The following is a 213,063-nucleotide window of genomic DNA, read 5'->3' as shown; positions in this document are numbered from 1 at the left end:
GGTTTGGGGGGACTTGGGGGGGTGGCCCGTCACACTAATAATGTCCGGGCACGGTGATGGTTCCGTGACTTCCGAAATTTTTTAAGAAATATTTGAAGACGCCTGTCGCGAGCGTGCCTTCAGCCAGTCGCGGCCGGCATGGGCAAAGACGGCGCCGAGCACGATGGCACCGCCGACGATGCTGGCCATCGGCGGGATTTCGGCCAGGAACAGAAAAGCAAATAGGATCGCGAACGGCACTTCCGCCGAACCGAGCAGGCCCGATTCAGGCGCCGGGATCAGCCGCGAGCCTTCCGTCCACAGAATGGAAGCCAGTGCGAAGGACGCGCCGAAGGTGGCAAGCAGGATAGCGTCCCTTGATGAGACCGCCAGGGGATCGGTGACGAACCATCCGAGTATGAACAGCAGGAAGGCCGAAACCGCGCCGGCCCACACAACGGGCGTGTCACGGAACGCGCGAACCATGATCATGTACAGCGCGCTGCCGGCCGTCATCAGCAGCGCCAGCCCGTCGCCGAACAAATTGCCGGTGGCAAAACCCGACCACACCATGATGGCGACCCCGCACAGCGACACCGCCGCCGCCACCATCGTCTGCAGCCGGAAAGGCTCGCGCACGAGCATCCAGGCCAGTACGGCGGCAATGAAGGGCGACGTCGCGTAGATGACCGCGACATTGGCGACGAAAGTGAACTTGAAAGCGGAAATGAAGGCGATGCTGGCCAGTGCGCCTTCGATGGCCAGCAGCCAGCCGCGCCAGCCAAGCCGCAGCGGTTCACGGTTGCCGGCACGGCGGCGGCGCCACAATACGTAGAGGCTGATCAGGATCGCGCCGACAAAGCCGCGCCAGCAGGTGATCGTCAGCGGATCGGCATGGATCGACTTGGTCAGAACGCCGGTCAGCCCGAATACAGCCGCCGAGGATGATACCAGCAGGATACCCAGCGTGCGTTCGGTGGTTTCCGCGGTGGCCGTGATCTCAGTCATGCCGGCAGCCTACCTTGCCTCGTCCTGACATCGTCGTGTCGGGAGTAATGACCATCCACGTCAAAGCCGCTTGCGGAAATGTTCGCCGCCGACGATCAGCAGGCCGGCGGCGACGATAAGGGCGGCACCCAGGAACACTTCGCGGCGCGGCACGTCGCCCCAGATCGCGAAGCCGAGCGCGAACGCCCACAACAGCGAGGTGTACTCGAGCGGCGCCAGGATCGATGCCGGCGTACGCTTCATGCCCTCGAAGAGAAGATATTGCGCCAGGCCGCCGAGCGCACCGACGCTGGCAAGAAGCAGCAATTGTGCCGGGTCCGGCGTATGCCACCACGACAGCGCCGGCACCGCCGAAAAAACCAGGAAATAGAAATTGTTGAGGAGGAGCTGGATCGTCGAGCGCTCGGCAAGCGCCGTCTTGCGCAGAAGCACGATGGCGATGCCCCAAAGGCAGGCCGCCGTCAGTACCAGCAACACGGGCACGGACAGGCCAAGATGGGCGGGATCGCAGGCGACAAAGACGCCGGCAAAGCCGATCAGAACCGCCAGCCAGCGCAGAACGGGCACCTTTTCGCCGAGCAAGACCACCGATAGCACGGTGACGATGATCGGAGCCGCGTAATAGACGGTGGTCAGTTCGGCGAGTTGCAGGCTGCGGGCGGCATTGTAGTAACAGAGCCAGGCGGCGAGCGTGAAGGCGCTGCGCACCAGCATCGGCCGCACGATCGGCGAGCGCACCGTGTCGGCGAACAGCGGCCGCCCGCCGATCACCGCGCAGGCGCCAAGAATGGTGATGCTGCGGAAGAACATGATCTGCCAGACGGTCATGCCGGTGACCAGCAGTTTGATCGAGGCGTCCTGCGTCGAAAACAGCAAATAGGCGGCGCCCGTCAGCAGGATTCCGGCGAAGACCCTTTCGCGTGTATCGAGAATGGCGATATCGGCCATAAGGCGTGCGCCTGCTTGAGTGAAGGCGGCCCCAGCCCCCGGCGGCTCCGCACCTGCCAGCTATACGGGCGAAATCCCGCACGGCGCTGCTCCAGCACCGCGCTTGCTTTTGGGGCAGGCGGCAGTGGTGCGAAATGCAGCTTGTCCCGGATGCGGCTTCTGGCGCGGCACGGTCGATTGGTTTAGCATCATCTTATAAAGCCGGAGACGAAGGCAGGCGCGCAGAACGCCGGGGGACGGACATCGAATTGGCGCTCAGCTCATGCCAGATGTAGCTTGTGCGGGCGCGGCGTGACGGGCCGCTTCTGCTAGAGCGGATATTGCGGGGAGAAGGCCGATGCAGAAACTGCAGTCGCAAGGCGTCCATCACATCACGCTGGTCGGTGCCGGTCGCCAGACCTCGATCGATTTCTGGGAAGGGGTGCTGGGCATGCCTTTCATCTTCGAGCAGCCCAATCTCGACAAGCCGAGCGAAAGCCATCTTTATTTCGATCCGGGCGACGGCCGGCTGATCACCATCTTCACCGACGAGACCCGCACGGCCGTGCAGCGCCGCACCCCGACCGACCCGGGCTGCGTGCATCACATCGCCTTTTCGGTGTCCCGCGTCACTTTCCTGCAGGCGGTGGCCCGGCTCGACGAGCGCGCCATCAAACACAGTGGCGTCAAGGATCGCGGCTTCATGGATTCAATCTATTTCGAGGATCCGCTCGGCCTTCTGATCGAGCTTGCCTCTTATCGTTTCGAGCCGCCTGCAGGCTTCACCCATGCCGATGTGCTGATGGAGGCGCATAAGCTTCGCGTCACGCGTGGCGATTACAACATCGCCGAGGTGCATCTGGCTGATGCGATCCAGGCGCTGGTGGAACGCGCGCGCGCGACATTGTCGGCGGACCGGGCGCCCAAAAATCCATACTGAAGGCTGAACAGGCAAGGGAGGAACACGTGGCAAAAGCAGTGGCGAAAAGCGCAGGGAAACCGGCCGCCAAACCAGCGGCAAAAGCGGCAGCAAAAGCTGCGACCAAGACGGCGCCAAAGGCCGCCGGCAAGACCGCGGCCAAGGGCAAGGCGAAACCGGCAAGGAAATCGGCGCTGACCATCAGCATGCTGAAGCCGAGCGTCAACAACATGACCGTTCGCGTCTTTGCCCGCGCCGCCGGGCTCGACCATGCGGAGACCGATGCGTGGGGGCACACGCGCTCGCCCGAATACATGGCGCGTAATCCGGCCCACCTGACGCCGATGATCGAGGACAAGGGCCTGCCGCGCGGCGTGCTGTGGGAGAGCTGCGCCATCATGCAATATCTTTCCAACAAGCATGGGCTGGAGAAATTCTACCCGAAGGCGCCAGCCAAGCGGGCGATGATAGACAGCGCTATGTTCTATCTGATCGGCACGCTCTATCCCTATGTCGCGCGCGCCACCTATCCGGCGCTCGGCTTCCCGCAATATGCCGGCGAGGTCGGTCACAGCGACGCCCACCCAGACAGGAAATCGGAGGCACAGAAGGCCGCGGTCGCCGCCATTGCCGAGCCGCTCGAGGTCTTCCACTCCTTCTTCCGCGACGGCAAGCCGTTCATCGGCGGCAAGAGCCCGTCGATCGCCGACATCCGTCTTGCGGCGACGCTCGAATTCCTCGCCGTCATTGACTACGCCCTGCCCAAATGGGCGAAGGAATACATGGCTGCGATGGAGAAGAAGCTCGGCAAGGCCTATGCTGGTCCGGCCAGCGACGTGCGCGGCTACATCGCCCATGTGAGGTCGCAGGCCAAGGCGTGAGTCCAACCAGTCGATGGTGCGATGAGCTGCGGAAGCGGCCGCCGGACTGATCTCACCGGCGACCTCGCGGTTCCCCGCCAGCTTGAAGTTGGCGGGGCTTGCGTTAGTCTGGGCGCGGATGCAGTCGAATTTTTCTCTCGACCGGCTTGAACGCTGGAGTGGTGGCGTGGCCGCCGCGGCCTTGGCGGCAACGCCCGAAGACTTGTCGGCCCGCTTCAGCGCGGCGGCGAGGGTGCTGCTTGGCTCGGATCGTGTCTATGTTGGCTTCTATCGTCGCGACATAACATCCCTGACCATCGACGATGCCGGACCCGATCGCTGGAACCGCGACTATGATGCGCGCGTCTATCGCCAGGATCCGTTCTTCCAGAGGTTCGCCAGCACCAGACAGGATTTCCTGCTGCCGTTGTCGGCTCTCAGCCAATGCGATTTCCAGCGCACGCCGTATTACCGCGAATTCTACGGGCCCTCCGGCAGCTTCGATGAAATAACCGGCGTGTTCAACCTCGACGGACTGACCGCCGGCTATGTAACCTTTCTTCGCCGGGAAGGCGCACCGCGTTTTGGCGAGCGTGATCTGGCTGTGGCCGGCGCGGCGAGCAGCGCGACAAAGCTCATTCTGCAAAGGCTGCTTCATTTGTGCCGTCTTCGCGACAAGGGTTCCGCAATCGAAGCCGCGGGGTCGCAACTCAGCGCCCGGGAAAGGCAGATCGCGCGGCTCCTGATCGAGGGCGGCAGCTCCAAGACGATTTCGCGAAACCTGTCGATTTCACCCGGCACCGTGCGCAACCACATCAAGCAGGTCTACCGCAAGCTCGGTGTGCACTCCCAGGTCGAGTTATTGGCCATAGGCTGGAAGGCCTCGCCCAACTGACGGTTCGCCAGCTTCACTGTCCCGTCACGACGCGTGTCCACATGCGGTTTTGCAGTCGCAGCAGCTTTGCGTCGTTGTTTTCGACCACGAACAGCTTGGCCTTTACATCGTCGGACGGGAAAACGCCGGGATCCTTTGCGACGGCCTGATCCATCAGCGGCAGGGATTCCGGGATCGCATTGGCATAGGAAACATAACTGGAATTGGCCGCTGCGATATCGGGCCGCAAGTTGAAATCGATCCAGGCCTGGGCATTCTCCGGATGCGGCGCATCCTTAGGCACGGCCATCGTATCGAAGTTTATCAGCGTGCCTTCCGTTGGAATGGAATATGCAATCTCCAGCTTCTTCGCGGATTCCGCCGCACGGGTCTTGGCCTGCAATATGTCGCCCGACCAGCCCAGCACGACACAGATGTCGCCATTCGCCAGGTCGTTGATGTATTTCGACGAGTGGAAGTAACGGATATAGGGCCGCACCTTGCCCATCAGCTCTTCGACCTTGGCGAGGTCGTCCGGACTGGTCGACCTGGGATCGATGTGGAGATAGTTCATAGCCATAGGAATGATCTCCGCCGGAGCATCGATCATGGCGACGCCGCAATCGGAGAATTTCTTGACGACGTCGACGTCGAAGACCATGGCGAAGGAACCTGTCGGCGCATCCGGCATCCGTTGCTTGACGGCAGCGACATTGTAGCCGATCCCGTCTGTGACGGCCATGTAAGGCACGGCGTACAGGTTCTGCGGATCCGCACCCGCGATCAGCGACAAGGCTTGCGGATCGATTTTCGAGTGGTTTGAAAGCTTCGATCTTTCGAGCCGCAGGAAAGCGCCTGCCTTCACCTGGTTCTTCAGGAACGGAAAGGCCGAGGGATAGACCACGTCATATCCCGAGCCGCCGGTGAGCAGTTTCGTCTCAAGGACCTCGTTGCCGTCATAGACATCGTAACGGACCTTGATGCCCGTCTCCTTCTCGAATTTCTCAGCCGTGTCCGGGGCGATGTAGTCGGACCAGTTGTAGACGTTGACCACCTTCTCATCGTCCGCCCGGGCGACACCGAAGCTGATGCCGCAGGCAAGCGCGGCGGTCAGGATTGGGAAGAGCAGAGCGCGCATGGGTATCTCCTTTTGCCTGGCGGGCCGATGCGGCGCACCGTTCTGATTTCACTTCGGCACGCTTGCCGCTCAATGCCGGTGGGGCGCATAAACGGGTAACGTAATACAGGCGACATTGCCGCCTCCGAGCAGAATTTCGCGGGAGTTCTCGATGCCGACAATCTTGTGGTCGGGAAACAGCGTGGCCAGCTGTTGCTTTGCCCTCCCGTCGAAATCGCTGCCGAATTCCGGCACGACCACGACGCTGTTACCCGGATAATAGTTGATGTAACTCGCCGCGATCCGGTTGCCGGTCGGCCGTGCCCAGGTCGAATCGACCCGGTCCACGCTCTCGCTTTCTTCCATCGTCATCTCGATCGGCAGGGGATGGTGCAGCCGATGAACCTCCAGGCGACGGCCACGCGCGTCGCGGGCCGAGCGCAGCACCTCTTCGGCTTCGCGTACGATCTCATATTGCGGATCGTCCCGCTCGTCGGTCCAGCTCAGCGCCACAACGCCTGGACGAACGAAGCAGCAGAGGTCGTCGACATGGCCATCCGTCTCGTCGAAAGCAAAACCGCGCGGCAGCCAGATGATTTTGTCGACGCCGAGATAGTCGCCAAGCTGTTGTTCCACCTTCGCCTTTCCGAGATGGGCATTACGGTTGCGATTGAGCAGGCACTGCTCGGTCGTGATGAGCGTGCCTTGGCCGTCGCATTGCAGTCCGCCGCCCTCGGCGATCAGCGGTGCGCGATAACGGTCCATCCTCTCGATCTCGAGGACCTTTTGCGCCACGAGGTCGTCGAGATCCCAAGGCGAGTAGAGGCCGCCGTCGAAACCGCCATAAGCGTTGAAGATCCAATCGACGCCGCGCACTTCGCCTCGATCATTGACGACGAAATTGGGGCCACTGTCGCGGAGCCAGGAATCATTGGTCGACATTTCCACGACGCGCACATGGCTGGGCAATCGCGCTCTTGCGTTCTGCCACTGGCGGCTGGACGCCGCCACCGTCATCGGCTCGCTTTGTGCGATCGCCGCAGCGACATTGGCGAACAGCCTCTGCGCGGGCTTGGCGCCCAGCCGCCAGGTGTCCGGCCGTTCTGGCCAGATCAGCCAACAGCCCGATTTAGGCTCGAATTCGCCAGGGGCGCGAAACCCATCCTGCCTCGGTGTGGTCGAGAGCGTATGTGACATTGTGGGACCACCGGGAAATGGAATGACGAAACCTCGCCCGATCAGACGGTTTTGGGACCTTGTCCGTCAATGTCCCATTTGGGACAGCTTGATCACTGCACCGGCCACCGGTCCTGCATCGGCGCCGGGCCTTGGTTGCCCGGAGACTCGATGTCCCGTTGGCTACTGGGTTGCCTGGTAAACCTCTGAAGCGGCCTGCTTCAGCGCGCGCCGTCCGTCCGGTTCGAGATACATCATGTGCCCACCTTCAACGACGTCGAGGCGGATCGGCCTGGCGCCGGCGAGCGACGGGATCTGGCTGACCAGATAACGCGACGCCAGATAGGGAGTGACGAGATCGGTGTAGCCGTTGACGATGACGACGCCCAGCGCGGGATTCAAGGACCGCGCCCGTTGCAGGTCATCCATCACGCCGGCATAGCCCTGGCGCGAGGCGCTCGTCCCGTAGTCCCAGTTGTGGCTGATATCGCCGTTCAGCAAGCGGTAGCTGACATCGGTGCGAAAGTTCAGCTCGTCGCGAGCGTAAGCGACAAAGGCCGAGGTCAGCGCCGGCACACTACGGTCCAGCACCGGATCGGGGCCAGCGATACGGGCACTCTGGGGAGCGATGTCCGCCGTCGCGATCATGCCGTCATAGGGGCTGAGCACCTTGCCCGCGGCACGGCCAAACTCCCTTGCGAAGAGCGAGGTCGGGACGCGGGCGAAGTTGCGGTGAACGAGGTCGAGAGGCAGGCCGGTGATCTCGGCCACGCGATCACCCGCCAGCCGTCCGCCTTGCTCCAGCCCACTGGTGAGCGCACTGAGGTACTCGCCAAGTGCATAATGCTCGACCTCGGCGAGCTTTTTCCGCAAAGTGTCGCCGCTGACACCTTCACTGCGCAGGCGAACCGCGGCGAGGGAGGGTAGTTCGAGAGCCCAATGCAGCGGCTCGAATTCGTCGGGCTGCACCAGGGTGAATTCCAGCGCCGGCGAGATCAGCACGATGCCGCTCGGGCTGATGCCGATATCTTCCTGCAGCGTCCTGGCAAGCAGTGCCGCGCGGAACCCGCCATAGCTCTCACCGGCGAGGAACAGCGGAGATCCCATGCGGCTGTTTTGGGCGAGATAGAGCCTGATGAAGGCGCCGATCGAACTGGCATCCTGGCTGACGCCCCAGAAGTCGTGCGTATCCTGGCCGGGCGCCTCGCGGCTGTAGCCGGTTCCCACCGGGTCGACGAAGACGAGGTCGGTCATGTCGAGCCAACTGTCGGGATTGTCGATGAGCTTTTGCGGCGAGGGGAGGAATTCCCCGCCGGCTCCGGTCGCCACGACGCGCGGTCCGAGCGCGCCGAGATGCAGATAGGCTGAAGCGGCGCCCGGGCCGCCGTTGAACACGAAGGTGATTGGCCGCGGTGCTTCCGTCGCCACGCTCTCCCGCGGCTTCAGCGTATAGGCAACATAGAAGATCTCCGCCGTGATCTCGCCCTTGCCGGAGAGCAGCGGAAGCGTGCCGGCCTTTGCCTGATACCGCAGGCTGCGTCCGCCAATGGTGATCGAATGGTCGGTGATCTCAGGTGACGGCAGCAGTGAAAGCACGCCGCCCGCAGGTGCCGGCCGCTCCGCCGTTTCGGCCAGGAGAGGCTGCGCGAAACCGGCAAGCATGAAGAGGACAAGGGAGACGAGTTTCAGCTTGGAACGCATGAGACCTCCGCGGAAAAGACTCCCGCATAGCTATGGCCGAGGCGGATGAAGTCAAAGGGATCAGACGATGGCGCGCCCACTGCTGTTGTTTCCGCCGAAACCAGTTCCTGACAGCTTGGGTCGTCATGTTTGGATTGCCTCACACGTCTCGCAGGACCATGCTATCAAGGCAGAAAGCCTGTCGGAGGAACGAAAATGGACGCAACCGAGCTGAAGGCCATGCAGGCGCCGCTGAAGCAGGCCTACCGCGACGACGCCACGCAAGCACTGATCACGCTAAGGGCAAAGGGCTCGATCGACGAACAGTCGGTGGCCTGCAAGGTGGAGACGGGCAGGGCGTTGGCAATCGCCGGCCTTCATCCGGCAACAGGCGGCTCGGGGCTCGAACTGTGCTCCGGCGACATGCTGCTCGAGGCGCTGGTGGCGTGCGCCGGGGTGACGCTGAAGGCGGTGGCGACGGCGCTCGAATTCAAGCTCGGCGCCGCTACCGTTGAAGCCGAAGGCGATCTTGATTTTCGCGGCACGCTTGGTGTCGCCAAGGATGCGCCGGTCGGCTTTCGCGCCATTCGGCTCAATTTCAATCTCGACACGGCGGAGCCTCCGGAGCGCATTGATTCGCTGCTGAAGCTGACCGAGCGCTATTGCGTGGTGTTCCAGACCATCAAACAAAAGCCGGAACTGACGGTGAGCGCGCGGTGATGAATCGCAAGGCCCGCGGCAGCGGTCGCGGGCCTTGCGATATCTGATGCTTACTGAGCTGCCGGCTCTTCGGCGTCGCCTTCGTCGGTGAAGGGCGAGGCGCTCGGCACGCACTGCACGGACCAGCCGGCGGGTGTCGGCTGCTTCTGATACTCGGTGATGGCGGCGGTGCACTGTTCGCGCTTGTCGAAGGTGCTGGGCAGCACGACCATGCCGCCCTGCGGGCCGGCGATTACCAGATACCAGACCAATGCTGCGGTCGTAGCCATGGAGTTTTCCTTGTTCTGCCCAGATCGGGCTCTCGTTGCGGGATTCGCTCGATCCTAACAACTCCTCGGAAATGACGAAAGCATGACCGCCCAGCGGCTTCTCCCCTCAGATCACAGCCGCGTGATGATCCGTCGGGTTCCTAGCTGCGGTATTGCCCTCCGCCGTGGTTCAGTCGGTCGCAAAGCAATAGAACAGGCCGTCGCCGCCTGTGCCTTTCAGCGCCTCCTGGCTGCAGCCGCCACGCGAGGCATGCGAAGAATTCCACGACTTCGCCGCCGCCGAATCGTCGAGACCGGTGCGGTCGTGATGGCCCATCATCGCCGCCCCTTCGGAGCCGCTCATCGTCCAGTCGCCGCAGGTCTGGTCGGCGATCCTGGTGCCGTCGGGCTTGGAGCCGGTCAGCATGTCGTGTCGGTTGGGCGTATCGCCGCGGCCGTTGACCGTCTCACCCTTCTCGTTCAGCGCGGTCTGCTTGGTGATGCCGTTGGCGTCGCTGTGCAGCGAGGCGACATCATCGGCGATCTTGGCGCCCTTGGCGTTGAACCAGGGACCCTTGCCGATGCGATCGCGCGCATCCTCCGCGCTGGTCGAGAGATATGCGTGCCAGGTCTTGCCGTTGACGCCGGCGGCTTCCGCCAGCGACGCGCAATGGGCATCCGCGCCCTTCAGGCCGCCGAGATCGCCCCCCTTGCCGGAGCCGACGCTGGTGACGAAGAAACTCATCTTGGTATCTTGGGAAACGGCCACGCCCACCGTAGCTCCAAGAGCGGCGGCAAGGGCGGTGGCGGCAACGATGGCGAGTCTTGGCATGTCGGTCCTCCGGTTTCGAATGTCCTACGTCAGAAGAACGTAGCCGAAGGCTGTTTTAATCCATTTCGAACCGGCTTTTATTCCGGTTGTCGGTAGGCGACGAAGCGGTTGTGCTTGGCCTGGAAGATCAGGCCGGTCTCTTTGAGATCCGGGCTGGCCAGCGGCACGATGCGTTTGGCGGTCTCGGAGGGGTGCGGCAATGTCTCGGGATCCTCACCGGGCACGGCTTGTGCGCGCATCGCGGTGCGGGTGGCGCCGGGGTCGGCTGCATTGACGCGCAGCGGCAGATTTTGCGTCTCATGCGCCCAGGAGCGCATCATGGTCTCCACCGCCGCCTTCGATGCCGCGTAAGGCGCCCAGAAGGCGCGCGCCGAATGCGCCGCGTTGGACGACAGGATAATCGCCCGGCCGGCATCCGAAAGCCGCAGCAGCGGGTCGACCGAGCGGATCAGCCGCCAGGTCGAGGTGACGTTGATGGTCATCACCTTTTCGAAGGTCTTGGCCTCGACATGGCCGATCGGCGAGATGACGCCAAGCACGCCGGCATTGGCGACGAGGATGTCGAGCTTGCCCCAGCGCTCGTGGATGGCGCCGCCCAGCCGGTCGATACCGGCCATGTCGGCGAGATCGAGCGGCACCAATGTCGCCTGGCCGCCGGCCGCCTTGATCTGGTCGTCGAGTTCTTCCAGCCCGCCGACGGTGCGGGCAACCGCGATGACATGCGCGCCGGCCGCAGCCAATTCCCTGGCGATGAAATAGCCGATGCCGCGCGAGGCGCCGGTGACGACCGCGACGCGGCCGGTAAGGTCGAGGGTCATGCGATGGCTTCCGGAACTCTGGCTAAGGCTGATGAGGATCCGCCAATTCTACGACCCGCTTGTCGCCAGCAGCGACAGCGTGCGCACATTGTCGTGGCCTTCGAAGTCGAGCAGGCGGGTCGGGTACTGGCCGGTGAAGCATGCATCGCAGAACTGCGGCTGCTCGTCGTCGCGGCTGGCCTCGCCGACGGCGCGGTAGAGACCGTTGATACTGAGGAAACCGAGCGAATCGACCCGGATGAACTCGGCCATCTCTTCCACCGACATGCGCGAAGCCAGCAGCTTCGACTTCTCCGGCGTGTCGACGCCATAGAAGCACGATGCGCTGGTCGGCGGCGAGGCGATGCGCATGTGCACTTCCTTGGCGCCGGCATCGCGCACCATCTGCACGATCTTCTGGCTGGTGGTGCCGCGCACGATGCTGTCGTCGACCAGCACCACGCGCTTGCCCTCGATCATGCGGCGATTGGCGTTGTGCTTGAGCTTGACGCCCATATGGCGGATCGAATCGCCAGGCTGGATGAAGGTGCGGCCGACATAGTGGTTGCGGATGATGCCGAGTTCGAAGGGAATGCCCGCCGCCTGGCTGAAGCCGATTGCCGCCGGCGTGCCGGAATCCGGCACCGGTACGACGATATCGGCGTCGACCGGATTTTCCTGCGCCAGTTCCGCGCCGATGCGCTTGCGTACCTCATAGACGTTACGGCCCTCGACCGAGGAGTCGGGTCGGGCGAAATAGACATATTCGAAGATGCAGAAGCGGGTCTTCTGCGGTTCGAACGGGAACAGGCTCTCAATGCCCTTGGAGGTGACGACGACCATCTCGCCGGGCTTCAGGTCGCGCACGAAACGCGCGCCGATGATGTCGAGCGCACAGGTCTCGGAGGCCAGGATCCAGGCGCCGTCGAGATCGCCCAGCACCAGCGGGCGGATGCCGAGCGGATCGCGGCAGCCGATCATCTTCTTGGCCGTCATCGCCACCAGCGAGAAGGCGCCCTCGACTTGGCGCACCGCGTCGATGAAGCGCGAATTGAGGTCGCGCTCCTTGCTGGTCGCGACCAGATGCAAAAGCGTCTCGGTGTCGGAGGTGGAGGAGAAGATCGCGCCTTGCTTCTGCAGCGCGCGCTGCACCGTCATGGCGTTGGTGAGGTTGCCGTTATGGGCGACGGCAAAGCCGCCATCGGCCAATTCGGCGAAGAAGGGCTGGATGTTGCGCATGCCGGCGCCGCCGGTGGTCGCGTAGCGCGTGTGGCCGATGGCGCGGTTGCCTTGCAGGCTGTCGATGACGCGCTGCTTGGTGAAGGTGTCGCCGATCAGGCCGACATGGCGTTCGACATGGAACTGGGTGCCGTCATAGGAGACGATGCCGGCCGCTTCCTGACCTCGATGCTGCAGCGCATGCAGGCCGAGTGTGACGATGGCCGCCGCATCCTGCCGGCCAAAGATGCCGAACACGCCGCACTCGTCATGGAAATGATCGTCAGCCTCGGCGGAAAGCACGTCGTCTGCGTCTGCCATCTTAAGCTCCGCTAAAATCGCCATATAAGGCGGTCGCGCGTCGAAAGCAACGCACCGCGTGCGATCGTTCACATGGATCGATCGCCAGACGCCCCGTTCGGACCTCAGTTCGCCGGCGCTGGCGCCGGCTTGGTGGTGTTGTCGGCAGGACCGGCGTCGTTGTCGTCAGGCGCCGGCGCATTGGCGTCGTCGCCGCCGGCTGGTGCATCCGCCGCCGGTGCGTCGGGCGCGACGGGCGTCTCGGTGGCCGGCTGATTCGGATTGAGCTTCTTGAGGATGGCGTTTTCCGGGTCCTCTGGAAGCAGGCTCTCGAGCTTGGCGCCGATCTGTTCCAGCAGTGGTCGCGACTTGGCTTCCGTGACCCAGGCCGGGGCCTTGGCGCCGGCCAGCCAGTTGAAGAACAGCAGCGCGACGGCGACGACCAGGACGCCGCGCGCGGCGCCGTAGAGGAAGCCGAGCGTGCGGTCGAGGGCGCCGATGCGCGAATCGATGATCCAGTCGGCAAGCTTCATGGTGATGACCGAGACGACGATCAGCGCGATGATGAAGACCACGCCTGCGGCCGCCGCCATGGCGATCTTCTCATTGTCGATATAGGGCTTCAGGTAGGGCAGGACCGGTTTGTAGAAGAAGAAGGCCGCCGCCGCCGCCGCCGCCCAGGAGACGACCGAAAGCACCTCGCGCGAAAAGCCGCGAACCATGGCGAGCATCGCCGAGACCAGGGTGAAGCCGACGAGAATTCCGTCAAGCAGCGTAATCGGCATGTCTTTGGCCCCACTCCGATCTCTTGTTCACGACTCGACGAGCCGCGTCATTCTTCATCGTCGGCACGGCTGCGCCGTGAGCCGGCTATGCGCGCCACGAGGTCGGCAAGCTCGGTGGGCTGGAAAGCGCCGGCCCCAATCCCCCCAGCAAGTTCCTCGCTGCCCAAGGGCAGAACCGCGCTACCAAAACCCAGTTTTTCGGCTTCCTTGAGACGCTGCTGCGCATGCGCAACCGGCCTCACCGCGCCCGAAAGGCTGATTTCGCCGAAATAGACGCAATCGGCGGGGAGGGCAAGACCAGTGAGCGAGGAAACCAGTGCGGCTGCGACCGCGAGATCGGCCGCCGGCTCGCTGATGCGGTAGCCGCCGGCGACGTTGAGGTAGACGTCATGCTGCCCGAAACGCACACCGCAATGCGCCTCCAGCACTGCCAAGATCATCGACAGCCGCGCGCCGTCCCAGCCGACCACCGCCCGGCGCGGCGTGCCGAGCGAGGAGGCCGCGACCAGCGCCTGGATTTCGACCAGAACCGGCCTGGTGCCTTCCATGCCGGCGAAAACCGCTGCTCCCGGTGATTTCGCGTGCCGTTCGCCAAGGAAAAGCTCGGATGGATTGGAGACCTCGCGCAGACCTTTGTCCGACATTTCGAAGACCCCGATCTCGTCGGTCGGTCCGAAGCGGTTCTTCACCGTGCGCAGGATACGGAAGTGGTGGCCGCCTTCGCCCTCGAAATAGAGCACGCCGTCGACCATGTGCTCGACCACGCGCGGACCGGCGATCTGGCCTTCCTTGGTGACATGGCCGACCAGCACGATCGCGGCACCCGTGGATTTCGCGTAGCGGATCATTGCCTGCGCCGCGGCGCGCACTTGTGTGACGGTGCCTGGCGCCGAATCGGCCAAGTCGGTCCACAGTGTCTGGATCGAATCGAGGATGACCAGATCGGGCCGCTTGCCGTCGGCGATCGTGGCGAGGATATCCTCGACATTGGTCTCGGCCGCGAGTTCCACCGGCGCCGATGCGACGCCGAGCCTCTGCGCACGCAGCCTGATCTGGGCAACTGCCTCTTCGCCCGAGACATAGACGATGCGATGGCCCTTGGAGGCAAGTGCGGCCGCGGCCTGGGTGAGCAGCGTCGATTTGCCGATACCGGGATCGCCGCCGACCAGAAGTGCAGAGCCCCGAACGAAACCGCCACCGGTGGCGCGGTCGAGTTCGCCGATACCTGAGATGATGCGCGGCGCGTCCTCGATATCGCCCGAAAGCGTGGTCAGCACCACCGCGCGGCCCTTGCGGGCGTTGCGCGTGTTGGCAGGGCCCGAGCCGATGCCGCCAGATGTGCCTTCCTCGACCAGCGTGTTCCACTCGCCGCAGGCATCGCATTTGCCGGCCCAGCGCTGATGCACCGAACCGCAATTCTGGCAGATGAACTGGACGCGGGATTTGACCACGCTTTACCTTCCCGCCCGCTGGCGGGCGCCGCGCGTGACAGCCAATCTCCCCCCGTGCGGGGGAGATGTCCGGCAGGACAGAGGAGGGCGCCGCAGAGCGCCGAGACCCGTTGCTATTGGTGAGATCGCTGGCAAGAGGCTACTCAAACCTTTCCGCGATATGGTGCTCTTCCGCGAGATCGGAAAAGCGGGTGAATTCGCCGTGGAAGGCAAGCGTGACAGAGCCCGTCGGCCCATGGCGCTGCTTGGCCACGATCACCTCGGCCTTGCCGCGCATCTCGTTCATCTCGTTTTCCCACTTGACGTATTCCTCGGTGCCGAGCTTCGGCTCGCGGTTCTTGAGGTAATATTCCTCGCGATAGACGAAGATGACCACGTCGGCGTCCTGCTCGATCGAACCGGATTCGCGCAGGTCGGAGAGTTGCGGGCGCTTGTCGTCGCGGCTTTCGACCTGACGCGACAGCTGCGACAGCGCGATGATCGGCACGGCCAGTTCCTTGGCCAGCGCCTTCAGGCCGGTGGTGATCTCGGTGATTTCCTGCACGCGGTTCTGCGAAGACTTGGCGGATGAGCCTTGCATCAGCTGAATATAGTCGATGACGATCAGGTCCAGGCCGCGCTGGCGCTTCAGACGACGCGCGCGGGCAGACAACTGGGCAATGGAAATACCGCCGGTCTGGTCGATGAACAGCGGGATCTTCTGCATGGTCTGCGAACAGGCGACCAGCTTTTCGAAGTCCATTTCGCTGATTTCGCCGCGGCGGATCTTGGAGGACGAAATTTCCGTCTGTTCGGAAATGATGCGGGTTGCGAGCTGTTCGGACGACATTTCGAGCGAGAAAAAACCGACCACGCCGCCATTGGCCGCCTTGAACGAGCCATCGGCCTGCTGCGCCGGCTCATACATCTCGGCAATGTTGAAGGCGATGTTGGTGGCGAGTGATGTCTTGCCCATGCCTGGACGGCCGGCGATGATGATCAGATCGGACGACTGCAGGCCGCCCATACGGCGGTCGAGATCGCGCATGCCGGTGGCGAGGCCCGACAGACCGCCGTCACGCATATAGGCGGCGTTGGCCATGTCGACCGCGGTCTTGACCGCGTCGGTGAAGCTCTCGAAGCCGCCGTCATAGCGCCCGGTCTCGGCCAGCTCGAACAGGCGGCGCTCCGCGTCCTCGATCTGTTCGGAAGGCGACATGTCGACAGGGGCGTCATAAGCGATGTTGACCATGTCCTCGCCGACGGTGATCAACGCCCGGCGCGTCGCCAGATCATAAATGGCGCGGCCGTAGTCGGTGGCGTTGACGACGGTGACGGCTTCCACCGCCAGCCGCACCACATACTGCGCCACCGTCATGTCGCCGACCTTTTCGTCGGCGGGCAGGAAGGTCTTCAGCGTGATCGGCGTCGCCGCCTTGCCCATGCGGATCAGCTCGGCCGCGACATCGAAGATCTTGCGGTGGAGGGGTTCGTAGAAATGGCCGGACTTCAGGAAGTCGGACACCCGGTAGAAGGCATCGTTGTTGACAAGTATAGCGCCAAGCAGCGCCTGCTCGGCCTCGATGTTGTTGGGCGATTCGCGATAGAGCGGTTGCTCTGCCACGCCGAATTTTCGTGCTGCCTCTGCCATGATGTCCCCGATTTCGATCCCCTTCTGTCGATATCAGAACTGGACAAGTCAGTGCTGACTTATCTGCAACAGCCCGTGAAGAAGCGGCTTTGGTACTCGCGATTCACAGCCAAAATTTTTCCGTGGAAAGAATCGCAATTGACTCGAATCGAGAGTTGGCAACTTAGCGTTTCTCGCAGGAGAACAAAACAGGAAAGTGAGCGCTGGCGACACCGAATTGCGAGGCTGTCGTGTCTCTTTCATCCTCACGCCAGTGCATCGCCCCAATCCGCCCGCCGCGCCGCCTTGAACGCGTCACCGTCGCGTTTGGTGAAGAGCCTTTCGCCGGCGCTGCCATTTGGCTCGCAAAGCTTGAGCACGACCTTGCCGGAACCGGGTTTCGGCGGCGCGATGACCCGCGCGGCGCGGAAGGCAGCCGGCTGGCGCGAAGCGGCGACATAGATGAATTTCTCATCTTCCCACGGTACTTCCGCCTCTTTGGCCAGGCGGTGCAGGCGCGAGCGGGCTACGCGGCGGGAAAAGTGGCACCAGTCCGGCGGGTTGAGCGGGCAGGGCGCCTCGTGCGGACAGGGCGCCAGCACATGCGCGCCGGCCGCGATCAATTGTGCGCGTACAGCTAGAATGCGCAGCCAGCCCGCCGGCGTGCCCGGCTCGACGATCAACAGCGTGTCCTTGGTGAGTTGCCATAGCCGGTCGACCATTTTGGGCAGGGACGCCGGCGCGATCTCGTCCAGCACATAGGCGCATGTGACGAGGTCGGCGGATTGGAGGTCGGCAATGTCCGTCGTGACATCGCCGGCCCGCCAGACGGTCCGGGCCGTGATCGCATCGGCGGCAAGCGTCTCACCGACCTTGCGCACCGCGGCACTCGCCTCAAGCAGCGTGGCCAGTTCCAGTTCAGGCCAGAGATCACTGGTGGCCCAAAGCACGGTGCCGGGACCGGCGCCGACGTCGAGCAACGTCGTGGGTGCGAAATCCGGCCGGGCTTCGGCGAGCGCATCGAGGCTGGCGCGGATCGCGGCGTAGGTCGCCGGCATGCGCGTCGTCAGATAGGCCTTGACCGCCATGTCCTGCGCCATATGCAGGCGACCGTCGCGCAATTCGGCGCGGTAGCGGTCGGACAGGGTTTTCGCCGCCTGCTTCAGGTCCGGCAGCGCCACCTTTTCCAAAAGGCGATCGACGCCCTGTCGAAGAGCGGCCGGCAGCTCCATGGCCTATGCCCCCCTGGGTGCAAGCAGGATAATCGAGGCGCCGGCCATGCAGAGCGCCGCGCCGGCAAGGTCCCAGCGATCGGGCCGCACGCCATCGGCCAGCCACAACCAGGCGAGCGAGGCAGCGATGTAGATACCGCCATACGCGGCATAGGCGCGGCCGGCTGCATTGGTGTCGACCAACGCCAGAAGCCAGGCGAACACAATCAGAGAGGCAAAGCCAGGCAGCAGCCAGAGCGGCGATTTCTCCAGCCGCCACCACGCCCACACCGAAAAGCAGCCGGCGATCTCGGCAAGCGCCGCGGCTGTGTAGAGGAGATAGGTCATGAAAAAAGGCCTCGCGACGATCACGAGGCCTTTTTCGGGGCAGGAGCCTATAATGGCAAGCGCCAATAATGCGTCCCGTCAGCGCTGTCCCTATTCCGCCACCTTGCGTCGGCGGGCGGGCTTGGCGGACTTCTCGACAGGAGCCGCCTCGCGGCGGCCCATGTCGCGCAACTCCAGCGCCTTCTCGCATTTGGCCATATAGTCGCGCGTCATCGGCAGCGTGTCGTTCTTCTTGGCGATCTGGAACTGGAAAATCACCAAGTCCTGCCAACGGAAGGCAGCTTCCGAGGCGGCCAGATAGAACTCCCACATGCGGCAGAAGCGTTCGTCATAGATCGCCTTTGCCTTGTCGCGGTTGGCTGCGAAGCGCTGGCCCCAATGCTTCAGCGTGTCGGCATAATGGAGCCGCAGGATTTCGACGTCGGTGACCACGAGGCCGGACTTCTCGATCGCCGGCAGCACCTCGGACATCGCCGGGATGTAGCCGCCCGGGAAAATATACTTGCGGATGAAGGCGCTGGTCGCCCACGGCACGCCGGAGCGGCCGATCGTGTGCAAAAGCATGACGCCATCAGGCTTCAGCAATGTTGCCGCCTTGTCGAAGAAGGTGCGGTAATGGTTGACGCCGACATGCTCGAACATGCCGACCGAGACAATGCGGTCGAAGCGTTCGTTGAGCTCGCGATAATCCTTCAGTTCGAAATGGACGTGATTTTCCAGCCCTTGCGCATGGGCCCGGTCGGTGGCGACGCCATGCTGTTCCGTCGACAGCGTCACGCCTTGCACGTCGACATCGAAGGCCTTGGCCAGATAGAGGCCGAGCCCGCCCCAGCCGGAGCCGATGTCGAGCACTGTCTGGCCGGCCTTCAGCCTGAGCTTGGCGGCGATGTGACGTTTCTTGGCGGCCTGCGCCTCGTCGAGCGTCATGTCCGGCTGCTCGAAATAGGCACAGGAATACTGCATGTCCTCATCGAGGAAGAGCCGGTAAAGCTCGCCCGACAGATCGTAGTGGCGCTGCACGTTGCGGCGCGAGCGCGAGGTGGTGTTGATCTGCTGCAGGCGGCGGAAGGCGTGGCGCAGGCCCTCGATGGCTTTCGACCACGTCGCGTCGATGCCGCCGCTGCCCATGTTCTGGAAGGCAATGCGCATCAGTCCGAGAACGCCGCCTTCGAGAATGTCCAGCTCGCCGTCCATGTAGGATTCAGGCACCGCCAGCATCGGATCGAAGGTGATGGCGCGCTCGGCATGCCTGGTCTTGATGTGCATGTGCACCGGCTCGCCGCTGCCGTCGCCGAAGATGAACGTCGTGCCTTTCGGCCCGGTTACCTTGAGACTGCCCGTGCGCACCAGGCGGTCGAGAACGCGCTTCAACAGAATATTCATGGTCCGGTGTCCCCTCACGGTCAGACAGGCTGTCCTACTCTGCATCAATATATAGGGTTTCGAAAAGTTCCTTTTGGCACAAAAATGCCCGGGCGAGAGGCCCGGGCATTGGTCCAGAAATGACTGGAAATCGACAGCACGATCGGAGCGCTGGTCCGGCGCTCGGAGCGTATGTGATCAGGCGTTTTCTTCGCCGCCTTCGAACTCGGCATTCGGATCGAAGAAGTTTTCCGGCCGCGCATTGTCGTTGATGTCGTCGCCATAAATGGCTTCGGCGGTGGTCAGCGTCTCGCCCTTGGCCTGGCGCTCGGCTTCGTCAGCCGTGCGGGCGATGTTGAGCGTGATGGTGACTTCGACTTCCGGATGCAGCGCGATTGCCACATTGGTGACGCCGATGGTCTTGATTGGCTGGTTGAGCTGGATCTGGTTGCGGTTGACCGTGAAGCCTTCCGCGGTCAGCAGGTCGGCGATATCGCGCGTCGACACCGAACCGTAGAGCTGACCGGTCTCACCGGCCGAGCGAACGGCGATGAAGCTCTTGCCGTCCAGCTTTTCGGCAACCTCTGCGGCTTCCGACTTGCGCTCGAGGTTGCGGGCTTCGAGCTGGGCGCGCTGGCCTTCGAACTTCTTCTTATTGGCTTCGTTGGCGCGCAACGCCTTGCCCTGCGGCAGCAGGAAGTTGCGGGCAAAACCGTCCTTGACCTTGACGGTATCGCCCATCTGGCCGAGGCGGGAGACGCGTTCGAGAAGGATGACGTCCATGATTATGTTCCTTTTGGTTGGGCGTCCGTCCACAAGGCCGACGCCGAATTCTCTGGAACAGGTCAGGAAGCAAAAAGGCGTTGCCGCCGGTGTCGCTGTCCTGCCTGTCGCGGCAGTTAGAGGTTTGACCTCAACTCGGGATTTGATGCTAACCGGTCATGCCCGTCATGGCCGGTGAAAGGAACGGGCGGCGAACCGCCCGTTCGGAAGACTTAGCGAACCACGTAGGGCAGCAGGCCGAGGAAACGGGCGCGCTTGATCGCCTTGGCGAGCTCGCGCTGCTTCTTCTGGCTGACGGCGGTGATGCGCGACGGCACGATCTTGCCGCGCTCGGAAATGTAGCGCTGCAAGAGACGCACGTCCTTGTAGTCGATCTTCGGGGCGTTGGCGCCGGAGAACGGGCAGGTCTTGCGGCGGCGATGGAAAGGGCGCCGGGTCGGGATCTGGTTGATGTCGACCATTATTCTGCACCCCCTTCAAAACCTTCGCGTGGACGGCGCGGACCACGGTCGCCGCCTTCGCGATCGCCGAACGAACGCGGGCCACGATCGCCGCGGTCGCCGAAGCTGCGGGCCGGCCGATCGCCACGGTCGCGATCGCCGAAGCCACCACGCTCGGAGCGCTCTTCGCGCTTCTGCATCATGGCCGAAGGGCCTTCCTCATGCGCCTCGACCTTGATGGTCAGGAAGCGCAGCACGTCCTCGGACAGACCCATCTGGCGCTCCATCTCGTTGAGCGCTGCCGGCGGGCAGGTGAGGTCCATCAGCGTGTAGTATGCCTTCCGGTTCTTGTTGACCCGGTAGGTGAGGGACTTCAGTCCCCAGTTCTCGACCCGGCCGACGGACCCGCCATTCGCTGAGATGACGCCCTTGTACTGTTCGACAAGCGCATCGACCTGCTGCTGCGAGAGGTCCTGCCGGGCAAGAAACACATGTTCGTAAAGAGCCATTATGTCTTGGTGCCTTTCTTCGTTTCTCTCCCGGTTCCCGGCGGCAAAAGCCTCTGCAACTTCTCTGACCCGCATGTGCCTCGAAAGGCGCGGGGAAGAAAGGAGCATGACGAGACGGTCGAGAGCGGAGACACGGGAGGCGGAAACGCTTCTGGCTTCACACGAAGGTTCTCGAAAAAACCTCCGGCCCTCCGTTCAGCCCCCAGCTGGGACCGGCAGATTGGCGGCGTCTATAAAGCAATCCGCTGATAAAGCAAGGCCAAGCGGCATCCCTGATGTCGCAGGCCGCAGGAACCCAGGTAGCAGCGCCCGGCAGGCCGGCGATTTTCCCGGCAACCGGCCCTTAACCGCAATGTCAGGTCGCACAGGGTTGAGCCATGCCGTCAACGGTCGCCAACCGCACCCATTACAGCGCCTCCGCCTCGAATCCCAGCGACTATTATGCCATCGATGATCCGGCCAAGCTGCCGAACGTGTTTCTGCAGATCGCCAACAAATTTTCGAAGCTGCAATTGACGAACTGAGCGGCTGCTCCGAAGGCGGGCGGCAGGGGAAATTAAGCGCCCGCCGATCGGCTCAACTCGTATGGGCGACGATCTTGTCGACCGTTTCGGGGAAGAAGTCGGGCGCGGCATGGCGCTTGCCGAACATCATGTCGTACTGGATCAGCCGGAAGTCGCGGATCGCCGGGTCAATCTCTTTCTGACGCGACCAGTCTGGCGTGGCCGCCCCGGCCGGCGTGAGCAGCAGGTTGCGGTCGACGACGCGATAGCGCTCCCGCATCTCGCCCAGGAAACCGGTGTAGTAAGGGTGGGTGATGCCGGCGGCGGTGAGGATATGATAGGGCAGGAACGCGGGGCTGACCGTGCCCAGATTCTCGACCGGGCCGGAGCGGTTCGACCAGATGATCAGCGGTGTCGCGTGATGTTCGAGGGCGGCTTCCGGCGTCGGTTCCTTGCGCGGCGCGACGTTGTCCTTCAGGAAGCCGGTCTCGACATAGACCGGTCCGAGCGGCGGCAGGTGGTCACCGAAAAAGGCGACAATCGTGGGCCGCTCGCGCCTCTTGGCCCATTCGATCAGCCGTTCAAGGCCGCGGTCCGCGTCGGCTGAACCTTCGGCGTAGGAGAGCAGCGAGTCGCGCGCCCACTGGCTGATCGGCGCTTGCACCGAATGGGTCGGATTCGAATAACGGTTCGGTTCATAGGGGCCGTGGTTCTGCAGACTGACGGCGAAGAAGAACACCGGGTCCTCGCTGGCGTCCGCTTCGCGTATGATCTCGTCGGTCATCGCCGCGTCGGATGCCAGCGGTCCGCGCTTTTCCATGGGCGGCAGCGTCTCTTCCGATTTGAAGTCGTTGAAACCGAAATCGGCATAGACCGCGCCGCGGTTCCAGAACCAGTTCGTGCCTGGATGGATGGCGCGTGCCCTGTAGCCTTGGCTCTTCAGGAAGGTCGCCATCGACGGCGTCGGGGTGCGGACATATTGCTGGTAGGGGATGCTGCCGGCCGGCAGGAAAGCATTGGAAAAGCCGGTCAGCGCTTCGAATTCGATGTTGGCGGTCATGCCGCCGAATTCGGGCGAGAACATCGAGCCCGAGCGGAGCGCCCGCACATTGGGCATCGGATCGGGAGTGATGGTGACTCCGGGCAGCTTGGTTGGATCCCAGAAGGATTCGCTCATGACGATGATGATGTCCGGCTTCTGGGCCGGCACCGAGGCGGTCACCTCGGGCCGCTCGATCGCCGCGATCGCCTTGTCGGAATAGCCCGGCGGTGCCGAGACATGCGCCATCGGCACGTTGAGCGCGAAGGCGAGCGCGAAGCCGTTGGAGGCGTAGTTTTCCTTCTGGTCCCACATGATCGGGATGATCTGCAGCCGGTCCCTGGTCCACGAGAAGGTGGCGTAATCCATGATCGAGACGAAGAAGGCGAGCAGCGGCACCGCCAGCGTCAGCCGGGCAAGGCGGCCCTTGCGGCTGAGGGCCGGAACCTTGCGGCGCCATAGCCGCCAGCCATAGACGAGCAGGGACAAGCCGGCGACGATGCCCGCGACCATGGCCAGCGCCGTCATTGGCCGCTCGCGCACCAAGAGCGGCAGCAGGGCGAAGATCTGGCGGGCGTAGAGGAAATCTGTCGGGTAGAGCGGATCGCCGAGATAATGCGACTTCTGGTGGCCGACAAAGGCCAGCGACAAGGTCAGCGGCGCGACGATCATCAGGCTCTGATGACTGCGGCCGAGCACCGCGTCGAGACCGATCAGGACCAGCGCGAAGACGACGATGGTTGTCCAGCCCGGCTTGAACGGCTGCAGGAAGAAGGAAACGGTGCCGGCGACATCACCGCGCACGATCAGTTCGATGGCGAACACCAAGACGGCCGAGATCGCCAGGCTGATCAGCCCGTAGCGGACAACAGGCCATCTACGGCCCGGCAGATAGCCGGTGGACGGATCGTCTTCCAGGAACTGCGGCGCCGCGTTGCCGGCACGTTTGAAACTCTTTGCCACTTCAACTTCCCGCCCAGAGACAACCCACGTCATTCGATTGTCATATAATTGTCACGCAAAGCTAGCGCCTGTGGCGGAAATAAGAAGAGCCAGCGAACGATTCGTGAGCGGTTTTCATCAGGTGTGATCGCCAAAAAGCCTTTCGGAACAGGCACTCGCGCGGGGATAGGCCCATTGGCATGGGCTGAAGTGGCTTGACTTGGCGGCCTGCCTTGCGTCACAGGCAGGGAAAATTCGTAGTATCAGGCAAGCAAAACCAGTCAGGGGAGCCCTCGCATGGCCGTTGCATTCACCTTTCCGGGACAGGGTAGCCAGGCTGTCGGCATGGGCAAGGATCTTGCCGATGCCTTTCCCGAGGCACGCAGGATTTTCCAGGAAGTCGATGACGCGCTCGGCGAAAACCTGTCGAAGCTGATCTGGGAAGGTCCCGAAGAGACGCTGACGCTGACGGCCAACGCGCAGCCGGCGCTGATGGCGGTGTCGCTTGCCGCCATCAGGGCGATGGAATCGCGCGGCTTCTCGCTGAAGGACAAGATCGCTTATGTCGCCGGCCATTCGCTGGGCGAATATTCGGCACTCGCCGCCGCCGGCTTCGTTTCCGTTGCCGATGCCGCCCGCCTGCTGCGCATCCGCGGCAACGCCATGCAGGCAGCGGTGCCGGCCGGCGAGGGCGCCATGGCGGCGATCATCGGGTTGGAGCAGGCCGATGTCGAAGCCGCCTGTGCTGAGGCCGCCCTGGGGGCTGGCAGGGGGGCCGTCTGCCAGGTGGCGAACGACAATGGCGGCGGCCAACTGGTCATATCAGGCGCGAAGGCGGCGGTTGAACTGGCAGCGAAACTGTGCACCGAAAAAGGTGCCAAACGGGCGCTGATGCTGCAGGTTTCGGCGCCCTTCCATTCCGCCTTGATGACGCCGGCCGCCAATGTCATGCGCGAGGCACTTGCCGGCGTGACAAAGACCGCGCCAATCGTTCCCGTGGTGTCCAACGTATCGGTGCAGCCGTTGACCGATCCCGACGGGATCGCCGGGCGCCTGGTCGAGCAGGTGACCGGTCGCGTCCGCTGGCGCGAAACGGTGGAATGGTTCGGCGCCAACGGCGTCACCACGCTTTACGAGATCGGTGCCGGCAAGGTGCTTTCAGGACTGGCTCGTCGCATCAACCGCGACATCGCCACCGCCTCCGTGGGTTCCGCACCCGAGGTCGAGGCGGCTGTGGCTGCGCTGTGACTTGAATTCTTCGCCGCCGACATCTTCTTTGACGACTTTTTGGAGATATCGGATTGGGGATTACCGCGTAATCTGCGATGTACAGGACAAGCGGCTGGTCATTCTGGTGGTAACGATTGGCCATCGGGGTGATGTTTATCGATAACCGTCCGTACGATTTGAGAAGAGGACAAGAGATGTTCGAACTGACCGGCCGCAAGGCGCTTGTCACCGGCGCATCGGGGGGCATCGGCGAGGCGATCGCCAGGGTGTTGCATGCGCAAGGCGCGACCGTCGGCCTGCACGGCACGCGCGTTGAGAAACTGGAGACGCTGGCCTCCGAATTGGGCGACCGGGTCAAGCTGTTCCCGGCCAACCTGTCGAACCGTGACGAGGTCAAGGCACTCGGCCAGAAGGCGGAGGCGGATCTCGAGGGCGTCGACATCCTGGTCAACAATGCCGGCATCACCAAGGACGGCCTGTTCGTGCGCATGTCGGACGCCGACTGGGATACGGTGATGGAGGTCAATCTCACCGCCGTTTTCCGGCTGACCCGTGAACTCACTCACCCGATGATGCGCCGCCGCCATGGCCGTATCATCAACATCACTTCGGTGGTCGGGGTGACCGGCAATCCCGGCCAGGCGAATTACTGCGCCTCCAAGGCCGGCATGATCGGCTTGTCCAAATCGCTGGCGCAGGAGATCGCCACCCGCAACATCACCGTCAACTGCGTCGCGCCGGGCTTCATCGAATCGGCGATGACCGACAAGCTCAATGACAAGCAGAAAGAGGCGATCATGGCGGCGATCCCCACCAAGCGCATGGGCACCAGTGCCGAAGTGGCGTCCGCCGTTGCTTATCTGGCTTCGAACGAGGCCGCCTACGTAACCGGGCAGACCATACATGTGAATGGCGGTATGGCGATGATCTGAGCGAGGCCCGACAGCAACGCCGACGGGCTGTGAAAACCCACCATTTCGGCTTGGACCTCGGCTATTTTTCGTGTAATGCGGCCCGCAACCCGGCGGTTCGGGCAAAAACCGGTCCGTGGCCGTTGCGTTTCCGGCAGGACCATCTTTCAGCTTGATTAGCGGCATTCCGCCCGCTAACGAAGACAGACAAACAATAGACGAGGATGCCCCAAATGAGTGACACCGCAGAGCGCGTCAAAAAGATCGTCATCGAGCACCTTGGCGTCGATGCCGACAAAGTGACGGAGCAGGCGAGCTTCATCGATGATCTGGGCGCTGACAGCCTCGACACGGTTGAACTCGTCATGGCGTTTGAAGAAGAATTCGGCGTCGAGATCCCCGATGACGCGGCCGAGACCATCCTGACGGTCGGCGATGCGGTGAAGTACATCGACAAGGCTTCGGCCTGACGCTTTTCGCAGTCGTCACCGGGGAGGACCTGCGATGAGGCGTGTCGTCGTCACGGGCCTTGGCCTGGTTTCGCCGTTCGGTATGGGCTTCGAGCACGGCTGGAAGGAACTGCTGACCGGCCGCAGCGCTGCCAAGCGCGTCACCGAGTTCGAGGTGGACGATCTTGCCTGCAAGATCGCCCACGTCATTCCGCGCGGCGACGGCTCCAACGGCACGCTCAATCCCGAAGCCATTCTTGAGCCGAAGGAACTTCGCAAGATCGGCGACTTCATCCTGTACGGGATCGCGGCCGCCGATGAAGCGCTGAAGGATTCCGGCTGGCAGCCTTCAACCGAGGAGGAGCGTTGCGCCACCGGTGTGCTGATCGGCTCCGGTATCGGCGGTCTTGAGGGCATCGCCGAGAACGCGATCATCCTCAAGGAACGCGGCCCGCGTCGCATCAGCCCGTTCTTCATTCCCGGAAACATCATCAATCTCGTGTCGGGCCAGGTTTCGATCCGGCACGGGTTGAAAGGCCCCAACCACGCTGTCGTCACCGCTTGCTCGACCGGCGCGCACGCCATTGGCGACGCCGCCCGGCTGATCATCTTCGGCGATGCCGACATCATGCTGGCTGGCGGCGCCGAATCGCCGGTGACCCGGCTGTCGCTCGCCGGCTTCGCCGCATGCCGGGCGCTGTCGACCGAGCGCAACGATACCCCGCAAACGGCCTCGCGGCCCTACGACCGCGACCGTGACGGCTTCGTCATGGGCGAGGGCGCCGGCGTCCTCGTGCTGGAGGAGCTTGAGCATGCCAAGGCGCGCGGCGCCAAGATCTATGCCGAGGTGACCGGCTACGGCCTGACCGGCGACGCCTACCACATCACCGCACCGGCTGAAGATGGCGACGGTGCTTTCCGTTGCATGACGGCGGCGTTGAACCGGGCAAAGCTTACGCCGGCCGATGTCGACTACATCAATGCGCACGGCACCTCGACCATGGCCGATACGATCGAACTCGGCGCCGTCGAGCGGCTGGTCGGCGATGCGGCGTCGAAGATTTCGATGTCGTCGACCAAGTCGTCGATCGGCCATTTGCTGGGAGCGGCAGGCGCGGCCGAAGCGATCTTTTCGATCCTCGCCATCCGCGACAATATCGCACCGGCGACCATCAACCTCGACAATCCAGAACGCGAAACGGCGATCGACCTGGTGCCGAACAAGCCACGCGCCCGCCAGATCGACGTGGCACTGTCCAATTCCTTCGGCTTCGGTGGCACCAACGCCTCGCTCGTCTTCCAGCGGTATAATGGCTGACGGTCCGGTTACCGGGCAATGCTTTGGCGTGTCGTCAATTTTGCCATATTCGCCCCTACTCTGCCGCAGGGGATTCGTTGAGAGATCGAACGGTAGGGCGACATGAACACTAATCCGTCGGGCAACGGAGAATTCGGGCAAAGGCCGGCGAACACCGGGCCGATCGTGCCGAAGACGGCCAGCGAAGCCTTGCGGCCGGAAGCCGGAACACCGCCGCCGAAACGCTCGCGTGCTTCGCGCAGCCAGGTCGTCGTGTTCATGAACTTCGTCATCTCGGCGGTGATGCTGATCGTTCTGGCGGCGGGCGTGGCCCTCTATTTCGGCAAGCAGGAGTTTACCGAACCCGGCCCATCCGCCAATGGCGACACTTTCCTCGTCAAGCCCAGCACCGGCGTCCAGGACATTGCCGACCAGCTCGAGCGCCGCGGATTGATCAGCGACGCCCGCGTATTCCGCCTCGGGGTGCGTGCCTTCGGCAACGATTCCGCGCTCAAGGCCGGTGAGTACGAGATCAAGCCCAGGGCATCCATGCGCGACATCATGGAACTGCTGAAGAGCGGCAAGTCGGTGATGTATTCGCTGACTATTCCCGAGGGGCTGACGGTCGAGCAGGCCTTGCAGCGCATCGCCGACGAACCGGCTTTGAGCGGCGATATGCCGGCGAAGACACCCCCTGAAGGCAGCCTTGCCACCGACACGCTACGCTTCACGCGTGGCGCAACGCGTCAGCAGATGGTCGACAAGCTGCTCGCCGATCAGAAGAAACTGGTCGATGAGGTGTGGCAGCGGCGCGCGCCGGATCTGCCCCTGGCCAGCGTCGAGGACTTTGTCACCCTGGCCTCGATCGTCGAGAAGGAAACCGGCAAGGGCGACGAACGCTCGCGCGTGGCCGCCGTCTTCCTGAACCGCTTGGCCAAGGGCATGCGCCTGCAGTCCGATCCGACCATCATCTACGGTCTGTTTGGCGGCAAGGGCAAGCCGGCGGATCGCCCGATCTATCAGTCCGACATCCAGAAGCAGACGCCTTACAACACCTATGTGATCAGCGGCTTGCCGCCGACGCCCATCGCCAATCCGGGCCGCGCGGCCCTCGAGGCCGTGGCCAACCCGTCGAAGACCGACGATCTCTATTTCGTCGCCGACGGCACGGGCGGTCACGTCTTTGCTTCGACGCTGAACGAGCATAATGAAAACGTCGCCCGCTATCGCGCGCTGCAGAAGAAGCACGCCGATGAGGCAGCCAAGGCCGCTGCTGCCGCCGGTGCCAGCGGCAGTGCCGACAAGCCTGCTGACGACAAGCCAGCTGACGAGAAGCCAGCTGACGAGAAGCCTGCCATTGACAGCGGCATCGATGGCGACAATGGCGATGCTGGCGGTGATGCGGGCGCGGCCCAGTAAGGCGAAGAAAAGCGTTGCCTGGAAGGCGGCGGCCTGACATTTGAAGGAACGCCAGGCGTCCAATTTCGACGTATTCGCGGAATGGTCATTTTAAGTTAAGCCGCACTCGTCCCTCCGGAAAACCGGTTTCGGGGTGAGGCGCCAGGGATGTGCAGGCGACATGAATTTGCAGAGCATGACCGGTTTTGCGCGCGCCGTCGCCGAGCATGACGGCACCTCCATTGCCTGGGAAGTCAAATCCGTCAACGGCAAGAGCGTCGAGGTGCGGTTGCGGCTGCCTCAGGGGTTCGAGCGGTTGGAGCCTGTGCTTCGGCAAACGCTGCAGAAGCGTTTCGCGCGCGGCAACTTCCAGGCGACGCTGACCATCGGCCGTGCCGCCGGCGCGCAGGCGCAACCTGTGGTCAACGAGGTGTTTTTGAAGGATCTTGCCGGCCTGGCCAAGCGATTGCAGGAACAGTTCGGCGTCGCGCCCGCAACGGCTGACGGTTTGCTGTCGCTGCGTGGTGTGCTCGACGTTCCCGAAACCATCGAAACCGACGAGGCGCGGGCCGCGCTCGACACCGCCATCATGGCCGCGCTCGACGTGGCGCTGAACGGCCTGGAACAGGCCCGGCAAGGCGAAGGTGCCGCATTGGCCCTGCTTTTGTCCGGTCATATCGACGTCATCGAGACACTGACCCTGCGCGCGGAAGCGGATCCGTCGCGCGATACGGCGGCGATCCGCGAACGCATCGCCGAGCAGGTCAGGCTGTTGATGGATGCATCCGCCAATCTGGATGCAAGCCGATTGCACATGGAGGCGGCGTTTCTTGCAACCAAGGCCGATATTCGCGAGGAGATCGACCGGCTGAAAACGCATGTCGCGTCTGGCCGGGCCTTGCTCGAGGGCGGCGGCGCCGTTGGCCGCAAGCTCGATTTTCTGGCACAGGAATTTAACCGCGAATCGAATACGCTGTGTTCGAAGTCGAATGCCGCCGCCGTCACCGCGATCGGACTGGAACTGAAGGCGGTCGTCGACCAGTTTCGCGAACAGGTCCAGAATCTGGAGTAGCCGATGGTTGCCAAGGAACCGATGGTTGCCAGGGATTTGGGGTCCCGCATCCGCCGCCGGGGGTTGATGCTCGTCCTGTCGTCACCATCGGGTGCCGGCAAGTCGACGATCGCTCGCAACCTTCTGGAGAGCGATTCCAGCCTCGAACTGTCAGTCTCGGTCACCACAAGGCCTCGCCGCGGCTCGGAAATCGAGGGCGTTCACTACCATTTCCGCACGATGCGCGAATTCGAGCGGCTGCGTGATTCCGACGCGCTGCTCGAATGGGCCGAGGTGCATGGCAATTGCTATGCGACGCCGCGCGAACCTGCCGAATTGGCGCTGGCGCAGGGACGCGACATGCTGTTCGACATCGACTGGCAGGGCGCCCAGCAACTCAAGGAGAAGATGCGCGCCGACATCGTCTCGATCTTCATCCTGCCTCCGTCGATGAAGGAATTGAAGGCTCGGCTGAAGCGCCGCGCCGAGGATCAGGAAGCAGTCATCGAAACGCGGCTGAAGAACGCCCGCAACGAGATCGAGCACTGGAAGGAATATGACTTCGTCATCGTCAACGACGATCTAGACCGTGCTTTCGCCGAAGTACGCGGCATCGTCGTGGCCGAGCGGCTGCGCCGCGACCGCCGGCCAGGTCTTTTCGATTTCGTGTCGGGCTTGCTGGACGAGAAGACGGATTGACCGCTTTTTTCCTTCTCCCGGATAGCCCTGCGTGAGCGGCGAGAAGAGAGCTACACCGCATTAGTCAGCCGCACGAACTCCTCGACGCTAAGCGTTTCGGCGCGTCGTGTCGGGTCGATCCCCACTCGTTCGAGCAAGGCCTCGCCGCCGAGGCTTTTCACGCTCTGCCGTAGCATTTTTCGGCGTTGGCCGAAGGCGGCTTCCGTGACCCGAGCGAGTTTCTTCACATCGGCGGGCAGGGGTGTCGCGCGGGGCTCGAGATGCACCACCGAAGAGGTGACCTTGGGCGGTGGCGTGAAGGCCTGAGGCGGCACGTCGAAGGCGATCCTGGCCTGCGTGCGCCAGCCAGCGAGCACACCCAGCCTGCCATAGGCGTCGCTGTCGGGCGCTGCGACGATACGCTGGGCGACCTCGCGCTGGAACATCAATGTCATCGAGGCGTAAAAGGGCGGCCAGTCCGTGACCGTCAGCCATCGGACCAGCAGTTCCGTGCCGATGTTGTAGGGCAGATTGGCCACGATCCGCACCTGCCTACTATCTCCAGCCGCCGTGGCGAGGGCGGCGAAGTCGGTCTTCAGCGCGTCGCCCGAAATCACCTCCAGCCGGCCGGGGTAATGAGCCGAGACTTCGGCAAGCGCTGCCAGGCAGCGTTCGTCGCGCTCTATGGCGACGACCCGGCGGGCGCCGTTGGAAAGCAGCGCCCTCGTCAGCCCTCCGGGCCCGGGCCCGACCTCGATCACCGTGGCATTTGTCAGGTCGCCGGCGCTGCGCGCGATCTTGCCTGTCAAATTGAGGTCGAGCAGGAAGTTCTGCCCAAGCGCCTTTTTCGCCTGCAGTCCATGACGCTCGATGACGTCGCGCAGCGGCGGCAGCCCATCGATGCTCATGCGGCCGCCGCCCTTGCGTCGGTGTCGGCGAGTTTTCTGGCGAGCTTCAGCGCCGCGATCAGGCTGTCGGGCCGCGCAATGCCCTTGCCGGCGATGTCGAAGGCGGTGCCATGGTCGGGCGAGGTGCGGATGAAGGGCAGGCCCAGCGTGACGTTGACCGCCTCGTCGAAGGCCAGCGCCTTGGCCGGGATCAAGGCCTGATCGTGATACATGCAAAGCGCCACGTCGTAGCCCGCCCGCGCCCGGGCATGGAACAGCGTGTCGGCGGGCAGGGGGCCGAAAGCATCGATGCCTTCGGCGCGCAGGATGTCGACCGCCGGGCGCACGATGTGCTCGTCTTCCGTGCCCATGGAGCCGCCTTCGCCGGCATGCGGATTGAGGCCGGCAATGGCGAGCCGCGGCCTGGCGATGCCGAAGCGGCTGGCAAGGTCGGCCGCGGTGATGCGCGCGGTCGCGACGATCAATTCGGTGCTCAGGACTTTCGGCACCTCGGCCAGGGCGATGTGGATGGTGATGGGAACCGTGCGCAGGTCGGGGCCTGCCAGCATCATTACCGGCATCGCCTCGACGCCGCTGTGCCGAGCCGCGAGATGCGCCAGATATTCGGTGTGGCCGGGAAAAAGGAAGCCCGCATCATAGAGCGGCTTCTTGGCAATCGGGCAGGTCACGACCGCGGCGGCCTCACCGGCAAGGCAGGCGGCGACCGCTCGGTCGATCGCTTCGACGGTGCCGGCCGCATTGGCCGGGTCCGGCCGGCCGGGGCTGTCGATGAAGCGCGCCGTCAGCGGAACGATGGGCAAGGCGTGGCCAAAGACCTCGATCGCCTGCACCGGCGTCACCTCCTCGACGGGCAGCAAAACGCCAAGGCGGCGCGCGCGCGCGGTGACCACAGCCGGGTCGGCCAGCAGATAGAACGGGGGCAAGCCGACAGCGTCACGCGCAAGGAAGGCGGCGATGGCTATTTCAGGGCCGATACCGGATGGGTCGCCGACACTCAACGCCAGCGCGGTCATCGCGCTACTCACGTCAGCGCTTGACGATGCGGGCTTTGGCCTTCAGTTCGTCGACATATTTCTTGCTGAGATCGTCGGCGGCCTTGTCGTTGGAGCCTTCGCTCTGGAACACCATCTGGGCGGTCTTGTCGTCGGACACTTCGCGCGACGAGCAGATGCCGATGAATTCGACGCCGCGTTCGGTCTCGCGCGTAACGGTGGCGCCGCCGACCTTGGTCGCTTTGATCTGCTCGGCCCAGTCTGGCGGCAGTTGCGGCGCCAGAACCCGGCCGAGATCACGAACCGTGACGTCGATCAGGCCCTTGGCGAACTCGCGCGTCGTGTTGCAGCCGTTGAAGCGAGCGCGCATGGCGTCGGCCTCGCGCTTGCGCTTGGCCAGCGTCGCGCTGCGTTCGGCCGCCGGCACGACGAAGATGACCTGCTGCAGCATGTATTCCATGGCGCTCGGCTTGGCGCCGCCCTTGTCGAGCATGCGTCGCACCGCGTCCTGTTCGGTCACGCTGCCGCCTTCGCCGGAACGGTAGCGCGCGCTCAAGGCCTGGTTCCAGGCCATCTGGGCGCGGATGAACTCCTTGAAATGGTCCTTGCCGACGCCGGATTTTTCCATGACGCCGTCGAGCTGGCCGCGCTGCATCTTGTTGTTGGTGGCAAAGCGCTGATAGGCGGCCTCGACCTGTGCATCGCTGATGCGGATGCCAAGCCGCCTGGCCTCGGCGAGCCGGAGCGTCTGGTCGATCATTTCCTGGCCAGCATCCCCCTTTTTGCGCTGCAGCTTCAGGAAGGCGGCACGATGGGCGATATCACCGGTGGTGATCGGTATGTCGTTGACGACGTATTTGATCTCGCTGGCGAAAGCCGGCGGCGTCATGACGGTCATTGACACGGATGTCGCCGCCACAAGCAACGCGAACCCTGCTGAAAAGAGGTATTTCCTCATCCTTGGCATCCCAATTCTATTCCCGGCTCCGCCAGTTCCGTCCCCTTCCGGATGCGCGAATCCGTGCCAGCCCTATGCGGCGAAACGATGTCGCCGCCTATTGGATGGTGTCGACTCCGTTGCTCGACGAGCCGAAGTCGCCGAGGGTGCGGAACGAGAGGTTGAATCCGATGCTTTGCGTCACTTCCCTGGTGTTCAGGTCACGCGACTGCGCGTACGTCATCAGGTAGGTGAAGCAGGAATCGTTGTAGGCGAAGCCCACCCCGTCCTTGACCAGCAGGCCCTCCTGCAAATCGTAGGTTCCTGTCCCGAACACGCGCCAGTTCTCGGCAAGATGCGTGGATGCGCCGAGCGTGACCTCGTGACGGTCGGTGGTGAAACCGTAGAGCGGCTGCGCCTGGATGAAGGCATACTTGGCGCTCAACGACACCGGCAGGCCGGAGTAGGCAGCTTTCAGCTCGGCGCGGCGGATCTCGAAGCTCTGTTCGTCGAACCGGCCGCTGACCGAGGCCGCGAATCCATTGGGGCTGGTTATGCCAAACAGGCCGACATAGTCGGACTTGGTGGTCTCAAGGCCTGAATTTGCGCCGACATTGACCAGGTCGGGTGCCGCGAAGGAGTTCTCGCCGCCAATCTGATAGGATTGGCCAAAGATGGCATTGGTGCCCCAGCCATTGATGTAGGAGCCGGAATAGCGCAGCCCGACATTGGCACGCGAGCCGCCCTCGATACGGTCATAACCGGAGAACTTGTCGCGCTCGAACAGCGTGGTCGCATCGAAAACCATGCTCTGCGCGTCTTCATTGGGAATGGAGAGGCCGCCGACATACTGTTCGTTCGGACGCAGGAACACCTGTGCCATAGGCTCGACAACGTGGCTCGACCCGCTGGCCAGCGAGAACAACAGCGGCCAGCTCATCTCGAGCCCGGCGGTCGCCATGTAGCGGGCAAAGGACGAGCGCATGTCTTCGCTGGTATTTATCACAGGGTTGGCGGCCATCTCCTGAATGGCCGCAAGCGAAGCTGATGAAGCGCGGACGTAATCAACGTCGCCCTGGAATGCCAGCAGCGGTGTCAATACCAGCCCGTCATCAGTGACGAAGCTCCGTTTCCACTCGGCCTCGGCGGTGAGGCGGCCGGACTCGCCTTCGATGCCGCGCACGCGCTGAGCAAGCGTAGAAGAGTCGTATGGCGTGTTGAAAGCCTCGTCGAGATCTTCGCGGCGGATGACGCGCGTGTTGACGTTGAGCGACAACTGGCCGCCGCCGACCGATGTGTCGGGGATATAGGCATAATCAAGCGAGGGCAGCACCCAGGGCTGCTGGCCACTTCTCGCGGCGGCATTGTCGTTCGGCGTGTTTTCCTGAACTTCGAAATGCATGGCGCGCACGTCGAAATAGTTGCGGTCGTTCAGACCGGTCAAATAGACCGACGACTGGTGGACGTATGAATTGTACTTGGCGATGTTGTAGGTATTCGAGAAGTTCTTGTCGGTCTGCAGCAACACGTCCCAGCCGAAATTCCAGCGTTCGTTGATGGCGAACTGCCCCTGCGTGCCCATCATGCCGCGGAACTTGTTCGGATCGCCGGCCGCGCCTGAATTCACATTGTTCCCGGAGGGCGGAAAACCGGCGGCATCGAGAAAAGCGTCCGGATCCTGCTGCTGGATCCCGGCGACCTTAAATGTGTATTCGCCGTTGTTGAAGCGCTGGCGCCATTCGGCTTCGCCGAGGAAGCCCTGCTTGGTGTAACCGCTTCCGGTCACCGTCAGATCATATGTCGGCGAAAGGGCGAAATAATAGGGAACCTTGACGCTATACCCCAGATGGCTGTTGTAGCCGATGCTGGGGATCAGGAAGCCGCTCTTGCGCTTCACCGTGGGATCCGCGATCTCGAACGCCGGCAGGTAGGCCAGCGGAAAGCCGAAGAACTCGAAATTCGCGTTCTCGAAGCGAACCGTCTTCTTCTCACCGTTCCAGATGATCTTCCTGGCTTTGACGCGCCATGTCGGCGCCTTGTCGGGCTTGTCCTCGCACGGTTCGCAGGCGGTGTAGACACCATTGTGGAAGGTGGTCAGCACGCCGCCCATGCGTTCGGCGCTTTCGGCGGCGAAATAGGCCTTGTCGACCGTTTCAACGCGCAGCGCGTTGACGAAACCGTCGGCGAAATCGTCGGTGATGTCGATGTGTTGTGAATTGATCTTCGTGCCGTCGCTGTTGACGATTTCGACATTGCCACTGGCAACCATCCGCTTGGTGTTGCGGTTGTAGACGACCTTCTGGGCGACGAGGCGGTTGCCGCCATAGTCGATCTGCACGCCGCCGACGGCGGTCACGGTCTGGTTGTCGTTGTTGTATTCCAGCGTGTCGGCGGCCAGCAGCATCTGCGAACCGGATGGAACGGTGGTCGCCAAGTTGCCGACCTCCTGCGCGAAGGCCGGCAGCGGGACGCCGCAGGCAAGCAGGCACGCCAAGGCGCTCGCCGCATAAAGGCGCGCCAAATGGGCCTGCCTGTCGCTGGGCAAAAACGCCTCCCTCACTAGCCGTCTTCCTTGTATAGCAGGAAAGTCACCCCGAAGAACATAGCTACCACGACCGGCACCCAGGCGGCTATGGCAGTCGGCACGAACCCCGCCACGCCGAACGCCTTCACCAGCACCGAAACGACATAAAGCAGAAACCCGGCAACGACGCCACCCAGAATCATCGTTGCCGATTGTCCCATCCTCGCAAATCGCATTGAAACTGTTGCCGCAATCAGCGTCATGGCGACGAGCAGGAACGGCAACGCCACCAGCGAATCAAACTGCATGGCAAAGGCATTTGCCTTGAGGCCGAAGGAACGGGCAACCTCGATTTTTCCGGGCAGGTCATAGAAGGGAATTGTCTCCGGGCGCGCCAGCCGCTCCTGCACGAATTCCGGCTTCAGATTGGTCTGCACACGATCGCTCGCGACGGGCTGGATGGTGCCGTTCCTGAACGTCTTTACATCCTGCAATTCCCAATAGCCGTCGCGCAGGTAGGCCCGTGCGGCGTCCTTGCGCTCGACGATGTTGCCTTGCTGGTCGAGGATGAAAAACACGGCGTCGGCCATCTCCAGGCCCTGGTCGAGGATGGCCCGCGCGCCGATGATCGTGTCGCCGGAACTGGTTTTCTGGCGAATCCAGGGCGCGGCATCGGCTGAAACGGTATTGGACTTGCCGGAGCGCAGCTCGGTCTCGATCTGTTCGGACAAGGAGAAAGCGTGGGCGGCAAGCGGGTTGATGATCCCGACCGACACGACGCCGAACAGCAATGCGCCGATGCAGCACGGCAAAAGGAACTGCCAGGCGGAGACGCCCGCGGACCGCGCGATGACGAGTTCGTAACGCCGGTTGAGCGAAACCAGCGTCGCCATCGCCGAGAACAAGCCGACAAACGGCACCGTCTGCAGCATGATCATGGGCATTCGAAGGCCTGAAATCGCCATCGCCGTCCCATAGGTGAAGCCCGGCAGGCCAGTGGTGCGGCCCGACAATTCCGTGAAATCGATCAGGAACACCAGCGCCAGAAGGCCGATGAAGAACCAGATCGTGATCGCCACGTAACGGAAGAAGAAGTAACGGCCCAGCGTCCAGCCCATCAGCCGACTCCCTGGCCCGAGGTGTCGCGCCTGGACAAACGAGACTTGAGGGCATTCCACCCGTCACCGATGCGGCTGGCCAGGTTTGTCATCCAGTCCGCCCAGGCAACCGGCAGTTCCATGGTCCGGTTCGACACAATGAACCAGATCGCCACCGCGGAAGCCGCGATCGGTATACCATAGACCACATAGGAATATTGCGGGACCTCGTCGGCCTTGCTTGCGGCGAAGAACCCCAGCCAGCGTACGAACAGCGATATCGCGATGGCGGTGATCAGCGGATTGACGCGCGCCTCGCGATGCGAACGCGCGTCTCCCGCGACCGCGAGCGCGATCAGTGCGAAAACCATGGAGTATGTCCATTCCGAAAACCGCTGGTCGACCTCCGCCCGGTACTCCTGCGGACTTTGCTGGTAGTTCTTGTCGTTGGGGCTTGGATTGAGCAGGTACTGGGTGGTCTGGTCCTTTGGCAGGAGCGTCACCTGGTTGGCCGCCGACATGAAGGCCGACATGTCAAAGGCATAGGACGTGAACCGGATGACACTGAGGTCGCCTGTCAGCGTCTTGCGATGGATGACGCCGTCGTTCATCATCAGCACCTTTTCGCCGCCCCGCTCGATGATGCTGCCGGTCTTGGCATAATAGACGAGATTGACGCCTTCCTCACGGGAATCGGCGACGAAGATGCCACCCAGCCGGTTGTCGGGAAGCCGCTCGCCAATCTGCAGGAACAGTCCTTCCTCGATCTTGCGGAAGGTGCCTTCCTGAATGATCAGCGACAAAAGGTCGGCGCGCGACTCCGCCACCAGGGCGCGGTTCTTCTGTCGTGCATAGGGGTCGATGCCGTTGTCCACGGCGAACGAAAAGACGCTGGCGGCCAGCGCCAGCAGCATGATCGGCCGCACGATGGTCCAGCGCGAGGCACCCGATGCATTGACCACCGCGAGTTCCGAATCCGAATTCATCACGCTGAGTGTCTGCGCGACCGCCACCACGAGCGCGAAAGGCACGACGATCGGAACGATGGAAGGGAGAATGAGAGACGCGACCTCGAAGAAGGTCAAGGCCGACTGGCCGCTGTCCGTGACCAGATTGATCTTGGCCAGCACCTGCGTCGTCCACACGATGGCCAGCGTCCAGACCAGCGCTGCGATGAAGACAACGAAAGTGCGCCGCATGATGTAGCGTTCAATGACCTTCATGAAGGCTTTACTCGATTTTCTCGAACGGCATCATGCCACCACGCTAAGGGTAGCTGTCCGGCGACGCCCGCACAACTGGCTCCGTTGGGCTGCATCAGGCAGGCGATCCGGTTCCCGTCCCACGTCGCGTGCCGCAGCGGGTCGGAGTGTCGGCGGCAATGGATAAGAAAGGACGAACATCGATGGTTAACAACAGGTTGCGGCATGAAGCGGGGCCGTGCCGCGACGAATCGCCTTCGATTCCACGTCTCGTATGGGTAGCCATTTTGGCAAAGTCTTGCCAAATGCCGGAAAACGACCAAATGTCGCGGATCACTTCAAACCGCTTCGCGCAAAGTCGCCCAATCCCCGAAAGCAGGACATGATGAACCCGAGACCGTCGATCGCCTTTGCGAAATTCGCCGCGCCCCAGGCGGCGGCGAGCAGGAAGGGCACGGTCTTCGTGCTGTCGGCGGATAATGGCGGCCTGAGCGATGCGGCCAGGGCTTACGATCCGGGCAAGACGCTGGATCGGGCTTTCCCGATCGCCGAGTTTACCGGCAAGCTCGCCGGCATCGTCGAAATCCTCGCGCCGGAAACGACGTCGCTCGACAGGTTGGTCGCGATCGGCGCCGGCAAGGTCGCGGGGCTCGACGAATATGCCTGGCTGAAGCTCGGCGGCACCATTGCGGCATCGCTGCGCAAGGCAACCGACGTGGCCGTGGTGCTCGACCTGGCCGGCGCTTCGCCCGATGGCAAGGATGCCGCGAACCTCGCGGCGGGCATTCTTTTGCGCAGCTATTCCTTCGACAAGTACAAGACCAGGAAGGATAAGGACGACGGCCAGGGGGGCGGCCAAGCGAACGGTAAGCCCGATCCGAAAAAGCCGGTCAAGGTGACCATCCATACCGCCGACCCCGCAGGCGCCAAGAAAGCTTTCGCCGATGCCGAGGCGGTGATCGACGGTGTGCTTCTGGCGCGCGATCTCGTCAACGAACCGGCAAACGTGCTGGGACCTGTCGAGTTCGCGGCCCGCGCCAAGGAACTCGAGGCACTCGGCGTCAACGTCGAGATCCTGACCGAGAAGGAGATGAAGAAGCTCGGCATGGGTTCGCTGCTCGGCGTCGCGCAAGGCTCGCCCCGGGGCGCCCGCATGGCGGTCATGCAGTGGAACGGCGGCAAGCCCAAGGACAGGCCCGTCGCCTTCGTCGGCAAGGGTGTCACATTCGACACCGGCGGCAATTCGATCAAGCCGGCCTCGGGCATGGAGGACATGAAGGGCGACATGGGCGGGGCCGCCGCCGTGACCGGGTTGATGCATGCGCTTGCCGCGCGCAAAGCCAAGGCCAATGTCGTCGGCATCATCGGTCTTGTCGAAAACGCGGTCGATGGTCATGCCCAGCGCCCCGGCGACATCGTCACCTCCATGTCCGGACAGACCATCGAGGTGCTCAACACCGACGCGGAAGGGCGCCTCGTTCTGGCCGACGCGCTGTGGTACTGCAACGACCGCTTCCAGCCGAAATTCATGGTCAACCTGGCAACGCTGACCGGCGCCATCATGGTTGCGCTCGGCCTGCATTATGCCGGCCTGTTCTCCAACGACGACGAACTGGCGCAAAGGCTGACCGCGGCCGGACAGTCAACGCAGGAACGGCTGTGGCGCATGCCGCTCGGCGCCGAATACGACAAGCTGATCGATTCCAAGAATGCCGACATGAAGAACATCGGCGGCCGCTATGGCGGCGCGATCATTGCCGCGCAGTTCCTGCAGCGCTTCGTCAAGGACACACCCTGGGCGCATCTCGATATTGCCGGGACCGCGATGGGCTCGCCGTTGAACGAGATCAACCAGTCCTGGGGTTCGGGTTTCGGCGTTCGGCTGCTGGACCGGCTGGTGCGTGATCACTACGAGAGCTGACGTTCATCCATGGCCGATGTGCTGTTCTACCATCTGACCGAATCGACGCTGGAGGATGCGCTGCCGGGCCTGCTCGAGCGCAGCGTCGATCGCGGCTGGCGCGCCGTGGTGCAGACCGGCACCGAGGAGCGGCGCGACGCGCTCGACCAGCATCTGTGGACTTTCCGCGACGATTCCTTCCTGGCGCACGCGACCGATCGCGAAGCTTATCCCGGTGAACAACCAATCCTGTTGACCACCGGCGACGGCAACCCCAACCAAGCCAAGATCAGGTTCCTCGTAGACGGCGCGGCGCCACCCGACCTTGCCGGCTATGAGCGTGCGGTGTTCCTGTTCGACGGCCATGACGCGGCCCAGGTCGAGATGGCCCGGGCACATTGGAAGACGATGAAGGACGCCGGCCACGCCGTGACCTACTGGCAGCAAGCCGCGGACCGCCGCTGGGAGCGCAAGGCGTAGAGCAATTCCACGGAAAGTGTGGACCTATCCCGGGAAAAGCGCGCAGCGCCTTGCCTGGCGAATTGCGCTAGAACGAAGAGCAGTTCGACGTTCGCCTGGAACGATGAACAACTCCAGCCCGGCGGCTTTCGCGGATGACGGTTCTAAAGCCTTGCCTTGATCCGTGTCTGTTTCCTGGTGACGTAGTCGCCGTATTTCAATTTCGCGGACTCGTCCGACCGGTTCCGATGCGAACTCCTGAAAACGTACCACTCGCCATCAGGCGACTTGCGCTTGTAGATCGCCTTGCCGGTCTGGCGATGCTCGAAGCAGGTCATTGAGCCCTTCACGCCCCAGGAGCCGTGCCATTGCGCGCGGTAGCACAACTTGCCGCCGCCGGGGATGAACCATATCCCGTCGCCATAGCCCGGCTGGCCCTTTTCCGTCGACCAGGCGTTAAATTGCCGCTGCCTGACGGCAAAGAACGCGGCCCCGTGATTGCCCCACATCCACGAACGGTTCTGATAGATCTGGTAGACGCCTTCGTCGGGCACCACGGCGCCCTTTTGCGCCTGCTCGGCGATTTTGGCCGCTGTCTTGGCTGTCGCGGGGACCTGTAAGGCAAGAACAAGAACGGAGCAGGCGAATGCCGCTCCAAGACAATTACCCAGCACTCGTTTCACGGAACTACTCCACGGACTGATTCACGCCACGCCTCATCCATCATGCCGAAACGCTGGTTCGGCATGGATGGCAAACAAACAGAAAGATGGAGATCCGTCCCGATCGTGTCGGGACGCATCGGGACGACGCGTCTACGGCAGGACGTGCTGGGTCACCCTCCAGTCGGGCAGACCATAGCCCCCCAGCCACGGCCACACTTCCTTCTGGTTGAAGTAGACAACTGAAGTCAGCGCCGGGAACTCCGCATAGGACTTGCGGGAATCGGCCTGCCACTTCGAAACATAGTCCTGCTTGCCGACATAGCCGAGTTCCGCCACCACGATCGGCTTGTTGAACCCCGCAACGCGATCATAGCCTGGCTTCAGCAACTCGGCGAACGTACGGTCGTGACCGGCCTCGTCATTGTCCTTTTTCTGCAGGCCGAACACCGACAGGCCGATCACGTCGACATAGTCGTCACCAGGGTAGTATTTTTCCAAGCCTTCATCGCCTTTGGGCGACCACATATATTTGGCCGTGGGGGCGGCCTTGCGGCAGACATCGACTTCGCGCTTGTAAGCGGAAATCCAGTCCTTCGGTGCCCAGTTGGCCCAGGTGAAGCGACCGTTCTTGTCTTCCATTTCCTGCGCCCAGCGAATGGTCACCGGGCTTTTCATCTGTCCCACCAGGCCGCAGATCGCCTGCATATTGGCATCATATCTGCCGCCCAATATGCCGTCTCGCAGCTCGGGCGGGGTGATGCGCCAGTCCTTCGACCAGGTCCACGGCTCGATCGTGATCAACAGCGAGCGCCCGCGCTGCTGGGCATAGGCATCGGCCAGAGGCAGCGTCGATAAATCGACGTCTTCCCAAGGCAGGAACAGTTCCTCGATGCTGGCGGTCTTGTCATTGGTGAAATCGCCATACGGATCGTACGAGCCGAATGCCGACGCGGCGCTGCTCGTCTGAACGGGGTCCGTCACGGGGACGGAGCCGGCGCCTCCCGCCGTGGGGAACGCGGCGCTTCCGCCCAAAACCAGCGTGACTACAAGCGCATTTGCTGCGGAGCGTTTCATTGTTTGCCTCCCAAGGCCCGACTTCCTACGGAAGCCAAGGCTTCGCCCGGCGCGTCGATGCCTGATCGACACGCCTATCCAACACCCATCGGCTCTATTGGCGTAATCTGCGGGATTTCGGAGCGACCATTGGCGAGTGTGCGAACTTGGCACGGACCCACCCAAAATTATCCCTCAAGGCTCCGATACTGAAGAGCTTCAGAGAGAAAGTTCGCCGCGATACTCACAAATTCGCGTCAACATCCCGATATATCATCCCTAGCTAATTTAAGAGCCGGTCGGGGCCAAGAGTCAAGCACAATTAACGGTTGCTTAACCTTGGCGCTCGCAACGTGGTTAACGCTGCTTGTCCTCATCCAGACATGGGGACCAGCCCCTCTCGGTGAAAATTCCTCAACGCAAAACGTCCGGCTTGCCCGTCCAGCGCTGGTCGGGCGCACGCGACCGCCGGATCGGCCCGGCGCTTCAAAGGCGCTAGGTTAACCAGTTCCCAAGAAGCATAGTTAAGAAACTATTAATTTAGTTGACTCTAATAAATTTGCGATGGATTCTGGCGCCGGGGTTGAAGGTTGTCGGCCGTCTTCGGCTGACGCTTAGAGTGGCGGCGGTACGTGCATGAGTGTTTCCGCGGACGTAGCGACCATCAGCGGCAAGACCAGGCCGAAACGCGGGTCTCGGGCGGCTCTGGCCAAGGCGGCGCAGAAGGGCCCTTTTCTGGTTCCCGTCCTGTCTGCCACTCAGCAATGGATCCTGAGGCTGGCGCTGGCATTCTGGTTCGTCACGCTGGTCTTCTTCTGGTCCTGGTGGCTAAGGCCCGAGCATGTCGAGTACATCGGGCCATACGCCTTCGCGACGACGGTGCTGGCCTGGCTGACGCTGATGCCTATGTATTTCCTGTTATTCGTGCTTGTGTCGAAAAAGCCTTCCAAACTTTACACGGTCGCTGCGAGTTCGAGGGTGGCGATGGTGGTGACGAAAGCGCCATCCGAACCGTTTTTCGTGGTTGCGCGCACGCTCGAGGCGATGCTTGCGCAGGATTATCCCCACGACACCTGGCTTGCCGACGAAGACCCTTCCGAGGAGACGATCGCATGGTGCGAGGCGCGAAACATCCAGATATCGACGCGGCGAGGCCGGGAAGACTATCATCGCAAGACCTGGCCGCGCCGAACCCGTTGCAAGGAAGGCAATCTCGCGTTCTTCTATGATCACTACGGCTATGAACGCTACGACTTCGTCGCCCAGATGGACGCCGATCACGTGCCGACGCTGACCTATCTGCGCGAGATGCTGGCGGCCTTCGCCGATCCCGCTGTCGGCTACGTCTCGGCGCCGAGCATTTGCGACAACAATGCCGCCGAGAGTTGGTCGGCCCGCGGCCGACTGTTCGTGGAGGGAATGCTGCACGGCCTGCTGCAGTCGGGCTACACGAGCGTCGGAGCGCCACTGTGCATAGGCTCGCACTATGCGGTGCGCACCGCCGCATTGAAGCAGGCGGGCGGGCTTGGCCCAGAACTGGCCGAAGACCACTCGACCTCCATGCTGATCAACGCGGGGGGCTGGCGCGGCGTGCATGCAATCGACGCCATTGCGCACGGTGATGGCCCACAGACTTTCGCCGACCTCGTCACTCAGGAATTCCAGTGGTCGAGGAGCCTGACCACCATCCTGCTCGAATACTCGCCCATGTATCTCTCCAAGCTGAGGCTGCGATTGAGGTTACAGTTCGTTTTCTGCCAGCTTTGGTACCCGCTGTTCGCACTGCTCGCGCTCTCCACGTATCTCATGCCGATCTACGCGCTGTTTTCTGGCCGGAACTTCGCCAATGTGACGTATCTGGATTTCATTCTCCACTACGCGCCGAGTTCGGTTACGCCGATCGTCTTGGTGATGATATTGAAGGCGTTCGCGCTCTCACGACCGGTAACGGCCAAGGCACTCAGCTGGGAAGGCATGCTGTTTCATTTCTTCGCGCGCTGGCCGTGGGTGCTGGCGGGCACGCTGTCGGCCGTCCGCGACTATCTGACCAAATCGTTTGTCGATTTTCGCGTAACACCGAAGGGCCGCGGCCCGAAGGATCTCCTGCCGGTTCGTGTCGTCATCCCCTATGTGGCGCTTGCCGTCGGTGCGTCGTTGCCCGTGCTCCTTGTACAAAATCCGCAGAGCGCCACGGGTTTTTACTGGTTCGCCGCGTTCAATGCAGCTTTATATAGCCTGCTGACCATCGTGATCATTGCCAAGCACGTCACCGAGAACAAGATTTCCCTGCGGCCGAGTATCGGCAAATTTGTCTTGCAGGCTTCGCTCGCCGGCGTGGCTTTAACGGCTCCGCTCGCGGGTTTTTACGGCCGCGGCCTGGAGGGCATTTACGGACTGCAGCAGGGTGCCGGCGCCGTTCATCTCGTCAAGATGGCTTTCCCAGTTTCGGGCGCCGGCATGGGCGAAATCGGCGCCCGCAATTTCTACTTCGATCCAGGTTGGGAAACGCAGCGCTGAGCGTCCCCTAACACCTGCAACAGCCCTTCGACTCTGCCAGCCTGAGCGCCGATCGCCGTCGTTGCCACCGGTGCGGAGGCTTCGTTTGCCGAAGCACCCCACGCGCCCTGCTAGGCTCCGATCCAATCAATCGAATTTTCATCATATTCGAACGAACACCGAAAGACTGTGTTCATTATGCTGTTTGCACGAATTTTAATAAGTTCGTTCTAATATACGTATGCAGATTGGGTGGCGATGATCACTTAGAAAGTGCGGAAAGAAGCCGACTATAAAGTATATCACCCGCACATAACCGAATTATGTTTAAGGGGTAGGGAGCCGTAGATGAACAGGGTTATGGAAAGTTTGGCCAACAACGGCAGAAAATATACCTGTGCTGTTGCTGCTTTTGTACTCGTCTCGATGGTGTCCGGCTGCCAGACCATGGATACAACCAAGACCGGCTCGATCAACGGGCGAACCATCGACTACGGGTTCGGCAAAATGGCCCATCACGCTGGGAAGGTCCATCACGTCAAGACAAAGCTTCTCTACCGCAAACCGCTTACACAGATGAGCGTCGTGACGCGTACCAGGGAGGAGGCCTACGCGGCCTTCGTGCGGCCGCAACGGATTGATAGGCCGGCACCGGTGAAGGTATCCTACAGCCCGGGCAATGGCGGTCAGTTCCTGGGGCATTCGCCCTGGATTTGCGGCCCGAGCGGTTTCGGCCAGCGCGCCAGCTGCCGTTCGCGTTACTAGAGCATTGGATCTAAATGCACGTCGCCCGGAAGTGTCCTCGGTTCCGGGGCAACGACATGCATAAAATCAGAATGCATGTCGCCCGGACGTGTGCTCGGTTCCGGGACAACGACATGCAGATCAGAAGCTTAAAGCAGGTCGGGCGAATCCTATTCGCCGCGACATGTGTAAGTGGCGGTGCCTGACCGAGGGCTGCCGCCGAGGTCTTCGCTGGGGGCGCGAGTCGAGGGCGAGAGGTGGGCGCAGGGTTGCGCCTTATCTCTTGCCCTTCGATCGCCACGGGCTCGTGGCCATGAATATCCCTGGCGTTCCGATCTCCTCATGAAGGCCGGCTCGGGCGGAGCCAGCCGTCATCGTCGCCGGGCGCCGGCCGTGGCCGCGCGACATAGGCCGATGATCCGTTTGCCTCATGATAGACGCGGGCCAGCATTTCCGCCAGCACGCCCGACGTCACCATCTGCACTCCGGCGATCAGCAGAAAGAAGCCAGTGAACAGCATCGGCCGTGTTCCGATGTCTTGCGCGAAAAACAGCTTCAGGCAAAGCAGATAGGCAAGTATGAGCGAACCCAGCGCGCCAAGCGCGATGCCGATGCCACCGAAGAAATGTCCGGGCCGTGTGCGATAGCGCATGAAGAAATACATGAACACCAGATCGAGCACGACCCTGAAGGTGCGCGAAATGCCGTATTTGGACTGGCCGTGGATGCGGGCATGATGCGTCACAACCTCCTGCGCGATGCGTCTGGGGGTCGTCACGGTAGCCAGCCATGCCGGGATGAAGCGGTGCATCTCGCCATAGAGCTTGACGCTGCGGATGACGCTGCCGCGATAGACCTTGAGGCTGCAGCCATAGTCCTTGAGGCGCACGCCGGTGACGCGTGCAATCAGCGCATTGGCGATACGCGAAGGGAGCCTGCGCATCAAAAGCCCCTCCTGGCGGTCCTTGCGCCAGCCGACCACCAAGTCGAGATCCTCGCTCAGCAGGCGGTAGACCATGCGCGGGATGTCGAAGGGATCATTTTGCAGGTCGCCGTCGATCGTGGCGATGACATCGCCGCGCGCCGCGTCGATGCCGGCCTGCATCGCGGCGGTCTGCTTGTAATTGCGCACGAGTTCGACCGCATGCACATGCGGGCCATAATGCGCAGCCAGGCGCCTGATCTCGCTCACCGTCGCGTCGGTGCTGCCGTCATCGACCAGCACGACCTCCCACGGCTGCTCGTAGCGCTCCATCGCCTGGTGAATCCGCGTCAGCAGCGGCTCGACGTTTTCGGCCTCGTTGTACATGGGCACGACGATGGACAGCGTATGGTCCGGCATCATCGCGCCATCAGGCAGCCCCGAAGCGGGGATGGGCAATATGTTCATTGGGATGGCTTCCTTGCAGGTCCGACGGCCGGAGTCCCTGGCAGCGTCGATTTCGAGGGAAACAGCCAGGCTATCGCGCCGGTGGCGATAGCCGAGCAGAAGATGAACAGGTGCAGCGCCAGGGCCGCCTGCAGACCGCTCTTCATCGCAATTCCGGATGTGAGCAGTGCCGCCGCCGCTCCCGCTTCATAAGTGCCGAAGCCGGCGACGCCTTGCACCGGCAATATTGCGGCGCCTTCGGCCCCGACGACGCCTGGAAAGGCCGTCGTGAAGGATGTTCCCAGTATCAGGGCCAGCAGCCATCCCTGCACGGCGAGCTTCAGCGACCAGTTGGCGATCGTCCACCACCAGCCGTAACGCGAGCGCCCGGTCGCCTCGGTGAAGGTGTCGCGCAGCAGGCCGAGCTTCGCCACGATCCTGCCGCGCCCGGCCCAGTCATGCGGCGCGCGCGCCCAGCGCGGCAGGTACCAGGCGGCAGCGATCAAGGCGGCGATCCCAGCGATCCTTATCGCCGCATGCAGGCCCGGCCACACCGCCAGCGCCAGCACGCCGACGACGAAAGCGTCCTGCAGCCTGAACCACAGCAGCGAGGCGCTGGCGCGCATGATCGGCACGCCGAAGACCTGGCGCAGGAGCAAGGGAAAGGCCGTCTCGCCGCCCCGGAAGGGTACGACGTTGATCATCGCATTGTGGATCAGAATGACGCGCAGGCAGGCTCCGAAACGGCCATTCACCTCGTCGCGGAACTCGTCGCAGACGCGTAGCGCACGCAAGACATAGGTGACGAAAAAGGCGATCGTCGCCACCGCGAACGTAGCTGGCGTGATGCGGTCGAAGGCATCGCCGACCATCCGCCAGCGCGAGTCGCTTGCCAGCCAAGCCAGCAGGGCCAGCGTCACCATTATCGAGATTGCTCTTTTCAACCAATTCTCCGCCGGTTTTCACCGCCGAGTTCCAGCGGCGGCATCGTGGCGACTGAACGTCCAAGGCGTCATCCTGGGGCGGTTCGCCTGGCCCACCGCCTTGCCGGCCTTCCGCGGGGCGGATGCGTGGCCGCTGAGCCGTCGGGCCATATCCTGTCAAGGCCCACAGCTGTCGCAGCTCTCATGGACGGGTGATCCTATAGACCAGCAAAGCATCCGAATCCACAAGCTTGGTTGCGGTCTTGTCCAGATAGTCGACGACCCCCCCATGATGCTCGATGAACAACTGGTCCTGATTGTCGGCAGCGTTCTTGGCCGTGCCGAACAGATCCGCGCCTTGACCGCGCAACTCCTCGAGCTGAGCGATCGCGGTGGCGTCGTCCGCGACGAATTTCGACCATTCGACATCGCCTCCGCCAGGCGGGAACACCCAGCCGCGTGCCCTGCTGTAGTAGACGGCGACGGGATCGCCGACCTCCGGCGCGATGGCCACGACGAGGTCGCCCGGTTGCGCCAACCGCGCCAACTCCTCGCCGAGCAGCTTGCCGTTCATCGCGACCGGCGCCTTCATTGTCCTCACGAGAGGAAAGGTCGACCACACGAGGGTCACGACAACGATACAGATCGAACGCAGCACGACCGGCGACAGAACGGTTCCCGATGCAAACGTTGCCAGAAGAAGCGCGCCGCGGCCGCAGAACATCGCGAACGGCACATGGAAAATGTGGTAATTCCAGGGGTTGCTGGTGATTTCGCGCGCCGCCGCCAGGTAGACGATCATGGCCGCACCCAGCCAAATATAGGGAATGGCCGAAAGGGTGCGCTTCGTCGGGTCTTCGGCGGGTCCGGGCGGTATCCAGAAACCGACCGCGATCAGCGCCATGAACGGATAGCCGTAGAACCACCAGACAGAGGTGTTCCACACGGATTTGAAGTAGAAGCCATCATTGACGAACGTCCACAATCCGGAGTTCCAGATGTAGCCGCTGCCCGCGACGTGATAGGGTGGATAGCTGCGGCCGAGATAGATGGCCCAGCTGAAATAGGCGCCGATGATGGCCAGGCTCAAAAATCCCCACAGGAAGACCTCAGTCGCCTGCCGTCGTTTCTTCTGCAGAATCCAACGCACCATCAGGTAGAAGATGACGGCGCCCGCCGCCACGCCCGGCGGCTTTGCCAGCGCACCGAGCGTGAAGCTGACGGCGGCGAGCGGCAAAAGCCATCGGCTGCCGCCAGCCCAGTATTTGGCGAACAGCCAAACGCCTGTTGTTACCAGTGCCAGCATCGACGGATCGGGCAGGAACGAGCTGTCGATCATGATCGCCGCCGGCATCAGCGCGTAGGCGAGCGCCGCCGCATGGGCATGCGTTTGGCCCCAGCATAGCGCCGTCAACCTGTGCAGCGAAAACACCGTCACCAGACCGAAGAAGGCCGCAACCACGCGGCCAAACCAGTCGTGCCAGCCGAAGAGTTGGTAGAGCAGGGCGGTCAGATAGCTGACGATCTGGAACTCGCGGCCCTGATAACTCGGGCCGGGTCCGGTCCAACTCACCTCCGGGAAGAAGATGTTCCAGCTGCGCTGTTGAAAATTGTCGGCCATCATTGCCGTGCTTGTCTCGCGCCAGCTGAAAGCGTCGACCAGCGGCAAGGTTATGTTGTGGAACCTGAACACGACCGCGATGAACAGGATCCCCAGCAAGATCGCCGTGTCGAGGTTCAGGTAATTGCGAGCAGCCGGGTCCCGAGCGATCGGCTGCTGCAGGTATTGCTGAACCTCGGCCTGATTCAATTCCGGATCGTCGCCCATTTGGAACCGCGTCCTCTCTGACGTCTGCGGATGTTGCTTTTGCGCGCGATTGTCAAAGGCGAGGGAGTATACGACGCAATCCTTAATTTTGGCGACAGCGGGCGCCGCGAAAGTTGACATCGCAGCTCCCGCGGCTGTTAAATAATTCGCAAAGGCTGTCGCGCCGATAGCGCTGCCCTGGGCCGCACAGACATGCCAACGCTGATTGTACCGATAGCTCCGACCAGGTCGCCGCCGCATGGCGTAGATCGTCTGCGGCGCAGGGAACGTCGTCGGTCCGCACGTTTCACGCTGCTCCTGTTTGTCCTGGCCCTCTGCGGCCAGGTGGCCCTCCCGGGAACGTCCCACGCGGCTGCCGCCAAGGACAGCGCACCTGCAAAAGCGGATAGCGCTATTGCTCCAATTGCCGCCACTGTTCCAACTGCCTATGAGCTGCAGCTTCTGTATGCCGATCGCACATGGATATGGGAAAATGGAGCGGCCTATTTCGCGAAGGGCAATCGGCGCCTTGAGGCCTGGACGTCGGGGCAGGATTCAGCGTCTGTCGCAGAGGGCAGGTGGCTGGTGACCAAAGACGGCAAGATGTGCATGGATGTCGCTTGGCGGTCCAACAGCTACAAGGGCAAACAGCGCCGCACCTGCTACAGCCACCGAATCAAGGATGGAACGATCGAGCAACGCAAGGATCCGGACGGAGAATGGTACAGTTTCAAACGAACTCCCGAAGGTCCTTCCGACGAATACCGAAAATTCGAATCTGGTGATACCAAGGCCGCGCGGTTCGAAGAGGCCCGCAAGTTGATCGACTCCAAGAACTGATGCATATCGCTCGGAAGTGTCCTCGGTTCCGGGACAACGACATGCACGAAATCAGAAGCTTACAGCAGGTCGGGCGAATCTTATTCGCCGCGGCAGGCGCCGTTCCTGGCTCCGTTGGCCCCTTCCCGATACCACATCGGTGACGGCGTGTCCGGAGGGGCGGATTCAGGCAGGCCGCTTTTGCCAGGCCTGTGAAGAAGCTTGCGAATCGCTTATAAAACGCTGAGCAGTCCGGCTGGAATTGTCGGCGCACCGACCGCCGATTGGCGCAATCACTTCTCTCTGACAGACGACGAGACGATGGATCCAACACCATATGGTTTTCATGAAATTTAATAATTAGTGATGTCTAATATTTGTGTGTGATGTGCGAGTGGTCACTGAAACGGCGTGAAGCGGCGCAGGTGTCGCAACGCGCCCCAGCTTTTATACTCAAAGGCAAGGGACACATGGGGAACAATTCCGCAATGGGCGCTTCTCGCCTAAGCAAGAAAGCTCTCTCTATTGTTGTGGTGGCGATGACCTCTCTGGTTGCAGGATGTCAGGGGATGGATACGACCAGAACCGGTTCCGTCCTCATTGCACCGGTCGCGCATCCGCTCCGGAGCAAGCCTTCAGTCCGACCGGTCCAGGCTGGATACATCGTGCGTTCGCTCAGGATCGAGCCTGAGGTGCTGATGACAAGGACTACCCGCACCACTGAAAGAACTTACGCTTTTGCTCCGCCACCGCCGATCGCGATCCGCACAACGGGACCTGTGAAGGTCGCTTTCAGTCCTGTCGATGAAGGTGCGTTGTTAGGAGGCTCGCCTTACATCTGCAGCCCCAGCGGATTTGGCCAACGCGCAAGCTGCCACCCGCGCTATCTCTGATCTATCGAGCAGCGACCGCTACCGCGCCGTCGCTTGGTGGCAGTATCATCGGTTTCGTCCGCAGCCCGAAGAACGGGGCGGCGGTCCTGACGATCGTGTCGATGTCGGAAAGCTGCGGCACAAAGCCAAGGTGCGCGCGCGCCTTGCTCGGATCGGCATAGAGTTCGGCCGGATCTCCCGGGCGCCGGGCCCTGAAGACGGCCGGAACCGGTCTTGAAGTCATCCGGCTGACCGCCTGGACAATCTCCTTGATGGACACGCCTCGCCCGGTGCCGAGGTTGACCGCCAGGCTTTGTCCCCCGCCCTCCAAATGTTGAAGAGCTTTCAAATGGGCGCGGGCCAGATCGCTGACGTGGATATAGTCGCGCACGCAAGTCCCGTCCGATGTCTCATAATCCGTGCCGAAGACCTCGATCTCGTCGATGATGCCTGACGCCGCCATCAGCACCCTGGGAACCAGATGCGTTTCCGGCGAATGCCACTCGCCGAGCTCCCCGTCGGGATCGGCCCCGCAGGCATTGAAGTAGCGCAGGATGGCGAACTTCATTCCGTATGCGCTGGCATAGTCGCTGATGATCTGTTCGCCTATCAGCTTGGTGCGCCCGTACGGGCTGATCGGATTTTGCGAAGAGGTCTCACGAATAGGCAGCGCTTCCGGAACGCCGTAGGTTGCGCAACTGCTGGAAAAGATGATGTTCTCGATCGAATGCGCGCGTGCGGCGTCGAGTACGGCGATGGTGCCCGTGACATTGGTGGAATAGTATTCGGCCGGCTGACCGACGGACTCTCCAACATAAGCAAGCGCCGCGAAGTGGATGATGGATGCGGGCCGATAGGCTTCGATCGCCGCCTGCAATGCATCCCGGTCGCGGATGTCGCCGACGACAAGCGGACCCCAGGCGACGGATTTCCGATTGCCGCGGGACATGTTGTCGAATGCCACCGGCAGATAACCGGCCGCGGCAAGCAGCTTGCACGTATGGCTGCCGATAAAGCCGGCTCCCCCTGTCACCAGGACTGCCGGCTGGCTCATGAAGCCGCGGCCCCTTTGGTAATCCGGCTCCCGTAGAGCAGGGCGTCGAAATAGTCGACGGTATGCGCGAGCCCTTGGGCCAGGCTGATCTTCGGCTCCCAACCGAGATTGCTTCTGGCGAAGGAAATATCCGGCTTGCGTTGTTTGGGATCGTCGATCGGCAATGGCCGATGCACGATTTTCGATCTGGAGTTGGTATAGCTGACAACCAGTGTCGCGAGTTCCATGATGGTGAATTCGCCGGGATTGCCGAGGTTGACCGGATGGGCAGGCGCACTCGGCGCATTCATCAGCCGCATGAAACCCTCGATCAGGTCGTCGGCGTAGCAGAAGGAGCGGGTCTGCAGGCCGCTGCCATAGACGGTCAGGTCTTCGCCACGCAACGCCTGGACGATGAAGTTCGAGACGACGCGCCCGTCATCGGGTTGCATGCGGCGACCGTAGGTGTTGAAGATACGGGCTACGCGAATGTCGAGGCCATACGTCCTCGAATAGTCGAAAAAAAGGGTTTCGGCCGAACGCTTGCCTTCATCATAGCAGGAGCGCGGTCCGTGCGTGTTCACATTGCCGAAATAGCTTTCGGGCTGCGGGTGCACGAACGGATCGCCGTAGACCTCGGAAGTCGAGGCCTGGAATATCTTGGCATTGTTCCGACGCGCGAGTTCCAACAGGTTCAGCGCGCCAAGCACACTGGTCTTGAAGGTATGGATCGGATCTGCCTGATAATGTGGCGGAGAAGCAGGGCAGGCTAGATTGTAGATCTCGTCGAACCGAAGGTCCAAAGGCAATGCATCGACGATGTCGTGCTCCATGCAGCTGAATCTCGGATCGCGCAGCAGCGTATTGAGATTGTATCTTTTGCCGGTATGGAAATTGTCCAGTGCGACCACTTCGTATCCGTCCTGCAAAAGACGTTCGCACAAATGCGATCCCAGGAAGCCCGCGCCTCCAGCGACCAGCGCACGGCCTCGGTTATGGTCGTTGCCGTTGCCCCTTTGATCGTTTCTGGAACCAAGTTTCAGAACCTTGATGACCTTACTCATGCTTTCCTCCACGCACCGCACACGCTACCGCCGGGCAGGGCAAAGCACTGCCCGGCCACGTCCTTAAACGCGGCAATCTCCGCATCCGCGGATCGCCATCACTGATGTGCGCTTGTCACTAGCTGAGTTACGAGGCCGCTGCCGCCCGGCTTGTATCTGCCGTTCAGCAGTCCATGCGCCCCAAGATCGCGATCACGCGCCCCATGCCATCATCGCCGATTGCTCGCCCAAATTGCACATCCCAACGCCCTGAAAATATACCTGTGGAAATTCAAGTCAACTAAATTAGAGATTCCTTAACCAATTGTGTTTGCCATTGGTTAATCATGGCCGACGCGTTCCCGGCGCGGGCGCGGATGGCCACGGCCGGGGTTCTTCATTTTGAATCAGCATATTGGCTCGATCCAAGCAAATTTCACAGGCTGCCGCGATCTCTTCTCTGGTGCCATCAAAAGCCTGATGTCGAGGAACAGGGCGGAGTGTCCTTGTGAGATCATTGGGGTGGGTAGCCCCTGGGCACTGTCTGAAATGAAGAGCGATTCAGAAGGCGTCAAATCTTCAGGTTGCAATGAGATTGCTGCCCAAATCCGCTGGGACTGCAGACATAAACGCTTGGCCGTGAATACTTTGCCAGTATCTCTCTGCGGACGAAATCCACGTCGCAACTGGCAGCGGCGCAGAGCAGACCAAGAGTCAAAGTTAGAAGGCAGAATCGGCCCGCAGGAATGACTTTTAACGCCGATTTCTCTCTGTCGGGCCGCCCGTGTCCTCTGTGCATTCGAGGTTCCTCATCCGCCAAGGTATGAGTCGACATCCCCTTCTCGCCTGCAGGCGCATCGAAGTCATAGTGGAATGCCGGCCATCTCGGCAATGGCATTTGAGGGCATAGGCTAGCTGCTGTCCATGGCGCGACCACGCATCCAGGTTGACCGCGGCACCTGGCGCGCGGGCCGCAAAAATGGTCGAGATGGCCCGTTTCTCCGCGGGCCATCTCGTTCAGGCAACCACAAAAAAGGGGGGCGCCTGTTGTCGTGTGGCAGACCGCTCCTGACGCGGCGCCATGCTCCAGCTTGGCTATGTTACGCCCGCTCATTTCCTTCTTGCCGGCGGGCTTACTGCCCGCCCATTTCCTTCTTGAATGTGTCGAAATCGACCTGCATGCCGTTGAAGATAGTGCTCCAGTGGCGCGTCAGCGCCGCCATCGCCACGGCTTCCTCGATCTCCTCGTCGGTAGCGCCGGCGCGCTTGGCGTCCTGCGTGTCCGACCAGATGCAGTAGGTGCAAGGAATCTGCGCCGCCACGGCCAAGGAGATCAGCGACTTGACCTTGGGCGGCAGCGCCGTCTTGTCGCTGAGCTCGATGGCCTTGACCTCGGCCCAGGCACCGGGCAGACCGGTTTTGGGAAACTGTTTTACAAAGCTTGGGACGCCGCCCATGGTCGACTGTATGTCCTTGAGGGTTGCATCATAGTCGTCGGCATGGGCAGGCGCGGAGCCGAGCGACAGGACACAGGCCGCTGCGGCGGACAGGAACACATGCTGGGATGAAGACTGCACGGATTTGACGATGCGATGGTACGACATGGTTTTCTCCTCTGGTCTTTGTTAGCCTTACGATGTAAGGTGACGGCGAAAATGAACCTTACACTGTAAGTTGTCAAGCGGCGCCATGGATCAATCAATCACGAAACAGAGAGCGCGCGGGCGTCTGTCGCGCGAAATGATCGAGGACGCGGCTTTCGAGGTGATCGAGAGGGAGGGCCTTTCCGGCTTTTCGATGCGCAAGCTCGCCGCCGCGCTCGGCTGCGAGGCCATGAGCATCTATCATCACTTCCCCTCGGTGGCGCATCTGCACGAGGCGCTGATCGACCGGCTGATCGGCGCCCTTGAAGTGCCTGACACCAGCCTTCCCTGGCGGGAAAGAATGCGTGTTGCCGTCGACGATTTCCGCCGCATCGGCCGCGAGCATCCCGCCTATTCCACTTTCATTGTTACCTACCGGATGAATTCGCCGACTTGCCTTGCCTGGTTGAACGGCATTATCGGCTTGTTCAAGGATGGCGGCTTCGACGCGGAACTCAGTGCGCGGCTCTTCCGCGCCGTGGGCTATTATCTGATGGGCGCGGTGCTGGATGAGAACGCGGGCTATTCCAGAGGCCCGTCCGCGGTGAACACCGTCAGCGACGAGCAACTGGCCAGGGACTATCCAAACGTCGTGGAGGCCGGGCGCTTTTTTGGCGCCGCCGAATTCGACAAGACCTTCGAACTCGGCCTCGACATGCTGCTGGACGAAATGGAACGCCTGCGCGACGGCGCCGATATAAGCCGAATGTCCGGTAAGGTTTGATTGCAAGGTGACCGCCTGAATGCGCTTTCTCTTCGTCCTGATCCTGTTGGCCGGCACCGGCATCGGTCTCATCTACCCTTGGGCGACGGCCAATTTTTCCGGCCGCGAAATCGGCACCTGGCGGGTCTACGAGCAGGGCCGATTCAAGCCGTTGACCGTATCGCTTAGGGATCGCGATGCGCCGGTGCGGGTGATGGTGGACCTGACCGCGAGGGCCGAACGCATCGTTTCGCAGCAGCGCACTGTGTTGACGCTGACCGCGGCCACCAATGGCCACACGGTGCTTGCCTCGACGCTGCAGTTCAACCATGTGGACAATCCGCGCCAGGCCAGCCCGCAACTGCCCGACAAGATCTTTCGCGACGAGGCTGGCCTGATCGCCACCGTCAGCCCTGGCGCTTACGTCTTCACGGTCGGCCCGGGCGATGCCGAGGACATACCGATGCGAGCGGTCGACCTTGTGTTGCGCTCCGGTGTCGGGGAAATCGACGGCCGCGCGCGGCCGATAGGCTTCTCGCTGATGGCGGTCGGCCTGATCGGTTTCTTGCTGTCCTTGCGTTCGGCTGGCGGGCGACCGGAAAATCCGAATTCGCAGCCGCCGCCACGTTGGGGCAGGGGTCCCACATGAACTATCGCCACGCCTACCACGCCGGCAATTTTGCCGATGTCGTCAAGCATGTCGTGCTGACGCGCCTGCTCGACTACCTGAAGCAGAAGGACAAGGCGTTTCGCGTCATCGACACCCATGCCGGCATTGGCCGCTACGATCTGTCGTCACTCGAAGCGCACAAGACAGGCGAGTGGCAGGGCGGCATCGGCAGGCTGATAGATGCCTCGTTCGATGCGAAGGCGGCAGCGCTGCTGGCGCCTTATCTGGCGGCGGTGCGCTCGCTCAATCCCGAGGGCGGCGTAAAGAAATATCCGGGCTCGCCGCTGCTCGCGCGCAATCTCCTGCGCAAGCAGGACCGGTTGTCGGCGATCGAGCTGCATCCGAAAGACGCCGTCAGGCTGAAGACGGAGTTCGCCGGCGATTTTCAGACAAAGGTGATGGAACTGGACGGCTGGCTTGCCCTCGGAGCGCACCTGCCGCCGAAGGAAAAGCGCGGCCTGGTGCTCATCGATCCCCCCTTCGAGGAAGAGGGTGAGTTCGGCCGCCTCGTCGACGGGCTGGTGAAGGCGCACAGGCGCTGGCCCAGCGGCATCTACGCGCTGTGGTATCCAATCAAGGACCGCAAGGCGGTGATCGCCTTCAGGAAAGCGCTGAAGCAATCCGGCATCTCGAAAATCCTCGACATAGAATTCGAGATCAGGCCGGCCTCTTCCGATCCCAGCCTCGATGGCACCGGCATGGTGGTGGTCAATCCGCCCTTCACGCTGGAAGGCGAGCTGCGAACCATACTGCCGGCACTGCACAAATTGCTCGCCGTGGGCAAGCCGGCCCACTGGTCGCTGGAATGGCTGGCCGGCGAGCAGGTCCCGCCGCCGGAATAGCCCGTTTCGATCGCCGCGTTCCTTACGACCGCACGATCAGTCCGTGGGGAACTTAGCCGTTTCCTGCGGGTTGCTGCTTACAGCAACTGCCCGGCGCCGGTTTCTGGAAACCATTGTTTCGGCAACCGCTTGACCGCCGCCGAGCGAATCCGCACAGTGCGCGCAATCGACCTTGAGAGGCTGCCATGACTCGCTTCGCCAAATCCGCACTTGCTGCCCTGATTTCGCTCTGCACGCCCCTTGCCGCGCCTCTCGGTGTCACCCGGGCGGTCCAGGCGGCCGACCTCGGCGTCTATACTGAGGACGATGGCAGCATCTGTGGCGAGACATGGGTGCTGAGCAAGATCACGCATCGGTTCTCCTACCAGGTGCATCACGTGCCCCATCTGCCCGACGTCGCCATTACCGATTTTCGCGACATTCGCCAGCACCGTTATCAGCAGGCGAGCGAGGAATGGCCGATCGGTCGTCACTATTGCCGGGCAACCGTCAGCCTGTCGGATGGCCGGGACCGATCGATCTTCTATCTGATCGAGGAAGGCCAGGGCTTTGCCTCGATCGGCGACAATGTCGAGTTCTGCGTCTCGGGCTTCGATCGCTGGATGGTCTATAACGGCCGTTGCCGCGTCCTGCGCTGAACGCACCTCGTTCTCCTTCCGATCTTTTTCGCGCCTGCGGCCTGAAGGGGGCGCAGGCGAGACGCTGACGCCCCGGCGGGTCGGCGCCTGCGCCGGCGTCGCGCTCGGCGCCATCTGTCTCGGCTATCAGCCGTGATGACAACGCGCTCCTTGTCGAAACACGCGGCAATTCCGCCGCCGTCGAACTGTCGACGGGCGGCTCGCCGTATCGTGAGGCGGTGAACCAAGGCTCGTCGCTTTGCTATTTTCTGCGACGCGTTGCCTCTGCCTGATCGATGATCTTGCGAAGAAAGGCAATGTGACCGCGAAAGGCCTGCCGCCCGGCCGTCGTGACCCTGATCCGTGTCTGCGGCCGGCGTCCGACGAAAAGCTTTTCAATATCGACATAGCCAGCTCTGGCCAGCGTATCGAGATGTGCTCCGAGATTGCCGTCGGTGACTTCGATCATGGCTTTCAACTGGACGAACTCCAGGGTCTCGCGCCTTTCCAGCATGTTCAGGACGGCCATGATCCTGAGCCGTGTACTCTGGTGGATAATGTCATCGGCGCTCATCAACAGGCTCCAATGCGGCAAAGCCTTGGGTTGTCGCCATATGGCTTGGCGATTTTGCGGTGCCATTTGCTTCTGTATGGCCGAAACCGACGGCGCAATCGCATCTCATACAGAATACTCTGTTCTACAGAGTATTCTGTCAGTCGGAAAGCCGATGCTCAAGCCATGCTTGACAAGGTGATCTTCAGATCGACCGTCGCATCGCGCTCGTGATCCGCGCGAACCGCGCGCCTGCAAAAGATGATCGCTTCGATGACGCGGCGGGTTATGATGTTCACGGCCAAGGATCACGCGTGAAGCCGCTCGCTAATCTTCGGATCTTGATGGCGAGATCGCATCGGGAATGCCGGTATCGATTTGCTGGCGACGTCAGAAGATCAGCAGCGGATTTTTGCGATGATGAGTGTGATTGTGTGTGGATCGCAACTAAAATTTAAGTTGAGAAAATCATACCATTGCTTCGCTGGCTAGCGAGACGCGAGTCAGATATGCATTGCGCGCCGGGGTCATTCACGGCCATCGGCATAACGTGAAGGGGCATGACATGGCTAAGCAGTCATCTAAAGCGCCGGCATCCAAGGCACCGGCAAAGAAAGCACCCGCAAAAGCAGTCGCGGCGAAGGCCGCAACAGCAGTGAAGAAAGCAGCGCCTGCCAAGGCGGCGGCAAAGCCGGCAGCGAAGGCGCCGGCCAAGAAACCGGCGGCGGCCAAGACTGTCGTGAAGCCGGCAGTGAAGAAGGCGGCGCCCGCGAAAGCGGCGGCGAAAGCGGCGCCGGCCAAGAAGCCTGCTGCCAAGGCGACGGCCAAACCCACAGCCAAACCCGCTGCCAAGAAGGCGGCTCCCGCGAAAGCCGCGGCGAGGCCGGCAGCAAAAGCGGCACCGGCCAAGAAGCCGGCGGCCAAGCCAGCTGCCAAAGCAGCCGCCGCCGCGACCAAGCCGGCGGTGAAGAAAGCCCCAGCGCCGAAGGCAAAGGCAGCGCCTGCGAAGGCGAAGGCTCCGGCCAAGAAGTAGACGGATCGTTGGGGCGTCGCGTGTCCTTCGGGATCCGGCAAGGACGCTCTGGATCGGAGCATGTTCGGCAGCGGGTTCAGCCCTCTGGGCTGAGCATCGGGAAGGGGCCGAGGGGCAAGCAAAGCGAGGCGCCGGTTGGCTGCCTCGCTCGCCCAACTTTTTTGCTCCTTGCGGTGGTTGGCGAATGTATCGGCGTGACGCTTAGCGCCTGCGAAGCATGGGTGCCGGAAAAGTGTGGGCGCACGTTCGAATCGGGCGGCTTTTTGTCGTGGCCTGCTGATACTTTCCAGAGTACCGGTATCAGGCTTGTCGTGATGCCAGGGCGGAAACCGCAGCCGGTTTCTGGCCGCTGTTTTTTTGCACTCTGGCAATTAATCGCGACAGTCCTGCGGTCAACACTGGATGTTTGCAAACAGGAAACCGGTCATGCCGAAGCTGTTCTACGCGTCCGCCTCTCCCTACAGCTCCAAGGTAAGGATGGCAGCGGCCTATGCCGGGATCGCCCTCGATGAGGTGCCGGTCAAGACCGAGGACAGGCCGGCCGAACTGATCGGCGCCAATCCGCTCGGCAAGATCCCGGTGCTGGTGCTCGACGATGGCCGTTCGGTTCACGACAGCCGCGCCATTACCCAGCACCTCAACCGGATTTCGAAGAACGCCTTGTTTCCACGCAATCCCGACAAGCGTCTGGAAGCGGAAGTGCTGGAGGCGCTGGCCGACGGTATCTGCGATTGCGCGCTGTCGATGGTCTACGAACACCGCACCCGGCCTGAAGAGATGGTCTATCAGCCCTGGCTCGACCGGCAGTGGGCGAAGATCATGGCGGCACTCGATCTGCTCAACGCCAATCCGCCAAAGCTGCCGAAGAAGATCACGGCCGGTCAGTTGGCATTGCGTGCCTGCCTCGGCTATCTCTCGCTCCGCTTTGGCGGTCGGTGGGAGAAGGGGCGCGGCCGGTTGACCCGCTGGGCGGCGCGTTTCGACGAAAAATTCCCGGAGCTGAAGTCCGCGGTTCCGGCATGAGCGATCGGCACAAAAAAGCCGGGCGCGAGGCCCGGCTTTTCGTGTCGTGGCTTGAACGACTTAGAACTTCATACCGAGGCCGAAGGTGACGCGGTTGTCGGTCGCCTTGACCTTGCCGATACCGTCGAAGCTCTTGCTGCCGAAGTCGGTGTAGCGATACTCGACGCGGCCGAAGACATTGTCGGTCAGCTTGATGTCGGTGCCGACGCCTGCCGTCCAGCCGAGCATGGTTGCGGTGTCGCTGGCAGGAATGACCGAATCTTCCACCTTCTGGTGTTTGCCGGCGAGACCGCCGGTGCCATAGAGCAGGATTTCCGGGGTCACGGCGTAGCCGAGACGGGCACGCAGCGAGCCTTCGAAGCCGCCCTTGGAGTGGATGCCGTTGTCGTCACCCTTGACGCCGTTGTAGCCGAGTTCGGCTTCACCGCCGTACACGAAGTTCTCCTGCTGCCACTGATAGCCGCCGAAGACACTGCCGACAAAACCCTTGGTGTCGGTCGAAACGCCGAAATCCTTTTCCTTGGTCTTGCCGCCGAAGCCGTAGCCAAGGTTGATACCGGCATAGGGACCGGCCCACGAGGCGACAGGAAGTTCGGCAACCGGAGCGGGTGCCGGCGGCTCTTCCGAAACGACGTCCGCGGCATAAGCGGTACCACCGAGGGCGAAGAGCCCGAGCGCAACAGCCAGCGGCCGTGCGAATTTGAGATTGGCTTGCATTGTTCTTTACTCCTTAAGCCACAGGACACAGGCTTGTTTCTCACGATCGCCATCGACCCGTCCGGGGGGTGAAACGGATCTGGCGTTCGTCGGTTCCAAATGTCGTGTCAAAATGCGGCTGAACCGAACCTGAACTTGGGTCATTCCCCGGCGCGAATGAGGCAGAACCTTGACGTTGCATCTTCGCAACAGCGAAATGTCAGCAGCAAGTTCGTGCTGCGCTGCACGCGGCTTGGTGCAAGGACTCCAGCGACCTATATTGCGGTCCGGCGGTTGCGAGTCCAAGAGGGCCCGGCACGTCGAACTGGGCACTTCGCCACAATGTTGCCCCAGGTGCGAACGTCGTTTAACGCATGCCGGGCCATATTTCGCCAGCGTCGCGTTTTCGGGCCGAAATTGAGGATTGACACCTATGAGCAAAGCCACTGCCGTGGCGCTGGTGACCGGTGGGGCGAAACGGATCGGCAAGGCGATTGTCGAGGACCTCGCCAGTCATGGCTTTGCGGTCGCCATCCATTCCAATCGCTCTCACGATGCGGCGGATGCGCTGGCCACGGGGATCAACCGGTCGGGCGGGCGCGCCGCCGTGGTTGCGGCCGACCTGACCGACATGGATGCCGTCGGCGACCTCGTCGGCCAGGCGGAGGCCGCGCTGGGTCCAATCTCGCTGCTGGTCAACAATGCTTCGCTCTTCGTCGATGATTCCGTCGAGGATTTCGACTGGCGCGCCTGGGACCGCCATTTTGCCATTCACCTGAAAACCCCGGCGCTGTTGGCGCAGAACTTCGCCCGTTCCTTGCCGGAAGGGCAGGAGGGGCTGATCGTCAACATCATCGACCAGCGCGTCTGGCGGCCGACGCCGCGCTATTTTTCCTATGCGCTATCGAAATCGGCATTGTGGACGCAGACGCAGATGTTGGCCCAGGCGCTCGGGCCGCGCATCCGCGTCAATGCGATCGGGCCAGGCCCGACGCTGAAGAATGTGCGCCAGGACGATTCGGATTTTGACGCGCAGGTCGCTGGCCTCATTCTGAGGCGCGGCCCGGAATTGCCGGAATTCGGCGCCACCATCCGCTATCTCTGGCAGGCGCGCTCGGTCACCGGTCAGATGATCGCGCTCGACGGCGGCCAGCATCTTGCATGGCAGACGCCCGATGTGACAGGCATGGCGGAATGAGTCCTTTGGATCACAAGAACAAGGCGCGCGGCGGCGCTGATGATCTTCCTCCCGAAATCGACCTCGAGGACGAGGCGCTGGAGGAGATCGTCGAACCGGTTGGCCCGGATGTCGCCTTCACGGCCATCGACTGGACGCCGCATGCAGGCGACGCCGAAGGCATGGTCGGCGCCGAGGTGATTCAGACACTGGTCAAGCGGCTGCCCAATGCGCCCGGCGTCTACCGGATGATGAACGCCGCCGGCGACGTGCTCTACGTCGGCAAGGCGCGCAGCCTGAAGAAGCGTGTCACCAACTACGCGCAAGGCAGATTCCACACCAACCGCATCGGCCGCATGGTGCGCGAGACGTCGACGATGGAATTCGTCGTCACCCGCACCGAGATCGAGGCGCTGCTGCTCGAAGCCAATCTCATCAAGCGTTTGCGGCCGCGATTCAATGTGCTGATGCGGGACGACAAGTCGTTCCCGTATATCCTTTTGACCGGCGACCATGTCTCGCCCGGCATTTACAAGCATCGCGGCGCGCGGTCGCGCAAGGGCGACTATTTCGGCCCCTTTGCCTCGGCCGGTGCCGTCGGCCGCACCATCAATTCCCTGCAGCGCGCCTTCCTGCTCAGAAGCTGCACCAATTCTTTCTACGAGAACCGCACGCGGCCATGCCTGCTCTACCAGATCAAGCGCTGCGCGGGTCCGTGCACCGGCGAAATTTCGCATGAGGGTTATGCCGAGTTGGTCGCCGAAGCGAAGGACTTTTTGTCCGGCCGCAGCCAGAAGGTGAAGACCGAGATTTCGGCCGCCATGCAGCAGGCTTCGCAAGACCTCGATTTCGAGCGCGCCGCCATCTATCGCGACCGACTGGCGGCCCTGTCGCACGTGCAAAGCCATCAGGGCATCAACCCGGCGACCGTCGACGAGGCCGATGTGTTCGCCATCCACCAGGAAGGCGGCCAGGTCTGCATCCAGGTGTTTTTCTTCCGCACCGGCCAGAACTGGGGCAACCGTGCCTATTTCCCGAAGGCCGATCCGGCGCTGGAGGGATCGGAAGTGCTGGGCTCGTTCCTGGCGCAGTTCTATGACGACAAGCCGACACCGCGTGCCATTCTCTTGTCGCAGACCGTCGAGGACCAGGAACTGCTGGCCGAGGCGCTCTCGACCCGCGCCGGCCGCAAGGTGGCGATTTCCGTGCCGCAGCGCGGCGAGAAGAAGGACCTGACCGACAACGCCCTGCAGAATGCGCGTGAGGCACTCGGCCGTCGGCTGGCCGAAACCTCGACGCAAGCGCGGTTGCTTGCCGGTTTCGCCGAGACCTTTGGCCTCGCCAAGCCGCCGGTGCGCATCGAGGTTTACGACAATTCGCACATCATGGGCACCAACGCCGTCGGCGCCATGGTCGTCGCCGGGCCGGAAGGCTTTGTGAAAAACCAGTACAGAAAATTCAACATCCGCTCTACCGAGATCACGCCGGGCGACGATTTCGGCATGATGCGCGAAGTGATGGAGCGGCGTTTTTCGCGGCTGCTCAAGGAGCATGGCGATGTCGCCGTGGCTGAGGATGCGGCAGCGGGCGAGGCAATGGCGGCCGAGGCGGGCGATGATATCGAGGACGACATTTCCGGCAGCTTCCCGGCATGGCCGGACGTCATCCTGATCGATGGCGGCCAAGGCCAGATGACGGCGGTGCGCAAGATCCTGTCGGATCTCGGCATCGAGGACCGGGTCGTCGCCATCGGCATCGCCAAGGGGCAGGACCGCGATGCCGGCCGCGAGCGTTTTTTCGTCAGGGGCAGGGACTCGTTTTCATTGCCGGTTCGCGACCCCGTGCTCTATTTCGTCCAGCGGCTGCGCGACGAGGTCCACCGCTTCGCCATCGGCTCGCACCGGGCCCGCCGCAAGAAGGAGATGGTCAAGAGCCCGCTCGATGAAATCGCCGGCATCGGCCCCGGCCGCAAGCGCGCCCTGCTGCTGGCATTCGGAACCGCCAAGGCGGTCAGCCGCGCCGCGATCGAGGATCTGAGGAAAGTCGATGGCATTTCCGAGCAGGTCGCCAAGTTGGTCTACAATCATTTCCACGAAAGTTGAAAAAATTCGCCACTTTCAGCTGGCCAGTCGAATCTGGCCTGTTGACCCCCTACAACAGCTTCTGATTTGAGTACGCAGGCAGAAAGAGTCCACCAGACATGGCCCAGCGCGCGTTCAACCTGCCTAATATGCTGACCTACGCCCGTATCGTCGCGGTGCCGCTGGTCGTGTTGTGTTTTTTTCTCGAAGGCCATCTGAAATCGAGCGACTTCGCTCGCTGGTCGGCGCTGGTCATTTTCCTGCTGGCGTCCGTTACCGATTATTTCGACGGCTATTTTGCGCGTGCCTGGCAGCAGACCTCCAACATCGGGAAGATGCTCGATCCGATCGCCGACAAGCTGCTGGTCGCCACGTGCCTCTTGCTGCTTGCTGCCGACACCGACCGCCATGCCGGCATCGCCGGCTGGTCGCTGTGGGCGGCCATCATCATCCTGTGCCGCGAAATCCTGGTTTCTGGCCTGCGCGAATATCTGGCGGCACTCAAGGTCTCGGTGCCGGTGACGCAGCTCGCCAAGTGGAAGACCACCATTCAGATGGTCGCCATCGCTTTCCTGCTGGCGGGGCCGGCCGGCGACAAGGTCTTCCCGCTGACAACGCAGACCGGTCTCGTGCTGCTGTGGATCGCGGCCCTCGTGACGCTCTACACCGGCTACGACTATTTCCGCGCCGGCCTCAAGCACATTATGGACGAGTGAGATGACGACCCGTCTCATCTACTTTGCCTGGGTTCGCGAACGGATCGGCACGCCGGAAGAAGATGTCGAACTGCCGGTGGGCATAGAGACGGTCGCCGACCTCTTGCGCTGGCTACGGTCGCGCGGCGAAGGCTACGAACACGCATTGCAGTATCCCGACGTGATCCGCGTTGCCATCGACCAGGAACATGTCGACCACCGCGAGAAGATATCGGGCGCGCGCGAAATCGCGCTGTTCCCGCCGATGACCGGGGGCTGACAGTCATGTCGGCCGTCCTGGTAGCGACCGTGCGCATTCAGCGCCAGGATTTCGACGTCGCCGCCGAGATCGCCGCACTGACGCAAGGCCGCGTCGACATTGGCGCGGTGGTCACCTTCTCAGGCCTGTGCCGCGACGAGCAGGGCGCGCTCTCGGCACTCGAACTCGAGCACTATCCGGGCATGGCTGAAGCCGAGATCGGCCGCATCGCAACCGAAGCCAGCGAGCGCTGGCCGCTGCAAGGTCTCACCGTCATCCATCGCCATGGCAAGATCGCGCCGGGAGAGAACATCGTGCTGGTGGTAGCCGCTTCGGCGCACCGCCAGGCGGCGTTCGAGGCGGCGGACTTCCTGATGGACTACCTCAAGTCGCGTGCACCCTTCTGGAAGAAGGAACATCGCACCGACGGCTCCGAGGGCGGCTGGGTCGAGGCCAAGGAAACCGATGCCCAGGCAGCCCAGCGCTGGAAGCGGCCGCCATCCGAATAATACCGTGCCGACCTTGCTCGTCCATGGCAACCGCGACCGCTCGGCGCCCATCGAGCTGACGGGCATTCCGTCCGCTAGGCTCATTCCGGACTGCCGTTTCCTCATTTACGAGGGCGCGCCGCATGGCCTCATGTACACCCATATGGATCGGCTGCATGCCGATGTGCTGCGATTCGTGCGCGAGAGTTGAGCGCCAGCAAAGAAAAAGGCCGGCGAAACACCGGCCTTCTCGCCTGGAATGTGCAGTGTCGGCTCAGCCGACGATCTCGGTATCCGAGAACCAGTACTTGATCTCCTGCGCGGCCGTTTCCGGCGCATCCGAGCCGTGCACCGAATTCTCACCGATCGAGAGCGCATGCACCTTGCGGATGGTGTCTTCGGCAGCGTTGGCCGGATTGGTGGCGCCCATCACTTCGCGGTTCCTGGCGATGGCGTTCTCACCTTCCAGCACCTGCACGACGGTCGGGCCCGAGGACATGGAGTCCACCAGTTCGCCGAAGAACGGGCGCTCCTTGTGGACGGCGTAGAAGCCCTCCGCCTCGCGGCGGCTCATCCACACCCGGCGCGAGGCGATAACGCGCAGGCCGGCCTCTTCCAGCATCTTGGTGATGGCGCCGGTGAGATTGCGCCGCGTCGCGTCCGGCTTGATCATGGAAAAAGTGCGTTCGAGCGCCATGGGTCGTCCTTGTCTGAATTCGAATTGAGAGTGGCGGGCTCTATACAAGCCGCCCGGCTGATTGCCAAGAGGGGTGAGGAGCGGGTGAGGCGTGGTCCGCCAAGCGTTCGGAAAGCCAATTGTTTGACTTTCCAGACGACGAACGCCCGGAGCGACAGCGCAGGGCCGGAATGGTCGGTGCTTCCGTGGCTGATCCCGTCGGCCGTCGGCATCAGACGGCTGCACAGCAACGGTTTGCTTGCTATAGTCGCCCGGTCGGCGCCGCGCTGAAGTCGGCCCGAATGGAGACAACATGACCATGACAGACGATCGTCAGGAGCGCATTCGCAACCGTGCACATCAGATCTGGCAGGAAGAAGGGCACCCGGCCGGTCAGCACGAACGCCATTGGCACCAGGCGGCAGCCGATGTAGACCGGGAGGACGCGGGGAAGCCGACGGTGGGCAAGAAGCCGGCCAAGAAGGCACCTGGCGCCAGCAAGGCAAAAGCCGCGCCCAAGCAAGAAAAGCTCGTCGCCAAAGCCAGCAAGCCGAAAGCCAGCAAGCCAAAGAAGGCGGCGAAGTAAGGTCAGCTGTTCGGCCCCTGATTTTCGCAACAGGCTGACAGGCTCGATCTGCCCTGCGGATAGAAGGCCTTTGCGGCGTCACGCCGCCGCCGCAACCTTTCGTCCAAGCCCGCCATGCAGGTCGAGGCAGCGGGTGAACCACTGCGCCACCACGTCGCTGTCTTCGAGCAACTTGTACGGCGATGCGATGCGCGCCCATTGCAATGCGCCGAAGACGATATAGTCGGCAAATAGCGGCGAGGCGCCGCCGATGAATGGCTGGTAGCTCAACATGGAGCGCAGCGGTTCCAGTGCCGCCCGGAAGGTTGCCAGGCCGGCGTCGCGTGCGGCGACGACGTCCTCCAGCCGCTTGCCGAAGCGCTGCTCCCGGCTCTGGCGGAAATACGAGCCATTCTGTTCGTCTTGCATGGCATGAAGGTCGACGAGCGCCGCCGTGGTGACGTAAGGGTGGATGGTCGATTGCGACCAGCGCTCGATGAAGCGCGCCATCGTCTTGCCGCCTTCGCCGCCAAACAGGCTAGGCCGATCCGGATAGGCCTCTTCGAGATAGAGCGCGATGGCAAAGGAATCGGTGACGACCTTGTCGCCGTCGCGGATCACCGGAACGGTTTTCGAAACGCCGCCCTCAACGGCGGGCACTTCGAGAAAACGCGTCGGCGCGGTCGACATTTCGAGCCCCTTGTGGGCCAGCGCCATTGTTGCCTTCCAGCAATGTGGACTGAACGGGCGGCCCTCGTCACGCCCGACGAGTTCGTAAAGCAGAATGGTCATTGGCGCGGGTTCCTTTGCGGTCTAGGTATCGCTCCCGACACCCGAAACGGACCGGCGGGAAAAAATGAAACAGCACTTCATGATGTTTGCGGCATACAATCAATGGGCCAATGGCCGCATCTACGATGCCGCCGACGATCTCAACGACGAGGAATTCAATCGCGACGTCGGCGTCTTTTTCGGCTCGCTGATGGGCACGCTCAACCACCTGCTCGCCGCCGATCGCATCTGGATGAAGCGCTTCACCGGCGAAGGCGCCGCGCCAACGACATTGGACGCTATATTGTACCGGGCCTTGCCTGTCCTGAGGACAGCGCGCGAGGCCGAGGACCGGCGGATTATCGACTGGCTCAGCGGCTTGAGCGACAAGGCGCTGTCGGGTCGTTTCACCTATATGACCGTATCGGACATGCGCACCGTCTCGCAACGCCTGGCGCCCGCGCTGGCTCATGTCTTCAACCACCAGACCCATCACCGCGGCCAGGCGCATATGATCCTGACGGTCCTGGGTCGCCCGTCAGTGCCGCTGGATCTGGCGCATTTCCAGCGCACCGAGGAGGGCAGGGCTTTCGCCTGATCCAGATGGTTTCGTTCTAAATTCGACGGCGAACGGTTGGCGCGGACTATCGCCGCATTTTTACACAGCCGCCGAAGCCAGGCCGGTGACTTCGCCATCCAATTGGCTCTGTGTCAGAGCCGCTTCCGCCATCACCCATTGCTTGAACCGCAGCACCTTGCGCGCGGCAAGGCTCTTGTGGGGCGAGACGAAATACCAGCCGGCCGTGTTCGGATGGTGGACGGCAAAGGGAGCGACCAGCCTCTCGGCGCGGATGTCGCTGGCCATATAGGCACGGTTGGCGACGGCAAAACCCATTCCGGCATTGGCCGCCTCGTAGGACATCATGCACGAGTCGAAATAGATGCTTTTGGTCTCGCTGAGCACAAAACTAGCCCCGGCGAAACCAAGCCAGGATTGCCAGTTCTGGGTGCAGGTGTCGGAATGCAGCAGCGTGAAGTGCTTGAGGTCGTCCGGCGTCACCTTTGACACCGGCTTGTCGCCGAGAACCTCATGGAACAGTTTGCGGTTGCACACCGGGGTCAGGTCTTCCCGAAACAGCAGGTCGGACGGCAGTCCGTTGAAATGGCCGTCGCCATAGCGGATTTCCAGATCGAATTCGGAAGTCGTGAACTCATGCGTCGCGTACGAGGTCGAAACCCGCATCACGATATCGGGATGTTGCTGCTGGAACAGCGGCAGGCGCGGAAACAGCCAGCGCGCGGCAAATGTCGGCAGCACGGATATTTTCAGCACATGTTCCTGTGATTGCCCTGTCGCTTCCATGCTGGCGGCGACGATACGCTCCAGCGCCTCGCGAACGCGCGAGACATAGGTCTCGCCCTCCGGTGTCAGCGATACCGCATTGCCGCCGCGTTGGAAAATCTTGAAACGCAGCTGGTCCTCCAGGCTCTTGACGCGCTGGCTGACCGCCGATGCGGTGATGAACTGTTCTTCTCCGGCACGCGTGAAATTGCCGTGCCTCGCAGCACTCTCCACGATTTTCAGCGAATTGAGGTTGACCTGACTGAGCAGACGCACGGTTTCGACCTTAAGCTTGGCTTACGGTAGCACTAGCATTCCTAATTTTACAGGGGGAGCTAATTTAATTGACTGTTAACCAAGTGTTTGCCCCCACTTGGAGAAGTACAATGAACGCACATACGATACCCGAATTGCGCTATGCGATGAGCCGCGAGGCCATTATCGGCCACGAAACCGCCTGGAAGGTGTCGAGCTTCGGCGTTGCGCAGTATCTGCACGGCTATGATCCGGCACTGCTTGCTGCGATCGAGGAGGCCGCCCTGAAGCTCAAGGCCAGCCATGCCGTGCACAAGCACCTCGATCTGACCTTCATCACAGGCGCCGACCGTTTCATACCCGAAATCAAGGAGTTGCTGAACGACAAGTTGCGCCTGGAGCGCCTGTCCGACATGATGGGCACGAAGCTGGAACCCTATCCGCTGTCGATCGTAGGTTCCACCGTCACCTTCATGAACCCCAGGGATGGCGCCGTCGAATGGCATTGCGACGGCGTTCCGGTCACCGAACTCATTCCGCTGTCGATCAGCGATCCGCTGGTCGGCGGCCATCTCGAAATCTATTGCGATGATTCCGAGACCGGCCGCGCCATTCTCGAATCCGGCCGCGAGATTCCGCGCAACCGTATCATGCGCATCGATCACAAGATGAGATATGCGACGCTCGGGCAGTTCCTCGGCGTCCTGCACCGCACGGCGCCGATCCAGTTCGGCGAACGCGTCACCCTGGTGCTCAACCAGCGCTCCGTGGCCAAGCCCTATGTCGACGACAACAGGATGTTTTACCTTGCCGCCGACAACGATCACGACCGCGAATGGGTCAATGAACTGGCCGAGGACGTGTGGACCAATCAGCTGCCGGCCTATCGCCGGTTCGAGGCGGAACATCCGACGCCGGCCCCGGCCGAAGCACCGGTTCCGGGTGGGGCCAGGGAATCATGGTAACGATCCATGATCCGGAAAAAAGGGAGCCGGTTTTCGGACAGGATCATGGTCGAGCGCAGAGATAGAGCCCCATGGCGCTTCTTTCGGCATGGATCAGGCTCGATGTCCGCGCTGGTCTTCGCCACCGGCGCGGTGGCGTTGTGGTCGACAAATGCGCTGGTCGGCAAATCCCTGCTGGCCAGTCACCCGGTGTCGCAGGTGCAGTTCCTGCAATTTGTAGGGGCCGCGCTGGTCTTCGCGGCCATCCGGTTGATGAGCCGGGAGAAAGCCACGGCAATCACGGCGAGCACCGCGCTGGTGCCGCTCGCGGTCGGCTTCATCGGTCTGGTCGGCACCATGGTGCTGCAATATATCGCCTTCGCCTCGATGCCGGTGATCGAAGCCAATCTCGTGGCCTACACCTGGCCCTTGATGGTTGCCGCGGCCGTGATCGCCTTCGAAAATCCCCGGCGTCCGGCTTTGCTGGGTCTTGCAGCGGCCCTTGGGTTCGTGGGCGTCGCGCTGGTGATTTCGGGAGGCCGCGACCGCACCTGGTTTCAGGGTGATCTCGCCGGCTATCTGTGCGCATTCGGGTCCGCGCTGTGCATGGCTTTCTATTCGGTGATGGTGGGACGGCTCGCCCCTTCGCCGGACCGCCTGTTGCTGCCATCGTCGCTGGTTGGCGTCGCCTTGACGCTTATATGGTCCGCTCGCGAAGGCGTCGCCTGGCCCACCGGGGTGGATCTGGCCCTCGGGCTCTATCTCGGTGCCGGCCCCATCGGGCTTGGTTATTACTTCTGGTCGCGGGCCCTGAAACTGGGAGGCAGCGGAAAGGTGGCTGTCATTGCCTATCTCACGCCGATCGCTTCGACATTGCTGCTGACCTTGTCCGGCGAACGGTTGACGACGACAGCCATTGCCGGAGCCGTCCTTGTCATAGGCAGTTGCATCGCGGTCGGACTGGAACGTTCGGAGGCGGAAAATTATGTTTGACGACAATGAACGTCTCGCCAGGCAGGAAGCGCATTGGCTGATCAAGGAATTTGGCGCCGAGGCACCACTTTACGCCGCGATGAAGGCCGAAAAGGCGATCGAGCAGAAGGATTTCGGGCGTTGTGCCCGCTGGAAGCGTATTCTTGAGATATTGGCTGACAGCCGCTCGACCAAGTCTGCCGTATCCAAGTATTAGATTTTCTAATTTGCACGACGTCGATTTCCCATAAAAGTAGTTGACGTCAAGTCTTGATTCGTTTTGGGACTTGGCGGGTCCGTTGGGGGCACGGTTAAAGAGATACATCGACAAAAGTCTTCACTGGGGTAGACGACTTTGTCGCAAATAGGGTGAAAGAATTGTCAAATATCGAGGATAAGATCGTTATCGAGCTAACCGCCGATATTGTCTCGGCTTACGTAGGCAACAATCCGCTCCCGGCTTCGGGCCTGCCTGACTTGATTGCCAGCGTCAGCGCCTCGGTCCGAAAGCTGGCTGGTGCGGCTGTCGTGGAAAGCCCGAGCCTTGTTCCGGCCGTGAATCCGAAAAGGTCGGTGTTTCCCGACTACATCATCTGCCTGGAGGACGGAAAGAAGTTCAAGTCGCTCAAGCGACACCTCAGGACGGACTACGGTTTGAGCCCTGACGACTATCGCGCCAAATGGGGCTTGCCGCCGGACTACCCGATGGTCGCGCCGAATTACTCCGCGACCCGGTCGGCGTTGGCGAAGTCGACGGGACTTGGCCGCAAGCCGGCCGCTGCGCCGGCAGTCGTGGCCAAGACGACAAAGCGCGGCAAGGCGGCTGCTTGAGGCCTTGCCGACTGCACGGCAGGCCGCTGTCGCGGCTCTGACGGCGCGGTTGTGGGCGCCGTTTCAAGGCCTTGTGCGGCCAACTGGCCCGCAAGGCCTTGCGAAGCGTTGATGTCCAGTGCAAAAGCGCGGCCATGCTTATCATCAACGACCTCTCGCTCCGCATGGCGGGGCGCCTGCTTCTCGACCACGCCTCGCTCACCCTGCCGGCCGGCACCAAGGCCGGTCTTGTCGGCCGCAACGGGACCGGCAAGACGACGCTGTTCAAGGCCATAACAGGCGATTTCCCCTCCGAGACGGGTTCGATCAGCCTGCCGAAGAATACGCGGATCGGTCAGGTGGCGCAGGAAGCGCCCGGCACCGAGGACCCGCTGATCGAGATCGTGCTCAAGGCCGACCTCGAACGTTCCGCGCTCCTCGAAGAGGAAAAGACCGCCACCGATCCGCACCGCATCGCCGACATCCACATGCGGCTGGCCGATATCGACGCCCATTCGGCCGAGTCTCGCGCGGCCACCATCCTGGCCGGCCTAGGCTTCGACGACGCCGCGCAGCGCCGTCCGGCCTCGTCCTTCTCCGGCGGCTGGCGCATGCGCGTTGCGTTGGCCGCCGTGCTGTTTTCGGAGCCCGACCTTCTGTTGCTCGACGAGCCGACCAACTATCTCGACCTTGAAGGGACGTTGTGGCTTGAGAACTATGTTTCAAAGTATCCGCACACGGTGCTTCTGATTTCGCACGACCGAGATCTGCTCAACCGTGCCGTCAATTCGATCGTTCATCTCGACCAGAAGAAGCTGACGTTCTGGCGCGGCGGCTACGACCAGTTCGAGCGCCAGTATACCGAGCAGAAGGAATTGCAGGAAAAGGGCCGGGTTAAGCAGGAGGCCGCCCGCAAGCACATGGAATCCTTCGTCGAGCGTTTTCGCGCAAAGGCCTCCAAGGCAAGGCAGGCACAGTCGCGCATCAAGGCGTTGGAAAAGATGAAGCCGATCTCGGCCATCGTCAACGACACGGTACGGCCGTTCTCTTTCCCCGAGCCTGTGAAGACCGTGGCCTCGCCGATCGTGGCGCTGAACAACGTCAATGTCGGCTACACCGAGGGTCAGCCGATCCTGAAGAAGATGACGCTGCGTATCGATGCCGACGATCGCATCGCGCTGCTCGGTGCCAATGGCAACGGCAAGTCGACCTTCGCCAAACTTCTGTCGGGTCGTCTCAAGCAGGAAACCGGCACCATGACGGTGGCGCCGGGTTTGAAGGTGGCGATCTTCGCCCAGCACCAGCTCGACGATCTGCGTCCTGAGGAGAATGCCTATGAGCACGTCCGCCGGCTGATGCCGGAGGCGCCGGAATCGAAAGTGCGCGGCCGCGTTGCCCAGTTCGGCCTCACGACCGAGAAAATGAATACGCCCGCCAAGGACCTGTCCGGTGGCGAGAAGGCGCGCCTTCTGATGGGCCTGTCTGCCTTCGAGGGCCCGAACCTGTTCATCCTCGACGAACCGACCAACCATCTCGACATCGACAGCCGCGAATCGCTGATCCATGCGCTGAACGAATTTCCCGGCGCCGTTATCCTGATTTCGCACGACCGCCATCTGCTGGAAGCGACCGCCGACCGGCTGTGGCTGGTCAAGGACGGTGCGGTCAATCCCTATGACGGCGACCTGGAGGATTACAAGACGCTGGTCACCGGCGTCTCCAGCGACCGCCGTGGCAAGCGCGAAGCGGACAAGGCGTCAAAAGCCGACCGTCGCCGCGACGCGGCCGCACGCCGCGCCGCCTTCGAACCGCTGGCCAAGGAAATCCGCGCCACCGAGGCGCTGATGGATCGCATCCGCAAGCGCATCGACGGCATCGAGGACGAGCTGTCCAATCCGGCGGTCTATGAAAAGGATCCCTCGACCGCGACGCGGCTCGCCAAGGAGCGCTCGCAGCTTGCGCAGACGCTGGCAGGCCACGAGGAAAAATGGCTGACCATGTCGGCCGAATATGAGGAAGGCACGGCGGAGTAGGGTGAGCGCTTCACCTTCTCCCCCTGGGAGAAGGTGGCCTCGCGAAGCGAGGTCGGATGAAGGGTATGCCTGGAAACGCCAGCGTCTCACTCCGCTGGAACACCCCTCGACGTCTCGGCGCTATTGCGCCGATCCACCTTCTCAGCAAGGGGAGAAGGGAAGGTGCCATCTGGCCCTACACCTGACCGTTATAAACGGGTAGCTTGCTCCCATGAACCAGCACGCCAACCTCCGCATCGGCCATTCGGCCTGTCCGCATGATTGCCCGTCGACCTGTGCTCTCGAGGTCGAACTGCTCGACGGCAGCCGCATCGGCCGGGTCCATGGCGCCAAGGCCAACAGCTACACGTCGGGCGTCGTCTGCGCCAAGGTCGCCCGCTATGCCGACCGCGTCCATCATCCCGATCGTCTGCTGAAGCCGCTGGTGCGCAAGGGCGCCAAGGGCGAGGGCGTCTGGCAGGAATCTAGCTGGGAGGCCGCTCTCGATCTCGTCGCCGAGAAATTCGACGCGGCCGAAGCGAAGTACGGCTCGGAGACGGTCTGGCCCTATTACTATGCCGGCACGATGGGGCTGGTGCAGCGCGACGGCATCGAGAGGTTGCGCCACGCGAAAAAATACTCGGGCTTCTTCGGCTCGATCTGCACCAATCTCGCCTGGACCGGCTGGATGATGGGGGCAGGCGCGCTGCGCGGACCGGACCCGCGCGAGATGGCGAAATCCGACTGCGTGGTGATCTGGGGCACCAACGCCGTGGTCACGCAGGTCAATGTGATGACCCACGCCATCAAGGCGCGCAAGGAACGCGGCGCGAAGATCGTGGTCATCGACGTCTATGAGAATGCGACGATGAAGCAGGCCGACATCGGTCTGGTCCTGAAGCCCGGCACCGACGGCGCGCTCGCTTGTGCGGTCATGCATGTCCTGTTTCGCGAGGGCCTGGCCGACCGCGCCTATCTGCAGAAATACACGGACGATCCGACGGGCCTGGAGGCGCATCTCGTTACCCGCACGCCGGAATGGGCGGCTGATATTACTGGTTTGACGGTCGCCGAGATCGAGACCTTCGCGCGCCTCGTCGGCGCGACGAAAAAGACCTATTTTCGCCTAGGCTACGGCTTTGCCCGCCAGCGCAACGGCGCCGTCAACATGCATGCCGCGGCATGCATCGCCGCCGTCACCGGCGCCTGGCAGTATGAGGGCGGCGGCGCCTTCCATTCCAATTCCGGCATCTTCAAACTCAACCAGGAGGTGCTTGAGGGCACGCGCATGCGCGATCCCTCGATCCGCTATCTCGACCATTCGCGCATCGGCCCGGTGCTGACCGGCGCCAGTGACGCGCTTTATGGCGGGCCCCCGGTGACGGCGATGCTGATCCAGAACACCAATCCGGTGAATGTCGCGCCCGAGCAGCGGCTGGTGAAGCAGGGCTTCCTGCGAGATGATTTGTTCACCTGCGTGCACGAGCAGTTCATGACCGACACGGCCAAGCTGGCCGACGTCGTGCTGCCGGCGACGATGTTCGTCGAGCATGACGACATCTACAAGGGCGGCGGCAACCAGCACATCACGCTCGGCCCCAAGCTGATCGAACCGCCGGAAGGGCCGCGCACCAACCATTTCGTCATCGAGCAGCTGGCCGGGCGCCTTGGTGTCGCCGACAGGCCGGGCTTCGGGCTGACCGAGCAGCAGCATATCGACATCATCCTTGGCAAGCGCGGGTTGGGCAGCTTCGCCAGCTTGGAAGAGCAGAAGTGGATTGATCTGCAGCCGGATTTCGACACGGCGCATTTCATCCGGGGCTTTGGCCATGCGGATGGGAAATTCCGTTTTCGCGCCGACTGGACCGGCCAGGCGGCTCCGAACCGGCCGCCGAAGAGCATGGGTCTGTTCGGCCCGGTGGCGCGATTGCCCGAATTTCCTGATCATGTTGACCTGATCGAGGCGGCTGACGAAGCCCATCCGTTCCGGCTGACGACCTCGCCGGCGCGCAACTTCCTCAACTCGACCTTTTCCGAAACACCGGTGTCGAAGGCCAAGGAGGTCCGCCCGGAACTCCTGCTGCATCCCGAGGACGCGGCGGCTCTAGGGCTGGCCGAGGGCGACCGTGTCGAGATCGGCAACATGCGCGGCGAGGTGGTGCTGCACGCCAGACTGTTCGGCGGCATCAAGCGCGGCGTCGTGATCGCCGAAGGTATCTGGCCGAACAGCGCGCATGAGCGCGGCGAGGGCATCAATGTACTGACCGGCGCCGACGCCCCCGCACCCTATGGCGGCGCTGCCTTTCACGACAACAAGGTCTGGCTGCGCCGGGCGCAAGAGCTGAGTGCATAGCGGCCGCGATTATCGATTGCGCCTGATGTCAATTCGTCCGTCGCAATGGGAGAGTGTCGATGGCTGGCGCGATTTCGCTTCTGGGAATACCGCATGACGAGAATTCATCCTATCTCCAGGGTGCGGCCAAGGCGCCACCTCTCATCACGCGCGAACTCACCAGCGATGCTTACTCCTCATGGAGCGAGACCGGCTTCGACCTGACCGGCCGCTTCGTCGATCATGGCGACATCGACTTCACCCAACCGGGCGATCCCTGGCAGCGCATCGAAAGCGAAGTCGGTCGCGCCCTGGACGCAGGCCACCCGCTGATCAGCCTTGGCGGCGACCATGCGATCTCCTGGCCGGTGCTGCGCGCGGTGCGCCGTCGCCACCCGAGCCTGACGATCGTGCATATCGATGCCCACCCCGACATCTATCATGCCTACGGTGACAATCCGCGTTCGCACACCTCGCCCTTCGCGCGCATCATGGAGGAACGGCTAGCCGACCGGCTGATCCAGATCGGCCTGCGCGCCGTGAACGACCATCACCGCGATCAGTTCAAGCGCTTTGGCGTCGAGGTCGAGGAGGCCGCGCATTTCGGCGAAAGCCTGACGCTTGATCTCAAGACCCCGGTTTATATCTCGATGGATCTCGACGGGCTCGATCCAGCCTTTGCGCCCGGCGTCTCCCACCGCGAGCCCGGCGGCCTGTCGACGCGGCAGGTCATCAACCTGATTCAAAGCATCAACCAGCCGATCGTTGCCGCTGATATCGTTGAATACAATCCGAGCCAGGACCTCTCCAACATGACGGCGCTTGTCGCCGCCAAACTGACGAAGGAGATCGCCGGCATGATGCTCAGGACATCGCCCGCGGTGGATTGAGGGCGCGGCTTGGGATCACACCGGCAGTGTTTCGGCCACTTTTTTCCTGTTTTGCCGCTGGCGGATGTCATCGGCGACCGCCTGGGCTTCGATGCCGATTTCGCGCAACAGCCCGGTGACCGCGTTGTGAAAGCCGACCAGATAGAGGCCGAGATCCGAAGCTTGGACATTGACGCCGCTGGGGCCGGGCTCCACGCCGGGTTCGAGGAACCTGGCATAGCCTGGCCGGTAGCCGGTGGCGAAGAGGATGGCGTCGAATTCGCCGTGCTTGCCGTCCGCAAAACGGGCGCCCCGTTCCGAGATTTCGGCGATGTCGGGCGCCACCTTGATCGCACCTTCCCGGATCTTGCCGATGGTGCCGACATCGATCACCGGAATGCGCGACGCAAGGGCGATCTGCTGCAGCAGTCCCTGCTTCGGCCGTCTGAGCCCAAACTTCTCCAGCCTCCCCAGCACCAGATCGAGGATGACGGGGAACAGCGCGTCGTTGATGCGCTGCGGCCCGAGCCGCGTCGCCATGCCGACCATCTGGATCGGCACGCCGAACAGTTCGCGCGGGACGATGTGAACGCCGCCGCGCACCGAGATCGTCGGTCGGGCGCCGCCTTCCACCAGGTCGAGCGCAATCTCCGCGCCGGTATTGCCCATGCCGACGACCAGCACCGATTGGCCGGCAAAAGGCGCGGCGTTGCGATAGTCGGCGCTGTGCAGCGTCTTGCCCTTGAAGGCGTCGATGCCGGCAAATCTGGGCAGCAAGGGTTCGGCATTGTAGCCGGACGCGATCACCACATGCGAAGCGCGTAAGGCGCCGGAGGTCGATTCCACCCGCCAACCGCGGCCCTCCCTGGCGACCGCCCGCACCGTTTCGCCGAAGCGGGGCTCCAGGGCGAAGCGTTTTGCATAGGCGTCGAGATACTCGACCACGAGGTGGCGCGGCACATAGCGCGGATAATCCCTTGGGAAGGGAACGAAGGGCAGCGAGGAGCAACGCTTGGTCGTATGCAGATGCACACGGTCATAGTGACGCCGCCAGGCTGGCGCGGCCTGCTGCTCCTTTTCAAGCATGACGAAGTCCTGCCCGGCCTGGCGAAGACATGCGGCAACCGCCAGGCCCGCCGGCCCGGCACCGATGATCGCGACTTTCGTGGTTTCGCCCATGCGCGCCTCCCCCTCCAATTGGCGATCCAGAATGTCAGAAACGTGGCAAGGGTGCACCGGCTCATCCAGGCAGGGGCACCGTCAACCCGACCTTGACGCGGTCCATGGCGACGAAGGTGCGGAACTTCCGCACATTGTTGCTGCCGAAGAATAGTTTTCGCGTCAGCGCCTCGTAGGCGCCCATGTCGGCCACGGTGATGACGAGGATAAAGTCGGCCTCGCCGGTGACATAATAGCATTGCTGTACTTGCGGCTCCGCCGAGAATTGCCGCTTGGCCTCGTCGATCAGTTCGGTGCGTTCGCTCTCGAGCTCCACCTCGACGAAGATAGTGATCGGCTGGCCGACGGCCGCCGGCTCGACAATGGCGACATTGCCGGTAATGACGCCGGTCTGCTCCATGCGCTTGATGCGGCGCTGCACGGCTGGCGCCGACAGGTTCACCGCCTCGCCGATCAGCCGTTGCGGCGTCGTGTTGTCCCGCTGCAGGATGGCGAGGATGGCGAGATCGAAACTGTCGAGTGAGGCTGGCGACTGAGACATTGCTCTCCTGACGAAACAAACTTGCATTTCGAGAGCCATATTACGGCGCTTTTTGCGCATGGTTTGCAATATCTTGTCTTGGATGACCCAAAGAGAGACCGCCAATGTTCCTGCCCAATCGCCATGCCTTGCACCGCCAGCCGCTGGACGAGGCCGATGCCGAAACCCTCGGCATCGCCGGGGCGGACACTGTCGAGCGTTTCCTTGCCCGCCGTGACAATCACTTGGCGACGCCGCTGCACGCCCTGCCGGCGTTGGCTGGCGAACTCGGTCTCGGCACCTTGCATGTCAAGGATGAGGGCTTTCGCCTCGGCCTAGGCAGCTTCAAGGCGCTGGGCGGCGCCTATGCGGTCTTCCGCCTGGTCCTGGAGGAGGCAAGCAAGCGGCTCGGCCGCTCCGTCGATGTCGGCGATCTCGATCGGCCCGAAGTTCGGTCGGTCGCGGCGACCATGACGGTTGCTTGTGCTACCGACGGCAATCATGGCCGCTCCGTCGCGCAAGGCGCCGAGCTTGTCGGCGCAAAGGCAGCGATCTTTGTCCATGCCGGCGTCAGCGACGGGCGCGTCGCGGCCATCGCCCGCTATGGGGCGGAGATGATCCGCGTCGACGGCAATTACGACGATTCGGTCAGGCAGGCGGCGCGCGTCGCCGCGGAGAAGGGCTGGACGGTGGTTTCCGATACGTCATGGCCGGGCTACGAACGCATTCCGGGCCTCGTCATGCAGGGCTACACCGCGATCGTGCGTGAGGCGCTGGGCCAGATATCCGAACCGCCGACCCATGTCTTCGTGCAGGCCGGCGTCGGCGGCATCGCGGCGGCGGTCGCCGGCCATCTCGCCATCGTGCTTGGCGAAGCCAGGCCGGTTTTCACGGTGGTGGAACCCGCCCGTGCCGCCTGCGTTTTCGGCGCCGCCAAGGCCGGGCACCCGGTCAAGATTGCGCATGGCGGGGCGACAGTCATGGCGATGCTCGAATGCTACGAGGCCTCGCCGGTCGCCTGGCGCGTGCTGGCACGCGTCGCCGATGCCTTCATGACCGTCGACGAGGACGAAGCCATCGCCGTGATGCGGCGGCTGGCACGCCCGGCCGGCAACGATCCGGCCATCGTTGCCGGTGAAAGCGGCGGGGTCGGCCTTGCCGGGCTGATCCGGGCGATGGCCGATCATAAGGCCGAGCTTGGCCTCGACGCCACTTCGCGCGTGCTGGTCGTCAACACCGAAGGCGCGACAGATCCCCGCCGCTATGCCGAACTCGTCGGCACGAGTCCGGCAGATGTGCTTGCCGGCAAGGTGCTTTCTGGAGCGACGCCATGACCTTGATCGATGCAATGACCTCAATCGACGCACAAAGGCTGCTTGGCCGCATCCGCGAGCTCGGCGGCATCGGTCGTGATGGCGAGGGCAGATTGGTGCGGCTGGCCGCCTCCGACGCCGACAGGCTGGGTCGCGACCGCTTCGTCGGCTGGCTGCGCCAGGCCGGTCTCGAAATCGCCATCGATCGCATGGGAAATATCTTCGGCGTCTGGCAGGTGCCGGAGAATGCCGGCCATGCGCCGATCCTAGTCGGCTCGCATATCGACACCGTCATCGATGCCGGCATTTATGACGGCTGCTACGGCGTGCTCGCCGGGCTGGAGGTGATCGAGACGTTGAAGGCGTCGGCTCTTGTCCCGTCGCGACCGCTCGCGGTCGCCGCCTTCACCAACGAGGAAGGGGTTCGCTATTCCCCCGACATGATGGGTTCACTGGTCCATGCCGGCGGTGTCGGGATCGACGAGGCGCTGGCGGCCGTCGGCACCGACGGCAGCGTGCTGGGAAAGGAACTGGCCCGCATCGGCTATGCCGGCGACGAGGAGCCGGGCTTCCTCAAGCCGCACGTCTATCTCGAATTGCATATCGAGCAGGGCCCGGTTCTGGAACGCGAAGGCGTGCCGATCGGTGCTGTGGAAAACCTGCAAGGCATCTCCTGGCAGCGCATCACCATAGACGGCGTCGCCAACCACGCCGGCACCACGCCGATGTCGATGCGCAATGACGCCGGGCATGCGGCCGCGCGTGTCGTCACGTTCCTGCACGACCGCGCCAAAGCTTCGAACACGCCGACCGTTGCAACGGTCGGCACGATGCGTTTCGAGCCAGACGCCATCAATGTCATTCCCTCGCGCGCCGTCTTCACCGTCGATCTGCGCGACCCTTTCGAGCATCGCCTGCAAGCCGAGGAAGCCTCACTCGCCGCGTTTCTTGAGGACCTCGCGGCCGATGATGGCGTCACGATCTCGGTCGAGCGGCTGGCCCGCTTCGAGCCGGTGATCTTCGATATCAGCATTGTCGAATTGATCGAAGCTGCCGCGAAGAAGCGCGGGTATGCATCCAAGCGCATGACCTCAGGCGCCGGCCACGATGCGCAGATGATGGCGCGCCTCGCGCCCGCGGCGATGATTTTCGTGCCGAGCGCCGGCGGCATCAGCCACAATCCGCGCGAACATACCGCCGATGCCGAGCTTGTCGCCGGCGCCAACATCCTGCTTGATATCGTCGCCCAGCTTGCGGATCAGGAGGTATCAGGCGATGGCTGAAATCGATCGTGATGTGCTGAAGCTGGAGATGACCGAATGGCGGCATGATCTGCACGCGCACCCTGAATTCGGCTTCGAGGAGGAGCGCACCGCGGCCTTCGTCGCCGCCAAGCTGCGCGAATTCGGCCTGGACGATGTCGCCGAGGGTGTCGGCGGCACCGGCGTCGTCGGGACTTTGAAGCGCGGCAGCGGCAACCGCGCGATCGCGCTGCGGGCCGACATGGATGCTCTGCGCATATCAGAGCAATCAACCGCGCCATACCGCTCCGGCAATCCCGGAATCATGCATGCCTGCGGCCATGACGGCCACACGGCGATGCTGCTCGGTGCGGCCAAGCTCATGGCCGGGGAGGGCGGTTTCGACGGCACCGTGCGCTTCATCTTCCAGCCGGCGGAGGAATGGGGAAAAGGCGCGTTGGCGATGCTCGACGATGGCCTGATGCAGCGCTTTCCCTTCGACGAGATCTTTGGCCTGCACAACATGCCGGGCTTGCCGGTCGGACATTTCGAGACCCGCGCCGGCCCGGTCATGTCGGCCGAAGACGTCTTCGAGATCGTGCTCAGGGGATTGGGCGGTCACGCTGCGCGGCCGCATTCGGGTCAGGAAACGCTGGTCGCCGCCTGTGCGCTGGTTACCAACCTGCAGACCATCGTCTCGCGCCGGCTGAGCCCGGCCGACATCTCCGTGGTTTCGGTGACCGAACTGATCACCGATGGCACCCGCAACGCACTGCCGGGCATCGCCCGCATCCTTGGCGACGCGCGCAGCTTCCGCCCCGAGGTGAGCGCCAAGATCGAATGCCAGATGCGCATCATCGCCGAAGGCATCGCTACCGCTTACAACGTTGCCGCCGAGGTCAACTACACCAGGGAATTCGTGCCTTTGCGCAACGATGCCGAACTGGTCGACGCGGCCTTTGCCGCCGCCGGGACTGTTTTCGAACGCGGCAATATCGCGGTCGCCCGCGAGCCGATGACGGCGTCGGAGGATTTCGCCCGCTTCCTCGACCACGTGCCGGGCTGCTTCGTCTTCCTCGGCAACGGCGAGGCCTCGGCACCGCTTCACAATTCCAGTTACGACTTCAACGACGACGGGCTGTTGTTCGGCGCCAGTTTCCATGCCGCCATCGCCAGGCAGCGGCTTGGGACTTGAACCCCCGGGGGGGTTTTCGCGGCATTTAGCGGGGGAAAACGCCGGGGAAAGGCCGAAATCCTTGATCTGGCATGACGCTACGGCAAGACTCAGCTAGCCTCGCTCACGCGGCGGACCTGATATCCGCCTGGCCGGCGCTATCAGATTACCTCCCAAGCGGCGCCGGCCTTCTCTCCTGCATGCTAAATTAGATTTCGTTAAAGTTAGAACGCTCGCGCTCGGCGGAAGTTAGGGTTTTACTGTCATGGCTGTGGCACGCTTTTGGATGCTGCGGGTTCATAGATGCGCGGGCGGAGCTGGATAAAGGCGGTGCGTCAGGACGAAGCGCGGCGGGTGCGCGCCCGCATCGCTCAACTCGAACAAGACTTGACCGCTGCCTCGGCGCAGACACGACAGCTGCGCCAGGACGCAGGCCACGAGCTGCGCAATGCCAAGTTCCGCCTCGAGCGTCTCGAGGAATGCATTGCGGCAATGCGTTGAAGGTCCCGCAGTCGTTTTTGCGCAAGCCCCGTTCACTGGCTGGCAATGCCATTGTTCACCATAGGAATGGCGAGATCTTGATCGGCCCCAGTCGCCTTTGTCGGCGGCAATTTGTTGTCGCAGGCCGAGAAAGCCAAAGTCACCAGCGCGAGGATCAGTCCCAGCTTTTTCATGGCTACTTCCTCCACCCGCAGAACGAGGCGGTGTCGGTTTGGTTGCACGATTGCGCCGAGGGAACAAAATCCCCTGCCTCAGGTTGACCCAGCGAAGGAGGACCGCCGCATGATCCGTTTGCTTCTGGTTGGCACGCTGGCCTTTGTCACTTACCGTCTCGCCCGCAAGATGATCGACGAGGTTCCCGACAGTGTCGATCCGCTTTTGCTGCCAGCGCCCGCAAACGACCGCGAGGCGCTGCGCCGGCAGTCGGCGTCGATGGGCGTTGACCCGAAACGCTGATTGCTCCTGCTGTATTGGCGGAGCTGCTTCTCTGTTGCGAACAAAGCGGAAACGATGCTTGATGGGCGATGAACCTCGCCGCCCATGATTCGACGTTTTTGGAACGGACCGTCCAGCCGGCTTATCTCGCCCGGCTGAACGACGCCCAACGCCAGGCGGTCGAACATGGCGACGGCAAGATTGCAGGCCCGTTGCTGGTTATCGCCGGCGCCGGCTCCGGCAAGACCAACACGCTGGCGCACCGCGTCGCCCACTTGATCGTCAAGGGAGCCGACCCGCGCCGCATCCTGCTGATGACGTTTTCGCGGCGCGCCGCATCCGAAATGGCGAGACGTGTCGAGCGCATCGCCGGCGAAGTGCTCGGCCGCGACGCCGCAGTGATCACGGACGCACTGACCTGGGCCGGCACTTTTCATGGTATCGGCGCGCGGCTGCTGCGGGACTATGCGCTGGAGATCGGCCTCGATCCGGCCTTCACCATCCATGATCGCGAGGATTCCGCCGATCTGATGAATCTCGTGCGCCACGAACTCGGTTTCTCCAGGACGGAAGCGCGCTTTCCGACCAAAGGCACCTGCCTTGCCATCTATTCGCGCGCCGTCAACGCGCAGGCGCCGCTGGGTGAGGTCCTGGGGTCCGCCTTCCCCTGGTGCGCCGGCTGGGCCGAGCAGCTCAAGCAATTGTTTGCCGGTTACGTGGAGGCCAAGCAGGCGCAGAATGTGCTCGATTACGACGATTTGCTGCTCTACTGGGCGCAGATGACCGCCGAGCCTGAAATCGCCACGCATCTGGGCGGACGGTTCGACCATGTGCTGGTCGACGAATACCAGGACACCAACCGGCTGCAGGCCTCGATCCTGATGGCACTCAAGCCCGACGGCGCCGGGCTGACGGTCGTCGGTGACGACGCGCAGTCGATCTATTCGTTCCGGGCCGCCGAAGTGCGCAACATCCTCGACTTCCCTAGACAGTTCGCGCGGACCGCCGATGTGGTGATGCTGGAGCGCAATTATCGCTCGACCGAGACCATTCTGGCGGCCGCCAACGCGGTTATCGGCGAAGCCTCGGAGCGCTTCACCAAGAACCTGTGGTCGGAACGCAAATCCGCCGACAAACCGAGACTTGTGACCGTGCGCGACGAGGTCGAGCAAGCGAACTTCGTCTGCGACACCATCCTTGCCGAGCGCGAGGCCGGTACCGCGCTGAAGTCGCAGGCGGTGCTGTTTCGCGCCTCGCACCACAGCGGGCCGCTGGAGATCGAGCTGACGCGGCGCAACATCCCTTTCGTCAAGTTCGGTGGCCTGAAATTCCTCGATGCCGCGCATGTCAAGGACGTGCTGGCGGTACTGCGCTTTGCCGAAAATCCGCGCGATCGTGTCGCCGGCTTTCGCGTGCTGCAGCTTCTTCCCGGCATTGGCCCTTCCGCGGCCGCGCAGGTCGTCGAGGCCATGACGTCGGCGCTGGACGAGGCGATGGGACTGGCCGGCTGGCGTCCGCCGCAGCGCGCCGCCGACGACTGGCCCGGCTTCGTCTCGCTCTATTCCGGCTTGCGCGCCGGCGCCAAATGGCCGGCCGATCTCGAACAGGTCAGGCTGTGGTACGAACCGCATCTGGAGCGCATCCACGAGGATGCGATCACGCGCCGCGCCGACCTGCTGCAACTCGAGCAAATCGGCTTGGGCTATGCTTCGCGCGAACGCTTCCTGACCGAGCTGACGCTCGATCCGCCGGACGCAACCAGCGGCCAGGCCGGCCCTCCGCACCGCGACGAGGACTATTTGATCTTGTCGACCATCCACTCGGCCAAGGGCCAGGAGTGGAAGAACGTCTTCGTGCTGAACACGGTCGACGGCTGCATTCCGGCCGATCTCGGTGTCGGCACCAAGGAAGATATCGAGGAGGAGCGACGGCTGCTCTACGTGGCGATGACACGGGCCAAGGACAATCTCAACCTCGTCATGCCCCAGCGCTTCTTTCCGCATGGCCAGGCGGCACGCGGCGACCGCCATGTCTACGCCTCGCGCACCCGTTTCATTCCGGCCTCCATCCTCGCCGCGTTCCAGCAGCTTTCGTGGCCGGCCGCGCAAGCGGCGCAAGGCAGGGCGCCTCGGCCGGAGGTGCGCGTCGACATCGGCGCGCGCATGCGCGGCATGTGGAAATAGCAGGAAGCCGATGCCGCAGCCGCCGATCAGGATCGCCATATCAGGCGCTCTCGGCCGCATGGGTCGCCAGATGGCGGATGCGGTGCGGGCCGATGCGCGTCTGGCGCTCGCCGGCTGCTTTCACCGTCCGGGCAGTGTCGGCGACGGGCTGGTGAGCCGCGACGAGGCGCTCGCCACAGCCGACGTGGTGGTCGACTTCACCACGCCGGCGGCCTCCGTGGAACTGGCCAGATTGTGTGCCGGGAGGGGCGGGCCAGCCCTGGTGATTGGCTCGACGGGCTTCGAGGCCGCCGAGATGGCCACCATCGCCCATGCCGCGAAAACCATTGCCATCGTGCGCTCCGGCAGCTTCTCGCTCGGGCTCAACATGCTGGTCGGATTGGTCGAACAGGCAGCGCGGGCGCTCGACCCCGATGACTGGGATGCGGAGATTTTCGAGGCGCATCATCGCCACAAGATCGACGCGCCTTCGGGCACGGCGCTGATGCTGGGGCAGGCTGTTGCCGGCGGACGCGAAATCGGGCTGGAGACGGTTGCGAGGCGCGTCCGCGATGGCGTCACCGGCGCGCGGCCGGCGGGCGAGATAGGCTTCGCGGTGGCGCGGGGCGGCGCCATCATTGGTGAGCACAGCGTCAGCTTCTGCACGGAAGGCGAGACCGTCACCTTGGCGCATTCGGCTGGTGACCGCATCATGTTTGCACGCGGCGCCATCGCCGCGGCATTGTGGGTGGCGGGCCGCGCTCCCGGCGAATACGACATGCGCGACGTATTGGGTTTTGGCGCATCGTAACCAGCAAATCCTGGCTGTTTTCATTCCCCGGTTGCTAAAGTGGCTGAAAGCCAGCTGAAAGCTTGGGCATGCAATTGATTCATTGCGGCGTTCGCCGCGTGACCGGTGCGGGAGTGGCCGGCAGGAGGAATGCGGCGCAGCCTGGATGGCGCGCCGCCCAGGTGGAGGAAGTTACATGACCGGTTTGATCTCGAAGTGCATCTTGCGTTCGGCGGCGCTGACGCTCGCCATTGTCGGCACGGGCGCGACCGCGGCGAGCGCCGCGGACAAGATCACCATCATTGTCGGCGGCATGGAAAAGCAGATTTACCTGCCGGCCGTGCTCACCCAGCAGCTCGGCTACTTCAAGGATGAGGGGCTCGACGTCGAACTGATCAACTCGCGAGCCGGCGTCGAGGCCGAGAATGAATTGCTGGCCGGCGCCGTGCAGGGCGTTGTCGGCTTTTATGACCACACTGTCGACCTACAGTCAAAGGGCAAATACATCGAGTCGATCGTCCAGTTCAGCCAGGCCCCTGGCGAGGTCGAACTGGTCTCCGCCAAGCACCCGGAGATCAAGTCGCCGGCCGACTTCAAGGGCGCCACGCTGGGCGTCACCGGGCTTGGGTCGTCGACCGATTTCCTGACCCAATATCTTGCCGTCCGCAGCGGCCTGAAGCCGGGTGATTACACGCTGCTGCCGGTAGGCGCCGGCAACACCTTCATCGCCGCCGTCAAGCAGGACCAAATTCAGGCCGGCATGACCACGGAGCCGACCATCGCGAAATTGCTCAAGACCGGCGAGGCCAGTGTCCTGGTCGACATGCGCACGCCCGAAAAGACCAAGGAAGCGCTGGGCGGCGACTATCCTGCGGCATCCTTCTACGTCCAGTCTTCCTGGGTCGAAGGCCACAAGGACGAAGCACAGAAGCTCGCCAATGCCTTCGTCAAGACGATGAAGTTCATCGCCGGCCATTCGGCCGAGGAGATCGCCGACAAGATGCCGAAGGACTATTACGCCGGCAACAAGGATCTCTATATCCAGGGGCTCGCCGGCGGCAAGGCGATGTTCACGCCCGACGGACGCATGCCGGCCGATGGCCCCGAGACGGTGCTGAAAGTTCTGTCGACCTTCTCCAAGAGCCTGCAGGGCAAGCAGATCGACCTGTCGAAAACCTTCACGACGGAATTCGTCGACGCCGCCAAGTAGGCAGGCAGGCGAGGCGGGTTACCCGGTTCGCTCTTGAGGAACAACAAGTTGCGCCGCTGGCCTGAATCGATTTGGCAGCGGCGCGCCTACCGATGTCGAGAGATGGCGACCACAAGTTTTGGCCGCAGGCATTCTCGCATCATCGCCACAGGAGTATGCCATGCAAGTGCAAACGATGGCGGCTGAGAAGTTGTCTCAGGCCGCGCCGCCGGCCGATGCCGCGATCGCCATCGATGATGTGACGCTACGCTTCGTCACGCCCGACGGCCATATGATGACGGCGATCCGCGACTTCACCATGACGGTGGCGCGTGGCGAATTCGCCTGCGTCGTCGGGCCGACCGGCTGCGGCAAGTCGACGACGCTCAACCTCGTCACCGGCCTGCTGCGGCCGACCACAGGTCATGTCCGCGTCATGGGCAAACCGGTCACCGATATCAGCCGCGACATCGGTTTCGTCTTCCAGGCCGATGCGCTTTTTCCCTGGCGAAGCGTCATCGACAATGTCGCCGCCGGTCCGCTTTATCGCGGGATCCCCAAGGCGCAGGCCTATGATCGGGCCCGCGACTGGATCGCCCGCGTCGGCCTCGGCCGCTTCGAAAAACATTATCCGCACCAGCTTTCGGGCGGCATGCGCAAGCGCGTCGCCCTTGCCCAGACCTTCATCAACCAGCCGAAGATTCTGCTTATGGACGAGCCGTTCAGTGCGCTCGACATGCAGACGCGCACGGCCATGCAGGACGAATTGCTCGGCCTGTGGTCGGAACAGAAATCCTCCGTCGTCTTCGTCACCCACGATCTGGAGGAGGCGGTGGCGCTGGCCGACAAGGTCTATGTGCTCACCGCCGGGCCGGGAACGGTCAAGAGCGTCTACCGCATCGACCTGCCGCGTCCGCGTGTCATGGCCGACATCCGTTACGACCCGAAATTCGTCGAGATCGCCAAGGTGATCTGGAACGACCTGCGCGAAGAAGTGCAGCTCGGCCAGAGCCGCACCTTGCAGAGCGGGCATTGAGAGGAGACACCAACATGACCGCTATCTCTCCCACCGCTTCCCATGCCGCCGTCCGCGATGCCTCCATTGCCGTTGCCGAGGCCCGGGCGAGGGCCCGGCTGCGCCGCCGCCATGCTTTGGTCATCGGCCTGCGCCTTGCTATCCTCGTTGCGTTCCTTGGCCTGTGGGAACTCGGCGCCGACTATAACATCATCGACCCGTTCTTCTTCGCCAGCCCCTCGGGCATCTGGGAACAGATCTGGTCCTGGATCACCGAGGGCACCTCGCAGGGACCGCTCTGGCTGCAGATCTATGTGACGCTGGAGGAAACCTTCCTCGGCTTCGCCATCGGCGCACTGGGCGGCATCGCCGCCGGCATCATTCTCGGCCGCAACCGGCTGCTGGCCGATGTCTTTTCGATCTACATCAAGATCGCCAATTCCGTGCCGCGCGTCGTGCTCGGCTCTGTCTTCATCATCGCGCTCGGCCTCGGCATGGCCTCGAAAGTGGCGCTCGCCGTGGTGATGGTGTTCTTCGTCGTTTTCGCCAACGCCTTCCAGGGGGTTCGCGAGGCCGACAGGGCGATGATCGCCAACGCCCAGATCCTCGGTGCCTCGCCGTTCCAGATCACCCGCACCGTCATTATCCCGTCGGCGATGAGCTGGATCCTGGCCAGCCTGCATGTCAGCTTCGGCTTTGCCTTGGTCGGCGCCGTGGTCGGCGAATTCCTCGGCGCCAAGCAAGGCATGGGCCTGCTGATCTCGACCGCGCAGGGCGCCTTCAACGCCAATGGCGTCTTCGCCGCCATGATCATCCTGGCGGTTATGGCGCTGGTGGTGGAATTCATCATCACCCGCTTCGAGAACTATGTCGTCAAGTGGCGGCCGGCGCCGTTCAACGAGCAGGGCACCTGATTTTGTTCCGAGGACAGTACGAGCCCGCGCTTGGTGCGGGTCGGTTCAGGCCAGGGGCAACCTGACCTCGACCACCAGACCGCCGGCCGCGCCATCCCCGAGGGTGACGCGGCCGCCGGCATTCTCGACAACCTCGCGCACGATGGCGAGGCCCAGGCCGCTGCCTTCCTCGGTCGAACCGGCGATGCGATAAAAGCGCTCGAACACGTGATCCCGCTCTTCGGCCGGGATGCCGGGTCCGTCATCGGCTACCGTCAACACGGCTTCGCTATCGATGGCGGCCAGCTTCACCGTCACGCTGGCGCCTGCCGTCGAGTAACGCAGCGCGTTGTCGACAAGATTGACGATCATCTCGCGCAGCATGGTGCCGTCGCCAATGACTGCAACCGGCCCTGTTTCCTCCAGCCCGAGATCGATCTTGCGGGCGATCGCCGCGGGCGCCTGCGTTTCCAGTACATGGCGGGCGGCTTCTGTCAGGTCGATGCGATCGGCGCGTGGCCGCCGGCTGCCAGGCTCGGCACGCGACAGGGTGAGCAATTGTTCGGCCAGCCGCGCCAGCTTGCCGGAGCTGGCCTGCAGCGCCACCAGCGCTTCCTGGCGCGCATCGGTGGCGGTTTCGCGTAGCGCATAGCTTGCCTGCGTCGATAGCAGCGCCAGCGGCGTGCGCAATTGATGTGCGGCATTGGCGATGAAACGGCGCTGCGCTCCCATCTGCGCGCGCACCCGTTCCATGTAGGCGTTGAGCGCCTCTATCAGAGGCCGGATTTCGCTCTGCGCGCCCGGCACGTCAACCGGATCGAGGTCGCTTCGGCTTGGCGAACGCACCGCGTCGCGCAGGCTCATCAATGGCGCCAGGCCGCGGCGCAGGCCAAGCAGCACGAAGACGCCGGCGATCGCCACCAGCGCCAGTTGCTGGACGAAGGCGCTGAACCACAGCCGCTTCACCATCGCATCATGCCCGGAGAGCGTTATGCCCACGGTGACCGTTATGGGGGAATCGCCGCCGGCGCCGATCACCGCGTGGCTGAGCGTCAAGAGCCGCAACATATGGTCGCGATAGCTCGCCTCGGCGCTCGCATGCCGCGGCGCTTGCGGCAAATCGGGGTAACCGGTCAGCAACCGTCCTCCGGCGGTCTCGACGCGATAGTAGACGCTGTCGCGATCGCCGGTATCGAACATCTCGATCGCCGCCGGCGGGATGGTGGCATCGAGTACGCCATCGGCCATGGCGACCTGCTCGGCGATGGCACGGGCCGAGCCGACCAGCATGCGGTCGGTGACCAGATCGGCGGTCGCCAGAGCGTTGCGCTGGCTGGTCCACAGATTGATGGTCGCAAGCCCGGCCAGGGGGAGCACGACCCAGGCCAGCAATTGCAGACGCAGGCTGTTAGTCTTCATAGCGCCAAATCATCATGGCGCCAGATCCTCATGGCGCAAGAGATAGCCGAGGCCACGCAAAGTGGTGATCTGGACCCGCGACCCCTCGAGCTTCTTGCGCACACGGTGCACATAGATCTCGATGGCGCTTGGATCGGCGTCGGTCTCGAAATCGTAGATCGCCGCCGACAGGGCGGCCTTGCTTACCGTACGTCCCGCCTTGATCATCAATTGTTCAAGCACTGCATGTTCGCGCGGTGTCAGGGCCAGTGTTTCACCGCCGAGCGAAAACAGCCTGGTGTTGGTGTCGAAGATGAGGTCGCCGCAGGCAACGACCGGTGCCGTCCGGTCATTGGCGCGGCGCAGTTGCACGCGGATGCGCGCTTCGAGCTCCTCTACCTGGAAGGGCTTCGCCAGATAGTCGTCGGCGCCTTCGTTGAGGCCTTTGACCCGGCCATCGAGGCTGGCATTGGCAGTCAGTACGATCACCGGCACCCGGTTGCCGCGGGCTCGCAGCATGCGCAGCACTTCCAGTCCGCCCATGCGGGGCAACGCAAGGTCGAGAATGACAAGCGCGTGGTCGCCGGCGGCAAGCGCGTGCTCGACATCCTCGCCGTCATGGACGATGTCGACGACATAATTCGCCTGGCGCAAGGTCTTGCCTAGCCAGTCCGCCAGTTCGCGATTGTCCTCCACAAGCAGCAATCGCATGTCTATTGCCGTTCCAGCATCCACTTCGGTCTCAACGGCCACCAAGGCTCGATCGACGATCCATTCGGCAATCGGACCCGGATGATCGATAGTATCGATCGCAACGCAAGGCAAATGCGGCTTGGCTGCGGCCGGCGATGGTTTTTCGCGGGCTAGATGCCTCGTTTGAAACATAAATCGAACCGAACGGTTCGGTTCTGGTTGACGGATTGTATCGTAAACAGTGAACAATAGGCGTGAGTCGGTTGGTGTTTGCGTCTGCGGGAGAAACGCTAATCTCCTGAAAATGTTTGAGAATTCAGGCTGAAAATGCTGCAATGCAATATGCATTGTCCATAATATGATGAAATACTGCAAAACCGACGCGACTGGTAATTCCAAAAGGCCTTCCCCATTTGGAGGTGGTCCGAGCGACGCGAAATCCTCCCAAGGGGCACGCCACTAGACGGACAGAACAAAGAAATTCTGGAGTAAATAAAATGACCAAGATCGCTCTTACCGCCGCCGCCATCCTCGTTGCCACGGGCACTGCTTTTGCCGGCAGCGACAATTATGGCTCGGCCAACGCCAACCAGCCTGCCGCCACTGTCGACCATTCGGTCACTGCTTCGACCTCGAAGTCGACGGCCGCGTCGGTCCAGGCTCCGCAGGGCGCTGACCGCAACCTCTTCGGCCGCTAATCGCGACTGCCAATCCATCCAACTTTGAATTCAGGAGTACTTGAAATGACCAAGATCGCACTCACCGCCGCTGCCATCCTCGTTGCCACTGGCACCGCTTTTGCCGGCAGCGACAACTACGGTTCCGACAACGCCAACCAGCCGGTTGCCAGCCAGTCGACCTCCAACGTCGACACCTTCCACACCGGTTCGATCCTGAAGGCGGACAAGGCGCAGGCCGATGCCAATGCCAACGTTCCGGCTCAGTCGGGCCAGGGCATCTGGGGCCGCTAATCCCTTCTAGCATCGCGTGACTACAAAGAGCGGTGGGCCTGGCCCGCCGCTCTTGTTTTGTGACAAATGGAATCAGGCGAGCCAGTCGGGTTCAGTCGTGCCGGATAGCCGTCGAACAAGTGCCGGCCAGCGCGCCGGTCACGGATCGAACCAATCGGTTCAATTAATGTTGACGCGCCGTGAGCGCCCGGCGAACGCCGCCTCGGCGAAACAAAGCGTAATGCTCCGTGAGTTGCGCAACAAGCGACTGATAATGTTGATGAAAACACTTCTGCCGAAATCCGGGATCCAGCCTTGAGGTGCGAAATCGGGCCGTGAAGGAACATCTTCGTGATTGGAAGCCGACGAACGAAAAACCCACGTTCAGCTGGTCCGAGCGACGCGAAATTCCTCCCAAAGGCACGCCACTTGACGGACAGACCAGACCTATCGGAGTAGAGAAATGAACAGGATCGCACTTACCGCCGCTGCCATTCTCGTTGCCACGGGCAGCGCCTTCGCCGGCAGCGACAATTATGGCTCTGACAATGTCAATCAGCCGGCGGTCACCGCGCCCGCGGGTAAAATCGACCACAGCTATACGGCTTCGATCCGCAAGCCGGTCGAACACCGCGGTTTCAAGCTGACGCCCGATTCCAATCAGCCTGATCCCGGCCAGGGCAACTGGGGCAACTGATCCACGCCGGCCTCGCCTGGCTTGACGACAAAGAGCGGTGGGTCTGGCCCGCCGCTCTTGTTTTGAATGAGGTCAGACCGAAGGCCGCCGATCTTCTCAGTCGGCAAAACATCTCACGTCCAGGAAATAAAACCAGGCTGCTTCTGGTCTTCTCCTCAGCGGAACCGTCCTCCCAAGACGCCGCCCAACGGATGAACAGGAGATTGAAATGAACAGACTTGCTCTCGCTACCGCCGCTATCCTTGTCGCAGCCGGGGGTGCATTCGCCGGCAGCGACCACTATGGCTCCGACAATGCCAACCAGCCGGTCGCCCCGGTCGCCGGCGTGGATCACGCCGCCACGGGCGCCGTCAACGACACGGATATGATCAAACACAAGACCGCCGACACCAAGATGAAGCCAGCCACCGACTGGCCCGAGCCCGGCCAGGGCATCTGGGGTAACTGATGTCGCGGCTGCGGCGGGTCTGATCTGCCGCACCCGCGGACATTAGACTTTTAGCTCAGATCCTTCGGCCGCAGGCAATGTGTCAGCCTGGCGGCCGACACCCCGGACCAATCGTCTTCAAGGACGAAGCGCGCGAGGGCTGCTGTCGGAAACTTTTCCTCGAGCCTCTTGCGCGCCTTCGCCTCCGATCCCGGTCCGGCAAGCTGTTTTGCCAGCTCCTCAAGGCCCGGATTGTGGCCGAGAACCAGCAGGCAGCTGGTCGAAGGGTCCGCTTTGCGTAGCTGACCCAGAATATCCGCCGCTGCGGCATCGTAGAGCGCCTCGGCAAACGCGACCCGGGGATGCACTGGCAGTTCCGCCGCCACCAGCCGCCAGGTATCGCGGGTGCGCAGCGCCGGCGACACCAGCGCCTGATCCGGCAGCCAGTTGCGCGCTCCAAGCTCGCGGCCGATCAGCCGGGCCGCCTTCAACCCACGTTCCGCCAGCGGTCGGTCGAAATCGTCGAGGTCAGGGTCGTCCCAACTCGATTTGGCGTGACGCAGCAGGAGCAGCTGTTTCATCGCTGCGCTCTCGCTCAGGGCGTGATCCGCGCCAGGTGCTCGAGGTCGGCTTCCTCGCGCAGCGGATCGGGCGCCATCACCACCGAGGTGCCGTTGTCGGCATCGTCGGCGAAGTGGGCAAGAACCGTATGCCCGGCCTCCATGCGTGCCTTGCCTTCGGCGACCAGTCCAAGCGCCAGCGGGTAGAGCCGGTGCTCTGCCTTGAGCACGCGCGCGGCCAGCGTATCGGCATTGTCGCCGACCATCACCGGCACGGCCGCTTGCGCGATGATCGGGCCATCATCCATCTCGGACGTGACGAAATGCACCGTGCAGCCATGGATGCGGATGCCGGCGGCCAACGCGCGCGCATGGGTGTCGAGCCCCTTGAAGGCCGGCAGCAGGGCAGGGTGGATGTTGATCATGCGGCCCTGCCATTTCTGGACAAAGCCGGGGGTCAGGAGGCGCATATAGCCGGCCAGCGCCACGATGTCGGCGTTGAAGGCCGCAAGTGCCGCGTCGATGGCCGCGTCATGCGCCTGCTTGCTGCCATGGTCGGCGCGGGAAATGACCTGGGTGGCGATGCCGCGTGCCCTGGCGATGCCGAGGCCGGCGGCGTCCGCCTTGTCGGAAATGACGCCGGCAATCTCGGCCGGGAAGGCCGGATCGCTGGCCGCCGCGATCAGCGCGGTCATGTTGGAGCCGCGCCCCGAAATCAGGACAACGGTGCGTTTTCTCTGCGTGCTCATAGGCCGATCGAGCCCCGATAGATGACGCCGGCGTCGCGACGCGGCACGATGCGGCCGATCGGCGTCACCGTCTCGCCGGCTTCCTGCAGCACGGCCGCGACCTGCGCCGCCTGACCGGAAGCGACAGCCAAAATCATGCCGATGCCGCAATTGAAAGTTCGCATCATCTCCTCCGGCGCCACGCCGCCTGTCTTGGCCAGCCAGGAAAACACCGGCGGCACGTCGATGGCATTGAGGTCAAGTTCGGCGGAAAAGTCCTTGGGCAGCACGCGCGGAATGTTTTCCGGAAAACCGCCGCCGGTGATGTGCGCCAGCGCCTTGATGCCATGCGTGTTGCGGATCGCCTTGAGGATCGACTTGACGTAGATGCGGGTGGGTTCGAGCAGTGCCTCGGCAAGCGTCGCCTCGTCGTTGAACGGTGCTGGATCGTTCCACGCCAGACCGCTGGCGGCGACGATGCGGCGCACCAGCGAGAAACCATTCGAATGCAGGCCAGAAGAGGCCAGCCCGAGCAGCACGTCGCCCTCGACGATGTCGTCGGTGGGCAGGAGCTGGCCGCGTTCGGCCGCACCCACGGCAAAGCCAGCAAGGTCATAGTCCTTGCCGTGATACATGCCCGGCATTTCCGCCGTCTCGCCGCCGATCAGCGCGCAGCCGGCCTGACGGCAGCCCTGTGCGATGCCGCCGACGATCGCGGCACCCTGATCGGGATCGAGTTTGCCGGTGGCGAAATAGTCGAGGAAGAACAGCGGTTCGGCGCCCTGCACGACGATGTCGTTGACGCACATGGCGACAAGGTCGATGCCGATCGTGTCGTGTTTTCCCGCCTCGATGGCGATCTTGAGCTTGGTGCCGACGCCGTCATTGGCTGCTACCAGCACCGGATCGGTGAAACCGGCCGCTTTCAGATCGAACAGGCCGCCGAAGCCGCCGATCTCGCCATCGGCGCCCGGCCTGCGCGTCGCGCGCACCAGCGGCTTGATCTTCTCGACCATGAGGTTGCCGGCATCGATATCGACGCCCGCCTGCGCATAGGTGAGCCCGTTTCCGCGCTTGGCCGTTTTGTTCTGGCCCGTTTTATGCTGGCCGGTTTCGCGCTTGCTCATCGCAATGTTCCTGCTCGTTTGCGGGCTCTTCGCATGAACGGTTTCGGTCCGCAAGGATAACGGCCGAACCGGGCTTCGTTTGGCCGACAAAAGCGTGGATAGCCGGGGGCATCGCACTCAGTGCTTGCGGCTGGCCCAGCCGGCTCTCCCTTGCCTCGGCCCTCCATCTCCCTCATCTATCTCAACGCATAATACGGCGGGACAATGCGTTGACCATCCCCAACCTGATCACCATGCTGCGCGTTGTCCTGGTGCCTGCCGTGGTGTTGGCCATGCTGCAGGCGCGTTGGGACTGGGCCTTTGCCGGCTTCGTCGTTGCCGGCATTTCCGACGGCGTCGACGGCTTCATCGCCCGCCGCTTCAACCAGCAGTCCAGGTTCGGCGCCTATCTCGATCCGATCGCCGACAAGCTGCTGCTGGTTTCGGTGTTCGTCGTCATGGGCATCATCGGGCAGTTGCCGCTGTGGCTGGTCGTCACCATGGTGTCGCGCGACGCCTTGATCGTCTGCGCGGTCCTGTTGTCCACGGCGATGGCCCATCCGGTCGAGATCAAACCGTTCCTGGTCTCCAAGGCGAATACCGCCGTCCAGATCGTGCTGGCGGCGGTTGTGCTGGGCGAACTCGCCTTTGCCGTGCACCTCGACCCTCTGCGGCCAGGCCTCATATTGCTGTCCGGGGTCTTGACCGTGGCTTCGGCCGCGGCCTATCTCGTGGCTTGGCTGAGGCATATGAGCGGCTATGGCGAAGGCGGTAAATCAGGCTGACAAGCCCATCGACGGCAGGCCTGCCCGCAAGCCGGCCGCCCGCAAGGCGGCGCTGGGCAAGACCGACGACGGCCAGATGGGTGTCGTCGTGCCGGAAGGCGAGACGGCGGCAGAGGCCGAGGCGTCGGCCACGTTCCGGCGCCAGATATTCTTCTGGCTGGCGGGTGCCGCGATCCTGGCGCTCTTCCTTTATGTCTTCAGCGACATCCTGCTGCCCTTCGTCGCCGGCATGGTGCTTGCCTATTTCCTCGATCCGGTCGCCGACCGTCTGCAGCGGCTCGGCCTCAGCCGCTTCATGGCGACGGTGGTCATCCTCATCACATTCCTGATCGTGCTGGTGCTGGCCTTGGTCATCCTCATTCCGGTGCTGGCGACACAGATGGCCGATTTCGCCGGCAAGCTGCCGGAGTACCTGACCCGGCTGCAGAGCCTGATCACCTCCTTTGATCCGAAGTGGCTGGAACAGAAATTCGGCGTTAACGCCAATGGCTTGCGCGATGGGTTGAACTCACTGCTGACCTCCGGTTTCGGCCTGCTCACGACGGTTTTCACTTCGATCTGGAGTTCGGGCGTGGCGCTGGTCTCGGTGGTCAGCCTGTTCGTGGTGACGCCGGTCGTGGCCTTCTACATGCTGCTCGACTGGGACCGCATGGTGGCGGTCATCGACAGCTGGGTGCCGCGCGACAACGTCGCCACGGTCCGCGCCATCGCGCGCGACGTCAACACCGCCACTGCCGGCTTCGTGCGCGGCCAGGGTACGCTCTGCCTGGTGCTGGGCGCCATGTACGCCACCGGCCTTACGCTGACCGGGCTGAACTTCGCCATCCTCATCGGCCTGTTCGCCGGGCTGATCTCCTTCATCCCCTATGTCGGCTCATTGACCGGGCTGGTGCTGGCCGTCGGCGTCGCCTTCGTTCAGTTCTGGCCTGACTGGACGATGATCGTCGCGGTTGCGGTGGTCTTCTTCATCGGCCAGTTCATCGAAGGCAACATCCTGCAGCCCAGGCTGGTCGGCAAAAGCGTCGGCCTGCATCCTGTATGGCTGATGTTCGCGCTGTTCGCCTTCGGCGCTCTGTTCGGCTTCGTCGGCCTTTTGATTGCCGTGCCGGCTTCGGCGGCGGTTGCGGTGCTGGTGCGATTTGCCATCGCCCGTTATCTCGAATCGCCGCTCTACAAAGGCCATGCGACAGAACCCGCGCCGGCATTGCCAGCCGATCGCGGCGGCGGCCACCGCTCGCAACCGCGTCGCTGAAGTGACCGCGCAGCGAACCGACCCGCCACGCCAGTTGCCGCTCGATCTCGGCCATGGCACCGGTTACTCGCGTGATGAGCTGGTCGTCTCCGGTACCAACAACCAGGCGGCCGCACTGGTCGACCGCTGGCCGGATTGGCCAGCACCGGTGGTGGTGCTGGCGGGCCCAGCCGGCTCCGGCAAGACGCATCTGGCCTCGATCTGGGGCGCGCGCGCCAAGGCGGTGACTGTCGACGCCAGGCGCATTGGCGACAGCATCGCAAATCTTGGTGCCCGCCCGGCCCTGATCGATGATGTCGACGCACGCGCGGTCGACGAACTGGGCCTGTTCCATCTCATCAATGCGGTGCGTGGCGCCGGCTCGACGCTGCTTTTGACCGCACGCCGCTTTCCCTCGGCCTGGGGTGTATCGCTGCCCGATCTTGCATCGCGGCTCAAGGCTGCGGCGACCGTCGAGATCCATGAGCCCGATGATCTCCTGCTCGCCGGTGTCATCACCAAGCTGTTCGCCGACCGCCAGGTCGAGGTCGAGCCGCATGTCGTGCAGTATTTGGTGCGGCGCATCGAGCGTTCTCTGGCAACCGCGATGCGTGTGGTGGAGCGCCTGGATCGTACCGCCCTGGAGCGCAAGATGCCGATCACCAGGGCATTGGCCGCCGAAACCGTCAATGCCATGGACGAAGGGCAGGGCGAGTTCGAGATTTGATGACTTCAGGGTTCCGGCGGTCCTCCGTCTCGACCTCAGTCCCATTTTGGGAAACAAGACTGGCATCCATCTTGCTGCGTGAGCTTGCCGGCTGACCCCGGTCCTGATTGCGTTCCAAATCAGGTTGTAGGCTCGCCGGGAATGAGGCGCTTGGGGTTCTCGCCCGGCGAGCTTGCGTTCAAAATGCGTCGAGCGGGTGCCGCCGCAGCGGACATCCATCCCAACGACACGGACCACCCCCGCATTGTCGAAACTCTTGAAATAGACCACTCGATGGTCTATTTCTCGATTGAAAGATTTGGACCGGAGAATGGTCCATGCGGAGTATTCGATGCAGGTATCCGTTACCGACGCCAAGGGACAGCTGACCGAGCTGGTGCGCCGCGCTGAGGCGGGCGACGAGGTCATTCTGACCCGTCACGGCCATGCGGCCGTGCGGCTGGTTCCCATCAAGGCAATGCCCGGCAAGGAAGGTCGCCGGACGCTCATGGAAGCGGCGCGTGCGGCAGGGGCGGCCAAGATGAAGGCCGGACCATCCGCTGCCCGCAGCCAGGACTTCCTTTATGGCGATGACGGCATGCCAGAATGATCGCGGTCGATACGTCGGCGCTTATGGCGATCGTCCTGAATGAACTTCAGGCCGACGCCTGCATGGCCGCGCTCGCAGCCGAGAACGACCTCCTGATCTCCGCCGGCACCGTTGCCGAGGCGCTGATCGTCGCGGCCCATCGTGGCGTCGCCGCCGAGCTGTCCAGCCTGATTGACGGGCTTGGTTTCGAGGTGGTGGTGGTAACGCCGGCCTCGGCCCGGCGTATCGCCGAAGCCTATGCGCGATGGGGCAAGGGCAGCCATCCGGCCGCGCTCAATTTCGGCGATTGTTTCTCCTACGAGGTGGCGAAGGAGCACGCTTGCCGGCTGTTGTATGTCGGAGCCGATTTTTCGAAAACCGATATAGAGGGTGTGCTCTCAACGTAACACTGCCGGCCGGTGAGCTTGCGGCCAATCACAGCCACATTCTGACGAAATGCCGGACCAACAGATAGACGGCCGAGTGCGCGGCAATATAGCAGGCCGCGACCAGCACAAAAATCCCGATGCTGGCTGCCCACGAACGGGAGGCGACGATGCCAGGTGCGAGCCTGCCGTGCCTGCGGCTCCCGCGATTGTTCCACGTCGCCAAGGCGGCACAGGCGATCGCCCATGCCACCATGAACGGAACCGTCACGCCCGCATAGGCGAAATAGGCCGGCCCGAACAGCGACACCCAAGCATCTATCCCAAGCACCGCCACCCCCCGTTTGCCGCAGCTTAAGCCAGCAATGGCGATGGAAGCGAGCCTGAAATAATGACACGCGGATAAGGGCCAAAACCCCTTCGGTGCCATCGGTGTCGCATTTTAAATGAGAAATGGTCGGAGTGGAGAGATTCGAACTCCCGACCCTCTGGTCCCAAACCAGATGCGCTACCAGCCTGCGCTACACTCCGAACGGTCTGTTGCCTATTCATTTCGGTGGTACATGGCAAGTGCAAAAACCTTGCCGCCGCTGCCAATGCGCAGTAATGACGGGCGAAGAGGCGGCGATGCCGCCTTGCCAACAAAGAGGTGGCCATGTCCGCGCGCATTTTCAGCCCAGCCAAAACCGCGATGCAGTCCGGCAAGGCCAAGACCGGCCATTGGGTGCTGGAATTCGACCCCGAGATGCGCAAGAAGATCGATCCCTTGATGGGCTACACCACGTCGGGTGACATGAGAAGCCAGATCCGGCTCACCTTCGACACGCGCGAAGAAGCGGTGGCCTACGCGGAAAAGGAAGGGCTTGCCTTCCGTGTCGAGGAACCGAAAGAGACCAAGCGCCGCCAGATTTCCTATGCGGAGAATTTCCGCTATGACCGCAGGACGCCCTGGACGCACTGAAAGGCGGCAGGCCCAAGCATCCAGCCGGCCGTTGGCCGGCCGACGGTCCCGTAGCTCAGCTGGATAGAGCACCGGCCTTCTAAGCCGATGGTCACAGGTTCGAATCCTGTCGGGATCGCCAATAATTTCAATGGCTTATGTTGCATGACCTCACGCGGTCGCGCGATCCTACCCCTGCCTGCCAGTGCTGCCACGCCGCTTACCGGAAGCCGGAACAGAGTTCGGCCCGCACAGGGCTCTGGAATTATTTCGTGATCCGGCCCTGTTGGAACCTTGGCCAAGACTACGCGTTCGGGGCCTTGTATTCGTGGAGCCTCATAAAAGGCACTATGCGGGCAAGCGAACGGGTGGGCAAAACAAGCGCGGGTTGGGGGAGGAGAAACAAGGCTATGTCGAAACGTGAAATTGGAACGTCCCCTGCCTTGGGGCGGCGTATCGCCGATCTCAGGGCCCGAATGCAAGACGCCGAAATTTCCGGCCATGAAATGAAAACCTTTCACAAGGTGGCCGCCATCATGGGATCTGGCGACGGTTCCTTGCAACTGGATGCCGACGACCTGATCGCGGCATCCTTCGTCGCCGAAGCGGTTGGGCCGGCGCCCAGCCGCTGACTTCGGAATTTCCCTTGTCCGAAATCCGGTGAGCAAATCGCGTCCTCCATTGGGGCACGGCCGCCTATTGGGCGATCGTGCTCCAGCGCCCGGCCCCTGATCTCGTCTCGTCGCCACCTGATCTCGAATTGAAAGGAAAGTCTTATCATTTTGTTTGCGTTGGCACGTCATAGTAGGGACGGCTAACGGAGTGAAAAGGGATGAAGCTGGACCTGTCGCCCACCAGCTGGGGCAGGGTGATGGCCGTCACCGCCGCCGGCACGGCATTCTTCATTGCCGTGGCGTTTTTCGTCGATTCGTTCAATTTCCCGTATCTTTCGCCCGAGTCTGTCTGGCGCGCTAAGCTGACCGACTTTCTGCTGCCCTTGGTGCTCGGCGGCTCGTTTCTGTTTTTCCTGATGTGGAAGATCCGCCAACTGGCGATAGCCCAGCGCGACCTCAGCGTCATTGCCGCGACGGACAGCCTGACGGCGGTGCTGAACCGCGGCGCCTTCTCGATGCTGGTCGAGGCCTATCTCGAACAGACCCGCAAGCAGGAAGAGACCCGTACCGGCGCGCTGCTGATCATCGATGCCGACCATTTCAAGTCGATCAACGACCGCCTCGGCCACGATTGCGGCGACCAGGCGCTCAAACTGATCGCGCAGGCGATCAAAGGCCAGCTGCGCGGCACCGATATCGTCGGCCGGATCGGCGGCGAGGAGTTCGGCGTGTTCCTTCCCGGCGTCGACCCCTCGCAATCCTGGCTGGTTGCCGAAGGCATCCGCCGACGGATACGCGAAATGGACTTTTCGCCCGATGGCCGGTCCTGTCCGCTTTCCGTCAGCATCGGCGGCACCAGCTTCAGCGGGCCGACCACCTACGAGGCAATATTCTCCGCCGCCGACAGACGGCTTTATGCCGCCAAGTCGAATGGACGCGATCAGGTCAGCTTCGATCCGGCGGAAGCCGCTCTAGTGTCTCCGCTCAGCGCCGCCACCGTCCACTGAGGGCAGCCTTACAGCCGGCTGGCACCGACCGCTTCCTTGACGCATCCCTGTCTGTGTGCTTCCTCCGCGCAAGTGATGTATGGAACATCGCCAGAAACAATCCTGCTTCTTGAGTCCCTCGATCGTGCGGTTCGCGGGTACGGCACGGCCCGGGGATGCAGGGAATTGAATGGCCAAACGCCCTGGGCCCGGTAAGCACCGCGATCATGATCCAATTATTCAACGGCTTTCAGAACCCGTTTGGCGGCAGTGAGCGCGAAACCCTGGAGTTGTATCGGCTGTTGAGCGCCGACTCGCAGGTGCGCCTCTGGGCAACCTCGTCGCGCGTATCCGAGGACCTGATGCAGGAATTTCCGATACGCCGCGTCTCGCCTGCAACACGCAATGTGCCGGCTGGCGGCACCTATGTCTTTCTTGGCGCGCATTGGCGCAACAAGATGTGGCCTTATCTGATCCCGCGACCGCGCCGGCTGATCTATGTCTTCAACACCTTTCATCCCAAGATCATCGCCCTGACGACCCACAGGCCGCGCCTGCTGGGTTGGCCCGGTGCCGAACTGGTGCTGATCTCCGACTTTCAGAAACGCATGCTGCGGGTCGAGGGCGTCGTGCATCCGTCACCCATCGACATCGAGCGCTTCTCGCCACGGCAGGCAAGGCCAAACGGTCCGTTCACGGTGGGGCGACTGAGCCGCGATATGGCGGACAAGCATCATGCCGACGATGTGGCGCTCTATGAGGCATTGCTGGCCGACGGCGACGCGGTGCGGATTCAGGGCGGCATGCCGCTCAAGGACAGGCTTGCGCCGCATTCGCAACTCGAGCTCCTGCCGCAGGGTGAATTTGCCGCCGAACAGTTTCTGCCGACGCTCGACGCCTTCTATTATCGCACCGGCTCACATGTGGAGACGTTCGGCCGTGTGGTGTTCGAGGCGATGGCCTGCGGCCTGCCGGTCGTTTGCCATTCGCATGGCGGCTACGCCGATCATATCAGGCATGGCGAAAACGGTTTCCTGTTCGAAACGACGCAACAGGCAGCACGGATCCTGGCCGAACTTAAAGCCGACCCGGCACTGCGGGTGGCCGTCGGTCAGAAGGCGCGGCGAACCGTCGAGCAGCTGTTTTCGCCGCAGGCGGTTCAACAGCGGCTGGACTTCTATCGGCGTTAGCGGCGCCACGCCGTCCGGCTTTCCAGACACTCTCGGCCAGCAATCCACGTGCCCCGTTTGGCATCGATCCCGACATCGCGCTAAAGCTGGCATCACGTGAATCGCGGGGCGGCCGGCTTCGGCGCGCAGACAGATCGAGCAGGGCTTCTACCGATGACATTGACGGGCGCCGCGGCACTGCTGATCCTGATCTTGACCTATGCCGGCGTCGCAATCGGCCGGATACCTGGCTTGCGGCTCGACCGGGCAGGCATCGCGCTGCTTGGCGGCGCGGCCATGATCGCCATCGGCGCGCTCAGCATGGAGGATGCCTACCGGGCCATAAATTTCGACACCATCACGCTTCTGCTCGGCATGATGATCGTCGTGGCTCATCTGAAGGTGTCGGGTGCCTTTCGCGGTCTTGGCGCCGTCGCCATCGAGCACGCGCATGCACCGTTCATGCTGCTGGTGATGGTGACGCTCCTCACCGGCGTGCTGTCGGCCTTCCTGGTCAATGATGCCATCTGCCTGGTCATGGCGCCGATCGTCGTCCACGTTACCCGCGTTATCAACCGCAATCCGATCCCCTATCTGATCGCCACCGCCACCGCTTCGAACTGCGGCAGCGTCGCCACCATCACGGGCAATCCGCAGAACATGGTCATCGGCGCGCTGTCGGGCATTTCCTATCCGGCCTTTTCGGCGGCACTCGCCCCCGTCGCCTTGTTCGGCCTTGTCGCGGTCATCGTCATCGTGCGCATCGTCTACCGCGCCGAATTCACCCGCAACGGCGAACTGACGCCACACATCTCGCGCGGCCGCATGCATCGCGGCCAGGTGCTGAAGGCGGTGGTCGTCTGCGTCGGGCTGGCGATCGCCTTCTTCGCTGGTGTTCCCGTAGCCAAGGCGGCGCTCATCGGCGGCGCCATTCTGCTGCTGACCCGCGCCATCAAGCCATCGCGCATCTACCGCGAGATCGACGGACCGCTGCTGTTCATGTTCGCGGGACTGTTCGTGGTGGTTGCCGGCGCGGAAAAGACGCTGCTGACACCTGAGATGATCGCCTCGGCCAAGAACATCGGGCTCGACGATGTCTGGAGGCTTTCGGGTTTCACCGCGGTGTTGTCCAACGTCATGAGCAATGTTCCGGCCGTGCTGGCGCTCAGGCCTTTCATACCCGGCCTGGAAAACCCCGAGCGCGCCTGGCTGGTCGTGGCCATGAGCTCGACGCTCGCCGGTAACTTCACGTTGCTCGGCTCGGTCGCCAATCTGATCGTCGCCGAGCAGTCCAAGGCCGCAGGCACGCCGTTGTCTTTCGGCGCCTTCTTCAAGGTCGGCCTGCCGCTGACGTTGGTTACGCTCTTGGCCGGTACGGGGTGGCTGGCGCTCGGGGGGTAGCCCCTAGGCCTGGCTGCCCGACATTCGCGCCCTGACAAGCGTGGCCGCGGCTCGTCCGGCTGCTTCGACGTAGTCGGGGTTGCGATGGATGAGCATGATCGAAAAGCAGCCGTCGATCAGCAGCACGATCTCGCGCGCCAGCGCCCGCGGCCCCTCGATATGGTGGCCGGACAGTTCTGCCGCCAGCCATGTCTCGAAATTGCTTTTGTGCCGCGCCCCGACCTTGACCGCCGGGTGCCCTGGCATCGAGGCAAGCTCCGCGGCGGTGCGCAGGAAGCCGCATCCCTTCCATTTCGGATGGCGCGTGGCCCGGGCCAGGTTGGCGAAGATGGCTTCGACCTTGCTGTCCACACCACCTTGTTCAGCCTCGAACCAGCCGGCCATCCGTTTCAGATTGGGCTGATCGCGGCCGTCGAGATAGGCTGCGATGAGGTCGTCCTTGCTCTTGAAGTGGTAATAGAGCGTCCGCTTCGTGAGACCCGCTTCCTCGGCGACGGCATCGACGCTGACACGGCCGATCCCCTCCGCGTAAAACAATCTGGTTGCTGCGTCGACAATGCGCTTGCGGGTAGGACTTTGTGCTTCGGGCATGGGTCTAAGTATACCGACTAGTGAATATACACAAGGCGCGAATGGCGTAACCTTCCATCTCGTCACCATGCTGGAGGAAGCCAGATGACCGATCTTGTCCTGAACGAAAACAGGGAAGGCATTGCCGTCCTTTCTCTCAACCGCCCGGAAAAGCTGAACGCGTTGAACTATGCGCTGATCGATCGCCTGCTCGCGACACTCGACGACATTGAAGTCGACGACCGCATCCGCGCGGTCATTCTGACGGGGGCCGGCGAGCGGGCCTTCTCGGCGGGCGCCGACATAGAGGAGTTCTCGGCCAGCGTGGCGCTGGGCGCCGAGACGGCGCTGCGAGACTTCGTCATGCGGGGACAGCGGCTGACGGCAAGGCTGGAAGCCTTTCGCAAGCCTGTCATCGCAGCCGTCAACGGCCTCGCCTTCGGCGGCGGCTGCGAAATCACGGAGGCCGTGCCGCTAGCAATTGCCAGCGACCGCGCGCTGTTCGCCAAGCCGGAGATCACTCTGGCAATGCCGCCGACTTTCGGCGGAACGCAGCGCCTGCCCAGGCTCGCCGGGCGCAAGCGCGCGCTCGAACTGCTTTTGACCGGCGACTGGTTCCCGCCACAGCGGGCTCTTGACCTTGGCCTCGTCAATCAGGTGGTTCCGCATGACGATCTGATGCCGGCTGCGTTCAATCTGGCCAGGCGTATCCTTCGACACTCCGGACTGGCAGCCGCGGGCATCCTTACGGCGGTGACGCGAGGGCTCAATCTGAGCATCGCCGAAGGCTTGCTGGTCGAGGCCGAGCAGTTCGCCCGTATGGCCCCGACAGCCGATTTGCGCGAGGCGCTAGATGCCTGGATCAGCAGGCACAGGCCTGGACACGACGGGTCCTGGACGCATGTCGCGCGGCCCGAGGAGGCAAGGCGAGCCTCCTCGGCCCTGGATCACGGCGCCACCAGCAAGCGTCCTTTCATGTTGGGGTGGAAGCGGCAGAAATAGTCGACCGTTTGCGCCGTCTTCAGCGTCATGCTTGCCGACTTCTTCGGCGGGATTATCACCTCCCAGCCGCCCTTCACGGTGGCCGTGTGGGCGATCACATCCTTGTTCACCCACTCGATCGTGTCGCCGACCTTGGCATCGACGCTGGCCGGCGAAAAGACGAGCTTGTCGACGGTGACCTGGATGGTTGCCGCCGCTGCCGGCGCTGTGGATGCCAACGCCAGCACGACCAGCCGCGCCAGAAGACCCAAGGCGCCCGCTTTCATTTCAGCATGCCGGCGACGTGTTCGGCATGCTGCTCATGGCCCTGGAAGATCTTGAGGCCGGTCTCGAGCAGGCTCTTCAGCTCGGCATTGCTGGCCGAGGGAATGAGCAGGGTTTCGAGCGCGCCATTGACCTGCTTGTGATAGGCGACCTCGTTTTCGATATAAGCCTTGTCGAAGGCCGCCCCTTTCAGCTTGGCGAGCTTGGCACGTTCCTCCTTCGCCGCCTTCGTCAGCGCCTGGCTGGTAGCGTTGTCCTCGGGCTTCACCTTGAGCTTCTTGACGAGATCGAGCGCCTGCTTGTTCACCGCTTCGTGGTCGCGCTCCATGTCCTTGGCGAAATCGACGACCTCCTTGCTCTTTGACTTCTTGATCGCCTGCTTGGCCGCCTCGATGTCGAGGACGCCTGCTGTATAGGCGATATGGGCGATCTGCGGGTCGGTCGGCTTGTCGGCGGCTTGCGAGACCGGGGCAGCGCCGACGAGAAGCAGGGCGGCAAGGGCGACGGTATATCGGGTGAACATGGCATCCTCCTTGGCCCGGCCGCGCGGAGGCGCCGGGCTCGAATTTGCAGTTGACGCTCATTGGATGCGGGGCGGGGAGAAACGTTCCCGGAAAATCAGGACGGCATCATTCGAAACCCAGCCGTCCCATCACCGCCTGGGTCAGTCGCTCGCAGCGCCGACCGGCGAAGGGGAAGGCATCGAGCAGCACAGGGCCGATTTCATCGTCCAGCGCCTTGCGCAACAGGGCGCGCGCCCGGTGCAGCCTCGTCTTGACGGTCTCTGGCCGCACGCCAAGCAAATCGGCGGTTTCCTCCATGCTCAGGCCCTCGATGACGCGGGCGACGAAGACCATGCGGTAGATGTCGGGCAGGCTGTCGGTCGCCCGTTCGACAAGTGCGAGAATCTGCCGCTGCGCCATCGTCCGCTCCGGATCGTCGTTGGATTTGAGGGGAAACCTGATTATCCGCGCTTCCGGATCGGCAGGCATCTCCACCGTGCGACGTCTCTTGCGCAGGCGGCCGAGCGCTTCGTTGATGACGATGCGCGACAGCCAGGTGGCGAGCGTGGATTGGCCGCGAAACGCCGCCAGGCTGGCGAAGGCGCTGACATAGGCCTCCTGGACGACGTCCTCGGCTTCGGCGTCGTTGCGCAGAATGCCGCGCGCGATGCGGTAGAGCCGCTGGTTGTATACCTTCATGATGGCGCGAAATGCATCCGGGTCACGGGTCAGCGCGCGGTGGACGAGCTGCATGTCGCCGGAAAGGCTTTCGGCAACCGCGGGCACCGTGGCGGGCATTGGCTGCTTGCTCATCGCGACCGGATCTCCTCGTGCAAATGCTGCACATTGGATGCGCCTGCCGGCAAAAGGTTCCCGGGCCAGAGGGATCCGGGTTCCCTATTCTAGGCTGCCGCCAATCCCTTGTCTGCCCGCTGCATGCGTGCGGCCACCGCCAAGAGGTCGGTCTGCGTGATCAGGCCGAGAATATGCCGCTCGCCGTCGACGATGACCACGGCATGGCTGCGGCCGTCGGTCAGCACTGGGAGCAGGCTCATCGCCGGTGTCTCGGGCGAGGCGGTGCCGGCTTTTGCCATGACGCTCTTCACCGTGTCGGTAGCTTTCGTCAGCTCGCGCAGGCCAACGGCGCCAACCAGCCGGGCATCCGCGTCGACCACCGGCAAGGTACGGATATTGTGATCGATCAGTTGCTGGCGCGCCTCGTCGGCGGTGGCTTGCTCGGACACCGAAACCACGTCGCGCGACATGATGTCCTCGCACAGCAGCGTGCGGTGCGAGCGCACCATGGCCTGCAGTTCGACTTGTCTCAGCAACCGTTCGAGGTCGTCGCGGTCGATGTCGAAGGTCTCGTCAAGTGTGGTCAGCGCCGCGTCGATATCCTCGGGCCGGAAACCGACGCGCTGCTGAGCCGGCGGATCGGCGGTGCCGTGGCTGTTGGCGGCTGGTGCCGCGACATGCGGGTAATTTCGCCGCGCCAGCTTGTGGAAAAGGAAGCCAAGCGCCACCAGTATGGTCGAATTCAAGGCCACCGGCACGAACGGGAACAGGAAGCCCGCGCTGATGACGGCCGGGCCGCCGAGCACCGCCGTCAGCGCGGCGGCGCCGCCTGGCGGATGAAGACAGCGCGTGAACGACATCGCGGCGATGGCGAGCGCCACCGCGAGCCCTGAGGCCATCACCGGATCATGGATGAAATGCGCCACGGTCACGCCGACCAGCGCCGATATGGAATTTCCGCCGATGATCGACCAGGGTTGCGCCAACGGGCTGGCCGGTACGGCGAACAGAAGCACGGCGGATGCGCCCATCGGCGCGACCAGCAGGGCCACATGCGGGCCGCCGCCCATCGCCAGCCCGCTGATCACGCCCGTCAGCGCGATGCCGATCGTGGCGCCGATACACGCTAGGATGCGTTCGCGCAGCGTGGCGCCGGCGAGGATGGGGACAAAAAGACGAAAGGCCATTGGAAAACTTTGCGAGGACTGGATCTGTCGAGGATGCGTGCGGCACGCAATGCAGCCGAATTCGCCGATTTGAAAGTCAAACAAATCCGTAAAGTCATGACGTAGGAGAATAATATTGCGCACCGATCTTCGCCGGAGTGCTGGCAGCGCCTCGCGCTTTGTCATCAGCGTCAAGGGCTTGCGGCCCTTTGCTGACTCTGTTTGAGGTCAGCCCGCGCGCGCCGCTGCCGCAAGCCCGCGCCGGATGTCGGCTTTCAAGTCGTCGATATCCTCGAGGCCGATCTGCAGTCGTATCAGCGGACCTTCGTAAGGGCCTTTCGCAACGACGCGGTCGCCAAGCCAGACCGGCACCGCGAGGCTCTCATAGCCTCCCCAGGAGTAGCCGAGACCGAAGATCCGCAGTGCGTCGAGGAAAGCGTGCTGCTCCTGCTGGCCACCACCGGCCAGCACGATGGAAAAGATGCCGCTCGAACCGCGGAAGTCGCGCTTCCAGAGATCGTGGTCGGGATGGCTGGGAAGGGCAGGGTGGAGCACGCGCGCCACGCCCTTTTCGCCTTCGAGCCACGAGGCGATGGCGAGTGCGCTGCGCTGGTGACGGTCCAGCCGCACACCCATCGTGCGCAGGCCGCGCAGCACCTGGTAGACGTCGTCGGGTCCAGCACAGCAGCCAAGCGTGCAAAAGCTCTCGTAGAGTTGCGTCCAGCAGGCCTCATTGGCCGAGACCGTGCCGAGCAGCACGTCGGAATGGCCCGCCGGATATTTCGTCGCCGCATGGATCGAGATGTCGACGCCATGGTCGAGCGGCCGGAAATAGAGCGGCGTCGCCCATGTGTTGTCCATCATCACGATGGCGCCGGCCGCGTGCGCCGCCTTGGCGATCGCCGGGATGTCCTGCACCTCGAACGTGTTGGAGGCCGGCGATTCGGTGAACACCACTCTGGTGTTCGGCTTGATCAACGCCGCGATGCCCGCGCCGATATTGGGAGCATAATATTCGACCTCGACGCCGAGCCGCTTCAGCATCGTGTCGGCGAAGTTTCTCGTGGGATGATAGACGGAATCGACGATCAGCAGATGGTCGCCCGCCGATACGAAGGCGAGCAGCGGCACGGTCACCGCCGCCAGGCCCGACGGCACCGCGATCGTGCCGGCCGAGCCTTCCAGCGCGTCAATGGCATGCGCAAGAGCGTCCGTCGTCGGTGTGCCGCGCGTGCCGTAAGTGTACTTCTGGCTGCGTGCGGCCATCGCGGCGGCATTTGGGAACAGCACGGTCGAGGCATGCACGACCGGCGGGTTGACGAAGCCGAAATAGTCATGCGGGTTGTTGCCCGAATGGGCGAGCCGCGTGTTGATGCCCATCGTGCCGGAACCCTGCTCGCTGCCGTCTTTCGCCATTCTTGGTCGCCTTGTTTAACAAGGCGCTAGCCATAATGCGGCGTCGTGGACCGTGCAACAGCCCACCGTTCGCCAGGAATGGACTTTGAATATGCCAATTCCTGGTCCGGAAGACAGCCCGCGATCTGATCCGGAATCGGACCAACCACGCGCGGCGGTGCCCTGTCGGAAGCTTGGTCGTCAGCTGGTGAACCTATTGTAGCCGGCTGTGAAAGGTATATGATAAATTTCTAATGTTAATCGCCGGATGCTTCAATCAGATGCTGCCGGATGGTTCTTGCCGGTTATCTCCTGATCCCCATCCGGGTATCCCGCTCAGCGAGCGGAAAGGGGAGGAATGTCATGCCTGACGTCAAATGGACGATGAAGGCGCGCGAATTCATCAACTGCAATTGCGCCTATGGCTGCCCGTGCCAGTTCAATGCCATGCCGACATACGGATTCTGCCAAGCCGTCGCCGGCATGGAGATTGAGACCGGGCACCACGGCGACACCAGGCTCGACGGGCTGCGCTTCGTCGGCATCTTCAGCTGGCCCGGCGCGATACACCAGGGCAGGGGCGAGGCCGCGGTGGTTATCGACGAGAGAGCCAGCGAAGCCCAGCGCGAAGCCCTGCTCCGCATACTGGGCGGTCAGGACACCGAACCAGGCGCGACAATATTCCAGGTCTTTTCGACCACCTTGGAGAAGTTCCACGATCCGATTTTCGCCGCGATCGATTTCGAGGTCGACGTCGATGGGCGAACCGGCCGGCTGCACGTCAAGGGCGTAACCGACGGCCGTGGTGAGCCGATCAAGAACCCGGTCACCGGCGCCGAGCACCGGGCGCGCATCGACCTGCCGCACGGCTTCGAATACGCCATCGCCGAGGTCGGGCGCGGCTGGACCAAGACGACGAGCCCGATCAAGTTCGAGGTGGCGGACACGCATAGCCATTTCGCCAACCTGCATCTCACGCAGAGCGGCATCGTGCATTGATCTGATCCAATGGGCGACACGGCTCTCGAGGCGGTGCTGCGGCGCGACCGCGCGGTCGTGACGGCCGCGCTTGCCGTCATTGCCGTGTTCGCCTGGGCCTATGTTCTTTGGCTAGCCGCCGACATGGGTAGCCCGGTGTCGGGCGGCGAGGCAGGCGACGTGGCCGGGATGGACATGGCGAGCATGAATATGGGCGGCATGGATATGGGCGCCGCCGTGGTGCCGGGTTTCCGGGCCTGGGCATCGGCCGATTTCGTCTTCACCTTCACGATGTGGGCCGTGATGATGGTCGGCATGATGACGCCGTCGGTCGCGCCGATGTTGCTGCTCTATGCCGGCGTTGGCCGCAAGGCGCTGGCGGACAGCCGGCCTATCGCTTCGACGGCATGGTTTTTTACCGGCTATCTCGTCGTCTGGGTCGTCTTCAGCATCGTGGCGACGGGTGCGCAATGGCTGCTCACTCGTTTCGCCTTGCTTGATCCCGCGATGGCGGCGCACAGCGCGGTGCTCGGCGGTGTCATTCTGATCGCCGCCGGCCTCTACCAATGGACACCGATCAAGGGCGTCTGCCTGCGCCAATGCCAGGCGCCGATCGCGTTCCTGGCCAGCCATGGCGGGTTCCGCACCACCGCGCTCGGCGCATTTAGGCTTGGCATGGATCATGGCGCCTATTGTCTCGGCTGCTGCTGGGCACTGATGGCCCTGCTGTTCGTCGGTGGTGTCATGAACGTGCTGTGGATCGCCGGCATCGCCATCCTTGTTCTCCTGGAGAAGGTGGTCCCGGCCGGGCAATTGATCCCGCGCATCTCCGGTGCATTGATGGTCGCGGTCGGCCTCAGGCTGGGCCTTTCCGCGCTTTGAGACCGCGCGCCGATTTTGTCCACAAGCAATATCGACCGCCAATCATGGGTAATCGTTGGCCGAAGGTGTTCCGTAACGTCAATGCATTTCGTGCCCGGGGGCAGTAACGCCGAGCTATTGCCCGGAACGGATTTTACAGCGCCGGCTCACATCTGCGTCAAATGAGCTTTGCCGATTCAAGTCGCGCTTCTGACGAGATCGCGTGCACGTTTGTCTGCAATTCAGGCATTTCAGGCAATCGATTTTCAAACCCGGTCGGATTCGGTCATTTTCCTTGACCTCACGGGAATTATCGCCTTCGATGCTGTTCGTGAATGGGAGGCGGCGCGTCGGTTTGCGATGCGGGGTTTCGGGAATGGGCCGGGATGGGAGCTGCGTTCACAAGGGAAAAAAGATCAGGGTTTGCCTGAAAAAACAGAAAAGGGTCTGTGGGTTATGAAACACATTGCTATCGGCATTCTTGGCGCCGCCACGCTCGGACTGATGGCGTCGGCCGCGTCGGCCGGCACGCTTGACACCGTCAAGGCGAAGGGCTTCATCCAGTGCGGCGTCTCGACCGGTCTGGCCGGCTTCTCCGCGCCGGACGACAAGGGCGACTGGCAAGGCATCGACGCCGATTTCTGTCGCGCGGTTGCCGCCGCCGTCTTCGGTGATGGCACCAAGGTCAAGTTCACGCCGCTCAGCGCCAAGGAACGGTTTACCGCGCTGCAGTCCGGCGAGGTCGACATCCTCTCGCGCAACACCACCTGGACGATCAACCGCGATACCGCGCTCGGCCTGAATTTCATCGGCACGACCTACTATGACGGCCAGGGCTTCATGATCAACGCCAAGAAGCTGCCGGGCGTCAATTCGGCGCTGCAGCTTTCGGGCGCCGCCGTCTGCGTGCAGAGCGGCACGACCACCGAGCTCAACCTCGCCGACTACTTCAAGGCGAACAAGATGGAGTACAATCCGGTCGTCTTCGAGAAGCTCGAAGAGGTCAATGCCGCTTATGATGCCGGCCGCTGCGACGTCTACACCACCGACCAGTCGGGCCTTTACGGCATTCGCTTGACGCTCGGCTCGCCGGCCGATCACGTCGTGCTGCCCGAGATCATCTCGAAAGAGCCGCTCGGACCCGCCGTTCGCCAGGGCGACGACCAGTGGTACCACATCGTCAAGTGGACCTATTTCGCTCTGCTCGACGCCGAGGAGCTCGGCATCACCAAGGCCAATGTCGACGAGATGAAAAACTCCGCCAGCCCGGAGATCAAGCGTGTGCTCGGCCAGGAAGCAGACACCAAGATCGGCACCGACCTCGGCGTCTCCAACGACTGGGTCGTCAACATCGTCAAGGCCACCGGCAACTACGGCGAAATGTTCGACCGCAATGTCGGCTCCGGCAGCCCGCTCAAGATTGCGCGTGGCATCAATGCGCTATGGACCAAGGGCGGCCTGCAATACGCGCCGCCGATCCGCTGATCGAAATGTGATCCGGAAGGCAGGTACCTGCCTTCCGGTTTCTCTTTCACAGGGGACGTGACATGGCATCGCAGGAAATCCTACGCGAGGAGCCGAGCCGCGGCTCCTTCGTCAATGACCCGAGAATTCGCAGTCTCTTCTTTCAGACGCTGGTCGTCATCGTTCTGTTCGGCTCCATCTGGTGGATCGTGCAGAACGTCATCGACAATCTGCAGCGCCTGCACATCGCCTCCGGCTTCGGCTTCCTCAAGGGGCGCGCCGGCTTCGATATCTCGGACACGCCGATCGCCTATACGTCGGACTCGACCTATGGCCGCGCCATCGTCGTCGGCCTGATCAACACCATCATCGTTGCCGTCGCCGGCATCATCACCGCCACCATCATCGGCTTCGTCATCGGCATCGGCCGCCTGTCGCAGAACTGGCTGATCCAGAAGATCTGCACGGTCTATGTCGAGATCTTCCGCAACATCCCACCGCTGCTGGTCATCTTCTTCTGGTATTCCGGCGTGCTCGCCGTGCTGCCGGCGCCGCGCGATTCCTATCATCTGCCCTTCGGCTCGTTCCTCAACCAGCGCGGCTTCTATTTTCCGCGCCCGGTCTGGGGCGACGGCTCCTGGCTGATCCTGGTCGCCCTTGTCGTGGGCATCGCAATGTCATGGTTCGTCGCCCGCAGGGCGCGTCAGCGGCAGATGGCGACGGGCCAGCAATTTCCGGTGTTCTGGACCTCCGCCGCGCTGATCGTCGGCCTGCCGCTGCTGGCTTACGTGCTGAGCGGCTTTCCGCTGAGCTTTGACTTGCCCAAACAGTCGACCTTCAACCTGACCGGCGGCTTCCAGGTCAAACCGGAATTCCTTTCGCTCTATCTGGCGCTGTCCTGCTACACGGCGGCCTTCATCGCCGAAATCGTGCGCGCCGGCATCAGGGGTGTCAGCAAGGGCCAGACCGAGGCGGCGGCCGCACTTGGGCTGCGATCCGGTTCGATCCTGCGGCTGGTCGTGGTGCCGCAGGCCATGCGCATCGTCATCCCGCCGCTGACCAGCCAGTATCTCAACCTGACCAAGAACTCCTCGCTGGCGATCGCCATCGGTTATCCCGATTTGACGGCAACGGCCGGCACGGTTCTGAACCAGACCGGACAAGCGGTCGAGGGCGTGCTGATCATGATGATCGCCTATCTCATACTCAGCCTGGTGACCTCGGCCGTCATGAACGTGGTCAACGCCAGGATGGCGCTGGTGGAGAGGTAGGACCATGCAGGAACACGATCTGTCCTGGGTGCGCACCGAAATGGCGCTGGCGCAGCCCGCGCCGGCGAGCGTCAGCGGCCCCGTCGCCTGGGTGCGCAAGAACCTGGTCGGCTCGGTCGGCGACACCATCCTCACCATCCTCGGCATCGCCATCGTCGCCTGGGTTCTGCCGCAGGTCATCAACTGGGCGTTCATCAACGCACAGTGGACGGGACCGGACCGCACGGTCTGCGCCACCGTCGCGCAAGGCGGCATTCAGCCCGATGGCTGGAGCGGTGCCTGCTGGGCTTTCGTCAATGCCAAGTTCGGCCAGTTCATGTTCGGCACCTATCCGGTCGAGGAGCGCTGGCGGCCGATCCTGGTCGCCATCCTGTTCGTGGCGCTGCTGGTGCCGATGCTGATGCCGCGTGTGCCGCGCAAGGGGTTGAACGCGATCCTGCTTTTCCTGGTGCTGCCGATCGTTTCCTTCTTCCTGCTGGTCGGCGGCGTATTCGGCCTGCCGCATGTCGAAACCTCGCGCTGGGGCGGGCTGCTGATCACGCTGAGCCTGTCCTTCGTCGGCATCGCCGTATCGCTGCCGCTGGGCACCGTGCTGGCGCTCGGGCGGCGCTCGAAGATGCCGATCATCAAGATGCTGTGCATTATCTTCATCGAAGCCGTGCGCGGCATACCGCTGATCACCGTCCTGTTTTTCGTCAGCGTCATGCTGCCGCTGTTCCTGCCGGCCGGCGTCACTTTCGACAAGTATCTGAGGGCGCTGATCGGCGTGTCGCTGTTTGCGGCGGCTTATATGGCCGAAGTGGTGCGCGGCGGCCTGCAGGCGATCCCCAAGGGCCAGTATGAAGGCGCCGATTCGCTCGGCCTCGGCTACTGGCAGAAGATGAGCTTGATCGTGTTGCCGCAGGCGCTGAAGCTGGTCATACCCGGTATCGTCAACACCTTCATCGGCATGTTCAAGGACACCAGCCTGGTCCTCATCATCTCGATGTTCGACCTGCTCGGCATCGTCAAGCAGAACTTCTCCGACGCCAACTGGGCCACGGCGCAGACCGCGAAATCCGGTCTTGTGTTCGCCGCCTTCGTCTTTTGGCTGTTCTGCTTCGGCATGTCGCGCTATTCAATGTACACGGAACGCCGGCTCGACACCGGCTACAAACGCTAAACAAAAGAACAAGGGGATCCCAGCCATGGCCACCGAAAATGCCGTCAGCGCGGAAGAGATCAAGGTCAACGCCGCCAAGATGCATATCTCGACCACCGATGTCGCCATCGACATCATCGCCATGCATAAATGGTACGGCGAGTTCCATGTGCTGAAGGACATCAATCTGAAGGTGATGCGCGGCGAGCGCATCGTCATTTGCGGACCGTCCGGGTCGGGCAAGTCGACCATGATCCGCTGCATCAACCGGCTGGAAGAGCACCAGAAGGGCAAGATCATCGTCGACGGCAAGGAACTCACCAACGATCTGAAAAAGATCGACGAGGTGCGCCGCGAGGTCGGCATGGTGTTCCAGCACTTCAACCTGTTCCCGCATCTGACCATCCTCGAGAATTGCACGCTGGCGCCGATCTGGGTGCGCAAGACGCCGAAGAAGCAGGCCGAGGAAATCGCCATGCATTTCCTCAAGCGCGTGAAGATCCCCGAGCAGGCCAACAAATATCCGGGCCAGCTTTCCGGCGGCCAGCAGCAGCGCGTGGCGATCGCCCGCTCGCTGTGCATGAACCCGCGCATCATGCTGTTCGACGAGCCGACCTCAGCGCTCGACCCGGAAATGATCAAGGAAGTGCTGGAAACCATGGTGGGGCTGGCCGAGGAAGGGATGACCATGCTGTGCGTCACCCACGAGATGGGCTTTGCACGGAAAGTCGCCAACCGGGTGATCTTCATGGATCAGGGCCAGATCGTCGAGCAGAACACGCCGGCCGAGTTCTTCGACCATCCCCGCCACGAACGCACGAAGCTGTTCCTGTCGCAGATCCTGCACTGAGCGGACTGACGCCAAGTCGAGAAAGCCCGGTCGCGCCACGGCCGGGCTTTTTAGTGTCTGGCCGATCGGATAATGATCTTCTTCATTGAGCCGCGACGGAATCGCGAAGCCGCACCGATGAGAAAACTCCTGCGTTTCCTGGCCATGCTGGTTGCAGCACTGGTGCTCGCCGTGTCGCTCGGCACGCTGGTGCCGCGGCCGCTCTGGCCGGCAGCCGCAGCGGGCGAGGGCATCCGGCACATATTGGTGCTGAAAAATCCGATCCACACCGACATCGCCATTCCCGTGGACGACGAGGTGCGCCGGCGCTTTCGTTTCCTTGCCGATGTCGGCCTGCCATCGGACGCGCCCGAAGTGCGCTACCTCGTCTTCGGCTGGGGTGGGCGCGCCTTCTACCTGGAAACGCCGACATGGTCGCAATTGAAGGCGCTGCCCGCAATCAAGGCTTTGACGCTCGATGCGTCCGTGATGCATGTCGCCGTCGCCGGCAATATTCCCGAGCCGCACCCCGATGTCGCCGGCTTCGACGTGGGCGAAGACCGTTTTGCCGCATTGCTCGATTTCATCGAAGTGAGCTTTCAGGAGGGGCCGAACGGTCCGATCGTCATCGATGATGCCGCCTACTCCAATTTCGATCGCTTTTATGAGGCCAACGGCCATTTCAACGCGCTGATCGGCTGCAACACCTGGACGGCGGCGGCACTGCGCACCGCCGGCCTGCGCACCGGTTGGTGGAACCCGCTGCCGGTTTCCCTTGGGCTGTCGATGCGGCTGTATAATTAGCTTTGCCGCGGGCTCCTTTCAGCGACGGATGATCCGCTGCTGCTCCCACCCGTAAAGCCAGTCCAGATCGGCTGCGAGCTTCTCTCCCGGTCGCGCCGCCAGAAACAGATTGCGGGCCAACGCCACCGGGCCTCGGGCATGCCAGGCAAGCCGGTTGAGCGCGCCGCGACGGATGACCTTGGCGATGCGCGACCGCCGCAGGTTCTCCCAGATGACAAGGCTTTGCGTCAGGTCGCCGGGGAAGTCGGCGATCAAATCGGCAAGCGTCGCCGCGTCCTCGATCGCCATGGCCGCGCCCTGAGCCGCGAACGGCGTCATGGCATGCGCGGCGTCGCCGATCAGCGCGATGCCTTCGGGCATGGTCCAGCGTCGCTGTTCGACTGTGTGGATAGGAAAGGCGGTCCACGGGCCAGCGAGTTCCACCAAACGCGCCAGCGCCGGCGCGGAGCGGCGCATGGCGCCTGAAAGGATGGCGGGATCGGCGTGGCGTGACCACCCGTCGGCGATGCGCTCGCCCCGGGTGAAGGCGGCAAGGTTGAAGGCGCTACCCCTGCTGACGGGGTAGGCGACCATGTGGAATCCGGGGTGCAGGAAGGTTGTGACGCAGTCAGTGGCGCCGGTCGCGGTGAAGGCTCGCCCCGCCTCGTTGTCCGCGCTCACCGTCGCCCGCCAGGCCAGTTCGCCGGAGAAATGGCTGTTCGCCAAGCCGGCTCCGCTGCCTGGACTGGCAAACCTCCGCACCGCTGACCAGACGCCATCGGCGCCGACCAGCAGAGATCCTTGGGTATCGATGACCTTGCGGCCGACCCCGTCTGTCGTGGTGACAACGAATGAACCGGAGGCCACGCTGCTGATCTGCGCGCCGGTGGTGAGATGGATGTCGGGCAGTTGCGCAACGCGCGCCATCAGGGCGTCTTGCAGATCCGCCCGGTGCGCCACGAGATAGGGTGCGCCCCAGCGTTCCTCGCCGGCTGTGCCAAGCGGCACGCGTGCCAGTTGGCGCAGGCTCGCGGCGTCCTTCAGCACCACGGCTTCCGGCTGGACGGCATTGGCAAGAAGCGTGTCGAGCACGCCAAGCGGGCGAAGGATGCGCGTCGCGTTAGGAGAGAGCTGGATGCCGGCGCCCGCCGCTTCGAGACGCTGCGCCTGTTCGAACACCCTCACGGAATAGCCGCGTTCGGCAAAGGCAATCGCCGCTGTCAGCCCGGCGATGCCAGCCCCGGCGATCATGACCTGCCGGGACCGCGTCTCGCTCATGATCGGAAGGTCAGGCGGCCTGGTCGATGTAGAGGCAGCCCGCCGGCAGCGTTTCGGTCGCCTTCAGCTTCGGCGAATAGCGATAGAGGGTCGAGCAGTAGGGGCAGACTTTCTCATTGTCGTCGCCCATGTCTAGAAAAACATGCGGATGGTCGAAAGGCGGGTTGGCGCCCGTGCACATGAATTCCTTGACTCCGATGTCGATCGCCGGGTGGCCCGCATCGTTCTGGAAATGGGGAATGGAACCGCCTGCCATCGTCGTCTCCTTAACGCAGTCTCTCTGCATCTGGATCATATCAAGTCTGTTTGCAAGTTCGATGAAATCAAACTGTCGCAAAAGCCTGTCAGAGAACTGTCGCAAAAGCCTGCCACAGGATAAGTTAAGCCGGTTAACCGGCTGAGGCGCGCGGAAGAGCAGGAATCATGAACGAACTGAAGCCGGTACAGAGCGAATTCAACAATGTCGCGGCAGCGAGCCCGGAAGGCAATCCGGACCGCTTCGTCAACCGCGAATTCTCCTGGCTGCAGTTCAATCGCCGCGTTCTCGAGGAATCGCTGAACACCCATCACCCGCTGCTGGAGCGCGTCCGCTTCCTGTCGATCTCGGCCGCCAATCTCGACGAGTTCTTCATGGTGCGCGTCGCCGGCCTTGCCGGCCAGGTGCGCGAGGGCATCGTGCTGAAGAGCCCGGACGGACGCACTCCCGAACAGCAGCTCGAACAATTGTTGCGTGAGGTCGAGCGGCTGCAGGAGGACCAGCAGAAGAGCCTGTCGGCACTCACGGTGCTGCTCAACAAGGAAGGCATCGAAAGCATCACCCGCGACGCGCTGACAAAGGACGAGAAGGTCTGGCTGGAAGACCATTTCCAGGAGCAGGTGTTTCCCGTGCTGACCCCGCTGTCGATCGACCCGGCGCATCCGTTCCCGTTCATTCCCAATCTCGGCTTCTCGATGGCGCTGCAACTTCGCCATCGCAAGAATGGCGAGGAGATGAGCGCGCTCTTGCGCCTGCCAGTGGCGCTGAAGCGCTTCATCCGCCTGCCGGACCGCAAGCACCATGTCCGCTTCATTCCGCTGGAGGAGGCGGTCGGCCTCTACATCGGCAAGCTCTTCCCCGGCTACGAGGTCAAGGGTTCCGGCACGTTCCGCATCATTCGTGACAGCGACATCGAGGTCGAAGAGGAATCGGAAGATCTCGTGCGCCTGTTCGAAACGGCGCTGAAGCGCCGCCGCCGCGGCTCCGTCATCCGCATCGAATTCGACAAGCTGATGCCTGGGGAATTGCGCGATTTTGTCGCCGGCGAGCTTGGCGTCTCGTCGAGCCGCATCAGCGTGCTCACCGGGCCGCTGGCGCTCAGCCAGATCTCCGAGATCGTCTCCGTTCCGCGCGACGACCTCAAATTCATCCCCTACAACCCACGTTTTCCCGAGCGCATCCGCGAGCATGGCGGCGACTGTTTCGCCGCCATTCGCGAGAAGGACATCGTCGTCCATCACCCCTATGAGTCGTTCGACGTGGTGGTGCAGTTCCTGCGCCAGGCGATGGCCGACCCCGAAGTGGTGGCGATCAAGCAGACGCTTTATCGCACCTCCAACGACAGCCCGATCGTGCGTGCTCTGGTCGATGCGGCCGAAGCCGGCAAGTCGGTAACGGCGCTGGTCGAGCTCAAGGCGCGTTTCGACGAGGAGGCCAACATTCGCTGGGCGCGCGATCTCGAACGCGCCGGCGTGCAGGTCGTGTTCGGGTTCCTGGAACTCAAGACCCACGCCAAGATGTCGCTGGTGGTGCGGCGCGAGGACGGCAAGCTGCGCAATTACGTCCATCTCGGCACCGGCAACTACCACCCGGTCACCGCGCGCATCTATACCGACCTGTCCTTCTTCACCACCGATCCGACGATCGCCCGCGACGTCGCCCAATTGTTCAATTTCATCACCGGCTATGCCGAGCCGACCGCCGAGATGCGGCTGGCGATCTCGCCGTTCACGCTGAGGAACCGCATCCTTCAGCACATTTCGGACGAGGTCACCCATGCGTTGGAGGGACGGCCGGCGCGTATCTGGATGAAGATGAACGCGCTCGTCGATCCCATCATCATCGACGCGCTCTACGATGCCAGCCGCGCCGGAGTGGAGATCGACCTCGTCGTGCGCGGCATCTGCTGCCTGCGGCCGCAGGTGCCGGGCCTGTCGGAGAACATCAGGGTCAAGTCGATCGTCGGCCGTTTCCTGGAGCACAGCCGCATCTATTGCTTCGGCAACGGTCATGGCCTTCCGTCGGACGAGGCGATCGTCTACATCTCCTCGGCCGACCTCATGCCGCGCAATCTCGACCGCCGCGTCGAGACCATGGTGCCGATCACCAATCCAACTGTGCATGAACAGATTCTGGGCCAGATCATGCTGGGCAACATCATGGACAATCAGCAAAGTTTCGACGTATTGGCTGATGGGACCTCCCGGCGCGTGGTGCTGGAGGAGGGCGAAGAACCGTTCAACGCGCAGGAATATTTCATGACCAATCCGAGCCTGTCGGGACGGGGTGACGCGCTGAAATCGCATGCGCCCAAGCGAATCGCCCAGTTCAAGCGCCGCAAGAAGAACGCTGCCACCTGATGCTGTCCAATTCCCAGGGCCGGCTGCAGGACCGCCGACCGCTGTCCATCATCGACATCGGCTCCAATTCGATCCGTCTCGTCGTCTATGAGGGGCTGGCGCGCTCGCCGACCATGCTGTTCAACGAAAAGATGCTGGCCGGCCTCGGCCGTGGCATCGTGTCGACGGGGAAGCTGGACCCCGAGGGGGTGGCGCGCTCGATGGAGGAGTTTCGCCGTTTCCGCGCGCTCTCCGACCAGGCTGGCGCCGAACACATGTACGTGCTGGCAACCGCCGCCGCCCGCGAGGCGATCAACGGTCCCGATTTCATCCATCGTGCCGAGGATGTGCTCAAGACCGAAATCCGTGTGCTCTCCGGCCGCCAGGAAGCGCATTATTCCGCGCTCGGCGTCATCTCAGGCTTCCACCCGGCCAACGGGATTGCCGGCGACCTTGGCGGCGGCAGCCTGGAGCTTATAGACATTGATGGCGAGGCGATCGGCGACGGCATCACGCTGCCGCTCGGCGGCCTGCGCCTGCAGGACATGGCGAAGAACTCGCTCGTCCAGGCGCAGAAGATCGCGCGCCAGGAACTGGCCCGGGCCAAGCTCTTGAAGGGCGGACAAGGCAGGACTTTCTACGCTGTTGGCGGCACCTGGCGAAACCTCGCCAGGCTGCATATGGAGATGAACAACTACCCGCTCGGCGTCATGCACCACTACGAAATATCGGCCGAAAGCGCTCAGAACTTCCTCAAGCAGGTGGCCAGGGGCGAAGTCGAAAAGGTGAGGGGTATCGAGGGCGTCTCCAAGAACCGCCGCTCGCTGCTGCCCTATGGCGCTCTCGTGCTGCAGGAGATTATGACGGCGATGCAGCCGTCCAGGATCGTCGTTTCGGCGCAAGGCGTGCGTGAGGGTTTCCTCTATTCGCTGCTCGACGCGGCCGAGCAGAAGGCCGATCCGCTGATCTCGGCCGCCGAGGAGCTTGCGCTTCTGCGCTCGCGTTCGGTCCATCACGCGCATGACCTGGTCGAATGGACCGGCAAGGCCTTCAAGGCGTTCGGCATCGACGAGACGGAAGACGAAGCGCGCTATCGCCACGCCGCCTGCCTGCTCGCCGATATCGGCTGGCGCGCTCATCCGGAATATCGCGGCAAGCAGTCGCTCAACATCATTGCGCATGCCTCGTTCATCGGTGTCGATCATCCCGGCCGCGCCTACCTGGCGCTGACCAACGCCTACCGTCATGATGGCGTCTTCAATGAATTGGTGGCGCCCGAAATCAGGGCGCTGGCGCCGCCGCGCCTGCTGGAGCGCGCCCGCGTACTGGCAGCGATGATGCGCGTCGTCTATCTGCTGACGGCCGCGATGCCCGGCATCATGCCGAGGCTGAAATGGGAAAGCCGCCCCAACGGCGCGCTGGCGCTGGTGCTGCCGGCCTCGCTCTCCGACCTATACGGCGAGCGCCCGGCCGGCCGGCTGGCGCAACTGGCGCGCATCACCAACCGCCGCCTGGTGCTGGCGGTCGAGGGCGGGCAGAGCGTGTCGGCGAAGTAGTCAAGTCGCGTCGGCGCCTATGCCGAAGCCGCGCCCATCGGCCGACCATGCGCCGGGGCCGGCCATGGCAAGCGCCAGGAAACCACCCGATATCGCGATGTCCTTCATCAGCATCTGCTGGTGCAGGAAGACGAGCGTCGCGTCACCGGCGCCTTGGCCATAATGGCCGATATAGCCGGCCGCGATGCAGAAGCCGGCCAGCAACAGTGCGACGATCCGCGTCCGCAAACCAACGAGGATCAGCAGCCCCGCGATCAACTCGAAAAGGCCGGTGCCCCAGGCGGCGAGCGCCGGCAGCGGCAGGCCGAGGCCGGCGAAATAGCTGGTGGTGCCGGCGATGTTGGCGAGCGCCTGGAAGCCGGACGGCACGAACAGCACGGCAAACAGCAGCCGCGAAACCAGAAGCAATGCACTGCGACCCATGGCTCCCTCCCTTGCCGGCACGGTCGCCGGCGACCATTGCAGTCTAATGCATGTCGCCCGGGAGTGTCCTTGGTCCGGGACAACGACATGCATAAAATCAGAAGCTTACAGCAGCTCGGGCGAAATCTATTTGCCGCGACGTGCTGTAGGCCTGTGGTCACATAACGAAAAAGCGGCGCGGAAAATTCCGCGCCGCTCGTTTCAGGTCCTTGGGAGGAAAAAACCTCAGCCGCGCTTGGCGTCGATCGAATAGGCGCCGGCACCCGAGGAGGCCAGCAGCAGGAAACCGCCGGTGATGGCGACGTTCTTGAGGAACTGGATCATCTGCATCTGGTCGGCCCAGCCGGTGTGGGCGACCAGCCCGGTCGCGATCGTAAAGATCGCGAGCACCCAGGCGGCGATCCTGGTCTGGAAACCGACGAGGACGGCAAGGCCGCCAAGCAGCTCGATCAGTCCGACGATGACGGCCGTTGCCGTCGGCGCCGGCAGGCCGAGGCCGCCGAAATAGGCGGCGGTGCCGGAAATGGCTGTGAGCTTGCCGAATCCAGAAAGCAGGAAAATGACCGCGAGCAGGATGCGGCCGATGAGGATGGTGACAGAGCTGTTGGACGCGGTGCCGCTGCCGGCGAAGGAAGTGTTTGTGGACATGGTGGCTCTCCGAATGGGGTTGATGCCCCGTCAGATAGAGCATGCCGACTGTTCACCAAAGCCGCCTATCCGGCGACACATTGTTCACAGGGCATACGTTTCTGTGAACCGGTGAAAAACGGAAATTCGTGTCGGTCGATGCGCTGGCGTGAGGATATTCTCCCGCCGAAAAATGCCTTCACCCCGGATGCGTCATGTCCTGCGGCCGCACCAGGCGGTCATAGTCGGCCTCGCTGACCAGTCCGGTTGCCAACGCTTCCTCGCGCAACGTCGTGCCTTTCTTGTGCGCGGTCTTGGCGATCTTGGCGGCGTTGTCGTAGCCGATGGTGGGCGCAAGCGCGGTCACCAGCATCAGCGAACGGTCGAGTGCCGCCTTGATGTTGTCCTCTCGCGCCTCGATGCCGACGACGCAATTGTCGGTGAAGGAGACCGAGGCGTCGGCGAGCAACTGCACCGACTGCAGGAAATTGTACGCCATCAGCGGATTGTAGACGTTGAGCTCGAAATGGCCTTGGCTGCCGGCGAAGGTAAGCGCCGCATTGTTGCCGAACACCTGCACGCAGACCTGCGTCATCGCCTCGCACTGGGTAGGGTTGACCTTGCCCGGCATGATCGAGGAGCCGGGTTCGTTTTCCGGCAGCGACAATTCGCCGAGGCCCGAGCGCGGGCCGGAGCCAAGGAAACGGATGTCGTTGGCGATCTTGAACAGTGCCGCGGCCGCGGCATTGATGGCACCGTGCGAGAACACCATGGAATCATGTGCGGCGAGCGCCTCGAACTTGTTCGGCGCGGTGACGAAAGCGATTCCGGTAATGGCGGCGATGCGATCGGCCACCCGCTCGGCGAAACCGACCGGCGCATTGAGGCCGGTGCCGACGGCGGTGCCGCCCTGCGCCAGTTCCTGCAGGCCGGGCAGCGTCTGCTCGATGCGCTTGATCGAGGAGGCGACCTGCGCGGCATAGCCGGAGAATTCCTGGCCCAGCGTCAGCGGCGTGGCGTCCTGCGTGTGGGTACGGCCGATCTTGATGATATGGTTGAAGTCCCGGCTCTTGGCGGCGAGCGCCTTGTGCAGGTGGTGCAGCGCGGGGATCAGGTCATGCTCGATCCGCTCGGCGCAGGCGATGTGCATGGCCGTCGGATAGGTGTCGTTCGAGGACTGGCTCATATTGACGTGGTCGTTGGGGTGCACCGGCTTCTTCGAGCCCATGACGCCGCCCAGCATCTCGATCGCGCGGTTCGAGATCACCTCGTTGGCGTTCATGTTGGACTGCGTGCCCGAGCCGGTCTGCCAGACCACCAGCGGAAAGTGGTCGTTGAGCTTGCCGTCGATGACCTCTTGCGAGGCCTCGATGATCGCCTTGCCGATGGCCGGATCGAGCCGCTTGAGCTCCATGTTGGCTTCCGCCGCCGCCCGCTTGACGATGCCCAGCGCGCGCACGATCGAAGCCGGCTGCTTCTCCCAACCGATCTTGAAATTGCCGAGGGAACGCTGCGCCTGGGCGCCCCAATAACGGTCGGCGGCGACCTCGATGGGGCCGAACGTGTCGGTTTCGGTTCTCGTCTTTGGCGTGCTCACGGCAAGGCTCCGGTCTGTCGATTTGGGCAACGGCGTATCGCGTTGCACAAATGGCTTCAAGCGGAGAATAACGCGGCTGCGGATGCAAATCGGTTGAAGATGCTTCCGATCTCCCCACTGGAACCCTTGGAGCAGAGATCGGCGGCTTCGCGTTCTCAACTCAAGGGCGAACCGACAATATCGATGCCATTTTCCGCGCAGATCCGCACCAGAGCCTCGATCATCTCGGGCGTCGGCTCGGACAGCGGCGGCAATTCCGGCTGTCCGGCGGGGCGGCTCGCCTGACGCAGCATCGTCTCGAACCCGCGGCCGCGCGTGACGGTCAGAGCGCGCGCACCTTCTGGAGATTCGACCCTGTATGTGTGCGGCAGGCCTTTCGGCGCAATGAGGGTCTCGCCGGTACCAGCGACCCGCTCCTGTCCGTCGATCCGAACGCGCAGCTGTCCTTCTAGGATATGAAACACCTCGTCTTCGTGCCGATGCACATGCAGCGGCGGAGAATCGCCATGGGGCATGCGGTGCTCGACGACACAGATGCCGTCCTCGCCCTCCGCCGACGATATCCGAATTGCAACCAGTGTGTTGTTGAACCAGAAGAGTTCCTTGCCTGTAATGGTCCCGACGGTCATTGTCATGGTTCTTCCTCCTTTGTTGCCCTCGGACGGGTCGCGGTCGGAAGGATCTGATCAGGTGCATGCCGCCGATGGAAATCCAATGATCATATGAGGCGGATTGATGCCATGAATTTAAATGCGCTCGACCTCAATCTGGTCAGGGTGCTCGATGCGCTTTTGCGCGAACGAAGCGTGACGCGCGCCGGCGAGCAGATCGGGCTGAGCCAGCCCGCCGTGAGCGCCGCGCTCAATCGCCTGCGTCATGTCCTCAACGACCAGTTGTTCGTGCGGCGCGGCAACGACATGGTGCCGACCCCGCGCGCCGAAAGCCTGACGGAGCCGGTGCGCGCGGCACTGCGCGAGATCGAACGCGCCTTTCATTCGGCGCATTCGTTCAATCCGGCGGAACTTGAGCGAACCTTCACGCTCATGGGGGCGGACTTCTTTTCCATGCTACTGATGCCGACACTGGCGGTGCGCGTCGCGGCTATCGCGCCGCATGCGTCGTTACGGTTTCTCGATAGCGCGCGAGGCGATGTTTCGCGTCTGCTCCAGGACGATGAAATCGATGTGGCTCTCGAACGTCCGCTGGAGGTCTTGGATTGGGTCTCCAGCGTACCGCTGTTCCATTCGCCATTCGCAATCATTGCGGCGCAAAACAATGCTGCAATCAGAATGGCGGGGATCGCAGGGGGCGAGCCTATTCCGCTTGAGCTTTTTTGCGAACTGCCGCACGTTCTTCGCTCTATCGACGGCTCGATGTCGGGCTCCACCGACGAGGCGCTCCGCAAAATCGGGCGAAGCCGCCGTGTAAGCCTGGCACTGCCTCACTTTCAAGCTGTCGCGTTGGCCGTCGCAAACGGAAACTACCTTTCCGCGGTTCCCAGGCAGTTCGCGGTTTGGGCAGCCAAGACCCTGCCTCTCGCCATCTTCGAGCCGCCACTTCCCATCGCCGTTCCTGAAATCAGGATGTACTGGCACGCACGCCGAGACGACGAGCCCCCTCATCGCTGGATTCGCCTTCAGATCCTGGACGTTGTGGGCGCTCTTGGATTTGTGGAAAGCGCCGCTGGTGAAGTTGCCGCGCCATAGCGGCCAGGCAGTTCACCCCGCCGTGTAGCCGCCGTCGACGGCAAAGATGCCGCCACTGGTCCAGCCAGCCTCGTCGCTGGCGAGATAGACCGCCATCCCGGCGAGGTCGTCAGGCCGGCCGATGCGGCCGAGAGGATAGCTGCGCTCGACATAGGCTTTCAGTTCCGCCTGTGCCTCGGCCGGCAGGTTGTCGACGGTCTTGCGCCGCATTGCGGTATCCACCGTACCGGGTGCGATTGCGTTGACGCGGATGCCGCGCGGACCGAGTTCGAAGGCCAGCGATTTGGTCAGCGAGTTCAACGCGCCTTTGGACAGGGAGTAGAGGCTTGATGGCCGTTTCGGGATCATCTTGTTGGCGAAATAAGAGGAGATGTTGATGACGGATGCACCTGCACCGAGATGCGGCAGCAGCCCCTGGGTGAGGAAGAACGCCGCCGTCACATTGAGCGCGAAAGAGTGCTGGAACTGTGCCTCGCTGACACTCTCGAACGGCACGAGATAGGCGACACCGGCATTGTTGACGAGAACGTCGAGTGGCCGGCCGGATTCTTTCGCCTGCTCGACGACCGCTGCGAGGCCGGGGCTGGTGGCGAGGTCGGCCGACAATGTCGCCACCATGCCTATCGAGCCGAGGGCCGTCAGCTTCTGGCGAGCGGTGTCGAGTTTGCCCGCGTCGCGGCCCACGATCAGGACATCGGCACCCTCGTGCAGGAATGCCTCGGCGATCGCCAGGCCGATGCCATCCGATCCGCCGGTGATCAACGTCCGCTTGCCGTGAAGCCTCATCACGCACCTCACCATGCGTTTGCCATCAAACAGAGGGATCGCACCGCATGTCCGTGACGGGGTCAAGTCATCAGGCTATCCCAGGGTATGAACTTCGGCCGGCGTCCGGCGCAAGCGCCCGACGGCCGGCTGGCCTGAGACCCGTCGCAGCGCGAAAACCGGACGACGTGCGGGTCGGTTTCACGCGCTGGCGGTGGAGCGCTCCTGAGTAGCCAGCCGCGCGGCGACATAGCCCTTGACCTGCCGGATCGCCTGTTCGCGCGAGACGCTGCCCGGCTGCAGGCCGAGCCGAAGCCAGAGTCCGTCTATCAAGGCCGTGACGCCAAGCGCGATGTCGTCGGCCTCGTTGGGTGAGGCGAGGCCGCGCAGGCCGGACAACAGGTTCGAGCGCATGCGCCCATGGATCACCTTCTGGATGCGCGCCAGCTTTTCATCGCGCGGCACCTCGGCGCAGAGCGAAAGCCAGGCATGGCATAGAGGCGGCAGGAAGAGATGCTCCTCGAAATTGCCCTCGATCACCGCGTCCAGGCGTTCCATCGAAGTCCGCGCCCGGCGAAGCCTTGCGACCACCGCGTTGCATAGGACTGCGTTGGCCTCGCGCATGGCGTGCTCGAACAATTCCTGCTTGTTGCGGAAATAGTGCAGCACGATGCCTTTGGAGGCGCCTGCATGGGCGGCGACTTTTTCCAGCGTCGCCCCCGCAATGCCTTCGCGCTCCAGAACCGCGAAGGCCGCCTGGCGCAATTCCTTTCGGCGTATGTCGCCAAGGCGTTTCAGTTTCACGAGATTGTTCCATGCCTCACGAATCCATGTTGACATTTTCGCCCCGCGAGATCAATCATTGACCCATGGGACAACAAAAAGACCGATGGGTCAACACAATAAGGAGAACGGAAATGGTGCGTATCCTTGCAAGCTGTCTGGCCGCGCTGGCGTTGGCCTCGCAGGCTGCCCTGGCGGCCGACGCCGAGCAATGCCGTGTGGTCCGCATGGCCGAGCCCGGCTGGAACGATCTCGCTTTCACCACGGGTGTGGGCAATGTGCTTCTGCAAGCGCTCGGCTATCAGCCACAGAGCGAGGTGCTGGGCATCAACGTCATCTACGAAGGCATGAAGAACCGGGATCTCGACCTGTTCCTGGGTTACTGGGACCCGGCGATGGTCACCTATTACGAACCCTACAAGAAGGACGGCTCGATCGAGAATGTGCGTGTCAATCTCGTCGGCGCCAAATACACGTTCGCAGTCCCGACCTATGTCTGGGAGGCAGGGGTCAAGGACGTCTCCGACCTGCGCAAGTTCGCCGACAAGTTCGGCAAGAAGATGTATGGCATCGAGCCCGGCTCCAACCAGCTGATGATGGACGCCATCGCCGATCCGGCCTTCGGCCTCGATGGCTGGCACGTGGTCGAGTCCAGCGAAGCCGGCATGCTGTCGGAGGTCGGCTACGAGATCAAGGAGAAGCAGTTCATCGTCTTCCAGGGCTGGGCGCCGCATCCGATGAACACCATGTACGACTTCAAGTATCTGACCGGTGGCGACAAGTTCTTTGGCCCGAATTTCGGCGCCGCGACGGTGACGACGCAGGTCCGCAAGGGCTACCTGCAGGAATGTCCTAACGTGGCGCAGTTCCTCGGGAATCTCGTCTTCGACATCGATTTCGAGAATGTCGGCATGGGCTACCTCATCAATGACGGCATGAAGCCGGAGGAGGGGGCGCTGAAGGCGATCACGATGAACAAGAGCCGTCTCGATGCCTGGCTCGCCGGTGTCACGACTTTCGATGGCAAACCTGGTCTTGCCGCCGTCAAGGAAAAGCTTGGCCTGTGAGACCGCCGGACGCCTTGCCCATGGCCTGTGTGGAACAGAACGCCTGGGCTGGCCGCAAGCAATGGGTCAATATCGGCGATCTCGACACCGCCTATGTCGAGATCGCCGGTGCCGGGCCGCCGCTGTTGCTGATCCATGGTTTCACCGACACCAGCCGCAGCTTTTCGCTGCTGGCGCCGCATTTGGCTGGCCGCCGGCTGATCATGCCCGATCTGCGCGGCCATGGTGCCTCGCAGGCGGGCGGCGGCTACCGCGTCGCTGATTTCGCCGAGGATATTGCCGGGTTGATCCGGCATCTGCGGCTGGACCGGCCTGTCGTCGTCGGTCATTCGCTGGGCGGCATGGTGGCAATTGCATTGGCCGCCCGGCAGCCGGACTTGATCGGAGGCCTGGTCGTGCTGGCCAGCACGCTGAAGCCCTGCTTCACGCCGGACCATGCGTTGCCGGTCGGCATCCTGGCCTTGCACGATCCGATATCGCCGGCCGACCCGTTCTTTGCCTGGTGGCATGCGTGCCAAACCTCGGTGCCGCGGACGTTCCTCGCGGGCCTGGCGACGGAAGCTTCCGCCATGCCTGCGGCCCGCTGGCGTGCCATTCTGGAGGAAGTCCGCATCACCGACCTGACCGCCGAGGCACGGGCCGTGCGGGCAAAGGCACTGATCATCGCCGGCGCTTGCGATCCGCTTTTCGACGAGCCGCACCAGCAGGCCTTGGCCGACGCGCTGACCGGATCCCGTCTCGTCTGGGCGCAAAATTGCGGTCACAATCCCCATTGGGAGGACCCGGCCTTTGTCGCCTCGGCGATGGCGGGACTGCTGTCCGGCCGCTGATCACCGCAACAGCGATCGGGCCGTGGGCACCAGCCGCAACGTCTCGGCCGGCTTTATGCTAATGGCCTGCATGTTCTGGTCAAGCGCCTGCCACGCCGGCGAAGTGGCGAGGCGATGGCTGGCGTGGGCATCGCCGTCGGGGAAGCCGGCGACGGTGATAAAGACGTTTTCGCCGGCGCGTACGGGTAGCCGCGGGAAGGTGTTTGCGGCCGGCTCCGTCAGGAAGGCGCCAAGCAGACGCGCGCCGGTCTGGGCAAGCCGCGCAACCATCTCCGCACGGAAGCGCCCGGCGAAGTCGGCGCCGATGCCCGGCCGTAAATGATGAATCGAAATCTCAACCAGGCCGGGCAACCCGCTCCGTTCGCTTGTGCTTTTGACCATGTCGGCCATTGGCCGGCGCAATCCCGACAGATCGAAGCCGGCATCCGGCCACGCCGGCCGCAGCAGCAACACATCGTCGGAATCGATCATCGTCGCGTTGGCCGCGTCGCGGTGCGCCGCCCATACCGGGCCGTCATAGAACGCGCTCAGAGCATCCTTGCGCGCATCCATGCTCTCGAAACCGCGCATCCAGACGAACATATCGGGGCGGTCCAGGTCGCGGAACTGGCCGATGATGGTCATCCCCGCGTCTTCCTGGCTTTCGATGAACTGCGTGTCGAAGATATCGATCAACGTTTCGCGCCGGCCAGGCTTCAACGTGTACTGCCGCAATTCGGCGATTGGCGAGGCGAGTACCGCCGGCTTAGGCGTGGCATTCGGGATCGGGCTCATCCGCGGGTTCTCCAAAACAGGTTGATCGTCCTGTTTATAAACAGACCGGTTGCCCTGTTTTGTCAACATGCTATCCTTTTACAATGTCAGCAGAGCTCAACACCCGGCCAGGGCGAGTCCGAGGCAAACGCATCAACGACCCCGAAGGCATGCGCCGCAAAGTGCTCGATGTCGCCGAGGCAGCGTTTCAGGCACGCGGCTATCATGCTTCCAGCCTCGGCGACCTGATGGCGGCGGCAGGCGTCAGCGGTGGCGCGTTGCATCATCACTTCCCGACCAAGAAGGCGCTGGCGCTGGCGGTCATCGACGAGCGCGTGGCGGCGGCGGTCGAGGAGACGTGGATCGCGCCGGTGCGGCAGGCGGCTTCGGCCCGCGAGGGCATGCGTCAGGTGTTCGACGCCGTGGCGGCGGAACTGGAACGGCAAGGTTTCGTGCGCGGCTGCCCCCTCAACAATCTGGCCCATGAACTGTCGCTCGCCGATCCCGAATTTCGGAATGCCCTTGCCGGCGTCTTTTCGGCATGGCGCCAGGCGATCGCCGACAAGATCAGGGCCGACCAGCGGGAGGGCAGGGAGCAAGGCACGGATCCCGAGCATTTTGCGGTGTTTGCGGTCGCCGCCTATTCCGGCGCCATGTCGATGGCCAAGACAGCACAGGACGCCGGCCCCTTGCGCGATTGCCTTGCGGCGCTGGAGCGGAGCACCTCGCAAGCGGCATCATCGCAGGGCGAGCCGGTGGCGCGGCGACGTCGCAGGGTGCTGCGCCGGCATGGCGGCATTTGAGGCAGGTGGATCGCTGGGCCCACTTTGTGGCTGACGTGAAAAGGGCCGCTCGACGCGGCCCTTTCCTCAGCGGTCAAGCGATTTCTTGACCTTGTCCTTCGCGTCGCCATAGGCCTTCTGCACCTTGCCGGTGGCCTTGTCGGCCATGCCTTCTGCCTGCGTCTGCCTATCGCCGGTCACTTTGCCGGCGGCTTGCTTGACCGAGCCTTTTACCTGCTTGGCCGCACCGGCGACCTGATCCTTGTTCACCATTTTCGCATCTCCCGGGTTTGGTTCGCCTTGGCAAACGAGCCGGCACGGTTTCGGTTCCGACAGCCGCCGCTTATGTCGGCGAAACAGGGTGTCTTTCGGGCGCCGCGCCGGCAGGCTAGGGTGCCGGCCAGCGCACTCCGCAAGGAGCAAACCGCCAAGGGGGACAAATGTCGGAATTCACGCTCTATATCGGCAACAAGTGCTTCTCGTCCTGGTCGCTCAGGCCCTGGGTGGCGATGCGGCACCTGGAGATACCGTTCGAAGAGGTCTTGGTGCGGCTGCGCACCCCCGAGACCGCCGCCAACCTGGCGAACGTGTCGCCGACAGGTCAAGTCCCTGTCTTGGTTCACAAGCCCTTGAACCACACTGGCGGAATGGTCTGGGAAACCCTTGCCATCCTTGAATACCTCGCCGATCTCTTTCCGGAGAAAAAGCTCTGGCCGGCCGATATCGGCGCCCGGGCGCTGGCGCGTTCGGTGGCGACCGAGATGCATTCCGGCTTTCGCGAAGTCCGCTATGGCTGGCCGATGAATTTGCGGCGGCCAAAGGGCCACAAGCCACTCGACGCCGAGGGCGAGGCGCAACGCGCCCGCATCGAGGCGCTGTGGCGCGAGTGTCGCGAGAAACACGGCAAGGGCGGCCCGTTTCTGTTCGGCCATTTCACCGCGGCCGATGCCATGTATGCGCCTGTCGTCACCCGCTTCGACACCTATGGTGGGGATCTGGCGCCCGATACCAAGGCCTATGTCGACGCCATCCTCGCGCTGCCGGCGATGCGCCAATGGTATGCGGAAGCGGCGAAGGAGCCGTGGCCGGAGCCGGGGCCGGATGAATAGGACCCGTCTGCGAAGCGGTCTTCCCCGTTGACCGGGACGGCCTATCTAGGAGCATTGGCGCGGCGCGCTTTGGAGATGTTGCAATGACCGTTTCTTCCATGCTTGCCGGCAAGGTTGCTCTCGTCACCGGCGCTTCCTCGGGCATTGGCGAGGCGACGGCTGCGGCACTGGCTGCTGCCGGGGCAAGGGTGGCGGTCGCCGCCCGTCGGGTCGATAGGCTCGAAGCTCTGGCCGCCCGCATCGAAAAAATCGGCGGAACGGCTTTGCGCATCGAGGCCGACGTCACCAGCAATGACGATGTCGCGGCCATGGTCGGGAAGGTGGTTGCCGAATGGGGTCGGCTAGACATTCTTGTCAACAATGCCGGCGTGATGCTGCTCTCGCCGGCAGCGGAGGCAACGCTCGATGACTGGCGCCATATGGTGGAACTCAACCTGCTGGCGCTGATGGGCGTCACCAAGGCGGCGCTGCCGCATCTCAAGGCTGCCAAGGGCCATATCGTCAATGTCTCGTCGGTCGCCGGCCGCGTCGCCAATCCCGGCGCCAGCGGTTACGCGGCGACGAAATTTGGTGTCGTCGGTTTTTCGGAATCACTGCGGCGCGAAGTCTATGCCGACAAGGTTCGCGTCACCGTGATCGAGCCGGGCCTGGTGCGCACAGAGCTTGGCGACCATATCACCAACGCTGCCTCGAAGGCGGGGCTGGACCAGCGCCTCGCCACGATGGAAGCGCTGACCGCCGAGGATGTCGCCGCCGCCATCCTCTATGCCGTCGGCCAGCCGGCGCGCGTCAGCGTCAACGAGATCGTCATCAGACCGACCGACCAGGAACGCTGAGCGGCCGCCGGCAACGCTCAGGTGCGGGCGCTTGTTCAGCATGGACGTTGGCCAGATGACGTCCTTTCAGGCGTCGAATTCTCGGATCGATGGCGCAACATTTGACAGGCGTCTGAAACACGCGTAGAAGAAAGTCGTCGATATTTGTTTGACTGACTTTTGTTATCCGCGCTTCCGGGCGCGCCTTTGACGAACTTCCCACATCAAAAATCGAGACAAACGGCGTTGTGCATCCGCATGACGGCGAACGAATATTTGCCATGGAAAGGGTTCGTCATGAGCACCGGCACAGTCAAGTGGTTCAACGCCACCAAGGGTTTTGGTTTTATTCAACCTGACGACGGCTCCGCCGACGTTTTTGTCCACATCTCGGCGGTGGAACGCGCCGGTATGCGCGACATCGTCGAGGGCCAGAAGCTCGGCTACGAGATGGTCCGCGACAACAAGTCGGGCAAGATGTCCGCCGACCAGTTGAAGGCGGCCTGAAGAAAGAATTCAGCCGTCCCGGTGACCACGGATGTACTGGCACTGGTGAACGGCGAATTGGGGCGCATGGCCACGGGAACCTGAGTTTCCACGGCCTGTGCTGCCCATCAGGAGCTAGCCTTGCGCATCCAGTTGGATGCGCGGCGCTCCCAGGGAAGGTCAGGCGGTGCCTGGCCTTTTTCATTTTACGCTTGTTGCCGCCGAAAATGCGCTGCGCATTGAGCTGAACGTGCTAAGGGACGCTCCAGCATCTTGAATCCGCTGCCGCATCGCTTTGTGCATGGTCCCGACCGAAGACCCGGTCTCGTCCTATCGGCACCAGGCTCCTGACAGGAGAAAGATTTTGACAGCCCATTCGAAGACAGCCGTCGATCCGGCCGTGTCGCTGTTCAGCAAGACGCAAACCCAGTCGATGTCGCTTAACCGCATCATTTCCGAGCGCGATGCCGTCAGCGAAGCGCGGGAAGCCAAGACCGCGCGCCTGCGCGAGCTGCGGCTGGAGAAGGAGGCCGACGAGATGGCGGCAGCGGCGGCACTCGCGGCGCTGCCGAAACGAGCCGGAAAACGCTGATGGCCACCAAGCGCGTACCGCAAACGCCAATCGCGGCCGATGCGACCATTGCCGACATGGTCGAGACCCTGGACAAGCCGGTCGAATATGTCCGGCGCGTGCTGGAAAAGCTCGAACGCTGCAAGCGCGCCCATGGCGATGCCCAGGTGCGCGTCGGCGTGCGCGGCCGGGCCGAGTGCCCGAACTACCTCATCGAATATGTCCGCGAAGACGCCAAGACCCATGAGCGTGTCACCTATCAGGATGCCGCCTATAGCGGCAGCACGCATCGTGAGCTGGCCGCGCACCACATCGCGGAAGCCAGGAACTGGTCGCCCGAGGAAATGAACATCACGGCGGTTTCCGCGTTGATCGGCCGCTTGCGCAATCCGCGCGCACCATCATCGCGTTTCGCCGACGAGGATTGAAATGGCCATAAAATTCTCCGCCAAGGATCAGCCGGCAGCGCCGGCTCCCGCCGCAAAGCCGGCCAAGCCGGTTGCCGCGCCGAAGGCCGCCGCCGCCGACCAGGCAGCGACCGATCTGTTCAAGTCGCCAGCGGACGCACCGAAGGGCAAGACCGGCAAGAAGAAGTAGCGCCTTGCCGCGGGACGCCGATCGCAATCTCGCCGCGCCGGGGCCGTTTGCCCAGGCAGCCACGACCAGCCTGCCGTCGGCACAACCAGGCATCGCTCCTATGTTCGATTGCCAGAGCTGCGGCGCGTGCTGTTCCTATTCAGCCGAGTGGCCGCGCTTTTCGACAGAGGACGATGCGCAGCTCGACCGCATCCCGGAAAAATACGTGGCGGCCGACCTGTCGGGCATGCGCTGTGACGGCGTGCGCTGTTCGGCCCTGTCTGGCGAAGTCGGCAAGTCGACCGCCTGCACCATCTATGACCTGCGCCCGGATGTCTGCCGCGCCTGCATGCCTGGCGACGACGAGTGCCTGATGGCGCGCCGGGCGCTCGGATTTTCCACCTCTTAGCGGCGGCTTGCTGGCGGCGAATGCATGTCGCCCGGAAGCGTCCTCGGTTCCGGGACAACGACAAGCATAAATCAGAAGCTTACAGCGGGTCGGCGAATCCTGTCGGCGCGACATGCTGTAATGACTGTCGCTTGTGCGCACCCCGCTTGCTGGCTAGGCTGCGTCAGGGTAGGGCGCCGGAGGAAATCATCGTGAGCATCGAATTTCTGTTGACGTCGCTGATCGTCGTAGCTTCGCCGGGCACCGGCGTACTCTATACGCTGAGCGCCGGGCTTTCGCGTGGTGCGCGGGCCTCGATCATTGCCGCCTTCGGCTGCACGCTCGGCATCATCCCGCATATGGCGGCCGCCATCACCGGTCTGGCGGCGCTGCTGCACACCAGTGCTGTCGCCTTCGAGACGCTGAAATATCTGGGCGTCGCCTATCTGCTCTACATGGCCTGGAACACGCTGAAGGAAAAAGGCGGCCTGAGCGTCGAGGACAATGTCGCGCCGCGCTCGGCTGGCAAGGTGATCGCCACCGGCATCCTCGTCAACGTGCTCAATCCGAAACTGTCGATCTTCTTCTTCGCCTTCCTGCCGCAATTCGTCAGCACCACCGAACCCAACGCACTGTCGAAGATGCTGGAGCTCAGCTCGGTCTTCATGTTTTTGACCTTCGTGGTTTTTGTCGGCTACGGCATCTTCGCGGCGTCGATCCGCAGCCATGTCGTGTCGCGGCCAATGGTGCTGACCTGGATGCGCCGGACTTTTGCCGGCGCCTTCGTCATGCTCGGCGCCAAGCTGGCGCTGGCGGATAGGTGATCGAGGCGCTTAGTCTAGCCCTTGACATAACCCATCGCCTCGACGATCCGCCCGTCCGCGACGCGCATCAGGTTGACGCCGCGCAGCGAATTGCCGTCGGCCATCCAGTAGCGCCAGCGGATCGTGGCGCGGTCGCCGGCCACGAAAGTCTCTTCGAGGTCGAAGCGCGTACCGGGTGCGGTGGCGATCGCCGACCACAGCTCGACGCAGGCTGCCTTGCCGGCGCGGCGCGCGCCGTCCGGCGCCGGCGTGGTGTTCTCGATAACGCAGTCCTGAGCCACCAGATCGCCGAGCGCAGAGGGATCGTGATGCTGGAACACATCGTTGTAGCGCCGCATGATTTCAGCCGTTTCGCCGGAGCGGTTGGCCGTGGTGATGTCGATGATCAATTCCTGGGTCATGCGACTTCTCCTTCCGTTCAGTGACTTATGAGGTTCGCTTTCAGCGTGATCGTGGCGACGCCGGCCAGCGCCCGCGAGACGAGGCATCCCGCCTTGGCCGACTGCGCTAGCCGCTCGAAGTCGGCGGCGGGGAGCCTGGGGACGTTCGCCTCCGTCTCCAATTCAATGCGGGTAATCGTCGGCCCGGCCGCGGTGGCGCCCAGATGCACCTTGGCGGTCGTGTGGATGTCGCTTGCGACATGACCTTCACTGCCGAGGACGGCGGTGAGCGCCATCGAGAAGCAGCCGGCATGGGCGGCCGCGATCAGTTCCTCCGGATTGGTGCCGGGGCCGTTTTCGAAGCGGGACGGGAACGAGTAGGCGCCCTCGAACAAGCCGCTGCCCAGCCTGAGCCGTCCGGAACCTTCCTTGAGCGGGCCGTGCCATTCGGCCGATGCTTCGCGAATTGTCATTGCTGTCTCTCCTCTGCTTGATGAAATGAAGGCTCCGCGACCGCTTCCTCATGCATCACGAGCCAGGCCGCCGTCTTGCCCTTTCCGCCGATACTCATCCATCTCTGCCTCCGAAATATGTAGACCGATTTACATATTATGTAGACCGGTTGTCCTATTACAGGCAAGCCCTATAATGCGCGCTCCTGACAGGGGTGACATGGCGACAGACACACGCACGCGGATGATCGAGGCGACGGCACTGCTTTTGCGGCGGCGCGGCTATTACGGCACTTCGCTCAACGACATTCTGAGCGCCAGCGGCGCACCCCGCGGCTCGCTCTATTTCCACTTCCCAGGTGGCAAGGATCAGCTGGTCGTCGAGGTGACTCGCGCCAGCGTCGCCGAGGTAAGCGAGCGGCTGGGTGAGGCTTTGGCCGCCGAACGCGACCCTGCGGTCGCCGTCCATCACATCTATCAGTCGGTGGGACGCATGCTGGAAGACAATGAGTTCTCACTCGGCTGCCCGGTCGCGCCGGTCGTGCTGGACTCGCCAGGCGACGTGCCCGACCTTGTCGAACTGTGCCGCTCTGCCTTCGAACAGTGGATCGGCTTGCTGCGTGAGGCTTTCGTCAGGGCAGGAGTGCCCGAGCGTCGCGCGCAGGCACTGGCGCTGCTGGTCGAGTCTTCGCTGGAAGGCTTGATGGTGATTGCCCGCGCCACCCGCGATCGCTCATCGCTCAACGCAGTGGCCGACGAGGTGGCCGTGCTTATCGAGCAGGCCGTGCTCGCCGGCAAGGTGACACAGCGGGCGGAGACTACCGCTGTCTGACCGCTAGTCCCAACTGACTGCGGTGGAGCACCAGCCTCAAGCAAAGAAAAGGGCGACCACTCGGCCGCCCTTTCGATAATTTTGCGAGGATGGACTTCTTAGAAGTCCATGCCGCCACTCAAGCCCGCTTGCGGGCTTGAGCAACTTGGATTCATGGGCGTGCTTTATGGACTTCTTAGAAGTCCATGCCGCCCATGCCGCCCATGCCGCCGCCGCCCATGCCGCCAGGCATGCCGCCGCCAGCCGAATCCTTCTTCGGAGCTTCGGCGATCATGGCTTCGGTGGTGACGAGCAGGCCGGCGACCGAGGCCGCGTCCTGGAGGGCCGTGCGCACGACCTTGACCGGATCGACGATACCCATGACGATCATGTCGCCATATTCGCCGGTCTGGGCGTTGTAGCCGAAGGTCGCGCCCTTGTTCTCAAGGATCTTGCCGGCAACGATCGAGGCTTCCGCACCAGCGTTGGCCGCGATCTGGCGGGCCGGAGCCTGCAGCGCACGACGAACGATGTTGATGCCGGCGGCCTGGTCGGCGTTGACGCCGGTCACCTTGATGTTGGCCGAAGCGCGCAGCAGGGCAACGCCACCGCCAGCAACGATGCCTTCTTCCACGGCCGCGCGGGTCGCGTTGAGGGCGTCATCGACGCGGTCCTTCTTTTCCTTGACTTCGACTTCCGTCGCACCGCCGACGCGGATCACCGCAACGCCGCCGGCGAGCTTCGCCAGACGTTCCTGCAGCTTCTCCTTGTCGTAGTCCGAGGTGGTCTCCTCGATCTGCTGCTTGATCTGGGCGACGCGGCCCTGGATCTCGGCCTTCTTGCCGGCGCCGTCGACGATGGTGGTGTTCTCCTTGGAGATCGACACCTTCTTGGCGCGGCCGAGCATGTTGAGGCCGACATTCTCGAGCTTGATGCCGAGGTCTTCCGAAATGACCTGGCCACCGGTCAGGATGGCGATGTCTTCCAGCATGGCCTTGCGGCGATCACCGAAGCCCGGCGCCTTGACGGCGGCGATCTTCAGGCCACCACGCAGCTTGTTGACGACCAGCGTGGCGAGCGCCTCGCCTTCGACGTCTTCCGAGATGATGAGCAGCGGCTTCGAGGTCTGCACGACTGCTTCGAGGACCGGCAGCATCGCCTGCAGGTTGGAGAGCTTCTTCTCGTGCAGGAGGATGTAGACGTCCTCCAGCTCGGCAACCATCTTGTCGGCGTTGGTCACGAAGTAGGGCGAGAGATAGCCGCGGTCGAACTGCATGCCTTCGACGACTTCGAGTTCGGTCTCGGCGGTCTTGGCTTCCTCAACCGTGATAACGCCTTCGTTGCCGACCTTCTGCATCGCTTCCGCGATCATCTTGCCGACCGACTCGTCGCCATTGGCCGAGATCGTGCCGACCTGGGCAACTTCCTCGGAGGTCTTGATCTTCTTGGCGGCCTTGCCGAGAGCAGCGACCACTTCGGTGACGGCCAGATCGATGCCGCGCTTCAGGTCCATCGGGTTCATGCCGGCCGCAACCGACTTGTGGCCTTCCTGGACGATCGACTGCGCCAAAACGGTCGCGGTCGTGGTGCCGTCGCCGGCGATGTCGTTGGTCTTCGAAGCAACTTCGCGGACCATCTGCGCGCCCATGTTCTCGAACTTATCTTCAAGCTCGATTTCCTTGGCGACGGTGACGCCGTCCTTGGTGATGCGCGGGGCGCCGAACGACTTGTCGATGACGACGTTGCGGCCCTTGGGACCGAGCGTGACCTTCACCGCGTCGGCGAGAATGTTGACGCCGCGCAGCATGCGCTCACGGGCATCGCGGGAGAATTTTACGTCTTTGGCAGCCATGTTTTAGCTCCTGGCAGGGGCTCGGATAGAGCCCGAAAAATTCAAGTTGAGGGTGAGGCCGATAATCAGCCGATGATGCCCATGATGTCGGATTCCTTCATGATCAGAAGGTCTTCGCCATTGAGCTTGACTTCGGTGCCCGACCACTTGCCGAACAGGATGCGGTCGCCGGCCTTGACGTCCAGCGGGACCAGCTTGCCAGCTTCGTCACGAGCGCCGGAGCCGACGGCGATGATCTCGCCTTCCTGCGGCTTTTCCTTCGCCGTATCCGGGATGATGATCCCGCCAGCGGTCTTGGATTCGGATTCGACCCGGCGAACGACCACGCGGTCATGAAGCGGGCGGAACTTCGACTTTGCCATTTTTTCTTCCTCGATGAGAACGGTGAGAAACAGTTCCTCCGTCCGGCGGCGCCGGACACATAGTTAGCACTCACCAAAGGCGAGTGCTAACGTGGCGCTGAAATAGGCCGCCGACCTGCCAGAGTCAAGGCGCGCGGAGCGCCTCTTGGTAGGACGGCGATGACTTATCGAAGCTTGGCCGAACCGAGCACCAGGAGCGGACAACGTTCCGCCAGGGGATAACTGCCGCTTGGCACGACGCGCACCTGGTCGAACCAACCGCGCGCCTCATCCTCCAGCATGGCCAGCGTTGCGAAGCTGTACCTTGTTTCGGAGCCCGCATAGACGTCGATCGTATTGATTGATGCCATGCTCCATCCGGTGCGTGCGGCAAGGGCCTCCCGATCCGGAAACAGCTTGTCGAATGCCGCACGGATTGCTTGCACATCGACGCTGCTGTCGCAGTCGCCGGTCGTGCACGCCATGGCGATCCGCCATTTGAGCGCGTGGAAATTCTCGATCCCGCCGGCCAGGACCAGAGCTTCGATGCCGCGCAGGTCATCCCCGGTTTCCGGCCGAGCGAACACGCGGATCGCCGCATGCCGGCCAGGCTTTAGCACCCTTGCGATTTCACCGAACAGCGAACCGCGCGCGGCCTTGGTATCGACCGCCGACAGGCAGCCGTCGCCGATGACCGCGTCGAAACTTTTCTGCTCGACCGGGAGGTCAAGCCAGTTGCCGGTCATCGCCCTTCGCGAGGTGTTGTCGCCGGCCCATACGCCGGAAATCATGGCAGCCGATTGATCGATCGCCAGCATCGATCTGCCTAGAACCGCCAGTTCAGGTGTCACCCCAAGCAGAAGGACATTGGCATTTCCGAGATCGAGTTCGCGCTCGAATATGCCGACGGTTTCCGGCGTCGGCCGGAGCGGGGCGTCCAGGAGCTTCCAGTGCCGATGATAACTATCCCAATGATTCGTCATGCAGACCCGTTGGAGCCCAGGAAAGTCTGGCATTGATTGATTAGAGCCGCTTAATGGAAGTGGGGATGGAAGCCAAGGGGTTAGCTGGTGGCGCGCATCATTGTCATAACGCATGAGCATGATCGGTTCCTGGGTCGCGGCGGCCTTCTGCTGCGCCGGAATAGCCGTTACATGCTTTTCGATATTCTCGAGGACCTGAAGAGGCGGGGCCATTCGGTCCGGATTCAGCCTGGCCTCTCCGGACAATCCAGCGCCGATGTCGCGGTTCTGCACGTCGATGCGACAACGACGCCGGCAGATTATCTCGACTATGCGCGGCGTTTTCCCTTATGCCTCAATGTCGGGGCCGCCGACATATCGAAACGGCGGGTAAGCGGAGCGCTTCTGGCCGAGGGCGACGGCTGGCTGGGCCCGGTCATCGTCAAAAGCAATCTCAACAACCAGGGCATTCCGGAGACACGGCTCAATCGGCGGTCGAGGCGTGCCGGCCAACCGGCACCCTTTGCGCACGTGCCAGCCATGCCGTCCTACGAGGTCTACCAATCCCGGGACGACGTTCCCGATGGCGTCCTCGATCGCGATGATCTGGTCGTGGAAAAGTTCATCCCGGAAAAAGAACCTGACGGCTTTGCGGTGCGCTTCTGGGTGTTTTGCGGAGAGCGCGAGCGCTGCACCCGCTACGTCTCGCCAAACAGCCTGGTCAAGGCATCGGAAACGATCCGGCGCGAGCCCGCCGCTGTTCCCGACGAACTGCGCGAACGGCGGCGTGAACTCGGCTTCGACTATGGGAAATTCGATTTCGTCATGCATGAGGGCAGGGCTGTTCTCCTCGATGCCAACAAGACGCCCGGCCGCCCGCAGAACCTGGTGAAGATGTTCGCGGCGGGCGCTTCCGACCTGGCCGATGGTTTCGAAGGCCTCATCCGCCGGGCGAGATAGGTCCCCGGTTGCCGGTCGCTAAAGAAACAGCCGCAACTGGGTGTGGATGATCGATCGGTAATCCTCGATGGTCCGGCGGCTTTCCACTTCGCCTTGCGCAAGCGCCAGGCGCACAACGCCGCCGGCGAGCTGGAAGATCAGCAGAACCATGCGTTCGAACTGCTCGTGCTTTTCCGGCTCGAGCAAGGCGATGACGTGGTCGCAGAACATCTTGGCTTGATGCCGGGTTTCGGCGATGTCGAGATTCTTCAGCGCCTTGTCGGCCTGGATGGCGTTCTGCAGATCCTGGATGGCCGGATCGCCGGCGACCCGGCTGAGGTAGTCGTCAAGCAGCCGATCGGACGCGACGATGACGTCCTTGGCTTCGCGGACATCGGCGACGATCGCCGCCAACCTGGCACGGCTGACCTCCGAGAACCGCTCATAGAGCATCGCCAGGATCGCCGACTTGTTGGGGAAGTAGTGGTAGACGGTGGCGATCGGCCCGCCCGCCAGCATGCCGACCTCCTTCATGGTGACGGCGTCGATGCCTTTCTCGCCGATCAGCCGCATGGTGGTCGACAGGATGGCGTCGATGCGCTCGCGGCTGCGCTCCTGCTTGGGCCTGCGCCTGGGCTCGGTGATCGTTCGACTGGCTTGCGTCATGCACCGATCTTTCGCACGAGTTCCCAAATTCAGGTTGACAAGAAATATGATCAAGTATCAGTTTCTGGAATGCTGACAGACTGTCAGCTTTTTTGCCGTGCGGCAAGGACGTTGGGAGGCGCCTATGGCTTCGACAAGCGCTGATCTTCAGGGCGAAGGCGACTGGCTGGTCGGCAATCCCAGCGGCGGGCAGCTCGCCTCGGCCCTGTGGATCGGGTCGGTCGGCCTGCTCATTCTCGGTCTGCAGCCCGTCCTGCTCGGCGCCCTCTTTACCGAGGGCCATGTCAGCGGCGACGAACTGGCGTTGGTCGCCACCGCCGAGATGATCGCCATCGCCATTGGTTCTGCAATCGTCGCGATGCTGCTTTCCGCCCACAACATGCGCTGGAAAAGTGCCGTCCTCCTGCTGCTCTTGGCGCTGGCCAATGTGTGGACCGCCTATGCCGCCGGCGCCAACACGCTGATGGCGGCCCGCGCGCTGGCCGGCCTTGCCGAAGGCGGCCTTGTCGCGGTCGCCACCGAACTGATTGCCCGTTCGCGGCGCGCCGAACGCATCGGCGGCTATTTCGTCACCATGCAGACCCTGGCGCAATGCGCTCTTGCCCTGGTGCTGGCGCTCTATGTCATTCCAGCCGCCGGGTCGGCTGGCGGCTTCCTCGTTCTTGCCGTCGTCTGCGTCGCGTCGCTGGTGGTCGCCTTTGCTGTCCCTGCCGATTATGCCGATCTGCCGAAGGACGAAAACCTCGCCAATGTGCTGACGGTTCCCTCGATCACCGCGCTGTTGTCGGTCTTCTGCTACTTCATGTTCTTCGGCGCCGTATGGGCCTTTCTGGAACCGCTTGGCGCCCAATTCGGCATCGATGGCCGCACCGTCGGGCTGATCGTCTCGGCCAGCCTCGCGGCGCAGGTGCTGGGCGCGATGACGGCGACCGTGTTCGAGGCGCGCATCGACTATCGGCTTGCCATCACGGCGATCGGCCTCGTCGCGCTTGTCGCCTCGCTCGTGCTTGCCAGCGGGCCCGGCCTCACGATGTTCTGGGTCGTCGCCCTGATCATGGGTTTTATCCTGCTGTTCATCGTGCCCTACCAGATCCGGCTGGCGATCACCGCCGACGAGACCCGCACCGCCGTGCTGCTGGTGCCGGCCGCCCAGCTTTTCGGCCTGGCGATCGGACCGGTCGCGGCGTCGCTGCTCATCGACGGCAAGGAGTTTCGCCCGGTTCCCGAGTTCGCCGCCGCAAGTGCTGTCGCCAGCGTGGCGTTGCTCGGCCTGTTTGTCCTGGCGGCGCGGCGTCGCCGCGCGATTGCGTGAGCCCCATGTCGAACAGCTGGAGCAACTGGTCCGGCTTTGTCACCGCCGAGCCGCGGCTGCTTGCCAGTCCGGCAGATGCCGGCGAACTCGGCGATCTCATTCGCACCGCACCCGGCCCGGTCCGCGTCGTCGGCGCCGGTCACTCCTTCACGCCATTGGTGAAGTCCCAAGGCACCATCCTGTCGCTGGAGAAGCTGGAAGGGCTGGTTGCGCATGACGCGAAAAGACATCAGGCGCGTGTGCGGGCAGGGACGCGGCTTGGTCCGCTTATGCACATGCTGCAAGGCATCGGCCAGGGCCTGCCCAATATGGGCGACATCGACCGCCAAGCGATAGGCGGCGCCCTGGGCACGGCCACCCATGGCTCGGGGCCGACGCTGGGCGCGTATCACACACAGCTGGAAACGGTGCAGATCGTCGACGGGCTTGGCAAGGTCCGCGACTTCAAGCGGGAAGGGGATCAGGAAACGATCCATGCGATCGGCGTTGCGCTTGGCGCCTTCGGTGTGCTCAGCGAAGTGACGTTGAACAACATCGCGACCTACCGGCTGCGGCGCCGCAAATGGGTGCTGCCGATAGCCGACATGCTGCGCGATTTCGAAACGATGATGAGCGAGCACCGGTCGGCCGAATTCTACTACATCCCATTTTCAGGCTACGCGCAGTTCATCGCCAGCGACTTCAGCACCGAGGCGACCACTCCGCGCCCGACCGACGATGACGAGGGCTCCCTGCGCACGCTGCGCCGCCTGCGCACCGGGCTTGCCTGGCTGCCGTCGCTGCGCCGCAGGCTGATCCTGGGCGCGGTCGCCAAGGTGCCGGCCGAGGATTACGTGCAGGACTGGCTCAACGTCTATGCGAGCGACCGGCAGACCAGGTTCAACGAAATGGAATATCACCTTCCGTTCGAGGAGGGGCCGAAGGCGCTGGCCGAGATCATTGAACTGACCGAGAAGCATTTTCCGGAAGTCTATTTCCCGACGGAAGTGCGGTCGGTGGCATCGGATGAATTTTGGCTCTCCCCTTTCCACAAAAGGCTCACCTGTTCCATCGCCATCCACCATGACGCGGCGAACGATCCGTTGCCGTTCATGCGCGCGGCCGAGCCGATCTTCCGCAGATATGGCGGCAGGCCGCACTGGGGCAAGATGCACAGCCTGAAAGCGGCCGACCTGAAAAAGCTCTATCCGCGCTGGGACGATGCGATGGCGGTGCGCCGCGACATCGATCCGCAAAACCGCTTCGTCTCACCCTATATGGCCGACCTGTTCGGCATCGAACCCAGTTCTTTCGGCATCCAGCCATGAAGGCGTATTTCGCCACGCTTTCGGATGCGCTGAGAGAGGCGGGCATTTTCCAACCCTGCCTGCTGCTCGACCTCGATCGGCTGGATGGCAACATTGCCCTGGTGAAGAAGCGGCTTGACCCCAGTCTTGCCGTCCGTTTGGTCGACAAGTCGCTCGCTTGCCTGCCGCTGCTCTCCCATATCGGCAAGGCGCTTGGAACCCACCGCCTCATGACCTTCCATCCGCCGATCACCGAGGCGGTGCTTAAGGCGTTCCCGGATGCGGATCTGCTGTACGGCAAACCGATGCCGGTTGGCGCGGCCAGGGCGGTGCTTTGCAGAGGCGACGTGGCTTGGTCGCGGGTCTGCTGGCTGATCGATACACAGGAGAGACTGGCGGAATATGGCGCGCTCGCCGACGAACTCGGCGCCGAATTGCGCATCGCTTTCGAAATCGATGTCGGACTGCATCGCGGCGGCTTTGCCGAACCGGCGGCCCTGTCGCGGGCGCTGAATGCGCTGCCTACCCACAAAGGGCTGCGCTGCGAAGGCGTCATGGCCTATGAGGCGCATGCGCCGCACATACCCGGCCTGTTCGGTGGACCGGCCAAGGCGTTGGCGCAAGCCTCCGAACAGGCCGCCGCTTTCGTCGCGCGCCTCGGCGCCGACCAGCGCCATGTCCTGAACATTGGCGGCAGCAAGACCGCGCTGCTTCATCATGGCGGCATTGCCAATGAAGTGTCGATGGGCTCGGCCTTCGTGCTGCCCGTCGATTTCGACACGCCCGGCCTTGAGGGCTTCCAGCCGGCGGCCTTCATCGCGACGCCAATCCTGAAAGTGGTCGAGCCGATGCTGCCTGGCCCGCCGGCGGTCTCGCGCCTGCTGCAGGCGCTGGGCCGGTTTCCGCGCAAGGGCTGCTATCTCTATGGCGGCAAGTGGATGGCCGAACCGGTGTTTCCCGAACGCATGACGACAAACGGCCTGCTTGGCCTGTCTTCCAACCAGCAATTCATGGGTCTGCCCGCCCAGGCCGTCGTCAGGCCCGGTGACTATGCGTTCCTGCGGCCCACGCAGAGCGAGGCCGTGCTGCAGCACTTCGGACCGATCGCGGTGCTTTCCGGTGGCAGGATCGTCGACCGCTGGCCGGTGTTGCCGATGATGTAAGCATCTCGGGCGCCTTCCCTAATGGTTGACTCCGTCAAGTAAATGATCGATCCTGTGCCAGCAGGAGATGACTCGCATGACAATCCACCATCAGCCAGACAAGGCTGCGCCCAACAAGGGCCTGATCGATGCGGTGCGGGCGTTCAACCGCTTCTACACCCGCCAGATCGGACTGCTCGATGAAGGGCTGCTGAAGAGCGCCTTCTCGCTGACCGAGGCACGCGTGCTCTACGAACTGGCGCATCGTGACGGACTGACAGCGACCGATCTCGGGCGCGATCTCGGTCTCGACGCCGGCTATGTCAGCCGTTTGCTGAAGAAGTTCGAGCGCCTTCACCTCATCTCCAGGGCCACGCTGGCTTCGGACGCTCGGCAATCGTCGATCGCGCTGACGCCGGCGGGCAGGAACGCCTTCGCGCCGCTGAACAAGGGTTCGCACGATCAGGTCGCGGCGCTGCTCGATCGTCTGCCTGCGTCGGAGCAGGACCGGCTGGTCAAGTCCATGCGGGCCGTGCAGCGTCTGCTGGACGCCGATGCAGAGCCCAAAATCCCTTATCTGCTGCGGCCGCCGCAGGTCGGCGACATTGGCTGGATCATCCGCCGGCAAGGCATGCTCTACGCGCAGGAATATGGCTGGGACGAAACCTATGAGGCGCTGGTCGCCGAAATCCTCGCGGCGTTCGTAAAATCCTACGATCCGATATGGGAGCGCGGCTGGATCGCCGAGCGGGCAGGCGAGGTCGTCGGCTCGGTCTTCGTCGTGCGCAAGTCGGATCAGGTGGCCAAGCTCAGGCTGCTCTATGTCGAACCTTCGGCGCGGGGCCTCGGCATCGGCAAGCGCCTGGTCGAGGAATGCATCGGCTTTGCCCGCGCCAGAGGGTACAGGACGCTGACCCTATGGACCAACGATATTCTGACCGCCGCCCGGCACATCTACCAGGCGGCCGGTTTCAGGCTGATCGAGGAAGAGCCTCACCATTCCTTCGGCAAGGATCTGGTCGGCCAGAACTGGGAACTGGAGCTGTAGCGGCGCGTCATGCCTTGACGGGCACCCAGATCTCCAACCCGCCATTGCCGGTGTGGGCATCGAATTCAGGCCCGTAGCGCTCGAATTCCGGCGCATCGGCAACCTCATGGCCGGATGCCGGCAGCCAGCTGTTCCAGATCGTATTGATCGTTCGCCGGATGGTCGAGATGTGTTCGCGATGCGTGAAAACGGCGTATTTCCGCGCCGGCACCCGCACCCGTTGGAACTCCTTCGGCAGATCGGCGAAGTCGCGTACCTCGACGCCGACGACATAATCGAAATTACCGGCATCGTCGCCGTTGAGGCAGACGCCGTAGAAAACGCCGGCCACTTGTCCGGGGATATGGCCGATATGCGGAGCGAAGCGCTGCCATTGCATCGGATCGCCGGCGCTGGACTCACAACTGTAGCGCTCGCCCAGTCCGGCGATGAGGAATGGCCGGCTGGTCTCGAAGCGCGGTGGTTCAAGTGTGGTCAAAAGCGAATTGTCCATCAGGATGGGCTCCACGAGGTCGAGGGTCTCAGTCGAACCTTGCGCGCGCACCAGCTCCGGCGTGGTGCCGAACTGGTCGCGGAAGGCCCGGGTGAATGCCTCATGCGAGTTGTAGCCGGCGTCGAGCGCGACGCACAGGATGTCGGGCGCGCCGCCGGCCAGCCTGCGCGCCGCCTCGGTCAGCCGGCGCGAGCGCATGTAACCCATGACGGAGCGGCCGGTGGCGGCGCCGAAGGCGCGCGTCACATGAAAGCGCGACACGCCGCTGCTTTGGGCCACGTCGTCGAGCGTAACAGCCTCCGGCAGGTGGCTTTCGACAAACCATAGCGCCTTCTCGGTCGGGTTCATGTGTTCCTCGCATGTGGCGTCCTCACTCTGACGCCTCGTTGCCCGGCCAGCTTGATCGAAATTGCGCATCGCGCAAATAGGCGATCGGGCCCGCGCGGTGTCGTCCGCCCGGCCCGTCGTCTATCGTTGGCTCGGATGACCGGCAAATCGCCGTTGAACGGCCGACTGGTTCAGCGGTAGCGCGCCTGATTCCATTTGTGGCCAAGCAGCGAAAGGATGATGATCAGCCCGTTGAAGAACTGGACGTAGAAGCCGCTGAGCCCAGCCGCCACGACGCCAGTTTGGATAAACGACACCGTGACGGCGCCGATCGCGCCGCCGGCCACGGTGCCGATGCCACCCCAGGTCGGCGTGCCGCCGACGAACACCGAGGCCAGCACCGGCAAGAGATAACCGTCGCCGGCGGTTGGCCACCAGGTGAAGTTGATCATTGCCGAGAACGTGCCGGCGATCGCGGCCCCGATGCCGACGAAGACGAACACTTTCACCCGCACGCGCTTGACATCGATGCCCATCTGCTGGGCACTGTCGGGATTGTCACCGACCACCTTCACCTGCGCGCCGAAGCGGTGGCGGTTGTAGAGCATCGCCGAAAGGACGACGAAGGCGATGGCCCAGAAGATCTGCACCGGAACGCCCAGGACCTGGCTGGAGAAGATCCTGTAGGCCCAGCTGTCGGCAAGGCTGGTCAGCGAAGTCGATCTGCCCTCATTGATGATCTGGATCAGGCCGCGCAGCAGGAAATTCATGCCGAGCGTGGCGATCAGCGACGACAGCCCGCCATAGACCACCAGCGACCCGACGAGGAAGCCGAGCAGCGTGCCGGTGACCAGCGCCGCCGCAATGCCGAGGAACGGGTCGTAGCCCGCCTGCACCACCAGCGCGAAGACCCAGGAGGCAAAACCCATCGTCGCGGGAAACGACAGGTCGATCTCGCCGCAGGTGACGACGAAGACCAACGGCACGACCACGAACAACGCCACGGGAAGCGTAGTGAGCACGGCGCTGTAGAGATACCAGGTTGTGAAGACCGTCGGGTTGGCGATCATGAAGACCGCCATCATGACGACGAACACGCCGAGCGTCCCAAGCGAAGCGCGGTTGTCAAGGATGAAGCCGCGCATCCAGTGATCGGACGGGTGCTTCCACTCGTTCTGGGAACTGCCTTGGCGGGAAATGCCGGCCGACGGCTCGTGCAGATCGGGCTCCATGGTCTTGCTCATCGTGCTCTCTGCTCCGCGTCGCCGGTGTCGTGCAGCCCGGCCAACCCGTCCGGATGCGCGACGTCTTCCATGAAGTTGATGAGGTCTTCGGCCGACTTGACCTCGCTGCGGTCGGCGGTGAGCGCGACCTTGCCGCGATCCAGCACCACGAAGCGATCGGCGATGTCGAAGACATGATGGATGTTATGGCCGATGAACAGGATCGAGCGGCCGCTCGCCCGCACCTGGCGCACGAAATGGAAGACCTTGGCGGTCTCGGTCAGAGACAGCGCCGTCGTCGGCTCGTCGAGGACGATCAGTTCCGCCTGCTTGTAGATGGCGCGCGCGATCGCCACGCCCTGGCGTTCACCGCCCGAAAGCTGGCCGACGATCGAATGCGGCGTGAACACTTTCGAGGTGAAGCCGATCTCGCGCATCAGCCGGCTCGCTTCCTCGATTTCCTTGCCGACCTTCAGCCAGCCGAAAGGGCCGGTGAGTTCGCGGCCCATGAAGATGTTGCGGACGATCGTCTGCTGCACGGCCAGTGCCCGGTCCTGGAACACCGTTTCGATGCCGGCCTCGCGCGAACGTGCCGCATTCCATCCGGTCACCGGCTTGCCGCGGATGAGGATCTCGCCGCTGGTCGGCTTGACCACACCGGAGAGGATCTTGATCAGCGTCGACTTGCCGGCGCCGTTGTCGCCGATGAGGCCGACCACCTCGCCGCGATCGACGCTGAGATTGACCCCGCCAAGTGCGTAGACATGGCCGTAGGACTTAGCGATATCGCGCAGTTCTATGAGACGTTCGGCCATAGCATCCTCGCTTGATTGTCTGGCGCCAGCTTTCTCGCCAGCGGCCCCGCCGGCCGGGGCCTGATCCCGGCCGGCGGCTTGGGAGGTCAGCGCAGCGCCTGCTTGGCGAGTTCTGCGACGATCTCGTAATTTTCGGGCGTGACGAAACCGGCGCCGGTGTCGACGTTCATCGGCGCCAGACCCAGCACCACCTGCTGGCACAGGCTGAGGATCGGCAGATAGCCCTGCAGGAATGGCTGCTGGTCGGCCGTCAGTTGCACCCAGCCCCCCTTGAAGCCCTCGACGATCTGCGGGCTGGTGTCGAAGCCGAAGTTGAAGATATCGCCAGGCTTTCTGCCAGCTGCCTGCATGTATGTGGCGACATTGCCGAGCATCTGTCCGCCGGGATAGCCGACGGCCTTGACATCAGGGTTGTTGAGCAGCGCTGCCGTAAGCACCGGTATCGCCAGATTGGGGTCGGAAGCCCATTCGCCGCTCGGCGGCGACGACAGCTGGATGACTTCGACGCCCGCCTCCTTCAAGGCCGCCACCGTGCCGCGCTCGCGTGCGCCGCGGCTCTCGTTCTCGAACGGGCCGATCATGATCGCCTTGTCGCCGGCCTTCAGCTTACCGAGCTTGAACGCTTCGGCGCCAAGTGCGCGGCCCTGCTGTTCCTGCTGCGCGCCGATATAGCCGCCACCGAACGCCGCCGTCACCTTCGGCACCGGGACGTTCTGGTACATCATCTTGATGCCCTCCTTATGGGCCTCGTCGGCGAGCGGCATGATCGCGGCGTCGCCCGGATGGCCCATCATGGCGATGCCCTGGGGCTTGACCGCGACCGCTTCGCGCAATTGCTGCACCATCTTCTCCGCGTCCCACTGGGAGAAGATGTAGTCGACCTTGGGTCCGAGATCTGCCGCCGCCTGCTTGGCGCCATTGTAGACGATGGTGCCGAAGGCGTCGCCCTCGGCGCCGCCGACGAAGAAGCGGATGTGGACGTCCTTGCACCATTGGGCGTCGAGCGCCTGCGCCGGCAAGGTGAAGATTGCGGCGGTAAGCGCGGTGGCCGCCGCCACGACGGTCGTGCGCAGAAGTGTCGTCCTGATCGCGATGCTCATGCACGTTCCTCCCATTGTTTTCCTCGTCAGCCGAGGGGCCTTTGAACGATTGCTTTGGCAATGCCACTTGCGGCCGGCTCCTCCCGCCGACCGATCGTCACGCCGGATTTGGCAGGTAGCTCGCACCTCCCCGGCATAGTTTGAGATACTGCAGGGCGCGTGCCTGCCCCGTGATCTCGAGGTCGCCGCGATAGACCGGGTCGTGCCAGCCTTCGATGTCGATGGCGCCCTTGTACCCGGCCAGCCTGAGTTCACTGATCACCCTGGTCCAGTCGCTGTCGCCGAAGCCGGGCGTGCGCATCTGCACGAAGGGCAGGCGGCCGAACACGCCGTTCTCGCGGATGACGTCCCAGCGCACCGTGGCGTCCTTGCCGTGGACATGAAAGATGCGATGCGCCCATTTGCGGATCTGCGGCATCGGATCGATCAGGTAGACGAGTTGGTGGCAGGGCTCCCATTCGAGACCGAGATTGTCGTTGGGCAATTCGTTGAACATCAGCTCCCAGGCATCCGGATTGTGGGCGATGTTCCAGTCTCCGCCGGCCCAATTGCCGTCCATGGCGCAATTCTCGAAGGCGATGCGCACGCCCTTGTCGGCGGCGCGTCTGGCCAGTTCGCCCCAGACTTCGCGATAGCGCGGCAGGCTGTCGGTCAGCGGTTTCCCGCGGATGCGGCCGGTAAAACCGCTGACCAGCCTGGTGCCGAACAGATGGGCGTTGTCGATCACCGTTTTCCAGGCCTCGAGCACGCCGCGGTCGGTGTCGCCGCTCTCGAGCGGATTGCCGAACACGCCGATCGAACTGACGGTGACGTCGGCATCGCCGATCGCCTCTTCAATCTCTCCGGCGAGCCGCGGCAGATCCTTGCCGCCGAGCGTCTGCCAGAAAAAGGGCTGGATGCTCTCGAAGCCGAGCGGCAGGATTTGCCTGATATAGGCGGCCGGGTCTTCGAGATTGGCCCGCACCATGGTGCCGATCCTGATGTCGAGAAGCGGGTTCGGCATGGTCATCCTTCCTGCGATGCGATGTTCACGCGACGACCGGTCTCGGCGCTCTGGATCGCCGCGAAGACCATGGCCAGGCTCTTGATGTTGTCCGAGCCCCGTGTCTCCGGCTCGGTGCCGGTTTCCACGGCTTGCACGAAGTCGGCAATGACGCCGAGATGCCCGCCGATACGGTCGGACGGATCGAGGGGAGGCACTGTCACCGGCCCGACCTTGTCGATCAGGCCTTCGCGCTCCGGCAGCACGACTTCCGCCTTCACCTCGTCATGGCCGTCCCAGATCAGGCTGCCGCGCTCACCGACGATACGCCAGCTGCCCTCCCAACTGGTGCGAAAGCCGTCGGCGCACCAGCTGCCCCGATAGGTGAACATCCTGTTTCGGCCGAGCCCGAAAGTGGCGCTTGCCGACGACCCTTGCCGATACCAGGAATTGGCCGGCTCCCATTCCTGGCAATAGACATCGGCCGGTTCGCCATTGACCATGTAGCGAGCGGCATCGAAGGTGTGAATCGCCATGTCGAGCAACAGCACGTGACGCATCTCTTCGCGGAAACCGCCAAAGTGCGGCGCCACGAAAAAATCCGCGTGGATGCTGGTCGGCGCGCCGATGGCGCCTGAATCCAGAAAGCGGCGGATGCGCCGGACATTGGCGACATAGCGGCGGTTCTGAACGACGGCGTGGACGCGGCCGGCGCGCCGCGCGGCGTCGACGATGGCGCGGGCGTTGGCCGGACTGTCGGCGAGGGGCTTTTCCGTCAGCAGGTGACAGTGATGGGCAAAGGCTGAATTGGCCACCTCGCGGCGGGCGGCCGGAACGACCACATCGAATACCGCATCGGCTTTGGTCTGATCCAGAATGACGTCGAGATCGGTGCCGATCGCGGCCCCGGCAACGTCGTATTCGCGGGCTCGCTCGCGTGCCCTGTCGGCGTCGAGGTCGACGAGACCGGCAATCCTGATTTCAGGGGACTGACGGGCGGCCTCGAGCCATGTTTTGCTCATGGCTCCGCACCCGACCAGGACGACATGCAGCATCCGGCGCTCCTCCGCCAACCCCTTCCGGTTGGCATTCACGGTTCTTCCGTAAACGTTTACGATGACACACCCGAAGGCGTAGAATGTCAACCGGATTTGTGGTCGTTCGTCTGAGTGGCCTTGGCCGCAAGGTCCGCTAATGTTAGTGGGAACGGAAGGGGATGGTCTTGGCATCCAGCATTCACGATCTTGCGCGTCATTTGAATATTTCGATCGGCACGGTGTCGCGGGCGCTCAATGGGCGCGCCGATGTCAATGCCGAGACGCGGCAGCGCGTGCTCGATGCGGCGCGCCTACTCAACTATTCACCCAACCAGTCGGGCAGGAACCTGCGCCGGGGCACCACGCATGCCGTCGCGTTCATGCTGCAGCCCCACCCGGGTGATCAGCAATATGGCGAGCCGTTTTTCATTCCGTTCCTGAGCGGGCTGCAAGCGGCACTGGCCGAGCACGGGCTCGACCTGATCATCGTCATGGGCGCGCCCGCCGACTATCAGCAGGAGCGCCTGCGACGGGTCGTCGAGACACGCCGCGCCGATGCCGTGTTGCTGGCCTGGACCCGGCGTGAGGACGATCGCATCGACTATCTCAGCAGGGCCGGCTTTCCCTTTGCGACGCTCGGCCGAAGCCAGTCCGGTGACGAGACCTATCCCTCGCTCGACCTCGATTTCGAGAAGGCGGGCGCCGACGCAGTCGACCGCCTGGTTGCACGCGGCCACCGCCGCATCGCCGCCATCCGGCCGTCGCTCGACCTCAACTTCGGCTATCTGTTTCTTGATGGCTATCGCAAGGCGCTGCGGCGGCACGGCATCGACATCGATCCCGAGCTGATCGCCGACGGCTTCATCAACGAAGCCGGCGGCTACGCCGTGACGCCGCAAGTCATGCGCTCGAAGGATCCGCCGACAGCGATCATCTTCAACAATGACGCGATGGCGCTCGGCGGCTGCAAGGCGCTTGCCGAGATGGGGATCATGCCCGGTCAGGGCATCGCGATGATGGTCATCGTCGATACGCCGCTCTGCCGCTATTTCTCCCCGGCGCTGACCGCTTTCCGCCCGGCATTGGAGCCGATGGGACGGCGGCTCGGCGAAATCCTGCTCGCCTCGCTGCCGGCTTTCGCCGGGCCCACGGGGCCGCAGACCATCAGGGAGGTCTGGCCGCTGGAACTGGTCGCGCGCGACAGCGATTGACCACACGCCTGTTTCCGCCATCCGCATTTGCCGGCTTTCATAGCGAAGTGGCATCTTGAATAGTAAGCACGCTTATTATATGTATCGCTCATGGTTTCAGATGGCATCGATAGATTGGGATTTTTGATCCACGACGTGCAACGCCTGATGCGCAAGCGCTTCGAGGCGCGCGCCAGCGGGCTCGGCCTGTCTTCGGCGCAATGGCGGCTTCTGGTCCGCGTTGCCAAGGAGGCGGGCGTTGCACAGGCGCGGCTCGCCGAACTGCTCGAAATCGAGCCGATCAGCGTTTCACGCCTGGTCGATCGGATGGAGGAGGGCGGCTGGATCGAACGCCGCTCCGACGCGACCGACCGGCGCGTGCGCATGATCTTCCCGACCGAGAAGGCGAATGCGGCCTATGCGGACGTCAAGAGCCTTGCTGGCGAGGTCTATGAGGAATCGCTCAGCGGCGTTTCGCCGGAAGACCGGCGCATCCTGATCCGGGCGCTGGATGTAATCGTGCAAAATCTGACGGACAGCGAAGCTTCGTCGCTTGAAAAGATCAAGAGTGCGGAAGGTGCGGCAGCATGAACGCGGTAGCCAAGGTAGAAGAAAACGCTCCCAAGGTGGAGATGGAAGCGCCGGTCCAGCCGGCATCAACCCCGGTCGCGGTCGCTCCTCCCGTGCAACCCGCGCCGGCGCCGAAGAAGAAGCGCCGCATCGGCCGCTTCTTCTTGATGTTCGCCTTGCCGGCGGCATTGATCATCGGCGGCGGCTATGTCTGGGTGACGGGCGGCCGCTACCAGGAAACGGAAAACGCCAATCTGCAGCAGGCCAAGGTGTCGATCGCCTCTGACACGGCCGGTCGTATCGTCCAGGTCGCCATAACGGACAACCAGACGGTCAAGCAGGGCGATCTCCTGTTCGCCATCGACCCCGAGCCCTACCGGATCGCGCTCGCCCAGGCGGACGCCGCGGTTGCTACCGCGCGCCTCAATGTCGAGCAGTTGCGCGCGGCCTATAGCCAGGCGCTGTCGCAGCAGAAGTCCGCTGCCAGCGAGGTCGACTATGCGCAGTCGCAATTCGATCGCGCCGCCGATCTTGCCCAGAAGGGCATCAACGCCAAGTCGTCGCTGGATCAGGCCAAGAACGATCTCGACAAAGCCAGGCAGCAACTGGCTGTTGCCGAGCAAGGCATCATCAGCGCCAAGGCGGCACTCGGCGGCAACCCCGACATCGAAACCGACAAGCATCCGACGGTGATGTCGGCGCTCGCGGCGCGCGACAAGGCTGCCTACGATCTGGAGCAGACCACCGTGAAGGCGCCTGCCGATGGTGTCGTCTATCAAGCCGCGTCCTTCAAGGTTGGCCAGTATGTCGGCTCCGGCACACCGTTGTTTGCGCTGGTCGAGACCGGCGACACCTGGGTCGACGCCAATTTCAAGGAAACCCAACTGACCAACATGAAGCCGGGCCAGAAGGCGGAGATCGTGGTCGATACCTATCCGGGCAGGACCTTCGAGGCGACGGTCAGGGCTATCGGTGCCGGCACCGGCGCGGACTTCTCGCTGCTGCCCGCCCAGAACGCCACCGGCAACTGGGTCAAGGTCACCCAACGCATCCCGGTGCGCCTGGAACTGACCGACCCCGACGCCAAGATGGCGCTGCGCACCGGCATGAGCGCCTCTGTTACGGTCGATACGGGCGTCGCGCGTGGCTGGCCGTCGATCTTCGGTCACGCTACGGCTGGCGAGCCCGCGAAGTAGTCTCGGCAGAAGCCCGCGGAGACCAAGCGGGTGAAAGCGAGTTGAAGGATTGGTCTGACGGGAGGGGTGGGAAGGATCAGCGTTTGGGCCGAGCCGCGTGGCAGCCGTCCAAAATCTGAAATCTTCGACACGGACCTGTCGGTCCTCAGGTTTCCGGGCGGCAGGCATCCGCTCATCAGAGACTTTCAGTCGATGTAACCCCCACATCGATAATCGCGTCCCACCGCGACGAAGGTCTCTCAACGGAAGGCTTTGCCGCCCGGAAACCCGTTGTACACGTTTCTGTTACCTTCTGGAAGTTCTGCGCCATGAGCACGTCCGAACCATTCAAAGAAGTGCCGCATCGTGGCCTGATCACGGTCGCGCTCATGCTGGCGACGGTCATGCAGGCGCTCGACACCACCATCGCCAACGTCGCGCTGCCGACCATGACCGGCGATCTCGGCGCCTCCCCCGACAACATCAACTGGGTGCTGACCTCCTACATCGTCGCCGCCGCCATCATGACGCCTGTCACCGGCTGGCTCGCCGACCGTTTCGGCCGCAAGGAGCTGTTCCTGACGGCGGTGGTCGGCTTCACCATCTTCTCGATGTTGTGCGGCTTGGCGTGGAGCCTGGAAACCATCGTGCTTTTCCGGCTGATGCAAGGTGTGTTCGGCGCCGCGATCGTGCCGCTGTCGCAGACCTTCCTGCTCGACATCAACCCCAAGGAGCGCCATGGTCAGGCGATGGCCATATGGGGCGCCGGCATCATGCTGGGACCGATCCTCGGCCCCACGCTCGGCGGCTGGCTGACCGAGAATTTCAACTGGCGCTGGGTGTTCTTCATCAACCTGCCGGTCGGCATCGTCGCCTTTCTTGGCATGGCGGCCTATTTGCCGGCGGTCGCCCGGCGGGTGCGCAGCTTCGATTTCTTCGGCTTTGCCATGATATCGCTCGGTGTCGGCGCCCTGCAGCTGATGCTCGATCGCGGTGGCGAGGTCGACTGGTTTTCCTCGGTTGAGATCTGGATCGAGCTTGGTCTTTCGCTCACCGGCTTCTGGGTGTTCATCATCCACACGATGACATCGGAACATCCCTTCATAGATCCGAAGATTTTTCTCGATCGCAACTTCGTCACCGGGCTGGCGTTCATCTTTGTCATGGGCGTGCTGATCCTGGCTTCGATGTCGCTGCTGCCGCCGATGCTGTCGACCATCTTCGGCTATCCGACCGTCACCATCGGCATCGTCATCGGGCCGCGCGGTGTCGGAACCATGATTTCCATGCTCGTCGTCGGGCGCATCATGGGCAAGGTCGATGCCAGGATTCTCGTCGTCATCGGTTTCCTCCTGACCGCGCAGTCGCTCTACACCATGGCAAGCTTCACCCCGCAGATGGATAACTGGCTGATCCTCAGCTCCGGCGTGATCCAGGGCCTGGGCATGGGCATGGTGTTCGTGCCGCTGTCGACCGTTGCCTTCGCCACGCTCGACGCCCGCTACCGCACCGATGCAACCTCGCTGTTCAGCCTGGTGCGAAATCTTGGCTCGTCGATCGGCGTGTCGGTCGTGACCGTGCTGCTGGTGCGCAACACCCAGATCAATCACGCCGAGCTTTCAACCTTCATCAACCCGTTCAATCCCAATCTCTGGGCGGTCTCGCCGGCGGCCGCCGGCGGCGACCCGACGGCACTGTCGCAGGTCGACCGCATGGTCAATCTGCAAGCGATGATGATCTCCTACGTCAACGACTTCAAAATCCTGATGATCATGACGCTGGCCGCCATCCCGTTCGTCTTCCTGCTGCGCAAGCCGAAAACAGCGCCGGCCGGCGGCGCGCCTGCCGCTCATATGGACTGATGTAGCGGCTGCTCGTCAGCGGATGTCCGCTGCCGGCGATGTCTTTGCTACCTGCCGAGCACCAGCGACCAGTAGCGCAGGTTGGGGTCGCGGCCGTCACGGACATAGGCAAGTCCGAAGCGGTTGAAGTCCGGATCGAGTATGTTGCGCCGGTGTCCCTGCGAATGCATCCAGATATCGAACAGCTTCTGTTGGTCGAAACGGCCGGCCGCGATGTTCTCGGCCGCGGCACCGTGCACGCCATTGTCCCTCATGCGCGAGGCGAAATCCTTGCCCCAGCCGGTGGTGTGGCTCATGTTTTCACGCTGCGCCATGTAGCCGGCCTGCTGCAATGCTGCTTGCTCCAACTGCGCGTCCGGGGTCAGCGGGCCGCGCCCGGCCGTGGCGCGCAGGCTTGCCAGCGTGCCGGTTGCCGAGGAGGAAACCCCGGCGCCTTGCCCTGTCGGCAGCGAGACGGTGCTGCAGGCGGCAAGCCCAAGCAAGGCCGCCAAGCCAGCCGCCTTGAGCCCAGCCGCCTTGAGCCAGGTGCGCCTGTTCAAGTTCGCGATCTGATCGCAATCGATTTTCGAAGTGGTCATGCGTGCCTGACTCGGTCCCGATCATGGCTTTTGCCGGGCAGGCGGTGAAAAATCTCGATCGAAGCGGCCCCTAGTTCACAAGCGTGATGAGGCGGCTGGAGTACATCTCTCGATTTCCGAACACCGCCGTGCAGTCGGTCTTGATGGAAGAGTTGCCTGTCATCTGCACGGTCAAGCCAACAAGCCTCAGGCAGTCCCCCTGACCACTCATGTCCGAATTGCCGGCAAACGAAACGGCCGCGTCAGGCGCATAGACGAATCCGCTAATCACGGAATTTGCGCCGCCATTCAGGGTCAAGGCCGAAACGTTCCCGCGGCTCTGGAAGATGGTGATGCCGGCGTAAGGTCCGCTGGTGGGCGGGGAAAGGTTCACCTTTTCATTGGCATTTATGATGATCTGTGCCCCTTCCGTGAGGAATATGGTTACGCCCTGGCCGCTCAGGCTGCCATTCCCGCCCGGCTTCAGGGTGACGCCGCGCAAGATGTAGACGCCCGGGTTGAACGTGATGTTTCCTGACAATGTCTTGTCGCAATAGGTGCCGGGCGACAGCGTGTAGGTTTTGCCGTTCGGCACCGGCAGGCAAAGTGTGTAGGGGGGAGGGACGATGTCGGCCAGGGGATCGAAGGACGCATATTGATGTTCGAGCGGCGTGCCGCAGGTGAGATTGGCAGCGGGCGGAGAAAGCCCGGAAGTGCCACCGACGGCCGATACGCAGCCCGCCGAGACCTGCGCGGAACCGCCCCTGCTGACGGCATCGGACGCGTCCGAGTTTGCCGCGATCACGCAGTTGCTCATGGCGACATCGGTCGAGCCTTGTAGGCTCACCGCCGCCGACGCATGCGGATCGAGCGCCAGCACGCAGGCCTGGGCGCCCGGGTGCATCTTGACCGTCGCCGACCGGTGAGCTGGCCAGGGGGCAGCGCCGTTGATGAAGCTCGGACGGTTGATGCCGGACGACAGCGAGATGTAATAGGCGCTCGGATCGCCGCTGGCGGTGGCCGAAAAGGCGGAAACGCTGTCTGAATATTCCTGCTGGTCGGCAATGCTCAAATTGGCTGCGAAGAATGTCAGCCCAAGCCCCTGGACATCGTTCGCGCTCATGCTGGGCAGGTATTTGGTGCCGACGGCAAGGCCAGCCGCGTCCAGCGAGTTCTGCAGTTGCGCGGCGTCATCGCTCGTGCCCGTCAGGTCGAGGGTGCCGGCGACGACAGCCATTATCGGCAGCAAGGCTACGGCGGTCGCCATGGCGAAATTGCCGCGTTCGCAAGACCAGAAGCCCTTCAATGTGAACATCGCCCCTCGCCAACGTTTGTAAAGCTCAGGTGATACGCTCTGGGTCTCTACGAGTAATTTAAGCAATAGCTAAAATGCATGGATTCTAAAATGAACTCAGTGGTTCGCCAGACGATGACCGCTCAGCAAACCTTATGAGACGCGGCGACAATCCCGGGAAGATCGGCTATTATGTCAGCGTTCTTGAAGTGGCAGCTACGGGCAGCCACCCTAGGCGGTGACCGCCCCCCGAGAAAAACGGAGGAAGGTTATGGCCGGCTTTCATGTCATGGCGGACGCGTACGGGATGCATGTGCAACCAGCGGTCCGCCGCATTTCCACGGCGGACCTCTGGGACGCGCTCAGACTTGGCGCCGATGACTTCTGGGCCAAGCCCTCGCATTACGTGTTCCTGTGCCTGATCTATCCAGTCGCCGGCCTGATCCTGACGCAGTGGACGTCCGGCTCCAACGCCATCCAGCTCGTCTATCCCTTGATGTCGGGCTTTGCCCTGGTCGGGCCGTTCGCCGCGATCGGACTCTATGAGATCAGCCGCCGGCGCGAGCTCGGCATGAACACCAACTGGCGGCATGCGCTCGATGTTCGCCATTCATCGGCGCTGCCCTCGATAGCGGTTATCGGAATCATGCTGTTCGCGCTGTTCCTGTTGTGGCTGTTCACGGCGCAGTCGATCTACACCAGCCTTTTCGGCGGCGAGCCGCCGGCTTCGGTCGGGGCCTTCCTGCGCGATGTGCTGACGACCAGCAAGGGCTGGAGGCTGATCCTTCTCGGCAACGCGGCCGGCCTGGTTTTCGCGGTGGTCGTGCTGGCGACCACGGTCGTTGCTTTTCCGCTTCTGCTCGATCGGGATGTCGGCGCCGTTTCGGCGATAGAGACCTCGGCGCGCGCGGTCATGGCAAATCCGCTGCAGATGGCGCTATGGGGCCTCATCGTCGCGGTGCTGCTGGTGATCGGCTCGATCCCGCTGTTTGCCGGTCTCGCCGTCGTCATGCCGATCCTCGGCCACGCGACCTGGCATCTCTACCGCAAGGTGGTCGAGCCGGCCCAGATCCGGCCGCCGCGCCGGCCGATGTGACGCTTCAGCGCTGCGCGTCGGTCGCCATCTTCAGCGCCAGCGCCGTCAGCACGGTTCCCATCATCCAGCGCTGGATGACCAGCCACAGCGGGCGTCCGGCGAGGAAGGTGGCGATCGAGCCGGCCGTCAGCGCGATGACGGCGTTGACGCTGAGGCTGATCGATATCTGCGTCGCGCCCAGCACCAGAAGCTGCGACAGGACATGGCCCTTGCCGGGGCTGATGAACTGCGGCAGCAGCGACAGATAGAGAACGGCCACCTTGGGATTGAGCAGATTGGTCATCAATCCCATGGCGAACAGCTTGCGCGGCCGGTCCTTCGGCAGGTCGCGCACCTGGAATGGCGAGCGTCCGCCCGGTTTCACGGCCTGCCAGGCCAGCCACAAGAGGTAGAGTACGCCGGCAAAGCGCAGCACATCATAGGCATAAGGCACCGCGATCAGCAGCGCCGTGATGCCGAACGCGGCCGACAGCACGTAGAACAGGAATCCGACCGCAACCCCGCCAAGCGAGATCAGTCCGGCCTTCGGCCCTTGCGACAGTGAGCGCGAGATCAGATAGATCATGTTCGGACCCGGCGTCAGCACCATGCCGAGGCAGACCAGCGCGAAGGCGAGATGGTTGGCGGTATCGGGCATTGTTCGTTCCCAGCCTGCCGCGATGGATGAGAGACCATGCGAGTGGCCAATCTGTGCCTGTCACCGCAGGCGCCCGCAAGGGCTTGACGGCGCCGGGCGTTGCGCCAGGGAACGAACTCGGGTTAGCCGACGACGCGCAGGTTCGACAGCTCGTTGCCGATTTCCTTGAAATCGTTTGCCAGGCTGGCGCCGGTCGCATTCCAGAACAGCTTCGCCGGTTTGCTCGGATCCGTCGCATCCTTGCGGAAGCGTGAATTCGACGAGCAGGATTTCAGCGCATCGATCGCCAGCTTGTCGCTGGCCTTGCTCGTCGATAGGTCGAGCGCCACCGTCATCACCATGATGTTGGCTGCCTTGGCGTTGTTGCAGAGCGTGGCCATCTGCTCGTTGAGGGCATTGGTGTAGTTGCCGTTCGAATAGTCGAACTGACCGATGGCGCTCGATGTGCCCATGAACAGGCGTCCGACCGAGGTGCCGTTGTAGCCGGGGTTGAGGTAGCCGAAGGAGGCGTAGGTCGATTTCGAATTGGCGGGGTCGGAATAGCCCAGCGAGGATGGCGTATAATAGGTGTTGGCGCCGTCGGTCAGCACGATCACCACCTTGTCGTTGCCTCTTTCGGTTTCCGGGCGTCCTTGCGTGAACGGCTCTCCGCTCGAGACCACCCGCCAGCCCCAGGCCATGCCCTCGGGAACATTGGTGCCGCCATTCGGCTGCATCAGGTCGATCGCCGCCTTGATCGAGGTGAGCCCGTCGGCGACGCTGACGTCGGTCAGCGGCGTGATCGGGTTGGTGGTGCAGCTGTAATTCGGCCCGTTACCGGCGGGCAGCGCCGGCGCATCGATCGGCCGCGGCTGGAAATATTTGGCCATGTTGCGCAGCCGCGATTGGCCGCTGCTGCTCGATGGATCGTCGTTCCACCAGCTGTTGATGGCACCATAAGTTACCGGCGCGGCCTCGTCGGGGTCCTGGGTGAGTTTCCAGTGATTGCCGGGTTCGTCGGGCGCGAACATCGGCACGAACATCGTTGCCGGATCGCCGACGCCGATGCCGGTGTTGGCCGAGCCACCGGACGGCGTGGCGTCGTTGATATTGTAAGGGTAGGGCCGTGCCTCGACGCAGCCTTGCCAACTGGCGAACGGACCGTAGGAATCGACATAGTCATATTCGTTGTGGCTGCTTTTGCAGGTGTTGTTCGAATTGTATGCGTCGCAGACCACGCGCTTGCTATTGACGATACGCTCGTGGTTGGTGACGACCTTCATGTCGCGATAAAGCGAAAACCGGGTCAGCATCTGGCCTTCCTCGGTTCCCCAGCCGGTGCCGCGCTTGTACCAGATGCCGTTGGTCTGCTGGGCGTATTTGTTGGCGCCGTTCAGCGTCGACCAGTCGAAATTCTCGTTCGATACCGGCGACAGACCCTCGGTGTCCATCCACGAGGCGTTGCCGTTGCCGGGGCCGACATTGACGGAGGCGGCAAAGGGCACGAGGCCGAATTGCACCGGCCTGTCGACCTGCTTGATCATCGCGGCCTGCTGGGCAAGCGTGTCGACCAGTTGCTTGGCCGCTGTTTTGAGCAGATCGATGCGCTTTTGTCCTGAGCCGGTGCCGGGCGTGACCATCGATCCGGAATTGTCGAGCACCAGGGCAACCTCCAGCGTGTTCTTCAGCCGGACTTGCGAGGTGACGTTGAAGCTGAGCCTCTGGTTGGCATCGGTCGCCGATTTGCCGACGAACTGGGCGAAGGCGGGGTAGAAATAGGGCTTGTAATTAAGTTGGGCGGTCATGGTCAGCAGGCCGCCGCCGCTGGTGTTGCTCGGCAAGGTGACGTTGAGCGTCGCGCTGGCGGGATCGATGTCGTTCAAATTGGCGTTGAAAAAGTCGAGCGCGTAGGCTCTCAGCTGATCGTCGGTGGCGCCTTCCGTCAGCCGGCGGGCCGTGGCGAAGTTGGCGGCGTCGAGCGCGTTCATCACCATCTGCTTTTCACGGTTCATTTCCGTGAAATCGACGGCGATCGCCAGGCCGCCCATCAGCGGCACCATCCCCACAGCCGTCATGAGAGCATAGTTGCCGCGCCTGTCGCGGCGGAACTGACGCCAGATTTCAAACATGCTTGCAGCGGCCCCCGCCGACGGATTCTCGGCCGGCGCCAGCTTTCCACAAAACGCTGAAGGACGGGTTTGGGAAACCGCTCTATTGCTTGGTCGGCGCTTCACCAACCGCTAACCAATCAAGGCCGCGGCTTGCGCCGCAATTCGCGCCGGTCAAGGCGAAAGCTGGTGACAGCATGGGCCGGTTCGGATAATTCGAACCGGCCGCGGGGAACCGTCGGCCGCTGTAACCGCAACGATCATACTGAAGGAAACGGCATGGCGGATTCGCCTGAAATCGTCGGCTCGCTCGAAGACGTCTCGAAAGCCTATTCGGCAATTCTTTGCGATGTCTGGGGGGTGGTGCACAATGGCGAATGGCATTTTCCGGCTGCCGCGGCTGCGCTGGCAGCGGCAAGGGCGGACGGCACTCCTGTCGTTCTGATCACCAACTCGCCGCGCCGCAGCGCCGATGTCGTGGCGCAGATGAGCGTGATCGGCGTCCCGCCATCAGCCTATGACCGTGTGGTGACCTCGGGCGACGTGACCCGTGATCTGATCGCGGAGGGCCCGCGCAAGGTCTTCCACATCGGCGCCGACCGCGATCTGACCCTTTATGACGGCCTGGATGTCGAACTCGTCGAGGAGTTCGAGGCCACTGGCGTCGTGTGCACCGGGCTGTTCGACGACGAGGTCGAAAAACCCGACGACTATACGGAACTGCTGCGCCGGTTGCGCGCCAGGAACCTGCCGTTCATCTGCGCCAATCCCGATATCATGGTGGAACGAGGCGAACGGATCATCTGGTGCGCCGGCGCGCTCGCGCGCGACTACGCGCAGCTCGGCGGTCGCACGCTGATCGCCGGAAAACCCTACGCGCCGATTTACGAGGTCGCGATGAAGGAGGTGGCCGAGATCCTCGGCCGGTCGGTTGAGCGTTCGCGAATACTGGCAATCGGCGACGGCATGATGACCGACGTCAAGGGCGCTGCCGACAATGGTTTCGACGTCCTCTATGTCTCTGGCGGCATTCATGCCCGCGACTATGGCGATCCATTCCGGCCGGATCCGGCAAAGCTCGGGCTCTTCCTGGAGCGGCACGGCTATCGTCCGGTGGCCGTGATCGCAAGACTGCAGTAGGTGGCAATGGTCGCGTTCCAGCATCTTACGACAACCGCGCCGCTGCCCGCCGATCTGCGAGGGGGCGTGGTCGCGATCGGCAATTTCGATGGCGTCCACCGCGGCCATCAATCCGTGCTCGAACGGGCATTGGCGGAGGCCGTGCGGCGTGGCGTACCGGCCCTGGTGCTGACCTTTGAACCGCACCCGCGAACGGTTTTCAGGCCTGATCTGCCGCTTTTCGTGCTGACGCCGCCGCCGATGAAGGCGCACCTCCTGTCGCTGCTGGGCTTTGCCGCGCTCGTCGAGCAGCCGTTCACGCGCGACTTCGCCTCGCTGTCGGCGGAAGCCTTCGTCACCGATGTGCTGGAGAGGGCGCTGGGCATTACCCATGCCGTGACCGGTTTCGATTTCCATTTCGGCAAGGACCGCCAGGGCGGGCCGGCTTATCTGATGGCTGCCGGCGAGCGCCACGGCTTCGGTGTTACCCTCGTCGACGCCTTTCGCGACGAAGGCGCCGAGGTGGTTTCGTCGAGCCGCATCCGTGCCTTGCTTTGCAAGGGCGAGGTGGCCGAGGCCGCCGGTCTGCTTGGCTATCGCTTTACGGTGGAAAGCGAGGTTGTCGGCGGCCAGCAGCTCGGGCGAACGCTCGGCTTTCCCACAGCCAATATGAGGCTTCCGGCGGAAGCCACGCTCAAGGAAGGGATCTACGCCGTCCGCTTCCGTCGCGCGGACGGTACGCTGCACGACGGCGTCGCCAGCTTTGGCCGCCGCCCGACGGTCGACGACAATGGCGCGCCGCTCCTGGAAACCTTCGTCTTCGACTTTTCCGGCGATCTCTATGGCGAGACTTGCGAGGTGTCGTTCTTCGGCTTCCTGCGCAGCGAGATCAAGTTCGACGGGCTCGACGCACTGGTCGTGCAGATGAAGCGCGATGAAGTCGAGGCCCGCGCGCTGCTTGGCGGCGTCAAGCCACTCTCCGGCCTGGACGCCGCGGTGGCGTTCTGAAGCATGATCCCGAAAGGGGAAACGAGTTCCTATTTCTTCAACGCAAGACCGACGGCGATGAAGGTCCAGCCCTGGAAGATCAGGTCGATCGCCAGGAACAGTCCGAGCACCCACAGGCTGTTGACCGGCCAGCCCATGGCGATGATCAGGCCCGCGAGCACGCTGATGACGCCCGCCGCGACAATCCAGCCCCAGCCGCGCTCCGGACGGTGGCTGTAGCCGACCCAGGCCCGCAGCGCGCCGGACGCGACGAGCGCGATGGCCAGCAGGAAGGTCAGCACCGCCGAGGCGAGCAGCGGATTGTCGAAAGCGAAGAACCCTGCGACCGCATAAAGCAGTCCGCTGAGCAGCCAGTAGAAGAAGCGGCCCCAGGTCTTGACCCCGAAAGCATGCATGATCTCGATGATGCCGGCCACCAGCATCAGCCATCCGACAACGTAGACGGAAGCCACCGTGGCGATGAACAGATTGCCGAAGGCTACACCGCCGAGGATCAGCAGCACCACGCCCAGACCGACGAACCATCCCCATTTGTCACGCGTCCGGCCGATCGCGTTCTTCAGAGTATCGCCGTGCAAGGTCATGTCGCCACCTCCATAGAGGACCGCCAGCATGCAGGGAGGTTACCCTCGGCGCCGACCCGCGTCCAGCCGATGGCGGGCGCGATGGTGCAGGCAATGCGCGCTGGATGTCTCGCCCTTAAATCAAATTTTACCAAAGCCTCGTCAAAGCTGTCGCCGCAGGGCAGTTGTATCGTGTTAGTGGAGTGACCATGAGTGAGGTCGGGAAGATTTCTGTAGCCGTGGCTACTGTCGTGCTCGCCATGTCAGGCGCGGCCGAAGCCGGTGATGGCGCTTTCGGCTGGCTGTCCGGCGACTGGTATCTGACGGTCGGCGCGACCGGCCTGGTGGCGCCCAATTTCGAGGGCGGCAAGAAATACATGCTGAGCGCCCAGCCCATCATTTCGCTGGGCAAGGCCGGCCCTGCGGCTCGCTTCACCTCACGCAACGACAATATTTCGCTGGCGCTTGTCGACGACGGCGGCGTCCGTGCAGGCCTGACCGGCAAGTTCCTGTTCTCGCGCGACGACGGCGATGCCGACGAGCTCAGGGGGCTCGACCCGGTCCGCTGGGGCGGCGAGGTCGGCGGCTTCTTCGAATTCTATCCGACGGACTGGATGCGCGCGCGCGCGGAATTGCGGCATGGCATCCGAGCCCATAACGGCTTTGTCGCCGACATCGCCGCTGATGCATTCTACGACGTGACGCCAACCGTCAGGATTTCGGGTGGCCCGCGCGTGTCGTTCGCCTCGGCGAACTATTTCGATGCCTATTACGGTGTCAACGCGCAGGAAGCCGTGGCCTCGGGCCTGAGCCAGTACAATCCCGGCGGCGGCCTGAAATCCGTCGGCCTCGGTGGCGCGGTGACCTGGAAGGTGACCGATCCGATGACTGCCAGCCTGTTTGGCGAATATTCGCGCCTGGAGGGTCCGGCCGCTGATTCCAGCCTGGTCAGGGAGCGTGGCGACCGCAACCAGTTCATGGTCGGCGTGTCGACCACCTACCGCTTCGACTTCAAGATGTAAGCGAATCGAACGAGACGCTTTATTCCTGCGCTCTTCTCCGCTAAAAGCCCAGCAATGACGAGCTTTTTGCGCCTTCACGCGCCGACGATACGAATTACCAGCCCGGTGTTCCCAGCAGCCTGAAGGCTGTAGGAGCCGCCGGGAATATTGCGCGCGGCCTCTCGCGCTTTTCCAGATCATCAAAGCATGTCGCCCCGAGTGGGCCCCGTTTTTGGGAACGGCATGCGTGTAAAATAGAGTTTCACGCCGCAAGCCACGTGGCCCGGCATGCACATGGCAGACCAATGACCGACGAAACCCAATCGACAATCGACTATTCGAAGACCCTTTATCTGCCGCAGACGGAGTTTCCGATGCGCGCCGGCCTGCCCGAGAAGGAGCCGGTGCTGGTCAAGCGCTGGCAGGACATGGACCTCTACCGCAAGCTGCGCGAGAGCGCGGCGGGGCGCACAAAATACGTGCTGCATGACGGTCCGCCCTACGCCAACGGCAACATCCATATCGGCCACGCGCTGAACAAGATCCTCAAGGACGTCATCACCCGCTCATTCCAGATGCGCGGCTACGACTCGAACTATGTGCCCGGCTGGGACTGTCACGGCCTCCCGATCGAATGGAAGATCGAGGAACAATACCGCGCCAAGGGCAAGAACAAGGACGAGGTGCCGGTCAACGAATTCCGCCAGGAATGCCGTGAATTCGCCGCGCACTGGATCTCGGTGCAGGGTGGAGAGTTCCAGCGTCTCGGTGTCATCGGCGACTTCAAGAACCCTTATACGACCATGGCCTTCCACGCCGAGTCGCGCATCGCCGGTGAATTGTTGAAGTTCGCCATGTCCGGCCAGCTCTACCGTGGTTCCAAGCCGGTGATGTGGAGCGTCGTCGAGCGGACTGCGCTCGCCGAGGCCGAGATCGAGTACCAGGACTACGAGTCAGACACGATCTGGGCGAAGTTTCCGGTGGCCAATCTCGTCGTCGCCAGTGTGGTGGACGGGCAGCCGGCGGAGCTCGATCCGGACCTGAGCGGTCGGTCGCTTGACCTGCTGGATGCTCATGTCGTCATCTGGACGACGACGCCGTGGACCATCCCGGGCAATCGCGCCGTCAGCTATTCGCCGCGTGTCGCCTACGGCCTCTACAAGGTGACGGCGGCCGAGAATGCGTTTGGCCCGCAGCCAGGCGAGAAGCTGATCTTTGCCGATGCGCTGGCAGAGGAAAGCCAGGCCAAGGCCAAGGTCACCTTGAAGCGTCTTCACGGCATCAGCGCCGAACAGCTTGGAAATCTTGTGCTTTCGCATCCCTTCAAGGGCCTCGGTGGCGGCTATGAATTCCCGGTTGCGATGATTGCCGGCGACCATGTCACCGACGATGCCGGCACCGGCTTCGTGCACACCGCTCCCGGCCATGGCCGGGAGGACTTTGATGCCTGGATGGACGCCGCGCCCGCGCTGCGCCAACGTGGCATCGACACCGAAATCCCGTTCACCGTCGACGATGCCGGCTTCTTCACCAAGGACGCGCCGGGCCTCGGCCCTGACCGCGAAGGCGGAGCCGCGCGCGTGATCGACGACAATGGCAAGAAGGGCAACGCCAACCAGGCGGTCATCGATGAGCTGATCAAGCGCAATGCGCTGTTCGCGCGCGGCCGGCTGAAGCACAGCTACCCGCATTCATGGCGTTCGAAGAAGCCGGTCATCTTCCGCAACACGCCGCAATGGTTCGTCTACATGGACAAGGACCTCGGCGACGGCACCACGCTGCGGGGCCGCGCGCTGAAGGCCATCGACGAGACGCGCTTTGTCCCGGCCGCCGGCCAGAACCGCATTCGCGCCATGATCGAGGAGCGCCCGGACTGGGTGCTGTCGCGCCAGCGCGCCTGGGGCGTGCCGATCGCCGTCTTCGCCGACGAGGATGGCAATGTGCTGAAGGACGAGGCCGTCAACCGCCGCATCATGGACGCCTTCGAGGCGGAAGGCGCCGACGCCTGGTTCGCGCCCGGCGCCAAGGAGCGCTTCCTCGGCAATCACGATGCATCCAAATGGAAGCAGGTGATGGACATTCTCGACGTCTGGTTCGATTCGGGCTCGACACATGTCTTCACCTTGGAAGACCGGCCCGACCTGAAGTGGCCGGCCGACGTCTATCTCGAAGGCTCCGACCAGCATCGCGGCTGGTTCCACTCCTCGCTGCTCGAAAGTTGCGGCACCAGGGGCAGGGCGCCTTATGACACCGTCGTCACCCATGGCTTCACCATGGACGAGGATGGGCGCAAGATGTCGAAATCGCTCGGCAACACGGTCGTGCCGCAGGATGTGATCAAGCAGTCCGGCGCCGATATCCTGCGTCTCTGGGTGGTGACGACGGACTATTGGGAAGACCAGCGGCTCGGCAAGAACGTGCTGCAGACCAACATCGACGCCTACCGCAAGCTGCGCAACACCATACGCTGGATGCTGGGCACGCTCGCCCATGACGATGGTGAGGTCGTTCCCCTGGAGACGATGCCGGAGCTTGAGCGGCTGATGCTGCACCGGCTGGCCGAACTCGACGAGGTGGTACGCCAGGGCTACGACGCCTTCGAGTTCAAGCGCATCACGCGCGCACTGCTCGATTTCATGGTGGTCGAGCTGTCGGCTTTCTATTTCGATATCCGCAAGGACGCGCTCTACTGCGACGGCCCGTCGAGCGTGAAGCGCAAGGCCTCGGTCCAGGTGGTGCGCCATCTCTTCGACTGCCTGGTGAAATGGCTGGCGCCGATGCTGCCCTTCACCATGGAGGAGGCGTGGCTGGAGCGTCATGCCGATGGGGTGTCGGTGCATCTCGACCAGTTCCCGCAAATCCCTGCGGGTTGGAGGAACGAGGCGCTGGCGGAGAAATGGCGCAAGGTCAGGCAGGTGCGCCGCGTCGTCACCGGCGCGCTCGAGATTGCGCGTGCCCAGAAGGTGATCGGCTCCTCGCTGGAGGCTGTCCCCGTGGTCACGATCAACGACGCGGCGCTCGAGGCGGCGATATCGGACGTCGACATGGCTGAAATGGCCATCACCAGCGATCTCGTCATTGCCCATGGCGAGGCGCCGCGAACCGCCTTCGCCCTCGATGATGTTAAGGGCGTTGCCGTGGTCGTCGAGAAAGCGGAGGATCGCGGCCTGGTCAAATGCGCGCGTTCCTGGCGCTACACCGCCGATGTCGGGCAGGATTCCGAGTTTCCGGATGTTTCGGCACGGGATGCCGCGGTGCTGCACGAACTGAAAGCGCTGGGAAGGCTCTAGTGCCTGTCGCCCAAAGAAGTGCACAAATGCCACGCCGCGCGGGTGCAAACCCGCCCGTGCGTTGCCCTTAACGAGTGGTTGAGGTAAACACGCGAAACTCCGGAAGACAAATTGTCGCCGGATTTCCGTCGCAAGTGCTTGCACGATGGGGACCGGACACAAGGCCGGTGCGATCGAGAGGTTGTCTAGAGTGGGACTTTTTGGCATGACCGAAAGATATAACGCGCGCCTTGCGCTGCTGGCGCCGCTTGTCGCATCGGGCCTCGCTTTGTCCGGCTGCATGGGCTCTCCGACCTACGGCACCGACAAGACCGCCGCCGAGCAGCTGGCCGGCGATCTTACAGGCGCCGTTTCCTTCGCGCCGAAGCGCAAGGACCCGATCGACTACAAGCCACGTCCCACCCTGGTGAAGCCGGCACCTGGCCAGAAGGAAGCGCTGCCTGCCCCGCAGGAAAGCATCCAGACGGCAAACGCCGGTTGGCCCGAATCGCCCGAGCAGCGCCGCGCGCGCCTGCGCGCCGACGCCACCGCACACCAGAATGATCCGGCCTACCAGTCGGAGATCGTCGATGACGTGCAGACGGATCCGGCTTCGGTGAAAAGGGCGATGGAGGAATCAGGATCCAGCCACCCGCCGGCGTGGAAACCCGCCGATTCCGACAAGGGCCGCGCCGCCGAGATCCAGCGCCGCCTTGCCGAGAGCAAGCAGGGCGATCCGAACACGCGTAAATACCTCAGCGAGCCGCCATTGGCCTACCGTGTCGCCTCCGATGCCGCGCCGCAGAACGAACTCGGCGAAGACGAGTACAAGAAAGAACGCGCTCTCAAGGCAAAGGCCGAGGGCAAGAAGGGCGGCTGGTTCGACTGGTTGCAGTAAGAACAAGTCGCGCAGGTCTTGCGGCGGCCTTGGCTCAGTCTCGACGTCCCCTGAAAAAATCCTTCAGCAGCAGGCCTGCTTCGGTCTCGGCCATGCCCGGATAGATGTCGGGCGTGTGGTGGCAGGTCGGAGAGGCGAAGAAGCGCACGCCGTTGACGACGGCGCCGCCCTTTTCGTCGGCCGCGCCAAAATAGAGACGGCGCAGCCTGGCGAAGGAGATTGCCCCGGCGCACATGGCGCAGGGCTCCAGCGTGACATAGAGATCGTGGCCGGTGAGCCGCTCGCTCGAGAGTTTGCCGCAGGCTTCACGGATCACCAGCATCTCGGCATGGGCCGTCGGGTCCGCAAGCTCGCGCGTGCGGTTGCCTGCACTGGCAATAACCGCGCCGCCATTGGCGATGACCGCGCCGACCGGCACTTCGCCACGCAAGGCTGCCGCTTCGGCCTCTTTTAGCGCCAGGGCCATGAAATCCGGCCTCTTCAAGGGGTTTGTCTTCCCATTATATCCTCGCCACCCGGCGGTGATCCTGTTATGGAGCGCATCAACCCGAAAAATCGGACTCGATTTTCGGAAATGATCATGCGCCAAATCAAAAGTGCTACAGCGTTCGTTGCGCGCCGAACGGATGCGCCACGCTGTAGCAGCGCAAACGGACAAAGGCCACATGGACGACAACGACAAGAAATCTCCGCGCAAAGCCGGCCCGGGCAGGAGTGGCCCGAAATCGGCAGGTGCACGTGGCCGCGATGCCGGCAAGGGCGGGAAGCCGTCCTTTGCTGCGAAAAAACCTTATGCGCCACGTGGCGATCGGCCGATGGCCGCCGACGGCGACCGGCCGAAGCGGGACTTCAAGGGCGGCGACAGGCCATTCAGCAAGGGACCGCGCCCCGAAGGCAAGCCTTATGAAAAGCGCGAAGGCCCGCGCAAGCCCTATGCGCCGCGTGGCGACCGCCCGATGGCGGCCGAAGGCGAGCGCAAGCCTTATGAAAAGCGTGAGGGACCACGCAAGCCCTACGCGCCGCGCGGCGACCGCCCGATGGCAGCCGAAGGCGAACGCAAGCCCTATGAGAAGCGCGAGGGACCACGCAAGCCCTACGCGCCGCGTGGCGACCGTCCGGTTTCTGCATCGGCGGAGGGCGGTGAAAAGCGCTTCGACCGTCCCAAGCGTGATTTCGGAGATCGTCCGAAGCGGGATTTCGCTGACCGTCCAAAGCGTGACTTTGGCGGCGACAGACCCAAGCGTGATTTCGGTGATCGGCCGCAAGGCGCGTCTGGCGGCGGCTTCAAGCCGCGCTCGCGGCCTGCCGAAGCAACGGAAGAAGCCGGCGAGCGCATCGCCAAGCGGCTGGCACGCGCCGGGCTCGCCTCGCGCCGCGACGCCGAGGAGTTGATCGCCGCCGGCCGCGTCAAGGTCAATGGCAAGGTGCTGGCTTCGCCGGCGTTCAACGTCATGCCCAATGACATCATCCATCTCGATGGCATGGAAATCCCGCCGATCGAACGCACGCGCCTGTTCCTGTTCCACAAGCCGGCCGGCGTCGTCACCACCAACCGCGATCCGGAAGGCCGCAAGACCGTCTTCGACGTGCTGCCGGCCGAACTGCCGCGGCTGATGACCATCGGCCGCCTCGATATCAACACCGAAGGCCTGCTGCTGCTGACCAATGATGGCGGCCTGTCGCGCGTACTCGAACTGCCGGCCACTGGCTGGTTGCGCCGCTACCGCGTGCGCGTTCATGGCAAGGTCGAGGAAAGCGCGCTCGCCGGCCTGCGCGAGGGCATTGCCGTCGACGGCGTCTTCTACGGCGCCATCGAAGCCAGCTTGGATCGCGAGCAGGGCTCCAACGCCTGGCTGACGATCGGTCTGCGCGAGGGCAAGAACCGTGAGGTCAAGAACATCCTCGGCGCGCTCGGCCTCGACGTCACGCGGCTGATCCGCATCTCCTACGGTCCGTTCCAGCTCGAGGATCTCGCCGAGGGCCATGTTCTGGAGATCAAGGGCCGGGTGCTGCGCGACCAGCTCGGCGAGCGCCTGGTCGAGGAATCCGGCGCCAATTTCGACGCCGAGATAACAAAACCGTTTTCCAATCAGCCGGTGCGGCGTACCGAAGTCCGAGAAGTCGAGCCCGAACGGCCGAAGTTTACGCGAGACGGCGAGCGCCGGCCGATCGGCGAGGGCGGGCTGATCAAGAACCGCAAACGCCGGGAAGGCAGCCGCGACGAGGCGCTCGGCAAACTGTCGACGAGCCCCGACAGGGGTGAGAGACCAGAAAAGAGCTTCGGCGATCGCGGTCCGCGACCGGAGCGCGGCGGCTTTGGCGATAAGCCGCGCGGAGGTTTTGGCGACAAGCCGCGCGGCGGATTCGGTGACAAGCCTCGTGGCGGCGGCAAGAAACCCGAACGCGAGCAACGGCCGATCGAGCCGCCGGGCCAGCGCAAGGCCAATGTCTGGATGGCGCCGGGAGCCCGGCCGATCGGCAAGGGCAGGGCGGAGGCCGATGCGGCCAAGGCGGCCGAGAACAAGGCACGCAAGGCCTCGTTCAAGCCGTCTTATGGCAAGCCCGCCGGCAAGCCAGGTGGCGTGAAACCGTTCGGCAAGCCGCGTGGCGAACGTCCAGGAGGCGCCGGTGGCGGCGAGCGGCCGCGCGGCGGCCCCAAGGGCCCCCGGACAAGATGAGAATTGTCGGCGGTGAGTTTCGCGGGCGTCCGCTGGCGACGCCCCGCAGCAGCGCCATCCGCCCGACGACCGATCGCACCCGCGAGGCCGTCTTCAACGTCCTGGCGCATCGCTTTGCCGGGCAACTGGACGGCGCGCGCGTGCTCGACCTGTTCGCTGGCACCGGCGCGCTTGGCCTGGAAGCCCTGTCGCGCGGGGCATCCTATGGCGTCTTCATCGAGGAATCGGCCGAGGGCCGTGGTCTGATCCGCGACAATGTCGAAGCCTTCGGCCTGACCGGACGGACCAAGATCTTCCGCCGTGATGCAACCGGCCTTGGCGAGGCGGGCACGCTGGCGCCGTTCGGTCTGGTCTTTGCCGATCCGCCCTATGGCAAGGGCCTTGGCGAGCTAGCCCTGCGGTCGGCCCAGGCCGGCGGCTGGCTGCGGCCAGGCGCACTCTGTGTGGTCGAGGAGACGGCGGTGGTTCCCTTCGAGCCAGGCCCGGGCTTTTCCGTGCTTGATGAGCGCAACTATGGCGAGACCGTGATCCGCTTCATCGAAGCTGCCTGAGAGGCCTGCTTTCAGCCGTGGCCTCTTTGCCGCCGCCTTTGCCGGCAACATGACCAACAATTCACTTTGCTTGTCGCCAGCGCCTTGCCTATCGTCGCTGCATGAAACCGGAGCCATCGATGACATTAAGGACTGAATGGCTGCGGGCCACGCTGCTGGCGACGTCGCTGGCATTGTTCATGACCGCCCCCGTCCTGGCGGACGGCCCCGTATTGCCAAGCACAGTGCCGGCCGAGTTCAAGGTCACGGACTTCCTGCTCGACAACGGCATGGAAGTGGTCGTCATTCCCGATCACCGCGCGCCGATCGTCACCCACATGGTCTGGTACAAGATCGGCAGCGCCGACGAGCCGCCGGGCAAATCCGGCATCGCCCATTTCTTCGAGCATCTGATGTTCAAGGCCACGGCCCACCACGCGGCCGGCGAATTCGACCGCGCCGTCTCCGACATTGGCGGCTCCAACAACGCCTTCACCTCCTACGACTACACCGCTTTCCACGAGACGGTGGCACCGTCGGCGCTCGAGCTGATGATGAGCTTCGAAGCCGACCGCATGCGCAACCTCATCCTCACCGATGACGTCATCAAGACCGAGCGCGATGTCATCCTGGAGGAGCGCCGCTCGCGCATCGACAACAATCCGCAGGCCGTGCTCGACGAAGAGGTCGATGCCACGCTATGGCAGAACCAGCCCTATCGCATCCCGGTCATCGGCTGGATGCAGGAGATGGAGCAGCTGAACCGCACCGACGCGGTGGCGTTCTACAACAAATACTACCGGCCCAACAACGTCGTGCTGATCGTGACCGGCGATGTCGAACCGGACACGGTGAAGGCGCTGGCCGAAAAGACCTATGGCAAGGTGGCCCGCGGGCCGGACCTGCCGCCGCGCGTCCGTCCGGTCGAGCCGGAGCAGAACACCAGGCGCACGGTCACGCTCTCCGACGCTCGCGTCAGCGTGCCGAGTTTCTCGACACAATGGGTCGTGCCCTCCTATCACACTGCGAAGCCCGGCGAGGCCGAAGCGCTCGATCTGCTGGCCGAGATCCTCGGCGGCGGCAACCGCAGCCGGCTTTACCAGGCCCTTGTCGTCAAGCAGGGCATTGCTTCCGGCGCCGGTGCGTACTTCCAGGGCACCATGCTCGACGACACCAATTTCACCGTCTACGGCGCGCCGCGCGGTGACGCCAAACTGGCCGACGTCGAAGCCGCGGTCGATGCGGAAGTGGCGCGCATCGCCAGCGACGGCGTCACCCCGGACGAGCTCGAAAAAGCCAAGGACCGCTATGTCAGGTCGATGATCTTTGCTCGCGACAAGCAGGATTCCATGGCCAACATCTATGGCTCGACGCTTGCCACCGGCGGCAACGTCCAGGACGTGCAGCAATGGCCGGACCGCATCCGCAAGGTCACCACCGACGAGGTCAAGGCCGTTGCCGCGCGCTATCTGGTATTGGGCCGCTCGACGACCGGCTATCTCTTGCCGCAGCAACAGGCGGGGAATTGATGATGACGAACCAGTTTAGCGGCGCGTTGACGTCTCCCCGCCAGGCTCCCCCTTCTCCCCTCGCGCGAGAAGGGAAGGCCCTCCACGCCCTCGCAACCTTCTTCCTCTCCGTCCTCTTCCTGGTTCTGCCGGCACTTGCCGCCCGCGCCATGGAGATCCAGTCCGTTACCTCCTCGAAAGGCGTCACGGCCTGGCTGGTCGAGGACTATTCCGTGCCGGTGGTCGCCGTCCGCTTCGTCTTCGGCGGCGGCTCGACGCAAGATCCGGTGGGGAAGGAAGGTCTCGCCAACCTGATGACCGGCCTGTTCGACGAGGGTGCCGGCCCGCTCGACTCGGAAGCCTTCCAGATCAAGCTCGATGATGCCGGGGCCGAAATGAGCTTCGACGAGACCCGCGATGGCATCTACGGTTCCATGCGCATGCTGGCCGAACAGCGCGACGAAGCCTTCGACCTGTTGCGTCTGGCGGTCAATGAGCCGCGCTTCGACCAGGCGCCGATCGACCGCATCCGCGCGCAGGTCCTGTCCGGCATCATCGCCAACGAGAACGATCCCGACACGGTGGCGCAGAACCGGTGGGCGCGCGCCGTCTATGGCGACCACCCTTATTCGCGTTCCGACCAGGGCACCAGGCAGAGCATCGCCGCCGTCACGCAGGCCGATCTCGAGGCCCTGCACAAGGCGGTGTTCGCGCGCGGCGGCTTGCATGTCGCCGTGGTCGGGGCCATCGACCCCGAGACCCTGAAGAAGAAGCTCGACATGGTGTTCGGCGACTTGCCGCGGGACCAGGCGCTCGCTCCTGTAGCCGATGTCGAGCCCAAGCTGGCGCAGCATATCGAGGTGAATTACGACCTGCCGCAGACATCGCTGCAGCTCGCCTGGCCGGGTGTGAAGCGCAAGGCCTCGGATTTCTTCCCGGCGGTGCTGATGAACGAGATCCTCGGCGGCGGAACTTTCACCTCGCGCCTGTTCCAGGAGGTGCGCGAAAAGCGCGGGCTCGCCTACAGCGTCAATTCCTCGCTGGTCAACCAGGACCATGCCAATGCGCTGATCGTCACCACTGGGACGCGCTCCGATCGCGCGGCCGAGACGCTCGCTATCGTGCGCGACGTCGCCAAGCGCCTGGCCGAGGATGGCCCGACTGCGGCCGAACTGGCGGCGACCAAGAAATATCTGATCGGCGCCTATGCGATCAGCAATCTGGATTCGTCGAGTTCCATCGCCGCCACGCTTGTCGAGCTGCAGATTGACGATCTCGGCATCGACTACATGCAGCGCCGGGCCGGCTATATCAACGCGGTGACGATCGATCAGGTCAAGGCGGCGGCGAAGAAGCTGCTGACGACCGAGCCGACCATCATGGTGGTCGGGCCGCCGCTGGCGGGAGCCGGCAAGGGATGAGCCCCACTTTCGGCATAGCGTTCGGCGGTGGCGGCGCGCGCGGTCTGGCGCATATCCATGTCATCGAGGCGCTGGACGAGCTCGGCATCAAGCCGGTGGCGATAGCCGGCTCGTCGATCGGCGCCATCATGGGTGCCGGCATGGCCTCGGGCATGACCGGCAAGGATATCCACGACTATGCCCGCTCGATCCTCGGCCGCCGCGCCGAGGTGGCGAGCCGCATGTGGCGGGCGCGGCCGGGCACGATCGCGGAAGCCATGCAAAATGGCATCCGCGTCAGCCAGTTCAATGTCGAGCGCATCCTGAAGGCGTTTCTGCCCGAGGCTATTCCCGAATCCTTCGCCGGATTGAAAATCCCGCTGAAGGTGACAGCAACCGACTATTTCGGCCACAAGCTCGCCGTGTTCGACGATGGCGACCTGCATTCCGCCCTTGCTGCCTCTGCCGCCATTCCTGCCGTCTTCCGTCCGGTGACGCGCGACGGCAGGCTGCTGATCGACGGCGGCATCTACAACCCCGTGCCCTTCGACCTGATCGAGAAGGATGCCGATATCATCATCGGCGTCGACGTGGTTGGCGCGCCGGAAGAGGCCGACCGCAAGCAGCCGACCTCCGTCGACCTGATGTTCGGCGCCACGCAGCTGATGATGCAGTCGATCATCGCCAACAAGCTGAAACAGTGCCAGCCCGACATACTGGTCCGCCCGGCGGTGTCGAAATACCGCGTCCTCGATTTCCTGAAGATCGAGGCCCTGATGAGCGAGACGGTTGAAATCAAGGATCGGCTGAAGCGGGAGGTGGAGGTCGCAATTGAACGGCGTTCCGCCAAGGTCGAGGCAAAAAGGACAAGAACGCCAGCCAGGTCGTGATCGCGGTCAGCGAGACTGCGAGGCTACTTTGTGCCGTGTCGGCGGGGCATCAATGCCGAGGCGGCAACAATGCCTCTGCTTCGCTCAGTCCTTCGCCCGCTCCACATAGGACCCGTCCGCCGTCATCACCACGACGCGGGTGCCAGGCGCAATGTGCGGGGGCACGGTGGTGCGCACGCCGTTGGAAAGCACGGCCGGCTTGTAGGAAGACGATGCCGTCTGGCCCTTGGTCGTCGGCTCGGTCTCGACCACTTCGAAGGTGGCGCGCTGCGGCAGCACCAGGGCGATCGCGATGCCGTTGAACTGTGACACCTGCACCGGCATGCCTTCCTTCAGATAGGGCGCCGCATCGCCGACCACGGCTTCAGACACCGCCACCTGGTCATAGGTTTCCGGGTTCATGAAGTGATAGCCTTCGCCATCGGCGTAGAGGAAGGTGTGCTCGCGCTCCTCGACATAGGCGCGCTCCACCTGTTCGGTGGTGCGGTAGCGCTCCGACACCTTCACCCCGTCGCCGATGCGGCGCATATCGAGCTGCGTCACGGGCGTGCCCTTGCCGGGGTGGATGTTTTCGGCAAAGAGGATCACATAAAGCTTGCCGTCCTTGTCGACGACATTGCCTTTGCGGAGCGAACTGGCGATGACTTTCACCACGGTTTTAAATCCTGCGAGAGTTGACTGGCGTTTGCCGGCTTGCGCGGCGCTGAATGGGGGCCTAGCGCATCTTGGCGCGAACCGCCAGCCCCCTCGGCGAACCGAAGCGCGCTGATGACCGCCGCGTCGCCCTGGTGGACGCCGCATGTCCATGCCGACCGCCGTCCGCGCCTGATGCTGCGCAACGGGCTGACGGCTGCCTTGCGCGACTGGTTCGCCCGCAACGACTTCATCGAGGTGGAGACGGCGGCGCTGCAGGTCTCGCCCGGCAACGAGGCGCATCTGGCGGCCTTCGCCACCGAAGCGGTCGGGCCGGATGGCGCCCGCTCGCCGCTTTATCTCCACACCTCGCCGGAATTCGCCTGCAAGAAACTGCTTGCGGCGGGGGAGCAGCGCATTTTCAGCCTGGGGGCCGTCTACCGCAACCGCGAGCGCGGTCCCTTGCATCATCCCGAATTCACCATGCTCGAATGGTATCGGGTGGGCGAGACCTATGAAAGCCTGATGCGCGACTGCGCCGATCTGCTGGCGTTGGCCGCGACACGGGCAGGGGCCACGCACTTCTCTTTCAGGGGCCGCGACTGCGATCCGTTTTCCGAACCGGAGCGGCTGACCGTGGCGGACGCCTTCAGCCGCCTCGCCGGGATCGATCTACTGGCCACGGTCGCGCCCGATGGCGGCACGGACCGGGACGCGCTGCATGCCGCTCTGATCCAGGCCGGTCTGCGCACCGCGCCTGACGACAGCTGGGCCGATTTGTTCAGCCGCGTGATGGTGGAAAAGATCGAACCCAATCTCGGCCTCGGCCGCGCGACCATTCTTTGCGAGTACCCGGTCGCCGAGGCGGCACTGGCGCGGCCGAGCCCGAGGGATCCGCGCGTCGCCGAACGCTTCGAGCTCTATTGCTGCGGCGTCGAGCTCGCCAACGGCTTTGGCGAACTGACCGACGCGGCCGAGCAACGCCGGCGCTTCGTCATCGGGATGGACGAGAAAGAGCGCGTTTATGGTGAGCGCTACCCGCTGGACGAGGACTTCCTCGCCGCGTTGGCCATCATGCCGCAGGCCAGCGGCATCGCGCTCGGCTTCGATCGGCTGGTGATGCTGGCGACGGGCGCGCAGAAGATCGAGGACGTGATCTGGACTCCGGTCGTGGCATCTTGAAGACGAGCTGCCGCCCCTTTGATCTCAATGCGCGAATACCTGCTCCAGCGAGCGAAAGCCCTTGAATTCCAAGGCATTGCCCGAGGGATCCCGGATAAACAATGTCGCTTGTTCGCCGGGCTCGCCCTTGAAGCGGACCATCGGCCGCTCCAGCCAGTCTATGTCGTCGCGCGCTTCCAGCCGCGTCGCCAGGCGCTGCCAGTCGTCCATCAAGAGCACAGCGCCGAAATGCGGGATCGGCACCAAAATGCCGTCGACCTTGCCGTCGCTTGCAGCTCGCGCGGCCTGCGGCCGCAAATGCGCCGACATCTGGTGGCCGTAGAGGTCGAAATCGACCCAGGTCGCCGACGAGCGGCCGATCGCACAGCCCAGCACCTCGCCATAGAAAGTTCGGGTTTCATCGAGATCACGGACTGGAAAGGCAAGATGGAAAGGCGTCATGGCGAAGGCTCCAGTTAGGCAAAAACCGCGACGTCCGCTCTTTGCGGGCGCTTCGATGGCGATTTGGTCGCAACATCCTGATTGCCCTTCTGCCATTGCACAAGCGGCAGTGGAACAATAGATGGTGCGGCAGCACCTGCCTTCCGGACAGGCTGAAGAAACAGGATCAAGTGCATGACCGACAAGCTCGACGCCGCGAAATTGACGGACCGTGTCGCGGCCCTGGTCGAGGCCGCCAAACGCGCTGGCGCCGATGCCGCGGACGCCGTCGCGGTGCGTGGCCGCTCGACCGGTGTTTCGGTGCGGCTTGGCAAGGTCGAAAACACAGAGGCGTCCGAGGGCGACGACGTTTCGCTGCGGGTGTTCGTCGGCCAGCGTGTGGCCAGTGTATCGGCCACCGCAGCGTCCGATCCGAAGGCCCTTGCCGAGCGCGCCGTCGCCATGGCCAAAGTGTCCCCCGAGGATCCCTACCAGGCTCTTGCCGACCCCGCGCTGCTCGCCAGACAGACGCGCGATCTGGACCTGTTCGATGCAACCGAAGTGTCGGCGGACCAGTTGAAGGAGGCGGCCCTTGCGGCCGAGGCGGCGGCTCTCGCCGTCAACGGCGTAACCAATTCGGCCGGCAGCAATGCCAGCGCCGGGCTGGGCGGGCTGGTTCTGGCCACCTCGCACGGTTTTCTCGGCCAGTATGTCGCCTCGCGCTTTTCGCGCTCGGCCAGCGTGATCGCCGGCGAGGGCACCGGCATGGAACGCGACTACGAATTCTCCTCGCGCCAGCATTTTGCCGATCTCGACGCGGCCGAGGATATCGGCCGCCGGGCCGGCGAACGGGCCGTGCGTCGCCTTGGCGCGCGCAAGGCGGCGACCGGATCGGTCGACGTGGTGTTCGACCCGCGCGTCGCGCGCGGCATTGCCGGCCACATCGCCGGGGCCATCAACGGCGCTTCCGTCGCGCGAAAAACCTCGTTCCTGCGCGACATGATGGGCAAGCAGGTGGCCGCGTCCGCCATCACCGTCACTGACGAGCCGCTGCGGCGCCGTGGCCAGGCCTCGCGCCCGTTCGATGGCGAAGGCGTCGAGGGCGAGAAACTCCTGATGATCGAAAAGGGCGTCCTCAATCACTGGTTCCTGTCGACATCGGCGGCCCGGGAGCTCGGCCTCGTCACCAACGGGCGCGGCGCGCGCGGCGGCTCCTCCGTCTCGCCGTCTTCCACCAATCTTGCCATCGAGCCAGGCGAAAGGTCGCCGGAAGACCTGATAGGCTCGCTCAAGAGCGGCTTCTACGTCACCGAAGTGTTTGGCCAGGGCGTAGACATGCTCACCGGCGAATACAGCCGCGGCGCTTCGGGCTTCTGGATCGAAAATGGGGCGCTTGCCTATCCGGTCGCCGAAGTCACCATCGCCTCGAACCTGAAGACGATGTTCCTCAACATGGTGCCCGCGAATGACCTTGATCGCAATTTCGGCACCGCCGCCCCGACGCTCCTGATCGAAGGCATGACCCTTGCCGGAGCATGAGCTGACCACCGCCGGTGCCGATCTGGACCTGCCGCTGCTGCGCGACGCCGCCCGCGAGGCGGGTCTCATAGCCATGCGCTACTTCGGCAACAATCCGCAGGTCTGGATGAAGGGCGGCACCTCGCCGGTCAGCGAAGCCGATCATGCCGCCGATGCGTATCTGCGCCAGACGTTGCTTGCGGCACGGCCGGATTATGGCTGGCTGTCGGAAGAGACGGCCGACGACCCGGCGCGGCTTTCGGCGCGCCGCACCTTCGTTGTCGACCCGATCGACGGTACGCGCGGCTTCCTTGAAGGCCAGCGCGCCTGGTGCGTCAGCGTCGCCGTCGTCGAGAATGGCCGCACGCTTGCCGGCGTGCTCGAATGCCCGGCGATGGACGAAACCTATTCCGCGCTGCCAGGCCAGGGCGCATTCCGCAACGGCAAGCGCATTGCGGTGCGCAAGCCAGGCGACAAGCCCGAGATTTCCGGCCTGAAGCAGTTGATCGACCTGATGCCGGCCGGCTGGCAGGAGCGGCTGCAACGGGCGCCCTACAGCCCTTCGCTTGCCTACCGCCTGGCGATGATCGCCAACGGCACGCTCGACGGCACCTTCGTCAAGCCGAACGCGCATGACTGGGACATCGCCGCCGCCGACCTCATCCTGCGCGAGGCAGGTGGCCAACTGCTCGACCCGCATGGCCACGCGCCGTCCTATGCCGGCGAGGTGACCCGCCACGGTGCGCTCGCGGCCGGCAGCGGCGAACTGCTGGCCGTGCTGGTCGACGTCATTGCCGGGCTGGATGGCTGAAAGCGTTTTTCGAAGGTTCCAAAGTCGGCGGCTTTGGTCTAGACCTGTCACAAACTCACGATATGTGAAGGACCGACATGGCCGCGGAAGACGGAAAGAAACAGCTTTTGCATCTGGTGTTCGGCGGCGAACTGAAGAAACTTGGCGGCACCGAGTTCCGCGATCTCGATGCGCTCGACATCGTCGGCGTCTATCCGGACTATCAATCCGCGCACACGGCGTGGAAGGCCAAGGCGCAGGCCAGCGTGGACAATGCCCATATGCGTTATTTCGTCGTTCATCTGCACCGTCTGCTGGATCCCGATAGCAAGGCCGCCGGTTGACTTCGATGGAGCATGATCTGGCGAAAGAGCCAGCCGGCGAGGCCGCGCCCACGGGCAGGGGCCGCAGCCGCACGACCAAGGCCTTCTGGCGCAGGATTCGCGAACCGCTCGCGCAGTCGCGATTCGTCAAGAACGCCATTGCCAGCCTGCTCGCGCAGTTCGTGCGGCTGGTTCGCGCGACCAGCCCCCTGGTCGCCGGATCGGCGCGCTTTTCGGGCGGCGCCTATGCCGAGTTCGAGCCGGGGATCATTGCTCTGTGGCATGGCCAGCATCTTTTGACGCCGGCCTATTACCCCAAGCGCAAGCCGCTGGTTGCCATGGTGTCGCGTAGCGCCGATGCCGAGCTCAACGCCCTGATGCTGGAGAAATTCGGCATCGAGGCGGTGCGCGGTTCGGGCGGGCGCGACAATGCCAGGCATCTCGACAAGGGCGGGGCCAAGGCGCTCATTGCCCTCAAAAAGTCGCTCACATCAGGCAAGAACGTCGCCATGATCGCAGACATTCCCCACGGTACCCCGCGCGATGCAGGGCTCGGTATCGTTCTCCTGGCTCGCCTCTCCGGCCGGCCGCTGCTGCCCGTCGCCATCGCCACCAGCCGCCGCAAGGTGCTGGAAAAGAGCTGGGACAAGACCACCATCAACCTGCCCTTCGGCCGCTCCGCCGTGACCATCGGCACGCCGATCTTTGTGGCGGCGGATGCCGATGACGCCGAAATGGAACGCAAGCGCCAGGAAATCACCACCGCCCTCAATGCCGCGACCGCCGAGGCCTACCGCCTCGTGGATGCTCCGCGGTGAGCGGCCGCTGGGCCCGCACCATGTTGTCGGCATACCGTTTTGCCGGCGCGGCAGCCTATCCGCTGGTCGGGCCTTATGTCGCCTGGCGCACCTCGCGCGGCAAGGAAGACCGCAATCGCCGGCGCGAGCGCTACGGCGTCGCCGGCCGGCCGCGCCCCGAGGGCCCGGTGATTTGGATCCATGCCGCGAGCGTCGGCGAGACCTTGGCCGTCGTGCCGCTTGTCGAAAGCATCCTCGATTATGGCGTCAACATCGTGCTGACGACCGGTACGGTCACCTCGGCCCAGGTCGTCGACGAGCGGCTCGGCGACCGCATCATTCACCAATATGTGCCACTCGATCTGAAGCCGGCGGTCAGCCGCTTCCTCGATCACTGGAAACCCGATCTGGCGATCATCGCCGAATCCGAGATATGGCCGATGACCATCCTCGAACTCGGTGCCCGCCACGTGCCGCAGGTGCTGGTCAATGGCCGGCTCTCCGATCGCTCCTTCACGTCTTGGAAGAAGCGGGCCAACATCGCCGAGGCGCTGTTCGAGAATCTGGCCCATGTCGTTGCCCAGTCCGACGTCGACGGCGAGCGTTTTCGGGCGCTCGGCGCCCGGCCGGTCACGGTGTCAGGCAATCTCAAGGTCGACACCAACCCACCTCCGGTCGACTTGCGAGCGCTTGGCACATTGCAGCGGCAGATCGGCGATCGCCCGACCTGGGCGGCGATCTCGACCCATGATGGCGAGGAAGTGGTCGCCGCGGAAGTTCACGCGACGCTGCACAGGCGTCATCATGGCCTTTTGACGCTCGTCGTTCCGCGCCATCCCGATCGGGCCGAAGCCCTTGCCGTGCAGATTTCCGGCATGGGCCTGAAAGTCGCGCGGCGCAGCAAGGGCGACCGTATCGGGGCCGATACCGATATCCTGCTTGGCGATACGATCGGCGAAATGGGCTTGTATCTCCGGTTGACCGAAATCGCTTTCGTCGGCCGCTCGCTGACCTCCGAAGGCGGCCAGAATCCGCTTGAGCCGGCCATGCTCGACACCGCCGTTCTCGCCGGGCGCAACGTGCAGAATTTTCGCGAGGCCTATCAGCGCCTGCTTGACAGCGGTGGCGCCAAGCTGGTGCGCGATCGCGACATGCTGGCCGGCGCCGTCAATTTCCTCCTGACCAACGAAGTGGCGCGCCACGAGATGATGGCGGCGGGGATCGCGACTGTCGACGAGATGCGCGGCGCGCTGGCACGCACGCTCAAATCGCTCGAACCCTATATCCAGCCGCTGGTGGTCAAGGCGCGCCTGAAGGGCGCCAACGGGCGTTAGAATGGCCTCCGAAGCACCGCCATTCTGGTGGGAAGAGCCGGACTGGAAGGTCCTGGCGCTGTCGCCGCTGTCGGCTGTCTATGCGCTGGTTGCCGGTCGCGGCATGCGGCGGGCCCGACGCGAGAAGATCCAGGCGCCGGTTCTGTGTATCGGCAATTTCACCGTTGGCGGCACCGGCAAGACGCCGGTGGCGATCGCGCTCGCCCAACAGGCCAAGCGCATGCGGCTGAAGCCCGGGTTCCTGTCGCGCGGCCACGGCGGTTCCTTCGCCGAGCCGCATGTCGTCGATGTCAGCCATGACAGCGCCAGGCATGTCGGCGACGAACCGCTGCTGCTGGCCGAACATGCCCCGGTGGCGGTGACGCCGAACCGTGCCGCCGGTGCCCGGCTGCTGCTGGAAAAACACGGTTGCGATTTCCTGATCATGGACGACGGCTTCCAGAGCGCGCGCATCCACATCGATTATGCGCTGGTCGTGGTCGATGCCCGCTACGGGATCGGCAATGGCCGCGTCATCCCGGGCGGTCCACTCAGGGCCAAGATCGTCGACCAGCTGGTCTTCACCAGCGGGCTGCTGAAGATGGGCGAGGGCACGGCCGCCGATGCCGTGGTCCGCCGAGCCGCGCGTGCCGGCCGGCCGATCTTCGAGGCCCACACGGAGCCGAGCAGCACGGCCGGGCTTGCCGGAAAGCGGTTCCTGGCCTTTGCCGGCATCGGTCATCCCGAAAAGTTCTTCGACACGGTGCGTGACGCCGGCGGCGAAGTGGTCCTGTCCAGGCCCTTTCCGGACCATCACTTCTACGCCGAGGACGAGCTTGCCGAACTGGCCGCGACGGCACGCGCCGAAGGCCTTGGCCTGATCACCACCGCCAAGGACGCCGCCCGGCTGCGTCACGGCGCCCCGCAGGACTTTCTCGACCGTCTCGACGTGCTGGAAATCGACACGGTGTTCGAGCTTGATCACGTGCCCGAACGCATCATCGAGGAAACGCTCGATGCCTGGCGGCAGCGCAAGCTGAGGAGATGAAGCTATTTCAGGAAAAAGTGCGTGGCGGTCTTCAGTCCGGAATTGCGTAAAACAATGAAGGAGAGCGGGTCAGATTCTATCAAACGCTGAGCCGCTCTAACTCCGTTTGCGCAACTCCGGATGCACCTCGATTTCGCGGCGCAGCGATGCGATGGCGTTCACGTAAGGCTCCTGCCTGGCGACGCTCCAGTATTTCAGCTCGTCCAACGGGATGTTTTCGCCCGTCACCGCGCAGCGCACGAACGAGCCCGGGCTGGTGACCTGGAAATCGCCATCGAGATAGCGGATGCGGGCTTCCTTGCCGCCCGGGCCTTCGAAACGGTTCATCATGCAACGGTACTTGAGTTCATCGGGATTCAATCGCCATAAATCGTGGGCAAGGTCAAGCTTGGCGCAATGCTCATATAATATTGCGGTATGGCACAATGGTTGTCAGGAAGCGCCATGGACATCGCCAATGCCAGTATGACGTCTTTGCTGAAAGAAGCGCTCATTCCCGGGCCGGTGCCTTCGCCCAGGGCCGATCCCGCGACCGCGGCTCTGGTCAAAGCGCTCGTCCAGCCGGCGGCGCCCGCGATGGTGCAATCGGCGCAGTTCGCCGCCCAGGCGCTGCAAGGCTCGCTACCGCGGCCGGCCGGTCAAACCTCGCAACGCCTGTCCTCCCCCGAGATCGAGGATGCCTACCGGGCCGTCATGGAACCTGACGCCGCCACCCACCATGCATTGGCACGAGCCTCGACGGGTGGGGCAGGGACGGACACCGATCAGGCTTCGCGCGGCTTCGCTCCGCCGCGGATAACGGCCAACGACAGCACCCCCAAACTCGCGGCGCCGCCGGCCCTATCCACATTCTCGCCGGCCGTCGCTTCGGCCGCGGTGCTGGTCGCGGCCAATGTCAACGCGCCGCAACCGCGCGGCGCCTCCATCCGTCCAGCGGGCCATGCTCCCCGATCCGAGCCAGTTCCGTCGTCGCTGTGGACGATATCGATCGTGACGGCCATCGTCTCGGCCGCAACCACCACGATCGTGCTTTTGCTGTTCCGTTAAGCGAGTATCACGCGATTTCCAGCAGCGGCCGTCACGTATTCTCCGAGATGCGTCAGAGCCTAATCCTCATCCTGCAGGAAAGCTTCCAGCCTTGCCGAAGCAAGCCCGGCCTGTTCGGCAATGCGCCTGGCGAGATCCGCGGCGGCCGCGCGCGGCCGGCCCACCGGACGATCCAGCCAGTAGGAAACGGGATTGAGCACGGTGCGATCGTCAACGGCGACGAGGCGGCCGGACTGTATCTGGTGCTCGGTGAGCGGCGGCCGCGCCAGCGCGATGCCGAGGCCATGAGCCGCTGCATCGAGCACCAGATTGTAATCCTCGAAACGACGGTCTTGCGGGCGCGGCCGGTAGTCCATGTCCTGCGCGGCCAACCAGGCGCGCCAGCCCGAAGCGTCGGAATCGTTGATCAGCGGGAATTTGAGCAGCCGGGCTGGATCGCCGCTGCCGATCTCGCGTGCGAGGCCCGGCGAGGCGATCGGGAAGAGATATTCTTCGAACAGTTGCACCGAGACACGGCCCGGGATGCGGCCGCGACCGCAGCGCACCGACAGATCGATGCCTTCGTCGGCGAGATCGGCCTGGCGGTTGTCGACATCGAGCACGATGCGCAGGCGGGTGGGATCGTTCTCCAGCGCCGCCATGCGCGGCATCAGCCACAGGCCGCTCACCGAAGGAATGGAGGCCAGGCGCACCACCGCGGTGCCGCGCGGCTCCACCCACCGGTCGGAATTGACCGAGATCAGCGCGAAGGCTTCGGTGGTCCTGAGATGCAGGCGATTGCCTTCGTTGGTCAGCGTCACGCCGCGCGCGCCGCGCTCGAAAACCTTCAGGCCAAGCCAGTCCTCGAGTTTGGCGACCTGCCGGCTGACCGCGCCATGTGTGAGGTTGAGTTTTTCGGCGGCGGCCGAGAAGCTCCCCGTGCGCGCCGCCGCGTCGAAAGCGCGCAACGTCTCCAAGGGCAGCATGCTGTTCGAGCTGTGATCCATGCTCACAGGTGACCCTCGATTTGGTCGTTTGTCAATTGACCTGGAAAGGCGTTTCCTGCTCCCGAGACCTGAAGAATCCGAGGCACTGGGATGAGCACGACGACAGGCACGTTGAATTCGACACAGCGGATGGACACCACGGCAGCCATTGCCGTGGCGCTGACGGTGATCGGCTGGGCCTCCGCCTTCCCGGCGATCCGGGCCGGGCTCGCCGCCTTTCAGCCGCTGGAGCTTGGCGCCCTGCGCTTTGCCATCGCCGCCGTGCCGGCGGCGATCTTCCTTGCCATCAAGCGTCCGGCTCTGCCCGGGATTGGCGATCTCTGGCGCTTCGCCTTTGGCGGCGCCATTTTCGTCGCGCTCTACACGGCGATGCTCAATTTTGGCGAACTGACGGTCTCGGCCGGAGCGGCGGGCTTCATCATCAATGTCAGTCCCATCTTTACCGCCATCATGGCAATGGCGCTGCTCGGCGAGCGCTTCTCCGGCCTGGCCTGGATCGGCACGGTCATCTCCTTCGCCGGCATCGGCATCATCGCCGTCGCCGACGGGCGTGGCCTTCATTTCAATGCCGGCGCGCTGCTGGTACTTGGCTCGGCCCTCTGCTCGGCCGTCAACACCATCGTCCAGAAGCCGCTGTTTGCCCGTCATCATCCGCTAACGATCGCGGCGTCCAACATGGTGCTCGGCGCGCTCTGCCTGGCGCCCTTCCTGCCCACCGCTCTGCAGCAGGCCGCTGTCGCCAACACTGCCGGCCTCGGCGCCGTCATCTATCTCGGCATCGTGCCCAGCCTGATTGCCTATGCGGCGTGGGCAACCGCGCTGTCGCGCCTGCCGGCGGCGCGTGCCTCGAACTTCCTCTATCTGGTCTCGCCGATGTCGGCCCTGATCGGCTTCTTCTGGCTGGGCGAGGTGCCGACGCTGCTCGGCATCCTCGGCGGCGCGCTGGCGCTCGGCGGTGTCATCGTGGTGAATTTGAAACGCTGATTCAAAAGCTTGCGATCTTTCCCTGACTCCTGTCGGGAACCACCGATTTCATCGCCAGTTGACGGCTGCCGCAAGGCGAGGCAACTGTCACGCAGTCTTGGCGGATGGTCGTCGCGGGCGCTGTGAGGTCGGGATGGGAAGACGTTTTATCTCGACGGTCGTTTGCTTGTTGCTGCTTAACGCGAAAGCCGTTGCGGGTTGGTACCACGTGGAAAACTACGAGGGTTTCCTCGGGCCGTCTCCCATCCATTTCTCCATACAGACATATGATAGCTTAGGCAGCGCGCCAAAGGTCGATGGAAGCTACTTCTACGACGCGAAGCAGAGCCCGATTGCGCTGTATGGCACGGTCACCGGCACCAAGTTCGTGCTTTGCGAGATTTCAGACGACAAGGAATTCTATCGGATAATTGTGCAGGGGCCGAGACCCGCTGTCGATACCACAAGCTGCCCATTCTCCCTCGACCTCAATGGAAACGCTGTGACCGGAAGCTGGAGCAAGGGCACGGATAGATATCCCGTCACCCTCAAGAAAATAGCGAGCCTGGATGACACCGGCGAGGCGAAGATCGACGGCACCGTCGAGATTTCCTTCTGGGCGCAGACAGCCACCGACAGGTTTTCGGGAATTTACACGAATACCAGCGCCGGCCTTTGCATGGAAAAAATGCGTGTCATCAAAAAGAGCAGCCGCAAGGTTGTCCAGGAAATTACTTTCGCCGATGACGACGCGTGCAGTGCCGGCATGCTGATGACGACCATCTATATGAACGTCGAGAAATGGGTGGAGCGAGGCAAGGACGTCATTTCCGTGAATTTTCGAGGCGGTGGCGCCGGAACCGCGGTCGATTACGTCTTCAATTCACGGACAAGGAAATATCAGCGGAGGAAGTGAGGGCTGGCCGCCGGGCAGCCGTTTCACCGCCGTCCGAACAGCCGCTCGATGTCGGCCAGCTTCAGCTCGATATAGGTCGGGCGGCCATGATTGCAGGTGCCTGAGCCCGGCGTCGCTTCCATCTGGCGCAGCAGAGCGTTCATCTCCTCGGCCTTGAGCAGCCGCCCGGAGCGCACCGAGCCATGGCAGGCCATGGTGGCGGCGATCTTGTCCAGCCGTTCCTTGAGCGTCTCGACCGTGTCGTTGTCGGCAATCTCGTCGGCGAGGTCGCGGACCAATTGCTGGACGTTGGTCTCACCGAGCATCGACGGCGTCTCGCGCACGGCGACCGCACCCGGTCCGAAACGCTCGATGCCGAGGCCGAAGCGGGCGAGCGTTTCGGAATGCACGACCAGCCGCTCGGCGTCCTCCTCCGGCAGGTCGACAATCTCGGGCAGAAGCAGCATCTGTGACGGCACCGGCCGCGCGTGCAGCGCGTTCTTCAGCGCCTCGTAAACCAGCCGCTCATGGGCCGCGTGCTGGTCCACGATGATGAGCGAATGCCTGGTCTGGGCGACGATATAGTTCTCATGCACCTGCGCGCGCGCGGCCCCCAGCACCGCGCCGAGCAGCGTCTCCGCCGCCTCGCTCTGCCCGGCGCGCGCATCGGCGCTGGCAAGCGGGCCGGCATCGAACGCGGCTTGCTCATTTTCGCCAAATCCGCCCTGTCTTGCGCCGGTGCGTTCAAAGCCCGGGCTGTCGAATTGCATGTCGAGCGGCCGCTGCGGCGAGCGCGCGGGATCGAAGCCGGCGGCGCCTGAAGCGCGATAGGCCGCGTCGTAGCTGCGATGGCCATTGGCCGGGCCGGGATGCGCATAGGACGGGCTGCCCGGCCGGAACGCTGCCATCATGCCGGCGGCGCCGGTGGTGGCCGAGCGGATGCCGGCATCGGCCAACGCTTGCCGGATCGCGCCGACAATCAACCCGCGCACGAGGCCCGGATCGCGGAAGCGGACATCGGCTTTGGCCGGGTGGACGTTGACGTCGACGACGGCCGGATCGAGCGAAAGAAACAGTACCGTCACCGCATGGCGGTCGCGCGGCAGGACGTCGGCGAAGGCGCCACGGATCGCTCCGGCGATCAGCTTGTCGCGCACCGGGCGGCCGTTGACATAGGCATATTGCTGCAATGCGTTGGCGCGGGTGAAGGAGGGGATCGACACATGGCCGGTCAGGTGCACGCCTTCGCGCATCGCATCGATGGCAATGGAATTGTCGGGAAAGTCGGCGCCCATCACCTGCGCGACCCGGCGCAGGCTGCCGTCCGCGCTGTCGTCGGTGGCCGGCAGTTCCAGCGTCGTGCGGTCGGAACCGGCCAGCGTGAAACGCACCATGGGGAAGGCGATGGCGATGCGCTTGACCACATCGCTGATCGCCGAGCTTTCGGCGCGTTCGCCCTTCATGAATTTCAGCCGCGCCGGCGTGGCGAAGAACAGGTCGCGCACCTCGACGGTCGTGCCGCGATTGGCCGCCGCCGGCTTGATTGGCAGGACGCGGCCGCCCTCGATGCCGATCTCTGCGGCGCTGTCGCTAGAGGCCGTGCGCGAGCGGATCGACAGCCGCGACACCGAGCCGATCGATGGCAGCGCTTCGCCGCGAAAGCCGAGCGAACGAATGTCGTTGATATCCTCGGTGAGCTTGGAGGTGCAGTGGCGTGCAATGGCCAGCGCCAGTTCCCGTTCAGGAATGCCAAAGCCGTCATCGGTGACGCGGATCAGGTTCAGCCCGCCGCCCGATGTGACGACTTCTACCTTGCTGGCCCCGGCATCGAGCGCATTCTCGACCAGTTCCTTGACCACGCTCGCCGGACGCTCGATGACTTCGCCGGCGGCGATCTGGTTGATCATCGTTTCGGAAAGCTGGCGGATGGGCATGCTCTGATCTTACACGGATTCGGTGGGCGCGCGCGAGGCCACTTTACGCCTGCGCCAGCAGCCAATCCCTGACCTTGCGCGCATTGTCGCTGAGCTCGCGGTTCTTCGGCCAGATGACGTAGAACGCGGTGCCCGTCTTCATGATGTGGTCCGTCACCGGCACCAGCAGCCCGGTCGACAGCAGCCGCTCGACAAGGTGGCGCCAGCCGAGCGCGATGCCTTGCCCCTCCATGACCGCCTGGATCACAATCGCATAGTCATTGATGCGCAAGCCACGCTCCGCATTGCGGAGACTGGCTCCGGCCGATTGGAACCATTCGTCCCAGTTCGGGGCCTCGCGATAGGGCTCTTCCAGATGAATGAGGCGGTGTGTCGCCAGTTGCTCGACGGTCTCGGGCCGGCCGAATTTCGTCAGATAACTGGGACCCGCGACCGGAAAGATCTCTTCGTCGGAGAGCGCTAGCGAGTGGTAGTCCGGCCAGTCGCGTGGCACGCCTCCGCGCACGGCAAGCGGAATGCCTTCCGCGATGATGTCGAGATCTCGGTCGCCGGTCTGGATGCGCAGGTCAATGCCCGGCAATTCATCGCGGAATCGCTGCAGGCGCGGCATCATCCAGAACGAGCCGAAGGCCGTCGAGGCGGCGAGCGTCACATGGCCGCCAGTCGCCTGCAGACGCAGGTCCTCCGCCGACTTGCGGATGTGGGAAAGGCCGAGCGAGACGTCGGCATGGAAGCGCTCGCCGGCCTCGGTCAGGCTGACCTGGCGGTGGCGGCGCTGGAACAGCGTGGCGCCAAGCTGTTCCTCCAACCCACGCACGGCATAGGAAACTGCGGCCTGCGTCATGCCGAGCTCGCGCCCGGCGGCGGTGAAACTCGACAACCGGCCGGCCGCCTCGAAGACGATCAGGCTGCCGGCGGAGGGCAGGAGGTGGCGAAGGCTTCGCATAAGCTCAGCTTATACAAGAGATCAGGATTTTCCAGCGTCACAGTCGAATTTCACCTCGCTAAGTTGACCGGGATCGAAGGGATGGAGGCTCCATGAACGCACCGGCCACTGAATTGACCGAGCAAACCCATCGCCGTGGTGGTGGCCGTCTCGGGCGCAAGGCGATGAGGAGCGCGCCGATTGCCTCGTTCCCGACCCTGGTGCGCCAGATCCCGGTCTATGAGATCGTTCCCGATGAGGCGGTGGAACTGATCCACGAGGAGTCGCTCAAGATACTCGAAGAAGTGGGCTGCGAATTCCGCGACGACGGAGCCATCGAGCTCTGGAAGGCGGCTGGGGCCGATGTCAGGGAAACGCGCGTGCGTATCGACCGCGCGCTGCTGATGGAGCTCGTCTCGAAAATCCCATCCGAATTCACGCTCCATGCGCGCAATCCCGAGCGCACGGTCCGCGTTGGCGGCAAGAACTCGATCTTCGTGCCGATGTATGGCGCGCCCTACATACGCGACCTCGACAACAACAGGCGCTACGGCACGCTTGCCGACCTCAACAATTTCCACAAGCTCGCCTACATGGCGCCGGCGCTGCATTCCTCGAGTTCGGTCATCTGCGAGCCGATGGAAATCGCCGTGCCGAAGCGGCATCTGCACATCATCCATTCGGCGCTGAAACATTCCGACAAGCCGTTCATGGGCATCGTGACGTCCAAGGAGCGCGCCGAGGACACGATGGCGATGGCTGCAATCGTCTTCGGCGAGGAGTTCGTCCGCGAAAACCCGGTGCTGGTGGCGATCACCAACTGCAATTCGCCGCTGGTCTGGGACGCCACCATGATCGATGCGATGCGGGTCTATGCAAGCCACAATCAGCCGCTGATCCTGGCGCCGTTCGCGCTCTGCGGCGCCTCGACCGCGGCGTCGGCCGTCGGCGCGGTGGCGCAGGTCAATGCCGAGGCGCTCGCGGGCGTGGCCCTGACCCAGCTCATCCGTCCCGGTTCGCCCCAGATCTACGGCCAGTTCATGGTCACGGTCGACATGAAGACCGGCGCTCCCATGGGCGGCACGCCGGAGGCCGCCCAGATGATGTATCTGATGGGTGCGCTGGCGCGGAAATACAAACTGCCGTGGCGCACATCGGGCTTTCATGTCGGCTCGAAGCTCAACGATGCCCAGGCTGGCTATGAGGCGAACATGCTGATGCATGCAGCCATCCTCGCCGGCGCCAACTACATCTGGCATTCGGCCGGATGGCTGGAAGCGGGTCTCACTTGCGGTTACTCGAAATTCGCCACCGACTGCGAACAGCTTGTCGGCTGGTACAAATATGCCGGCGGCCTGCCTTTCGACGATTTCAAGGAAGCGATGGCAGCGATCCGCGAGGTCGGGCCGCAGGGCCATTTCCTCGGCACCCAGCACACGCTCGAGCATTTCGAGAAGGCTTTCTTCATGCCGAGCATCATGGACTTCAACTCCTACGAACAATGGAAGGCGGAAGGGGCGAAGGACCACGACACGCGCGGCCGCGAGAAGGCGCGCAACATGCTTGCCGACTATGAGGAGCCGAAACTCGACGAGGGCATTGCCGACGGTCTCAAGGATTTGATCGCGCGGCGCGAGGAAAAACTGCCTGACAGCGTTAGTTGAAAAAGCAGGCAAAGACCTCACGGGAACAACAAGGGGAGAATGACATGACGATTTTCAGAAGCAACGGCGATCGTGTGCCGCCCGCTATCGAAGCGATGGCGGCGGAAGCGAAGGCGGGTCGCATGGACCGGCGCGAGTTCCTGGCGCTGGCTAGCGCGCTTGGTGCGTCGACGGCATTTGCCTATGGCATGATCGGCCTCGCCGCGCCGACGCAAGCTGTGGCCGAGGAACCGAAGAAGGGCGGGACGCTGCACGTCTCGATGGCGGTGAAAGCGCAGAAGGATCCGCGCACTTACGATTGGGTGGAACTGGCCAATATCTCGCGTTGCTGGCTGGAGCCGCTGGTGCGCTACACCAGGCAATTCACCTTCGAGCCGGTGCTGCTCGAAAGCTGGGACATCAACGACGACGCCACCGAATACACGCTGCATGTGCGCAAGGGCGTCACCTGGAACAATGGCGATGCCTTCAGCGCCGATGACGTGGTGCACAATGTGACGCGCTGGTGCGAGAAGGGCGTCGCCGGCAACTCGATGGCGGCCCGCGTCGGTGCGCTGATCGATGCCAAGACCGGCAAGGCCAGGGACGGCGCCATCACCAAGGTCGACGACAACACGGTCAAGCTGAAGCTCAGCGAGCCCGATATTTCGCTTATTCCCAATTTCACCGATTATCCGGCGCTCATCGTGCACCGCAATTTCGACGCCGATGGCGCCGACCCGATCAAGAAGCCGATCGGCACGGGAGCGTTTGAGTTGGTTTCTTACGACGTCGGCCAGAAGGCGGTGGTCAAGCGCCGCGAGAACGGCAAATGGTGGGGCGGCGAGGCGCCACTCGACGGTATCGAATTCATCGACTACGGCACCGATTTCAACGCCACGGTGAACGCATTCGATTCCGGTGAGATCGACCTCAACTTCGAGTCGCCCGCCGACTTCATCGACATTCTCGACAAGATGGGGCTGCAGAAGTCGGAGGTCGCGACCGCCACCACGCTGGTTGCCCGCACCAACATCACGCACAAGCCCTACGACGATCAGCGCGTTCGCAATGCGCTGCAGATGGCGGTCGACAACAACGCGGTGCTGCAGCTCGGCTACAACGGCCGCGGCACGGTCGGCGAGAACCACCATGTCAGTCCGATCCATCCGGAATACTATGCCCTGCCCAAGAAAGAGCGCGACGCCGCCGGCGCCAAGAAGCTGATGGCGGACGCCGGTCAGGCCGACTTCGAGCACGAGCTGATCACCATCGAGGACGACTGGCAGAAGAACACCGGCGACGCGATCGCCGGCCAGCTGCGTGACGCCGGCATCAAGGTCAAGCGCACGGTGCTGCCGGGCTCGACCTTCTGGAACGACTGGACGAAATATCCCTATTCGATGACCATCTGGTACATGCGCCCGCTCGGTGTCCAGGTGCTGGCGCTGGGTTATCGCACCGGCGAGGCGTGGAACGAATCGGCCTATTCCAATCCCGATTTCGACGCCAAGCTCAAGCAGGCGCTCTCGCTGATCGACGTCGCCAAGCGCAAGGAGGTGATGAAGGATGTCGAGCAGATCCTGCAGGACTCCGGCGTCATCATCCAGCCGTTCTGGCAGAAGCTCTACAGCCACACGAACAAGAAGGTGAAGAACTACGGCGTCCACCAGACCTTCGAAATGGATCTCCAGAACGTCTGGCTGGACGCCTGACGCCGGAAGTTCAGCCACACCGCGCCGGCGCCCCCGTGTGCCGGCGCAATGTCGCCGATGGGGAGAGAATTTGCATGTCCGGCCGGATCTTCAAACGTTTGTTCGAGCCGGCCACCTTGCGTGGCAAAACATTGCGCAACAGGATCGTGTTTGGAGCCCATACGGCTAATATGGCCGAGAACGGGCTGCCGACCGAACGCCATGTCGGCTACTACGCCGAACGCGCCATCGGCGGCGCCAGCATGATCGTGGTCGAGCCGATGCCCGTGCATCAGGCCGCCGTGCTTACCCGTGGCAATTTCAGCCCGTCCGATGACCGCGTCATCCCGCATTTCCGCAAGGTGACGGAGGCGATCCGCGGCAACGGCGCCGTCGCCATCCAGCAGCTCTACCATGTCGGTCAGCACGCGGACGCGGACAACTCGTTTCACCCCGGTTGGTCGCCTTCCGGCCTGCCGAGCTACCACGATTCCGACGGCTCGCATCGGATGTCCGAAGCCGAGATCGAAGAAACGATCGACGGCTTCGTCCAGGCCGCGCGCCGTTGCCACCAGGCCGGCTTCGACGGCGTCGAGGTCTGGGCGGCGTACCATTCGATGCTGGACCAGTTCTGGACACCTTGGTCGAACCGCCGGGACGACCGATGGGGCGGCAGCCTCGAAAACCGCACCCGCATGAGCCGTGAGGTGATGACCAGGATTCGCCGGGAATGCGGCGATGATTTTATCATCGGTCTCGCGATCAATGATGAGCCCGAAGTCGAAGTGGCGCTGAAGCGCGAAGCGCTGGCCGAGATCATCGACCTCCACGACCGCGATGCCTTGATGGACTATGTCACTTGCGGAACGGGTTCCTACTTCGATTTCTACAAGATCATGCCGACCTTTGTTTACCCGGAGAAGCTCGGTGCCGACCTGGCGTCCGTGCTCAAATCCACCGTGCGTCACGCGTTGATCACCGCCGAGAGCCATATCCGCACGCCCGAGAACGCCGAGAGCGTGCTGAGCGAAGGCCGTGCCGATCTCGTTTCCATCGTGCGTGGGCAGATCGCCGATCCGCATCTGGCTGCAAAGGCTGCCGCCGGCCGGCCGCAGGACATTCGCGGCTGCCTGTCCTGCAACCAGATGTGCTGGGGCCGGCGCAGCCGTGACTACTGGATCAGCTGCGTCATCAATCCTTCCGCGGGGCGGGAATGGGAGTGGGGCGGCGACCGCTTTGCTCCGGCCAGCCAGCCGAAGCGCGTACTGGTCGTCGGTGGCGGCCCGGCCGGTCTCGAAGCGGCGCGCGCCGCGGCCGAGCGCGGCCATCGCGTCACGCTGGCCGAGGCATCCGACCGCCTTGGGGGGCAGTTCCGTCTTGCCGGGCTGCAGCCGCGCCGTGCCCAGATTCTGGACCTGATCGACTGGTATGAGCGCCAGCTCGGCCAGCTCCAGGTCGACATCCGCTACGGGCAGTATGTCGAAGCCGACGATGTCGAGCGCGAGGGCGCCGATCACGTCATCGTCGCGACCGGCTCGATGCCGCCGGACGGCGCTTTCCAGCGGGCCTTGCCGCATTGGGAGAGCATTCCGGGCGACGGTCCGGTGCTCTCGGCCGAAGCGGTGATGGCGCGCGAGGCGAGGCCGGGAAAAAATGTTCTCTTGCTGGACGATGGCGGCAACTGGAAGGGCTGCGGCACCGCCTGGAAACTCGCCGAGGATGGTCACAACGTAACGCTTGTGACACCGGACGCCCTGGTCGGCAAAGAGCTTCAGCGAATGGCCGTCGATGCGCCGCTGCGACGGGCACTCGCCAAGCTGAAGGTGCGGTTTGTGACCGAGAGCGCCGTCGTTCATTGGGACGGCAGGGTGGCCAGGATCGCTTCGCTGCTCGACGGGACCGAGCAGCAGGTCGAGGCCGACGCTTTGGTATTCGCCGCCACCAGCATGGCGCAGGACAGCCTGTCCATCGAGCTCGAAAGGCGCGGAATTGCGCATACCTCCATCGGCGACTGTACCGCCTCCAGACAGGCGGCATTTGCCATTCATGACGGGCGCAAGGTGGCGCTTGGTCTTTGACCATCGCGAAAGGCGCCATGCCAGGCAAGGCATGAACGGGGCTGATGTCTGAATGCGTATCAGGTCAATCAAAGTCTATCAGGTGCTTCTGCCCGTTAAAGGCGGTGCCTACCGGATGGCCAGCGACACCGTGCAGAATTTGGACAGCACGCTGGTTGAAGTCACCACCGAGGATGGACTGTCAGGCTGGGGTGAGACTTGCCCGATCGGCCCTGTTTATCAACCCCAGCATGCTCTGGGCGCGAGAGCGGCAATTGCTGAAATAGCGCCGGGACTTATCGGCGAGAACACAGCGTCCATGCGCCGCCTCGCCAAACGAATGGACGAACGGCTGAACGGTCACAACTATGCCAAGGCGGCCTTGGACATAGCTCTCCTCGACCTCGCCGGCCAGTGGCTGGGCGTCCCTGTTTCAACACTTCTCGGTGGTGCGCTCACCGGTCGCGTGCCGTCATACTACTCGACGACCGTCGGTGCTCCGGACGAGACCGCGCGTATTGCCGCCGACAAGGTCAATGCCGGATATCCACGGCTTCAGATCAAGATCGGCGGGCGGGATCTCGAACAAGACGTCGCCACTGTGCACAAAGTATGGGAGGCGGTTGGCTTCAGGGCCCGCATAGCCGTCGACGCCAATCGCGGCCTGACCGCTGCCGCGGCGCTGCACATCGATCGGCTTTGCCAGGCAATCCCGTTCGTGTTCGAACAGCCTTGCAACACCATGGAGGAAGTCGCTGGTCTCAAAGGGCGCGTTACGCATCCGATCTATCTCGATGAGAGTACCGAGGATTTGAATGCCGTGCTTCGGGCAGTTTCGTCAGGTATCGCCGACGGATTCGGATTGAAGGTCACCCGTCTTGGTGGTCTGACCAAGATGGCCACGGTCCGCGACCTGTGTGCGATACGATCTCTTCCGCACAGCTGCGACGATGCCTGGGGCGGAGACGTCATCGCCGCGGCATGCGTCCACCTCGCCGCTACCGTCGAGCCGAGACGTTTTGAGGGAGCCTGGATCGCGCAGGAGTACATCGAAGGGCATACTGATCCCGCAAACCCGATCGTGATCGAGAACGGGCATATACGCGTCCCGCAGATCCCAGGGCTCGGTGTCAAGCCTGAGCGCTCCCAACTCAACGCGCCGATCGCCACTTTCGGAAACTAAGGATCGTTGGATTTGATCTATGCAAGCAGACGCGCCGCCCGGAGGAGGCTTCATGAGCCGCAAAAAAGCCGATATGCACGATGCGTGGTATTGATTGCCTTCCGCAGTCAAACATTCGGGGAAATCCATGAAACTGCTGCTCGCTGCCATCCTGTCGATTGCCGCACCAGCCGCGGCATTGGCCGGCCCGGCGTCCGACGCCGTGAAGTTCTTCTATGTCCCGCAGGTCAAGTTCGAGGCCGACGCGCAATACCGCGATCGCTTCACCGAGCCGGTGACGAAACTGTTCGACCTCAACGACCAGGCCACCAAGAAGAATCCGGACCAGGTCGCCTGTATCGACTTCGACCCCGGCCTCGACGCGCAGGATTTCGACCAGAAGGCCCTTTCCAAGACACTGAAGCTGTCCGAGACGGTGGAGGGCGATACGGCGCAGGTGGTGGCGAGTTTCAGTCTTTTTCCGGAAGGAGACGATTCGCAGCGCGAAATGCACTGGTCGCTGAAGAAGGTCGACGGCAAGTGGAAGATATCGGACATTGCATCGAAGACCAGCGACTGGACGCTGAGCCAGCTCGAATGCATGGCGGGCCAAGATCCGGAGTGATGCGATGGCCGGTCGCACGCTTCTTTTGTTCTCGGCCGTGTGCCTGCTGGCGGCGGACTTGAACGGCGCGGCCGCTCAGGGGCTGTTGGGCGCGCCGCCGGCAAAAGCTCCGGCCGGGACCGCGCCCGATGACAGCGTGACGCCGCCGGCAACCCCGCCTGGCGGCGCCGCGGAGCCGCCGACCCCACCCGTCGCATCGCCGCCAAGCGAGCCTGCCGCTCCAATCCAGCCGGGGTCGCCGACCGCGGTGGTGCGGCCGTTCTACGATCAGGTCGGCCTGGAGGTCGATCCTGCTCAGCGCGGCCATTTCATCGATCCGGCGAAAGCCGTGCTCGACAAGAGCGATGCCTTGCGCAAATCGGGGCAGGGCGAGTGCCTGGACCCCAACATGGCGCTCGACAATGCGGACTACGACAAGGCCGAGATCGACAAGAGCCTGAAGACGCTCGAAGCGATCAATGGCGACCAGGCCAAGGTGATCGTCGCCTTCGTCGTCGCCGGTAACCCGCACCGCCTCGAATGGAAGTTCAAGAAGGTCGATGGCGAATGGAAGATAGCGGACCTTTTGTCGGTGACCGGCGAATGGGCGCTCAGCCAGTACCAGTGCGAATGATGGCCGAACTAGCCGCGCCCGCGATAGGGGGTGACGCCGGTATCCGGCAGCCAGGCGCCTTCGGGCGGAGCGCCGGTCTGCCAGAACACATCGATCGGAATGCCGCCGCGCGGATACCAATAGCCGCCTATGCGCAACCAGAGCGGCTTGGTCGCGGCCACGATGCGGCGTCCGATCATCACCGTGCAGTCTTCATGGAAGGCGCCATGGTTGCGAAACGAGGTCATGAACAGCTTGAGCGACTTCGATTCCACCAGGGCGGCATCGGGTGCGTAGTCGATGACGATGTGGGCGAAATCCGGCTGTCCGGTCACTGGGCAGAGCGAGGTGAATTCCGGGCAGGTAAAGCGGACGATCGCCGGCGGCCCGTCGCCGCGCGAAAACGGCACGGTTTCCAGGACCGCGGCTTCGGGGCTCTGTGGCGTCTCGACGTGCGTGCCGAGCTGGGTGAGATTTTTGGTATCGATCATATGCGGTTTCCCTTGGATTTGCCGCTCATTAGCACAAATTAAAACGGCAGGAAGACGATGACCAGCAACGACCCGCTTCTCCAACCCTACCAGCTCAAGCATTTGACGCTGAAGAACCGGGTGATGTCGACCAGCCACGAGCCGGCTTACTCGGAGGACGGCATGCCGAAGGAGCGCTACCGGCTCTACCATGCCGAAAAGGCCAAGGGCGGCATGGCGCTGACCATGACCGCCGGCTCGGCGATCGTTTCGCGCGACAGCCCGGCTGCCTTCGGCAATCTGCACGTCTATGACGACCGCATCGTGCCGTGGTTGGCCGAACTCACCGATGCCTGCCATGAGCATGACTGCAAGGTGATGATCCAGATCACCCATCTTGGCCGCCGCACGGGTTGGAACAAGGCCGACTGGCTGCCGGTGCTCTCGGCTTCGCCGGTGCGCGAGCCGGCGCATCGCGCTTTCCCCAAGACCATCGAGGACTGGGACATCGAGCGCATCGTCGCCGACTATGCGTCGGCCGCCCAGCGCTGCCAGGCGGCGGGGCTCGACGGCATCGAGTTCGAATCCTACGGCCATCTGATGGACGGCTTCTGGTCGCCTGCCACCAATCATCGCGATGACGAGTATGGCGGTTCGCTCGACAACCGCCTGCGCTTCACCAACATGGTGCTCGATGCGGTGCGGGCGGCGGTCGGCGAGAAATTCGTCGTCGGCATCCGCATGGTCGCCGACGAGGATTTCGACAAAGGCCTGTCGAAGGAGGAGGGCGTCGAGATCGCCAGGCGGCTGGCCGACTCCGGCAAGCTCGATTTCCTCAACATCATCCGGGGCTCGATCGAGACCGACGCGGCGCTCACCAAGGTCATTCCGGTGACCGGCATGCGGTCTTCGCCGCATCTCGATTTTGCCGGCGAGGTGAGGGCGGCGACGAAATTCCCGACCTTCCACGCGGCGCGCATTTCCGATGTCGCCACCGCGCGCCATGCGATCGCCACCGGCAAGCTCGACATGGTCGGCATGACACGCGCCCATATCGCGGATCCGCACATCATCAAGAAGGTGATGGAGGGCCGCGAGCACGAGATACGTCCCTGTGTCGGCGCTACCTATTGTCTCGACCGCATCTATGAAGGCGGCGAGGCGCTATGCGTTCACAATGCGGCGACCGGCCGCGAGGCGGATATCCCGCACGTCATTGTCAAGACGGAAGGCCCTAAGCGGAAAGTGGTGGTCGTCGGCGCCGGCGCTGGTGGGCTGGAGGCGGCGCGCGTCGCAGCCGAGCGCGGTCATCAAGTCACGATCCTCGAGGCATCCTCACAAGCGGGCGGCCAGGTGCGTCTGGCGACCCAGAACCCGCGCCGCAAGGAATTGATCGGCATCATCGACTGGCGGCTGGCCGAACTCGACCGGCTCGGCGTCGAGATCCGCTATGACACCTGGGCGGAACAGGACGATGTTCTGGCGCTGGCGCCCGACGTCGTGGTGATCGCCACCGGTGGCCTGCCGCAGAACCCGCCGCTGGCCTCCGGCGACAATCTCGTCACCTCGAGTTGGGACATCATGGCCGGCAGCGTCAAGCCGGCCGAAAATGTGCTGCTCTACGACGACAATGGCGGCCATCAGGGCATGGGCGCGGCCGAACTGATTGCCAACAGCGGCTCGAAGCTGGAACTGGTTTCGCCGGAACGCTTCTTCGCCCCCGAAATGGGCGGCATGAACCACGTACCCTATGTCAGGGCCTTCCAGGAAAAGGGCGTCACCGTCACCATCAATACCCGCCTGCGCTCGGTGCGGCGCGAGGGCAATCAACTGATCGCGGAACTCGCTTCGGATTTCGCCGATGGCTGGCGCGGAGAGCGCAGGGTCGACCAGGTGGTGGTCGAGCACGGCACGGCGCCGCTCGACGATCTGTATCTTTCGCTGAAACCGCTGTCGAAGAACGGTGGTGCGGTTGACTATGAGCGTCTGGTCAACGGCGGCGACATTTTTCCCAAGCGCAACGCGGATGGCGGCTTCGTGCTCTTGCGCATCGGCGACGCGGTTGCCTCGCGCAACATCCACGCCGCCATCTATGACGGGATCAGGTTCGGGATCAGGATTTGATCACGATCAGGTGGCGCGCAACGGCCTTTGCAAGGAGAGCCACCTGCCGCTCTGGTCCGTTGCGCGCCGCGCATGATCGGCTTTCACCGGCCGTGCGATTCTAAAACATCTTGGCGGTCGCCATGCAAAGCACGGTGATGACCAGCAGCCCGCCGGCGATGCGTTCGCCCCTGGTCATTTTCGCGCGCAGCGCCGTTTGGGTCGCGGCATCGGCGCCGGCAAGCTGCCTGCTGGCGGAGCCCACAAGCGCGCCTTGCACGCCGGCGGCGATCAGCGCCGTCAAAATGCCGAGCGCCAGTACCTTTTCCATCGAGCCAAAAGCACCCTCATGAAAGAAATACCAGAGCAGCAAACCGGTCAGGAAAGCCAAACCGGCCGCGCCCATTTGCGGCCGGAAGAACCGCTCTGCCCGGATGTCCGGATCGCGGCCAACCGCGATGGTCGTGCCGGCCCAGAAGACGCCGGCCATGACGTGCAGGCCGATGACGGCGATATAAACATATTGCATGACCGCATTCCTCTCATTCGCCCACCGCCTACGCGCCGCAACCATGCTGCGATGCCATCAATAAGGCAAAATTAGATATCTAACGGTTAGATGTCAACCATGAAGCCAAGTTTCACATTCCCACTGCTTGCTCTACTGTCAGATCATGACACCATTTGACCGCCCGCCGGTCGGCATGAATCTCGGCCGAACCGCCAAGCTTGTCGCCCAGGCCTTCGACGCTGCCTTGGTTGAAGCAGGCGGCACATTGCCGGTCTGGCTCACGCTGCTGTCTGTCAAGTCGAGCGAGCTTGCCAATCAGCGCGAACTCGCCGGCATGATCGGCATCCAGGGCGCGACGCTGACCCATCATCTCAACGCGATGGAAGCGCAGGGCCTGCTGACGCGGCGGCGCGATCCCGTTAACCGCCGGGTTCACCTGGTCGAATTGACGGAGACGGGAGAAGCGCTGTTCGAGACGTTGCGGCAAGCGGCACTCGTCTTCGACAAGCGGCTTCGCAAAGGGCTGCCAGACGAGCGTCTGGCGGAATTTGCGCAGGTGCTTGCGGCGTTGCGGAAGAACGTAGAGAGCTAGGAATGCCGGCCTGATGGCTCAGTCATAGCTCTGGATTGTTCCAAACGCATAGTGGCGTAGTTTCAGCGCAGTGATCAGGCTGGTCAATTTGGTCTTGCCGTCAAAACCGTCCTGAAACATCTCGTCGTGCATGAGCAGGATCAACTTGCCGGGTTTGGCGAAATGGCCATAGCCGAACAAGTGATCGATCTCGCTGACCAGACGGTCGACGCTCTGGACCGGCTCGCCGCTGTCCTTGTGCACCCACTCGTGGTCCCAGCCATAGAGATAAAAGCCGGAAGCGGCGACGAACTCATAGTCGGGATCCTCACGGCCGGCTTGCGCCTGCCCAAGCGAATTGTCGTTCTTCGACATCGAAGGCAGCCGGAACACATCGCGCCCCGGCAAGCGGGCGTGCACAGCCGGTTTCAGGCCCAGCACGGCATTGGCCCTGAGCATGTCTGCGACCACGCCTTCCGTATCGCCATAAAAATGCCGGTAGTGATTGTAGGCGTGACTGTAGCTGTGGTTGCCGATCGTCACCAGCGGCATAGCCTTGGCGCGCCGCACCAACGTCTTGTTGGACGCACTGGCCTCGGCATGCATACCGACCATGAACAGCGTTGCCGGAACCTGCGCGGCCTCCAAGACGTCGAGGATGTTGCTTGTACCGTTCAGCGGACCGTCGTCGAAGGTGAGATAGATGGTGCGATCCGCGCCATGGGCAGGCAACGCCGACATCAACATGGCTGCCAGGGCAAGCCGAAAGAATGTCATGGGGCCGCTATCCCCTCGCGATCAGGACAGGCCGCCATTTCCGCGGCTGCTTGTCAAGGCTGGCCGGGTTACGCCAGGCTTCCCTGCAATACCGTCAGCCTGGCTTTCTTCGGCATACGGGCGGTCAGCCATTCGAGCGCCTTGTCATGCGGCATCGGGAAGGCGATGGAATAGCCCTGCACCTGGTCGCAGCCGATCGCCATCAGCGAGTCGAGCTCGGCCTCGGTTTCGGCACCCTCGGCGACGATGGAGATGCCCAGCCCCCGGGCAAGTTCAGTGATGGCGCGCACGATCTTGGAGTTGTCGCCATTCTCGTGGATGTTTTGCACGAAGCGACGGTCGATCTTGAGCCTGTCGATCTCGTTGGGATTGACGTGGCTGAGCGAAGCATAGCCGGTGCCGAAATCATCGAGTTCCAGATGCACGCCGGCCGCCCTGATATGACGCAGCTTCGCCGCGATGCCAGTCTTCTCGTCGTCCAGAATGACGGATTCGACGATTTCCAGCGACAGTTTCTGCGGGGGCAGTCCGGCTTTCTCCAGCGTATCGAACAAAAACGCATCGAAATCATGCTCGCGCAACTCGGTACCCGAGACATTGACCGCAAGCCGGCCGAAGGCAATCCCGGCACGGTTCCACTCGGCGGCCTCGTTGATCGCCTTGCTGATCACGATGCGGCCGATCTCCGGCATGAAGCCGCATTTCTCGGCGACCGGGATGAATTCGCCCGGCGAGATCATGCCGCGCTCGGGATGATTCCAGCGCACGAGCGCTTCGATGCCGCTGATGGTGCCGTCGGTCAGCGAGACCTGCGGCTGGAAATAGACCTGGAACGCCTTTTCGGAAATGGCGACCTTGATGTCATGTTCGAGCTGCTTGCGGTAGTCGAGTTCGCGGCGCAGTTCCTCCGAGAAGAACGAGAAGTTGCCGCCCCCCATTTTCTTGGCGGAGTAGAGCGCCAGATCGGCATGGACGAGCAGGTCCTGCGCGTTGTCGGCATCGATTGGATAGACCGCGATGCCGCCGCTGGCGCCCGGAAGAATGGTGGTGCCCTGGAACACGATCGGCTCATTGATATGCACCAGGATGCGCCGTGCCAGCATGTTGATGTCCTCGGTGCTGCCGGCTCCGTTGAGGATCATCACGAATTCGTCGCCGCCGAGCCGCGCGCACAGATCCGACGCGCGGCAGGAATCGCGCATGCGCTGTGCCGTCACGACCAGGACATAGTCGCCGGCGGCGTGGCCCAGCGTATCGTTGATCTGCTTGAAGCGATCGAGGTCGAGCTGGACTACGGCCAGGCGCTCACGCCGGCGATGCGCGCCCTTGATCAGCGTCTCGAAATGGTCGGTGAGGAAGGTGCGGTTGTGCAGGCCGGTCAGGCCGTCATGCACCGCGATGAAGGCCATCGAATTGCGCGCGTCGACCAACTCACGCGTCTTGCGCAGGATCGCGTTGGACATCGGCCTGAAGATGAACAGCGCCACCAGCAGGATGACGCCGAGTGTGGCGTAGAACAGCGTGCGGTGGAGGGAGAGCAGCTTTTCGGAGCGCTCGTCGGCATCGGCGCTGATGCGCTGGCCGAGCGCGGCATAGCCCGACAGCGTGGCATTGGCGACCGAGGCATCGAGATTGACGCGTTCGGCGCCGCCCTTGTAGCCGCCATTGCCGCCGAGGTTGAGCTGCGATTCCAGTGCGGAGACCAGCCGGTCGCCATTGGCGATCAGGCCAACCGAGAAATAGTCCAGATGAAAGGGCTTGGCGAAAAGCACGCTCTGGATCGACTTCGCATCGAGCTTGGCCGGCGATTGCGGATCCGCGCCCGTCTGCTTGAGCAGCAGATCGTAGTTCGTCTCGAACTCCGCCGTGGCCTGCTTCAGCGCGCTGACCAGCGCCGGCTGCTTGTCGCGCGAGGCGGCGCCCGTTGCGTTGGCCAGGAAGACGATGCGCTGCGACAGCGTCTTCTGCGTACCGACGATGTCGAGCAAGGTGTTGTTGTGCTGCTGCGTGGCCATCGTCTGCTGCAGCAGGACGAAGGAGGCCGCGACCATGGCGGCAATGATCAGCAGCGCCAGCCAGTAGCCAGCCTTGATCAGCAGTATGAGCTTGCCTGAAACGGTTTGCACCGGCTGCTGAGACATGTTCGGGGGCGGTCCTCTCGCCAACGGATTTATGCGAGCACCATTGAACTGCAAATGTTAACAGGACTGGAAATCGACGGCCGGCCGGCGCGGACGAGAGGCGGAAAGATCACGAAATGGTTATCGGGTTCTTTCGCGGCCGGCCCGCATTTGAGCATTCGTCGGCCCATGCATTTCCGGGTGGCCACCTGGGCAATGTCGGAACGTCCCAGCTGATGCTGCCCGGCCACCTGATCCGGTCGCTTTTGCGATGGATTTTTTGTGCGGGCGGGACGACAGTCTGCCGAAGTCAAACGGGGCCCGATCATGACCGCAGCATTTCTCTCCCATATCGACAGCGAGCTTGCCGGGTTGAAATCCGCCGGGCTCTACAAGTCCGAGCGGGTGATTTCCTCGATGCAGTCGGCTGAGATCGAGGTCGGCGGCGAGAAAGTGCTGAACTTCTGCGCCAACAACTATCTCGGCCTTGCCGACAGCGCGGAACTGCGCGCGGCGGCCACGCAGGCGCTCGACCGCTACGGCTACGGCATGGCCTCGGTGCGCTTCATCTGCGGGACGCAGGAAGAACACAAGCAGCTCGAGACGACGATCTCCTCTTTCCTCGGCTTGGAGGACACCATCCTCTACGGCTCCTGCTTCGACGCCAATGGCGGCCTGTTCGAGACGCTGCTTGGCGAGGAAGACGCAATCATCTCGGATGCGCTGAACCACGCCTCGATCATCGACGGCGTCAGGCTGTCGAAGGCCAAACGCTTTCGCTACGCCAACAATGACATGGCCGATCTCGAGGCGCGATTGAAGGAAGCCAAGGATTGCCGCTTCCGGCTGATCGCCACCGACGGTGTGTTTTCCATGGACGGCATCATCGCCAATCTCTCAGGCGTCTGCGACCTGGCCGAGAAATACGACGCCATGGTCATGGTGGATGACAGCCATGCGGTCGGCTTCGTCGGCGGCAATGGGCGCGGTTCGCCCGAGCATTGCGGTGTCGAGGGCAGGGTTGACATCATCACCGGCACGCTCGGCAAGGCGCTCGGCGGCGCTTCCGGCGGCTACACCTCGGGCAAGAAGCAGGTGGTCGACTGGCTGCGCCAGCGCTCGCGGCCTTATCTCTTCTCCAACACGCTGATGCCGGCGATCGCCGGCGCCTCGATCAAGGTGTTCGAGCTGATCCGCAATGGCGACGGATTGCGCGAGCGCCTATATGCCAATGCGGCGCGGTTCAGGTCCCAGATGGGCAAGCTTGGCTTCACGCTGGCCGGGGCCGACCATCCGATTATCCCGGTGATGCTGGGCGATGCCACATTGGCGCAGGAGATGGCGGCGCGCATGCTGAAGCGTGGTATCTACGTCATTGGATTCTCATTCCCTGTGGTGCCGAAGGGCCAAGCCCGCATCCGCACCCAGATGTCGGCGGCGCACTCCAGCGCCGACATCGACCGGGCCGTGGAAGCGTTCGGAGCGGTCGGCAGGGAATTGGGCGTGATTTCCTGAAGGGCCGGTAGCGAAAAGCGATTCCGGATCAAGAGATTCAAGGGACAAGAGAATGTCGAACATGATGAAGGCACTGGTGAAGGCCAAGGCCGAACCGGGCATCTGGATGGAAGAGGTTCCGGTGCCGGAGATCGGCCCCAACGATGTGCTGATCAAGATCAAGAAGACCGCAATCTGCGGCACCGATGTCCACATCTACAACTGGGACCAGTGGGCGCAAAAGACGGTTCCTGTGCCGATGGTGACCGGCCACGAATTCGTCGGCACGGTCGCCGACTTTGGTGCCGCGGTCACCGAATACAAGGTCGGCCAGCGGGTGTCGGGCGAGGGACACATCGTCTGCGGCCATTGCCGCAACTGCCGCGCGGGCAGGGGACATCTGTGCCGTAACACGCTCGGCGTCGGCGTCAACCGTCCCGGCGCCTTCGGCGAGTACCTGGCCATTCCCCAGCACAATGTGGTGCCGATCCCCGACGACGTGCCGGACGAGATTGCCGCGATCTTCGATCCCCTGGGCAATGCGGTCCACACGGCGTTGTCCTTCGATCTGGTCGGCGAGGATGTGCTGGTCACCGGCGCCGGACCGATCGGCATCATGGGCGCGCTGGTGGCGCAGTGCGTCGGCGCACGCAAGGTTGTCATCACCGACATCAACCCGGTGCGCCTGGCGCTGGCGAAGAAACTCGGCGTCCAGCATGTCGTCGACGCTTCGCAGGAGAAGCTGCGCGACGTCATGCCAGCACTCGGCATGACTGAAGGTTTCGATGTCGGGTTGGAGATGTCGGGCGCCGCACCTGCCTTCCGCGACATGATCGACACCATGAACAATGGCGGCAAGATCGCCATCCTCGGCATCGCCCCGACTGGTTTCGAGATCGACTGGAACAAGGTCATCTTCAAGATGCTGCACTTGAAGGGCATCTACGGCCGCGAGATGTTCGAGACCTGGTACAAGATGATCGCCCTGGTGCAGGGCCCGCTCGACGTCTCGGCGCTCATCACGCACCGCATCGGCATCGACGATTTCCAGGCCGGCTTCGATGCGATGCGCAGCGGCAGTTCCGGCAAGGTGGTGATGGACTGGTAACGGCGCGCATAGCGCTATCCGGTGAAACGTCTGCGCGAGGCGCCCCCCTCTGTCCTGCCGGACAGAGGGGGGCGCTGTCCCCCCAGCCTATCCCCATTTTTTCAGCGCTACTTCTCTTCCAACGTCCTCTCAAGCGCCGCCACCCCACGCATAATCGCCGCACGTTCGTCCACGCCAAGTTTCGCCAGCAGTTCCCGCTCGAAACTCTGCGCCAGCGGCACCATCTCGCGATAGGCTGCAAGCCCGGCGTTGGTAAGCGTCAAGTGCTCGACGCGGCGGTCGTTCTCGTCAGGTGTTCGTACCAGCCAGCGCCGCCGTTCTAACTCGGCCACGGCGCGCGAGACCTTGGTCTTGTGCATGGCCGACTGCTCGCCAAGTTCCGTCGCGGTCATCGTGCCGCGCTGTCCCAATCCCGACAACGTGCGCCATTCGGGCCGGGTCAGGCCATGGCGGTCCTTATAGACCTTCGAGAATTCGCGGCTGACCGCATCTGCAAGGCGGTAGAGCCGGTAGGGCAGAAAGCTTTCGAGTTCGAGAATGTCCATTGTCCGCATCCGGGAAAAACGGAAGATTGATAGTTACATTTTCGATGGTTACAAATGAAACCAATTTGGTCAATCCGGGAGGAAGCAATGGCCTTTTCCTATATGCCGGGTTTCGGCAACGACTTCGAAACCGAAACCTTGCCCGGCTCACTGCCGCAGGGACGCAACTCGCCGCAGCGGCCGGCCTACGGCCTCTATGCCGAGCAGCTTTCAGGCTCGCCCTTCACCGCGCCGCGCGGCACCAATGAGCGCTCCTGGCTCTATCGCATCCGGCCGAGCGTCAAGCACACGGGCAGGTTCAAGGCGGCGAGTTATCCCCTGTGGAAGAGCGCCCCCAATGTCGGCGACCACGAGCTGGCGCTTGGCCAGTACCGCTGGAATCCGGTGCCGATGCCGAAAGAGCCGACCGACTTCATCAAGGGTATGCGCACCATCACCACCGCCGGCGACGTGCTTGGCCAGAC

218 protein-coding genes, 2 tRNA genes and 1 pseudogene (1 of these 221 running past the window's edge) are annotated in these 213,063 nt (G+C 63.2%); 128 read left to right on the top strand and 93 right to left on the bottom strand.

Going from position 1 to position 213,063, the window contains the following annotated elements:
- Positions 1 to 81: 81 nt before the first annotated feature.
- Both FJ950_RS14465 and FJ950_RS14460 read right to left on the bottom strand, forming a co-directional pair.
- Positions 82 to 987 carry a DMT family transporter gene (locus FJ950_RS14465; RefSeq protein WP_140617239.1) on the bottom strand — a complete coding sequence of 302 codons (906 nt, stop codon included), beginning with the start codon at positions 985 to 987 and terminating at the stop codon, positions 82 to 84.
- Between the two features lie 60 nt (positions 988 to 1,047).
- A complete protein-coding gene (locus FJ950_RS14460; RefSeq protein WP_140617238.1) occupies positions 1,048 to 1,935 on the bottom strand; it encodes a DMT family transporter in 888 nt (295 codons plus the stop codon).
- Positions 1,936 to 2,272: 337 nt separating this feature from the next.
- On the opposite strand from FJ950_RS14460, the gene FJ950_RS14455 reads away from it, so the two are divergent.
- From FJ950_RS14455 to FJ950_RS14445, 3 genes are all read left to right on the top strand, one after another.
- Entirely contained in the window at positions 2,273 to 2,854 is a 582-nt protein-coding gene (locus FJ950_RS14455; protein WP_015318526.1) for a VOC family protein, read from the top strand.
- Positions 2,855 to 2,880: 26 nt separating this feature from the next.
- A complete protein-coding gene (locus FJ950_RS14450) occupies positions 2,881 to 3,714 on the top strand; it encodes a glutathione S-transferase family protein (protein WP_140617237.1) in 834 nt (277 codons plus the stop codon).
- A 166-nt stretch (positions 3,715 to 3,880) separates the two neighbouring features.
- Positions 3,881 to 4,588, top strand: a complete 708-nt coding sequence (locus FJ950_RS14445; RefSeq protein ID WP_246681316.1) for a LuxR C-terminal-related transcriptional regulator — start codon at positions 3,881 to 3,883, stop codon at positions 4,586 to 4,588.
- Between the two features lie 13 nt (positions 4,589 to 4,601).
- Here the strand turns inward: FJ950_RS14445 and FJ950_RS14440 are convergent, their stop codons facing one another.
- From FJ950_RS14440 to FJ950_RS14430, 3 genes are all read right to left on the bottom strand, one after another.
- A complete protein-coding gene (locus FJ950_RS14440; protein ID WP_140617235.1) occupies positions 4,602 to 5,705 on the bottom strand; it encodes a polyamine ABC transporter substrate-binding protein in 1,104 nt (367 codons plus the stop codon).
- 69 nt (positions 5,706 to 5,774) lie between these two features.
- Entirely contained in the window at positions 5,775 to 6,881 is a 1,107-nt protein-coding gene (gene aguA, locus FJ950_RS14435) for an agmatine deiminase (RefSeq protein WP_140617234.1), read from the bottom strand.
- A gap of 162 nt (positions 6,882 to 7,043) precedes the next feature.
- On the bottom strand, positions 7,044 to 8,561 hold the full coding sequence (locus tag FJ950_RS14430) for an alpha/beta hydrolase (RefSeq protein ID WP_140617233.1): 1,518 nt from the start codon (positions 8,559 to 8,561) through the stop codon (positions 7,044 to 7,046).
- 195 nt (positions 8,562 to 8,756) lie between these two features.
- Here FJ950_RS14430 and FJ950_RS14425 point away from each other — a divergent pair, with 195 nt between their 5' ends.
- Positions 8,757 to 9,260 carry an OsmC family protein gene (locus FJ950_RS14425; protein ID WP_140617232.1) on the top strand — a complete coding sequence of 168 codons (504 nt, stop codon included), beginning with the start codon at positions 8,757 to 8,759 and terminating at the stop codon, positions 9,258 to 9,260.
- Between the two features lie 50 nt (positions 9,261 to 9,310).
- Here FJ950_RS14425 and FJ950_RS14420 read toward each other — a convergent pair whose 3' ends face one another.
- From FJ950_RS14420 to rpsF, 13 genes are all read right to left on the bottom strand, one after another.
- Complete coding sequence (locus FJ950_RS14420) at positions 9,311 to 9,529, bottom strand: hypothetical protein (protein ID WP_015318519.1); 219 nt, start codon at positions 9,527 to 9,529, stop codon at positions 9,311 to 9,313.
- Between the two features lie 169 nt (positions 9,530 to 9,698).
- Positions 9,699 to 10,340 carry a hypothetical protein gene (locus tag FJ950_RS14415; RefSeq protein ID WP_140617231.1) on the bottom strand — a complete coding sequence of 214 codons (642 nt, stop codon included), beginning with the start codon at positions 10,338 to 10,340 and terminating at the stop codon, positions 9,699 to 9,701.
- 77 nt (positions 10,341 to 10,417) lie between these two features.
- Positions 10,418 to 11,158, bottom strand: coding sequence for an SDR family NAD(P)-dependent oxidoreductase (locus FJ950_RS14410; RefSeq protein WP_140617230.1), 741 nt, complete (start codon positions 11,156 to 11,158; stop codon positions 10,418 to 10,420).
- A gap of 48 nt (positions 11,159 to 11,206) precedes the next feature.
- The gene (gene purF, locus FJ950_RS14405; RefSeq protein WP_015318516.1) at positions 11,207 to 12,676 is read right to left on the bottom strand and encodes an amidophosphoribosyltransferase; all 1,470 of its coding nucleotides are present in this window, start codon (positions 12,674 to 12,676) and stop codon (positions 11,207 to 11,209) included.
- A 104-nt stretch (positions 12,677 to 12,780) separates the two neighbouring features.
- Complete coding sequence (locus FJ950_RS14400) at positions 12,781 to 13,440, bottom strand: CvpA family protein (protein ID WP_140617229.1); 660 nt, start codon at positions 13,438 to 13,440, stop codon at positions 12,781 to 12,783.
- Positions 13,441 to 13,487: 47 nt separating this feature from the next.
- Positions 13,488 to 14,891, bottom strand: coding sequence for a DNA repair protein RadA (radA, locus tag FJ950_RS14395; protein WP_140617228.1), 1,404 nt, complete (start codon positions 14,889 to 14,891; stop codon positions 13,488 to 13,490).
- A 139-nt stretch (positions 14,892 to 15,030) separates the two neighbouring features.
- Positions 15,031 to 16,521 (bottom strand): replicative DNA helicase, encoded by a 1,491-nt coding sequence (locus tag FJ950_RS14390; protein WP_015318513.1) that lies wholly within the window; start codon positions 16,519 to 16,521, stop codon positions 15,031 to 15,033.
- Between the two features lie 245 nt (positions 16,522 to 16,766).
- On the bottom strand, positions 16,767 to 17,732 hold the full coding sequence (locus FJ950_RS14385) for a small ribosomal subunit Rsm22 family protein (RefSeq protein ID WP_140617227.1): 966 nt from the start codon (positions 17,730 to 17,732) through the stop codon (positions 16,767 to 16,769).
- Between the two features lie 3 nt (positions 17,733 to 17,735).
- Positions 17,736 to 18,059: a YnfA family protein gene (locus tag FJ950_RS14380; protein ID WP_015318511.1), complete on the bottom strand. Its 324-nt coding sequence runs from the start codon at positions 18,057 to 18,059 to the stop codon at positions 17,736 to 17,738.
- A 90-nt stretch (positions 18,060 to 18,149) separates the two neighbouring features.
- Positions 18,150 to 19,442: a cyclopropane-fatty-acyl-phospholipid synthase family protein gene (locus FJ950_RS14375; RefSeq protein ID WP_140617226.1), complete on the bottom strand. Its 1,293-nt coding sequence runs from the start codon at positions 19,440 to 19,442 to the stop codon at positions 18,150 to 18,152.
- A 177-nt stretch (positions 19,443 to 19,619) separates the two neighbouring features.
- Positions 19,620 to 20,204 (bottom strand): 50S ribosomal protein L9, encoded by a 585-nt coding sequence (gene rplI, locus FJ950_RS14370; protein WP_015318509.1) that lies wholly within the window; start codon positions 20,202 to 20,204, stop codon positions 19,620 to 19,622.
- Between the two features lie 212 nt (positions 20,205 to 20,416).
- Positions 20,417 to 20,665 carry a 30S ribosomal protein S18 gene (gene rpsR, locus FJ950_RS14365; RefSeq protein ID WP_006203718.1) on the bottom strand — a complete coding sequence of 83 codons (249 nt, stop codon included), beginning with the start codon at positions 20,663 to 20,665 and terminating at the stop codon, positions 20,417 to 20,419.
- Positions 20,665 to 21,153: a 30S ribosomal protein S6 gene (gene rpsF, locus FJ950_RS14360; protein ID WP_015318508.1), complete on the bottom strand. Its 489-nt coding sequence runs from the start codon at positions 21,151 to 21,153 to the stop codon at positions 20,665 to 20,667. Before rpsF ends, rpsR begins: the two co-directional genes overlap by 1 nt.
- Before the next feature lie 377 nt (positions 21,154 to 21,530).
- Between rpsF and FJ950_RS29520 the strand changes: the two genes are divergently transcribed.
- Positions 21,531 to 21,677 carry a hypothetical protein gene (locus tag FJ950_RS29520; protein ID WP_181166406.1) on the top strand — a complete coding sequence of 49 codons (147 nt, stop codon included), beginning with the start codon at positions 21,531 to 21,533 and terminating at the stop codon, positions 21,675 to 21,677.
- 52 nt (positions 21,678 to 21,729) lie between these two features.
- Here FJ950_RS29520 and FJ950_RS14355 read toward each other — a convergent pair whose 3' ends face one another.
- Positions 21,730 to 23,691 (bottom strand): LTA synthase family protein, encoded by a 1,962-nt coding sequence (locus FJ950_RS14355; protein WP_140617225.1) that lies wholly within the window; start codon positions 23,689 to 23,691, stop codon positions 21,730 to 21,732.
- Positions 23,692 to 23,934: 243 nt separating this feature from the next.
- On the opposite strand from FJ950_RS14355, the gene fabD reads away from it, so the two are divergent.
- From fabD to gmk, 8 genes and pseudogenes are all read left to right on the top strand, one after another.
- A complete protein-coding gene (gene fabD, locus FJ950_RS14350) occupies positions 23,935 to 24,885 on the top strand; it encodes an ACP S-malonyltransferase (RefSeq protein ID WP_140617224.1) in 951 nt (316 codons plus the stop codon).
- A 37-nt stretch (positions 24,886 to 24,922) separates the two neighbouring features.
- A pseudogene (locus FJ950_RS29780) lies at positions 24,923 to 25,030 on the top strand (type II toxin-antitoxin system RelE/ParE family toxin); the annotation flags it as partial.
- 31 nt (positions 25,031 to 25,061) lie between these two features.
- Positions 25,062 to 25,799, top strand: coding sequence for a 3-oxoacyl-[acyl-carrier-protein] reductase (gene fabG / locus FJ950_RS14340; protein WP_140617222.1), 738 nt, complete (start codon positions 25,062 to 25,064; stop codon positions 25,797 to 25,799).
- 212 nt (positions 25,800 to 26,011) lie between these two features.
- Complete coding sequence (locus FJ950_RS14335) at positions 26,012 to 26,248, top strand: acyl carrier protein (protein ID WP_006203723.1); 237 nt, start codon at positions 26,012 to 26,014, stop codon at positions 26,246 to 26,248.
- 34 nt (positions 26,249 to 26,282) lie between these two features.
- Positions 26,283 to 27,545, top strand: coding sequence for a beta-ketoacyl-ACP synthase II (gene fabF, locus FJ950_RS14330; protein ID WP_023773396.1), 1,263 nt, complete (start codon positions 26,283 to 26,285; stop codon positions 27,543 to 27,545).
- A gap of 102 nt (positions 27,546 to 27,647) precedes the next feature.
- Complete coding sequence (mltG, locus tag FJ950_RS14325; protein WP_140617221.1) at positions 27,648 to 28,943, top strand: endolytic transglycosylase MltG; 1,296 nt, start codon at positions 27,648 to 27,650, stop codon at positions 28,941 to 28,943.
- A 160-nt stretch (positions 28,944 to 29,103) separates the two neighbouring features.
- Positions 29,104 to 29,994: a YicC/YloC family endoribonuclease gene (locus tag FJ950_RS14320; protein ID WP_015318502.1), complete on the top strand. Its 891-nt coding sequence runs from the start codon at positions 29,104 to 29,106 to the stop codon at positions 29,992 to 29,994.
- 21 nt (positions 29,995 to 30,015) lie between these two features.
- A complete protein-coding gene (gene gmk, locus FJ950_RS14315) occupies positions 30,016 to 30,672 on the top strand; it encodes a guanylate kinase (protein ID WP_023773399.1) in 657 nt (218 codons plus the stop codon).
- Between the two features lie 50 nt (positions 30,673 to 30,722).
- On the opposite strand, the gene rsmA is transcribed toward gmk, so the two are convergent.
- The 6 genes from rsmA to lptF form a co-directional block, all read right to left on the bottom strand.
- Complete coding sequence (gene rsmA, locus FJ950_RS14310; RefSeq protein WP_140617220.1) at positions 30,723 to 31,559, bottom strand: 16S rRNA (adenine(1518)-N(6)/adenine(1519)-N(6))-dimethyltransferase RsmA; 837 nt, start codon at positions 31,557 to 31,559, stop codon at positions 30,723 to 30,725.
- Positions 31,556 to 32,572 carry a 4-hydroxythreonine-4-phosphate dehydrogenase PdxA gene (pdxA, locus tag FJ950_RS14305; RefSeq protein WP_181171227.1) on the bottom strand — a complete coding sequence of 339 codons (1,017 nt, stop codon included), beginning with the start codon at positions 32,570 to 32,572 and terminating at the stop codon, positions 31,556 to 31,558. The genes rsmA and pdxA overlap by 4 nt, the downstream gene beginning before the upstream one ends.
- A gap of 13 nt (positions 32,573 to 32,585) precedes the next feature.
- Entirely contained in the window at positions 32,586 to 33,518 is a 933-nt protein-coding gene (locus tag FJ950_RS14300) for a peptidylprolyl isomerase (protein ID WP_181171225.1), read from the bottom strand.
- 88 nt (positions 33,519 to 33,606) lie between these two features.
- Positions 33,607 to 36,048 carry an LPS-assembly protein LptD gene (locus tag FJ950_RS14295; protein ID WP_181171223.1) on the bottom strand — a complete coding sequence of 814 codons (2,442 nt, stop codon included), beginning with the start codon at positions 36,046 to 36,048 and terminating at the stop codon, positions 33,607 to 33,609.
- Entirely contained in the window at positions 36,048 to 37,133 is a 1,086-nt protein-coding gene (gene lptG / locus FJ950_RS14290) for an LPS export ABC transporter permease LptG (protein WP_181171237.1), read from the bottom strand. The genes FJ950_RS14295 and lptG overlap by 1 nt, the downstream gene beginning before the upstream one ends.
- Positions 37,130 to 38,332, bottom strand: coding sequence for an LPS export ABC transporter permease LptF (lptF, locus tag FJ950_RS14285; protein WP_140617215.1), 1,203 nt, complete (start codon positions 38,330 to 38,332; stop codon positions 37,130 to 37,132). The genes lptG and lptF overlap by 4 nt, the downstream gene beginning before the upstream one ends.
- A gap of 364 nt (positions 38,333 to 38,696) precedes the next feature.
- Here lptF and FJ950_RS14280 point away from each other — a divergent pair, with 364 nt between their 5' ends.
- Positions 38,697 to 40,232 (top strand): leucyl aminopeptidase, encoded by a 1,536-nt coding sequence (locus FJ950_RS14280; RefSeq protein ID WP_140617214.1) that lies wholly within the window; start codon positions 38,697 to 38,699, stop codon positions 40,230 to 40,232.
- Between the two features lie 9 nt (positions 40,233 to 40,241).
- Positions 40,242 to 40,691 carry a DNA polymerase III subunit chi gene (locus tag FJ950_RS14275; RefSeq protein ID WP_140617213.1) on the top strand — a complete coding sequence of 150 codons (450 nt, stop codon included), beginning with the start codon at positions 40,242 to 40,244 and terminating at the stop codon, positions 40,689 to 40,691.
- A gap of 143 nt (positions 40,692 to 40,834) precedes the next feature.
- Here the strand turns inward: FJ950_RS14275 and FJ950_RS14270 are convergent, their stop codons facing one another.
- Together FJ950_RS14270 and FJ950_RS14265 are read right to left on the bottom strand one after the other, a co-directional pair.
- Positions 40,835 to 41,353, bottom strand: a complete 519-nt coding sequence (locus FJ950_RS14270) for a DUF995 domain-containing protein (protein ID WP_015318492.1) — start codon at positions 41,351 to 41,353, stop codon at positions 40,835 to 40,837.
- A 132-nt stretch (positions 41,354 to 41,485) separates the two neighbouring features.
- Positions 41,486 to 42,409, bottom strand: coding sequence for a glycoside hydrolase family 26 protein (locus tag FJ950_RS14265; protein WP_140617212.1), 924 nt, complete (start codon positions 42,407 to 42,409; stop codon positions 41,486 to 41,488).
- 615 nt (positions 42,410 to 43,024) lie between these two features.
- Between FJ950_RS14265 and FJ950_RS14260 the strand changes: the two genes are divergently transcribed.
- Both FJ950_RS14260 and FJ950_RS14255 read left to right on the top strand, forming a co-directional pair.
- Positions 43,025 to 44,905 carry a cellulose synthase catalytic subunit gene (locus FJ950_RS14260; RefSeq protein WP_140617211.1) on the top strand — a complete coding sequence of 627 codons (1,881 nt, stop codon included), beginning with the start codon at positions 43,025 to 43,027 and terminating at the stop codon, positions 44,903 to 44,905.
- 426 nt (positions 44,906 to 45,331) lie between these two features.
- Positions 45,332 to 45,649 carry a hypothetical protein gene (locus FJ950_RS14255; protein ID WP_246681315.1) on the top strand — a complete coding sequence of 106 codons (318 nt, stop codon included), beginning with the start codon at positions 45,332 to 45,334 and terminating at the stop codon, positions 45,647 to 45,649.
- Positions 45,650 to 45,968: 319 nt separating this feature from the next.
- On the opposite strand, the gene FJ950_RS14250 is transcribed toward FJ950_RS14255, so the two are convergent.
- From FJ950_RS14250 to FJ950_RS14240, 3 genes are all read right to left on the bottom strand, one after another.
- Positions 45,969 to 46,973: a glycosyltransferase family 2 protein gene (locus FJ950_RS14250; RefSeq protein ID WP_210241254.1), complete on the bottom strand. Its 1,005-nt coding sequence runs from the start codon at positions 46,971 to 46,973 to the stop codon at positions 45,969 to 45,971.
- Positions 46,974 to 47,014: 41 nt separating this feature from the next.
- Positions 47,015 to 47,941 carry a lysylphosphatidylglycerol synthase domain-containing protein gene (locus FJ950_RS14245; RefSeq protein WP_041163480.1) on the bottom strand — a complete coding sequence of 309 codons (927 nt, stop codon included), beginning with the start codon at positions 47,939 to 47,941 and terminating at the stop codon, positions 47,015 to 47,017.
- A gap of 181 nt (positions 47,942 to 48,122) precedes the next feature.
- Positions 48,123 to 49,748, bottom strand: coding sequence for a glycosyltransferase family 39 protein (locus FJ950_RS14240; protein WP_140617208.1), 1,626 nt, complete (start codon positions 49,746 to 49,748; stop codon positions 48,123 to 48,125).
- Positions 49,749 to 50,072: 324 nt separating this feature from the next.
- Between FJ950_RS14240 and FJ950_RS14235 the strand changes: the two genes are divergently transcribed.
- The gene (locus FJ950_RS14235) at positions 50,073 to 50,567 is read left to right on the top strand and encodes a DUF995 domain-containing protein (protein WP_015318485.1); all 495 of its coding nucleotides are present in this window, start codon (positions 50,073 to 50,075) and stop codon (positions 50,565 to 50,567) included.
- A gap of 873 nt (positions 50,568 to 51,440) precedes the next feature.
- Here the strand turns inward: FJ950_RS14235 and galE are convergent.
- The 3 genes from galE to FJ950_RS14215 all read right to left on the bottom strand — a co-directional run bounded on the left by galE (position 51,441) and on the right by FJ950_RS14215 (position 55,098).
- A complete protein-coding gene (galE, locus tag FJ950_RS14225) occupies positions 51,441 to 52,472 on the bottom strand; it encodes a UDP-glucose 4-epimerase GalE (protein WP_140617267.1) in 1,032 nt (343 codons plus the stop codon).
- Complete coding sequence (locus tag FJ950_RS14220) at positions 52,469 to 53,515, bottom strand: UDP-glucuronic acid decarboxylase family protein (RefSeq protein ID WP_140617206.1); 1,047 nt, start codon at positions 53,513 to 53,515, stop codon at positions 52,469 to 52,471. Before FJ950_RS14220 ends, galE begins: the two co-directional genes overlap by 4 nt.
- A gap of 1,112 nt (positions 53,516 to 54,627) precedes the next feature.
- Entirely contained in the window at positions 54,628 to 55,098 is a 471-nt protein-coding gene (locus tag FJ950_RS14215) for a carboxymuconolactone decarboxylase family protein (protein WP_015318481.1), read from the bottom strand.
- Positions 55,099 to 55,183: 85 nt separating this feature from the next.
- Here FJ950_RS14215 and FJ950_RS14210 point away from each other — a divergent pair, with 85 nt between their 5' ends.
- The 4 genes from FJ950_RS14210 (at position 55,184) to FJ950_RS14195 (ending at position 57,990) form a co-directional block, all read left to right on the top strand.
- The gene (locus FJ950_RS14210; RefSeq protein ID WP_140617205.1) at positions 55,184 to 55,861 is read left to right on the top strand and encodes a TetR/AcrR family transcriptional regulator C-terminal domain-containing protein; all 678 of its coding nucleotides are present in this window, start codon (positions 55,184 to 55,186) and stop codon (positions 55,859 to 55,861) included.
- A gap of 19 nt (positions 55,862 to 55,880) precedes the next feature.
- Positions 55,881 to 56,489, top strand: coding sequence for a hypothetical protein (locus FJ950_RS14205; RefSeq protein ID WP_015318479.1), 609 nt, complete (start codon positions 55,881 to 55,883; stop codon positions 56,487 to 56,489).
- Positions 56,486 to 57,352, top strand: coding sequence for a 23S rRNA (adenine(2030)-N(6))-methyltransferase RlmJ (locus FJ950_RS14200; protein WP_015318478.1), 867 nt, complete (start codon positions 56,486 to 56,488; stop codon positions 57,350 to 57,352). The genes FJ950_RS14205 and FJ950_RS14200 overlap by 4 nt, the downstream gene beginning before the upstream one ends.
- A gap of 185 nt (positions 57,353 to 57,537) precedes the next feature.
- Positions 57,538 to 57,990 (top strand): hypothetical protein, encoded by a 453-nt coding sequence (locus FJ950_RS14195; protein WP_015318477.1) that lies wholly within the window; start codon positions 57,538 to 57,540, stop codon positions 57,988 to 57,990.
- A gap of 241 nt (positions 57,991 to 58,231) precedes the next feature.
- On the opposite strand, the gene FJ950_RS14185 is transcribed toward FJ950_RS14195, so the two are convergent.
- A complete protein-coding gene (locus tag FJ950_RS14185) occupies positions 58,232 to 58,543 on the bottom strand; it encodes a transcriptional regulator (protein WP_015318476.1) in 312 nt (103 codons plus the stop codon).
- A 634-nt stretch (positions 58,544 to 59,177) separates the two neighbouring features.
- Here FJ950_RS14185 and FJ950_RS14180 point away from each other — a divergent pair.
- Together FJ950_RS14180 and FJ950_RS14175 are read left to right on the top strand one after the other, a co-directional pair.
- Positions 59,178 to 59,555 carry a hypothetical protein gene (locus FJ950_RS14180; RefSeq protein ID WP_181171221.1) on the top strand — a complete coding sequence of 126 codons (378 nt, stop codon included), beginning with the start codon at positions 59,178 to 59,180 and terminating at the stop codon, positions 59,553 to 59,555.
- 426 nt (positions 59,556 to 59,981) lie between these two features.
- The gene (locus FJ950_RS14175; RefSeq protein WP_140617204.1) at positions 59,982 to 60,578 is read left to right on the top strand and encodes a glutathione S-transferase family protein; all 597 of its coding nucleotides are present in this window, start codon (positions 59,982 to 59,984) and stop codon (positions 60,576 to 60,578) included.
- A gap of 60 nt (positions 60,579 to 60,638) precedes the next feature.
- On the opposite strand, the gene FJ950_RS14170 is transcribed toward FJ950_RS14175, so the two are convergent.
- Positions 60,639 to 61,295 (bottom strand): outer membrane protein, encoded by a 657-nt coding sequence (locus FJ950_RS14170; protein ID WP_140617203.1) that lies wholly within the window; start codon positions 61,293 to 61,295, stop codon positions 60,639 to 60,641.
- Positions 61,296 to 61,707: 412 nt separating this feature from the next.
- Here FJ950_RS14170 and FJ950_RS14165 point away from each other — a divergent pair, with 412 nt between their 5' ends.
- The 6 genes from FJ950_RS14165 to FJ950_RS14140 all read left to right on the top strand — a co-directional run bounded on the left by FJ950_RS14165 (position 61,708) and on the right by FJ950_RS14140 (position 66,185).
- Positions 61,708 to 62,472 carry an SDR family oxidoreductase gene (locus FJ950_RS14165; RefSeq protein WP_140617202.1) on the top strand — a complete coding sequence of 255 codons (765 nt, stop codon included), beginning with the start codon at positions 61,708 to 61,710 and terminating at the stop codon, positions 62,470 to 62,472.
- Positions 62,469 to 64,553: an excinuclease ABC subunit UvrC gene (gene uvrC / locus FJ950_RS14160; protein ID WP_015318471.1), complete on the top strand. Its 2,085-nt coding sequence runs from the start codon at positions 62,469 to 62,471 to the stop codon at positions 64,551 to 64,553. Before FJ950_RS14165 ends, uvrC begins: the two co-directional genes overlap by 4 nt.
- Before the next feature lie 98 nt (positions 64,554 to 64,651).
- Positions 64,652 to 65,248, top strand: a complete 597-nt coding sequence (gene pgsA, locus FJ950_RS14155) for a CDP-diacylglycerol--glycerol-3-phosphate 3-phosphatidyltransferase (protein WP_015318470.1) — start codon at positions 64,652 to 64,654, stop codon at positions 65,246 to 65,248.
- Between the two features lies 1 nt (position 65,249).
- A complete protein-coding gene (gene moaD, locus FJ950_RS14150; protein ID WP_140617201.1) occupies positions 65,250 to 65,507 on the top strand; it encodes a molybdopterin converting factor subunit 1 in 258 nt (85 codons plus the stop codon).
- Between the two features lie 5 nt (positions 65,508 to 65,512).
- Positions 65,513 to 65,995, top strand: a complete 483-nt coding sequence (locus tag FJ950_RS14145; protein ID WP_140617200.1) for a molybdenum cofactor biosynthesis protein MoaE — start codon at positions 65,513 to 65,515, stop codon at positions 65,993 to 65,995.
- A 4-nt stretch (positions 65,996 to 65,999) separates the two neighbouring features.
- Positions 66,000 to 66,185: an alpha/beta hydrolase gene (locus tag FJ950_RS14140; RefSeq protein WP_140617199.1), complete on the top strand. Its 186-nt coding sequence runs from the start codon at positions 66,000 to 66,002 to the stop codon at positions 66,183 to 66,185.
- 63 nt (positions 66,186 to 66,248) lie between these two features.
- On the opposite strand, the gene ndk is transcribed toward FJ950_RS14140, so the two are convergent.
- On the bottom strand, positions 66,249 to 66,671 hold the full coding sequence (gene ndk / locus FJ950_RS14135; RefSeq protein ID WP_140617198.1) for a nucleoside-diphosphate kinase: 423 nt from the start codon (positions 66,669 to 66,671) through the stop codon (positions 66,249 to 66,251).
- Positions 66,672 to 66,963: 292 nt separating this feature from the next.
- Between ndk and FJ950_RS14130 the strand changes: the two genes are divergently transcribed.
- On the top strand, positions 66,964 to 67,236 hold the full coding sequence (locus tag FJ950_RS14130; protein WP_140617197.1) for a DUF2934 domain-containing protein: 273 nt from the start codon (positions 66,964 to 66,966) through the stop codon (positions 67,234 to 67,236).
- A 78-nt stretch (positions 67,237 to 67,314) separates the two neighbouring features.
- On the opposite strand, the gene FJ950_RS14125 is transcribed toward FJ950_RS14130, so the two are convergent.
- Positions 67,315 to 68,007: a glutathione S-transferase family protein gene (locus FJ950_RS14125; RefSeq protein WP_140617196.1), complete on the bottom strand. Its 693-nt coding sequence runs from the start codon at positions 68,005 to 68,007 to the stop codon at positions 67,315 to 67,317.
- A 64-nt stretch (positions 68,008 to 68,071) separates the two neighbouring features.
- On the opposite strand from FJ950_RS14125, the gene FJ950_RS14120 reads away from it, so the two are divergent.
- A complete protein-coding gene (locus FJ950_RS14120) occupies positions 68,072 to 68,584 on the top strand; it encodes a DinB family protein (RefSeq protein ID WP_140617195.1) in 513 nt (170 codons plus the stop codon).
- A 60-nt stretch (positions 68,585 to 68,644) separates the two neighbouring features.
- On the opposite strand, the gene FJ950_RS14115 is transcribed toward FJ950_RS14120, so the two are convergent.
- Positions 68,645 to 69,604 (bottom strand): LysR substrate-binding domain-containing protein, encoded by a 960-nt coding sequence (locus tag FJ950_RS14115; protein ID WP_015318463.1) that lies wholly within the window; start codon positions 69,602 to 69,604, stop codon positions 68,645 to 68,647.
- Positions 69,605 to 69,714: 110 nt separating this feature from the next.
- Here FJ950_RS14115 and FJ950_RS29515 point away from each other — a divergent pair, with 110 nt between their 5' ends.
- The 7 genes from FJ950_RS29515 to FJ950_RS14075 all read left to right on the top strand — a co-directional run bounded on the left by FJ950_RS29515 (position 69,715) and on the right by FJ950_RS14075 (position 77,543).
- On the top strand, positions 69,715 to 70,548 hold the full coding sequence (locus FJ950_RS29515) for a hypothetical protein (protein WP_181166384.1): 834 nt from the start codon (positions 69,715 to 69,717) through the stop codon (positions 70,546 to 70,548).
- Between the two features lie 45 nt (positions 70,549 to 70,593).
- Positions 70,594 to 71,520 carry a DMT family transporter gene (locus FJ950_RS14100; protein ID WP_140617194.1) on the top strand — a complete coding sequence of 309 codons (927 nt, stop codon included), beginning with the start codon at positions 70,594 to 70,596 and terminating at the stop codon, positions 71,518 to 71,520.
- A complete protein-coding gene (locus tag FJ950_RS14095) occupies positions 71,513 to 71,716 on the top strand; it encodes a hypothetical protein (RefSeq protein WP_015318460.1) in 204 nt (67 codons plus the stop codon). Before FJ950_RS14100 ends, FJ950_RS14095 begins: the two co-directional genes overlap by 8 nt.
- A 161-nt stretch (positions 71,717 to 71,877) precedes the next feature.
- Positions 71,878 to 72,330: a MucR family transcriptional regulator gene (locus FJ950_RS14090; RefSeq protein WP_015318459.1), complete on the top strand. Its 453-nt coding sequence runs from the start codon at positions 71,878 to 71,880 to the stop codon at positions 72,328 to 72,330.
- A 134-nt stretch (positions 72,331 to 72,464) separates the two neighbouring features.
- Positions 72,465 to 74,342 (top strand): ABC-F family ATP-binding cassette domain-containing protein, encoded by a 1,878-nt coding sequence (locus FJ950_RS14085; RefSeq protein ID WP_140617193.1) that lies wholly within the window; start codon positions 72,465 to 72,467, stop codon positions 74,340 to 74,342.
- A 211-nt stretch (positions 74,343 to 74,553) separates the two neighbouring features.
- Entirely contained in the window at positions 74,554 to 76,674 is a 2,121-nt protein-coding gene (locus FJ950_RS14080; protein ID WP_140617192.1) for a molybdopterin oxidoreductase family protein, read from the top strand.
- Between the two features lie 59 nt (positions 76,675 to 76,733).
- Positions 76,734 to 77,543 (top strand): agmatinase family protein, encoded by an 810-nt coding sequence (locus tag FJ950_RS14075; RefSeq protein WP_140617191.1) that lies wholly within the window; start codon positions 76,734 to 76,736, stop codon positions 77,541 to 77,543.
- A 15-nt stretch (positions 77,544 to 77,558) separates the two neighbouring features.
- Here FJ950_RS14075 and FJ950_RS14070 read toward each other — a convergent pair whose 3' ends face one another.
- The gene (locus tag FJ950_RS14070) at positions 77,559 to 78,701 is read right to left on the bottom strand and encodes an NAD(P)/FAD-dependent oxidoreductase (RefSeq protein WP_140617190.1); all 1,143 of its coding nucleotides are present in this window, start codon (positions 78,699 to 78,701) and stop codon (positions 77,559 to 77,561) included.
- A 61-nt stretch (positions 78,702 to 78,762) separates the two neighbouring features.
- Positions 78,763 to 79,242, bottom strand: a complete 480-nt coding sequence (locus FJ950_RS14065; RefSeq protein WP_140617189.1) for an Lrp/AsnC family transcriptional regulator — start codon at positions 79,240 to 79,242, stop codon at positions 78,763 to 78,765.
- A gap of 104 nt (positions 79,243 to 79,346) precedes the next feature.
- Between FJ950_RS14065 and FJ950_RS14060 the strand changes: the two genes are divergently transcribed.
- From FJ950_RS14060 to FJ950_RS14045, 4 genes are all read left to right on the top strand, one after another.
- Positions 79,347 to 80,555 carry a diaminopropionate ammonia-lyase gene (locus tag FJ950_RS14060; protein WP_140617188.1) on the top strand — a complete coding sequence of 403 codons (1,209 nt, stop codon included), beginning with the start codon at positions 79,347 to 79,349 and terminating at the stop codon, positions 80,553 to 80,555.
- A 14-nt stretch (positions 80,556 to 80,569) separates the two neighbouring features.
- A complete protein-coding gene (locus FJ950_RS14055) occupies positions 80,570 to 81,817 on the top strand; it encodes a Zn-dependent hydrolase (protein ID WP_140617266.1) in 1,248 nt (415 codons plus the stop codon).
- Entirely contained in the window at positions 81,810 to 82,970 is a 1,161-nt protein-coding gene (locus FJ950_RS14050) for a M20 aminoacylase family protein (protein WP_015318452.1), read from the top strand. Before FJ950_RS14055 ends, FJ950_RS14050 begins: the two co-directional genes overlap by 8 nt.
- Positions 82,971 to 83,279: 309 nt before the next feature.
- Positions 83,280 to 83,450: a hypothetical protein gene (locus FJ950_RS14045; RefSeq protein WP_246681313.1), complete on the top strand. Its 171-nt coding sequence runs from the start codon at positions 83,280 to 83,282 to the stop codon at positions 83,448 to 83,450.
- 32 nt (positions 83,451 to 83,482) lie between these two features.
- Here FJ950_RS14045 and FJ950_RS14040 read toward each other — a convergent pair whose 3' ends face one another.
- Positions 83,483 to 83,623, bottom strand: coding sequence for a hypothetical protein (locus FJ950_RS14040; protein ID WP_181171219.1), 141 nt, complete (start codon positions 83,621 to 83,623; stop codon positions 83,483 to 83,485).
- Between the two features lie 109 nt (positions 83,624 to 83,732).
- Between FJ950_RS14040 and FJ950_RS29510 the strand changes: the two genes are divergently transcribed.
- From FJ950_RS29510 to FJ950_RS14015, 6 genes are all read left to right on the top strand, one after another.
- On the top strand, positions 83,733 to 83,906 hold the full coding sequence (locus FJ950_RS29510; protein ID WP_015318449.1) for a hypothetical protein: 174 nt from the start codon (positions 83,733 to 83,735) through the stop codon (positions 83,904 to 83,906).
- A 68-nt stretch (positions 83,907 to 83,974) separates the two neighbouring features.
- On the top strand, positions 83,975 to 86,068 hold the full coding sequence (locus FJ950_RS14035; protein ID WP_140617185.1) for an ATP-dependent helicase: 2,094 nt from the start codon (positions 83,975 to 83,977) through the stop codon (positions 86,066 to 86,068).
- A 10-nt stretch (positions 86,069 to 86,078) separates the two neighbouring features.
- Complete coding sequence (dapB, locus tag FJ950_RS14030) at positions 86,079 to 86,858, top strand: 4-hydroxy-tetrahydrodipicolinate reductase (RefSeq protein WP_140617184.1); 780 nt, start codon at positions 86,079 to 86,081, stop codon at positions 86,856 to 86,858.
- A 175-nt stretch (positions 86,859 to 87,033) separates the two neighbouring features.
- Positions 87,034 to 88,047 (top strand): ABC transporter substrate-binding protein, encoded by a 1,014-nt coding sequence (locus tag FJ950_RS14025; RefSeq protein ID WP_140617183.1) that lies wholly within the window; start codon positions 87,034 to 87,036, stop codon positions 88,045 to 88,047.
- Between the two features lie 160 nt (positions 88,048 to 88,207).
- A complete protein-coding gene (locus tag FJ950_RS14020) occupies positions 88,208 to 89,062 on the top strand; it encodes an ABC transporter ATP-binding protein (protein WP_015318445.1) in 855 nt (284 codons plus the stop codon).
- A gap of 14 nt (positions 89,063 to 89,076) precedes the next feature.
- Positions 89,077 to 89,955, top strand: a complete 879-nt coding sequence (locus FJ950_RS14015) for an ABC transporter permease (protein WP_015318444.1) — start codon at positions 89,077 to 89,079, stop codon at positions 89,953 to 89,955.
- A 45-nt stretch (positions 89,956 to 90,000) separates the two neighbouring features.
- Here FJ950_RS14015 and FJ950_RS14010 read toward each other — a convergent pair whose 3' ends face one another.
- Together FJ950_RS14010 and FJ950_RS14005 are read right to left on the bottom strand one after the other, a co-directional pair.
- Positions 90,001 to 91,353, bottom strand: coding sequence for a sensor histidine kinase (locus FJ950_RS14010; protein WP_140617182.1), 1,353 nt, complete (start codon positions 91,351 to 91,353; stop codon positions 90,001 to 90,003).
- A 12-nt stretch (positions 91,354 to 91,365) separates the two neighbouring features.
- Positions 91,366 to 92,043 carry a response regulator gene (locus FJ950_RS14005; RefSeq protein ID WP_140617181.1) on the bottom strand — a complete coding sequence of 226 codons (678 nt, stop codon included), beginning with the start codon at positions 92,041 to 92,043 and terminating at the stop codon, positions 91,366 to 91,368.
- A 479-nt stretch (positions 92,044 to 92,522) separates the two neighbouring features.
- On the opposite strand from FJ950_RS14005, the gene FJ950_RS14000 reads away from it, so the two are divergent.
- The 4 genes from FJ950_RS14000 (at position 92,523) to FJ950_RS13985 (ending at position 94,120) form a co-directional block, all read left to right on the top strand.
- Positions 92,523 to 92,723: a DUF680 domain-containing protein gene (locus tag FJ950_RS14000; RefSeq protein WP_015318441.1), complete on the top strand. Its 201-nt coding sequence runs from the start codon at positions 92,523 to 92,525 to the stop codon at positions 92,721 to 92,723.
- Positions 92,724 to 92,768: 45 nt separating this feature from the next.
- Entirely contained in the window at positions 92,769 to 92,996 is a 228-nt protein-coding gene (locus FJ950_RS13995) for a DUF680 domain-containing protein (protein WP_015318440.1), read from the top strand.
- 442 nt (positions 92,997 to 93,438) lie between these two features.
- Complete coding sequence (locus FJ950_RS13990; protein ID WP_140617180.1) at positions 93,439 to 93,672, top strand: DUF680 domain-containing protein; 234 nt, start codon at positions 93,439 to 93,441, stop codon at positions 93,670 to 93,672.
- A 208-nt stretch (positions 93,673 to 93,880) separates the two neighbouring features.
- The gene (locus FJ950_RS13985; protein WP_015318438.1) at positions 93,881 to 94,120 is read left to right on the top strand and encodes a DUF680 domain-containing protein; all 240 of its coding nucleotides are present in this window, start codon (positions 93,881 to 93,883) and stop codon (positions 94,118 to 94,120) included.
- A 50-nt stretch (positions 94,121 to 94,170) separates the two neighbouring features.
- Here FJ950_RS13985 and FJ950_RS13980 read toward each other — a convergent pair whose 3' ends face one another.
- Genes FJ950_RS13980 through purM form a run of 3 tightly spaced genes read right to left on the bottom strand, consistent with a single transcriptional unit; the run spans position 94,171 to position 96,514 of the window.
- A complete protein-coding gene (locus FJ950_RS13980; RefSeq protein ID WP_015318437.1) occupies positions 94,171 to 94,680 on the bottom strand; it encodes a histidine phosphatase family protein in 510 nt (169 codons plus the stop codon).
- A 14-nt stretch (positions 94,681 to 94,694) separates the two neighbouring features.
- A complete protein-coding gene (purN, locus tag FJ950_RS13975; protein ID WP_140617179.1) occupies positions 94,695 to 95,408 on the bottom strand; it encodes a phosphoribosylglycinamide formyltransferase in 714 nt (237 codons plus the stop codon).
- Complete coding sequence (purM, locus tag FJ950_RS13970; protein ID WP_140617178.1) at positions 95,405 to 96,514, bottom strand: phosphoribosylformylglycinamidine cyclo-ligase; 1,110 nt, start codon at positions 96,512 to 96,514, stop codon at positions 95,405 to 95,407. The genes purN and purM overlap by 4 nt, the downstream gene beginning before the upstream one ends.
- A gap of 209 nt (positions 96,515 to 96,723) precedes the next feature.
- On the opposite strand from purM, the gene FJ950_RS13965 reads away from it, so the two are divergent.
- The 5 genes from FJ950_RS13965 (at position 96,724) to FJ950_RS13945 (ending at position 100,211) form a co-directional block, all read left to right on the top strand.
- Entirely contained in the window at positions 96,724 to 97,278 is a 555-nt protein-coding gene (locus FJ950_RS13965) for a CDP-alcohol phosphatidyltransferase family protein (protein WP_015318434.1), read from the top strand.
- 76 nt (positions 97,279 to 97,354) lie between these two features.
- Positions 97,355 to 98,530, top strand: coding sequence for an AI-2E family transporter (locus FJ950_RS13960; protein WP_140617265.1), 1,176 nt, complete (start codon positions 97,355 to 97,357; stop codon positions 98,528 to 98,530).
- Between the two features lies 1 nt (position 98,531).
- Positions 98,532 to 99,236, top strand: a complete 705-nt coding sequence (gene hdaA, locus FJ950_RS13955) for a DnaA regulatory inactivator HdaA (protein WP_140617264.1) — start codon at positions 98,532 to 98,534, stop codon at positions 99,234 to 99,236.
- 331 nt (positions 99,237 to 99,567) lie between these two features.
- A complete protein-coding gene (locus FJ950_RS13950) occupies positions 99,568 to 99,825 on the top strand; it encodes a type II toxin-antitoxin system prevent-host-death family antitoxin (RefSeq protein WP_015318431.1) in 258 nt (85 codons plus the stop codon).
- Positions 99,822 to 100,211: a type II toxin-antitoxin system VapC family toxin gene (locus FJ950_RS13945; protein ID WP_015318430.1), complete on the top strand. Its 390-nt coding sequence runs from the start codon at positions 99,822 to 99,824 to the stop codon at positions 100,209 to 100,211. Before FJ950_RS13950 ends, FJ950_RS13945 begins: the two co-directional genes overlap by 4 nt.
- 28 nt (positions 100,212 to 100,239) lie before the next feature.
- On the opposite strand, the gene FJ950_RS13940 is transcribed toward FJ950_RS13945, so the two are convergent.
- On the bottom strand, positions 100,240 to 100,620 hold the full coding sequence (locus tag FJ950_RS13940) for a hypothetical protein (protein ID WP_246677735.1): 381 nt from the start codon (positions 100,618 to 100,620) through the stop codon (positions 100,240 to 100,242).
- 24 nt (positions 100,621 to 100,644) lie between these two features.
- A tRNA-Pro gene (locus tag FJ950_RS13935) sits at positions 100,645 to 100,721 on the bottom strand.
- 124 nt (positions 100,722 to 100,845) lie between these two features.
- On the opposite strand from FJ950_RS13935, the gene FJ950_RS13930 reads away from it, so the two are divergent.
- The 6 genes from FJ950_RS13930 to FJ950_RS13905 all read left to right on the top strand — a co-directional run bounded on the left by FJ950_RS13930 (position 100,846) and on the right by FJ950_RS13905 (position 105,300).
- The gene (locus tag FJ950_RS13930) at positions 100,846 to 101,151 is read left to right on the top strand and encodes an ETC complex I subunit (protein WP_015318428.1); all 306 of its coding nucleotides are present in this window, start codon (positions 100,846 to 100,848) and stop codon (positions 101,149 to 101,151) included.
- 44 nt (positions 101,152 to 101,195) lie between these two features.
- Positions 101,196 to 101,272 (top strand) — tRNA-Arg (locus tag FJ950_RS13925).
- A 268-nt stretch (positions 101,273 to 101,540) separates the two neighbouring features.
- Positions 101,541 to 101,762 carry a hypothetical protein gene (locus FJ950_RS13920; RefSeq protein ID WP_015318427.1) on the top strand — a complete coding sequence of 74 codons (222 nt, stop codon included), beginning with the start codon at positions 101,541 to 101,543 and terminating at the stop codon, positions 101,760 to 101,762.
- A gap of 200 nt (positions 101,763 to 101,962) precedes the next feature.
- Entirely contained in the window at positions 101,963 to 102,751 is a 789-nt protein-coding gene (locus tag FJ950_RS13915; protein ID WP_140617177.1) for a GGDEF domain-containing protein, read from the top strand.
- A gap of 206 nt (positions 102,752 to 102,957) precedes the next feature.
- Entirely contained in the window at positions 102,958 to 103,920 is a 963-nt protein-coding gene (locus tag FJ950_RS13910) for a glycosyltransferase family 4 protein (protein WP_140617176.1), read from the top strand.
- Between the two features lie 153 nt (positions 103,921 to 104,073).
- A complete protein-coding gene (locus FJ950_RS13905; RefSeq protein ID WP_140617175.1) occupies positions 104,074 to 105,300 on the top strand; it encodes an anion transporter in 1,227 nt (408 codons plus the stop codon).
- A 3-nt stretch (positions 105,301 to 105,303) separates the two neighbouring features.
- Here the strand turns inward: FJ950_RS13905 and FJ950_RS13900 are convergent, their stop codons facing one another.
- A complete protein-coding gene (locus FJ950_RS13900; protein ID WP_181171217.1) occupies positions 105,304 to 105,891 on the bottom strand; it encodes a TetR/AcrR family transcriptional regulator in 588 nt (195 codons plus the stop codon).
- Positions 105,892 to 105,975: 84 nt separating this feature from the next.
- On the opposite strand from FJ950_RS13900, the gene FJ950_RS13895 reads away from it, so the two are divergent.
- The gene (locus tag FJ950_RS13895; protein WP_140617173.1) at positions 105,976 to 106,872 is read left to right on the top strand and encodes a crotonase/enoyl-CoA hydratase family protein; all 897 of its coding nucleotides are present in this window, start codon (positions 105,976 to 105,978) and stop codon (positions 106,870 to 106,872) included.
- Here the strand turns inward: FJ950_RS13895 and FJ950_RS13890 are convergent.
- The 5 genes from FJ950_RS13890 to FJ950_RS13870 all read right to left on the bottom strand — a co-directional run bounded on the left by FJ950_RS13890 (position 106,818) and on the right by FJ950_RS13870 (position 111,016).
- Positions 106,818 to 107,138, bottom strand: coding sequence for a cupredoxin family copper-binding protein (locus FJ950_RS13890; protein ID WP_015318421.1), 321 nt, complete (start codon positions 107,136 to 107,138; stop codon positions 106,818 to 106,820). The genes FJ950_RS13895 and FJ950_RS13890 overlap by 55 nt on opposite strands.
- Positions 107,135 to 107,659 (bottom strand): DUF4142 domain-containing protein, encoded by a 525-nt coding sequence (locus FJ950_RS13885; protein ID WP_015318420.1) that lies wholly within the window; start codon positions 107,657 to 107,659, stop codon positions 107,135 to 107,137. The genes FJ950_RS13890 and FJ950_RS13885 overlap by 4 nt, the downstream gene beginning before the upstream one ends.
- Positions 107,660 to 107,765: 106 nt before the next feature.
- The gene (locus FJ950_RS13880) at positions 107,766 to 108,452 is read right to left on the bottom strand and encodes an RNA polymerase sigma factor (protein ID WP_015318419.1); all 687 of its coding nucleotides are present in this window, start codon (positions 108,450 to 108,452) and stop codon (positions 107,766 to 107,768) included.
- A gap of 89 nt (positions 108,453 to 108,541) precedes the next feature.
- Positions 108,542 to 109,621, bottom strand: coding sequence for an HPP family protein (locus tag FJ950_RS13875; RefSeq protein ID WP_015318418.1), 1,080 nt, complete (start codon positions 109,619 to 109,621; stop codon positions 108,542 to 108,544).
- A gap of 207 nt (positions 109,622 to 109,828) precedes the next feature.
- Positions 109,829 to 111,016 carry a cystathionine beta-lyase gene (locus FJ950_RS13870; RefSeq protein WP_140617172.1) on the bottom strand — a complete coding sequence of 396 codons (1,188 nt, stop codon included), beginning with the start codon at positions 111,014 to 111,016 and terminating at the stop codon, positions 109,829 to 109,831.
- Positions 111,017 to 111,358: 342 nt separating this feature from the next.
- Here FJ950_RS13870 and FJ950_RS13865 point away from each other — a divergent pair, with 342 nt between their 5' ends.
- The 7 genes from FJ950_RS13865 (at position 111,359) to FJ950_RS13835 (ending at position 118,343) form a co-directional block, all read left to right on the top strand.
- Positions 111,359 to 111,994: a DUF1326 domain-containing protein gene (locus FJ950_RS13865; RefSeq protein ID WP_140617171.1), complete on the top strand. Its 636-nt coding sequence runs from the start codon at positions 111,359 to 111,361 to the stop codon at positions 111,992 to 111,994.
- Between the two features lie 9 nt (positions 111,995 to 112,003).
- Positions 112,004 to 112,855 carry a DUF2182 domain-containing protein gene (locus tag FJ950_RS13860; RefSeq protein ID WP_140617170.1) on the top strand — a complete coding sequence of 284 codons (852 nt, stop codon included), beginning with the start codon at positions 112,004 to 112,006 and terminating at the stop codon, positions 112,853 to 112,855.
- A 435-nt stretch (positions 112,856 to 113,290) separates the two neighbouring features.
- Complete coding sequence (locus FJ950_RS13855; RefSeq protein WP_015318414.1) at positions 113,291 to 114,319, top strand: amino acid ABC transporter substrate-binding protein; 1,029 nt, start codon at positions 113,291 to 113,293, stop codon at positions 114,317 to 114,319.
- Positions 114,320 to 114,381: 62 nt separating this feature from the next.
- Positions 114,382 to 115,569 (top strand): amino acid ABC transporter permease, encoded by a 1,188-nt coding sequence (locus FJ950_RS13850; RefSeq protein ID WP_140617169.1) that lies wholly within the window; start codon positions 114,382 to 114,384, stop codon positions 115,567 to 115,569.
- Positions 115,570 to 115,573: 4 nt separating this feature from the next.
- The gene (locus FJ950_RS13845; protein ID WP_140617168.1) at positions 115,574 to 116,731 is read left to right on the top strand and encodes an amino acid ABC transporter permease; all 1,158 of its coding nucleotides are present in this window, start codon (positions 115,574 to 115,576) and stop codon (positions 116,729 to 116,731) included.
- A 25-nt stretch (positions 116,732 to 116,756) separates the two neighbouring features.
- On the top strand, positions 116,757 to 117,560 hold the full coding sequence (locus FJ950_RS13840) for an amino acid ABC transporter ATP-binding protein (RefSeq protein WP_010915400.1): 804 nt from the start codon (positions 116,757 to 116,759) through the stop codon (positions 117,558 to 117,560).
- 117 nt (positions 117,561 to 117,677) lie between these two features.
- Entirely contained in the window at positions 117,678 to 118,343 is a 666-nt protein-coding gene (locus tag FJ950_RS13835) for a TIGR02117 family protein (protein WP_140617167.1), read from the top strand.
- 18 nt (positions 118,344 to 118,361) lie between these two features.
- Here the strand turns inward: FJ950_RS13835 and FJ950_RS13830 are convergent, their stop codons facing one another.
- Both FJ950_RS13830 and FJ950_RS13825 read right to left on the bottom strand, forming a co-directional pair.
- Entirely contained in the window at positions 118,362 to 119,600 is a 1,239-nt protein-coding gene (locus FJ950_RS13830; protein ID WP_140617166.1) for an FAD-dependent monooxygenase, read from the bottom strand.
- A 10-nt stretch (positions 119,601 to 119,610) separates the two neighbouring features.
- The gene (locus tag FJ950_RS13825) at positions 119,611 to 119,856 is read right to left on the bottom strand and encodes a zinc-finger domain-containing protein (protein WP_015318409.1); all 246 of its coding nucleotides are present in this window, start codon (positions 119,854 to 119,856) and stop codon (positions 119,611 to 119,613) included.
- Between the two features lie 167 nt (positions 119,857 to 120,023).
- Here FJ950_RS13825 and FJ950_RS13820 point away from each other — a divergent pair, with 167 nt between their 5' ends.
- Both FJ950_RS13820 and ppx read left to right on the top strand, forming a co-directional pair.
- A complete protein-coding gene (locus FJ950_RS13820; RefSeq protein ID WP_015318408.1) occupies positions 120,024 to 122,216 on the top strand; it encodes an RNA degradosome polyphosphate kinase in 2,193 nt (730 codons plus the stop codon).
- The gene (gene ppx, locus FJ950_RS13815; RefSeq protein WP_015318407.1) at positions 122,216 to 123,751 is read left to right on the top strand and encodes an exopolyphosphatase; all 1,536 of its coding nucleotides are present in this window, start codon (positions 122,216 to 122,218) and stop codon (positions 123,749 to 123,751) included. Before FJ950_RS13820 ends, ppx begins: the two co-directional genes overlap by 1 nt.
- Here ppx and FJ950_RS13810 read toward each other — a convergent pair whose 3' ends face one another.
- The 4 genes from FJ950_RS13810 to FJ950_RS13795 all read right to left on the bottom strand — a co-directional run bounded on the left by FJ950_RS13810 (position 123,752) and on the right by FJ950_RS13795 (position 127,033).
- The gene (locus FJ950_RS13810) at positions 123,752 to 124,174 is read right to left on the bottom strand and encodes a DoxX family protein (RefSeq protein WP_140617165.1); all 423 of its coding nucleotides are present in this window, start codon (positions 124,172 to 124,174) and stop codon (positions 123,752 to 123,754) included. It lies immediately after the preceding gene.
- A gap of 225 nt (positions 124,175 to 124,399) precedes the next feature.
- Positions 124,400 to 124,822: a DoxX family protein gene (locus FJ950_RS13805; RefSeq protein WP_140617164.1), complete on the bottom strand. Its 423-nt coding sequence runs from the start codon at positions 124,820 to 124,822 to the stop codon at positions 124,400 to 124,402.
- 178 nt (positions 124,823 to 125,000) lie between these two features.
- Positions 125,001 to 126,398: a class II fumarate hydratase gene (gene fumC / locus FJ950_RS13800; RefSeq protein WP_140617163.1), complete on the bottom strand. Its 1,398-nt coding sequence runs from the start codon at positions 126,396 to 126,398 to the stop codon at positions 125,001 to 125,003.
- A 155-nt stretch (positions 126,399 to 126,553) separates the two neighbouring features.
- A complete protein-coding gene (locus tag FJ950_RS13795) occupies positions 126,554 to 127,033 on the bottom strand; it encodes a cupin domain-containing protein (protein ID WP_140617162.1) in 480 nt (159 codons plus the stop codon).
- Between the two features lie 87 nt (positions 127,034 to 127,120).
- On the opposite strand from FJ950_RS13795, the gene FJ950_RS13790 reads away from it, so the two are divergent.
- Complete coding sequence (locus tag FJ950_RS13790) at positions 127,121 to 128,104, top strand: LysR family transcriptional regulator (protein ID WP_246681312.1); 984 nt, start codon at positions 127,121 to 127,123, stop codon at positions 128,102 to 128,104.
- A 12-nt stretch (positions 128,105 to 128,116) separates the two neighbouring features.
- Here the strand turns inward: FJ950_RS13790 and FJ950_RS13785 are convergent, their stop codons facing one another.
- The gene (locus FJ950_RS13785) at positions 128,117 to 128,890 is read right to left on the bottom strand and encodes an SDR family oxidoreductase (protein ID WP_015318401.1); all 774 of its coding nucleotides are present in this window, start codon (positions 128,888 to 128,890) and stop codon (positions 128,117 to 128,119) included.
- Between the two features lie 180 nt (positions 128,891 to 129,070).
- On the bottom strand, positions 129,071 to 129,709 hold the full coding sequence (gene betI, locus FJ950_RS13780; RefSeq protein ID WP_015318400.1) for a transcriptional regulator BetI: 639 nt from the start codon (positions 129,707 to 129,709) through the stop codon (positions 129,071 to 129,073).
- 77 nt (positions 129,710 to 129,786) lie between these two features.
- Between betI and choX the strand changes: the two genes are divergently transcribed.
- Both choX and FJ950_RS13770 read left to right on the top strand, forming a co-directional pair.
- Positions 129,787 to 130,719, top strand: coding sequence for a choline ABC transporter substrate-binding protein (gene choX, locus FJ950_RS13775; RefSeq protein WP_140617161.1), 933 nt, complete (start codon positions 129,787 to 129,789; stop codon positions 130,717 to 130,719).
- Positions 130,720 to 130,739: 20 nt separating this feature from the next.
- Positions 130,740 to 131,549: an alpha/beta hydrolase gene (locus FJ950_RS13770; protein WP_181171215.1), complete on the top strand. Its 810-nt coding sequence runs from the start codon at positions 130,740 to 130,742 to the stop codon at positions 131,547 to 131,549.
- Here FJ950_RS13770 and FJ950_RS13765 read toward each other — a convergent pair whose 3' ends face one another.
- Positions 131,550 to 132,389, bottom strand: coding sequence for an NIPSNAP family protein (locus FJ950_RS13765; RefSeq protein ID WP_348641167.1), 840 nt, complete (start codon positions 132,387 to 132,389; stop codon positions 131,550 to 131,552).
- 83 nt (positions 132,390 to 132,472) lie between these two features.
- On the opposite strand from FJ950_RS13765, the gene FJ950_RS13760 reads away from it, so the two are divergent.
- Positions 132,473 to 133,105 carry a TetR/AcrR family transcriptional regulator gene (locus tag FJ950_RS13760; RefSeq protein WP_181171213.1) on the top strand — a complete coding sequence of 211 codons (633 nt, stop codon included), beginning with the start codon at positions 132,473 to 132,475 and terminating at the stop codon, positions 133,103 to 133,105.
- A 66-nt stretch (positions 133,106 to 133,171) separates the two neighbouring features.
- Here the strand turns inward: FJ950_RS13760 and FJ950_RS13755 are convergent, their stop codons facing one another.
- Positions 133,172 to 133,357, bottom strand: a complete 186-nt coding sequence (locus FJ950_RS13755) for a CsbD family protein (RefSeq protein WP_015318399.1) — start codon at positions 133,355 to 133,357, stop codon at positions 133,172 to 133,174.
- A 167-nt stretch (positions 133,358 to 133,524) separates the two neighbouring features.
- Between FJ950_RS13755 and FJ950_RS13750 the strand changes: the two genes are divergently transcribed.
- The 8 genes from FJ950_RS13750 (at position 133,525) to FJ950_RS13715 (ending at position 137,853) form a co-directional block, all read left to right on the top strand.
- Positions 133,525 to 134,193, top strand: coding sequence for a glutathione S-transferase family protein (locus FJ950_RS13750; RefSeq protein ID WP_140617159.1), 669 nt, complete (start codon positions 133,525 to 133,527; stop codon positions 134,191 to 134,193).
- Between the two features lie 83 nt (positions 134,194 to 134,276).
- Complete coding sequence (locus FJ950_RS13745; RefSeq protein ID WP_140617158.1) at positions 134,277 to 135,029, top strand: SDR family NAD(P)-dependent oxidoreductase; 753 nt, start codon at positions 134,277 to 134,279, stop codon at positions 135,027 to 135,029.
- 276 nt (positions 135,030 to 135,305) lie between these two features.
- Positions 135,306 to 135,515: a cold-shock protein gene (locus FJ950_RS13740; protein ID WP_010915421.1), complete on the top strand. Its 210-nt coding sequence runs from the start codon at positions 135,306 to 135,308 to the stop codon at positions 135,513 to 135,515.
- A gap of 343 nt (positions 135,516 to 135,858) precedes the next feature.
- On the top strand, positions 135,859 to 136,086 hold the full coding sequence (locus tag FJ950_RS13735; RefSeq protein ID WP_015318396.1) for a hypothetical protein: 228 nt from the start codon (positions 135,859 to 135,861) through the stop codon (positions 136,084 to 136,086).
- Complete coding sequence (locus FJ950_RS13730; protein WP_140617157.1) at positions 136,086 to 136,493, top strand: hypothetical protein; 408 nt, start codon at positions 136,086 to 136,088, stop codon at positions 136,491 to 136,493. The genes FJ950_RS13735 and FJ950_RS13730 overlap by 1 nt, the downstream gene beginning before the upstream one ends.
- Before the next feature lies 1 nt (position 136,494).
- Positions 136,495 to 136,662: a hypothetical protein gene (locus FJ950_RS13725; RefSeq protein ID WP_015318394.1), complete on the top strand. Its 168-nt coding sequence runs from the start codon at positions 136,495 to 136,497 to the stop codon at positions 136,660 to 136,662.
- Positions 136,663 to 136,762: 100 nt separating this feature from the next.
- Positions 136,763 to 137,050, top strand: coding sequence for a YkgJ family cysteine cluster protein (locus tag FJ950_RS13720; protein ID WP_015318393.1), 288 nt, complete (start codon positions 136,763 to 136,765; stop codon positions 137,048 to 137,050).
- Between the two features lie 191 nt (positions 137,051 to 137,241).
- Positions 137,242 to 137,853 (top strand): LysE family translocator, encoded by a 612-nt coding sequence (locus FJ950_RS13715; protein ID WP_015318392.1) that lies wholly within the window; start codon positions 137,242 to 137,244, stop codon positions 137,851 to 137,853.
- 14 nt (positions 137,854 to 137,867) lie between these two features.
- Here FJ950_RS13715 and FJ950_RS13710 read toward each other — a convergent pair whose 3' ends face one another.
- On the bottom strand, positions 137,868 to 138,254 hold the full coding sequence (locus FJ950_RS13710; RefSeq protein ID WP_140617156.1) for a nuclear transport factor 2 family protein: 387 nt from the start codon (positions 138,252 to 138,254) through the stop codon (positions 137,868 to 137,870).
- Between the two features lie 17 nt (positions 138,255 to 138,271).
- Positions 138,272 to 138,706: an OsmC family protein gene (locus FJ950_RS13705; protein ID WP_140617155.1), complete on the bottom strand. Its 435-nt coding sequence runs from the start codon at positions 138,704 to 138,706 to the stop codon at positions 138,272 to 138,274.
- A 199-nt stretch (positions 138,707 to 138,905) separates the two neighbouring features.
- On the opposite strand from FJ950_RS13705, the gene FJ950_RS13700 reads away from it, so the two are divergent.
- Positions 138,906 to 139,517, top strand: a complete 612-nt coding sequence (locus FJ950_RS13700; protein ID WP_140617154.1) for a TetR/AcrR family transcriptional regulator — start codon at positions 138,906 to 138,908, stop codon at positions 139,515 to 139,517.
- A gap of 175 nt (positions 139,518 to 139,692) precedes the next feature.
- Here the strand turns inward: FJ950_RS13700 and groL are convergent, their stop codons facing one another.
- From groL to FJ950_RS13685, 3 genes are all read right to left on the bottom strand, one after another.
- On the bottom strand, positions 139,693 to 141,348 hold the full coding sequence (groL, locus tag FJ950_RS13695) for a chaperonin GroEL (RefSeq protein ID WP_015318388.1): 1,656 nt from the start codon (positions 141,346 to 141,348) through the stop codon (positions 139,693 to 139,695).
- Positions 141,349 to 141,413: 65 nt separating this feature from the next.
- A complete protein-coding gene (gene groES, locus FJ950_RS13690) occupies positions 141,414 to 141,710 on the bottom strand; it encodes a co-chaperone GroES (RefSeq protein WP_006203049.1) in 297 nt (98 codons plus the stop codon).
- A gap of 164 nt (positions 141,711 to 141,874) precedes the next feature.
- Positions 141,875 to 142,792 carry a methyltransferase domain-containing protein gene (locus FJ950_RS13685; protein ID WP_246681311.1) on the bottom strand — a complete coding sequence of 306 codons (918 nt, stop codon included), beginning with the start codon at positions 142,790 to 142,792 and terminating at the stop codon, positions 141,875 to 141,877.
- 51 nt (positions 142,793 to 142,843) lie between these two features.
- On the opposite strand from FJ950_RS13685, the gene FJ950_RS13680 reads away from it, so the two are divergent.
- Complete coding sequence (locus FJ950_RS13680) at positions 142,844 to 143,611, top strand: hypothetical protein (protein WP_224719025.1); 768 nt, start codon at positions 142,844 to 142,846, stop codon at positions 143,609 to 143,611.
- Between the two features lie 18 nt (positions 143,612 to 143,629).
- On the opposite strand, the gene FJ950_RS13675 is transcribed toward FJ950_RS13680, so the two are convergent.
- Entirely contained in the window at positions 143,630 to 144,256 is a 627-nt protein-coding gene (locus tag FJ950_RS13675; RefSeq protein WP_140617152.1) for a TetR family transcriptional regulator, read from the bottom strand.
- Between the two features lie 124 nt (positions 144,257 to 144,380).
- On the opposite strand from FJ950_RS13675, the gene FJ950_RS13670 reads away from it, so the two are divergent.
- The 4 genes from FJ950_RS13670 (at position 144,381) to FJ950_RS13655 (ending at position 149,044) form a co-directional block, all read left to right on the top strand.
- Positions 144,381 to 145,568 (top strand): MFS transporter, encoded by a 1,188-nt coding sequence (locus FJ950_RS13670; protein ID WP_140617151.1) that lies wholly within the window; start codon positions 144,381 to 144,383, stop codon positions 145,566 to 145,568.
- A gap of 5 nt (positions 145,569 to 145,573) precedes the next feature.
- On the top strand, positions 145,574 to 146,875 hold the full coding sequence (locus tag FJ950_RS13665; RefSeq protein ID WP_140617150.1) for a D-arabinono-1,4-lactone oxidase: 1,302 nt from the start codon (positions 145,574 to 145,576) through the stop codon (positions 146,873 to 146,875).
- Positions 146,872 to 148,017: an alanine racemase gene (locus tag FJ950_RS13660; protein WP_140617149.1), complete on the top strand. Its 1,146-nt coding sequence runs from the start codon at positions 146,872 to 146,874 to the stop codon at positions 148,015 to 148,017. The genes FJ950_RS13665 and FJ950_RS13660 overlap by 4 nt, the downstream gene beginning before the upstream one ends.
- Positions 148,018 to 148,093: 76 nt before the next feature.
- Complete coding sequence (locus FJ950_RS13655) at positions 148,094 to 149,044, top strand: helix-turn-helix domain-containing GNAT family N-acetyltransferase (protein WP_140617148.1); 951 nt, start codon at positions 148,094 to 148,096, stop codon at positions 149,042 to 149,044.
- A gap of 7 nt (positions 149,045 to 149,051) precedes the next feature.
- Here FJ950_RS13655 and FJ950_RS13650 read toward each other — a convergent pair whose 3' ends face one another.
- From FJ950_RS13650 to FJ950_RS13625, 6 genes are all read right to left on the bottom strand, one after another.
- Entirely contained in the window at positions 149,052 to 149,885 is an 834-nt protein-coding gene (locus FJ950_RS13650; RefSeq protein WP_140617147.1) for an AraC family transcriptional regulator, read from the bottom strand.
- A 170-nt stretch (positions 149,886 to 150,055) separates the two neighbouring features.
- A complete protein-coding gene (locus FJ950_RS13645) occupies positions 150,056 to 151,108 on the bottom strand; it encodes an ABC transporter permease (protein ID WP_140617146.1) in 1,053 nt (350 codons plus the stop codon).
- On the bottom strand, positions 151,105 to 151,902 hold the full coding sequence (locus FJ950_RS13640) for an ATP-binding cassette domain-containing protein (RefSeq protein WP_140617145.1): 798 nt from the start codon (positions 151,900 to 151,902) through the stop codon (positions 151,105 to 151,107). The genes FJ950_RS13645 and FJ950_RS13640 overlap by 4 nt, the downstream gene beginning before the upstream one ends.
- A gap of 86 nt (positions 151,903 to 151,988) precedes the next feature.
- A complete protein-coding gene (locus FJ950_RS13635) occupies positions 151,989 to 153,002 on the bottom strand; it encodes a substrate-binding domain-containing protein (RefSeq protein WP_023774562.1) in 1,014 nt (337 codons plus the stop codon).
- A gap of 97 nt (positions 153,003 to 153,099) precedes the next feature.
- Complete coding sequence (locus FJ950_RS13630; RefSeq protein WP_181171211.1) at positions 153,100 to 154,005, bottom strand: sugar phosphate isomerase/epimerase; 906 nt, start codon at positions 154,003 to 154,005, stop codon at positions 153,100 to 153,102.
- A 2-nt stretch (positions 154,006 to 154,007) separates the two neighbouring features.
- Entirely contained in the window at positions 154,008 to 155,039 is a 1,032-nt protein-coding gene (locus FJ950_RS13625; protein ID WP_140617143.1) for a Gfo/Idh/MocA family oxidoreductase, read from the bottom strand.
- A 167-nt stretch (positions 155,040 to 155,206) separates the two neighbouring features.
- On the opposite strand from FJ950_RS13625, the gene FJ950_RS13620 reads away from it, so the two are divergent.
- The 4 genes from FJ950_RS13620 to FJ950_RS13605 all read left to right on the top strand — a co-directional run bounded on the left by FJ950_RS13620 (position 155,207) and on the right by FJ950_RS13605 (position 159,818).
- The gene (locus tag FJ950_RS13620) at positions 155,207 to 156,232 is read left to right on the top strand and encodes a LacI family DNA-binding transcriptional regulator (protein ID WP_140617142.1); all 1,026 of its coding nucleotides are present in this window, start codon (positions 155,207 to 155,209) and stop codon (positions 156,230 to 156,232) included.
- Between the two features lie 90 nt (positions 156,233 to 156,322).
- Positions 156,323 to 156,802: a MarR family transcriptional regulator gene (locus FJ950_RS13615; RefSeq protein WP_015318373.1), complete on the top strand. Its 480-nt coding sequence runs from the start codon at positions 156,323 to 156,325 to the stop codon at positions 156,800 to 156,802.
- Positions 156,799 to 157,977: an HlyD family secretion protein gene (locus tag FJ950_RS13610; RefSeq protein ID WP_140617141.1), complete on the top strand. Its 1,179-nt coding sequence runs from the start codon at positions 156,799 to 156,801 to the stop codon at positions 157,975 to 157,977. The genes FJ950_RS13615 and FJ950_RS13610 overlap by 4 nt, the downstream gene beginning before the upstream one ends.
- Before the next feature lie 308 nt (positions 157,978 to 158,285).
- Positions 158,286 to 159,818, top strand: a complete 1,533-nt coding sequence (locus FJ950_RS13605; RefSeq protein ID WP_140617140.1) for a DHA2 family efflux MFS transporter permease subunit — start codon at positions 158,286 to 158,288, stop codon at positions 159,816 to 159,818.
- Positions 159,819 to 159,865: 47 nt separating this feature from the next.
- Here FJ950_RS13605 and FJ950_RS13600 read toward each other — a convergent pair whose 3' ends face one another.
- Together FJ950_RS13600 and FJ950_RS13595 are read right to left on the bottom strand one after the other, a co-directional pair.
- A complete protein-coding gene (locus FJ950_RS13600) occupies positions 159,866 to 160,396 on the bottom strand; it encodes a CAP domain-containing protein (protein WP_181171209.1) in 531 nt (176 codons plus the stop codon).
- A 70-nt stretch (positions 160,397 to 160,466) separates the two neighbouring features.
- Complete coding sequence (locus tag FJ950_RS13595) at positions 160,467 to 161,690, bottom strand: pilus assembly protein TadG-related protein (RefSeq protein ID WP_140617257.1); 1,224 nt, start codon at positions 161,688 to 161,690, stop codon at positions 160,467 to 160,469.
- Positions 161,691 to 161,940: 250 nt separating this feature from the next.
- Here FJ950_RS13595 and FJ950_RS13590 point away from each other — a divergent pair, with 250 nt between their 5' ends.
- Positions 161,941 to 162,765, top strand: a complete 825-nt coding sequence (locus tag FJ950_RS13590; protein ID WP_140617139.1) for a DUF2189 domain-containing protein — start codon at positions 161,941 to 161,943, stop codon at positions 162,763 to 162,765.
- A gap of 4 nt (positions 162,766 to 162,769) precedes the next feature.
- Here the strand turns inward: FJ950_RS13590 and FJ950_RS13585 are convergent, their stop codons facing one another.
- Together FJ950_RS13585 and FJ950_RS13580 are read right to left on the bottom strand one after the other, a co-directional pair.
- Complete coding sequence (locus tag FJ950_RS13585; RefSeq protein WP_015318367.1) at positions 162,770 to 163,402, bottom strand: LysE family translocator; 633 nt, start codon at positions 163,400 to 163,402, stop codon at positions 162,770 to 162,772.
- 122 nt (positions 163,403 to 163,524) lie between these two features.
- Positions 163,525 to 165,510 (bottom strand): TadE/TadG family type IV pilus assembly protein, encoded by a 1,986-nt coding sequence (locus FJ950_RS13580; protein WP_181171207.1) that lies wholly within the window; start codon positions 165,508 to 165,510, stop codon positions 163,525 to 163,527.
- 258 nt (positions 165,511 to 165,768) lie between these two features.
- On the opposite strand from FJ950_RS13580, the gene FJ950_RS13575 reads away from it, so the two are divergent.
- Positions 165,769 to 166,629, top strand: coding sequence for a TIGR01459 family HAD-type hydrolase (locus FJ950_RS13575; protein WP_140617138.1), 861 nt, complete (start codon positions 165,769 to 165,771; stop codon positions 166,627 to 166,629).
- Between the two features lie 6 nt (positions 166,630 to 166,635).
- Complete coding sequence (locus FJ950_RS13570; RefSeq protein WP_015318364.1) at positions 166,636 to 167,616, top strand: bifunctional riboflavin kinase/FAD synthetase; 981 nt, start codon at positions 166,636 to 166,638, stop codon at positions 167,614 to 167,616.
- A 29-nt stretch (positions 167,617 to 167,645) separates the two neighbouring features.
- Here the strand turns inward: FJ950_RS13570 and FJ950_RS13565 are convergent, their stop codons facing one another.
- On the bottom strand, positions 167,646 to 168,200 hold the full coding sequence (locus FJ950_RS13565; protein ID WP_015318363.1) for an HdeD family acid-resistance protein: 555 nt from the start codon (positions 168,198 to 168,200) through the stop codon (positions 167,646 to 167,648).
- A 188-nt stretch (positions 168,201 to 168,388) separates the two neighbouring features.
- Between FJ950_RS13565 and FJ950_RS13560 the strand changes: the two genes are divergently transcribed.
- From FJ950_RS13560 to FJ950_RS13550, 3 genes are all read left to right on the top strand, one after another.
- Positions 168,389 to 169,201, top strand: coding sequence for a MipA/OmpV family protein (locus tag FJ950_RS13560; protein WP_140617137.1), 813 nt, complete (start codon positions 168,389 to 168,391; stop codon positions 169,199 to 169,201).
- Positions 169,202 to 169,485: 284 nt separating this feature from the next.
- The gene (gene ileS / locus FJ950_RS13555; RefSeq protein WP_140617136.1) at positions 169,486 to 172,470 is read left to right on the top strand and encodes an isoleucine--tRNA ligase; all 2,985 of its coding nucleotides are present in this window, start codon (positions 169,486 to 169,488) and stop codon (positions 172,468 to 172,470) included.
- A 205-nt stretch (positions 172,471 to 172,675) separates the two neighbouring features.
- The gene (locus tag FJ950_RS13550; protein WP_015318360.1) at positions 172,676 to 173,347 is read left to right on the top strand and encodes a hypothetical protein; all 672 of its coding nucleotides are present in this window, start codon (positions 172,676 to 172,678) and stop codon (positions 173,345 to 173,347) included.
- Between the two features lie 34 nt (positions 173,348 to 173,381).
- On the opposite strand, the gene FJ950_RS13545 is transcribed toward FJ950_RS13550, so the two are convergent.
- Complete coding sequence (locus FJ950_RS13545; protein WP_041163474.1) at positions 173,382 to 173,831, bottom strand: nucleoside deaminase; 450 nt, start codon at positions 173,829 to 173,831, stop codon at positions 173,382 to 173,384.
- Between the two features lie 181 nt (positions 173,832 to 174,012).
- On the opposite strand from FJ950_RS13545, the gene FJ950_RS13540 reads away from it, so the two are divergent.
- From FJ950_RS13540 to FJ950_RS13520, 5 genes are all read left to right on the top strand, one after another.
- Positions 174,013 to 176,025, top strand: coding sequence for a pseudouridine synthase (locus FJ950_RS13540; RefSeq protein ID WP_140617135.1), 2,013 nt, complete (start codon positions 174,013 to 174,015; stop codon positions 176,023 to 176,025).
- Entirely contained in the window at positions 176,022 to 176,576 is a 555-nt protein-coding gene (rsmD, locus tag FJ950_RS13535) for a 16S rRNA (guanine(966)-N(2))-methyltransferase RsmD (RefSeq protein WP_015318357.1), read from the top strand. Before FJ950_RS13540 ends, rsmD begins: the two co-directional genes overlap by 4 nt.
- A gap of 119 nt (positions 176,577 to 176,695) precedes the next feature.
- A complete protein-coding gene (locus tag FJ950_RS13530) occupies positions 176,696 to 178,084 on the top strand; it encodes a pitrilysin family protein (protein ID WP_140617134.1) in 1,389 nt (462 codons plus the stop codon).
- Positions 178,085 to 178,086: 2 nt separating this feature from the next.
- Positions 178,087 to 179,484 carry a pitrilysin family protein gene (locus FJ950_RS13525; protein ID WP_181171205.1) on the top strand — a complete coding sequence of 466 codons (1,398 nt, stop codon included), beginning with the start codon at positions 178,087 to 178,089 and terminating at the stop codon, positions 179,482 to 179,484.
- Complete coding sequence (locus FJ950_RS13520) at positions 179,481 to 180,353, top strand: patatin-like phospholipase family protein (protein WP_140617132.1); 873 nt, start codon at positions 179,481 to 179,483, stop codon at positions 180,351 to 180,353. The genes FJ950_RS13525 and FJ950_RS13520 overlap by 4 nt, the downstream gene beginning before the upstream one ends.
- 84 nt (positions 180,354 to 180,437) lie before the next feature.
- On the opposite strand, the gene efp is transcribed toward FJ950_RS13520, so the two are convergent.
- Positions 180,438 to 181,007, bottom strand: coding sequence for an elongation factor P (efp, locus tag FJ950_RS13515; protein ID WP_015318353.1), 570 nt, complete (start codon positions 181,005 to 181,007; stop codon positions 180,438 to 180,440).
- Between the two features lie 114 nt (positions 181,008 to 181,121).
- On the opposite strand from efp, the gene epmA reads away from it, so the two are divergent.
- Positions 181,122 to 182,168 (top strand): EF-P lysine aminoacylase EpmA, encoded by a 1,047-nt coding sequence (epmA, locus tag FJ950_RS13510; protein WP_140617131.1) that lies wholly within the window; start codon positions 181,122 to 181,124, stop codon positions 182,166 to 182,168.
- A gap of 24 nt (positions 182,169 to 182,192) precedes the next feature.
- On the opposite strand, the gene FJ950_RS13505 is transcribed toward epmA, so the two are convergent.
- Positions 182,193 to 182,609, bottom strand: coding sequence for a VOC family protein (locus tag FJ950_RS13505; RefSeq protein ID WP_015318351.1), 417 nt, complete (start codon positions 182,607 to 182,609; stop codon positions 182,193 to 182,195).
- Between the two features lie 174 nt (positions 182,610 to 182,783).
- Here FJ950_RS13505 and FJ950_RS13500 point away from each other — a divergent pair, with 174 nt between their 5' ends.
- The 6 genes from FJ950_RS13500 to lpxK all read left to right on the top strand — a co-directional run bounded on the left by FJ950_RS13500 (position 182,784) and on the right by lpxK (position 188,377).
- On the top strand, positions 182,784 to 184,127 hold the full coding sequence (locus tag FJ950_RS13500; RefSeq protein ID WP_140617130.1) for a TldD/PmbA family protein: 1,344 nt from the start codon (positions 182,784 to 182,786) through the stop codon (positions 184,125 to 184,127).
- Entirely contained in the window at positions 184,114 to 184,917 is an 804-nt protein-coding gene (locus tag FJ950_RS13495; protein WP_140617129.1) for a 3'(2'),5'-bisphosphate nucleotidase CysQ, read from the top strand. The genes FJ950_RS13500 and FJ950_RS13495 overlap by 14 nt, the downstream gene beginning before the upstream one ends.
- Positions 184,918 to 184,994: 77 nt before the next feature.
- The gene (locus FJ950_RS13490) at positions 184,995 to 185,240 is read left to right on the top strand and encodes a DUF4170 domain-containing protein (RefSeq protein ID WP_015318348.1); all 246 of its coding nucleotides are present in this window, start codon (positions 184,995 to 184,997) and stop codon (positions 185,238 to 185,240) included.
- 5 nt (positions 185,241 to 185,245) lie between these two features.
- The gene (locus tag FJ950_RS13485) at positions 185,246 to 186,037 is read left to right on the top strand and encodes a lysophospholipid acyltransferase family protein (protein ID WP_140617128.1); all 792 of its coding nucleotides are present in this window, start codon (positions 185,246 to 185,248) and stop codon (positions 186,035 to 186,037) included.
- Positions 186,034 to 187,350 carry a lipid IV(A) 3-deoxy-D-manno-octulosonic acid transferase gene (gene waaA / locus FJ950_RS13480; RefSeq protein ID WP_140617127.1) on the top strand — a complete coding sequence of 439 codons (1,317 nt, stop codon included), beginning with the start codon at positions 186,034 to 186,036 and terminating at the stop codon, positions 187,348 to 187,350. The genes FJ950_RS13485 and waaA overlap by 4 nt, the downstream gene beginning before the upstream one ends.
- 1 nt (position 187,351) lies before the next feature.
- On the top strand, positions 187,352 to 188,377 hold the full coding sequence (gene lpxK, locus FJ950_RS13475; protein ID WP_140617126.1) for a tetraacyldisaccharide 4'-kinase: 1,026 nt from the start codon (positions 187,352 to 187,354) through the stop codon (positions 188,375 to 188,377).
- A 96-nt stretch (positions 188,378 to 188,473) separates the two neighbouring features.
- Here the strand turns inward: lpxK and FJ950_RS13470 are convergent, their stop codons facing one another.
- Positions 188,474 to 188,707 (bottom strand): DUF2093 domain-containing protein, encoded by a 234-nt coding sequence (locus FJ950_RS13470; protein ID WP_140617125.1) that lies wholly within the window; start codon positions 188,705 to 188,707, stop codon positions 188,474 to 188,476.
- A 114-nt stretch (positions 188,708 to 188,821) separates the two neighbouring features.
- Between FJ950_RS13470 and FJ950_RS13465 the strand changes: the two genes are divergently transcribed.
- The gene (locus FJ950_RS13465) at positions 188,822 to 189,424 is read left to right on the top strand and encodes a hypothetical protein (RefSeq protein ID WP_140617124.1); all 603 of its coding nucleotides are present in this window, start codon (positions 188,822 to 188,824) and stop codon (positions 189,422 to 189,424) included.
- Between the two features lie 59 nt (positions 189,425 to 189,483).
- Here FJ950_RS13465 and FJ950_RS13460 read toward each other — a convergent pair whose 3' ends face one another.
- A complete protein-coding gene (locus tag FJ950_RS13460) occupies positions 189,484 to 190,410 on the bottom strand; it encodes a LysR substrate-binding domain-containing protein (protein ID WP_083883064.1) in 927 nt (308 codons plus the stop codon).
- A 90-nt stretch (positions 190,411 to 190,500) separates the two neighbouring features.
- Between FJ950_RS13460 and FJ950_RS13455 the strand changes: the two genes are divergently transcribed.
- Both FJ950_RS13455 and FJ950_RS13450 read left to right on the top strand, forming a co-directional pair.
- Entirely contained in the window at positions 190,501 to 191,394 is an 894-nt protein-coding gene (locus FJ950_RS13455; protein ID WP_140617123.1) for a DMT family transporter, read from the top strand.
- Positions 191,395 to 191,527: 133 nt separating this feature from the next.
- On the top strand, positions 191,528 to 192,289 hold the full coding sequence (locus FJ950_RS13450) for a hypothetical protein (RefSeq protein ID WP_140617122.1): 762 nt from the start codon (positions 191,528 to 191,530) through the stop codon (positions 192,287 to 192,289).
- Between the two features lie 23 nt (positions 192,290 to 192,312).
- Here the strand turns inward: FJ950_RS13450 and mutL are convergent, their stop codons facing one another.
- Positions 192,313 to 194,202: a DNA mismatch repair endonuclease MutL gene (mutL, locus tag FJ950_RS13445; RefSeq protein WP_140617121.1), complete on the bottom strand. Its 1,890-nt coding sequence runs from the start codon at positions 194,200 to 194,202 to the stop codon at positions 192,313 to 192,315.
- A 43-nt stretch (positions 194,203 to 194,245) separates the two neighbouring features.
- Entirely contained in the window at positions 194,246 to 195,148 is a 903-nt protein-coding gene (locus FJ950_RS13440; protein ID WP_015318339.1) for a LysR substrate-binding domain-containing protein, read from the bottom strand.
- 92 nt (positions 195,149 to 195,240) lie between these two features.
- Between FJ950_RS13440 and FJ950_RS13435 the strand changes: the two genes are divergently transcribed.
- The 6 genes from FJ950_RS13435 (at position 195,241) to FJ950_RS13410 (ending at position 202,921) form a co-directional block, all read left to right on the top strand.
- Positions 195,241 to 196,791: a trimethylamine methyltransferase family protein gene (locus tag FJ950_RS13435; protein WP_140617120.1), complete on the top strand. Its 1,551-nt coding sequence runs from the start codon at positions 195,241 to 195,243 to the stop codon at positions 196,789 to 196,791.
- A 44-nt stretch (positions 196,792 to 196,835) separates the two neighbouring features.
- Positions 196,836 to 198,485 carry an ABC transporter substrate-binding protein gene (locus tag FJ950_RS13430; protein WP_140617119.1) on the top strand — a complete coding sequence of 550 codons (1,650 nt, stop codon included), beginning with the start codon at positions 196,836 to 196,838 and terminating at the stop codon, positions 198,483 to 198,485.
- A gap of 74 nt (positions 198,486 to 198,559) precedes the next feature.
- Positions 198,560 to 200,542 carry an FAD-dependent oxidoreductase gene (locus FJ950_RS13425; protein ID WP_140617118.1) on the top strand — a complete coding sequence of 661 codons (1,983 nt, stop codon included), beginning with the start codon at positions 198,560 to 198,562 and terminating at the stop codon, positions 200,540 to 200,542.
- A gap of 52 nt (positions 200,543 to 200,594) precedes the next feature.
- Complete coding sequence (locus FJ950_RS13420) at positions 200,595 to 201,704, top strand: mandelate racemase/muconate lactonizing enzyme family protein (RefSeq protein WP_140617117.1); 1,110 nt, start codon at positions 200,595 to 200,597, stop codon at positions 201,702 to 201,704.
- Positions 201,705 to 201,831: 127 nt separating this feature from the next.
- Positions 201,832 to 202,308, top strand: coding sequence for a DUF3828 domain-containing protein (locus FJ950_RS13415; RefSeq protein ID WP_015318334.1), 477 nt, complete (start codon positions 201,832 to 201,834; stop codon positions 202,306 to 202,308).
- Between the two features lie 4 nt (positions 202,309 to 202,312).
- Positions 202,313 to 202,921 carry a hypothetical protein gene (locus FJ950_RS13410; protein WP_140617116.1) on the top strand — a complete coding sequence of 203 codons (609 nt, stop codon included), beginning with the start codon at positions 202,313 to 202,315 and terminating at the stop codon, positions 202,919 to 202,921.
- Positions 202,922 to 202,929: 8 nt separating this feature from the next.
- On the opposite strand, the gene queF is transcribed toward FJ950_RS13410, so the two are convergent.
- Positions 202,930 to 203,391: a preQ(1) synthase gene (queF, locus tag FJ950_RS13405; protein ID WP_015318332.1), complete on the bottom strand. Its 462-nt coding sequence runs from the start codon at positions 203,389 to 203,391 to the stop codon at positions 202,930 to 202,932.
- A 57-nt stretch (positions 203,392 to 203,448) separates the two neighbouring features.
- Between queF and FJ950_RS13400 the strand changes: the two genes are divergently transcribed.
- Entirely contained in the window at positions 203,449 to 205,494 is a 2,046-nt protein-coding gene (locus FJ950_RS13400; protein WP_140617115.1) for an NADH:flavin oxidoreductase, read from the top strand.
- A 100-nt stretch (positions 205,495 to 205,594) separates the two neighbouring features.
- On the opposite strand, the gene FJ950_RS13395 is transcribed toward FJ950_RS13400, so the two are convergent.
- The gene (locus FJ950_RS13395) at positions 205,595 to 206,002 is read right to left on the bottom strand and encodes a hypothetical protein (protein ID WP_140617114.1); all 408 of its coding nucleotides are present in this window, start codon (positions 206,000 to 206,002) and stop codon (positions 205,595 to 205,597) included.
- 145 nt (positions 206,003 to 206,147) lie between these two features.
- Here FJ950_RS13395 and FJ950_RS13390 point away from each other — a divergent pair, with 145 nt between their 5' ends.
- Positions 206,148 to 206,576, top strand: coding sequence for a MarR family winged helix-turn-helix transcriptional regulator (locus tag FJ950_RS13390; RefSeq protein WP_140617113.1), 429 nt, complete (start codon positions 206,148 to 206,150; stop codon positions 206,574 to 206,576).
- Between the two features lie 18 nt (positions 206,577 to 206,594).
- Here FJ950_RS13390 and FJ950_RS13385 read toward each other — a convergent pair whose 3' ends face one another.
- A complete protein-coding gene (locus FJ950_RS13385; protein WP_140617112.1) occupies positions 206,595 to 207,332 on the bottom strand; it encodes a polysaccharide deacetylase family protein in 738 nt (245 codons plus the stop codon).
- 68 nt (positions 207,333 to 207,400) lie between these two features.
- Complete coding sequence (locus FJ950_RS13380) at positions 207,401 to 209,473, bottom strand: EAL domain-containing protein (RefSeq protein ID WP_140617111.1); 2,073 nt, start codon at positions 209,471 to 209,473, stop codon at positions 207,401 to 207,403.
- A 306-nt stretch (positions 209,474 to 209,779) separates the two neighbouring features.
- Here FJ950_RS13380 and FJ950_RS13375 point away from each other — a divergent pair, with 306 nt between their 5' ends.
- Complete coding sequence (locus FJ950_RS13375; RefSeq protein ID WP_140617110.1) at positions 209,780 to 210,967, top strand: glycine C-acetyltransferase; 1,188 nt, start codon at positions 209,780 to 209,782, stop codon at positions 210,965 to 210,967.
- A 52-nt stretch (positions 210,968 to 211,019) separates the two neighbouring features.
- Entirely contained in the window at positions 211,020 to 212,054 is a 1,035-nt protein-coding gene (gene tdh / locus FJ950_RS13370; protein WP_015318326.1) for an L-threonine 3-dehydrogenase, read from the top strand.
- 107 nt (positions 212,055 to 212,161) lie between these two features.
- On the opposite strand, the gene FJ950_RS13365 is transcribed toward tdh, so the two are convergent.
- Positions 212,162 to 212,599, bottom strand: a complete 438-nt coding sequence (locus FJ950_RS13365) for a MarR family transcriptional regulator (RefSeq protein ID WP_181171203.1) — start codon at positions 212,597 to 212,599, stop codon at positions 212,162 to 212,164.
- A gap of 87 nt (positions 212,600 to 212,686) precedes the next feature.
- Between FJ950_RS13365 and hmgA the strand changes: the two genes are divergently transcribed.
- Positions 212,687 to 213,063, top strand: the 5' portion of a protein-coding gene (gene hmgA / locus FJ950_RS13360) for a homogentisate 1,2-dioxygenase (RefSeq protein ID WP_140617108.1). The gene runs 937 nt beyond the window's last position; only the first 377 of its 1,314 coding nucleotides appear in the window; its start codon is at positions 212,687 to 212,689; the stop codon falls past the right edge of the window.

Source organism: Mesorhizobium sp. B2-3-14 (assembly GCF_006442175.1).
GTDB lineage: Bacteria > Pseudomonadota > Alphaproteobacteria > Rhizobiales > Rhizobiaceae > Mesorhizobium > Mesorhizobium australicum.
The sequence above is the reverse complement of the archived record's forward strand: the minus strand, read 5'-3'. Positions and strand labels throughout refer to the sequence as shown.

Coding starts and splice junctions, on each gene's coding strand:
- FJ950_RS14465 (WP_140617239.1), bottom strand. CDS start 987: ATGACTGAGATCACGGCCACCGCGGAAACCACCGAACGCACGCTGGGT.
- FJ950_RS14460 (WP_140617238.1), bottom strand. CDS start 1,935: ATGGCCGATATCGCCATTCTCGATACACGCGAAAGGGTCTTCGCCGGA.
- FJ950_RS14455 (WP_015318526.1), top strand. CDS start 2,273: ATGCAGAAACTGCAGTCGCAAGGCGTCCATCACATCACGCTGGTCGGT.
- FJ950_RS14440 (WP_140617235.1), bottom strand. CDS start 5,705: ATGCGCGCTCTGCTCTTCCCAATCCTGACCGCCGCGCTTGCCTGCGGC.
- aguA (WP_140617234.1), bottom strand. CDS start 6,881: ATGTCACATACGCTCTCGACCACACCGAGGCAGGATGGGTTTCGCGCC.
- FJ950_RS14430 (WP_140617233.1), bottom strand. CDS start 8,561: ATGCGTTCCAAGCTGAAACTCGTCTCCCTTGTCCTCTTCATGCTTGCC.
- FJ950_RS14425 (WP_140617232.1), top strand. CDS start 8,757: ATGGACGCAACCGAGCTGAAGGCCATGCAGGCGCCGCTGAAGCAGGCC.
- FJ950_RS14420 (WP_015318519.1), bottom strand. CDS start 9,529: ATGGCTACGACCGCAGCATTGGTCTGGTATCTGGTAATCGCCGGCCCG.
- FJ950_RS14415 (WP_140617231.1), bottom strand. CDS start 10,340: ATGCCAAGACTCGCCATCGTTGCCGCCACCGCCCTTGCCGCCGCTCTT.
- FJ950_RS14410 (WP_140617230.1), bottom strand. CDS start 11,158: ATGACCCTCGACCTTACCGGCCGCGTCGCGGTCGTCACCGGCGCCTCG.
- purF (WP_015318516.1), bottom strand. CDS start 12,676: ATGGCAGACGCAGACGACGTGCTTTCCGCCGAGGCTGACGATCATTTC.
- FJ950_RS14400 (WP_140617229.1), bottom strand. CDS start 13,440: ATGCCGATTACGCTGCTTGACGGAATTCTCGTCGGCTTCACCCTGGTC.
- FJ950_RS14390 (WP_015318513.1), bottom strand. CDS start 16,521: ATGGCAGAGGCAGCACGAAAATTCGGCGTGGCAGAGCAACCGCTCTAT.
- FJ950_RS14385 (WP_140617227.1), bottom strand. CDS start 17,732: ATGGAGCTGCCGGCCGCTCTTCGACAGGGCGTCGATCGCCTTTTGGAA.
- FJ950_RS14380 (WP_015318511.1), bottom strand. CDS start 18,059: ATGACCTATCTCCTCTACACAGCCGCGGCGCTTGCCGAGATCGCCGGC.
- FJ950_RS14375 (WP_140617226.1), bottom strand. CDS start 19,442: ATGAATATTCTGTTGAAGCGCGTTCTCGACCGCCTGGTGCGCACGGGC.
- rplI (WP_015318509.1), bottom strand. CDS start 20,204: ATGGACGTCATCCTTCTCGAACGCGTCTCCCGCCTCGGCCAGATGGGC.
- rpsR (WP_006203718.1), bottom strand. CDS start 20,665: ATGGTCGACATCAACCAGATCCCGACCCGGCGCCCTTTCCATCGCCGC.
- rpsF (WP_015318508.1), bottom strand. CDS start 21,153: ATGGCTCTTTACGAACATGTGTTTCTTGCCCGGCAGGACCTCTCGCAG.
- FJ950_RS29520 (WP_181166406.1), top strand. CDS start 21,531: ATGCCGTCAACGGTCGCCAACCGCACCCATTACAGCGCCTCCGCCTCG.
- FJ950_RS14355 (WP_140617225.1), bottom strand. CDS start 23,691: ATGACGTGGGTTGTCTCTGGGCGGGAAGTTGAAGTGGCAAAGAGTTTC.
- fabD (WP_140617224.1), top strand. CDS start 23,935: ATGGCCGTTGCATTCACCTTTCCGGGACAGGGTAGCCAGGCTGTCGGC.
- fabG (WP_140617222.1), top strand. CDS start 25,062: ATGTTCGAACTGACCGGCCGCAAGGCGCTTGTCACCGGCGCATCGGGG.
- FJ950_RS14335 (WP_006203723.1), top strand. CDS start 26,012: ATGAGTGACACCGCAGAGCGCGTCAAAAAGATCGTCATCGAGCACCTT.
- fabF (WP_023773396.1), top strand. CDS start 26,283: ATGAGGCGTGTCGTCGTCACGGGCCTTGGCCTGGTTTCGCCGTTCGGT.
- mltG (WP_140617221.1), top strand. CDS start 27,648: ATGAACACTAATCCGTCGGGCAACGGAGAATTCGGGCAAAGGCCGGCG.
- FJ950_RS14320 (WP_015318502.1), top strand. CDS start 29,104: ATGAATTTGCAGAGCATGACCGGTTTTGCGCGCGCCGTCGCCGAGCAT.
- gmk (WP_023773399.1), top strand. CDS start 30,016: ATGGTTGCCAGGGATTTGGGGTCCCGCATCCGCCGCCGGGGGTTGATG.
- rsmA (WP_140617220.1), bottom strand. CDS start 31,559: ATGAGCATCGATGGGCTGCCGCCGCTGCGCGACGTCATCGAGCGTCAT.
- pdxA (WP_181171227.1), bottom strand. CDS start 32,572: ATGACCGCGCTGGCGTTGAGTGTCGGCGACCCATCCGGTATCGGCCCT.
- FJ950_RS14300 (WP_181171225.1), bottom strand. CDS start 33,518: ATGCCAAGGATGAGGAAATACCTCTTTTCAGCAGGGTTCGCGTTGCTT.
- lptF (WP_140617215.1), bottom strand. CDS start 38,332: ATGAAGGTCATTGAACGCTACATCATGCGGCGCACTTTCGTTGTCTTC.
- FJ950_RS14280 (WP_140617214.1), top strand. CDS start 38,697: ATGAACCCGAGACCGTCGATCGCCTTTGCGAAATTCGCCGCGCCCCAG.
- FJ950_RS14275 (WP_140617213.1), top strand. CDS start 40,242: ATGGCCGATGTGCTGTTCTACCATCTGACCGAATCGACGCTGGAGGAT.
- FJ950_RS14265 (WP_140617212.1), bottom strand. CDS start 42,409: ATGAAACGCTCCGCAGCAAATGCGCTTGTAGTCACGCTGGTTTTGGGC.
- FJ950_RS14260 (WP_140617211.1), top strand. CDS start 43,025: ATGAGTGTTTCCGCGGACGTAGCGACCATCAGCGGCAAGACCAGGCCG.
- FJ950_RS14255 (WP_246681315.1), top strand. CDS start 45,332: ATGGATACAACCAAGACCGGCTCGATCAACGGGCGAACCATCGACTAC.
- FJ950_RS14250 (WP_210241254.1), bottom strand. CDS start 46,973: ATGATGCCGGACCATACGCTGTCCATCGTCGTGCCCATGTACAACGAG.
- FJ950_RS14240 (WP_140617208.1), bottom strand. CDS start 49,748: ATGGGCGACGATCCGGAATTGAATCAGGCCGAGGTTCAGCAATACCTG.
- galE (WP_140617267.1), bottom strand. CDS start 52,472: ATGAGCCAGCCGGCAGTCCTGGTGACAGGGGGAGCCGGCTTTATCGGC.
- FJ950_RS14220 (WP_140617206.1), bottom strand. CDS start 53,515: ATGAGTAAGGTCATCAAGGTTCTGAAACTTGGTTCCAGAAACGATCAA.
- FJ950_RS14215 (WP_015318481.1), bottom strand. CDS start 55,098: ATGTCGTACCATCGCATCGTCAAATCCGTGCAGTCTTCATCCCAGCAT.
- FJ950_RS14210 (WP_140617205.1), top strand. CDS start 55,184: ATGGATCAATCAATCACGAAACAGAGAGCGCGCGGGCGTCTGTCGCGC.
- FJ950_RS14205 (WP_015318479.1), top strand. CDS start 55,881: ATGCGCTTTCTCTTCGTCCTGATCCTGTTGGCCGGCACCGGCATCGGT.
- FJ950_RS14200 (WP_015318478.1), top strand. CDS start 56,486: ATGAACTATCGCCACGCCTACCACGCCGGCAATTTTGCCGATGTCGTC.
- FJ950_RS14195 (WP_015318477.1), top strand. CDS start 57,538: ATGACTCGCTTCGCCAAATCCGCACTTGCTGCCCTGATTTCGCTCTGC.
- FJ950_RS14185 (WP_015318476.1), bottom strand. CDS start 58,543: ATGAGCGCCGATGACATTATCCACCAGAGTACACGGCTCAGGATCATG.
- FJ950_RS14175 (WP_140617204.1), top strand. CDS start 59,982: ATGCCGAAGCTGTTCTACGCGTCCGCCTCTCCCTACAGCTCCAAGGTA.
- FJ950_RS14170 (WP_140617203.1), bottom strand. CDS start 61,295: ATGCAAGCCAATCTCAAATTCGCACGGCCGCTGGCTGTTGCGCTCGGG.
- FJ950_RS14165 (WP_140617202.1), top strand. CDS start 61,708: ATGAGCAAAGCCACTGCCGTGGCGCTGGTGACCGGTGGGGCGAAACGG.
- uvrC (WP_015318471.1), top strand. CDS start 62,469: ATGAGTCCTTTGGATCACAAGAACAAGGCGCGCGGCGGCGCTGATGAT.
- pgsA (WP_015318470.1), top strand. CDS start 64,652: ATGGCCCAGCGCGCGTTCAACCTGCCTAATATGCTGACCTACGCCCGT.
- moaD (WP_140617201.1), top strand. CDS start 65,250: ATGACGACCCGTCTCATCTACTTTGCCTGGGTTCGCGAACGGATCGGC.
- FJ950_RS14145 (WP_140617200.1), top strand. CDS start 65,513: ATGTCGGCCGTCCTGGTAGCGACCGTGCGCATTCAGCGCCAGGATTTC.
- ndk (WP_140617198.1), bottom strand. CDS start 66,671: ATGGCGCTCGAACGCACTTTTTCCATGATCAAGCCGGACGCGACGCGG.
- FJ950_RS14130 (WP_140617197.1), top strand. CDS start 66,964: ATGACCATGACAGACGATCGTCAGGAGCGCATTCGCAACCGTGCACAT.
- FJ950_RS14125 (WP_140617196.1), bottom strand. CDS start 68,007: ATGACCATTCTGCTTTACGAACTCGTCGGGCGTGACGAGGGCCGCCCG.
- FJ950_RS14120 (WP_140617195.1), top strand. CDS start 68,072: ATGAAACAGCACTTCATGATGTTTGCGGCATACAATCAATGGGCCAAT.
- FJ950_RS29515 (WP_181166384.1), top strand. CDS start 69,715: ATGAACGCACATACGATACCCGAATTGCGCTATGCGATGAGCCGCGAG.
- FJ950_RS14100 (WP_140617194.1), top strand. CDS start 70,594: ATGGTCGAGCGCAGAGATAGAGCCCCATGGCGCTTCTTTCGGCATGGA.
- FJ950_RS14095 (WP_015318460.1), top strand. CDS start 71,513: ATGTTTGACGACAATGAACGTCTCGCCAGGCAGGAAGCGCATTGGCTG.
- FJ950_RS14085 (WP_140617193.1), top strand. CDS start 72,465: ATGCTTATCATCAACGACCTCTCGCTCCGCATGGCGGGGCGCCTGCTT.
- FJ950_RS14080 (WP_140617192.1), top strand. CDS start 74,554: ATGAACCAGCACGCCAACCTCCGCATCGGCCATTCGGCCTGTCCGCAT.
- FJ950_RS14075 (WP_140617191.1), top strand. CDS start 76,734: ATGGCTGGCGCGATTTCGCTTCTGGGAATACCGCATGACGAGAATTCA.
- FJ950_RS14070 (WP_140617190.1), bottom strand. CDS start 78,701: ATGGGCGAAACCACGAAAGTCGCGATCATCGGTGCCGGGCCGGCGGGC.
- FJ950_RS14065 (WP_140617189.1), bottom strand. CDS start 79,242: ATGTCTCAGTCGCCAGCCTCACTCGACAGTTTCGATCTCGCCATCCTC.
- FJ950_RS14060 (WP_140617188.1), top strand. CDS start 79,347: ATGTTCCTGCCCAATCGCCATGCCTTGCACCGCCAGCCGCTGGACGAG.
- FJ950_RS14055 (WP_140617266.1), top strand. CDS start 80,570: ATGACCTCAATCGACGCACAAAGGCTGCTTGGCCGCATCCGCGAGCTC.
- FJ950_RS14050 (WP_015318452.1), top strand. CDS start 81,810: ATGGCTGAAATCGATCGTGATGTGCTGAAGCTGGAGATGACCGAATGG.
- FJ950_RS14040 (WP_181171219.1), bottom strand. CDS start 83,623: ATGAAAAAGCTGGGACTGATCCTCGCGCTGGTGACTTTGGCTTTCTCG.
- FJ950_RS29510 (WP_015318449.1), top strand. CDS start 83,733: ATGATCCGTTTGCTTCTGGTTGGCACGCTGGCCTTTGTCACTTACCGT.
- FJ950_RS14035 (WP_140617185.1), top strand. CDS start 83,975: ATGAACCTCGCCGCCCATGATTCGACGTTTTTGGAACGGACCGTCCAG.
- dapB (WP_140617184.1), top strand. CDS start 86,079: ATGCCGCAGCCGCCGATCAGGATCGCCATATCAGGCGCTCTCGGCCGC.
- FJ950_RS14025 (WP_140617183.1), top strand. CDS start 87,034: ATGACCGGTTTGATCTCGAAGTGCATCTTGCGTTCGGCGGCGCTGACG.
- FJ950_RS14020 (WP_015318445.1), top strand. CDS start 88,208: ATGCAAGTGCAAACGATGGCGGCTGAGAAGTTGTCTCAGGCCGCGCCG.
- FJ950_RS14015 (WP_015318444.1), top strand. CDS start 89,077: ATGACCGCTATCTCTCCCACCGCTTCCCATGCCGCCGTCCGCGATGCC.
- FJ950_RS14010 (WP_140617182.1), bottom strand. CDS start 91,353: ATGAAGACTAACAGCCTGCGTCTGCAATTGCTGGCCTGGGTCGTGCTC.
- FJ950_RS14005 (WP_140617181.1), bottom strand. CDS start 92,043: ATGCGATTGCTGCTTGTGGAGGACAATCGCGAACTGGCGGACTGGCTA.
- FJ950_RS14000 (WP_015318441.1), top strand. CDS start 92,523: ATGACCAAGATCGCTCTTACCGCCGCCGCCATCCTCGTTGCCACGGGC.
- FJ950_RS13995 (WP_015318440.1), top strand. CDS start 92,769: ATGACCAAGATCGCACTCACCGCCGCTGCCATCCTCGTTGCCACTGGC.
- FJ950_RS13990 (WP_140617180.1), top strand. CDS start 93,439: ATGAACAGGATCGCACTTACCGCCGCTGCCATTCTCGTTGCCACGGGC.
- FJ950_RS13985 (WP_015318438.1), top strand. CDS start 93,881: ATGAACAGACTTGCTCTCGCTACCGCCGCTATCCTTGTCGCAGCCGGG.
- FJ950_RS13980 (WP_015318437.1), bottom strand. CDS start 94,680: ATGAAACAGCTGCTCCTGCTGCGTCACGCCAAATCGAGTTGGGACGAC.
- purN (WP_140617179.1), bottom strand. CDS start 95,408: ATGAGCACGCAGAGAAAACGCACCGTTGTCCTGATTTCGGGGCGCGGC.
- purM (WP_140617178.1), bottom strand. CDS start 96,514: ATGAGCAAGCGCGAAACCGGCCAGCATAAAACGGGCCAGAACAAAACG.
- FJ950_RS13960 (WP_140617265.1), top strand. CDS start 97,355: ATGGGTGTCGTCGTGCCGGAAGGCGAGACGGCGGCAGAGGCCGAGGCG.
- FJ950_RS13950 (WP_015318431.1), top strand. CDS start 99,568: ATGCAGGTATCCGTTACCGACGCCAAGGGACAGCTGACCGAGCTGGTG.
- FJ950_RS13945 (WP_015318430.1), top strand. CDS start 99,822: ATGATCGCGGTCGATACGTCGGCGCTTATGGCGATCGTCCTGAATGAA.
- FJ950_RS13940 (WP_246677735.1), bottom strand. CDS start 100,620: ATGGCACCGAAGGGGTTTTGGCCCTTATCCGCGTGTCATTATTTCAGG.
- FJ950_RS13930 (WP_015318428.1), top strand. CDS start 100,846: ATGTCCGCGCGCATTTTCAGCCCAGCCAAAACCGCGATGCAGTCCGGC.
- FJ950_RS13920 (WP_015318427.1), top strand. CDS start 101,541: ATGTCGAAACGTGAAATTGGAACGTCCCCTGCCTTGGGGCGGCGTATC.
- FJ950_RS13915 (WP_140617177.1), top strand. CDS start 101,963: ATGAAGCTGGACCTGTCGCCCACCAGCTGGGGCAGGGTGATGGCCGTC.
- FJ950_RS13910 (WP_140617176.1), top strand. CDS start 102,958: ATGATCCAATTATTCAACGGCTTTCAGAACCCGTTTGGCGGCAGTGAG.
- FJ950_RS13905 (WP_140617175.1), top strand. CDS start 104,074: ATGACATTGACGGGCGCCGCGGCACTGCTGATCCTGATCTTGACCTAT.
- FJ950_RS13900 (WP_181171217.1), bottom strand. CDS start 105,891: ATGCCCGAAGCACAAAGTCCTACCCGCAAGCGCATTGTCGACGCAGCA.
- FJ950_RS13895 (WP_140617173.1), top strand. CDS start 105,976: ATGACCGATCTTGTCCTGAACGAAAACAGGGAAGGCATTGCCGTCCTT.
- FJ950_RS13890 (WP_015318421.1), bottom strand. CDS start 107,138: ATGAAAGCGGGCGCCTTGGGTCTTCTGGCGCGGCTGGTCGTGCTGGCG.
- FJ950_RS13885 (WP_015318420.1), bottom strand. CDS start 107,659: ATGTTCACCCGATATACCGTCGCCCTTGCCGCCCTGCTTCTCGTCGGC.
- FJ950_RS13880 (WP_015318419.1), bottom strand. CDS start 108,452: ATGAGCAAGCAGCCAATGCCCGCCACGGTGCCCGCGGTTGCCGAAAGC.
- FJ950_RS13875 (WP_015318418.1), bottom strand. CDS start 109,621: ATGGCCTTTCGTCTTTTTGTCCCCATCCTCGCCGGCGCCACGCTGCGC.
- FJ950_RS13870 (WP_140617172.1), bottom strand. CDS start 111,016: ATGGCGAAAGACGGCAGCGAGCAGGGTTCCGGCACGATGGGCATCAAC.
- FJ950_RS13865 (WP_140617171.1), top strand. CDS start 111,359: ATGCCTGACGTCAAATGGACGATGAAGGCGCGCGAATTCATCAACTGC.
- FJ950_RS13860 (WP_140617170.1), top strand. CDS start 112,004: ATGGGCGACACGGCTCTCGAGGCGGTGCTGCGGCGCGACCGCGCGGTC.
- FJ950_RS13855 (WP_015318414.1), top strand. CDS start 113,291: ATGAAACACATTGCTATCGGCATTCTTGGCGCCGCCACGCTCGGACTG.
- FJ950_RS13850 (WP_140617169.1), top strand. CDS start 114,382: ATGGCATCGCAGGAAATCCTACGCGAGGAGCCGAGCCGCGGCTCCTTC.
- FJ950_RS13845 (WP_140617168.1), top strand. CDS start 115,574: ATGCAGGAACACGATCTGTCCTGGGTGCGCACCGAAATGGCGCTGGCG.
- FJ950_RS13840 (WP_010915400.1), top strand. CDS start 116,757: ATGGCCACCGAAAATGCCGTCAGCGCGGAAGAGATCAAGGTCAACGCC.
- FJ950_RS13835 (WP_140617167.1), top strand. CDS start 117,678: ATGAGAAAACTCCTGCGTTTCCTGGCCATGCTGGTTGCAGCACTGGTG.
- FJ950_RS13830 (WP_140617166.1), bottom strand. CDS start 119,600: ATGAGCGAGACGCGGTCCCGGCAGGTCATGATCGCCGGGGCTGGCATC.
- FJ950_RS13825 (WP_015318409.1), bottom strand. CDS start 119,856: ATGGCAGGCGGTTCCATTCCCCATTTCCAGAACGATGCGGGCCACCCG.
- FJ950_RS13820 (WP_015318408.1), top strand. CDS start 120,024: ATGAACGAACTGAAGCCGGTACAGAGCGAATTCAACAATGTCGCGGCA.
- ppx (WP_015318407.1), top strand. CDS start 122,216: ATGCTGTCCAATTCCCAGGGCCGGCTGCAGGACCGCCGACCGCTGTCC.
- FJ950_RS13810 (WP_140617165.1), bottom strand. CDS start 124,174: ATGGGTCGCAGTGCATTGCTTCTGGTTTCGCGGCTGCTGTTTGCCGTG.
- FJ950_RS13805 (WP_140617164.1), bottom strand. CDS start 124,822: ATGTCCACAAACACTTCCTTCGCCGGCAGCGGCACCGCGTCCAACAGC.
- FJ950_RS13795 (WP_140617162.1), bottom strand. CDS start 127,033: ATGACAATGACCGTCGGGACCATTACAGGCAAGGAACTCTTCTGGTTC.
- FJ950_RS13790 (WP_246681312.1), top strand. CDS start 127,121: ATGAGGCGGATTGATGCCATGAATTTAAATGCGCTCGACCTCAATCTG.
- FJ950_RS13785 (WP_015318401.1), bottom strand. CDS start 128,890: ATGAGGCTTCACGGCAAGCGGACGTTGATCACCGGCGGATCGGATGGC.
- betI (WP_015318400.1), bottom strand. CDS start 129,709: ATGTCAACATGGATTCGTGAGGCATGGAACAATCTCGTGAAACTGAAA.
- choX (WP_140617161.1), top strand. CDS start 129,787: ATGGTGCGTATCCTTGCAAGCTGTCTGGCCGCGCTGGCGTTGGCCTCG.
- FJ950_RS13770 (WP_181171215.1), top strand. CDS start 130,740: ATGGCCTGTGTGGAACAGAACGCCTGGGCTGGCCGCAAGCAATGGGTC.
- FJ950_RS13760 (WP_181171213.1), top strand. CDS start 132,473: ATGCGCCGCAAAGTGCTCGATGTCGCCGAGGCAGCGTTTCAGGCACGC.
- FJ950_RS13755 (WP_015318399.1), bottom strand. CDS start 133,357: ATGGTGAACAAGGATCAGGTCGCCGGTGCGGCCAAGCAGGTAAAAGGC.
- FJ950_RS13750 (WP_140617159.1), top strand. CDS start 133,525: ATGTCGGAATTCACGCTCTATATCGGCAACAAGTGCTTCTCGTCCTGG.
- FJ950_RS13745 (WP_140617158.1), top strand. CDS start 134,277: ATGACCGTTTCTTCCATGCTTGCCGGCAAGGTTGCTCTCGTCACCGGC.
- FJ950_RS13740 (WP_010915421.1), top strand. CDS start 135,306: ATGAGCACCGGCACAGTCAAGTGGTTCAACGCCACCAAGGGTTTTGGT.
- FJ950_RS13730 (WP_140617157.1), top strand. CDS start 136,086: ATGGCCACCAAGCGCGTACCGCAAACGCCAATCGCGGCCGATGCGACC.
- FJ950_RS13725 (WP_015318394.1), top strand. CDS start 136,495: ATGGCCATAAAATTCTCCGCCAAGGATCAGCCGGCAGCGCCGGCTCCC.
- FJ950_RS13720 (WP_015318393.1), top strand. CDS start 136,763: ATGTTCGATTGCCAGAGCTGCGGCGCGTGCTGTTCCTATTCAGCCGAG.
- FJ950_RS13710 (WP_140617156.1), bottom strand. CDS start 138,254: ATGACCCAGGAATTGATCATCGACATCACCACGGCCAACCGCTCCGGC.
- FJ950_RS13705 (WP_140617155.1), bottom strand. CDS start 138,706: ATGACAATTCGCGAAGCATCGGCCGAATGGCACGGCCCGCTCAAGGAA.
- FJ950_RS13700 (WP_140617154.1), top strand. CDS start 138,906: ATGGCGACAGACACACGCACGCGGATGATCGAGGCGACGGCACTGCTT.
- groL (WP_015318388.1), bottom strand. CDS start 141,348: ATGGCTGCCAAAGACGTAAAATTCTCCCGCGATGCCCGTGAGCGCATG.
- groES (WP_006203049.1), bottom strand. CDS start 141,710: ATGGCAAAGTCGAAGTTCCGCCCGCTTCATGACCGCGTGGTCGTTCGC.
- FJ950_RS13685 (WP_246681311.1), bottom strand. CDS start 142,792: ATGCTCATGCGTTATGACAATGATGCGCGCCACCAGCTAACCCCTTGG.
- FJ950_RS13680 (WP_224719025.1), top strand. CDS start 142,844: ATGCTTTTCGATATTCTCGAGGACCTGAAGAGGCGGGGCCATTCGGTC.
- FJ950_RS13675 (WP_140617152.1), bottom strand. CDS start 144,256: ATGACGCAAGCCAGTCGAACGATCACCGAGCCCAGGCGCAGGCCCAAG.
- FJ950_RS13670 (WP_140617151.1), top strand. CDS start 144,381: ATGGCTTCGACAAGCGCTGATCTTCAGGGCGAAGGCGACTGGCTGGTC.
- FJ950_RS13665 (WP_140617150.1), top strand. CDS start 145,574: ATGTCGAACAGCTGGAGCAACTGGTCCGGCTTTGTCACCGCCGAGCCG.
- FJ950_RS13660 (WP_140617149.1), top strand. CDS start 146,872: ATGAAGGCGTATTTCGCCACGCTTTCGGATGCGCTGAGAGAGGCGGGC.
- FJ950_RS13655 (WP_140617148.1), top strand. CDS start 148,094: ATGACAATCCACCATCAGCCAGACAAGGCTGCGCCCAACAAGGGCCTG.
- FJ950_RS13650 (WP_140617147.1), bottom strand. CDS start 149,885: ATGAACCCGACCGAGAAGGCGCTATGGTTTGTCGAAAGCCACCTGCCG.
- FJ950_RS13645 (WP_140617146.1), bottom strand. CDS start 151,108: ATGAGCAAGACCATGGAGCCCGATCTGCACGAGCCGTCGGCCGGCATT.
- FJ950_RS13640 (WP_140617145.1), bottom strand. CDS start 151,902: ATGGCCGAACGTCTCATAGAACTGCGCGATATCGCTAAGTCCTACGGC.
- FJ950_RS13635 (WP_023774562.1), bottom strand. CDS start 153,002: ATGAGCATCGCGATCAGGACGACACTTCTGCGCACGACCGTCGTGGCG.
- FJ950_RS13630 (WP_181171211.1), bottom strand. CDS start 154,005: ATGCCGAACCCGCTTCTCGACATCAGGATCGGCACCATGGTGCGGGCC.
- FJ950_RS13625 (WP_140617143.1), bottom strand. CDS start 155,039: ATGCTGCATGTCGTCCTGGTCGGGTGCGGAGCCATGAGCAAAACATGG.
- FJ950_RS13615 (WP_015318373.1), top strand. CDS start 156,323: ATGGTTTCAGATGGCATCGATAGATTGGGATTTTTGATCCACGACGTG.
- FJ950_RS13610 (WP_140617141.1), top strand. CDS start 156,799: ATGAACGCGGTAGCCAAGGTAGAAGAAAACGCTCCCAAGGTGGAGATG.
- FJ950_RS13605 (WP_140617140.1), top strand. CDS start 158,286: ATGAGCACGTCCGAACCATTCAAAGAAGTGCCGCATCGTGGCCTGATC.
- FJ950_RS13600 (WP_181171209.1), bottom strand. CDS start 160,396: ATGACCACTTCGAAAATCGATTGCGATCAGATCGCGAACTTGAACAGG.
- FJ950_RS13595 (WP_140617257.1), bottom strand. CDS start 161,690: ATGTTCACATTGAAGGGCTTCTGGTCTTGCGAACGCGGCAATTTCGCC.
- FJ950_RS13590 (WP_140617139.1), top strand. CDS start 161,941: ATGGCCGGCTTTCATGTCATGGCGGACGCGTACGGGATGCATGTGCAA.
- FJ950_RS13585 (WP_015318367.1), bottom strand. CDS start 163,402: ATGCCCGATACCGCCAACCATCTCGCCTTCGCGCTGGTCTGCCTCGGC.
- FJ950_RS13580 (WP_181171207.1), bottom strand. CDS start 165,510: ATGTTTGAAATCTGGCGTCAGTTCCGCCGCGACAGGCGCGGCAACTAT.
- FJ950_RS13575 (WP_140617138.1), top strand. CDS start 165,769: ATGGCGGATTCGCCTGAAATCGTCGGCTCGCTCGAAGACGTCTCGAAA.
- FJ950_RS13570 (WP_015318364.1), top strand. CDS start 166,636: ATGGTCGCGTTCCAGCATCTTACGACAACCGCGCCGCTGCCCGCCGAT.
- FJ950_RS13565 (WP_015318363.1), bottom strand. CDS start 168,200: ATGACCTTGCACGGCGATACTCTGAAGAACGCGATCGGCCGGACGCGT.
- FJ950_RS13560 (WP_140617137.1), top strand. CDS start 168,389: ATGAGTGAGGTCGGGAAGATTTCTGTAGCCGTGGCTACTGTCGTGCTC.
- ileS (WP_140617136.1), top strand. CDS start 169,486: ATGACCGACGAAACCCAATCGACAATCGACTATTCGAAGACCCTTTAT.
- FJ950_RS13550 (WP_015318360.1), top strand. CDS start 172,676: ATGACCGAAAGATATAACGCGCGCCTTGCGCTGCTGGCGCCGCTTGTC.
- FJ950_RS13540 (WP_140617135.1), top strand. CDS start 174,013: ATGGACGACAACGACAAGAAATCTCCGCGCAAAGCCGGCCCGGGCAGG.
- rsmD (WP_015318357.1), top strand. CDS start 176,022: ATGAGAATTGTCGGCGGTGAGTTTCGCGGGCGTCCGCTGGCGACGCCC.
- FJ950_RS13530 (WP_140617134.1), top strand. CDS start 176,696: ATGACATTAAGGACTGAATGGCTGCGGGCCACGCTGCTGGCGACGTCG.
- FJ950_RS13525 (WP_181171205.1), top strand. CDS start 178,087: ATGACGAACCAGTTTAGCGGCGCGTTGACGTCTCCCCGCCAGGCTCCC.
- FJ950_RS13520 (WP_140617132.1), top strand. CDS start 179,481: ATGAGCCCCACTTTCGGCATAGCGTTCGGCGGTGGCGGCGCGCGCGGT.
- epmA (WP_140617131.1), top strand. CDS start 181,122: ATGACCGCCGCGTCGCCCTGGTGGACGCCGCATGTCCATGCCGACCGC.
- FJ950_RS13505 (WP_015318351.1), bottom strand. CDS start 182,609: ATGACGCCTTTCCATCTTGCCTTTCCAGTCCGTGATCTCGATGAAACC.
- FJ950_RS13500 (WP_140617130.1), top strand. CDS start 182,784: ATGACCGACAAGCTCGACGCCGCGAAATTGACGGACCGTGTCGCGGCC.
- FJ950_RS13490 (WP_015318348.1), top strand. CDS start 184,995: ATGGCCGCGGAAGACGGAAAGAAACAGCTTTTGCATCTGGTGTTCGGC.
- FJ950_RS13485 (WP_140617128.1), top strand. CDS start 185,246: ATGGAGCATGATCTGGCGAAAGAGCCAGCCGGCGAGGCCGCGCCCACG.
- lpxK (WP_140617126.1), top strand. CDS start 187,352: ATGGCCTCCGAAGCACCGCCATTCTGGTGGGAAGAGCCGGACTGGAAG.
- FJ950_RS13470 (WP_140617125.1), bottom strand. CDS start 188,707: ATGATGAACCGTTTCGAAGGCCCGGGCGGCAAGGAAGCCCGCATCCGC.
- FJ950_RS13465 (WP_140617124.1), top strand. CDS start 188,822: ATGGACATCGCCAATGCCAGTATGACGTCTTTGCTGAAAGAAGCGCTC.
- FJ950_RS13460 (WP_083883064.1), bottom strand. CDS start 190,410: ATGGATCACAGCTCGAACAGCATGCTGCCCTTGGAGACGTTGCGCGCT.
- FJ950_RS13455 (WP_140617123.1), top strand. CDS start 190,501: ATGAGCACGACGACAGGCACGTTGAATTCGACACAGCGGATGGACACC.
- FJ950_RS13450 (WP_140617122.1), top strand. CDS start 191,528: ATGGGAAGACGTTTTATCTCGACGGTCGTTTGCTTGTTGCTGCTTAAC.
- mutL (WP_140617121.1), bottom strand. CDS start 194,202: ATGCCCATCCGCCAGCTTTCCGAAACGATGATCAACCAGATCGCCGCC.
- FJ950_RS13440 (WP_015318339.1), bottom strand. CDS start 195,148: ATGCGAAGCCTTCGCCACCTCCTGCCCTCCGCCGGCAGCCTGATCGTC.
- FJ950_RS13435 (WP_140617120.1), top strand. CDS start 195,241: ATGAACGCACCGGCCACTGAATTGACCGAGCAAACCCATCGCCGTGGT.
- FJ950_RS13430 (WP_140617119.1), top strand. CDS start 196,836: ATGACGATTTTCAGAAGCAACGGCGATCGTGTGCCGCCCGCTATCGAA.
- FJ950_RS13425 (WP_140617118.1), top strand. CDS start 198,560: ATGTCCGGCCGGATCTTCAAACGTTTGTTCGAGCCGGCCACCTTGCGT.
- FJ950_RS13420 (WP_140617117.1), top strand. CDS start 200,595: ATGCGTATCAGGTCAATCAAAGTCTATCAGGTGCTTCTGCCCGTTAAA.
- FJ950_RS13415 (WP_015318334.1), top strand. CDS start 201,832: ATGAAACTGCTGCTCGCTGCCATCCTGTCGATTGCCGCACCAGCCGCG.
- FJ950_RS13410 (WP_140617116.1), top strand. CDS start 202,313: ATGGCCGGTCGCACGCTTCTTTTGTTCTCGGCCGTGTGCCTGCTGGCG.
- queF (WP_015318332.1), bottom strand. CDS start 203,391: ATGATCGATACCAAAAATCTCACCCAGCTCGGCACGCACGTCGAGACG.
- FJ950_RS13400 (WP_140617115.1), top strand. CDS start 203,449: ATGACCAGCAACGACCCGCTTCTCCAACCCTACCAGCTCAAGCATTTG.
- FJ950_RS13395 (WP_140617114.1), bottom strand. CDS start 206,002: ATGCAATATGTTTATATCGCCGTCATCGGCCTGCACGTCATGGCCGGC.
- FJ950_RS13390 (WP_140617113.1), top strand. CDS start 206,148: ATGACACCATTTGACCGCCCGCCGGTCGGCATGAATCTCGGCCGAACC.
- FJ950_RS13385 (WP_140617112.1), bottom strand. CDS start 207,332: ATGACATTCTTTCGGCTTGCCCTGGCAGCCATGTTGATGTCGGCGTTG.
- FJ950_RS13380 (WP_140617111.1), bottom strand. CDS start 209,473: ATGTCTCAGCAGCCGGTGCAAACCGTTTCAGGCAAGCTCATACTGCTG.
- FJ950_RS13375 (WP_140617110.1), top strand. CDS start 209,780: ATGACCGCAGCATTTCTCTCCCATATCGACAGCGAGCTTGCCGGGTTG.
- tdh (WP_015318326.1), top strand. CDS start 211,020: ATGTCGAACATGATGAAGGCACTGGTGAAGGCCAAGGCCGAACCGGGC.
- FJ950_RS13365 (WP_181171203.1), bottom strand. CDS start 212,599: ATGGACATTCTCGAACTCGAAAGCTTTCTGCCCTACCGGCTCTACCGC.